Origin of the sequence: Pseudomonas paralactis (assembly GCF_001439735.1) — a bacterium.
Classification (GTDB): Bacteria; Pseudomonadota; Gammaproteobacteria; order Pseudomonadales; family Pseudomonadaceae; genus Aquipseudomonas; species Aquipseudomonas paralactis.
The window spans coordinates 630,766-858,741 of the sequence record NZ_JYLN01000002.1; the positions used below are offsets into that span (position 1 = coordinate 630,766).

216 protein-coding genes, 7 tRNA genes and 3 pseudogenes (2 of these 226 cut by a window edge) are annotated in these 227,976 nt (G+C 60.0%); 107 read left to right on the top strand and 119 right to left on the bottom strand.

Going from position 1 to position 227,976, the window contains the following annotated elements; translation table 11 throughout:
* Positions 1 to 612, top strand: partial view of a uracil-xanthine permease family protein gene (locus TX23_RS07040; protein ID WP_057701581.1) — the 3' portion only. Its footprint begins 663 nt before the window's first position; 612 of the gene's 1,275 nt are visible here — the last part of the coding sequence; the start codon falls outside the window, past its left edge; it ends in the stop codon at positions 610 to 612.
* Positions 613 to 676: 64 nt separating this feature from the next.
* Here the strand turns inward: TX23_RS07040 and hisC are convergent, their stop codons facing one another.
* The 10 genes from hisC to TX23_RS07090 form a co-directional block, all read right to left on the bottom strand.
* Positions 677 to 1,729: a histidinol-phosphate transaminase gene (gene hisC, locus TX23_RS07045; protein WP_057701582.1), complete on the bottom strand. Its 1,053-nt coding sequence runs from the start codon at positions 1,727 to 1,729 to the stop codon at positions 677 to 679.
* A gap of 3 nt (positions 1,730 to 1,732) precedes the next feature.
* Positions 1,733 to 3,055 carry a histidinol dehydrogenase gene (hisD, locus tag TX23_RS07050; RefSeq protein ID WP_025856319.1) on the bottom strand — a complete coding sequence of 441 codons (1,323 nt, stop codon included), beginning with the start codon at positions 3,053 to 3,055 and terminating at the stop codon, positions 1,733 to 1,735.
* Positions 3,056 to 3,183: 128 nt separating this feature from the next.
* Entirely contained in the window at positions 3,184 to 3,819 is a 636-nt protein-coding gene (hisG, locus tag TX23_RS07055; RefSeq protein ID WP_003188599.1) for an ATP phosphoribosyltransferase, read from the bottom strand.
* 210 nt (positions 3,820 to 4,029) lie between these two features.
* The gene (murA, locus tag TX23_RS07060) at positions 4,030 to 5,295 is read right to left on the bottom strand and encodes a UDP-N-acetylglucosamine 1-carboxyvinyltransferase (protein ID WP_057701583.1); all 1,266 of its coding nucleotides are present in this window, start codon (positions 5,293 to 5,295) and stop codon (positions 4,030 to 4,032) included.
* Positions 5,296 to 5,318: 23 nt separating this feature from the next.
* A complete protein-coding gene (locus TX23_RS07065) occupies positions 5,319 to 5,558 on the bottom strand; it encodes a BolA family protein (RefSeq protein WP_003188597.1) in 240 nt (79 codons plus the stop codon).
* 115 nt (positions 5,559 to 5,673) lie between these two features.
* A complete protein-coding gene (locus tag TX23_RS07070) occupies positions 5,674 to 5,979 on the bottom strand; it encodes an STAS domain-containing protein (protein ID WP_057701584.1) in 306 nt (101 codons plus the stop codon).
* Entirely contained in the window at positions 5,976 to 6,623 is a 648-nt protein-coding gene (locus TX23_RS07075) for an MlaC/ttg2D family ABC transporter substrate-binding protein (protein ID WP_057701585.1), read from the bottom strand. Before TX23_RS07075 ends, TX23_RS07070 begins: the two co-directional genes overlap by 4 nt.
* An 11-nt stretch (positions 6,624 to 6,634) precedes the next feature.
* Positions 6,635 to 7,102 (bottom strand): outer membrane lipid asymmetry maintenance protein MlaD, encoded by a 468-nt coding sequence (gene mlaD / locus TX23_RS07080; RefSeq protein ID WP_003171814.1) that lies wholly within the window; start codon positions 7,100 to 7,102, stop codon positions 6,635 to 6,637.
* Entirely contained in the window at positions 7,102 to 7,899 is a 798-nt protein-coding gene (mlaE, locus tag TX23_RS07085; protein WP_043050763.1) for a lipid asymmetry maintenance ABC transporter permease subunit MlaE, read from the bottom strand. Before mlaE ends, mlaD begins: the two co-directional genes overlap by 1 nt.
* Positions 7,899 to 8,708, bottom strand: a complete 810-nt coding sequence (locus TX23_RS07090; protein ID WP_005784851.1) for an ATP-binding cassette domain-containing protein — start codon at positions 8,706 to 8,708, stop codon at positions 7,899 to 7,901. The genes mlaE and TX23_RS07090 overlap by 1 nt, the downstream gene beginning before the upstream one ends.
* Before the next feature lie 298 nt (positions 8,709 to 9,006).
* Between TX23_RS07090 and TX23_RS07095 the strand changes: the two genes are divergently transcribed.
* The 10 genes from TX23_RS07095 to TX23_RS07140 all read left to right on the top strand — a co-directional run bounded on the left by TX23_RS07095 (position 9,007) and on the right by TX23_RS07140 (position 16,015).
* Positions 9,007 to 9,981: a KpsF/GutQ family sugar-phosphate isomerase gene (locus TX23_RS07095; RefSeq protein ID WP_005784849.1), complete on the top strand. Its 975-nt coding sequence runs from the start codon at positions 9,007 to 9,009 to the stop codon at positions 9,979 to 9,981.
* Positions 9,982 to 10,506, top strand: a complete 525-nt coding sequence (locus tag TX23_RS07100; protein WP_005784847.1) for a KdsC family phosphatase — start codon at positions 9,982 to 9,984, stop codon at positions 10,504 to 10,506.
* A gap of 8 nt (positions 10,507 to 10,514) precedes the next feature.
* Positions 10,515 to 11,087: an LPS export ABC transporter periplasmic protein LptC gene (gene lptC, locus TX23_RS07105; RefSeq protein WP_057701586.1), complete on the top strand. Its 573-nt coding sequence runs from the start codon at positions 10,515 to 10,517 to the stop codon at positions 11,085 to 11,087.
* Positions 11,074 to 11,607, top strand: coding sequence for a lipopolysaccharide transport periplasmic protein LptA (lptA, locus tag TX23_RS07110; RefSeq protein WP_057701587.1), 534 nt, complete (start codon positions 11,074 to 11,076; stop codon positions 11,605 to 11,607). Before lptC ends, lptA begins: the two co-directional genes overlap by 14 nt.
* Positions 11,607 to 12,332 (top strand): LPS export ABC transporter ATP-binding protein, encoded by a 726-nt coding sequence (lptB, locus tag TX23_RS07115; RefSeq protein ID WP_057701588.1) that lies wholly within the window; start codon positions 11,607 to 11,609, stop codon positions 12,330 to 12,332. The genes lptA and lptB overlap by 1 nt, the downstream gene beginning before the upstream one ends.
* 184 nt (positions 12,333 to 12,516) lie before the next feature.
* Complete coding sequence (locus TX23_RS07120) at positions 12,517 to 14,010, top strand: RNA polymerase factor sigma-54 (protein WP_057701589.1); 1,494 nt, start codon at positions 12,517 to 12,519, stop codon at positions 14,008 to 14,010.
* Positions 14,011 to 14,085: 75 nt separating this feature from the next.
* Entirely contained in the window at positions 14,086 to 14,391 is a 306-nt protein-coding gene (hpf, locus tag TX23_RS07125; RefSeq protein ID WP_027604812.1) for a ribosome hibernation-promoting factor, HPF/YfiA family, read from the top strand.
* Between the two features lie 10 nt (positions 14,392 to 14,401).
* Positions 14,402 to 14,866 carry a PTS IIA-like nitrogen regulatory protein PtsN gene (gene ptsN, locus TX23_RS07130; protein WP_057701590.1) on the top strand — a complete coding sequence of 155 codons (465 nt, stop codon included), beginning with the start codon at positions 14,402 to 14,404 and terminating at the stop codon, positions 14,864 to 14,866.
* Positions 14,867 to 14,868: 2 nt separating this feature from the next.
* Positions 14,869 to 15,726, top strand: a complete 858-nt coding sequence (gene rapZ, locus TX23_RS07135) for an RNase adapter RapZ (RefSeq protein ID WP_003188578.1) — start codon at positions 14,869 to 14,871, stop codon at positions 15,724 to 15,726.
* Positions 15,727 to 15,742: 16 nt separating this feature from the next.
* Entirely contained in the window at positions 15,743 to 16,015 is a 273-nt protein-coding gene (locus TX23_RS07140) for an HPr family phosphocarrier protein (RefSeq protein ID WP_057701591.1), read from the top strand.
* A 121-nt stretch (positions 16,016 to 16,136) separates the two neighbouring features.
* Here the strand turns inward: TX23_RS07140 and TX23_RS07145 are convergent, their stop codons facing one another.
* The 6 genes from TX23_RS07145 to pmbA all read right to left on the bottom strand — a co-directional run bounded on the left by TX23_RS07145 (position 16,137) and on the right by pmbA (position 21,391).
* Positions 16,137 to 17,030 carry a ZIP family metal transporter gene (locus tag TX23_RS07145; protein WP_057701592.1) on the bottom strand — a complete coding sequence of 298 codons (894 nt, stop codon included), beginning with the start codon at positions 17,028 to 17,030 and terminating at the stop codon, positions 16,137 to 16,139.
* A gap of 32 nt (positions 17,031 to 17,062) precedes the next feature.
* Positions 17,063 to 17,674, bottom strand: coding sequence for a superoxide dismutase (locus tag TX23_RS07150; protein WP_057701593.1), 612 nt, complete (start codon positions 17,672 to 17,674; stop codon positions 17,063 to 17,065).
* Position 17,675: 1 nt separating this feature from the next.
* The gene (locus TX23_RS07155; RefSeq protein WP_057701594.1) at positions 17,676 to 18,104 is read right to left on the bottom strand and encodes a hypothetical protein; all 429 of its coding nucleotides are present in this window, start codon (positions 18,102 to 18,104) and stop codon (positions 17,676 to 17,678) included.
* Positions 18,105 to 18,131: 27 nt separating this feature from the next.
* Positions 18,132 to 19,508, bottom strand: a complete 1,377-nt coding sequence (locus TX23_RS07160; protein WP_057701595.1) for a class II fumarate hydratase — start codon at positions 19,506 to 19,508, stop codon at positions 18,132 to 18,134.
* On the bottom strand, positions 19,501 to 19,896 hold the full coding sequence (locus TX23_RS07165) for a hypothetical protein (protein WP_057701596.1): 396 nt from the start codon (positions 19,894 to 19,896) through the stop codon (positions 19,501 to 19,503). Before TX23_RS07165 ends, TX23_RS07160 begins: the two co-directional genes overlap by 8 nt.
* 148 nt (positions 19,897 to 20,044) lie before the next feature.
* Positions 20,045 to 21,391, bottom strand: a complete 1,347-nt coding sequence (pmbA, locus tag TX23_RS07170) for a metalloprotease PmbA (protein ID WP_005784818.1) — start codon at positions 21,389 to 21,391, stop codon at positions 20,045 to 20,047.
* A gap of 108 nt (positions 21,392 to 21,499) precedes the next feature.
* Here pmbA and yjgA point away from each other — a divergent pair, with 108 nt between their 5' ends.
* On the top strand, positions 21,500 to 22,021 hold the full coding sequence (yjgA, locus tag TX23_RS07175; RefSeq protein ID WP_005784816.1) for a ribosome biogenesis factor YjgA: 522 nt from the start codon (positions 21,500 to 21,502) through the stop codon (positions 22,019 to 22,021).
* Between the two features lie 45 nt (positions 22,022 to 22,066).
* Here yjgA and tldD read toward each other — a convergent pair whose 3' ends face one another.
* The 8 genes from tldD to mreB form a co-directional block, all read right to left on the bottom strand.
* Positions 22,067 to 23,509, bottom strand: a complete 1,443-nt coding sequence (gene tldD, locus TX23_RS07180) for a metalloprotease TldD (protein ID WP_005784814.1) — start codon at positions 23,507 to 23,509, stop codon at positions 22,067 to 22,069.
* 16 nt (positions 23,510 to 23,525) lie between these two features.
* Positions 23,526 to 24,374 carry a carbon-nitrogen hydrolase family protein gene (locus TX23_RS07185; protein WP_057701597.1) on the bottom strand — a complete coding sequence of 283 codons (849 nt, stop codon included), beginning with the start codon at positions 24,372 to 24,374 and terminating at the stop codon, positions 23,526 to 23,528.
* A gap of 48 nt (positions 24,375 to 24,422) precedes the next feature.
* The gene (locus TX23_RS07190) at positions 24,423 to 28,238 is read right to left on the bottom strand and encodes a YhdP family protein (RefSeq protein WP_057701598.1); all 3,816 of its coding nucleotides are present in this window, start codon (positions 28,236 to 28,238) and stop codon (positions 24,423 to 24,425) included.
* 78 nt (positions 28,239 to 28,316) lie between these two features.
* Complete coding sequence (gene rng, locus TX23_RS07195; RefSeq protein WP_003188562.1) at positions 28,317 to 29,774, bottom strand: ribonuclease G; 1,458 nt, start codon at positions 29,772 to 29,774, stop codon at positions 28,317 to 28,319.
* Between the two features lie 70 nt (positions 29,775 to 29,844).
* A complete protein-coding gene (locus TX23_RS07200; RefSeq protein ID WP_057701599.1) occupies positions 29,845 to 30,441 on the bottom strand; it encodes a Maf family protein in 597 nt (198 codons plus the stop codon).
* 50 nt (positions 30,442 to 30,491) lie between these two features.
* Positions 30,492 to 30,980: a rod shape-determining protein MreD gene (gene mreD, locus TX23_RS07205; RefSeq protein ID WP_003188558.1), complete on the bottom strand. Its 489-nt coding sequence runs from the start codon at positions 30,978 to 30,980 to the stop codon at positions 30,492 to 30,494.
* Positions 30,980 to 32,080 carry a rod shape-determining protein MreC gene (gene mreC / locus TX23_RS07210; RefSeq protein WP_082629583.1) on the bottom strand — a complete coding sequence of 367 codons (1,101 nt, stop codon included), beginning with the start codon at positions 32,078 to 32,080 and terminating at the stop codon, positions 30,980 to 30,982. Before mreC ends, mreD begins: the two co-directional genes overlap by 1 nt.
* A 139-nt stretch (positions 32,081 to 32,219) precedes the next feature.
* Positions 32,220 to 33,257: a rod shape-determining protein MreB gene (gene mreB / locus TX23_RS07215; RefSeq protein WP_002555108.1), complete on the bottom strand. Its 1,038-nt coding sequence runs from the start codon at positions 33,255 to 33,257 to the stop codon at positions 32,220 to 32,222.
* A 210-nt stretch (positions 33,258 to 33,467) separates the two neighbouring features.
* Here mreB and gatC point away from each other — a divergent pair, with 210 nt between their 5' ends.
* From gatC to TX23_RS07245, 6 genes are all read left to right on the top strand, one after another.
* On the top strand, positions 33,468 to 33,755 hold the full coding sequence (gatC, locus tag TX23_RS07220) for an Asp-tRNA(Asn)/Glu-tRNA(Gln) amidotransferase subunit GatC (protein WP_003188556.1): 288 nt from the start codon (positions 33,468 to 33,470) through the stop codon (positions 33,753 to 33,755).
* 16 nt (positions 33,756 to 33,771) lie between these two features.
* Complete coding sequence (gene gatA, locus TX23_RS07225) at positions 33,772 to 35,223, top strand: Asp-tRNA(Asn)/Glu-tRNA(Gln) amidotransferase subunit GatA (protein WP_057701601.1); 1,452 nt, start codon at positions 33,772 to 33,774, stop codon at positions 35,221 to 35,223.
* Positions 35,224 to 35,233: 10 nt separating this feature from the next.
* Complete coding sequence (gene gatB / locus TX23_RS07230; protein WP_057701602.1) at positions 35,234 to 36,679, top strand: Asp-tRNA(Asn)/Glu-tRNA(Gln) amidotransferase subunit GatB; 1,446 nt, start codon at positions 35,234 to 35,236, stop codon at positions 36,677 to 36,679.
* A 107-nt stretch (positions 36,680 to 36,786) separates the two neighbouring features.
* On the top strand, positions 36,787 to 37,158 hold the full coding sequence (locus tag TX23_RS07235) for a septal ring lytic transglycosylase RlpA family protein (RefSeq protein ID WP_057701603.1): 372 nt from the start codon (positions 36,787 to 36,789) through the stop codon (positions 37,156 to 37,158).
* Between the two features lie 26 nt (positions 37,159 to 37,184).
* Positions 37,185 to 38,264 carry a calcium/sodium antiporter gene (locus tag TX23_RS07240; RefSeq protein WP_057701604.1) on the top strand — a complete coding sequence of 360 codons (1,080 nt, stop codon included), beginning with the start codon at positions 37,185 to 37,187 and terminating at the stop codon, positions 38,262 to 38,264.
* Complete coding sequence (locus TX23_RS07245; protein ID WP_057701605.1) at positions 38,261 to 38,641, top strand: carboxymuconolactone decarboxylase family protein; 381 nt, start codon at positions 38,261 to 38,263, stop codon at positions 38,639 to 38,641. Before TX23_RS07240 ends, TX23_RS07245 begins: the two co-directional genes overlap by 4 nt.
* Here TX23_RS07245 and TX23_RS07250 read toward each other — a convergent pair.
* The 5 genes from TX23_RS07250 to kdgD form a co-directional block, all read right to left on the bottom strand.
* Entirely contained in the window at positions 38,638 to 39,579 is a 942-nt protein-coding gene (locus TX23_RS07250; RefSeq protein ID WP_057701606.1) for an AEC family transporter, read from the bottom strand. The two genes, TX23_RS07245 and TX23_RS07250, sit on opposite strands and share 4 nt — an antisense overlap.
* A 219-nt stretch (positions 39,580 to 39,798) precedes the next feature.
* On the bottom strand, positions 39,799 to 41,352 hold the full coding sequence (garD, locus tag TX23_RS07260; protein WP_057701608.1) for a galactarate dehydratase: 1,554 nt from the start codon (positions 41,350 to 41,352) through the stop codon (positions 39,799 to 39,801).
* 10 nt (positions 41,353 to 41,362) lie between these two features.
* Positions 41,363 to 42,727 (bottom strand): MFS transporter, encoded by a 1,365-nt coding sequence (locus TX23_RS07265; RefSeq protein WP_057701609.1) that lies wholly within the window; start codon positions 42,725 to 42,727, stop codon positions 41,363 to 41,365.
* Positions 42,728 to 42,904: 177 nt separating this feature from the next.
* Entirely contained in the window at positions 42,905 to 44,350 is a 1,446-nt protein-coding gene (locus TX23_RS07270) for an aldehyde dehydrogenase family protein (protein ID WP_057701610.1), read from the bottom strand.
* A 54-nt stretch (positions 44,351 to 44,404) separates the two neighbouring features.
* Positions 44,405 to 45,316, bottom strand: coding sequence for a 5-dehydro-4-deoxyglucarate dehydratase (gene kdgD / locus TX23_RS07275; protein ID WP_034118093.1), 912 nt, complete (start codon positions 45,314 to 45,316; stop codon positions 44,405 to 44,407).
* Between the two features lie 235 nt (positions 45,317 to 45,551).
* Between kdgD and TX23_RS07280 the strand changes: the two genes are divergently transcribed.
* Positions 45,552 to 46,709 carry a hypothetical protein gene (locus TX23_RS07280; protein ID WP_057701611.1) on the top strand — a complete coding sequence of 386 codons (1,158 nt, stop codon included), beginning with the start codon at positions 45,552 to 45,554 and terminating at the stop codon, positions 46,707 to 46,709.
* A gap of 574 nt (positions 46,710 to 47,283) precedes the next feature.
* Here the strand turns inward: TX23_RS07280 and TX23_RS07285 are convergent.
* From TX23_RS07285 to rplM, 8 genes are all read right to left on the bottom strand, one after another.
* Entirely contained in the window at positions 47,284 to 48,033 is a 750-nt protein-coding gene (locus TX23_RS07285) for a FadR/GntR family transcriptional regulator (protein WP_032877801.1), read from the bottom strand.
* Between the two features lie 157 nt (positions 48,034 to 48,190).
* A complete protein-coding gene (locus TX23_RS07290) occupies positions 48,191 to 48,610 on the bottom strand; it encodes a ClpXP protease specificity-enhancing factor (RefSeq protein WP_057701612.1) in 420 nt (139 codons plus the stop codon).
* A 17-nt stretch (positions 48,611 to 48,627) separates the two neighbouring features.
* The gene (locus TX23_RS07295) at positions 48,628 to 49,245 is read right to left on the bottom strand and encodes a glutathione S-transferase N-terminal domain-containing protein (RefSeq protein ID WP_057701613.1); all 618 of its coding nucleotides are present in this window, start codon (positions 49,243 to 49,245) and stop codon (positions 48,628 to 48,630) included.
* 148 nt (positions 49,246 to 49,393) lie between these two features.
* On the bottom strand, positions 49,394 to 50,173 hold the full coding sequence (locus TX23_RS07300) for a cytochrome c1 (protein ID WP_057701614.1): 780 nt from the start codon (positions 50,171 to 50,173) through the stop codon (positions 49,394 to 49,396).
* Positions 50,173 to 51,384 carry a cytochrome b gene (locus TX23_RS07305; protein ID WP_003188526.1) on the bottom strand — a complete coding sequence of 404 codons (1,212 nt, stop codon included), beginning with the start codon at positions 51,382 to 51,384 and terminating at the stop codon, positions 50,173 to 50,175. Before TX23_RS07305 ends, TX23_RS07300 begins: the two co-directional genes overlap by 1 nt.
* Entirely contained in the window at positions 51,384 to 51,977 is a 594-nt protein-coding gene (gene petA, locus TX23_RS07310; RefSeq protein ID WP_057701615.1) for a ubiquinol-cytochrome c reductase iron-sulfur subunit, read from the bottom strand. Before petA ends, TX23_RS07305 begins: the two co-directional genes overlap by 1 nt.
* A gap of 265 nt (positions 51,978 to 52,242) precedes the next feature.
* On the bottom strand, positions 52,243 to 52,635 hold the full coding sequence (gene rpsI / locus TX23_RS07315) for a 30S ribosomal protein S9 (protein ID WP_002555064.1): 393 nt from the start codon (positions 52,633 to 52,635) through the stop codon (positions 52,243 to 52,245).
* A 14-nt stretch (positions 52,636 to 52,649) separates the two neighbouring features.
* Entirely contained in the window at positions 52,650 to 53,078 is a 429-nt protein-coding gene (gene rplM / locus TX23_RS07320) for a 50S ribosomal protein L13 (protein WP_003171742.1), read from the bottom strand.
* Positions 53,079 to 53,327: 249 nt separating this feature from the next.
* On the opposite strand from rplM, the gene TX23_RS07325 reads away from it, so the two are divergent.
* Positions 53,328 to 54,368 (top strand): NADP(H)-dependent aldo-keto reductase, encoded by a 1,041-nt coding sequence (locus TX23_RS07325; protein ID WP_057701616.1) that lies wholly within the window; start codon positions 53,328 to 53,330, stop codon positions 54,366 to 54,368.
* Between the two features lie 128 nt (positions 54,369 to 54,496).
* Here the strand turns inward: TX23_RS07325 and TX23_RS07330 are convergent, their stop codons facing one another.
* On the bottom strand, positions 54,497 to 55,633 hold the full coding sequence (locus tag TX23_RS07330) for an acyl-CoA dehydrogenase family protein (protein ID WP_057701617.1): 1,137 nt from the start codon (positions 55,631 to 55,633) through the stop codon (positions 54,497 to 54,499).
* 244 nt (positions 55,634 to 55,877) lie between these two features.
* Here TX23_RS07330 and TX23_RS07335 point away from each other — a divergent pair, with 244 nt between their 5' ends.
* Positions 55,878 to 56,774, top strand: a complete 897-nt coding sequence (locus tag TX23_RS07335; protein ID WP_198708283.1) for a GlxA family transcriptional regulator — start codon at positions 55,878 to 55,880, stop codon at positions 56,772 to 56,774.
* Positions 56,775 to 57,391: 617 nt separating this feature from the next.
* Here TX23_RS07335 and zapE read toward each other — a convergent pair.
* From zapE to TX23_RS07350, 3 genes are all read right to left on the bottom strand, one after another.
* Positions 57,392 to 58,486, bottom strand: a complete 1,095-nt coding sequence (gene zapE, locus TX23_RS07340) for a cell division protein ZapE (protein ID WP_005784768.1) — start codon at positions 58,484 to 58,486, stop codon at positions 57,392 to 57,394.
* A gap of 79 nt (positions 58,487 to 58,565) precedes the next feature.
* The gene (locus TX23_RS07345) at positions 58,566 to 59,921 is read right to left on the bottom strand and encodes a tryptophan--tRNA ligase (RefSeq protein ID WP_057701619.1); all 1,356 of its coding nucleotides are present in this window, start codon (positions 59,919 to 59,921) and stop codon (positions 58,566 to 58,568) included.
* A gap of 16 nt (positions 59,922 to 59,937) precedes the next feature.
* Positions 59,938 to 60,567 carry an alpha/beta hydrolase gene (locus TX23_RS07350; RefSeq protein ID WP_057701620.1) on the bottom strand — a complete coding sequence of 210 codons (630 nt, stop codon included), beginning with the start codon at positions 60,565 to 60,567 and terminating at the stop codon, positions 59,938 to 59,940.
* 146 nt (positions 60,568 to 60,713) lie between these two features.
* Between TX23_RS07350 and TX23_RS07355 the strand changes: the two genes are divergently transcribed.
* A complete protein-coding gene (locus TX23_RS07355; RefSeq protein ID WP_003171734.1) occupies positions 60,714 to 61,151 on the top strand; it encodes a YhcB family protein in 438 nt (145 codons plus the stop codon).
* A 192-nt stretch (positions 61,152 to 61,343) separates the two neighbouring features.
* Here the strand turns inward: TX23_RS07355 and TX23_RS07360 are convergent, their stop codons facing one another.
* From TX23_RS07360 to TX23_RS07370, 3 genes are all read right to left on the bottom strand, one after another.
* Entirely contained in the window at positions 61,344 to 63,068 is a 1,725-nt protein-coding gene (locus TX23_RS07360) for an ABC transporter ATP-binding protein/permease (protein WP_057701621.1), read from the bottom strand.
* A gap of 99 nt (positions 63,069 to 63,167) precedes the next feature.
* Positions 63,168 to 63,728, bottom strand: a complete 561-nt coding sequence (locus TX23_RS07365) for a response regulator transcription factor (protein WP_003171731.1) — start codon at positions 63,726 to 63,728, stop codon at positions 63,168 to 63,170.
* Positions 63,721 to 64,983 carry an ATP-binding protein gene (locus TX23_RS07370; RefSeq protein WP_057701622.1) on the bottom strand — a complete coding sequence of 421 codons (1,263 nt, stop codon included), beginning with the start codon at positions 64,981 to 64,983 and terminating at the stop codon, positions 63,721 to 63,723. Before TX23_RS07370 ends, TX23_RS07365 begins: the two co-directional genes overlap by 8 nt.
* Positions 64,984 to 65,187: 204 nt before the next feature.
* Here TX23_RS07370 and TX23_RS07375 point away from each other — a divergent pair, with 204 nt between their 5' ends.
* From TX23_RS07375 to TX23_RS07425, 11 genes are all read left to right on the top strand, one after another.
* Positions 65,188 to 65,898: an SIMPL domain-containing protein gene (locus TX23_RS07375; RefSeq protein ID WP_057701623.1), complete on the top strand. Its 711-nt coding sequence runs from the start codon at positions 65,188 to 65,190 to the stop codon at positions 65,896 to 65,898.
* Between the two features lie 237 nt (positions 65,899 to 66,135).
* Positions 66,136 to 67,737, top strand: a complete 1,602-nt coding sequence (locus tag TX23_RS07380) for an ABC transporter substrate-binding protein (RefSeq protein ID WP_057701624.1) — start codon at positions 66,136 to 66,138, stop codon at positions 67,735 to 67,737.
* Between the two features lie 257 nt (positions 67,738 to 67,994).
* Entirely contained in the window at positions 67,995 to 69,623 is a 1,629-nt protein-coding gene (locus tag TX23_RS07385; RefSeq protein ID WP_057701625.1) for an ABC transporter substrate-binding protein, read from the top strand.
* A gap of 332 nt (positions 69,624 to 69,955) precedes the next feature.
* Entirely contained in the window at positions 69,956 to 71,533 is a 1,578-nt protein-coding gene (locus TX23_RS07390) for an ABC transporter substrate-binding protein (protein ID WP_407071378.1), read from the top strand.
* Between the two features lie 171 nt (positions 71,534 to 71,704).
* Positions 71,705 to 73,105 (top strand): OprD family outer membrane porin, encoded by a 1,401-nt coding sequence (locus tag TX23_RS07395; RefSeq protein WP_057701627.1) that lies wholly within the window; start codon positions 71,705 to 71,707, stop codon positions 73,103 to 73,105.
* An 80-nt stretch (positions 73,106 to 73,185) separates the two neighbouring features.
* Positions 73,186 to 74,784: an ABC transporter substrate-binding protein gene (locus tag TX23_RS07400; RefSeq protein ID WP_057701628.1), complete on the top strand. Its 1,599-nt coding sequence runs from the start codon at positions 73,186 to 73,188 to the stop codon at positions 74,782 to 74,784.
* 76 nt (positions 74,785 to 74,860) lie between these two features.
* Positions 74,861 to 75,871 carry an ABC transporter permease subunit gene (locus TX23_RS07405; protein WP_003171721.1) on the top strand — a complete coding sequence of 337 codons (1,011 nt, stop codon included), beginning with the start codon at positions 74,861 to 74,863 and terminating at the stop codon, positions 75,869 to 75,871.
* Between the two features lie 10 nt (positions 75,872 to 75,881).
* Positions 75,882 to 76,793, top strand: a complete 912-nt coding sequence (locus TX23_RS07410) for an ABC transporter permease subunit (RefSeq protein WP_005784738.1) — start codon at positions 75,882 to 75,884, stop codon at positions 76,791 to 76,793.
* Positions 76,794 to 76,803: 10 nt separating this feature from the next.
* Entirely contained in the window at positions 76,804 to 77,772 is a 969-nt protein-coding gene (locus TX23_RS07415; RefSeq protein WP_057701629.1) for an ABC transporter ATP-binding protein, read from the top strand.
* Positions 77,772 to 78,743, top strand: coding sequence for a peptide ABC transporter ATP-binding protein (locus tag TX23_RS07420; RefSeq protein WP_057701630.1), 972 nt, complete (start codon positions 77,772 to 77,774; stop codon positions 78,741 to 78,743). Before TX23_RS07415 ends, TX23_RS07420 begins: the two co-directional genes overlap by 1 nt.
* A gap of 403 nt (positions 78,744 to 79,146) precedes the next feature.
* On the top strand, positions 79,147 to 81,405 hold the full coding sequence (locus TX23_RS07425) for a TonB-dependent siderophore receptor (protein ID WP_057701631.1): 2,259 nt from the start codon (positions 79,147 to 79,149) through the stop codon (positions 81,403 to 81,405).
* Between the two features lie 73 nt (positions 81,406 to 81,478).
* Here the strand turns inward: TX23_RS07425 and TX23_RS07430 are convergent, their stop codons facing one another.
* On the bottom strand, positions 81,479 to 81,733 hold the full coding sequence (locus TX23_RS07430) for a hypothetical protein (protein WP_057701632.1): 255 nt from the start codon (positions 81,731 to 81,733) through the stop codon (positions 81,479 to 81,481).
* A 226-nt stretch (positions 81,734 to 81,959) separates the two neighbouring features.
* On the bottom strand, positions 81,960 to 83,543 hold the full coding sequence (locus TX23_RS07435) for a peptide chain release factor 3 (RefSeq protein WP_057701633.1): 1,584 nt from the start codon (positions 83,541 to 83,543) through the stop codon (positions 81,960 to 81,962).
* 332 nt (positions 83,544 to 83,875) lie between these two features.
* Here TX23_RS07435 and TX23_RS07440 point away from each other — a divergent pair, with 332 nt between their 5' ends.
* From TX23_RS07440 to TX23_RS07460, 5 genes are all read left to right on the top strand, one after another.
* A complete protein-coding gene (locus TX23_RS07440; protein WP_004372306.1) occupies positions 83,876 to 84,592 on the top strand; it encodes an ABC transporter permease in 717 nt (238 codons plus the stop codon).
* 19 nt (positions 84,593 to 84,611) lie between these two features.
* Complete coding sequence (locus tag TX23_RS07445) at positions 84,612 to 85,505, top strand: glycine betaine ABC transporter substrate-binding protein (RefSeq protein WP_057701634.1); 894 nt, start codon at positions 84,612 to 84,614, stop codon at positions 85,503 to 85,505.
* An 11-nt stretch (positions 85,506 to 85,516) separates the two neighbouring features.
* Complete coding sequence (locus TX23_RS07450) at positions 85,517 to 86,170, top strand: ABC transporter permease (RefSeq protein ID WP_005784720.1); 654 nt, start codon at positions 85,517 to 85,519, stop codon at positions 86,168 to 86,170.
* The gene (locus TX23_RS07455; protein ID WP_057701635.1) at positions 86,167 to 87,324 is read left to right on the top strand and encodes an osmoprotectant ABC transporter ATP-binding protein OsmV; all 1,158 of its coding nucleotides are present in this window, start codon (positions 86,167 to 86,169) and stop codon (positions 87,322 to 87,324) included. Before TX23_RS07450 ends, TX23_RS07455 begins: the two co-directional genes overlap by 4 nt.
* Positions 87,325 to 87,818: 494 nt before the next feature.
* On the top strand, positions 87,819 to 88,982 hold the full coding sequence (locus TX23_RS07460; RefSeq protein ID WP_057701636.1) for a type III PLP-dependent enzyme: 1,164 nt from the start codon (positions 87,819 to 87,821) through the stop codon (positions 88,980 to 88,982).
* Positions 88,983 to 89,048: 66 nt separating this feature from the next.
* Here the strand turns inward: TX23_RS07460 and TX23_RS26940 are convergent, their stop codons facing one another.
* The 4 genes from TX23_RS26940 to TX23_RS07475 all read right to left on the bottom strand — a co-directional run bounded on the left by TX23_RS26940 (position 89,049) and on the right by TX23_RS07475 (position 91,174).
* Positions 89,049 to 89,324: a type II toxin-antitoxin system RelE/ParE family toxin gene (locus tag TX23_RS26940; protein WP_080765562.1), complete on the bottom strand. Its 276-nt coding sequence runs from the start codon at positions 89,322 to 89,324 to the stop codon at positions 89,049 to 89,051.
* A complete protein-coding gene (locus TX23_RS07465; protein WP_003188468.1) occupies positions 89,324 to 89,590 on the bottom strand; it encodes a CopG family ribbon-helix-helix protein in 267 nt (88 codons plus the stop codon). The genes TX23_RS26940 and TX23_RS07465 overlap by 1 nt, the downstream gene beginning before the upstream one ends.
* Positions 89,591 to 89,733: 143 nt before the next feature.
* Positions 89,734 to 90,492: a tetratricopeptide repeat protein gene (locus tag TX23_RS07470; RefSeq protein ID WP_057701637.1), complete on the bottom strand. Its 759-nt coding sequence runs from the start codon at positions 90,490 to 90,492 to the stop codon at positions 89,734 to 89,736.
* A gap of 1 nt (position 90,493) precedes the next feature.
* Positions 90,494 to 91,174, bottom strand: a complete 681-nt coding sequence (locus TX23_RS07475) for a Fe2+-dependent dioxygenase (protein WP_034126270.1) — start codon at positions 91,172 to 91,174, stop codon at positions 90,494 to 90,496.
* A 205-nt stretch (positions 91,175 to 91,379) separates the two neighbouring features.
* On the opposite strand from TX23_RS07475, the gene TX23_RS07480 reads away from it, so the two are divergent.
* Both TX23_RS07480 and TX23_RS07485 read left to right on the top strand, forming a co-directional pair.
* Positions 91,380 to 93,674, top strand: a complete 2,295-nt coding sequence (locus TX23_RS07480) for a TonB-dependent receptor (RefSeq protein WP_057701638.1) — start codon at positions 91,380 to 91,382, stop codon at positions 93,672 to 93,674.
* 136 nt (positions 93,675 to 93,810) lie between these two features.
* Positions 93,811 to 96,336 (top strand): PepSY domain-containing protein, encoded by a 2,526-nt coding sequence (locus tag TX23_RS07485; RefSeq protein WP_057701639.1) that lies wholly within the window; start codon positions 93,811 to 93,813, stop codon positions 96,334 to 96,336.
* 199 nt (positions 96,337 to 96,535) lie between these two features.
* On the opposite strand, the gene TX23_RS07490 is transcribed toward TX23_RS07485, so the two are convergent.
* From TX23_RS07490 to ptsP, 4 genes are all read right to left on the bottom strand, one after another.
* A complete protein-coding gene (locus TX23_RS07490) occupies positions 96,536 to 98,077 on the bottom strand; it encodes an alkaline phosphatase D family protein (protein WP_032877824.1) in 1,542 nt (513 codons plus the stop codon).
* 181 nt (positions 98,078 to 98,258) lie between these two features.
* Complete coding sequence (locus tag TX23_RS07495; RefSeq protein ID WP_057701640.1) at positions 98,259 to 99,968, bottom strand: PTS fructose-like transporter subunit IIB; 1,710 nt, start codon at positions 99,966 to 99,968, stop codon at positions 98,259 to 98,261.
* 11 nt (positions 99,969 to 99,979) lie between these two features.
* Positions 99,980 to 100,900, bottom strand: a complete 921-nt coding sequence (gene pfkB / locus TX23_RS07500; protein WP_057701641.1) for a 1-phosphofructokinase — start codon at positions 100,898 to 100,900, stop codon at positions 99,980 to 99,982.
* Complete coding sequence (gene ptsP, locus TX23_RS07505; RefSeq protein WP_057701642.1) at positions 100,901 to 103,759, bottom strand: phosphoenolpyruvate--protein phosphotransferase; 2,859 nt, start codon at positions 103,757 to 103,759, stop codon at positions 100,901 to 100,903.
* Between the two features lie 293 nt (positions 103,760 to 104,052).
* Between ptsP and cra the strand changes: the two genes are divergently transcribed.
* Together cra and TX23_RS07515 are read left to right on the top strand one after the other, a co-directional pair.
* A complete protein-coding gene (gene cra, locus TX23_RS07510) occupies positions 104,053 to 105,048 on the top strand; it encodes a catabolite repressor/activator (protein ID WP_057701643.1) in 996 nt (331 codons plus the stop codon).
* A gap of 2 nt (positions 105,049 to 105,050) precedes the next feature.
* Positions 105,051 to 105,827: a TatD family hydrolase gene (locus TX23_RS07515; RefSeq protein ID WP_057701644.1), complete on the top strand. Its 777-nt coding sequence runs from the start codon at positions 105,051 to 105,053 to the stop codon at positions 105,825 to 105,827.
* Here TX23_RS07515 and TX23_RS07520 read toward each other — a convergent pair.
* From TX23_RS07520 to TX23_RS07540, 6 genes and pseudogenes are all read right to left on the bottom strand, one after another.
* Positions 105,774 to 106,202, bottom strand: a complete 429-nt coding sequence (locus TX23_RS07520; RefSeq protein ID WP_057701645.1) for a hypothetical protein — start codon at positions 106,200 to 106,202, stop codon at positions 105,774 to 105,776. The genes TX23_RS07515 and TX23_RS07520 overlap by 54 nt on opposite strands.
* A gap of 125 nt (positions 106,203 to 106,327) precedes the next feature.
* A pseudogene (locus tag TX23_RS28920) lies at positions 106,328 to 106,900 on the bottom strand (methyl-accepting chemotaxis protein); the annotation flags it as partial.
* 333 nt (positions 106,901 to 107,233) lie between these two features.
* Positions 107,234 to 108,355, bottom strand: a pseudogene (locus TX23_RS28745) (methyl-accepting chemotaxis protein); the annotation flags it as partial.
* 580 nt (positions 108,356 to 108,935) lie between these two features.
* On the bottom strand, positions 108,936 to 109,772 hold the full coding sequence (gene ampE, locus TX23_RS07530; RefSeq protein WP_057701647.1) for a regulatory signaling modulator protein AmpE: 837 nt from the start codon (positions 109,770 to 109,772) through the stop codon (positions 108,936 to 108,938).
* Positions 109,769 to 110,332 carry a 1,6-anhydro-N-acetylmuramyl-L-alanine amidase AmpD gene (gene ampD, locus TX23_RS07535; RefSeq protein ID WP_057701648.1) on the bottom strand — a complete coding sequence of 188 codons (564 nt, stop codon included), beginning with the start codon at positions 110,330 to 110,332 and terminating at the stop codon, positions 109,769 to 109,771. Before ampD ends, ampE begins: the two co-directional genes overlap by 4 nt.
* Positions 110,333 to 110,393: 61 nt before the next feature.
* Positions 110,394 to 112,547 (bottom strand): DUF1631 domain-containing protein, encoded by a 2,154-nt coding sequence (locus TX23_RS07540; RefSeq protein ID WP_057701649.1) that lies wholly within the window; start codon positions 112,545 to 112,547, stop codon positions 110,394 to 110,396.
* 246 nt (positions 112,548 to 112,793) lie between these two features.
* On the opposite strand from TX23_RS07540, the gene nadC reads away from it, so the two are divergent.
* The gene (gene nadC, locus TX23_RS07545; protein WP_057701650.1) at positions 112,794 to 113,642 is read left to right on the top strand and encodes a carboxylating nicotinate-nucleotide diphosphorylase; all 849 of its coding nucleotides are present in this window, start codon (positions 112,794 to 112,796) and stop codon (positions 113,640 to 113,642) included.
* A 70-nt stretch (positions 113,643 to 113,712) separates the two neighbouring features.
* On the opposite strand, the gene TX23_RS07550 is transcribed toward nadC, so the two are convergent.
* From TX23_RS07550 to TX23_RS07560, 3 genes are all read right to left on the bottom strand, one after another.
* On the bottom strand, positions 113,713 to 114,018 hold the full coding sequence (locus TX23_RS07550) for a DUF6388 family protein (protein WP_057701651.1): 306 nt from the start codon (positions 114,016 to 114,018) through the stop codon (positions 113,713 to 113,715).
* 150 nt (positions 114,019 to 114,168) lie between these two features.
* Positions 114,169 to 114,241: transfer RNA gene (locus TX23_RS07555), tRNA-Thr, on the bottom strand.
* A 63-nt stretch (positions 114,242 to 114,304) separates the two neighbouring features.
* Positions 114,305 to 114,718 (bottom strand): pilin, encoded by a 414-nt coding sequence (locus TX23_RS07560; RefSeq protein ID WP_057701652.1) that lies wholly within the window; start codon positions 114,716 to 114,718, stop codon positions 114,305 to 114,307.
* Between the two features lie 199 nt (positions 114,719 to 114,917).
* On the opposite strand from TX23_RS07560, the gene TX23_RS07565 reads away from it, so the two are divergent.
* From TX23_RS07565 to yacG, 4 genes are read left to right on the top strand one after another with little or no spacing between them, the layout of a single operon-like run.
* Entirely contained in the window at positions 114,918 to 116,126 is a 1,209-nt protein-coding gene (locus TX23_RS07565) for a type II secretion system F family protein (RefSeq protein ID WP_057701653.1), read from the top strand.
* A complete protein-coding gene (locus TX23_RS07570) occupies positions 116,123 to 116,989 on the top strand; it encodes a prepilin peptidase (protein ID WP_057701654.1) in 867 nt (288 codons plus the stop codon). Before TX23_RS07565 ends, TX23_RS07570 begins: the two co-directional genes overlap by 4 nt.
* The gene (gene coaE, locus TX23_RS07575; protein WP_057701655.1) at positions 116,986 to 117,609 is read left to right on the top strand and encodes a dephospho-CoA kinase; all 624 of its coding nucleotides are present in this window, start codon (positions 116,986 to 116,988) and stop codon (positions 117,607 to 117,609) included. The genes TX23_RS07570 and coaE overlap by 4 nt, the downstream gene beginning before the upstream one ends.
* Positions 117,606 to 117,809, top strand: coding sequence for a DNA gyrase inhibitor YacG (yacG, locus tag TX23_RS07580; RefSeq protein ID WP_057701656.1), 204 nt, complete (start codon positions 117,606 to 117,608; stop codon positions 117,807 to 117,809). Before coaE ends, yacG begins: the two co-directional genes overlap by 4 nt.
* Here the strand turns inward: yacG and TX23_RS07585 are convergent.
* Positions 117,806 to 118,021: a hypothetical protein gene (locus TX23_RS07585; RefSeq protein ID WP_057701657.1), complete on the bottom strand. Its 216-nt coding sequence runs from the start codon at positions 118,019 to 118,021 to the stop codon at positions 117,806 to 117,808. The two genes, yacG and TX23_RS07585, sit on opposite strands and share 4 nt — an antisense overlap.
* Positions 118,022 to 118,085: 64 nt before the next feature.
* Positions 118,086 to 118,775, bottom strand: coding sequence for an energy-coupling factor ABC transporter permease (locus TX23_RS07590; RefSeq protein WP_057701658.1), 690 nt, complete (start codon positions 118,773 to 118,775; stop codon positions 118,086 to 118,088).
* A gap of 163 nt (positions 118,776 to 118,938) precedes the next feature.
* Here TX23_RS07590 and TX23_RS07595 point away from each other — a divergent pair, with 163 nt between their 5' ends.
* From TX23_RS07595 to TX23_RS07605, 3 genes are read left to right on the top strand one after another with little or no spacing between them, the layout of a single operon-like run.
* Positions 118,939 to 119,568, top strand: coding sequence for a DUF1780 domain-containing protein (locus tag TX23_RS07595; RefSeq protein ID WP_003188431.1), 630 nt, complete (start codon positions 118,939 to 118,941; stop codon positions 119,566 to 119,568).
* A 53-nt stretch (positions 119,569 to 119,621) separates the two neighbouring features.
* On the top strand, positions 119,622 to 119,795 hold the full coding sequence (locus TX23_RS07600) for a DUF3094 family protein (RefSeq protein WP_005784671.1): 174 nt from the start codon (positions 119,622 to 119,624) through the stop codon (positions 119,793 to 119,795).
* A gap of 60 nt (positions 119,796 to 119,855) precedes the next feature.
* Positions 119,856 to 121,154: an NAD(P)/FAD-dependent oxidoreductase gene (locus tag TX23_RS07605; protein WP_057701659.1), complete on the top strand. Its 1,299-nt coding sequence runs from the start codon at positions 119,856 to 119,858 to the stop codon at positions 121,152 to 121,154.
* Between the two features lie 117 nt (positions 121,155 to 121,271).
* On the opposite strand, the gene TX23_RS07610 is transcribed toward TX23_RS07605, so the two are convergent.
* The 7 genes from TX23_RS07610 to rluD all read right to left on the bottom strand — a co-directional run bounded on the left by TX23_RS07610 (position 121,272) and on the right by rluD (position 126,366).
* A tRNA-Pro gene (locus TX23_RS07610) sits at positions 121,272 to 121,348 on the bottom strand.
* A 94-nt stretch (positions 121,349 to 121,442) separates the two neighbouring features.
* A tRNA-Lys gene (locus TX23_RS07615) sits at positions 121,443 to 121,518 on the bottom strand.
* Positions 121,519 to 121,523: 5 nt separating this feature from the next.
* Positions 121,524 to 121,600: transfer RNA gene (locus tag TX23_RS07620), tRNA-Pro, on the bottom strand.
* A 10-nt stretch (positions 121,601 to 121,610) separates the two neighbouring features.
* Positions 121,611 to 121,686 (bottom strand) — tRNA-Asn (locus TX23_RS07625).
* Between the two features lie 295 nt (positions 121,687 to 121,981).
* Positions 121,982 to 124,546 carry an ATP-dependent chaperone ClpB gene (gene clpB, locus TX23_RS07630; protein WP_057701660.1) on the bottom strand — a complete coding sequence of 855 codons (2,565 nt, stop codon included), beginning with the start codon at positions 124,544 to 124,546 and terminating at the stop codon, positions 121,982 to 121,984.
* A 135-nt stretch (positions 124,547 to 124,681) separates the two neighbouring features.
* A complete protein-coding gene (pgeF, locus tag TX23_RS07635; protein WP_057701661.1) occupies positions 124,682 to 125,407 on the bottom strand; it encodes a peptidoglycan editing factor PgeF in 726 nt (241 codons plus the stop codon).
* A complete protein-coding gene (gene rluD, locus TX23_RS07640; protein ID WP_005784662.1) occupies positions 125,404 to 126,366 on the bottom strand; it encodes a 23S rRNA pseudouridine(1911/1915/1917) synthase RluD in 963 nt (320 codons plus the stop codon). The genes pgeF and rluD overlap by 4 nt, the downstream gene beginning before the upstream one ends.
* A gap of 149 nt (positions 126,367 to 126,515) precedes the next feature.
* Between rluD and TX23_RS07645 the strand changes: the two genes are divergently transcribed.
* Together TX23_RS07645 and TX23_RS07650 are read left to right on the top strand one after the other, a co-directional pair.
* A complete protein-coding gene (locus TX23_RS07645; protein ID WP_005784660.1) occupies positions 126,516 to 127,541 on the top strand; it encodes an outer membrane protein assembly factor BamD in 1,026 nt (341 codons plus the stop codon).
* A gap of 128 nt (positions 127,542 to 127,669) precedes the next feature.
* Complete coding sequence (locus TX23_RS07650) at positions 127,670 to 127,903, top strand: PP0621 family protein (protein ID WP_057701662.1); 234 nt, start codon at positions 127,670 to 127,672, stop codon at positions 127,901 to 127,903.
* Here TX23_RS07650 and thiO read toward each other — a convergent pair.
* From thiO to pilV, 5 genes are all read right to left on the bottom strand, one after another.
* Positions 127,890 to 128,999, bottom strand: coding sequence for a glycine oxidase ThiO (gene thiO, locus TX23_RS07655; protein ID WP_057701761.1), 1,110 nt, complete (start codon positions 128,997 to 128,999; stop codon positions 127,890 to 127,892). The two genes, TX23_RS07650 and thiO, sit on opposite strands and share 14 nt — an antisense overlap.
* 62 nt (positions 129,000 to 129,061) lie before the next feature.
* Positions 129,062 to 129,463 (bottom strand): type IV pilin protein, encoded by a 402-nt coding sequence (locus TX23_RS07660; protein ID WP_057701663.1) that lies wholly within the window; start codon positions 129,461 to 129,463, stop codon positions 129,062 to 129,064.
* A gap of 11 nt (positions 129,464 to 129,474) precedes the next feature.
* Positions 129,475 to 130,005 carry a pilus assembly PilX family protein gene (locus tag TX23_RS07665; RefSeq protein WP_057701664.1) on the bottom strand — a complete coding sequence of 177 codons (531 nt, stop codon included), beginning with the start codon at positions 130,003 to 130,005 and terminating at the stop codon, positions 129,475 to 129,477.
* A gap of 5 nt (positions 130,006 to 130,010) precedes the next feature.
* Positions 130,011 to 130,718 (bottom strand): prepilin-type N-terminal cleavage/methylation domain-containing protein, encoded by a 708-nt coding sequence (locus TX23_RS07670; RefSeq protein WP_057701665.1) that lies wholly within the window; start codon positions 130,716 to 130,718, stop codon positions 130,011 to 130,013.
* A complete protein-coding gene (pilV, locus tag TX23_RS07675) occupies positions 130,715 to 131,200 on the bottom strand; it encodes a type IV pilus modification protein PilV (RefSeq protein WP_057701666.1) in 486 nt (161 codons plus the stop codon). Before pilV ends, TX23_RS07670 begins: the two co-directional genes overlap by 4 nt.
* A 205-nt stretch (positions 131,201 to 131,405) precedes the next feature.
* Here pilV and TX23_RS07680 point away from each other — a divergent pair, with 205 nt between their 5' ends.
* Positions 131,406 to 131,981, top strand: a complete 576-nt coding sequence (locus tag TX23_RS07680; protein ID WP_057701667.1) for a GspH/FimT family pseudopilin — start codon at positions 131,406 to 131,408, stop codon at positions 131,979 to 131,981.
* On the opposite strand, the gene ispH is transcribed toward TX23_RS07680, so the two are convergent.
* From ispH to murJ, 6 genes are all read right to left on the bottom strand, one after another.
* Positions 131,935 to 132,882 (bottom strand): 4-hydroxy-3-methylbut-2-enyl diphosphate reductase, encoded by a 948-nt coding sequence (ispH, locus tag TX23_RS07685; RefSeq protein ID WP_005784653.1) that lies wholly within the window; start codon positions 132,880 to 132,882, stop codon positions 131,935 to 131,937. The genes TX23_RS07680 and ispH overlap by 47 nt on opposite strands.
* Before the next feature lie 181 nt (positions 132,883 to 133,063).
* Positions 133,064 to 133,501, bottom strand: coding sequence for an FKBP-type peptidyl-prolyl cis-trans isomerase (locus TX23_RS07690; RefSeq protein ID WP_198707523.1), 438 nt, complete (start codon positions 133,499 to 133,501; stop codon positions 133,064 to 133,066).
* Between the two features lie 7 nt (positions 133,502 to 133,508).
* Positions 133,509 to 134,021, bottom strand: a complete 513-nt coding sequence (lspA, locus tag TX23_RS07695; RefSeq protein WP_003188406.1) for a signal peptidase II — start codon at positions 134,019 to 134,021, stop codon at positions 133,509 to 133,511.
* A complete protein-coding gene (gene ileS, locus TX23_RS07700) occupies positions 134,014 to 136,845 on the bottom strand; it encodes an isoleucine--tRNA ligase (RefSeq protein WP_057701669.1) in 2,832 nt (943 codons plus the stop codon). Before ileS ends, lspA begins: the two co-directional genes overlap by 8 nt.
* A 14-nt stretch (positions 136,846 to 136,859) precedes the next feature.
* Positions 136,860 to 137,798, bottom strand: a complete 939-nt coding sequence (gene ribF, locus TX23_RS07705) for a bifunctional riboflavin kinase/FAD synthetase (RefSeq protein WP_057701670.1) — start codon at positions 137,796 to 137,798, stop codon at positions 136,860 to 136,862.
* Between the two features lie 119 nt (positions 137,799 to 137,917).
* Entirely contained in the window at positions 137,918 to 139,456 is a 1,539-nt protein-coding gene (gene murJ, locus TX23_RS07710; protein ID WP_057701671.1) for a murein biosynthesis integral membrane protein MurJ, read from the bottom strand.
* Between the two features lie 253 nt (positions 139,457 to 139,709).
* Between murJ and rpsT the strand changes: the two genes are divergently transcribed.
* Positions 139,710 to 139,988 carry a 30S ribosomal protein S20 gene (gene rpsT / locus TX23_RS07715; RefSeq protein WP_003188401.1) on the top strand — a complete coding sequence of 93 codons (279 nt, stop codon included), beginning with the start codon at positions 139,710 to 139,712 and terminating at the stop codon, positions 139,986 to 139,988.
* Positions 139,989 to 140,266: 278 nt separating this feature from the next.
* Here rpsT and TX23_RS07720 read toward each other — a convergent pair whose 3' ends face one another.
* Positions 140,267 to 140,752 (bottom strand): FKBP-type peptidyl-prolyl cis-trans isomerase, encoded by a 486-nt coding sequence (locus tag TX23_RS07720; RefSeq protein WP_003171645.1) that lies wholly within the window; start codon positions 140,750 to 140,752, stop codon positions 140,267 to 140,269.
* Between TX23_RS07720 and TX23_RS07725 the strand changes: the two genes are divergently transcribed.
* The 3 genes from TX23_RS07725 (at position 140,751) to TX23_RS07735 (ending at position 144,120) form a co-directional block, all read left to right on the top strand.
* Entirely contained in the window at positions 140,751 to 141,041 is a 291-nt protein-coding gene (locus TX23_RS07725; protein ID WP_057701672.1) for a DUF3565 domain-containing protein, read from the top strand. The two genes, TX23_RS07720 and TX23_RS07725, sit on opposite strands and share 2 nt — an antisense overlap.
* Before the next feature lie 79 nt (positions 141,042 to 141,120).
* Complete coding sequence (gene pta / locus TX23_RS07730) at positions 141,121 to 143,220, top strand: phosphate acetyltransferase (RefSeq protein WP_057701673.1); 2,100 nt, start codon at positions 141,121 to 141,123, stop codon at positions 143,218 to 143,220.
* Positions 143,221 to 144,120 carry an acyltransferase gene (locus TX23_RS07735; protein WP_057701674.1) on the top strand — a complete coding sequence of 300 codons (900 nt, stop codon included), beginning with the start codon at positions 143,221 to 143,223 and terminating at the stop codon, positions 144,118 to 144,120. It abuts the gene before it with no gap.
* Between the two features lie 107 nt (positions 144,121 to 144,227).
* Here the strand turns inward: TX23_RS07735 and cysN are convergent, their stop codons facing one another.
* The 3 genes from cysN to TX23_RS07750 all read right to left on the bottom strand — a co-directional run bounded on the left by cysN (position 144,228) and on the right by TX23_RS07750 (position 148,070).
* A complete protein-coding gene (gene cysN, locus TX23_RS07740) occupies positions 144,228 to 146,126 on the bottom strand; it encodes a sulfate adenylyltransferase subunit CysN (protein WP_057701675.1) in 1,899 nt (632 codons plus the stop codon).
* A gap of 9 nt (positions 146,127 to 146,135) precedes the next feature.
* Positions 146,136 to 147,053: a sulfate adenylyltransferase subunit CysD gene (cysD, locus tag TX23_RS07745; RefSeq protein WP_017137614.1), complete on the bottom strand. Its 918-nt coding sequence runs from the start codon at positions 147,051 to 147,053 to the stop codon at positions 146,136 to 146,138.
* A gap of 258 nt (positions 147,054 to 147,311) precedes the next feature.
* Positions 147,312 to 148,070, bottom strand: coding sequence for a Nif3-like dinuclear metal center hexameric protein (locus TX23_RS07750; RefSeq protein ID WP_057701676.1), 759 nt, complete (start codon positions 148,068 to 148,070; stop codon positions 147,312 to 147,314).
* 101 nt (positions 148,071 to 148,171) lie between these two features.
* On the opposite strand from TX23_RS07750, the gene algW reads away from it, so the two are divergent.
* Both algW and TX23_RS07760 read left to right on the top strand, forming a co-directional pair.
* The gene (gene algW, locus TX23_RS07755; protein ID WP_057701677.1) at positions 148,172 to 149,332 is read left to right on the top strand and encodes a Do family serine endopeptidase AlgW; all 1,161 of its coding nucleotides are present in this window, start codon (positions 148,172 to 148,174) and stop codon (positions 149,330 to 149,332) included.
* Positions 149,333 to 149,443: 111 nt separating this feature from the next.
* Positions 149,444 to 151,540, top strand: coding sequence for a TonB-dependent siderophore receptor (locus TX23_RS07760; protein WP_057701678.1), 2,097 nt, complete (start codon positions 149,444 to 149,446; stop codon positions 151,538 to 151,540).
* Between the two features lie 67 nt (positions 151,541 to 151,607).
* Here the strand turns inward: TX23_RS07760 and hemH are convergent, their stop codons facing one another.
* On the bottom strand, positions 151,608 to 152,633 hold the full coding sequence (hemH, locus tag TX23_RS07765; RefSeq protein ID WP_057701679.1) for a ferrochelatase: 1,026 nt from the start codon (positions 152,631 to 152,633) through the stop codon (positions 151,608 to 151,610).
* Between the two features lie 14 nt (positions 152,634 to 152,647).
* Positions 152,648 to 153,547: a TIGR01777 family oxidoreductase gene (locus tag TX23_RS07770; RefSeq protein WP_057701680.1), complete on the bottom strand. Its 900-nt coding sequence runs from the start codon at positions 153,545 to 153,547 to the stop codon at positions 152,648 to 152,650.
* A gap of 212 nt (positions 153,548 to 153,759) precedes the next feature.
* Here TX23_RS07770 and TX23_RS07775 point away from each other — a divergent pair, with 212 nt between their 5' ends.
* The 12 genes from TX23_RS07775 to TX23_RS07830 all read left to right on the top strand — a co-directional run bounded on the left by TX23_RS07775 (position 153,760) and on the right by TX23_RS07830 (position 163,754).
* Positions 153,760 to 154,746 (top strand): NAD(P)/FAD-dependent oxidoreductase, encoded by a 987-nt coding sequence (locus tag TX23_RS07775; RefSeq protein ID WP_057701681.1) that lies wholly within the window; start codon positions 153,760 to 153,762, stop codon positions 154,744 to 154,746.
* Positions 154,743 to 154,958, top strand: a complete 216-nt coding sequence (locus TX23_RS07780; RefSeq protein ID WP_057701682.1) for a TIGR02450 family Trp-rich protein — start codon at positions 154,743 to 154,745, stop codon at positions 154,956 to 154,958. The genes TX23_RS07775 and TX23_RS07780 overlap by 4 nt, the downstream gene beginning before the upstream one ends.
* A gap of 113 nt (positions 154,959 to 155,071) precedes the next feature.
* On the top strand, positions 155,072 to 156,031 hold the full coding sequence (locus tag TX23_RS07785; protein WP_057701683.1) for a YbgA family protein: 960 nt from the start codon (positions 155,072 to 155,074) through the stop codon (positions 156,029 to 156,031).
* 3 nt (positions 156,032 to 156,034) lie between these two features.
* Positions 156,035 to 156,964 (top strand): MerR family transcriptional regulator, encoded by a 930-nt coding sequence (locus TX23_RS07790; RefSeq protein WP_057701684.1) that lies wholly within the window; start codon positions 156,035 to 156,037, stop codon positions 156,962 to 156,964.
* Complete coding sequence (phrB, locus tag TX23_RS07795) at positions 156,965 to 158,407, top strand: deoxyribodipyrimidine photo-lyase (RefSeq protein ID WP_057701685.1); 1,443 nt, start codon at positions 156,965 to 156,967, stop codon at positions 158,405 to 158,407. It begins immediately after the preceding gene.
* Positions 158,400 to 158,822: a nuclear transport factor 2 family protein gene (locus tag TX23_RS07800; protein ID WP_057701686.1), complete on the top strand. Its 423-nt coding sequence runs from the start codon at positions 158,400 to 158,402 to the stop codon at positions 158,820 to 158,822. The genes phrB and TX23_RS07800 overlap by 8 nt, the downstream gene beginning before the upstream one ends.
* Complete coding sequence (locus TX23_RS07805; RefSeq protein WP_057701687.1) at positions 158,819 to 159,601, top strand: SDR family NAD(P)-dependent oxidoreductase; 783 nt, start codon at positions 158,819 to 158,821, stop codon at positions 159,599 to 159,601. Before TX23_RS07800 ends, TX23_RS07805 begins: the two co-directional genes overlap by 4 nt.
* A complete protein-coding gene (locus tag TX23_RS07810) occupies positions 159,598 to 160,845 on the top strand; it encodes an NAD(P)/FAD-dependent oxidoreductase (RefSeq protein WP_057701688.1) in 1,248 nt (415 codons plus the stop codon). Before TX23_RS07805 ends, TX23_RS07810 begins: the two co-directional genes overlap by 4 nt.
* On the top strand, positions 160,842 to 161,651 hold the full coding sequence (locus TX23_RS07815) for a DUF1365 domain-containing protein (protein ID WP_057701689.1): 810 nt from the start codon (positions 160,842 to 160,844) through the stop codon (positions 161,649 to 161,651). The genes TX23_RS07810 and TX23_RS07815 overlap by 4 nt, the downstream gene beginning before the upstream one ends.
* Positions 161,638 to 162,909, top strand: a complete 1,272-nt coding sequence (locus TX23_RS07820) for an SAM-dependent methyltransferase (RefSeq protein ID WP_057701690.1) — start codon at positions 161,638 to 161,640, stop codon at positions 162,907 to 162,909. Before TX23_RS07815 ends, TX23_RS07820 begins: the two co-directional genes overlap by 14 nt.
* On the top strand, positions 162,902 to 163,393 hold the full coding sequence (locus TX23_RS07825; RefSeq protein ID WP_057701691.1) for a DUF2878 domain-containing protein: 492 nt from the start codon (positions 162,902 to 162,904) through the stop codon (positions 163,391 to 163,393). Before TX23_RS07820 ends, TX23_RS07825 begins: the two co-directional genes overlap by 8 nt.
* Positions 163,394 to 163,448: 55 nt before the next feature.
* The gene (locus TX23_RS07830; RefSeq protein ID WP_032803249.1) at positions 163,449 to 163,754 is read left to right on the top strand and encodes a YkgJ family cysteine cluster protein; all 306 of its coding nucleotides are present in this window, start codon (positions 163,449 to 163,451) and stop codon (positions 163,752 to 163,754) included.
* Between the two features lie 116 nt (positions 163,755 to 163,870).
* Here the strand turns inward: TX23_RS07830 and TX23_RS07835 are convergent, their stop codons facing one another.
* The 6 genes from TX23_RS07835 to hemA all read right to left on the bottom strand — a co-directional run bounded on the left by TX23_RS07835 (position 163,871) and on the right by hemA (position 169,236).
* Positions 163,871 to 164,389 (bottom strand): acyloxyacyl hydrolase, encoded by a 519-nt coding sequence (locus TX23_RS07835; protein ID WP_057701692.1) that lies wholly within the window; start codon positions 164,387 to 164,389, stop codon positions 163,871 to 163,873.
* 111 nt (positions 164,390 to 164,500) lie between these two features.
* Positions 164,501 to 165,295: a glutamate racemase gene (murI, locus tag TX23_RS07840; RefSeq protein WP_057701693.1), complete on the bottom strand. Its 795-nt coding sequence runs from the start codon at positions 165,293 to 165,295 to the stop codon at positions 164,501 to 164,503.
* Positions 165,288 to 166,043: a molybdopterin-synthase adenylyltransferase MoeB gene (locus TX23_RS07845; protein ID WP_057701694.1), complete on the bottom strand. Its 756-nt coding sequence runs from the start codon at positions 166,041 to 166,043 to the stop codon at positions 165,288 to 165,290. Before TX23_RS07845 ends, murI begins: the two co-directional genes overlap by 8 nt.
* Entirely contained in the window at positions 166,037 to 166,867 is an 831-nt protein-coding gene (prmC, locus tag TX23_RS07850) for a peptide chain release factor N(5)-glutamine methyltransferase (protein WP_057701695.1), read from the bottom strand. The genes TX23_RS07845 and prmC overlap by 7 nt, the downstream gene beginning before the upstream one ends.
* Positions 166,868 to 167,950, bottom strand: coding sequence for a peptide chain release factor 1 (gene prfA / locus TX23_RS07855; RefSeq protein WP_057701696.1), 1,083 nt, complete (start codon positions 167,948 to 167,950; stop codon positions 166,868 to 166,870).
* A complete protein-coding gene (gene hemA / locus TX23_RS07860; RefSeq protein ID WP_057701697.1) occupies positions 167,947 to 169,236 on the bottom strand; it encodes a glutamyl-tRNA reductase in 1,290 nt (429 codons plus the stop codon). The genes prfA and hemA overlap by 4 nt, the downstream gene beginning before the upstream one ends.
* Positions 169,237 to 169,552: 316 nt before the next feature.
* Here hemA and TX23_RS07865 point away from each other — a divergent pair, with 316 nt between their 5' ends.
* The 19 genes from TX23_RS07865 (at position 169,553) to TX23_RS07945 (ending at position 184,029) form a co-directional block, all read left to right on the top strand.
* The gene (locus tag TX23_RS07865) at positions 169,553 to 171,277 is read left to right on the top strand and encodes a tetratricopeptide repeat protein (RefSeq protein WP_057701698.1); all 1,725 of its coding nucleotides are present in this window, start codon (positions 169,553 to 169,555) and stop codon (positions 171,275 to 171,277) included.
* A 4-nt stretch (positions 171,278 to 171,281) separates the two neighbouring features.
* A complete protein-coding gene (lolB, locus tag TX23_RS07870; protein WP_057701699.1) occupies positions 171,282 to 171,899 on the top strand; it encodes a lipoprotein insertase outer membrane protein LolB in 618 nt (205 codons plus the stop codon).
* 1 nt (position 171,900) lies between these two features.
* On the top strand, positions 171,901 to 172,749 hold the full coding sequence (ispE, locus tag TX23_RS07875) for a 4-(cytidine 5'-diphospho)-2-C-methyl-D-erythritol kinase (protein WP_082629587.1): 849 nt from the start codon (positions 171,901 to 171,903) through the stop codon (positions 172,747 to 172,749).
* A 37-nt stretch (positions 172,750 to 172,786) separates the two neighbouring features.
* A tRNA-Gln gene (locus TX23_RS07880) sits at positions 172,787 to 172,861 on the top strand.
* Between the two features lie 46 nt (positions 172,862 to 172,907).
* Complete coding sequence (locus TX23_RS07885; RefSeq protein WP_003208392.1) at positions 172,908 to 173,849, top strand: ribose-phosphate pyrophosphokinase; 942 nt, start codon at positions 172,908 to 172,910, stop codon at positions 173,847 to 173,849.
* Positions 173,850 to 173,987: 138 nt separating this feature from the next.
* A complete protein-coding gene (locus TX23_RS07890; RefSeq protein WP_005784612.1) occupies positions 173,988 to 174,593 on the top strand; it encodes a 50S ribosomal protein L25/general stress protein Ctc in 606 nt (201 codons plus the stop codon).
* Between the two features lie 167 nt (positions 174,594 to 174,760).
* Positions 174,761 to 175,345 (top strand): aminoacyl-tRNA hydrolase, encoded by a 585-nt coding sequence (gene pth, locus TX23_RS07895; RefSeq protein ID WP_003208389.1) that lies wholly within the window; start codon positions 174,761 to 174,763, stop codon positions 175,343 to 175,345.
* A gap of 22 nt (positions 175,346 to 175,367) precedes the next feature.
* Complete coding sequence (gene ychF / locus TX23_RS07900) at positions 175,368 to 176,468, top strand: redox-regulated ATPase YchF (RefSeq protein WP_057701700.1); 1,101 nt, start codon at positions 175,368 to 175,370, stop codon at positions 176,466 to 176,468.
* Positions 176,469 to 176,788: 320 nt separating this feature from the next.
* On the top strand, positions 176,789 to 177,712 hold the full coding sequence (locus TX23_RS07905; protein ID WP_057701701.1) for a sigma 54-interacting transcriptional regulator: 924 nt from the start codon (positions 176,789 to 176,791) through the stop codon (positions 177,710 to 177,712).
* 240 nt (positions 177,713 to 177,952) lie between these two features.
* Positions 177,953 to 178,156 (top strand): type III secretion protein, encoded by a 204-nt coding sequence (locus TX23_RS26970; RefSeq protein WP_082629588.1) that lies wholly within the window; start codon positions 177,953 to 177,955, stop codon positions 178,154 to 178,156.
* Positions 178,157 to 178,273: 117 nt separating this feature from the next.
* Entirely contained in the window at positions 178,274 to 178,645 is a 372-nt protein-coding gene (locus TX23_RS07910) for a hypothetical protein (protein ID WP_057701702.1), read from the top strand.
* Between the two features lie 2 nt (positions 178,646 to 178,647).
* Positions 178,648 to 179,448 (top strand): type III secretion system inner membrane ring lipoprotein SctJ, encoded by an 801-nt coding sequence (gene sctJ / locus TX23_RS07915; protein WP_057701703.1) that lies wholly within the window; start codon positions 178,648 to 178,650, stop codon positions 179,446 to 179,448.
* Positions 179,438 to 180,043 (top strand): hypothetical protein, encoded by a 606-nt coding sequence (locus TX23_RS07920; protein ID WP_057701704.1) that lies wholly within the window; start codon positions 179,438 to 179,440, stop codon positions 180,041 to 180,043. Before sctJ ends, TX23_RS07920 begins: the two co-directional genes overlap by 11 nt.
* Positions 180,021 to 180,614: a type III secretion system stator protein SctL gene (gene sctL / locus TX23_RS07925; protein ID WP_057701705.1), complete on the top strand. Its 594-nt coding sequence runs from the start codon at positions 180,021 to 180,023 to the stop codon at positions 180,612 to 180,614. Before TX23_RS07920 ends, sctL begins: the two co-directional genes overlap by 23 nt.
* Before the next feature lie 88 nt (positions 180,615 to 180,702).
* Positions 180,703 to 180,918 (top strand): hypothetical protein, encoded by a 216-nt coding sequence (locus TX23_RS07930; RefSeq protein WP_057701706.1) that lies wholly within the window; start codon positions 180,703 to 180,705, stop codon positions 180,916 to 180,918.
* Positions 180,919 to 181,311 carry a hypothetical protein gene (locus TX23_RS07935; protein WP_057701707.1) on the top strand — a complete coding sequence of 131 codons (393 nt, stop codon included), beginning with the start codon at positions 180,919 to 180,921 and terminating at the stop codon, positions 181,309 to 181,311. It begins immediately after the preceding gene.
* A 14-nt stretch (positions 181,312 to 181,325) separates the two neighbouring features.
* Positions 181,326 to 183,467: a type III secretion system outer membrane ring subunit SctC gene (gene sctC, locus TX23_RS07940; protein WP_057701708.1), complete on the top strand. Its 2,142-nt coding sequence runs from the start codon at positions 181,326 to 181,328 to the stop codon at positions 183,465 to 183,467.
* Entirely contained in the window at positions 183,464 to 183,667 is a 204-nt protein-coding gene (hrpT, locus tag TX23_RS28395) for an HrpT family type III secretion system protein (RefSeq protein WP_078820232.1), read from the top strand. Before sctC ends, hrpT begins: the two co-directional genes overlap by 4 nt.
* Positions 183,664 to 184,029 carry a hypothetical protein gene (locus TX23_RS07945; RefSeq protein WP_057701709.1) on the top strand — a complete coding sequence of 122 codons (366 nt, stop codon included), beginning with the start codon at positions 183,664 to 183,666 and terminating at the stop codon, positions 184,027 to 184,029. Before hrpT ends, TX23_RS07945 begins: the two co-directional genes overlap by 4 nt.
* Here the strand turns inward: TX23_RS07945 and sctU are convergent, their stop codons facing one another.
* From sctU to TX23_RS08000, 11 genes are read right to left on the bottom strand one after another with little or no spacing between them, the layout of a single operon-like run.
* Positions 184,030 to 185,127, bottom strand: a complete 1,098-nt coding sequence (gene sctU / locus TX23_RS07950; protein WP_057701710.1) for a type III secretion system export apparatus subunit SctU — start codon at positions 185,125 to 185,127, stop codon at positions 184,030 to 184,032. It abuts the gene before it with no gap.
* Complete coding sequence (sctT, locus tag TX23_RS07955; protein WP_057701711.1) at positions 185,124 to 185,912, bottom strand: type III secretion system export apparatus subunit SctT; 789 nt, start codon at positions 185,910 to 185,912, stop codon at positions 185,124 to 185,126. Before sctT ends, sctU begins: the two co-directional genes overlap by 4 nt.
* A gap of 10 nt (positions 185,913 to 185,922) precedes the next feature.
* The gene (sctS, locus tag TX23_RS07960) at positions 185,923 to 186,186 is read right to left on the bottom strand and encodes a type III secretion system export apparatus subunit SctS (protein ID WP_014716816.1); all 264 of its coding nucleotides are present in this window, start codon (positions 186,184 to 186,186) and stop codon (positions 185,923 to 185,925) included.
* 7 nt (positions 186,187 to 186,193) lie between these two features.
* On the bottom strand, positions 186,194 to 186,847 hold the full coding sequence (gene sctR / locus TX23_RS07965; protein ID WP_057701712.1) for a type III secretion system export apparatus subunit SctR: 654 nt from the start codon (positions 186,845 to 186,847) through the stop codon (positions 186,194 to 186,196).
* Positions 186,844 to 187,857 carry a FliM/FliN family flagellar motor switch protein gene (locus tag TX23_RS07970; protein WP_057701713.1) on the bottom strand — a complete coding sequence of 338 codons (1,014 nt, stop codon included), beginning with the start codon at positions 187,855 to 187,857 and terminating at the stop codon, positions 186,844 to 186,846. The genes sctR and TX23_RS07970 overlap by 4 nt, the downstream gene beginning before the upstream one ends.
* Positions 187,854 to 188,312 (bottom strand): type III secretion system HrpP C-terminal domain-containing protein, encoded by a 459-nt coding sequence (locus TX23_RS26980; protein WP_082629589.1) that lies wholly within the window; start codon positions 188,310 to 188,312, stop codon positions 187,854 to 187,856. Before TX23_RS26980 ends, TX23_RS07970 begins: the two co-directional genes overlap by 4 nt.
* Positions 188,309 to 188,737, bottom strand: coding sequence for a type III secretion system stalk subunit SctO (gene sctO / locus TX23_RS07980; protein ID WP_057701715.1), 429 nt, complete (start codon positions 188,735 to 188,737; stop codon positions 188,309 to 188,311). The genes TX23_RS26980 and sctO overlap by 4 nt, the downstream gene beginning before the upstream one ends.
* Positions 188,724 to 190,082 carry a FliI/YscN family ATPase gene (locus TX23_RS07985; RefSeq protein ID WP_057701716.1) on the bottom strand — a complete coding sequence of 453 codons (1,359 nt, stop codon included), beginning with the start codon at positions 190,080 to 190,082 and terminating at the stop codon, positions 188,724 to 188,726. The genes sctO and TX23_RS07985 overlap by 14 nt, the downstream gene beginning before the upstream one ends.
* Complete coding sequence (locus TX23_RS07990; RefSeq protein ID WP_057701763.1) at positions 190,079 to 190,978, bottom strand: FHA domain-containing protein; 900 nt, start codon at positions 190,976 to 190,978, stop codon at positions 190,079 to 190,081. The genes TX23_RS07985 and TX23_RS07990 overlap by 4 nt, the downstream gene beginning before the upstream one ends.
* A gap of 37 nt (positions 190,979 to 191,015) precedes the next feature.
* A complete protein-coding gene (sctV, locus tag TX23_RS07995; RefSeq protein ID WP_057701717.1) occupies positions 191,016 to 193,109 on the bottom strand; it encodes a type III secretion system export apparatus subunit SctV in 2,094 nt (697 codons plus the stop codon).
* Positions 193,106 to 194,170, bottom strand: a complete 1,065-nt coding sequence (locus tag TX23_RS08000; RefSeq protein ID WP_057701718.1) for a TyeA family type III secretion system gatekeeper subunit — start codon at positions 194,168 to 194,170, stop codon at positions 193,106 to 193,108. The genes sctV and TX23_RS08000 overlap by 4 nt, the downstream gene beginning before the upstream one ends.
* Positions 194,171 to 194,433: 263 nt before the next feature.
* On the opposite strand from TX23_RS08000, the gene TX23_RS08005 reads away from it, so the two are divergent.
* The 6 genes from TX23_RS08005 (at position 194,434) to TX23_RS08030 (ending at position 199,773) form a co-directional block, all read left to right on the top strand.
* Entirely contained in the window at positions 194,434 to 194,985 is a 552-nt protein-coding gene (locus TX23_RS08005) for an RNA polymerase sigma factor (protein WP_057701719.1), read from the top strand.
* Positions 194,986 to 195,222: 237 nt separating this feature from the next.
* Positions 195,223 to 195,299, top strand: a tRNA-Met gene (locus tag TX23_RS08010).
* A gap of 127 nt (positions 195,300 to 195,426) precedes the next feature.
* The gene (locus tag TX23_RS08015) at positions 195,427 to 196,206 is read left to right on the top strand and encodes a PhzF family phenazine biosynthesis protein (RefSeq protein ID WP_057701720.1); all 780 of its coding nucleotides are present in this window, start codon (positions 195,427 to 195,429) and stop codon (positions 196,204 to 196,206) included.
* 36 nt (positions 196,207 to 196,242) lie between these two features.
* Entirely contained in the window at positions 196,243 to 198,072 is a 1,830-nt protein-coding gene (ggt, locus tag TX23_RS08020) for a gamma-glutamyltransferase (RefSeq protein ID WP_057701721.1), read from the top strand.
* Positions 198,073 to 198,285: 213 nt separating this feature from the next.
* Complete coding sequence (locus tag TX23_RS08025) at positions 198,286 to 199,095, top strand: AraC family transcriptional regulator (protein ID WP_057701722.1); 810 nt, start codon at positions 198,286 to 198,288, stop codon at positions 199,093 to 199,095.
* Between the two features lie 441 nt (positions 199,096 to 199,536).
* Entirely contained in the window at positions 199,537 to 199,773 is a 237-nt protein-coding gene (locus TX23_RS08030) for a hypothetical protein (RefSeq protein ID WP_057701723.1), read from the top strand.
* Positions 199,774 to 199,926: 153 nt separating this feature from the next.
* On the opposite strand, the gene TX23_RS28750 is transcribed toward TX23_RS08030, so the two are convergent.
* The 3 genes and pseudogenes from TX23_RS28750 to TX23_RS08040 form a co-directional block, all read right to left on the bottom strand.
* The gene (locus tag TX23_RS28750) at positions 199,927 to 200,358 is read right to left on the bottom strand and encodes a methyl-accepting chemotaxis protein (RefSeq protein ID WP_371920264.1); all 432 of its coding nucleotides are present in this window, start codon (positions 200,356 to 200,358) and stop codon (positions 199,927 to 199,929) included.
* Between the two features lie 108 nt (positions 200,359 to 200,466).
* Positions 200,467 to 201,243 (bottom strand): annotated as a pseudogene (locus tag TX23_RS28755) (PAS domain-containing protein); the annotation flags it as partial.
* A 105-nt stretch (positions 201,244 to 201,348) separates the two neighbouring features.
* Entirely contained in the window at positions 201,349 to 201,681 is a 333-nt protein-coding gene (locus tag TX23_RS08040; RefSeq protein WP_057701725.1) for a DUF2790 domain-containing protein, read from the bottom strand.
* A gap of 226 nt (positions 201,682 to 201,907) precedes the next feature.
* Here TX23_RS08040 and TX23_RS08045 point away from each other — a divergent pair, with 226 nt between their 5' ends.
* The 3 genes from TX23_RS08045 (at position 201,908) to TX23_RS08055 (ending at position 205,690) form a co-directional block, all read left to right on the top strand.
* On the top strand, positions 201,908 to 203,227 hold the full coding sequence (locus TX23_RS08045; RefSeq protein ID WP_057701764.1) for an OprD family porin: 1,320 nt from the start codon (positions 201,908 to 201,910) through the stop codon (positions 203,225 to 203,227).
* A 337-nt stretch (positions 203,228 to 203,564) separates the two neighbouring features.
* Positions 203,565 to 204,239, top strand: a complete 675-nt coding sequence (locus TX23_RS08050; protein ID WP_005784544.1) for a heavy metal response regulator transcription factor — start codon at positions 203,565 to 203,567, stop codon at positions 204,237 to 204,239.
* Positions 204,236 to 205,690 (top strand): heavy metal sensor histidine kinase, encoded by a 1,455-nt coding sequence (locus TX23_RS08055; protein ID WP_057701726.1) that lies wholly within the window; start codon positions 204,236 to 204,238, stop codon positions 205,688 to 205,690. Before TX23_RS08050 ends, TX23_RS08055 begins: the two co-directional genes overlap by 4 nt.
* A 66-nt stretch (positions 205,691 to 205,756) precedes the next feature.
* On the opposite strand, the gene TX23_RS08060 is transcribed toward TX23_RS08055, so the two are convergent.
* From TX23_RS08060 to TX23_RS08080, 5 genes are all read right to left on the bottom strand, one after another.
* On the bottom strand, positions 205,757 to 208,891 hold the full coding sequence (locus TX23_RS08060; protein WP_057701727.1) for a CusA/CzcA family heavy metal efflux RND transporter: 3,135 nt from the start codon (positions 208,889 to 208,891) through the stop codon (positions 205,757 to 205,759).
* An 18-nt stretch (positions 208,892 to 208,909) separates the two neighbouring features.
* Positions 208,910 to 210,016, bottom strand: a complete 1,107-nt coding sequence (locus tag TX23_RS08065) for an efflux RND transporter periplasmic adaptor subunit (RefSeq protein ID WP_057701728.1) — start codon at positions 210,014 to 210,016, stop codon at positions 208,910 to 208,912.
* Positions 210,017 to 210,035: 19 nt separating this feature from the next.
* Positions 210,036 to 211,256 (bottom strand): TolC family protein, encoded by a 1,221-nt coding sequence (locus TX23_RS08070; protein WP_057701729.1) that lies wholly within the window; start codon positions 211,254 to 211,256, stop codon positions 210,036 to 210,038.
* A 109-nt stretch (positions 211,257 to 211,365) separates the two neighbouring features.
* The gene (locus TX23_RS08075) at positions 211,366 to 212,271 is read right to left on the bottom strand and encodes a cation diffusion facilitator family transporter (RefSeq protein ID WP_057701730.1); all 906 of its coding nucleotides are present in this window, start codon (positions 212,269 to 212,271) and stop codon (positions 211,366 to 211,368) included.
* A 128-nt stretch (positions 212,272 to 212,399) separates the two neighbouring features.
* Positions 212,400 to 213,689, bottom strand: a complete 1,290-nt coding sequence (locus tag TX23_RS08080; protein ID WP_057701731.1) for an MFS transporter — start codon at positions 213,687 to 213,689, stop codon at positions 212,400 to 212,402.
* 186 nt (positions 213,690 to 213,875) lie between these two features.
* Between TX23_RS08080 and TX23_RS08085 the strand changes: the two genes are divergently transcribed.
* Complete coding sequence (locus TX23_RS08085) at positions 213,876 to 215,294, top strand: short-chain fatty acid transporter (protein ID WP_057701732.1); 1,419 nt, start codon at positions 213,876 to 213,878, stop codon at positions 215,292 to 215,294.
* Positions 215,295 to 215,403: 109 nt separating this feature from the next.
* On the opposite strand, the gene TX23_RS08090 is transcribed toward TX23_RS08085, so the two are convergent.
* A complete protein-coding gene (locus TX23_RS08090) occupies positions 215,404 to 215,694 on the bottom strand; it encodes a nucleotidyltransferase family protein (RefSeq protein ID WP_057701733.1) in 291 nt (96 codons plus the stop codon).
* 154 nt (positions 215,695 to 215,848) lie between these two features.
* On the opposite strand from TX23_RS08090, the gene acpA reads away from it, so the two are divergent.
* The 3 genes from acpA to TX23_RS08105 all read left to right on the top strand — a co-directional run bounded on the left by acpA (position 215,849) and on the right by TX23_RS08105 (position 219,503).
* Entirely contained in the window at positions 215,849 to 217,549 is a 1,701-nt protein-coding gene (gene acpA, locus TX23_RS08095; protein ID WP_057701734.1) for an acid phosphatase, read from the top strand.
* A 119-nt stretch (positions 217,550 to 217,668) separates the two neighbouring features.
* The gene (locus tag TX23_RS08100) at positions 217,669 to 218,838 is read left to right on the top strand and encodes a hypothetical protein (protein WP_057701735.1); all 1,170 of its coding nucleotides are present in this window, start codon (positions 217,669 to 217,671) and stop codon (positions 218,836 to 218,838) included.
* 140 nt (positions 218,839 to 218,978) lie between these two features.
* Positions 218,979 to 219,503 carry an SET domain-containing protein gene (locus tag TX23_RS08105; protein WP_057701736.1) on the top strand — a complete coding sequence of 175 codons (525 nt, stop codon included), beginning with the start codon at positions 218,979 to 218,981 and terminating at the stop codon, positions 219,501 to 219,503.
* Here the strand turns inward: TX23_RS08105 and can are convergent.
* Positions 219,500 to 220,144, bottom strand: a complete 645-nt coding sequence (can, locus tag TX23_RS08110; protein ID WP_057701737.1) for a carbonate dehydratase — start codon at positions 220,142 to 220,144, stop codon at positions 219,500 to 219,502. The genes TX23_RS08105 and can overlap by 4 nt on opposite strands.
* 138 nt (positions 220,145 to 220,282) lie before the next feature.
* Between can and TX23_RS08115 the strand changes: the two genes are divergently transcribed.
* Positions 220,283 to 220,687 carry a hypothetical protein gene (locus TX23_RS08115; RefSeq protein ID WP_057701738.1) on the top strand — a complete coding sequence of 135 codons (405 nt, stop codon included), beginning with the start codon at positions 220,283 to 220,285 and terminating at the stop codon, positions 220,685 to 220,687.
* A gap of 118 nt (positions 220,688 to 220,805) precedes the next feature.
* Here the strand turns inward: TX23_RS08115 and rimI are convergent, their stop codons facing one another.
* Positions 220,806 to 221,258, bottom strand: coding sequence for a ribosomal protein S18-alanine N-acetyltransferase (gene rimI, locus TX23_RS08120; RefSeq protein ID WP_003188286.1), 453 nt, complete (start codon positions 221,256 to 221,258; stop codon positions 220,806 to 220,808).
* Positions 221,251 to 221,997: a flagellar biosynthesis protein FlhF gene (locus tag TX23_RS08125; RefSeq protein ID WP_057701739.1), complete on the bottom strand. Its 747-nt coding sequence runs from the start codon at positions 221,995 to 221,997 to the stop codon at positions 221,251 to 221,253. Before TX23_RS08125 ends, rimI begins: the two co-directional genes overlap by 8 nt.
* 187 nt (positions 221,998 to 222,184) lie before the next feature.
* Between TX23_RS08125 and mksB the strand changes: the two genes are divergently transcribed.
* The 3 genes from mksB to mksF are packed head-to-tail and all read left to right on the top strand — an operon-like array spanning position 222,185 to position 226,996.
* Complete coding sequence (gene mksB, locus TX23_RS08130; protein WP_057701740.1) at positions 222,185 to 223,462, top strand: Mks condensin complex protein MksB; 1,278 nt, start codon at positions 222,185 to 222,187, stop codon at positions 223,460 to 223,462.
* A complete protein-coding gene (gene mksE, locus TX23_RS08135) occupies positions 223,452 to 224,159 on the top strand; it encodes an Mks condensin complex protein MksE (RefSeq protein WP_057701741.1) in 708 nt (235 codons plus the stop codon). The genes mksB and mksE overlap by 11 nt, the downstream gene beginning before the upstream one ends.
* Positions 224,156 to 226,996, top strand: coding sequence for an Mks condensin complex protein MksF (gene mksF, locus TX23_RS08140; RefSeq protein ID WP_005784503.1), 2,841 nt, complete (start codon positions 224,156 to 224,158; stop codon positions 226,994 to 226,996). Before mksE ends, mksF begins: the two co-directional genes overlap by 4 nt.
* A gap of 186 nt (positions 226,997 to 227,182) precedes the next feature.
* On the opposite strand, the gene TX23_RS08145 is transcribed toward mksF, so the two are convergent.
* Positions 227,183 to 227,976, bottom strand: the 3' portion of a protein-coding gene (locus tag TX23_RS08145) for a PqiB family protein (protein ID WP_057701742.1). The gene runs 1,510 nt beyond the window's last position; the window shows 794 of its 2,304 coding nt (coding positions 1,511-2,304); its start codon lies beyond the right edge, outside the window; the stop codon is at positions 227,183 to 227,185.

Genomic DNA, 227,976 nt, shown 5'->3' on the forward strand with positions numbered 1-227,976 from the left:
AACTGGCAGGCGATCCTGTTTATCGTCCCGGTGGCCCTGGCCCCGGCGATCGAACATATCGGCGGCGTGATTGCGGTGGGCAGCGTGACCGGTCGCGACTACCTGAAAAAGCCTGGCCTGCACCGCACTTTGCTGGGTGACGGTATCGCCACCACGGCTGCCGGCATGTTTGGCGGCCCGCCGAACACCACCTACGCCGAGGTGACCGGCGCCGTGATGCTGACCAAGAACTACAACCCGAAAATCATGACCTGGGCGGCAGTGTTTGCCATCAGCCTGGCGTTTATCGGCAAGTTCGGCGCACTGCTGCAGAGCATCCCCGTGCCGGTGATGGGCGGGATTCTATGCCTGCTGTTCGGCTCGATTGCCGCAGTGGGGATGAACACGCTGATTCGCCACAAGATCGACCTGGGTGAAGCACGCAACCTGGTGATTGTGTCGGTAACGTTGGTGTTCGGGATTGGCGGTGTGCTGGTGGGTACCGGCACCGGCCCGGATGATTTCGGCCTCAAGGGCATCGCCCTGTGCGCCGTGGTGGCGATAGGTTTGAACCTGCTGCTGCCAGGTAATGATGGCTGGAAGAACAAGAAGCCGGATGAGCCGCTGATCTAAGCCTCCAGTTTTCTGGTGTAGCTGGTGACCTCATTGCGGGCAAGCCCTTACTGCCTGTAAAGAATTAGAGCTCGCCGAGCCCATCAATCAGCGCCTGGTTCTGCTCAGGCGTACCGATACTGATCCGCAGGAACTGGGCAATCCGCTCCTGCTTGAAGTGCCGCACGATAACCCCCTGCTCACGCAACTTGGCTGCCAATCCAGCAGCGTCATGCCGTGGGTGGCGCGCAAAGATGAAGTTCGCCGCCGAGGGCAACACTTCAAACCCTTTGCCTTCCAGTTGCGCGACCACCTTGTTGCGGCTGTCGATCACCCTCTGGCAGGTCTGCTCGAAGTATTCACGGTCTTCGAACGCCGCCGCCGCGCCAACAATCGCCAGCCTGTCCAGCGGATAGGAGTTGAAGCTGTTCTTGACCCGCTCCAGCGCTTCGATCAGGTCTGGGTGGCCCACGGCCAGGCCCACACGCAAACCAGCCAGTGAGCGCGATTTGGACAGGGTCTGGGTCACCAGCAGGTTCGGGTAACGGTCAACCAGGCTGATAGCGGTTTCGCCGCCGAAGTCGATGTAGGCTTCATCGACCACTACCACCGAATCCGGGCTGGCCTTGAGTATCTGTTCCACAGTATCCAGCGCCAACACGCAGCCGGTGGGCGCGTTCGGGTTGGGGAAGATGATGCCGCCGTTGGGCCTGGCATAGTCAGCGACGCGAATCTGGAACTGCTCGTCCAATGGCACCGCGTCGAACGTGATGCCGTACAGGCCGCAGTACACCGGGTAGAAGCTGTAGCTGATATCCGGGAACAGCAACGGCAGATCGTGCTGGAACAGACCATGGAAGATGTGCGCCAGCACTTCGTCGGAACCGTTGCCGAGGAACACCTTGCCGGCGTCGATCCCGTAATACCTGGCCACGGCCTGCTTGAGCAGGTCGCTGTTGGGGTCCGGGTACAGGCGCAAGTTGTCGTTCAACTCGGCCTGCATGGCCGCCAGCGCCTTGGGCGATGGGCCGTATGGGTTTTCGTTGGTGTTGAGCTTGACCAGCTTGGTCAGCTTTGGCTGCTCGCCAGGGACGTAAGGCACGAGGTCCTTGACGAAAGGGCTCCAGAATTTACTCATCTCTCAGTTCCCCTTCTCTTCAAGGATGCGATATTCGGCGCTGCGTGCGTGAGCGCTGAGGGATTCACCACGGGCCAGCACCGAGGCGGTCTTGCCCAACTCGGAAGCACCTTGTGGCGAGCAGAAGATAATCGACGAACGCTTCTGGAAGTCATACACCCCCAGCGGCGATGAAAAACGCGCCGTACCAGAGGTCGGCAGCACGTGGTTCGGGCCGGCACAGTAGTCGCCCAAGGCTTCGCTGGTGTGGCGCCCCATGAAGATCGCACCGGCGTGACGAATCGACGGCAGCCAGGCTTGCGGGTCTGCGACGGACAGCTCCAGGTGTTCTGGCGCGATGCGATTGGCCACTTCAATGGCCTGCTCCATGTCACGCACCAGAATCAGTGCGCCGCGGCCATTGATCGACTTCTCGATGATTTCGGCACGCTCCATGGTCGGCAGTAGCTTATTGATGCTGGCGGCGACCTTGTCGAGGAACTCGGCATCGGGGCTGACCAGGATCGCCTGGGCATCTTCGTCGTGCTCAGCCTGGGAGAACAAGTCCATGGCGATCCAGTCCGGGTCGGTCTGGCCGTCACACACCACCAGAATTTCCGAAGGGCCGGCGATCATGTCGATACCGACCTGGCCGAACACATGGCGCTTGGCGGTAGCGACGTAGATGTTGCCAGGGCCAACAACCTTGTCGACCTTCGGCACGCTTTCAGTGCCATAGGCCAGGGCCGCAACGGCCTGGGCGCCACCGATGGTGAACACGCGGTCCACACCGGCGATGCAGGCGGCAGCCAGCACCAGCTCGTTGATTTCGCCACGAGGGGTCGGGACTACCATGACCACTTCAGTGACACCCGCCACTTTGGCCGGGATTGCATTCATCAACACGGACGACGGATACGAGGCTTTACCGCCCGGCACGTAAAGGCCGGCGCGATCCAGCGGCGTGACCTTCTGGCCCAGTACGGTGCCATCGGCTTCGGTGTAGCTCCAGGAATCTTGCTTCTGCTTTTCGTGGTAGCTGCGCACCCGTGCCGCTGCGACTTCCAGGGCTTCGCGCTGGGGCGCGGTGATACGCGTCAGGGCCAGTTCCAGGCGTTCGCGGGGCAGGATCAGGTCCGCCATCGACTTGACGTCCAGGCCGTCGAACTGGCGAGTAAAGTCCACCAGCGCCGCATCACCGCGCTCGCGCACGGCTTTGATAATGTCGAGCACCCGCTGGTTGACCGAGTCGTCGGACACGCTTTCCCAGCTCAGCAGATGATCCAGATGATGGGCGAAATCCGGGTCGGCAGCGTTGAGTCGGGCAATTGCAGTGGACGTGGTCATAGCGAGGGCCTCAATAGAATTGGCAAAAACTCAGGCGCCCTAAACTAGCAGTCGTTTCCGCTTGGGCACCTGAGAATTCTGGCTATGAGGCGGATAGACGGGCGTAGCTTTTCAGCTACGCGGGTGAGTCAACCGCGGTGTCGAGACTCCACTGCCTTGCGCAGGGTGTCGATCAACGCCTGGATACGGGCGTGCTGCATCTTCATCGAAGCTTTGTTGACGATCAGACGGGAGCTGATGTCGGCAATGAAATCCTGAGGCTCCAAACCGTTGGCGCGCAGGGTGTTGCCGGTGTCGACCACGTCGATGATCTTGTCGGCCAGGCCGATCAGTGGTGCCAGTTCCATCGAGCCGTAGAGCTTGATGATATCGACCTGGCGGCCTTGTTCGGCGTAGTAACGCTTGGCAACGTTGACGAACTTGGTCGCCACGCGCAGACGGCCCTTGGGCTCGACATCGCCGACACGGCCGGCGGTCATCAGCTTGCACAGGGCGATACGCAGGTCCAGTGGCTCATACAAGCCCTGACCACCGTATTCCATCAGCACATCCTTACCCGCGACACCGAGGTCGGCGGCACCATGTTCAACGTAGGTCGGCACGTCGGTAGCCCGCACGATCAACAGGCGTACGTCGTCCTGGGTCGTGGGGATGATCAGCTTGCGGCTCTTGTCCGGATTCTCGGTCGGCACGATGCCCGCTTCAGCCAGAAGCGGCAACGTGTCGTCAAGGATGCGGCCCTTGGACAGTGCGATGGTCAACATGGGAACGTCAGTCCTTCATCAGGCTATTGCTGTCCGGTCACAAACAGTGCCGGACACAGATCGAGGCCATGACAGCCTCGATTTGAAACAAACCAGTGTGTAGGAGCGAGCTTGCTCGCGAAGAACGTCAACGATAACGCGTTTATTCAGAGTCAACGCGGTGCACATGAGGCCTTCGCGAGCAAGCTCGCTCCTACAGAGCAGCGGGGACTAGCCCGGTACGCGGCGAATTTTCGCGCCGAGCATCTGCAGTTTTTCTTCGATGCACTCATAACCACGGTCTATGTGGTAGATGCGGTCGATCAGGGTGTCGCCGTCAGCGCACAGTGCCGAAATCACCAGACTGGCCGAGGCACGCAAGTCGGTAGCCATCACTGGCGCGCCCTTGAGCTTGTCGATGCCGGTGACGATGGCCGTGTTGCCTTCGACCTGGATCTTGGCGCCCATGCGGTGCAGTTCATACACGTGCATGAAGCGGTTTTCGAAGATGGTCTCGATTACGGCACCGGTACCTTCGGCAATGGCGTTCAGGGAGATGAACTGCGCTTGCATGTCGGTTGGGAACGCCGGGTACGGAGCAGTACGCACGTTGACGGCTTTTGGCCGCTTGCCGTGCATGTCCAACTCGATCCAGTCTTCGCCTGTGGTGATCTCTGCGCCGGCTTCCTTGAGTTTTTCCAGAACGGCTTCAAGGATGGTCGGATCGGTGTCCTTGACCTTCACGCGGCCACCGGTCACGGCGGCGGCAACCAGGTAGGTGCCGGTCTCGATGCGGTCAGGCATGACCTTGTAGGTGGCGGTGTGCAGACGCTCCACGCCATCAATGGTGATGGTGTCGGTGCCAGCACCGGAAACCTTCGCGCCCATGGCGTTGAGGAAGTTGGCCAGGTCGACCACTTCCGGCTCACGGGCGGCGTTTTGCAGCACGCTGCGGCCTTTGGCCAGGGCAGCGGCCATCATGATGTTCTCGGTACCGGTCACACTGACGGTATCAAAGAAGAAGTTCGCGCCACGCAGGCCGCCTTCGGGCGCCTTGGCCTTGATGTAGCCGCCTTCGACGTCGATGACTGCACCCATGGCCTCAAGGCCACGGATGTGCAGGTCGACCGGACGCGAACCAATGGCGCAACCGCCAGGCAAGGCCACTTCGGCTTCGCCAAAACGAGCAACCATCGGGCCCAGCACCAGGATCGACGCACGCATGGTTTTCACCAGTTCGTACGGGGCGATCAGGGTCTTGATGGTGCGCGGGTCGATTTCGACGGCCAGCTTCTCGTCGATCACCGGCTCAATGCCCATGCGACCGAACAGCTCGATCATGGTGGTAATGTCGTGCAGGTGCGGCAGGTTGGCCACAGTCACCGGGCCATCGCACAGCAGGGTCGCTGCCAGGATCGGCAAGGCGGAGTTTTTCGCACCGGAAATGCGGATCTCGCCATCAAGGCGGGCACCGCCGGTAATAATCAATTTATCCATAAGAATCTCGACGCCTTGGGGGCTCAGGTGCGCTCGGCCCAGGCCGCGCGGCTGAAAAATTTCATAGTGACCGCATGGATGCTGCCATCGGTGATCCATGGGTTCAAATGGGCATAGATCTGCTGCTGACGCTTGACCGGGCTCAATGCCGCCAGTTCATCGCTAATCACGTTCAGCTGGAAATTGCAGCCTTCGCCTTCAACTTCAACAGTCGTTTCCGGCAGCTTTCCTTCAAGGAAGCTCTTAACTTCTAGGGCCTGCATGCTCAACCTCTATCGGCGCCCAGTGCGCACGGGTCGCACATCATACAAAAAAGCCCCGCGCCTGCGAACCCCGCATAGCAGGACTCTGACGGGGGGCTTCTCTGATGAATGTGTATTAAGGGTGTGCCAACATCTCGGTCAGGCCGGAAACCTCGGCAATCTCGCGCATGTCTTCCGGCAAGGCACGGATACTAAGCGGCTTTTTTGCCGCTTCGGCATCGCGCATGAAGCAAAGCAGCAACGATAGACCAACGCTGCTGGATTTGGTCACCGCCGAACAGTCAACCACCAGCGCAGGCGCGCCGCTGGCCTTGATCAGTGCCTGGCCCTGCTTGCGCAGGTCAGGCCCGGTACGGTAATCCAGCACGCCGCTGAGCAACAGCTCGCCGGCGTCGCCGATACGAACGGCTGCCTCGGTCATTGCGCAGCCTTCCCGGCTTCTTTATCGGAGGTTTCCTTGGCTTTGGCGACTTCGCCTGCCCAACCGTTGATGGTCTTGTCCAGGTCGTTGCCGTTGCGCTGCATCGCGTCGGCGAACTGATCACGGAACAGTTTGCCGATGTTAATGCCGTTGATGATCACGTTGCGCAGTTTCCACTCGCCCTTGACCTTCTCCAGCGTGTACTGCACAGGGTAGACAGCACCGTTGTTGCCCTTGACGCTCATGTTGACGCTGGTGCGATCGCCCGACTCATCGCCGGCAGGTGCGACGGTAATGCCCTGGTTGTTGTACTCAAGCAACGCGTTACCGTAGAACTGGAACAGGCCGCGCTTGAAGTTTTCCTGGAAGGTCTGCATCTGCGCAGGTGTTGCCTTGCGCGAATACTTCACCGTCATGATGCTGCGCGAAATGCCCTCGGCATCGACTACCGGGCCGACAATGGTATTGAGCGCGTTATAAAACTGACTTGGGTCTTGCTTGTACTTTTCTTTGTTGGCAGTCAGGTCGGCCAACATTTTGTTGGTCGTGTCCTGCACCAGGTCGTGAGCAGAACCTGCCGCGTTAGCCATCAGCGGCAGCGCCGCCAGCAGCACCAGCAGGCCACGTCGCAAGGTAGAGATCATGAACAGATTCCTCATTTAGCGTCTTTATTGACCGTATTGAGCAGGAATTTACCGATCAGGTCTTCAAGTACCAACGACGACTGTGTGTCGTGGATTGTCGAGCCATCCTTGAGCAAGGCTGTTTCCCCGCCCACGCTGACACCGATGTATTTCTCGCCCAGCAGCCCCGCAGTGAGGATAGATGCCGTGGAGTCGGTCGGCAGATTATCTACCTTCTTGTCCAACTGCATGGTCACTCGCCCGGTGAAGCTGTCGCGATCCAGATCGATGGCCGTGACCTTGCCGATGGTAACGCCGGCCATGGTCACTTTAGCTCTGACCGTCAAACCGGCGATATTGTCGAAGTATGCGTAAAGTTTATAGGTGTCGGCGGTAGGGCTGGCCGACAGGCCGCTGACTCGCAGGGCCAACAACAGTAAAGCCAGGATGCCAGCCAGCAAGAAAAGGCCGACACCGATCTCCACAGTGCGGTTTTGCATCAGAAATCTCCAAACATCAAGGCGGTCAAAATGAAGTCAAGGCCCAGTACCGCCAGCGAGGCGTACACAACGGTCTTGGTAGTGGCACGACTGATCCCTTCTGAGGTGGGCTCGCAGTCATAGCCTTGGAATACGGCAATCCAGGTCACCACAAAGGCAAAGACAATGCTCTTTATGATGCCGTTGAGCACGTCACCGGTGAAGGTCACGCTGTTTTGCATGTTGGCCCAGTAGGAACCGTCATAGACGCCCAACCAGTCAACCGCCACCCACGAACCGCCCCAGATACCCACCACGCTGAAAATCATCGCCAGCAATGGCAGGGAAATGAAGCCGGCCCACAGGCGCGGAGCAACAATGTACTTGAGCGGGTCCACGCCGATCATTTCCAGGCTGGACAACTGCTCGGTGGACTTCATGTTGCCGATTTCGGCGGTCAGCGCCGAACCTGCGCGCCCTGCGAACAGCAAGGCAGTGACCACCGGGCCAAGCTCACGCAGCAGAGTCAAGGCCACCATCTGGCCTACTGCCTGCTCGGAGCCGTAGCTGGACAGGATGTTGAAGCCCTGCAGCGCCAGCACCATGCCGATGAACACCCCGGAGACCACAATAATCACCAGAGACATCACCCCCACCGCATGCAGCTGCTTGAGCAGCAGGCCGAAGCCGCCGCCGATGCCGCCGCGACCCAGCAAGGCGTGGAACAGGAAAATGGTCGAACGCCCCAGGACTTCGACGATGTCGATGCCCGAGCGACCGAAAAGGCGAACCTTTTCGATAAGAGATGTCTTGCGCATCAGCGCTTCCCCAGAAGATCTGAGCGGTAGTCCGCTGCCGGAAAGTGAAAAGGCACCGGGCCATCGGGATCGCCGGTCATGAATTGGCGGATGCGCGGGTTATCGGCGTTCATCAGCTCTTCAGGCGTACCCTGCCCCAGCACCTGGCCATCACCCACTACATACAGGTAGTCGGCGATGCTCGCGGTTTCGGCCAGATCGTGGGAGACCACGATACTGGTGATACCCAATGCATCGTTGAGCAGGCGGATCAGCCGCACCAGCACGCCCATAGCGATCGGATCCTGACCCACGAATGGCTCGTCGTACATGAGGATTTGCGGGTCGAGGGCAATGGCTCGTGCCAGCGCTACACGTCGCTTCATACCGCCGGACAATTCGTCAGGCATCAGGTCGATGGCACCGCGAAGGCCAACGGCCTGCAGTTTCAGCAACACAATGTCACGAATCATTTCATCGGACAGCTGGGTATGCACCCGCAGCGGGAAGGCTACGTTTTCAAACACATCGAGGTCGGTAAACAGCGCGCCGCTCTGGAACAGCACGCCCATATGCTTGCGCGCATCGAACAGATCGCTGCGCGACAGCGTCGGCAGGTTCTGGCCGTTGACCCACACTTCGCCGGCACTGGGGCGCAATTGCATGCCCATCAGGCGTAACAGGGTGGTCTTGCCGCAACCGGAAGGCCCCATGATGCCCGTGACCTTGCCGCGAGGAATGCGAATATCGACGTTATTGAAGATGCTGCGCGAACCGCGCTTGAAGGTAAGGCCCTTCAGCTCGACCGCGTAGGCGTTATCGGCACTCATCTAATCTCCTTGGGATGCAGCCTTTCACTCAGACACCATGTGTGCGACTTTGGTTTGCAACGGATGCGCAATAATTAGGCACATGGGTTGGGCGGACCGAACTGGCGGCGAACTATATCACCGCTGGTGCAGAGCCCCCAAGGCCGGAACAGCGCTCGTTCAGATTTAGGACAGGGAATAACCGTTACCGAAGGTGATTGGCTGGAACTTCGCGCACAAAGCCTGACGAACTTACGTGAGGGAATTGATCATTACCGCTATAATCGCCGCCTTTTCGTCAGGCTATACGATTTCAGACATGAGCCAATCCAGCGAGCTTGTTCAATCCGCACAACGCACCATCCGCCTAGAGCTTGAAGCCGTAGAAGGCTTGCTGGCCCATATCAACGCGGATTTCGTGCGCGCCTGCGAGATGATCCTGGCCAGCAAGGGCCGTGTTGTCGTGGTCGGCATGGGTAAATCCGGCCACATCGGCAACAAGATCGCCGCCACCCTGGCAAGCACCGGCACCACCGCTTTTTTCGTACACCCGGCCGAAGCCAGCCACGGCGACATGGGCATGATCACCAAGGATGACGTGATTCTGGCGCTGTCCAACTCGGGCACCACCAACGAAATCGTGACCTTGCTGCCGTTGATCAAGCGTCTGGGCATCCAGATGATCAGCCTCACCGGCAACCCGGAATCGACCCTGGCCAAGGCCGCCGACGTCAACCTCAACGTGCACGTGGCCCATGAGGCCTGCCCGTTGAACCTGGCACCGACGTCCTCCACCACTGCCGCACTGGTCATGGGCGATGCCCTGGCGGTGGCGCTGCTGGAGGCCCGTGGGTTTACCGCTGAAGATTTCGCATTTTCCCATCCAGGCGGCGCCCTCGGCCGTCGTTTGCTACTTAAAGTGGAAAATGTCATGCATTCGGGTGCCGAACTGCCAAGCGTTCCACGCGGCACCCTGCTCAGGGATGCGCTGATGGAAATGACCCGCAAGGGCCTGGGCATGACGGCAATCCTGGAAGCTGACGGGCGCCTGGCCGGGATATTCACCGACGGTGATCTGCGCCGCACACTGGACCGCACCATCGATATTCACACCGCGACCATCGACGCGGTGATGACACCCCACGGCAAGACCGCCCGCGCTGAAATGCTCGCGGCTGAAGCGCTGAAAATCATGGAAGACCACCGGATCGGTGCGCTGATCGTCGTCGATAACGATGATCGACCGATCGGAGCCCTAAACCTTGGCGACTTGCTGCGCGCAGGAGTGATGTAAATGACCAGCGATCTGTTGCAACGCGGTAAAAATATCAAGCTGGCGATTTTCGACGTTGACGGCGTACTGACCGACGGCCGCCTGTACTTTCTCGAAGACGGCAGCGAATTCAAGACATTCAATACGCTCGATGGCCAGGGCATCAAGATGCTGATGGCGGCGGGCGTGCAAACGGCGATTATCAGCGGTCGAAAGACGCCGGTTGTGGAACGCCGCGCACAAAACCTCGGAATTGCTCACCTGTATCAGGGCCGCGAGGATAAACTGGTGGTACTGGACGAGCTTCTTGGCCAACTCAACCTAAGCTATGAACAAGTCGCCTATCTGGGTGACGACCTGCCCGACCTGCCGGTGATTCGCCGGGTGGGCCTGGGCATGGCGGTCGCGAATGCCGCGGCGTTTGTGCGCGAACACGCCCATGGCATCACCACCGCCCGTGGCGGCGAAGGTGCTGCCCGCGAGTTCTGCGAGTTGATCCTGCGTGCCCAGGGCAGCCTTGAAGCAGCCCACGCCGCCTACCTATAGAGCGTTATATGCTGAGCAAAAAGATTCGCAACTTCCTGCTGTTCGGGGTCATTGCCGCGCTGTTCCTGGCGGTGGGCTACTGGAATATCAGCCCGGAGCGCTTTCTCGACAAGCCTGTTGCGCAGGTTGACGAAGGTGTTATCGACTATTACGCCACCAACGCCTACAGCATTCAGTTCCTGCCGGACGGCAAGGTGCAGTATGAAATGACGTCGGACAAGGTCGAGCACTTGAAGGCCTCTGAAGTCAGCCTGCTGACCAATCCGGACCTGAACCTGTATCGCGGCACCGAATTTCCATGGCATGTCACCAGCAAGCGTGGCGAGGTCAACCCGGACGGTACCGAAGTTGAACTGATCGACTCGGTTCGCGTCGCACGTACAGACGCGCAGAACCGCGACACCATCATTACCAGCAGTCGCATGACCGTATTCCCACAGAAGCAATATGCGCAGACCGAGCAAGACGTTAGAATCGACGGCGCTGGCGGTGTATCGACTGGCAAGGGAATGAAAGCGTATTTGAAAGAAAGCAGGATACACCTGCTATCGAACGTAAGAGGACAGTATGAGGCTCGTTAAAACTCTCCCTATTTTGCTCGGTCTGGGCGCAGCACTGGGAAGCGTGAGCGCCTGGGCTCTGCCGAACGATAGCCAGCAACCGATCCACATCTCGGCTGACGATGCGCAGCTCGATGACAAGCAAGGTGTAGCCACCTACACCGGCGGTGTGATCATTACCCAGGGCTCGATGAAGATTACCGGTAATACGGTGACCCTGACGCGCACCCAGGCCGGCGATATCGATGTCGTAACCTCAGTGGGCAACCTGGCTTACTTCGAACAGAAGCAAAAGGCAGAAGATCCAGGCCCGATGAAAGGCTACGGCAAGACTATTCAATACCATGCCCAGCAAAATCGCATCGTCCTGATCGACCAGGCCAAAGTGCTCAGCGCCGACGGCAACTCGACCGAAGGCGAGAAAATCGTCTACAACACCAAGACCCAGGTCGCTCAGGCCGGTCGCGCCAATGGCAACAAGGTCACCGCACCTCGTCCACGCATCGACATGGTTATCCAGCCGAAGAAGAAGGCCGAGTAATGGCGACCCTGAAAGCCCAGCACCTGGCCAAGGCCTATAAAAGCCGTCAGGTGGTACGTGATGTCAGCCTGTCGATCGACAGCGGCCAGATCGTCGGTTTGCTCGGCCCCAACGGTGCCGGCAAGACCACCTGCTTCTATATGATTGTCGGGCTGGTCCAGGCCGATCAGGGTCGCGTATTGATCGACGACCTGGACGTCAGCCACCAGCCCATGCACGGTCGTGCACGCGCCGGTATCGGCTATCTTCCCCAGGAAGCATCGATCTTCCGCAAACTGTCGGTGGCCGACAACATCATGGCGATCCTCGAGACCCGCAAGGAACTCGACCGCGACGGCCGCCGCAAAGAGCTGGAAAGCCTGTTGCAGGAGTTCCACATCAACCACATTCGCGACAACCTCGGCATGAGCTTGTCCGGTGGTGAGCGCCGCCGCGTGGAAATCGCACGCGCCCTGGCCACCGCACCGAAGTTCATCCTGCTGGATGAACCGTTTGCCGGTGTTGACCCGATTTCGGTGGGCGATATCAAGCAGATCATTCACCACCTCAAGGCCAAGGGCATTGGTGTGCTGATCACCGACCACAACGTCCGTGAGACGCTGGATATCTGTGAAACCGCCTATATCGTTAACGATGGCCAGTTGATTGCTGAAGGCGACGCCGAGTCCATCTTGGCCAATGAGCTGGTCAAGGAAGTTTACCTGGGTCACGAGTTCCGCCTGTAGACGAAGTGGTATCGCGCCTTTTGCCGGAGCGCGCAGGAGTCAATAGAAACCTTGGTTTTTTTATTGTTACCGTGCTCTAGGCAAAGGCCCTGATATCAGGCATATAATTTGCTTATGTTTGGCGCTCACGCGCCCTGTCGTGGATGGCGCATTGCGCCGGCGAATAAGGTGTTAAGCCCCTGCCATGAAACCATCGCTAGTCCTGAGAATGGGCCAGCAGCTGACGATGACACCGCAGCTGCAACAGGCCATCCGCCTGCTCCAATTGTCGACCCTGGACCTGCAGCAGGAAATCCAGGAGGCCCTGGAGTCCAATCCGATGCTCGAACGCCAGGAAGAAGGCGACGACTTCGACAATGCCGACCCGCTGGCCGACAACATCGAGCAAAAACCCAACCCCGACGTGCAGGAACCCTCCTACCAGGAAACCGCCCCTACAGTGGACAACCTGGAAGAAGGCGAATGGAACGAACGCATTCCCAACGAGCTTCCCGTGGATACCGCATGGGAAGACGTGTACCAGACCAGCGCGAGCAGCCTGCCGAGCAATGATGATGACGAGTGGGACTTCACCACCCGCACTTCGGCCGGCGAGAGCCTGCAGAGCCACTTGCTGTGGCAACTCAACCTGGCGCCGATGTCGGACACTGATCGCCTGATCGCGGTTACGCTGATCGATTGCATCAATAACCAGGGTTACCTGGACGAAACCCTCGACGAGATCCTCGAAGCCTTCGACCCGGAGCTGGACATCGAGCTGGACGAGATTGAAGCCGTCCTGCACCGCATCCAGCAATTCGAGCCCGCCGGCATCGGCGCCCGCACGCTCAGTGAGTGCCTCTTGCTGCAACTGCGCCAACTGCCGGCCAAGACGCCCTGGCTCACAGAGGCCCAGCGCCTGGTCAGCGACTACATCGATCTGCTGGGCAGCCGCGACTACAGCCAGTTGATGCGCCGCATGAAGCTCAAGGAAGACGACTTGCGCCAGGTCATTGAGCTGGTGCAGAGCCTCAACCCGCGCCCGGGCTCGCAGATTGAATCCAGCGAAGCCGAATACGTGGTTCCCGACGTGATCGTGCGCAAGGACAACGAGCGCTGGCTGGTGGAGTTGAACCAGGAGTCGGTGCCACGCCTGCGGGTCAACCCGCAATATGCAGGCTTTGTGCGCCGCGCCGATACCAGCGCCGACAACACCTTCATGCGCAACCAGTTGCAGGAAGCGCGGTGGTTCATCAAGAGCCTGCAAAGCCGCAATGAAACCCTGATGAAAGTCGCTACCCAAATTGTCGAGCACCAGCGCGGCTTCCTGGAATACGGCGACGAAGCCATGAAGCCTCTGGTGTTGCACGATATCGCCGAAGCAGTCGGCATGCATGAATCGACGATTTCACGGGTGACCACGCAAAAGTTCATGCATACCCCGCGCGGTATTTATGAGCTGAAATACTTTTTTTCCAGCCACGTCAGCACCTCCGAAGGCGGCGAATGCTCGTCCACGGCGATCCGCGCGATCATCAAAAAACTGGTTGCCGCGGAAAATCAGAAAAAGCCGTTGAGTGACAGCAAGATCGCTGGTTTACTGGAGGCACAAGGCATTCAGGTCGCCCGTCGAACCGTCGCCAAGTACCGCGAGTCTCTTGGTATCGCGCCTTCCAGCGAGCGCAAGCGGTTGATGTGACAGGCGGGCCACAGCGTTCCAGTGGCGGGTATTCCCACCCGCCGCTTTATGCACTGGCAACGAAGGAGAAGCTGTATGCAAGTCAACATCAGTGGACACCATGTAGAAGTCACTCCTCCACTGCGCGACTATGTCGAGCAGAAGCTGAGGAAACTTGAAGGCCATTTCGACAAGATCACCAACGTGCAGGTCATCATGAAGGTCGACAAGCTTCAGCAGAAAATCGAAGCGACCCTCCAGATCCCCGGTGGCGAAGTGGTTGCCAATGCAGAGCATGAAGACATGTATGCGTCGATTGACTTGCTCACCGACAAGCTCGACCGCCAACTCAAAAAGCATAAGGAAAAGAATCTGAGCCTGCTCCAAGGCACAGGTCGTTAACTCTCCCCCCATGATCCGACTTGAAACCATCCTGACCCCCGGCCGTTCCCTCGTGAACGTGCCGGGCGGCAGTAAAAAGCGCGCCCTCGAACAAATTGCCAACCTGATCAGCAGCCAAGTGCCTGAGCTGGAGATGCAAGATGTTTTCGAGGCTCTGATTGCCCGTGAAAAACTCGGCTCCACCGGTTTTGGCAACGGCATCGCCATTCCTCACTGCCGTCTCGAAGGCTGCGAGACCCCGGTCAGCGCCCTTCTGCACCTGGAAAAACCCATCGACTTCGACGCCATCGACGGTGCCCCGGTTGACCTGCTGTTCGTGCTGCTGGTCCCGCAAGCCGCCACCGATGCGCACCTGGAACTGCTTCGTCAGATAGCCAGTATGCTCGACCGCAAGGAAGTACGTGACAAGTTGCGCAGTGCCAGCAGCAGCGAGGCGCTGTATCAGGTCGTCCTGGATGAACAAAACGGGCAGTAATCATGCGTTTGATCATCGTCAGCGGCCGCTCCGGCTCAGGTAAAAGCACCGCCCTCAATGTGCTTGAGGACAACGGTTTCTATTGCATCGACAACCTGCCGGCGGGTCTGCTGCCGGAGTTGGCAGAACGCGCTCTTATCCACACCGAACTGGCGCAACCGCTGGTCGCTGTGTCGATCGACGCCCGCAACCTGCCCAGCCACCTCTCGCGGTTTCCAGAGCTGCTCGAAGAGGTGCGCGCCAAGCACATTCATTGCGATGTGCTGTACCTGGATGCCGATGAAGAAACCTTGCTCAAGCGTTTCTCCGAAACCCGTCGACGCCATCCGCTGAGCAGCGCCAACCGCTCCCTGGCCGAAGCCATTGAAGACGAGACCAAGCTGCTGGGGCCGATCATTGATCTGGCCGACTTGAAAATCAACACCACCAACCTGAACCTGTATCAGTTGCGCGATGCGATCAAGTTGCGCCTTTTGAACCAGCCCGAGCCGGGGACGGCGTTTTTGGTCGAGTCGTTTGGCTTCAAGCGTGGCATGCCGGTCGATGCCGACCTGGTGTTCGATGTGCGCTGCCTGCCCAATCCTTATTGGAAGCCGGAGTTGCGCGATCAATCCGGTCTGGATCAGCCCGTCGTCGACTATCTGGCGGCACAACCGGATGTGGAAGAGATGTTCCAGGATATCTCCAGCTACCTGCTGAAATGGTTGCCGCGTTTTGCCGCAAGCAATCGTGCGTACGTGACCATCGCCATCGGCTGCACAGGCGGCCACCACCGCTCGGTTTACCTGACTGAACGGCTGGGCCAGGTGCTGCAACAAACCCTCAAGAATGTCCAGGTTCGCCACCGCGACCTAAGCTGAAAGGAACACCTGCGCGATGCCCGCTCTGGAAATTGAAATCATCAACAAGCTGGGCCTGCACGCCCGGGCGTCGGCTAAATTCGTCGGCGTGGCCGGGCAGTTCCCCTGCCAGATCCGTGCTGGGCGCTCACCGGAGTCCATGGTCGATGGCAAGAGCATCATGGCGATGATGATGCTGGCGGCCGGCAAGGGCACCAGCATTCATCTGAGTACTGAAGGCGAGCAAGAGCAGGAAGCGATGGACGCATTGGTTGAGCTGATCAATAACAAATTCGATGAAGGTGAATAACCGCCGATGATGTAGGAGCGAGCTTGCTCGCGAAGAACGTCAACGATAATGCGGGCATTCTGGTTTCCTGCGGCGCGTGGGCATTCTTCGCGAGCAAGCTCGCTCCTACATAGGACGGGATTTATCCTAAAGCTGTATCCATCACCATCATCAGGCAAAATCCGATACATAACCCCAGGCTCGCTAGCTTTTCGTGGCCGTTTCGGCGCGACTCGGGGATCACTTCATGGGTCACTACCAACAACATTGCACCCGCGGCCAGCGCCAGTCCCAGGGGCAGCAACACCTCGGCCAGGCTCACCAGCCAGGCGCAAAGTACCGCAAATACCGGTTCAACCAATCCTGATGCGGCGCCAATCAAAAACGCTTTGACCCGCGACATTCCCGCCCCGGCCAGTACCAGCGCAATTACCAAGCCCTCGGGTACATCCTGCAACGCAATGCCCATGGCCAGACTGTCGGCATCCGCCATGCCTCCACCCGCGGAGACACCCACTGCCATACCTTCGGGAATGTTGTGCGCGATGATGGCAAACACAAAAAGCCAGATGCGCGGCGGGATCACCGGTTTATCCGGCGTCCCCACCAGCATCTCGGGGCTCGCACCGCAGACCTTGCGATCTACCAGATACAACCCGAATGCGCCCAGCATGATACCGAAGCTGATCAGCCCACCCGCGCCCCACGGCGAAAGCCCCAGGCCTTCGGCCGCGGCAATACCCGGCACGACCAACGAAAAGGCCGTCGCCGCCAGCATCACGCCCGCGCCGAAGCCCAGCAAGGTATCGCTCAACGCCGCCGGCATCCGCCGGATCACCAGCACCGGCACCGCGCCCAGTGCAGTGCCAAGCGCGCAAATGGCACCGCCCTGCAACGCGCGCAGGATGCGCGGCTCAAGGTCCAACCAGGCCAGCCCATGGGCCACCAGCAATGCAGTCCCTGCCAATAACAGCAGTGAGCCGAACGCATAACGGAACATTCGTACGCTGCTGATCGCCAGTGTTTCAGTGCCCATAGTCGCCCTTAGATCTTGTTTTGGAGTGAATGTCAGGCCAAGGCGGCCTGGTAGCGGGCAGCAACTTCCGGCCAGTTGATAACGCTGTAGAACGCATTGATGTATTCAGGGCGACGGTTCTGGTACCGCAAGTAATAGGCGTGTTCCCACACGTCCAGACCGAGGATGGGCGTATTGCCGCTCATCAGCGGGCTGTCCTGGTTGCCGCTGCTTTCCACGACCAGGGTGTCTTGCGGGGTCACGCTCAACCAGGCCCAACCACTGCCGAAACGGGTCAACGCGGCCTTGGTGAATGCCTCCTTGAAACGGTCGAAACCGCCCAATTGCTCATCGATCGCCTTGCCCAGCGCGCCTTCGGGTTTACCGCCTCCTGTAGGCGACATGACCGCCCAGAACAACGAGTGGTTTGCGTGGCCGCCTCCTTGATTGACCACGGCAGCGCGCAATTTCTCCGGTAATTTTTGTACGCTGGAAACCAGCTTCTCCACTGGCCATCCGGCGAATTCGGTGCCTTCCACCGCAGCATTCAGGTTATTGATGTAGGTCTGGTGATGCTTGGTGTAGTGAATCTCCATGGTTTGCGCATCGATATGCGGCTCAAGGGCGTCATAGGCGTAAGGCAGGGCCGGCAGGGTGTAAGTCATATCAATGGGCTCCATAGTGAGACGAGGGCGACTGCGGCGCAGCATCGCCCAGCAACCGGTGGGTGCGGGGGTACTCGCCGTGATCGCTGATGAAATTCAACAGCTCGACGTAGGTTTTGCTGCTCTGGCGCAACGCTGCCTCGCGCAACCTCGGGTTGAGCCGCGGGTCTTGCAGGGTCTGCAACAAACGCTGGTGAATGGCGCAGAGGTATTCCGCGCTTTCCTCGGGTTGATTCAGGCGCAAGTGCAGGTCTGCCAGGTTGTGATGGGAAATGACGCAGGCCGCCACTGCTTCGTCGGCATCCGCCCAGCGTTCAAACAATACCTGAGCCAGGGCCAGGGCTTGCAGATAGGCCTCGCGAGCATCCACCAACTCGCCCGCCATAAAGCAGCGATTGGCCCGTTCGATCGTACGTTTCCAGTGCTCCATGGTGAGCCTCCAAAGCAGGGTCGTTAGTTACACGCCGCCAGCCGTGAGCTTTTCGGGGTCCAGCAGGACTTCCAGTTGGCTGCGCGGCAGGTCGGTGTGCTCAAGGGCGACATCGATGACCGGACGGCCTTGCTGGTAAGCCTGCTTGGCAATTTCAGCGGCCTTCTGGTAACCAATGATCGGGTTAAGGGCGGTGACCAGGATCGGGTTGCGCGACAGCGCTTCCTTGAGCTTGGCTTGGTTGACCTTGAAGCTGGCAATGGCCTTGTCCGCCAGCAAACGACTGGAGTTGGCGAGCAATTCAAGGCTGCTGAGCAGGTTCTGGGCGATGATCGGCAGCATCACATTCAGTTCGAAGTTGCCCGACTGACCGGCCACTGTGATGACAGCGTCATTGCCGATAACCTGCGCGGCCACCATCGCCGTGGCTTCGGGTATCACGGGGTTGACCTTGCCCGGCATGATCGACGAGCCAGGCTGCAAGCCCTCCAGCTCGATTTCACCGAGACCGGCGAGTGGGCCGGAGTTCATCCAGCGCAGATCATTGGCGATCTTCATCAGTGACACCGCAGTGGCTTTCAACTGGCCGGAAACTGCGACGGCAGTGTCCTGAGAGCCAATCAGCGCAAACAGGTTCTTGCCTGGCGTGAACTCGACCCCGGTCAAACGGCTCAGTTGCTGACTGAAACGCCCGGCAAATTCAGGATGCGCGTTGATCCCGGTGCCCACCGCAGTGCCGCCCTGGGCCAGTGCCTGCAAGGCCGGAAGCAGGTCCTGCAGGTGGCCGATATTGGCCTTGAGCTGTTGCGCCCAGCCATTGAGCACCTGGCTCATGCGTACCGGCATGGCGTCCATCAAGTGGGTGCGACCGGTCTTGATGAACGGATGCACCTCTTCGGCCTTCTGCTCGATCACTTGCACCAGGTGCAGCAGGGCCGGCAGCGTTTGCTCATGCAGTACCAGGGCGGCGCTGACGTGAATGGTGGTGGGAATAATGTCGTTGCTGCTTTGGCCGCAGTTGACGTGATCATTGGGGTTGACCGCCTCGCCGAGCAAACGGCTGGCAAGGGTCGCAATCACTTCGTTGGCGTTCATATTGGAGCTGGTGCCAGAACCGGTCTGGAAGATATCCACCGGGAAGTGCTGCATGTAATCACCTTCCAGCAAGCCTTGGGCGGCGTCGACAATGGCCTTGCCCTGCCCTTCGCTGATCTGCTTGAGGTCGACGTTGACCTTGGCCGCAGCCGTCTTGGCCAGGATCAGGGCGCGGATGAATTGCGCCGGCATACGCTGATGACTGATCGGGAAGTTGTTCACCGCACGCTGGGTTTGCGCGCCATATAACGCGTCTTGCGGCACATGCAGTTCGCCCATGCTGTCGCGTTCGATACGGGTGTTACTCATCATTAGATCCTTGCACCAAGTCAGAAACGGAAATCGAAGGCAGTAATTCGCAGGTCGCCAATTGCCAGGCAAAGGTCTGCCAGCGCTTGAGGCGGCAGGCACAGTGGGAGAGTTTTTCCAGGTCGCGCAGCGGGCGCCACGCCTGGTCCAGGCACATCGAGCGCCAATGCCAGGGCAGTGCGATATCGCTGGCGGTGTCGATCAGCAGGCGAAATGACGTTTCGGCGATCGTCCACGGATGGGTCGCGGTGCAACAGGCCAGGTATCGACCTTCATTGAGGTAATGTTCGATCAGGCGAGGTTCATTGGGATCCAGGCCACAGCGGATCTGGCGGCTCATCCAGCGCCAGCTTTCCAGGTACGGATCCTCATGCAGGACAGAACTCATGATCCACACTCATTCGGTAATGATATTTATTATTAAATGATATTGAGAATCAAAACAAGCATGACCGATTAAAACCTCCGTGGCATGAGCAATAAAAAAGGCGCGCCATCCTTGGGATGGCGCGCCTTTTTGTTGAGTCCGGTAGAGGTTAGCTGCCGGCGACCGTCATCCGCTCGATCAGCACAGACCCCGTGCGGATATTGCTGCGCAGTTCCAGATCATTACCCACAGCGACGATCTGCTTGAACATGTCGCGCATGTTGCCGGCGATCGTCACTTCCTGGACGGCGAATTGAATTTCACCATTTTCCACCCAGAAACCTGCCGCGCCCCGTGAGTAATCGCCGGTGACCATATTCAGGCCCTGGCCCATCAGCTCAGTCACCAGCAAGCCGCGCCCCATGCGTCGCAGCAATGCAGCCTGGTCCTCATCGCCATGGGTTACAAACAGGTTATGCACGCCGCCGGAGTTGGCGGTACTCGGCAGGCCAAGCTTGCGACCGGCATAAGTGCCCAACACATAGGAGACCAACTCACCGTTCTCGACAAACGGCTTGGCATAGGTCGCCAGGCCATCACCATCGAACGAAGAACTGCCCATCGCACGCATCAAATGCGGGCGCTCATCAATGGTCAGCCACTCAGGAAACAGTTTCTGGCCGATTGCGCCCTCAAGGAATGACGACTTGCGATACAGGTTGCCACCGGAAATCGCCCCCAGAAAGCTACCGAACAAACCACCGGCCAGCTCTGCAGAAAACAGCACCGGCACTTCACAGGTCGGCACCGGGCGTGCGCCCAGGCGGCTGGCGGCACGTTGGGCAGCCCGTTGGCCAATGCTGACGGGGTCCGCCAACAAATCACCCTGGCGGTTCACGTCGTACCAGTAATCACGCTGCATCTGGCCGTTGGCTTCGGCGATCATCACGCAACTGAGGCTGTGACGCGTGGACGCATAGCCGCCGATAAAACCATGGCTGTTGCCGTACACACGACAGCCCTGGTGGGTGCTCAGCGTAGTGCCGTCAGCATTCTTGATCCGAGGGTCGGTATCAAAGGCCGCCGCCTCGCAGATCAGCGCTTGTTCAATGGCTTGCTCCGGGGTGATATCCCAGGCGTGAAACAGGTCGAAATCCTGCACGTCCCTGGCCATCAACGCCTTGTCGGCCAGCCCCGAGCTTTCATCTTCGGAGGTGTGCTTGGCGATCGCCAACGCAGCGGCGACGGTCTCGCGAATCGCTTCCGGGCCGCTGGCCGAAGTGCTGGCCGAGCCTTTGCGCTGTCCTGCGTACAAGGTAATGCCAAACCCCTGGTCGCGGTTGAACTCGACGGTTTCCACTTCCCGCTGGCGCACCGACGTCGACAGCCCCTGCTCCAGCGACACCGCCACTTCACAGGCGCTGGCCCCCTGGCGCTTGGCCTCGGCGAGGATCTGCTCGACTTGTTCCTGCAGTGCCGGTAACGCTTGCGGACCGACGCTTTGGGCTGCACTCATGGTTTTCTCCACTCAAATTCTGCTTTCGGTTAAGGCCATCGAGCGACCGGGCCGGACAAGCGGCCCCCGACTGGTTATCATGGCGGCGTTTCTTTGCGGACTGCCACCATGGTTGATTCTTACGACGACTCCCTCGATGGGGAGAAAAGCAAAACCCAGGTCAAACGCGAGCTGCATGCTCTGGTTGACCTCGGCGAGCGCCTTACAACGCTCAAAAAAGATTTGATTGCCAAACTGCCATTGACCGACGAAATGCGCCGGGCCCTGGCGGATGCGCCCAAGCACACCGCGAATATCGCGCGCAAACGGCACATCTCGTTTATCGGCAAACTGATGCGCGATCAGGACATTGACGCCATTCTGACCTTGCTTGATCAAACCGATGCCTCCACTCGCCAGTACAACGAACGCTTCCATAACCTGGAACGTTGGCGTGACCGCCTGATCGCGGGCGATGACGCCGTGCTGGAGAAATTCGTGATGGACTACCCGGATGCGGACCGCCAGCAACTGCGCTCCCTGATCCGTCAGGCCCAGCACGAGCAGGCGCATAACAAGGCGCCGGCCACCAGCCGTAAAATCTTCAAGTACATCCGTGAGCTGGACGAGACTCAACGCGGCCTGCGTTGATCCTCTTCCCCGGGTGGCGGTCTTCGCCACCCGAAGCTCGCACTCTTATGACCCCGTGCCACCCACGGTGATCGCATCAATTTTCAAGGTTGGCTGGCCTACGCCGACCGGCACCGACTGCCCATCCTTGCCGCATGTGCCCACGCCACTGTCCAGCGACAGGTCGTTACCGACCATCGACACTTTGCTCATGGCTTCCGGCCCGTTACCAATCAAGGTCGCCCCTTTGACTGGCGCAGTAATCTTGCCGTCTTCGATCAGGTACGCCTCGCTGGTGGAGAACACAAACTTGCCGCTGGTGATGTCGACCTGGCCACCGCCCAGGTTGGCGCAATAGATGCCGCGTTTGACCGAGGCGATGATTTCCGCCGGATCGCTTTCACCGCCCAACATGTAGGTGTTGGTCATGCGTGGCATCGGCAGGTGCGCGTAGGATTCGCGGCGACCGTTACCGGTGCGCGCCACGCCCATCAGGCGGGCGTTGAGCTTGTCTTGCATATAGCCCTTGAGCACGCCATTTTCGATCAGGGTGGTGCATTCGGTCGGCGTCCCCTCGTCATCGACGCTCAACGAGCCTCGGCGACCGGCCAGGGTGCCATCATCGACAATGGTGCACAGCTTGGACGCAACCATCTCGCCCATGCGCCCACTGTAGGCGGAACTGCCCTTGCGGTTGAAGTCGCCTTCAAGTCCGTGGCCCACGGCTTCGTGGAGCAACACGCCGGACCAGCCCGAGCCCAGCACCACCGGCAAGGTACCGGCCGGTGCCGGAATCGCTTCCAGGTTGACCAAGGCCTGGCGCAGCGCCTCACGGGCATAGCCCATGGCACGGTCGTCAGCCAGGAAATACCGATAGTCGGTACGCCCGCCGCCGCCATGGCCGCCACGCTCGCGGCGCCCGTTCTGTTCGACGATCACACTCACGTTGAAACGCACCAGTGGCCGCACATCCGCCGCCAGGCCCCCGTCAGTGGAGGCGACGAGGATACGCTCCCAGACGCCGGCCATGCTCACGGTCACTTGCTGGATACGCGGGTCCAGGGCACGGGTAGCCGCGTCCACCCGCTTGAGCAGCTCGACCTTTTCGGCACGGCTGATCACTTCCAACGGGTTATCCGGTGCATACAACTGCGCTACATCCTGGGTACTGAAGGCCTGCACCGTACCGTTCTGGCCGGCACGGGAAATAGAACGCGCCGCACGCGCCGCCAGGCCCAGAGCTTCAAGCGTGATCGCATTGCTGTAGGCAAAACCGGTTTTTTCACCCGATTGCGCACGCACGCCGACGCCCTGGTCAAGGTTGAAACTGCCTTCCTTGACGATGCCATCTTCCAGCGCCCAGGACTCGGAGATCTGCCCCTGGAAATACAGGTCGGCTGCATCGATACCTGGCCCGGCCAGATCGCCCAGCACGGTTTGCAGACTTTCGATGGTCACGCCACCGGGTGCCAGGAGGTGTTCACTGACTGAGGACAACAACTCGCTCATAGGTTTGGCCTTAAATTCATCGTTCTGAAGCAGGCCGCTGCGCGCCCTGCGAGAAAAAGCGCCGGTGGTTGGCCACCGGCATACGCGTCCGTATTGACGCTTGTTCACTGCTATCGCGCTCGGCCAGTAGCACCGCTTCGCCTTGGTCCTGTTGTGCCAGCACCCGCCCCCAAGGGTCGATGATCGCCGCGTGGCCAAAGGTTTCCCGGGGGCCTGGGTGCACACCGCCTTGAGCCGCCGCCAGCAGGTAGCACTGGGTTTCGATGGCCCGCGCCCGAATCAGCACATCCCAATGGGCGGCCCCGGTCACCGCCGTAAAGGCCGAGGGCGCGGTAATCAATTCAGCCCCCGCAGCGCGTAATTCGCTGTACAGCTCGGGAAAGCGCAAGTCATAGCACACCGTCAGCCCCACGCGGCCCACTGGCGTATCCGCCACCACCACGTTGCTTCCGAAAGCATAGTCGTCGGATTCGCGGTAGCGACCACGAGCATCCGCAACGTCCACATCAAACAGGTGGAGCTTGTCATAGCGAGCGACGATTTCCCCCTGATCATTGAACAGCAGCGAGCAAGCGTTAGCCTTCGCGTGGGGCTGGTCCCTGGGGGGCAGCGGCAACGTGCCAGCCACTATCCATAAGGTGAGGTCGCGGGCGGCCTGTTTCAACCATGGCAGGATCGGGCCTTCACCCAGTGCTTCGGCGCGGCCAATGTCGGCCACGTCACGGCGCCCCATGGCGGCGAAGTTCTCCGGCAATACCGCGAGTTTCGCGCCATTCGCCGCCGCCTGCTCCAGCAGGCGGCGGGCCTGGGCGAGGTTGGCCAGCACGTCGCTCTGGCTGACCATTTGAATTACCGCAAAGGACATGGACCGACACTCCATACAGGGCATGGGGCCATGCTACTCCACAGGCTCTCAGTTTGGCTTTTCAAATGGCTTGTCAAAGGTGATTTTCGGATCCTTCCATGGCCCTTGTACCTTGTATTGCACACTGGCGAAGCGCGACACACGATCACCGATCAGTTTGTCGATCAGGAACAACGCACCACCAATAGCAGGCGCACCGACAATCAGCGCCGCGATAGGCAGGTTGTTGGTCACCGGCAACGTGACCAGCAGCTTGGCGTCGACGCGATCGGCGACCAGGTCCAGGGTGCCGTTAAGCTCCAGATTGGTCGAGGGCCCGGTCATCGTGATGGGTTCACGGGTCACGAACACGCCATTACTCGCAGCCAGCAAGCCCTTGACTCGATCGTAGCTCAAGCCCTTGCCAAACAGGTCGGAAAAGTCCAAACGCAAACGCCGGCCAATGGAGTTGAAATTAAGCAGGCCAAACACCCGCAAGGCCTGGGCGCCCCCATCAACTTCGACGAACTGACCTTTGCGAAAGGCCGCATCCAGGCTGCCGGAGAACCGCTTGGGCCCCACCCAGGCCGGCGAGCCCGGCCAACGGCCATCCACGTCCAGATGGAAATCCTCACTGGTTACCGTAGGCGCAAACCCCCAGCCCTTGAGCACATCGGCGATGTTTCTGCCATCAAGACGGCCCTTGTACCAACTGCTGCTGGCGCCCGGCGCGCCTTCCCAGCCACCGGCGCCCTTGAGCAGCATGCCCTTGAGGCCCAGGTCCAGGTTATTGAAGGCCAAACCTTTGGCGGTCGGACGAATCCGCAGCGACCATGCGCCGATCAGATCGGGGCCCTGAAACAGCTGATCAATGGCGATGTCCAGCGCCGGAATGCTTTTGGGGTCGATATCGGCCAAAGGGTCCGGTGCGTTTTCGTCGGCCTGCGCGGTCGGGTCCACGGCGGGCAATTTGACGTACTTGAGGTTGATCGCAATCGGCGCGCCCTTGGCATCGGGCAGGTTCACCGTGCCTCTGGCTTGCTGGCTATCGAGTTGCAGGCCCCAGGCCGCCGGTTTGCGATCAAGCTGCAACTTGACCTGGTCGAACTGGGTACCAAACCCGGTCAGCTTGCCGACCCTGAAGTCGGCGCCACTGAGCAGTTGCTTGGCATTGCCACCTGGGTCGTTACCCGCGTAGCGATCCACGAGTTTTTTCCAGGGATCGATGTCCAGTTCCGACAGCACGCCACGAATGCGCAAGCCCTTGGCGCCGGGCAACAGCGCGTCACCGTCGCCGAGGAATAATTCGCCACGGCCGTTATTGAAGTTGTCCGGCGGCGCTGCAAAGGTGAAATTCGCCAGCTCCCCGTAATCAAACCAGTAACGTCGCTCAGCGCCCTGCAACGTCATGCGAAAGGTGCTGTCGCGCCCCTGGCTGGCCGGCATCCCGAACGGCGCCGGCAGATCCACCGCAACACCCTTGAGGTTGGAGTTGACCATCAACTGACTGTCCGCACCGTCCAGAATAACCTGCAACTGGTAAGGAATATCGCCGGACACCGGCAACGGCTGGCTGACGTTCAGCCAATCCGTGAGGCGCTTGACCGCCACCTGGCCCTTGGCAGTCACGCGAGTGCTGATATTGCCCGGTTTACCCTCGGCAAAGATCTGCGCAGTGACAGGTTGCTCGAATGCCCGGGCCGAGATGTTCTGGCCGCTCAGGCCCTTGGCGCTGTCAAAGCGAAAATCGCCCTTGAGCTGGGTCAGGTCCAGGGGCGGCTCGGCCAATTGCAGGCGTGCCTTGTCGGTCTTGAAGTCCACCACGATCTTGGGCTCAGTGCCCTTGGCCAGGGGAATGTCCAGGTCCAGGCTACCCTGCAGGTCGCCCTCGCCTTTCCAGCCGGCGAACGTGGACGCGGTGCCGATGGGCGCTTCCTGAAGAATTTTCAGACCATCACCCAAACCGCCGGAAAACCCACCGGTGAGCAGCAGATGACTGTCCTTGCCGGCCGGCGCGTGGGGAATATTGACGTACACATCCTTGACCCGGGTGTCGAGCAACTGCCCCTTGCTCGCCAGGATGCGCACGCCGCTTTCCTCGACGAACACTTCACCATTGACCTTGTTCACATGGGGCCAACCCGGCTGGAAAGCGAGCTCGGCGTCATGCACCTTGAAGAACAGGCTGATATTGCGCGACGCCGGCAGCGCGTTGTGGCTCAGCGAACCCTGGTACTGGAAGAAACCTTCGTCCACTGCACCTTTGAGAATCGCGGTACGCAGCCACTCATCCAGCGCCGGACTCAACACGGCCGGCAAGTATTTGGGGGTAAAACGGCCATCGCCGTCGACCATACCGACCCGCAGGTCCATGTAGTCTTCCTGGCTATGATCGAAATGCAGGCGGATAAGGAAATCCGCCGCGACCTTGCCCTCTTCGCCCAGCACCTTGATGTACGGCGCGATCAGGGTAAAACCCTGTTTGTCGAGTTTCCAGGTCAGGCGTGCATTGGCCTGGATGTACTGCCAGGGCTTGGCGAAGATGGGGAACAGATGCAGGGAAAAATCCTTGCTGTCCATGCGCAGCTCGCCATGGCCCAGGTCGCCACTGATGCTGCCGGAGACGTTGCGTGCAGCTGGCGCACCGAAATACGCGTCGAAACCGACACGCTCCAGGTTGGCGGCAAAACTGAGTTTCTGGTCGGTGGTGTCCTGAGGGCGAAAGTCCACCAGCACATTACGCAACAGGCCAGTGGCCTTGAGATGCTCGACGGTCTTGGCGAAACCTTCGGGCAGCGGCGCCAAGGCGTTGAGCAGCGGCGTGATCGGCGTCAGGTCAAGCTGATCGGCCTGCAACTTCCACACTTCCTGCTCTTTATCGGTCGCCAGGCTTTGCTGTAATTGAATGCGCGACTCCCAGCGGGTCTCGCCGATGTTCATCGCCAGCGAATCAAATAGCACCTTAAGGCCACTGTCACTGCGTTGCAGGTAGGCCGTCAGCGCCAGATTTTCCAGGTGCGCGGGCTTGCGGTCGGCGTAGCTGCCCTTCACTTGCGGCGAATTGAGACGTACCACAGCGCTTTGCACAGTGCCTTTGGCCCAACTGAGCCAAAACTCACCACCAGCCTTGAGCTGCGTGAGTTTCCATTGCTGGGTCAGCCGGGCGGGAATCCACTTGGCCCAGTCGCTTTGCGGCAGGCTCAAGTAGGCGTCGATCTCTGCGTCTTTCCACTGGCTGGCCCGAATACGGCTACGCAGGCTGACGGCAAGCGGCTGGCCATCGGGCAAGGTCAGACGCGCATCCAGACGCTGTTGGCTCATACCGGTATGCAGGCTCAGGCCCACATAGGTCACGGTCACCGGCGCCTGGTCGAAGGGTTGCAAAGTAACCTGACTATTGAGCACCGATACGCGTTTGACCATTTGCATGCGCGTCAGCAATTGTTGCGGGTCCAGCGGTTGGTCGTCCTGCACCGGCAAGCCTTGCAGCGTCCAGCGGCCGTCCTGGTCTTCCTTGACGCTCAGTTGCAGGCCGCTGACTTGCAGATGAGCGATGCGCACCTCACGGGCCAACAGGCTGGCCCACATATCCGGCACCACTTCCACCTGGTCCAGGCGCAAGGCACTGCTGCCCTCGCCGACCATCACATCGTGGGCCAGCAATACCGGGGCAAACCCGCTCCAGCGGCCTTCGAGACTGCCGACATGCAGCGGTGTATCCACTGCAGCCTGGGCCTTGGCTTCGATTTCGGCGCGATATTCGGCGACCAATGGGGTCAATTCACGTCCCAGGCTTACGTACACCGCCGCCAATACCAGCAGCAACGCACACAGGCCCAGGCCCCAGCGGGTCAAAGCGGCAAAAAAGCGTATCAGACGCTCCATGTCAGGCGACCCTCAAAAAACAGTTGGCGGACGGCAGATCAAGGTCTGCCGGTCTCGAATAAGGCAAGCAATTGGGGATCAGAGCAGCACCACGTCGTATTGTTCCTGGGAATACATGGTTTCGACCTGGAAACGAATCGTGCGCCCGATAAAGCTTTCCAGCTCGGCGACGTTGCCCGACTCTTCGTCCAGCAGCCGATCGACCACTTTTTGATTGGCAAGCACTCTATAACCCTCGGCCTGATAGGCACGTGCCTCACGCAGGATTTCGCGGAAAATTTCGTAGCAAACGGTTTCCGGGGTCTTCAATTTACCCCGCCCCTGGCAACTGCTGCACGGTTCGCACAGCACCTGCTCAAGGCTTTCGCGGGTGCGTTTGCGGGTCATCTGCACCAGCCCCAGCTCGGTGATGCCGATGATGTTGGTCTTGGCGTGATCGCGCTCCAGCTGCTTTTCGAGGGTGCGCAACACCTGGCGCTGATGCTCTTCGTCTTCCATGTCGATGAAGTCGATGATGATGATGCCGCCCAGGTTACGCAGCCGCAGTTGGCGAGCAATAGCGGTGGCCGCTTCCAGATTGGTCTTGAAGATGGTCTCTTCGAGGTTGCGATGGCCCACGAATGCGCCGGTGTTGACGTCGATGGTAGTCATGGCTTCGGCCGGGTCCACCACCAGGTAGCCGCCGGACTTGAGCGGCACCTTGCGCTCCAGGGCTTTCTGGATTTCGTCTTCAACGCCATACAGGTCGAAGATCGGCCGCTCGCCAGGGTAGTGCTCCAGGCGGTCGGCAATTTCCGGCATTAGCTCGGCCACAAATTGCGTGGTGCGCTGGAAGGTTTCCCGCGAGTCGATGCGGATTTTCTCGATCTTCGGGCTGACCAGGTCGCGCAGCGTGCGCAGCGCCAGGCCCAGGTCTTCATAGATGACGCTGGGCGCACCGATGGTTTTGATCTGTGCGTCGATCTGGTCCCACAGGCGCCGCAGGTAGCGAATATCCATGAGAATTTCGTCGGCACCGGCGCCTTCAGCGGCCGTACGCAGGATAAAACCGCCCGCTTCCTTGATGCCCTCGGCAGCCACGCAGTCGCTGACCACCTTTTTCAGGCGTTCGCGCTCGGCTTCGTCTTCGATCTTAAGGGAAATGCCGACATGGGCGGTGCGCGGCATGTACACCAGGTAGCGCGAGGGGATCGACAACTGGGTGGTCAAGCGTGCGCCTTTGGAACCGATTGGGTCCTTGGTGACTTGTACCACCAGGCTCTGCCCTTCGTGCACCAGGGCGCTGATGCTTTCCACCGCTGGGCCTTCACGCAGGGAAATTTCCGAAGCGTGGATAAACGCAGCGCGGTCCAGGCCGATATCGACGAATGCCGCCTGCATACCTGGCAGTACGCGCACCACCTTGCCCTTGTAGATATTGCCGACAATCCCGCGCTTCTGGGTGCGCTCGACATGCACTTCTTGCAGAACACCGTTCTCTACCACCGCCACGCGCGATTCCATCGGCGTGATATTGATCAGAATCTCTTCACTCATGGCTGGGTCTCGTTCAGGCGTTTTCACAATAGTGACCGGTCGCTTAAGGCTGGGCGCTGGAGGACGACGTTCAGCGCACGGTAAGGTTTTGCCAACAGGGTATGCCGAATTGCGCCAGGAGTTGCGCGGTTTCGCACACAGGCAGGCCCACCACCGCGGAATAACTGCCATTGAGCCCGGCAACGAACACCGAACCCAACCCTTGGATAGCATAGCCGCCGGCCTTGTCCTGCGGTTCGCCACTGTGCCAGTAGGCGGTAGCCTCCTGAACAGAAACCTCGCGAAAACGTACACGACTGCTTACACATCGGGTTTCGCAGCGCTGGCCGTCAGTCAGGGCAATGGCGGTGAGCACTTCATGTTCTCGACCGGAAAGCGCCATCAGCATCGCCAGCGCATCAGCCTGGTCAACGGGCTTGCCCAGGATCTGGCCATCCACGATTACAGCCGTATCGGCGCCCAATACACAGGCGCCCAAGGTTTGGCCAAGCGCAATAAAACCCGCCGTCGCCTTGCCGCGCGCAAGGCGCTCGACATAGGCAACGGCAGGCTCGTTGGCAAGAGGGGTTTCATCAATAGCGGCATTGACCACGGTGAAGGGCACACCGATCTGGGTCAACAGCTCACGTCGCCGCGGGGAGCCCGAGGCCAGGTAAAGCGAATTCATTGCAGCCTCTCCCTGTTGAGTTCGATAACCAGGCAGAGCCTCGCAACCATTCAATTGATTTTATAGCGACGACGCAGCCCGCGCAGGCCAAAACTGATCCAGGGCCACAGCAATGCGCTGACCAGCGCCGGCAAGACCAACGCCAGCGTAGGCTGACGATTGCCGGTCAAGGCGCTCAGCCACAGTTGCACCAGTTGCGCCAGGCCGAAGATTACCAGGATCACCAGGCACTGCTGCCACATCGGGAACATGCGCAGGCGCTGTTGCAACGACAGCACCAGGAAGGTAATCAGGGTCAGGATCAACGCATTCTGGCCCAGCAACGTGCCATAGAGCACATCCTCCGCCAAGCCCAGGCACATCGCCGTGACCATGCCCACCTTGTGCGGCAGGTTCAACGACCAGAACGCCAGCAACAAGGCCAGCCAGAGCGGGCGCAGGATTTCCATGAATTGCGGCAGCGGCGAAACGCTGAGCAGCAAGCCAATGGCGAAGGTCAGCCAGACGATCCAGCCATTACGCGAATGAGTACCGGCCATTACTCCTCCCTCTGCCGTGTGGTGGCCGGAGCGGTTGTCGCAGGCCTTGCAGGCGCGCTGGTCGCCGCCGGTTTAGCCGGGCGTGCACTGTGTGCCGCAGGCTTGGCTGGCGTAGCGACAGGCGCTGCGGTTGCCGCAGGGGCCGGTGTGGCCGCAGGCGCTGGTGGCCCGACGAACGCCGGCTTGGGCACGGTAGCCGGGACGATTGGAGCGGTGCCGTTCTGCTGATCTTCTGCTTCCTGGGCCTGGGCAGCGTCGTTGGCGCGCTCTTCCGGGGTGCGGTTGTCGCTGAACACCAGCAGCAGGTAGCGGCTGCGATTGAGGGCGGCAGTCGGCACGGCCCGCACGATAGCGAATGGCTGACCGGAATCGTGGATCACTTCCTTGACCGTCGCCACCGGGTAGCCAGCCGGGAAGCGCTGGCCCAGGCCGGAACTGACCAGCAGATCGCCTTCCTTGATATCCGCGGTGTCGGCGACATGGCGCAGTTCGAGGCGTTCGGGGTTGCCGGTGCCGCTGGCAATCGCGCGCAAGCCGTTGCGGTTGACCTGCACCGGAATGCTGTGGGTCGTGTCCGTCAGCAGCAGAACGCGCGAGGTGTAGGGCATCAACTCCACCACCTGGCCCATCAGGCCGCGGGCATCGAGCACCGGCTGGCCAAGGACCACACCGTCGCGCTCACCCTTGTTGATGATGATGCGATGAGTGAACGGATTGGGGTCCATGCCGATCAACTCGGCCACTTCGACCTTTTCGTTGACCAACGCGGAAGAATTGAGCAACTCGCGCAGCCGAACGTTCTGCTCGGTGAGGGCCGCCAGCTTTTGCATGCGCCCCTGCAACAGCAGGTTTTCAGTCTTGAGTTTTTCGTTCTCGGCGACCAGCTCGGTGCGGCTGCCGAATTGGCTGGCCACGCCCTGGTAGAGACGTTGTGGCAGGTCGGTGATCCAGTAAGTCTGCATCAACACCAGCGACATCTGGCTACGCACGGGCTTGAGCAGTGCAAAGCGGGCATCGACCACCATCAGCGCAACCGAAAGCACGGTCAGCACCAATAAGCGCACGCCCAATGAGGGGCCTTTGGCGAAAAGCGGTTTAATAAGCCGCTCCTCCCAGGCAAATGTTCTCTTTATTCATACGGCATCAAACCGGCCTGGATGCAGATTGAAGAAGATAAACGCCAACAGGCAGCACTGCAAAGTGCTGCCTGCCGACGAAGCATGAACCATCCAGGCAATCTTATTCGCTGGAGAGCAGATCCATGGTGTGTTTATCCATCATTTCCAGCGCACGACCACCACCACGAGCAACGCAGGTCAGCGGGTCTTCGGCGACGATCACCGGCAGACCGGTTTCCTGGGCCAGCAGCTTGTCGAGGTCACGCAGCAAGGCGCCACCACCGGTCAGCACCAGGCCACGCTCGGCGATATCGGAAGCCAGCTCCGGCGGCGATTGCTCCAGGGCGCTCTTCACGGCCTGAACGATGGTGGCCAGGGACTCTTGCAGAGCTTCCAGCACTTCATTGGAGTTCAGGGTAAAGGCACGTGGGACGCCTTCGGCCAGGTTGCGACCGCGAACATCGACTTCGCGAACTTCGCCGCCCGGGTAAGCGGTGCCGATTTCCTGCTTGATGCGCTCGGCGGTGGATTCGCCGATCAGGCTGCCGTAGTTGCGACGCACATACGTGATGATCGCTTCGTCGAAACGGTCGCCGCCCACGCGTACGGATTCGGCATACACCACACCGTTCAGGGAAATCAGGGCGATTTCGGTAGTACCACCACCGATATCCACCACCATCGAGCCGCGGGCTTCTTCAACCGGCAGGCCGGCACCGATCGCAGCCGCCATCGGCTCTTCGATCAGGAATACTTCGCGGGCACCGGCGCCAAGGGCCGATTCACGGATGGCACGACGCTCAACCTGAGTAGACTTGCACGGCACGCAGATCAGCACACGAGGGCTGGGCTGCAGAAAACTGTTTTCGTGAACCTTGTTGATGAAGTACTGCAGCATCTTCTCGCAGACGCTGAAATCGGCGATCACGCCATCCTTCATCGGACGAATGGCAGCAATATTGCCTGGTGTACGGCCGAGCATGCGCTTGGCCTCGGTGCCAACGGCAACGACACTTTTCTGATTACCATGGGTCCGAATGGCCACAACCGATGGCTCATTCAGAACGATACCGCGCTCGCGCACGTAAATAAGGGTGTTGGCAGTGCCCAGGTCAATGGAAAGATCGCTGGAAAACATGCCACGCAGTTTCTTGAACATGGGAAAGGGACCCTAGGCAACGCGTGGGTAAAAAAGTGCGGCAAACTCTAACAACGACAGGGATTTTGGGCAAGGCGCCAATGTGCTAAATTGGCCGACTTTCTGTGCACCAACCCCCACAATCGCGGCCATATGACCGTAGAAATGCGGTAGTGTTCCGACAATCTAACACACGGACGCCTTCCGTTCTGTTTTCCACTGGAGAATCCCATGGCGCTTGAACGCTCCGACGTGGAAAAAATCGCGCATCTGGCCTCGCTTGGCCTCAATGATGCCGATCTTCCACAGACCACCGCAGCCCTGAACAGCATTCTCGGGCTGGTTGACCAAATGCAGGCCGTCAATACCGACGGCATCGAGCCCCTGGCTCACCCGCTGGAAGCCAGTCAGCGCCTGCGCGCAGACGTCGTGACCGAGCGCAATAACCGCGAGGCTTACCAGTCCATCGCGCCAGCGGTCGAAAACGGCCTGTACCTGGTTCCGAAAGTCATCGACTAAAGGGAAAGAGCCTTTCATGCATCACATGACTCTGGCCGAGATCGCCCGCGGTCTCGCCGACAAATCGTTTTCTTCCGAAGAGCTGACCCAGACCTTGCTGGCGCGTATCGCCGCGCTCGATCCGAAGGTCAACAGCTTCATCAGCCTCACCGAGGAGCTGGCCCTGAGCCAGGCCAAGGCCGCCGACGCACGTCGCGCCAACGGTGAGAACGGCGCGCTGCTCGGCGCACCGATCGCCCACAAGGACCTGTTCTGCACCCAGGGCATTCGCACCAGCTGCGGCTCGAAGATGCTCGACAACTTCAAGGCGCCCTACGACGCCACCGTGGTCGCCAAGCTGGCCGCCGCCGGGGCCGTGACCCTGGGCAAGACCAACATGGACGAATTCGCCATGGGTTCGGCCAACGAGTCCAGCTACTACGGCGCAGTGAAAAACCCGTGGAACCTGGAACACGTGCCGGGTGGTTCGTCCGGAGGTTCGGCTGCGGCCGTGGCCGCACGCTTCCTGCCGGCCGCTACCGCCACCGATACCGGCGGTTCGATCCGCCAGCCAGCCGCCTTCACCAACCTCACCGGCCTGAAGCCGACCTACGGTCGCGTTTCCCGCTGGGGCATGATCGCCTACGCCTCAAGTCTCGATCAGGGCGGCCCTCTGGCACGCACGGCTGAAGACTGCGCAATATTGTTACAAGGCATGGCAGGCTTCGATAAACAGGACTCCACCAGCATCGATGAGCCGGTTCCGGACTACAGCGCCGGCCTGAACACCTCGATCAAGGGCCTGCGCATCGGCGTGCCGAAGGAATACTTCAGCGCCGGCCTCGACCCGCGTATCGCCGAACTGGTGCAGAACAGCATCAAAGAGCTGGAAAAGCTTGGCGCCGTGATCAAGGAAATCAGCCTGCCGAACAACCAGCACGCGATTCCCGCCTACTACGTAATCGCGCCGGCCGAGGCCTCTTCCAATCTGTCGCGTTTCGACGGCGTGCGCTTCGGCTATCGCTGCGAGAACCCGAAAGACCTCACCGACCTGTACAAACGCTCCCGTGGCGAAGGCTTCGGCAGTGAAGTGCAGCGCCGGATCATGGTCGGGGCCTACGCCCTGTCGGCCGGCTACTACGACGCGTACTACCTCAAGGCGCAGAAAATTCGCCGCCTGATCAAGAACGACTTCATGGCCGCCTTTGAAGAAGTCGACGTGATCCTCGGCCCAACCACGCCAAACCCGGCATGGAAGATCGGCGCCAAGACCGGCGACCCGATCGCCGAGTACCTGGAAGACCTCTACACCATCACCGCCAACCTCGCGGGCTTGCCGGGCTTGTCCATGCCCGCAGGTTTCGTCGATGGCCTGCCGGTGGGCGTGCAATTGCTCGCCCCATATTTCCAGGAAGGCCGCCTGCTCAATGTGGCGCACCAGTACCAGTTGAACACCGACTGGCACACCCGCACCCCTACCGGCTTCTGAGGAGAACACTATGCAATGGGAAGTTGTGATCGGGCTGGAGATTCATACCCAGCTCGCCACCCAATCGAAGATTTTCTCCGGTAGCGCCACCACGTTCGGCTCCGAGCCCAATACCCAGGCCAGCCTGGTAGACCTGGGCATGCCCGGCGTATTGCCGGTGCTGAACCAGGAAGCGGTGCGCATGGCGGTGATGTTCGGCTTGGCGATTGACGCCGAGATCGGCCAGCACAACGTGTTCGCGCGCAAGAACTACTTCTACCCGGACCTGCCCAAGGGCTACCAGATCAGCCAGATGGAACTGCCGATTGTCGGCAAGGGCCACCTGGACATTCCCCTGGAAGACGGCACCATCAAGCGCGTCGGCGTCACCCGTGCGCACCTGGAAGAAGACGCCGGCAAAAGCCTGCACGAAGAATTCCCGGGCGCTACCGGTATCGACCTGAACCGTGCCGGTACGCCGCTGCTGGAAATCGTCTCCGAACCGGACATGCGCAGCGCCAAGGAAGCCGTGGCCTACGTAAAGACCATCCACGCGCTGGTGCGCTACCTGGGCATCTGCGACGGCAACATGGCCGAAGGCTCGCTGCGTTGCGACTGCAACGTGTCGATCCGGCCAAAGGGCCAGGTTGAGTTCGGCACCCGCTGCGAGATCAAGAACGTCAACTCGTTCCGCTTCATCGAGAAGGCGATCAACAGCGAAGTACGTCGCCAGATCGAGCTGATCGAAGACGGCGGCAAGGTCATCCAGCAAACGCGCCTGTACGACCCGAACAAAGACGAAACCCGCGCCATGCGCAGCAAGGAGGAAGCCAACGACTACCGTTACTTCCCCGACCCGGACCTGTTGCCGGTGGTGCTGGAGGATTCGTTCCTCAACGATATCCGCGCCACCCTGCCGGAATTGCCGCAGCAAAAACGCGAGCGCTTCCAGGAGCAGTTCGGCCTGTCGGTCTACGATGCCAGCGTATTGGCCTCCAGCCGTGAACAAGCCAACTACTTCGAAAAAGTCGTGAGCATCGCCGGCGACGCCAAGCTGGCGGCCAACTGGGTGATGGTCGAGCTGGGCAGCCTGTTGAACAAACAGGGCCTGGAAATCGATGAAGCCCCCGTCACCGCCGAACAACTGGGCGGGATGCTGCTGCGCATCAAGGACAACACCATCTCCGGCAAAATCGCCAAGACGGTGTTCGAAGCGATGGCCGCAGGTGAAGGCAACGCCGACGACATCATCGAGAAGCGTGGCCTCAAGCAAGTCACCGACAGCGGCGCGATCTCGGCCGTACTCGATGAAATGCTCGCGGCGAATGCCGAACAGGTCGAGCAATACCGCGCCGCAGACGAAGCCAAGCGCGGCAAGATGTTCGGCTTCTTTGTCGGCCAGGCCATGAAAGCCTCCAAGGGCAAGGCCAACCCGCAACAGGTGAACGAACTGCTCAAAAGCAAGCTCGAAGGCTGATTGCGGTGAATGGTTGGAGCAGACTTCAAGGTCTGGCTCCAACCCCTGTGGGAGTGGGCCCCCTCCCACATAGCCCCCTCCACATTTGTAATTGGGGACATCTTGAAATGAAGCGTCTACTCGGCCTGCTGGCCTTGTCCTCCCTGCTGACCGGTTGCGCCAGCGGCCTCATCGACCCCAACGGCTACGACGAAACCGGCACCGCCTCCTATTACGGCGCCAAGCACCATGGCAAAAGAACCGCCAGTGGTGAACCCTTCAACCAGAACGCTTTGACCGCTGCGCATCGGCGCCTGCCCTTCGGCACCCGGGTCAAAGTCACCAACCTGAACAACGACCGATCGGTCGTGGTACGCATCAATGACCGCGGCCCGCATACCCGTGGACGCCTGATCGACGTTTCCCGCAAGGCTGCCGAGCAACTGCGTATGCTGGGCAGCGGCACCGCCCGGGTTCGCGTGCAAGCCCTGAACAACTGATCGAGGCACCCTTGAGTATTTTCGGATTGAACGCCCTTTCGCCCTGGAGCCTGCTGGAACTGGTCGGCGGCTTACTGCTGCTGATCGTTGGCGCAGAGATCCTGGTACGTGCCGCCGTGCGCCTGGCGGCCAGCCTCAAGGTGCGGCCGCTGATCATCGGCTTGAGCGTTGTCGCCTTCGGCAGCAGCGCGCCGCAGATGGCCGTCAGCCTGCAAGCCACGCTGGCCGGCAATACCGATATCGCCGTGGGCAGCGTGATTGGCAGCAGCATTTTCAATATCCTCGTCACCCTGGGCCTGTCGGCCTTGATCATTCCATTGCGGGTCTCGCGGCAGCTGGTGCGCGTGGATATCCCGGTGATGATTTTCGCTGGCCTGCTGGTGTTTATCCTGGCTGCCAATGAGGTGCTGACACCACTCGATGGCGTTTTGCTGCTAGTGGCATTGGTGGCCTACCTTGGCGTGCTGCACTACCAGACACGTCACTCACGCCGCCCGCGCACTCTGGATACGGTGGCCAAGGCGCCCTGGTTGAGCAGTGCATTGCTGATGTTCAGCGGGCTGTTGGTGCTGGTACTGGCCGGGCATTTGCTGCTCGGCGCAGCGGTGGAAGTGGCGGGCGACCTGGGATTGTCGGAGCGGGTCATCGGCCTGACGCTCATCGGCGTGGGTACCTCGTTGCCCTGCCTCGCCACGTCGCTGATCGCTGCCTTGCGCGGCGAGCGGGAAATTGCGGTGGGCAACGTGATCGGCAGCAACCTGTTCAACCTGCTGGGCGTGCTCGGCTTTACCGCACTGGTGGCGCCATCGCCGCTGTCGGTATCACCCAACGCACTGGACTTCGATTTGCCAGTGATGCTCGGTGCAATCATCCTGTGCCTGCCGGTGTTCTATACCGGCTACCGCGTGACGCGTATCGAAGGGCTGGTGCTGCTGGGGCTGTACCTGGCGTACGGGCTGCACGTGATGGCGTTCACCACCGGTATGCCCCTGGCCAACAAGCTTGAACAATTGATGCTGTATTACGTCCTGCCGGCGTTGGTGGCTTTGCTGTTGTTCACCTCTGTGCGCGCCTGGCACCGCCAACACAAGAGGGAAACGAAATGACCGATCAGAAAAAACCAGGCGTAGAGGTGCGTCGTCAGGTCATGGGCGATGTGTTCGTCGACCGTGCCCTGGGCAATGCCACGGCGTTCACCCAGCCGCTGCAGGACTTCGTCAATGAACATGCGTGGGGCGCGGTCTGGAACCGCGACGGCTTGCCGCTCAAGACCCGCAGCCTGATCACCCTCGCCGCTCTGACAGCCCTCAAATGCCCGCAGGAACTCAAGGGCCATGTGCGCGGTGCACTGAATAATGGCTGCACGGTAGACGAGATTCGCGAAGCGCTGCTGCACTGCGCGGTGTATGCCGGTGTGCCGGCGGCGATTGATGCCTTTCGGGCGGCACAGGAAGTGATCGAAAGCTACCAGAAAGACACCTAGATCCAGCCACCCGCCTGCAATACGAAAATCCCGATATTGGTGGTCACCGCCGCCATCAGCGTAGTGATCACGATAATCGCCGCCGCCAGCTCATGATTGCCTTGCGCCGCCCTGGCCATCACGAAGCTGGCCGCGGCTGTCGGCGCGCCGAAGTACAGGAACAGAATCCCCAGCTCCGGCCCGCGAAAGCCCAGCAACCAGGCACCCAGGGTTGCGATCACCGGCAACCAGATCATCTTCATCAGGCTCGCACTCAACGCCATGTTGCCGCTCTTGCGCAGCGCAGCCATGGACAAGGTGCCGCCGATGCAAATCAACGCCAACGGCAGCGTGGTATCCGACAGGTACTGCAAGGATTTTTCGAACCAGCCGGGCAAGCTGATCTGAAAGTACGCGAACGGCGCTGCGACGATCACGCTGATGATCAGCGGGTTAGCCACCACACTCTTGAAAATGCTCCACGGGTCGGACTTGATCACCGGGCTGTACACCGCCAGCACAATGGTCGACAGCGTGTTGTAGAGCAGGATGACCAGCGCCGCGAGGATTGCGCCCAGGGAGATACCGTAGTCGCCGTACATACTGGCAGCCAACGCCAGGCCGATCACCCCGTTGTTGCCGCGAAACGCACCCTGGGCATAGATGCCCCGGTCTTCACGCTTGCAGCGAAAGATCGCCCAGCCCCAGGCCAAAGCGAAACTCGCCAGGGTGGCGACGGCAAAGTAAATCAGCAAACCCGGCTTGAGGGCCGCGTGCAGGTCGGCATGCAGGATGCCCAGGAACAACAGCGCCGGCATGGTGACGTTGAACACCAGGGACGAAGCGGTGTGGATAAAGTTGTCGTTGATCCAATTGATGCGCTTGAGCAGCACACCCAGGAACAGCATGGCAAACACCGGCGCGGTGATGGTGAGGGTGGTAAGGAAGATTGCCAGCATGCCGGAGAGAACCTTGGTGGGCGTCGTGAGTTGGCTAATGATAAGCCAGTACGAGCGGGTTCGTGTGGGCAACGCCATTCAAATGTGGGAGCAAGCCCCCCGTTGTAGGAGCGAGCTTGCTCGCGAGAAACTCCCAGGCGCCGCGTTCATTCAGTTAACACGCGTTATCGTTGGTGTCTTTCGCGAGCAAGCTCGCTCCTACAGGGTTAGCGTCTGACCTCAGGTAATCGGCGCCGGGTTGAACAGCGTAATGTCGTTATGCAGCTTGTGATGCTCCGCCCACGTCTGCTTCCTGCCACTGGCCACGTCCAGGTAGAAGTGAAACAACTCCCAGCCCAGTTCCTCAATGCTCACGCGCCCGGTGGCAATGCGCCCGGCGTCGATATCGATCAGGTCCGGCCAACGCTGAGCCAGCTCGGTGCGGGTCGACACCTTTACCACCGGCGCCATCGCCAGCCCGTAAGGCGTGCCACGCCCGGTGGTGAATACATGCAGGTTCATTCCTGCCGCCAGTTGCAGGGTGCCGCAGACAAAATCACTGGCCGGCGTGGCGCAAAAGATCAGGCCCTTGCCCTTGAAACGCTCGCCGGGGCCAAGCACGCCGTTGATCGCGCTGCTGCCGGACTTGACGATGGAGCCCAAAGATTTTTCGACAATATTCGACAGCCCGCCCTTCTTATTACCGGGCGTTGTGTTGGCGCTGCGATCCGCTTCACCCTTGGCCAGGTAACGGTCGTACCAGTCCATTTCCCTGACCAGCTCGCGGGCGACGTCTTCGTTCTGCGCACGTGAGGTCAGTAGATAAATGGCATCGCGCACTTCAGTCACTTCGGAAAACATCACCGTCGCGCCAGCTCGCAGCAGCAAGTCCGAGGCATACCCCAGCGCCGGGTTGGCGGTGATACCGGAAAACGCATCACTGCCACCGCACTGCATGCCCAGGATCAGCTCGCTGGCCGGCACGGTTTCGCGACGGCGCAGGTCGAGTTTTTTCAAGCGCACTTCGGCCAGTTCCATGATCTGTTCAACCATTTCGGTGAAGCCGTGGCTGGAGTCCTGCAGGCGGTACAACCACGGCTCGCTCAGGTCCACAGAGCTGTCGTTGTCGTGCATCACCTGCCCGGCCTGCAATTTCTCGCAGCCCAGGCTGATCACCAGGGCTTCGCCGCCCAGGTTCGGGTTGCGCGCCAGGTTGCGCACGGTACGGATCGGGATATAGGCATCCGTCGCCGTAATGGCCACACCGCAACCGTAGCTGTGGGTCAGCGCCACCACATCATCGACGTGGGGATACTTGGGCAGCAACTCATCCTTGATGCGCTTGACTGCGTGGTCCAGCACGCCGGTGACGCACTGCACAGTGGTGGTGATGCCGAGAATATTGCGCGTGCCCACGGTGCCATCGGCATTGCGATAGCCCTCGAAGGTGAAGCCCTCCAGGGGGGCCTCGGCTTCAGGCACCTCGGTAGACAGCGGCAAGCTGTCCAGCGGTGGCGCAGTGGGCATGCGCAGTTGATCCTCCTGCACCCAACTGCCGCGCGGGATTGGCGCCAAGGCATAACCGATGGTCTGGCCGTAGCGAATAATTTGGCCGCCCTCGGGGATATCTTCCAGCGTTACTTTGTGGCTCTGGGGAATGAAGTCCACGGTGACCAGGCCGTCGGGGAATTCGGTCCCGGCCGGTACACCCTGATCGTTCACCACGATCACCACATTGTCGCGCTCGTGCAAACGGATCGAGCGCGGCGAGTCGGCATGTTCAATCAACTGCATCACACGAACCTCAGGAATGCGCTTGGGAAAGGTTGGTCAACTCTGGGCCTTTGGTAGGCGGCTCTTTGAGCACCACGCGCTTGATCGGGCCGACAATCACCAGGTAGCTGAACACCGCGACCAGGGCGTTGGCGCCGACAAACACCAGGGCCCACTTGAACGAGCCGGTGGTGCTGATGATGTAACCGATGACAATCGGCGTGGTGATTGAGGCCAGGTTACCGAAGGTGTTGAACAGGCCGCCACTGAGCCCGGCGATCTGTTTCGGCGAGGTGTCGGACACTACCGCCCAACCCAGTGCGCCAACGCCTTTGCCGAAGAAAGCCAGGGCCATGAAGCCCACCACCATCCATTCGATGTCCACGTAATTGCAGGCCACGATACTGCTGGAGATCAGCAGGCCACCGATGATCGGCGCCTTGCGTGCAAAGGTCAGCGAGTGGCCTTTACGCAGCAGGTAGTCAGAGATTACCCCGCCGAGCACACCGCCGATAAAGCCGCAGATCGCCGGTAACGAAGCGATAAAGCCGGCCTTGAGGATGGTCATGCCGCGGTCCTGCACCAGATACACCGGGAACCAGGTCAGGAAGAAGTAGGTGATGCCGTTGATGCAGTACTGGCCCAGGTACACGCCGAGCATCATGCGGTTGGTCAGTAGCTGGCGGATGTAATCCCACTTCGGCCCGTCGGTTTTTTTACCCTTGCCCTTGTCCTGATCCATATCGACCATCGCGCCATTGGCAGCGATGTGATTGAACTCGGCCTCGTTGATCATCGGATGCTGGCGCGGGCTGTGGATAACTTTCAGCCAGATCAGCGAGAACAGGATGCCGATCACGCCCATCACGATAAACACATGCTGCCAGCCGAAGCGGTAGACGATCCAGCCCATCAATGGCGCAAACAATACCGTGGCGAAGTATTGCGCCGAGTTGAAGATCGCCGATGCGGTGCCCCGTTCAGCCGTAGGAAACCACGCCGCGACAATACGGGCATTTCCCGGAAACGACGGCGCCTCGGCCAGGCCAACCATGAAGCGCAACATAAACAACGCGACCACCGCAGTGGAGACGCCAAACTCACCAACATAACCTTGCAGTACGGTGAACAGCGACCAGGTAAAGATGCTCAAGGCGTAGATTTTTTTCGAGCCGAAGCGGTCGAGCAGCCAGCCACCGGGGATTTGCCCGGCCACGTAAGCCCAACCGAATGCGGAGAAGATGTAACCGAGGGTGACCGCGTCGATGCCGAGGTCTTTTTGCAGGCTGGAGCCGGCGATGGCGATAGTTGCACGGTCGGCGTAGTTGATCGTGGTCACCAGGAACAGCATGAGCAGGATCAAATAGCGGACATGGGTCGGCTTGGTCGCTTGCATGAAGAAGTACTCCCACTAATTATTTTTTTTGCGGGTAATGGTTATGTCTTACTGGTTGCCGCCCCTGTAGGAGCGAGCTTGCTCGCGAAAAACGTCAACGATCACGCGAGCATTCAGGATGCACGCGGTGCCTGTGATTTTTTCGCGAGCAAGCTCGCTCCTACAGTGAAACGGGTGCTACGACCCGATATAGCTGGTCTTCACCACGGTGTAGAACTCTTGCGCATAGCGACCTTGCTCACGCGAACCGTAGGATGAACCCTTACGGCCACCAAATGGAACGTGGTAATCCACACCGGCGGTTGGCAGGTTGACCATCACCATCCCCGCCTGGGAGTGGCGCTTGAAGTGGTTGGCGTACTTCAGCGACGTAGTGGCAATACCTGCCGACAGGCCGAATTCGGTGTCGTTGGCCATGGCCAGCGCCGCCTCGTAGTCCGCCACGCGTACCACGTTGGCCACCGGGCCGAAGATCTCTTCACGGCTGATGCGCATGGCCGCTTCGCTGTCGGCAAACAGGGTCGGCGCCAGGTAATAACCTTCGGTGTCGCAGGTCACCAGGCCGCCACCACTGACCAGCCGTGCACCTTCGCTTTGGCCGATGTCGATGTATTTCATGTCCTGGTCCAATTGGGCCTGGGACACCACCGGCCCGATGTCGGTGCCGGAGTGCAACGCGTGGCCGACCTTGATCGACTTCATGCGCTCAGCCATCGCCGCAACAAACTGGTCGTGAATACCCGCGGTGACAATCAAACGGCTCGACGCGGTGCAACGCTGGCCGGTGGAATAGAACGCGCTCTGCACCGACAACTCCACCGCCTGCTTGAGGTCAGCGTCATCGAGGATGATCTGCGGGTTCTTGCCACCCATTTCCAACTGCACTTTGGCCTGGCGCGACACACAATTGACGGCGATCTGACGACCCACACCCACGGAGCCGGTGAAGCTGATGCCATCGACTTTCGGACTGTTGACCAACACGTCGCCCACCACACGACCGCTGCCCATCACCAGGTTGAACACACCGGCAGGGAAACCGGCGCGGGAGATGATCTCCGCCAGGGCCCAGGCGCAACCTGGCACCAGCTCCGCAGGTTTGATCACCACGCAGTTGCCATAGGCCAGGGCCGGGGCGATTTTCCATGCGGGAATGGCGATCGGAAAGTTCCAGGGCGTAATCAGGCCGACCACACCGAGGGCTTCGCGAGTCACTTCAACGTTAACGCCCGGACGCACCGAGGGCACGTAATCACCCGAAAGGCGTAAGCATTCACCGGCGAAGAACTTGAAAATATTACCGGCGCGGGTCACTTCGCCGATGGCTTCGGGCAGGGTCTTGCCCTCTTCCCGGGCCAGCAGGGTGCCGAGTTCTTCGCGACGGGCAAGGATTTCGCTGCCGACTTTATCCAGCGCGTCGTGGCGCGCCTGGATACCGGACGTCGACCAAGCCGGGAAAGCAGCGCGGGCAGCATCGATGGCCGCATTGACTTGGGCTACATCAGCCTTGGCGTATTCGCCAATCACATCGGCCAAATCAGACGGATTGATATTGGTGCAATAGTCGGCGCCGGTTACCCACTCACCGTTGATGTAGTTTTCGAAACGCTTTGCTTGGGACACGAATCTTCTCCTGACGCAAAAGGCCGCTGATTGCTCAGCGGCCCTGTGGATAATTTATTGCGCGCCTTGCTTGTCGATCAGCGCGGCCAGGGCTTCGTATTCTTCCGGCAGCAGATCGGTCAGCGGCGTGCGCACCGGACCTGCGTCATACCCGACGATTTTCGCGCCGGCCTTGACGATACTCACGGCGTACCCGGCTTTGCGATTACGGATGTCCAGGTATGGCAGGAAAAAGTCGTCGATGATCTTGTCGACGGTGGCGTGATCTTCGCGGGCAATGGCGTGGTAGAAATCCATGGCGGTTTTCGGGATGAAGTTGAACACCGCCGAGGAGTACACCGGCACTCCCAGGGCCTTGTAGGCAGCGGCATAAACCTCTGCAGTCGGCAGGCCGCCGAGGTAGCTGAAACGATCACCCAGGCGACGACGGATCGACACCATCAACTCGATATCACCCAAGCCATCCTTGTAGCCGATCAGGTTCGGGCAACGCTCGGCCAGGCGCTCCAACAGCGGTGCGGTGAGGCGGCAGACGTTGCGGTTGTACACCACCACGCCGATCTTGACCGACTTGCACACCGCTTCAACGTGGGCGGCAACCCCATCCTGGCTGGCTTCAGTCAGATAGTGCGGCAGCAACAGCAAGCCTTTGGCACCGAGGCGTTCGGCCTCCTGGGCGTACTCAATGGCCTGGCGGGTCGAACCGCCCACACCGGCCAGAATCGGCACGCTGGAGGCGCAGGTGTCTACGGCGGTTTTTACCACCTGGGAATATTCGCTGGCAGCCAGGGAGAAAAACTCACCGGTGCCGCCCGCAGCGAACAGCGCTGTGGCGCCGTAAGGGGCGAGCCATTCCAGGCGCTTGATGTAACCCGCCTGGTGGAAATCACCCTGGGCGTTGAAATCGGTCACCGGGAAAGACAGCAGACCGTGGGAGAGGATGGACTTCAGTTCTTGTGGATTCATTATTCGAACACCCTGGGCGAAGACTTTCTGTCGAAAGGTTATTGTTGGTTTGGCGATGTCGTACGTCATCGTACAACTATAAAGAGATTCGTCAACAGCAATTCGTCGAGCCCCGTCTGGCACCTGATGTTTGGATTGCAATTCTTGACGTAGGAAATTTCTCACCTATAGTGGCTTTAACTGTATATGCATACAGTTAAAAAGGAAGATTTCCACGACATAGCAAGGAGCTAACATGTCAGGTCTTGAACTCGCAGCACCCGAAAAAACCCCGCCTACCCTGCGTTTCGAAGGCGGTGAACACACCGCCATCGGCGATGAAACCCTGCTTCGCTTCAGCAAGGACGCCCCGGCCATCCCTGCACGCCAAGTCGAACTGCACCTACCCAACGGGCTCGCACTCACCTATGGCCAAGTGATCGCCCTGGGCGGCGACTTCTATGGCATCCCCGGCCAACCGATCAGCGATGGCAACTCCCCGGCCGAGCGCGTGCAACGCTTCACCGCCGCTTTCAACTCTCTCGCCGTGCTGCCCGCTTCACGGCAAGAAGCGCAGAAGATCCTGGCGGTGATGCAAAAGGAGATCAATGCCGTCAACCAGGCGATCAAGGAAGGCAAACAGCCGCACGAAGCCTATGACGCCCTTGGTGATACGTTGTCCGAGGAGTGGAACCGCATCACCGGCGGCGGCAGCGCTGTTTCGGCCCTGATTCCTCTGGGGCGCTACCTCAAGCTGGCCGCCGATAATGCCGATCACTTCGGTGAATGGGCCTTGTCCGCGTACCTGGCCGGCCATACGGCGGCGCTGCAACAGGCAGTGGTGGCCCACCAGACCGGCACCGACCAGGCCCTGGAATTGGCCTATGCGATGAACAGCTTTGCCGATCACTTTTTGACCGACCTGTTTTCCGCCGGCCACCTGCGGGTACCGCGCAAACAACTGGCGGCAGTGGTGACGCCAGGAGAACTCGGCTCGCTGATCAGCCGCTTCATGCACGATGAAGACAGTAAATTTGGGCTCAAGGTGCGCAATGCCATGGGCGCTCAGTGGCATGCCTACGGCGACAAGCGCTACTTCGACAGCATCGACGCCGACAATCGCGTGCAGGTCAAAGGGGCCGTACAGGCCTCGGCCGATGAGATTTTCGAAACCTTCATCAGCGGCATCGCACCCTCCCCGGCTGAGTTCAAGGCACCGCTGTATGTGCCCGACCTGAACGCCGCGCAAAACCCGGCGAATAACTTCTCGCCGCTGTTCAAGATGGAGGGGGACAAGGTACTGCGGCGCAAGGACGTCAACGATTTGAACGACAAGCACTGGACCAATGATTGGTGGGGGTGGAGCACGTACTTGCTGCTTAAGGACTACAAGCCTAATCAACCCGCCAGCTAAATAGACGCGGTACTCCAGATAATGGAGATCAACTGTGGGAGCTGGCTTGCCTGCTCCCACAGCTGACCGCGCCCGGCCACACACTCCACGATGCGAAGCGAGCCGCTCTTGATCTTGATCTGCTCTTGATCTGCTCTTGATCTGCTTTTGATCTGCTTTTGATCTCAGGCGCCCCGTTAAACCACGCTGGCCGGAATTCGACAGGGATTTGGGGGGTAAACCGGCAGGGATGCCGGTTTAGCCGCCCCGCGCCATGGATGGCGCGTGGCGGCGGCCCCCCCAAATCACTGGCGGATTACGGGCACACCGAGCCTAGGCGAGGTGCCGAGTGGTGGGGCAAGAGCCCTTTGGTTACTTTGGGGCTTTTCCAAAGTGACCCGCCGTCAGGGCGGAACCCTAAATGGCCGTTACCGCAGCAATGGATATGTACACAATCCAACCGTGTTGACTGCCAGACCGCCTTCGCGAGCAAGCCCGCTCCCACAGTAGGATCGTTGGGGTGTCAGGTAGATAGCCGCCGGTTGGCAGGCCGCTATCGCAGGCAAGCCAGCTCCTACACGGGATATGGCAAACCTCAGCCGCGCTGTGCTTCTGCCTCTTCATGGGCATGGCGCAGCCGCTCACGGCTATTGGTCAAATGCAGGCGCATGGCCGCCCGCGCCGCATCCGAATCCTGGCGGGCAATCGCCTCATAGATTTCTTCGTGTTCGCGGCTCAGGCGACTCATGTAGTGCTGTTGATCGTCATGGGCCAGGCGGGCCGAATTCAAGCGCGTGCGCGGAATGATGCTGGTGCCCAGGTGGGTCATGATGTCGGTGAAGTAACGGTTGCCGGTAGACAGTGCAATTTCCAGGTGGAAAGCAAAGTCTGATGCCACCGCGTCACCCGCGTGGGCCGCACTTTCATTCAGCGCATCAAGGGCCGCCCGCATGGCAGCCAGTTGCGCATCACTGCGACGCAAGGCGGCAAGACCCGCCGACTCCACTTCCAGGCTGATACGCAGCTCCAGAATCGCCAGCACATCACGCAGGGTCACCACGGTGGCCGGGTCAATGCGGAAGCCGCTGGGGCTGGGGGTGTCCAGCACGAAGGTGCCGATGCCATGACGGGTCTCGACCTGCCCCGCCGCTTGCAGGCGCGAGATGGCTTCACGCACTACGGTGCGGCTGACACCGTGAGCGTCCATGATCGCCGACTCGGTAGGCAGTTTATCGCCGCGTTTGAGCTGGCCATCGCGGATCTGCTCGGACAACACCGTGACCAATTCCTGGGCAAGGCTGCGGCGCTTGCGGGGCAGACGTGGAGCGGCGCTGGCGTTTTCCATGATGAACCATCTTTCTCGGCGAACTAAAGACGCATCATAGCCCATGGTGGTTGTACGATCACCGTTGTGGCGCGACTTTCATCCATATCCTTCGCGCAAAAAAATGCCCCGACATATGTCGAGGCATTTTTCAGAGCGGTGTGAAGACAAAATCCGCCTACTTCACCACTTTCAAGCTCGGCCGACCGCTAGGGCGCGGCGGCTCGGTGTCCGGTGGCGGCACATCATCACCGCCCTCGCCTTCGATCGTTTCGTCGTCCTCGAAAGGCGACTCCAGATCGAACACCATGCCCTGGCCATTTTCCCGGGCGTAGATCCCCAGGATGGCACCAATGGGCACGAACAGCGTATGCGGCACGCCACCGAAACGCCCTTCAAAGCTCACCGCTTCGTTGTCCATGTGTAGATGGCGCACGGCACTGGGTGATACGTTCAGCACGATTTGTCCGTCGCTGGCGAAACCCTGTGGCACATCCACCTTGGGAAACTCGGAATTGACCAGCATGTGCGGTGTGCAATCGTTGTCCACAATCCACTCATAGAGCGCGCGGACCAAATAAGGTCGACTGGAGTTCATCAACGGCTCCTTAAGCCTTAGCGCATATCGCGTTCGACACCAGACAGACTCGCCTGGAAAGCCTCACGCGCAAATTGGCGCTCCATGTAATCAAGCAGCGGCTTGGCCGGCCGTGGCAGTTCAATGCCCAGGATCGGCAAGCGCCAGAGTATGGGTAATAGGCAGCAATCCACCAGGCTTTGTTCCTCACTGAGGAAAAAAGGTTTATCGGCAAACAGCGGCGAAACACCGGTCAGGCTTTCACGCAATTCCTTGCGCGCCTGCACCCGAACGGCCTCTTTTGACCGTGAATCCAGAATCACATCCACCAGCCCGCACCAGTCACGCTGGATCCGATGGATCAGCAGGCGGCTGTTGGCACGCGCCACCGGGTACACCGGCAGCAAAGGTGGATGCGGGTAACGCTCATCCAAGTATTCCATCACCACGGTTGACTCCCACAACGCCAGGTCACGATCGACCAGGGTGGGCAAGCTGCCGTAAGGGTTCACTTCGATCAGTTTCGGCGGCTGACGGCCCGCCTCCACACTGATGATCTCGGCGCTGACACCCTTCTCTGCGAGCACGATGCGTACTCGGTGGGAATAGTGGTCGGCGGGGTCGGAGTAACAGGCCAACCGATTGGTCACGCCCATGGCGGTCCTCCTCGCTTGTTGAAATTATCGAAAGCTCAAAAACGAGCGCGCCCAGAGAGCATCTCTGTAACGTCCGGTCAAACCAGGCGTTACGTGTTCAGAGATACCGCTGGGCGCGCAAGATTAACAGCAATTGCTTACGGTTGGATCAATGCACATCCTTCCAGTATTCGCGCTTGAGCAGATAAGCGAATACGAAGAAGAAAGTCAGGTACAGCAAGACGTACGTACCGATGCGCTGATGCTGCAGTTTGACCGGGTTGGCCGAGTAGGCCAGGAAGGTCACCAGGTTCTTGACCTTCTCGTCGAACTGCTCTTCGTTCAGCGTACCGGTCTTGGGCACGATGGTCAGTTGATCGCACGCTTCATGGGTCAGCGGCGTGCCGGTCAAAGGATCGTATTGCTTCTTGCCGTCTTCAACGACCTGAACCTGCTTGCATCCTACCACTTGACGGCCCTGCAGGCCGACCAGAACGTTCGGCATGCCGACATTCGGGAAGACTTTGTTGTTCACGCCATAAGGGCGCGCCGGGTCTTCATAGAAGGACTTGAGGTAGCCGTAAAGCCAGTCGGTACCTCGCACACGGGCCACCAGAGTCAAGTCCGGCGGTGCGGCGCCGAACCAGGTCTTGGCATCAGCCGGCTGCATGCCGATGTTCATATGGTCGCCAATCTTGGCGCCGGTGAACACCGCGTGGCTGAGCATCACCTCATGGGGAATGCCCAGGTCATCGGCGACACGCTCGTAGCGCTGGAACTTGGCGCTGTGACACCCCATGCAATAGTTGGTGAATGTACGCAGCCCGTCCTGCATGGCGGCCTTGTCAGACACATCAATATCGACTTTTTCCAGCTGCGCGCCATGCTCGGCGGCGAAAGACAGTAGCGGCAGGGCCGCAAGCACGAATGCAACGAATAATTTTTTCATCAGCCAGTCACCCTTTCCGGAACCGGTTTGGTCTTCTCGAGCCGGGTATAGAACGGCATCAGAATGAAGTAGGCGAAGTACAGGAAGGTGCAAACCTGCGACAGCAACGTACGCTCAGGGGTCGGCGCCAGGACGCCCAGAACACCCAGGATCACGAACGAAATGCAGAACACCCACAGCCAGATCTTGCTCAGCCAGCCTTTGTAACGCATCGACTTGACCGGACTTCGGTCGAGCCACGGCAGCACGAACAGCACCGCGATGGCTGCGCCCATGGCGATCACGCCCATGAGTTTGTCGGGGATCGCACGCAAGATCGCGTAGAACGGCGTGAAGTACCAGACCGGGGCAATGTGCTCGGGTGTCTTGAAAGCGTTGGCCTGTTCGAAGTTAGGCTTCTCCAGGAAATAGCCACCCATCTCCGGGAAAAAGAACACGATCGAGCAGAACACAAACAGGAACACCACTACGCCGACAATGTCTTTCACGGTGTAGTAAGGATGGAATGGAATGCCGTCGAGCGGGATGCCGTTCTCGTCCTTGTGCTTCTTGATATCCACGCCATCAGGGTTGTTGGAGCCCACTTCGTGCAGCGCCAGGATGTGCAGCACCACCAGTCCCAGGATCACGATCGGCAGGGCCACCACGTGCAAGGCGAAGAAGCGGTTCAGAGTGATACCGGAGATCAGGTAGTCACCGCGAATCCACTGGGTCAGGTCATTGCCGATCACCGGGATCGCGCCGAACAGCGAGATGATCACCTGGGCGCCCCAGTACGACATCTGGCCCCATGGCAGCAGGTAGCCCATGAAGGCCTCAGCCATCAGTGCCAGGTAGATCAACATGCCAAACACCCACACCAGCTCGCGGGGCTTCTGGTAGGAGCCGTAGAGCAGGCCGCGGAACATGTGCAGGTAAACGACGATAAAGAACGCCGACGCACCGGTGGAGTGCAGCAGGCGCAGGATGGAGCCGTACTCGACGTCACGCATGATGTATTCGACGGAGGCGAACGCCTCTTCCGCCGAAGGCGTGTAGCTCATCGTCAGCCAGACGCCGGTGACAATTTGGTTGACCAGCACCAACAGGGCCAGAGAGCCAAAGAAGTAGAAGAAGTTAAAGTTTTTTGGCGCGTAATATTTGCTGAGATGGTCTTCCCACATTTTAGTGGCGGGGAAGCGCGCATCCACCCAATCCATGAACTTGCTCATCACGCGTTCTCCTTATCGAGGCCAATGACTATGAGGTCGTTAGTTTCGTAGGTATGCGGCGGCACGGGCAGGTTCAGTGGCGCGGGCTGGGACTTGTAGACGCGGCCGGCGAGGTCGTAATGGGAGCCGTGGCACGGGCAGAAATAACCACCGACCCAGTCCTTGCCCAAGTCGACAGGCGCTACTTCCGGGCGGAAGGTAGGGGAGCAACCCAGGTGGGTACACAGACCAACCAACAGCAGGATCTCTGGCTTGATCGAACGTGCTTCGTTCTTGGCGTAGGCGGGTTGGTCGGATTTCTCGGATTGGGGGTCAGACAACTGGCCTTCAATCTTCTTGAGATTCCCCAGGATTTCCTCGGTACGGCGAACAATGAAAACCGGCTGGCCGCGCCATTCAGCAATCATCTGCTGGCCTGGCTCGATCTTGCTGACATTCACTTTCACCGGTGCACCTGCGGCTTTCGCCTTGGCACTGGGAAACCATGACCCCACGAACGGGACCGCAGCCCCCACCGCTCCTGCAGCACCCACCACGGATGTGGCTGCTACCAAGAAGCGACGCCGGCCTGCATTCACGCCGTCATTGCTCATTCAGTCCTCTCCCATCAGCTTTTTGGCCTGTTAAATCAGGCGTCTACTAAGTGTTGAATCTTTACTTATAAAAATTTTGACGGATGGTAATGAAAAGCCCCACGTATGACAAGGGAATTGCCCGGGCCTCCGCCCTCAGGCCTTGTAGTATAGGGGGTCTACGGATGTGGCAAGTTGTCACGGCGAAAAATGTGCATAAATCGCAGGCAATAAAAAACGCCCAGCTCCGTGAGGAGGCTGGGCGTTTTTTGGAACGTAAAGCGAATTAACGCTTCGAGTACTGCGGACGCTTACGCGCTTTACGCAGACCGACTTTCTTACGTTCAACTTCACGAGCATCGCGAGTAACGAAGCCAGCTTTGCGCAGAGCGCCACGCAGGGTTTCGTCGTACTGCATCAGAGCGCGAGTGATACCGTGGCGGATTGCGCCAGCTTGACCACTTACACCGCCACCGATAACGGTGACGTAGATGTCGAACTTTTCAACGGTCTCGGTCAATTCCAGCGGCTGACGAACTACCATGCGGGCAGTTTCGCGACCGAAGAAGTTGTCCAGGGAGCGGTTGTTGATCGAGATGTTACCAGTGCCCGGACGCAGGAAAACGCGTGCGGTTGCGGTTTTGCGACGGCCAGTGCCGTAATTTTGAGTCGCCGACATAATGAACTATTCCGTTAAAACTTCAGTTCTTGGGGCTGCTGAGCAGCATGAGGGTGTACAGCGCCCGCATAGACTTTCAGCTTGCGAAACATATCGCGACCCAGTGGGCCCTTCGGCAGCATGCCTTTGACCGCGATTTCGATCGGGGCTTCAGGCTTCTTGGAGATCAGGCCTTCAAAGTTGGAAGACTTGATACCGCCTGGGAAACCGGAGTGACGGTAGTACATTTTGTCTTGCGCTTTGTTGCCGGTAACACGTACCTGCTCAGCGTTGATGATCACGATGTAGTCACCGGTATCAACGTGCGGGGTGTATTCAGGCTTGTGCTTGCCACGCAGACGGCTGGCGACTTCAGTGGCCAGACGACCCAGGGTCTGACCAGCGGCGTCGACGACAAACCAGTCGCGCTGAACTGTTTCCGGTTTTGCAGTAAAAGTTGTCATTCTTTAATAGCCTCAGGGGCCGCCCTGTAAATTAGACGGCGGATCTTACTGAATAGTGCGTACTTTGACAAGTCAAAGGCAGCCGGATACAGACGCTATCGGGGGCTCGGGTCGGCGCGTCCGTTCAACGGCAAGATTCTTCGGCAGGCGGCGCATCACTTCCACTGCAGAAAGAGGTGGGCAATTATGCAGATTGCGAAAAAAAATTCAACCTGCTTTTATGATTGTTTTCCCCCGAAGGAGTACCCGATGGATTACCGACAGCTGGGCCGCACCGATCTGAACGTCAGCGCCATCGCGTTGGGCACCATGACCTGGGGCGAGCAGAACAGCGAGGCAGAGGCTTTCGCGCAGATCGAACGGGCCAAGGCCGCGGGGATCAACTTCCTCGATACCGCAGAAATGTACCCGGTACCGCCCAAGGCCGACACCTACGCCACCACCGAGCGCTACATCGGCAACTATTTCAAAAGCCGTGGCGACCGCGCCGACTGGATCCTCGCCAGCAAGATCGCCGGCCCCGGCAACACCATCGACTATATCCGCGATGGCCACCTGCGCCACAACCGCAAGCACATCGCCGCAGCCCTCGACGCCAGCCTCAAGCGCCTGCAGACCGACTGGATCGACCTCTACCAATTGCACTGGCCGGAGCGCAGCACCAATTTCTTCGGCCAGTTGAGCTACAAGCACAAGGACGAAGACGACCTCACCCCGCTGGAAGAAACCCTCGAAGCCCTGGATGAACAGGTCAAGGCCGGCAAGATCCGCCACATCGGCCTGTCCAACGAAACCCCGTGGGGCACCATGAAGTTCCTGGCCCTGGCCGAAGCCCGTGGCTGGCCGCGCGCGGTGTCGATCCAGAACCCCTATAACCTGCTCAACCGCAGCTTTGAAGTGGGCCTGGCGGAGGTTGCCATCCGCGAGCAGTGCGGCTTGCTGGCCTATTCGCCTTTGGCGTTCGGCATGCTCAGTGGCAAGTACGAAAATGGCGCTCGCCCGGCCAAGGCGCGCCTGACCGAGTACAGCCGCTTCAGCCGCTACTTCAACCCGCAATCGGAAGCCGCGTGCAGCCGGTATGTGGCGTTGGCGCGCGAGCATGGCCTGGACCCGGCGCAGATGGCGCTGGCGTTTGTGACGCAGCAGCCGTTTGTGACCAGCAATATTATTGGGGCCACATCGCTGGAGCAGTTGGATAGCAATATTGCCAGTGCCGAACTGAAACTGTCGAAAGAGGTGCTGGATGGGATTGAGGCGATTCAGAAGGATCATCCGAATCCGGCGCCTTGATTGACCTTCAGACCGCTATCGCAGCGATGCGGCGACCCGACAAGCCAGCTCCCACATTTTGATCTGTGAATACCGTCAAATGTGGGAGCTGGCTTGCCTGCGATGAGGCCATCAAGAGCACCAGACAATCAAAGCGCCCGCGCAATAATCTCCTTCATGATTTCATTGGTACCCGCATAAATGCGCTGCACCCGCGCATCCGCCCAGGCCCGGGCGATCGGGTATTCCCACATGAAGCCGTAGCCGCCATGCAACTGCACGCACTCATCGAGCACCTTGCATTGCAGGTCCGTGGCCCAGTACTTGGCCATCGCCGCCGTGGGCACGTCCAGCTTGCCTTCCAGATGCAAGGCCATGCATTGGTCGACAAACACGCGACCAATCTGAATCTCGGTGGCCATCTCGGCCAGCTTGAACCGGGTGTTCTGGAAGTCGGCAATCGCCTTGCCGAACGCCTTGCGCTCGCGGGTGTAGTCCAGGGTCCATTGCAACGCCGCTTCGGCTGAGGACAGTGCACCAATCGCCACGGTCAGGCGTTCTTGCGGAAGTTCCTGCATCAGGTAGGCAAAGCCCATGCCCGCCTGGCCCAGCAGGTTTTCCTTGGGCACACGCACGTCCTGGAAGAACAGCTCCGAGGTGTCCTGGGCCTTCATGCCGACTTTTTCCAGGCGCTTGCCCTTGTCGAAGCCCGGCGTGTCGGCTTCCACCAGGAACAGGCTGGTGCCCTTGGCGCCGGCCTTGGGGTCGGTCTTGGCAACAACGATCACCAGATCGGCCAGGTAGCCATTGGTGATAAAGGTCTTGGAGCCGTTGATCACGTACTCATCGCCATCCAAAACCGCTGTGGTCTTGACGCCCTGCAGGTCGGAACCAGCGCCCGGCTCGGTCATGGCAATGGCCGTGACCATCTCCCCGGAGATCAACTTGGGCAGGTACTTGTGCTTCAGCGCTTCACTGCCGTAATGCAGGATGTAGGGCGCGACGATATCCGAATGCAGGGAAAAGCCGATGCCGGTCAAGCCCAGGCGACTGACTTCTTCGATCACCACTGCGCTGTAGAGAAAATCCGCGCCCAGGCCGCCATATTCCTCCGGCAGGTGGGAACACAACATGCCCGCCTCCCCCGCCTGGTTCCACAGGTTACGGTCGATATAGCCCTGTTTTTCCCATTGCCCATGGAAGGGCACGGCGTGCTTTTCGAGGAAGGTGCGCACGCTCTCGCGGAAGAGTTCGTGCTCCGAGCTGAACAAGGTTCTGGGGATCATGGTTCACCTGCGTGGATTGTCGGACAAGGACGAGCCCACAGAGCCTATGCCCCGATGGCGTCACGGGACACTGGACACATGCGACAAAAAATAAGACGATCCAGCCGTCTGGTGACCACTTTCCCCTATAAGAATAAATGAAATTATGTCTAACCAAATCTCCACGCCGTTGCGGCGCGTCAGCATTTTGGCCATTGATCGGGTATTCGCTTCCACCCTCATGCAAGCCAAGGATTTTTTCCATCTGGCCAGCCTGCGCTACGGCAAACAGCAAGGCCTGGGCCTGACCCCGGCATTCGAAACACGCCTGGTCAGCCCCGACGGGCAATCAGTGCGCAGCTTCAGCGATGTGATCATGCCCGTGGACGGTGGCCTGGAAGATGCCGATATCATTGTGCTGCCGGCCTTCTGGGACGACTTCGACGCCCTGTGCACGCGCTACCCGCAAGTGCTGCCGTGGCTGCGCGCACAACATGCCCGTGGTGCCGTGCTGTGCGGTGAAGCCACCGGGGTGTTCTGGCTGGCCGAAGCCGGGCTGCTCGATGGCAAGGAGGCGACCACCTACTGGCGGTTCTTCAATGCCTTCAGCGAGCGCTTCCCCAGGGTGCAGCTCAACCAGGACAAGCACCTGACCGATGCCGACAACCTGTATTGCGCCGGCGGCACCACGTCGGCCTGCGACCTTTACATCTACCTGATCGAACGCTTTTGCGGCGCCAACATCGCCCAGGCCGTGGCCCGCGACATCCTTTATGAAGTGCAGCGCAGCTATTCGCCGGGGCGTATCGGTTTTGGCGGGCAAAAGCTGCATCAGGACGTGATCATCCTGCAGATCCAGCACTGGCTCGAAGAGCATTTTGCCGACAAGTTCCGCTTCGAAGACGTCGCCCGGGAGCACGGCATGAGCATCCGCAACTTCATGCGCCGCTTCCAGACCGCCACCGGTGACAAGCCGCTGCATTACCTGCAACGGCTGCGCATCGAGACGGCAAAGGGCCTGCTCTCGGGCAGCCGCAAGAGCATCAAGACCATCAGTTACGAGGTGGGTTACGACGATGCGAGTTTCTTTGCGCGGTTGTTCAGGCAGCACACGGAGTTGTCGCCGAACCAGTATCGCCAGCAGTTCCAGCAGGCCGCCTAATCTCAGGCAGACATACACCATTGTGGGAGCTGGCTTGCCTGCGATGACGGTGTATCAGCCAGCATATAGTTGACTGATACACCCCCATCGCGGCATAGGTATCTACACAACTCTTTGGTGCGACGCCGGACCTGTGGGAGGGGGCTTGCCCCCGATGGCGGCCTGATAGCCGACCAGAATGCTGGACTTTGATCGAGTGCATATCCGTTGTTTGGGTCACGGCTGCTATTGGTTCCGCTTTTACAGCGGGTCACTTTCGAAAAGCGCGAAAGTAACCAAAGCGCTCTTGCCCCACCACTCGGCACCTCGCTTAGGCTCGGTGTGCCCGTAATCCGCCATGGATTTGGGGGGCCGCCGCCACGCGCCATCCATGGCGCGGGGCGGCTAAACCGGCATCCCTGCCGGTTTACCCCCCAAATCCCTGGCGAATTCCGGCCAGCGTGGTTTGATGGGGCGCCTAAGATCAAGATCAAAAGCAGAGCAAGAGCAAGAGCAAGAGCGGCTCGCTTCGCATCGTGGTTAGCGTCGGCAGTGGCTACAAAAAGTTGTGTAGATACCCATGGTTATCGGGGGCAAGCCCGGCTCCCACATTAGATCTCCATTGAGCTGGAGATTGATTAAGGCTTGTGCCCGCGCGACAGGAACTCGTGGGACTGCATTTCCAGCAGGCGGCTCAGGGTACGCTGGAATTCGAAATTCAAGCGGCCGCCGGTATAGAGGTCCTTGAGTTCGACTTCCGCCGAGATGATCAGCTTGACGTTACGGTCGTAAAACTCGTCGACCATGTTGATAAATCGCCGCGCAATGTCGTCGGTGGTCACGCCCATCTGCTCCACGCCGCTCAAGATCACCGCATGGAAGATCTTGCCCAGCTCGATGTAGTCGTTCTGGCTACGTGGGCCGTCGCACAGTTGGCGGAATTCGAACCAGGCCACGTCATCGCAGGTACGCAAAGCGATGATTTCGCGGTTCTCGATCATCAGCTTGTCGTTTTCCACCGCCTGAGTGCATTCCGGCGTCAGCGCGCGGAAGCTCTTTTTCAGGCTGTCGTGCGCCGCCTGGTTCAGCGGGAAGTGGAACAGTTCGGCTTGCTCCAGATGGCGCAGACGGTAGTCGACGCCGCTGTCGACGTTGACGATATCAGTGTTCTGCTTGATCAGCGCAATGGCCGGCAGGAAGCGCGCACGCTGCAGGCCGTCCTTGTACAGGCCATCAGGCACGATGTTCGAGGTGGCCACCAGGGTCACGCCGTTCTTGAACAACTCTTCCATCAAAGTGCCGAGGATCATGGCGTCGGTGATGTCGGAGACGAAGAATTCATCGAAGCAGATCACCCGTGCCTCTTGGGAGAAACGCTTGGCAATGATGGTCAGCGGGTTTTTCTCACCCGGCAGGGTTTTCATCTCTTCGTGCACGCGCTTCATGAAGCGGTGGAAGTGAGTACGGACCTTTTCCTTGAATGGCAGCGCTTCAAAGAAGGTGTCTACCAGGTAAGTCTTGCCCCGGCCGACGCCACCCCAGAAGTACAGGCCCTTGACCGGCGTGTGGTCTTTCTTGCCAAACAGCTTGCTGAACATCCCTGGCTTGCTTTGCGAGGCCGCGACCAGATCGTCGTACAGGCGCTGCAAATGACGCACAGCATTTTCCTGGGCCGCGTCATGGAAGAATTCAGGGCGTTTCAGATCAGCTTGATATCGTTCTAGGGGCGTCATAATTTCGTTAGCAAGGCAACAAAAACGGGCCGACACTGTAACGACGGCCCTGGAGAATGGCAATCAACCCTTGGTCGGGTTAATCCTCGATTGGGGTTAACGCAACGCGCAAGGCTTCGATGGCCGCGTCACGCGACGCTTCATCGACGTACTCGGCACCGTCTGCTACTGCGGCGCCGTCCAGCCATACGCTGAAGCTCAGAGCCTCGGAGCGCACGTCCAGCGCATCACCACCTTGCAGTTGCCTGGTCACCGCGCCGGCTGCTTTGCCATCGGTAAAGTTGCGCGACAACAGCAGTTGCTCGCCGTCGGCGGCCAACAGGCGGAAGCGGAAACTGCCGTCTTCCTCACGAAAGCTCACGAAACGTGCAGCCTTCGCCGCTTTTTTCTTGGTGGCGACCGGCGCCGCAGCCTGGTTGACGAACGAACGCAAGCCCACCGCTTCACGCAGCTCGGCCAGGAACGGTGCCGCCACAGCGCGGGCCTTTTTGGCGCCGACTTGCAGCAGGTCTTCCATGTCCGATGGGCGCGCCATCAGTTGATGGTAACGCTCGCGCGCTTCGCCGAGCTGGCCGTCGAGCAGTTGGAACAGACGGTTCTTCGCCTCGCCCCAGCCCAGGCCTTGCAGCAGCTCACCACGGAACTCTTCTTCCTGGGCCTTGGTCGCGAACGCCTGGTACAGGGTGAACAGGTGCGAGTTGTCCGGGTCCTTGGCTTCGCCCGGCGCGCGGGAGTCGGTGACGATCCGCGAGATCGCGTCTTTCATGTCCTTGGCGCTGGTGAACAACGGGATGGTGTTGTCGTAGCTCTTGGACATCTTGCGGCCATCCAGGCCCGGCAAGGTGGCGACGCTTTCTTCGATCAGCGCCTCGGGCATGGTGAAGAATTCTTTACCGTTGCCGAACAGGTGGTTGAAGCGCTGGCCGATGTCGCGGGCCATTTCCACGTGCTGGATCTGGTCGCGACCCACCGGCACCTTGTGCGCGTTGAACATCAGGATGTCCGCCGCCATCAGCACCGGGTAGCTGTACAGGCCCATGCTGATGCCCGCATCCGGGTCTTCACCGTTTTCCACGTTTTTGTCCACCGAGGCCTTGTAGGCATGGGCGCGGTTGAGCAGGCCCTTGGCGGCAACGCAAGTCAGCAGCCAGGTCAGCTCGGGAATTTCGGGGATGTCCGACTGGCGGTAGAAGGTCACCCGGTTCACATCCAGGCCACCGGCCAGCCAGGTCGCGGCGATTTCCATACGCGAGCGCTGGATGCGCTGCGGGTCGTCGCATTTGATCAGGGCGTGGTAGTCGGCCAGGAAGTAGAAGGAATCGGCATTCGCGTCTTCGCTGGCGAGGATCGCCGGGCGAATCGCACCGGCATAGTTGCCCAGGTGCGGCGTGCCGGTGGTGGTGATACCGGTGAGGATACGGGTACGGGTCGTCATGGGGGATCGCTTGTCATCAATTCGAAAGGCGTGGCAGCACCAGATCCTTGAGATCGGTCAGCTTGCCGTGAAAAAAGTGTCCGCATTCTGCCACTTTCAGCAACTCATGGGGGCGTTTCAGGGCGGCGGACCAGGCGTAGACCACTTGCGGGTCGACCACTTCGTCGCTTTCCGGCTGGATCAGAGTCAACGGGCAGCCTTGGGGCAGCACGTCCGACTCGCCCAGGCGCATCACCGCCGCCGCCACCATGAACAGGTGCGCGAGCTTCTCGCCCTTGGCTTCCAGGCGGCCGCCAAGACTGGCGGCGACGTAACCACCGAAGGAAAAACCCAGCAAGGTGATCGGCAGGTCCGGGTGTTTTTCCCGCAGCCAGGTGGCGGCCGCTTCAGCATCATCGACTTCACCACTGGCCATATCGTGTGTACCGGCGCTGGCACCGACACCACGATAATTGAAACGCAAAGTAATCAAACCGGCATCGCGGGCAGTGCGTTGCAGGGTCGAAACGACTTTATTGAGCATGGTCCCACCCTGCACCGGGTTAGGGTGGCAGATCAGCGCCAGGCCACGTGGTTCGGGATGATCCAGGTACAGGGCTTCCAATTGGCCCACCGGGCCATCGATCAAAACGGGGGTTTCACGCATGAGCAAGGATGAACTCCGTGACCTCTCAAGGGGTCGACTCGTCTAGCTAAAAGTCTGTGCATGGCATCATTGCGAGCTTAATCGCGGTATACAGCGCAGGTTTGAGCCGTTAACGTAAAGCAAAGCCGTTTATAGAGGAAGGACTCGTGGAACACTCGCTCTTAGTTTGGTTGTTGCCGACTCTTGCCCTGGTTGCCGGTGTCGCCATTGGATTCCTGGTTGCTCGCCTGCTGCCGAATGCCGCGCCTAACCGCACGCAGCGTCAGCTGGATGACATTCAGGAACGTTTTGACAGTTATCAGAACGAGGTTGTTACCCACTTCAACAGCACCGCGACCCTGGTCAAGAAGCTCACCCAGAGCTACCAGGAAGTACAGGATCACCTCGCCGATGGGGCTAACCGCCTGGCCCTCGACGACATCACTCGCCAGCGCCTGCTGGCTGCGCTGCATTCCGATGCACCGCAAACCCCGCGGGAACGCTTGACCCCGCCACGGGAAAACCAGGAGCCACCACGGGACTACGCGCCAAAAACGCCGAACGCTCCAGGCATGTTGGATGAGCATTACGGCTTGAAGAAGTAAGTCATCCTCAAGCAATAAAAAAGCCCGGCTGGTCGATGATCAGCCGGGCTTTTTTTGGGCAGCCACTTCAAGAACAATGCAGATCAATGTGGGAGGGGGCTTGCTCCCGATAGCGGTGGATCAGCCAATGCATCTGTTACTGACAGGCCGCCATCGGGAGCAAGCCCCCTCCCACACTTACCGAGCATGAGCTTAAGTAAGCTGTTGCTCCTGCAAACGCCCACCGTCGATGCGCACATGCCGCCCGTGGAAACGCTTGAGGCTGCTGCGGTGGCCGACGCTGACGATGCTCAATCCCGGCAGTTCATCAATCAACGCTTGGTACAGGGTTGCCTCGTCTTCTTCATCCATCGCCGAGGTCGCTTCGTCCATGTACAACCATCGCGGTGCAAACAATAACGCACGGGCAAACGCCAGGCGCTGTTGCTCTCCCGGCGAAAGCATACGTTGCCAATGATTGGCCTCATCCAGCCGAGCGACCAGGTGCGGCAGGCGGCAGGTTTCAAGGACCTGTGCATAACGTTCGGCCGCATAACCGCTGTCATCTTGTGGATAACTGAGCACCGCCTTGAGCGTACCAATCGGCAGGTAAGGCTTCTGCGGCAGGAACAAGTAGCGCGTCGCCGGCAGACGAATGCTGCCATGACCGGCCGGCCACAGATGGCCCATCGCCCGCAGCAAGGTGCTCTTGCCGCTGCCGGAACGCCCGCTGAGCATGACACGCTGGCCAGGCTCCACGGTCATGTCGGCGTCGGTGAGCAGGTGACGGCCGTCGGCCAGGTCCATGCCCAGGTCCTTGATCACCAGGCGCTCGCCTTCAGGGCGCACATCGATGGCCGGAGCGCGCTGCTCGTTGTCGCTCATGGCTTGCTGAAAACTCAGCAGACGATCACTGGTGGCGCGCCACGTCGCCAGTTCCGAGTAGGCGTTGATAAACCAGCTGAAGTTTTCCTGCACGTTGCCAAACGCCGAGTTGATTTGCATCAGCTCGCCCAGCTCAATCTTGCCAGTGAAGTAGCGCGGCGCGGCGACGATAAACGGGAAGATGATCGCGATCTGGCTGTAGCCAGCGGTGAAAAAGGTCAGGCGCTTGGACACTTTCATGATGTCCCAGAAGTTCTGCCAGACCTTGCCGAAGCGCGTACTCAAACGTTGCCTTTCATTCGGCTCGCCGTTGTACAAGGCAATACTCTCGGCATTCTCCCGCACCCGCACCATGGAAAAACGCAGGTCCGCCTCCAAGCGTTGCTGCTGGTTGCTCAGGCCGATCAAGCGGCGGCCGATCAGGTGCGTCAGCCAACTGCCCACGGCGGCGTACAGCAGCGCGCACCAGAACATATAACCGGGGATGGTGATGCCAAACACTTCGATGCTGCCCGACACACCCCACAGGATAATCGAGAACGACACCAGGCTGACCACGTTACGCAGCAACCCAAGGCCGAGGCTCAAAGTGCCGGAGGTGAAGTTGTTGAGGTCCTCGGAAATCCGCTGGTCCGGGTTGTCGGTATAACCGCCCTGCTCCAGCTGGTAGTAGTTCTTGTGGGCCAGCCACCGGGTGAAGTGCTTTTCGGTGAGCCAGGCACGCCAGCGGATTGTCAGCATCTGGGTCAGGTAGAGCCGATAAACCGCACCGAGAATCGCCACGGCGGCGATCGCGCCAAAATAACCGATCAGTTGCCAGAAGGCCGCGGTGTCCTTCTTCTCCAGGGCGTTGTAGAAGTCCTTGTACCAGTGGTTGATCCACACGGAGATCGCCACGCTGAACAGCGACAGGCCAATCACTGCGGCCAGCAGCAGCCAGGCCCTGCCCTTCTCCTCGCTGCGCCAATAAGGCGTGATCATGGCCCAGGTTCGGCGGAAAAATTGCCCACGCACCGCATCGTTGACCGCGGAGTACTCAGCGTTCTGATTCATTGTTCAGGCTCGGTAGGAAAACATCACAGGCGTTTGAACCGATCATAGGTGATCGGTTCGTGCATCCGTGCAGCCTGAAGCGGGTTGTTCAGTTGCCGTTCAGCGTCGTACCGGGCGCTTCTGCAACTTGCGCTGCAAAGTACGGCGGTGCATGCCCAGAGCGCGGGCAGTGGCAGAGATATTGCCTTCGTGCTCGGTCAGCACGCGCTGGATATGCTCCCATTGCAGGCGGTCCACCGACATCGGGTTTTCCGGTACCAGGGTGTCGAGGTCGGCGTGCTCGGAAAGCAGTGCGGCCAGCACGTCGTCGGCATCCGCCGGCTTGCACAGGTAGTTGCAGGCGCCGCGCTTGATGGCTTCAACGGCGGTGGCGATGCTGGAATAACCGGTGAGGATCACCACGCGCATTTCAGGGTCAAGCTCCAGCAGCTTGGGCAGCAGTACCAGGCCAGAGTCGCCGTCCATTTTCAGGTCGAGGGCGGCGTAGTCCGGCAGGTCGGCCTGTGCGATGGTCAGGCCTTCTTCGGCCGACCCTGCGGTGCTGACGCGAAAACCGCGACGGCTCATGGCGCGCGCCATCACGCGGGTGAAGGTCGCATCGTCATCTACCAGCAACAGGTGCGGCAGTTCTTCGCCTTCGACTTGGATCTCGTCACTCATCGATATCTCCTCGTGCGGCACGGGGCAGGCGCAGCTCGGTGAGCGTGCCACCTTCCTCATGACTATAGAGCTTCACTGAGCCGCCCGCGCGGGTCACGCTGGCCTTGCTCAAAAACAGGCCCAGGCCGAAGCCTTTGCCCTTGGTGGTAAAGAACGGTTTGCCGATCTGCTCGGCAATGGCCAGCGGCACACCCGCGCCGTGGTCACGAATGCTGATGGTGATGTTCTCGGCGTCCCAGTCCAACTGTACACCGAGCCCTTCAGGGCAGGCGTCAGCGGCGTTGTTCAGCAGGTTGAGCAGCGCCTGGGTCAGGTCCGGCGGCGGCGCCAGGCGCGGCACGCTGCCTTGGCCCAGCAGGTTAAAGCGGTAACTGGCTTCGGGACGCATGAGGTGCCAGCGATTCAGGGCCTCATCGAGCCACTGGGTAACGTCCTGCATCTCCACCGCCAGACGGCGATTGGCTTCGGCGGCACGCACCAGTTGCTGCAATGTCAGCTTGCACTGCTTGACCTGCTCCTGCAAAACGCTGAGGTCATCCTGCAGGGCCGGGTCGTGATGGTCCTGGGTCATTTCCTTGAGCAGCACGCTCATGGTCGCCAGCGGCGTACCCAACTCATGGGCGGCACCGGCGGCCTGGGTGGCGACGGCCAGCAGTTGCTGGTCACGCAAGCCCTCTTCACGGCGAATGGCGCGCAATTCTTCCTGACGGCGCAGTTCTTCGGCCATGCGTGCGGCGAAGAAGGTGATCACCGCAGCGGACAGGGCAAAACTCAACCACATCCCGTAGATCTGCAGGTTTTCCCGTGCGATCGGGAAGGTCTGCAAGGGGTAGAACTGAGCCAGCAGCAAGGTGTACAGCGTCAGCGCGATCCCCGACAGCACCACCGAGTAGCGCCACGGCAACGTCACGGCGGCGATGGTCAGTGGCACCAGGTAATACGAAACAAACGGGTTGGTGGACCCACCGGAGAAATACAGCAACACGCTGTGGATAAACAGGTCGCAAGCCAGTTGCAGGGCATATTCCAACTCGGTAACCGGCCAGGTGGTGCGCAGCCGTATGGCGGTAAACGCACATAACACCGTGGAAAAACCAAGGGTGACAGCCAGTTGCAGCCAGGGCAGCGGCAGCAGGTCGAACCAATAGGCGAGCCCGACGGAACCGGCCTGTGCGGCCAATACCAGGGTACGAATGAACGTCAGGCGCCAAAGGTTCTGGCGAGTGGCGGAAGTCAGTTTTACGGCGGCGAGCATGAGCTCTCCCGATGAGCGCTGCAGGCGGATCGGCACGAGTATAAACGAAGCAGACCGGCTGGCACGGCGCGTGTGGCTCTTTGACGCAGGCTCGGCTAATGACCGTTCGTCGGCGCAGGCCTACTTGTAGGTAATGTGTAAACCCGAAGAACCCGATGCCAGCGTCTACAGTCATACCGAGCACGACTATCTCAAGGAGCTTCCATGTCTCGTTTCATTCGCAGTGCAGCCATCATCACTCTCAGCGCCAGCGCGATTGCCAGCCTGCCGGCGGTGGCCGCCGATGCACTGAATTACAACCAGATCTCCCTGCGCGCCGAAGTCAGCCAGGAAGTGGCCCGCGACAAGATGATCGTCACCCTCTACACCGAGTCGCAAAACGCAGACCCGGCCAAGCTTGCCGCTGAAATTACCACCACCATGAACACTGCCCTGGGCCAGGCCCGCGAAGTCAAAGGCGTGACCCTGCGCCAGGGCAGCCGTAACAGCTACCCGATCTACGACAACAAGAACCAGAAGATCACCGGCTGGCGCGAGCGCGCCGAACTGCGCCTGGAAAGCGCAGACTTCCCGGCGCTGTCCAAGCTCACCGGCGAGCTGTTGAACACTTTGAAAATGGAAAACATGGACTTCGCCATCGCTGATGCCACGCGCAAGGCCAGCGAAGATGCGCTGCTCAAAGACGCCGTTACCGCGTTCAAGGCCCGTGCGCAACTGGCCACCGACGCACTGGGCGGCAAGGGTTACAAGATCGTCAACTTGAACTTCAACACCAATGGTTACCCGATGCCTTATGCCCGCGGTGGCATGATGATGAAGGCCGCCATGGCCGATTCGGCACCGACCCCTGAAGTTGAAGCGGGCACCAGCCAGGTCAGCATGAGTGCCGATGGTGTGATTGAAGTGCTGCAATAAACTTTAAAAAACACCATGGCGCAGCCTTAACGGGCTGCGCCTTTTTTTACGCTGTTTCGCCATCACCGAAAGTTCAGCCGTCTGAAAACCTTGCAATAGATAACTCAAACTTCTCTGAGCAGCCAAGGGCACCATTTGACGCACATGCTCCTACCTGAGTAACCAGAACGGCGGTAACCTCGGTGACCGCCTTTTTCGTTTGGGCAGTTTTATACGTCCGCCATCTTAGGGGTCTCCATGGAAAGAATCGCCATCAAGCCACTGCTCCTCACCGTCAGCCTCCTGGCCTTTATGCCGATGGCCCAAGCCGCTACCACACTGGTCTACTGCTCCGAAGCCAGCCCCGCCGGCTTCGATCCCAGCCAGTACACCAGCGGCACTGATTTCGACGCGTCCGCCGAAACCGTGTTCAACCGCCTGACTCAGTTCAAGCGCGGTGGTACCGAGGTAGAACCTGGCCTGGCCACGAGCTGGGATGTATCGAAGGACGGCCTGAGCTACACCTTCCACCTGCGCGATGGGGTCAAGTTCCACACCACCGACTTCTTCACCCCGACCCGCGATTTCAACGCCGACGATGTGCTGTTCACTTTTAATCGCCTGCTGGATGCCGACAGCCCGTTTCGCAAGGCTTACCCCTCCGAATCGCCCTACTTCACCGACATGGGCTTGAACACCACGATCAAGAGCGTCGACAAACTTGACGAACACACCGTGCGTTTCACCCTGAACAACGTCGATGCGTCATTTGTACAGAACCTGGCCATGAGTTTCGCCTCGGTGCAATCGGCCGAATACGCCGCCCAGCTCTTGAAAGAAGGCAAGGCCGAGCAGATCAATCAGAAGCCGATCGGCACCGGCCCGTTTGTGTTCAAGCGTTACCAGAAAGACGCGCAGATCCGTTATGTGGCCAACAGACAATACTGGAAGCCCGAGGACGTGAAGCTCGATAACCTGGTATTTGCGATCACCCCGGACGCCGCCGCGCGCCTGCAAAAACTCAAGGCCGGTGAATGCCAGGTCAGCGGTTATCCGCGACCTGCCGATATCGACGTGATGAAACAGGATCCCAACCTGCGCGTGCTGCAACAAGCTGGTTTCAACCTGGGTTTTCTGGCCTACAACGTGACTCACCCGCCGCTGGACCAGCTCAAGGTGCGCCAGGCCCTGGACATGGCGATCGACAAGCCGGCAATCATCAAGGCCGTGTACCAGAGCGCCGGACAATTGGCGCAGAACGCACTGCCGCCAGCGCAGTGGTCTTATGATCCCGACATCAAGGATGCCCCGTACGATCCGACCAAGGCCCGGTTGCTACTAAAAGAAGCAGGGGTTGCACCAGGTACCACCATCAATCTTTGGGCGATGACCGTTCAACGCGCCTCCAACCCCAATGCGCGGATGTCCGCACAGATGATCCAACAGGATTGGGCCAAGGTCGGCATCAAGGCCAACATCGTCAGCTATGAGTGGGGCGAATACATTAAACGCGCCAAAAATGGCGAACATGATGCAATGATTTACGGCTGGACTGGCGACAACGGCGACCCAGATAACTGGCTCGGCGTGCTCTACAGTTGTGCTGCGGTCAAGGGCAGCAACTACGCCAAATGGTGTAACCCGGCCTACGACAAGCTGGTGCAGCAAGCCAAGGTCAGCAACGACCGCGAGCAGCGCATCAAGTGGTATCAACAGGCGCAGAAAATCCTTAAGGAACAGGTACCTATAACGCCTATTGCGAACTCGACGGTTTTCCAGCCTCTGCGCAAGGAAGTGCGCGATTTCAAGATCAGCCCGTTTGGACTGACGCCCTTCTACGGCGTGAGTCTAGATAAGTAACATCCATGCCCCAACCGAGTGCGCTAGACGCCTCGGCTGGGCTTTTTTGGTGCGCACATTGCACCGAAAAAAACATCAATTCGACGCTTTTATGGCAAAACTTTCATAATTGCGACATTCCTGTACGTTCGTACCACAGTTTGCCGCTCGTAACCGTTCAGCATCTTGCATTGGGTATGGCGCCTGCATAAGTATCCGCAGGCCGACTCACGAGGTCGCCCTCACCACCAAAAATGACAACAAATCATGAGGCCAACATGCTTAAACACGCAGTCCTTCCGTTATTAGTGAGCGCCGGCCTGATGGCCGCAGCCCCCGTAGCCCTTGCGGCAACTAACCTGGTGTTCTGCTCCGAAGGGAGCCCGGCCGGTTTCGATCCAGGCCAGTACACCACCGGAACAGACTTCGATGCCTCGGCCGAAACCATGTTCAACCGTCTGAGCCAGTTCGAGCGTGGCGGCACCGCCGTCGTTCCTGGCCTGGCCACCAGCTGGGACGTGTCCCCCGACGGCCTGACGTACACCTTCCACCTGCGCGAAGGCGTCAAGTTCCACACCACCCCGTACTTCAAGCCTACTCGTGAATTCTCGGCTGACGACGTACTGTTTACGTTCAACCGGATGATCAACAAAGACGATCCGTTCCGTAAGGCCTACCCCACCGAGTTCCCATACTTCACGGACATGGGGATGGACACCAACATCAAGAACATCGAGAAAGTCGATGACCACACCGTCAAGTTCACCCTTGGCACCGTGGACGCGGCTTTCATCCAGAACCTGGCCATGAGCTTCGCTTCGATCCAGTCCGCTGAATATGCCGCGCAACTGTTGAAGGAAGGCAAACCCGCCGACATCAACCAGAAGCCGGTCGGCACTGGCCCGTTCGTGTTCAAGAGCTACCAGAAAGACTCGAACATTCGTTACACCGGCAACAAGGACTACTGGAAACCTGAGGACGTGAAGATCGACAACCTGATCTTCGCTATCACCACCGACCCATCGGTGCGTATCCAGAAGCTCAAGAAAAACGAATGCCAGATCACCCTGTTCCCGCGTCCGGCCGACCTCAAGGCGCTGGGCGAAGACAAAGACCTGAAACTGCCGCACCAGGCCGGTTTCAACCTGGGCTACGTTGCCTACAACGTCATGGACAAGGTCAAGGGCAGCGATCAGCCAAACCCGCTGGCGGACCTGCGCGTACGCCAGGCGCTGGACATGGCCGTAAACAAGCAGCAGATCATCGACTCCGTGTACCAGGGCGCCGGTCAACTGGCCGTCAACGCCATGCCGCCGACCCAATGGTCCTACGACACCAGCATCAAGGACGCCCAGTACGACCCTGAGAAAGCCAAGGCGCTGCTCAAGGAAGCCGGCGTCAAGGAAGGTACCGAAATCGTCCTGTGGGCCATGCCGGTTCAGCGTCCGTACAACCCGAACGCCAAGCTGATGGCTGAAATGCTGCAGAACGACTGGTCCAAGATCGGCCTGAAGGTCAAGATCACCAGCTACGAATGGGGCGAGTACATCAAGCGCTCCAAAGGCGGCGAGAACCAGGCCATGATCATTGGCTGGAGTGGCGACAACGGTGACCCGGATAACTGGCTGAACGTGCTGTTCGGCTGCGACTCGCTGTCGGGTAACAACTTCTCCAAGTGGTGCGACAAGAAATTCGACGGCATCGTGAAAGAAGCCAAGGCCACATCGGATGTCGCCAAACGCACCGAGCTGTACAAGCAGGCGCAACATATCCTCAAAGATGCAGTCCCGATGACACCTATCGCGCACTCGACGGTGTATCAACCCATGCGTAACACCGTACAGGACTTCAAGATCAGCCCATTTGGCTTGAACTCCTTCTATGGCGTTAGCGTAAGCGGCAAGTAAGGATCAATAACGGCGACGTTTCATAACGTCGCCGTTATTCCATCCGCCAGGGCCGTAGGAAACAGACCACATTTGTAAACGTTGCCGTCCTACAGCAACGAACTGCGCTTCGTGTCTCCGTTACCTACAAGCCCAGTCAGAATTGGCGCATTTACTGCAAGGTCCGCGTCCCATAACGTCGTAGGACAGCAGAGGCATCACTCTGGGAAATGGCACTTGCTGTGCGTGGGATCAGTGATGTCTCCCTGGCTGTGGCCAGCGGGATGGTTCGCTGTTGATAACTACAAACAAGGATCGGGATTGTCATGCGCCATACCACTGTTCTATCCGCTATGTTTGCCACCAGCCTGCTGGCCGTGGCCACGATGGGCCAGGCCGCTGAAAAGAAGAGCCTGGTGTTCTGCTCCGAAGGCAGCCCGGCAGGGTTTGACACTGCGCAATACACCACCGCCACCGACAATGACGCGGCAGAGCCGTTGTACAACCGCCTGGTTGAGTTCGAAAAAGGCGCGACCGACGTAGTGCCAGGGTTGGCGACCAAGTGGGATATTTCGCCAGACGGCCTGACCTACACCTTCCACCTGCGTGAAGGGGTGAAGTTCCACAGCAACAAGGAGTTCAAGCCAACGCGCGACTTCAATGCCGACGACGTGCTGTTCACCTTCAACCGTATGCTTGACCCCGACCATCCATTTCGCAAGGCCTACCCCACAGAGTTTCCGTACTTCAACGGGATGAGCCTGAACAAGAATATCGCCAAGGTCGAAAAGACCGACCCGCACACCGTAGTGATGACCTTGAACACGGTCGACGCCGCGTTCGTACAGAACATCGCCATGAGTTTTGCCGCGATCCTGTCGGCCGAATACGCCGAGCAGTTGCTCAAGGAAGGCAAGCCCAGCGACATCAACCAGAAGCCGATCGGCACTGGCCCTTTCGTGTTCCAGCGGTACCAGAAAGATTCGCAGATCCGTTACGTGGGCAACAAACAGTACTGGGACCCGAGCCGCGTCAAGCTGGACCAACTGATCTTCGCCATCAACACCGACGCCTCGGTACGCGTACAGAAACTCAAGGCCGGCGAGTGCCAGGTCACCCTGCATCCGCGCCCCGCCGATGTGGACGCGCTCAAGGCCGACCCGAACCTGCAACTGCTGACCAAGCCTGGTTTCAACCTCGGCTACATCGCCTACAACGTGCGCCACAAGCCCTTCGACCAGCTTGAAGTGCGCCAGGCGCTGGACATGGCGGTGAACAAGCAGAGCATCCTCAACGCCGTGTACCAGGGCGCCGGGCAACTGGCGGTCAATGGTATGCCGCCGACGCAGTGGTCCTACGATGACAGCATCAAGGACGCCGCCTACAACCCGGAAAAAGCCAAAGAGCTGCTCAAGGCTGCCGGCGTCAAGGACGGCACCGAGATCACCCTGTGGGCCATGCCGGTGCAGCGTCCGTACAACCCCAACGCCAAGCTGATGGCCGAGATGCTGCAGAACGATTGGGCCAAGATCGGCCTGAAAGTCAAAATCGTCAGCTACGAGTGGGGCGAATACATCAAGCGCACCAAGAACGGTGAGCACGATGTCAGCCTGATTGGCTGGACAGGCGACAACGGTGACCCGGACAACTGGCTGGGCACCCTCTACAGCTGCGACGCCATCGGTGGGAACAACTACTCCATGTGGTGTGACCCGGCGTACGACAAGCTGATCAAGCAAGCCAAGGTCGTGACCGACCGCGAACAAAGGACTGTTCTGTACAAACAGGCGCAGCAACTGCTCAAGCAGCAAGTGCCGATCACGCCAGTCGCCCACTCGACGGTCAACCAGCCGTTAAGCGCCAAAGTCGAAGGTTTCAAGGTGAGCCCCTTCGGCCGCAACGTGTTCTCGGGCGTGAGCATTACCCCATAAGAAAATAACCGGATTGCGGGGAGCGAAGTTCGCTTCCCGGCAAACGTGCAGGCTTTTTTCAGGAAAGTTCCTACGCCAAACGTTTGCAAAAGCTTGAACGAGTTCCACACCCAATAGCCGGTTCACCTAAAAAGACCGGCAAAAAAAAAGAGAACCAAAGGAGCTTCACCCATGAAACTGAGCAGCAAAGCGCTTCTGGCCCTGGCCATCAGCAGCATCACGGCAACCGCCTACGCTGAAACCCAAAGCCAGGACTTCGTTCCTACCACGTTGGCCGCCAGCAGCGCCCAAAGCGAGGCCAAGGGCTTCGTTGAAGATTTCAGCCTGGGCGGCACCACGCGCAACTGGTACTCCCATGAAAGCAAATACCGTGGCGGCACCTTCGCGTACAAAAAACATGGTCAGACCCTGACCGACCGCAACCGTACCAACTGGGTACAGGGCACCATCCTCAACGCCAGCTCGGGTTTCACCCAGGGCACCGTTGGGGTCAAGACCGAAGTGGCGGTCTACAACGCACTGGTACTGGACCGCAGCAAGCGTGATATCAAGGGTGGCTCCAACCGTACCCTGGCCGACTCCAACGGTGACGCCGTAGACCAGTGGAGCAAACTGGGCCTGGCCAACGTGCAGTTCCGCGTGTCCAACACCACCTTGACCGCCGGTCGCCAGAACTTCAGCAGCGGCATCATCGACACCATCGGCAACCGTGCCCTGCCTTCAAGCTTCCAGGGTGTGAGCTTCAACAGCGAAGAGTTCAGCAACCTGTCGTTCCAGGGCGGCGTGTTTGACCGTGTTTCGCCACGTAGCGAACAGAGCCTGTCGAAATTCCGCTCCGAGTACACCAACAGCGCAAAAGTTGAAACAGACAAGGTCTACACCCTGGGTGCCAACTACCAGCCGTTCAAAAGCCTGAAGACCAGCTTCTTCGGCGCCAACGTCAAGGACTTCTGGAACCAGTACTACTTCGGCGCTACCCATGAACTGGGTGACAGCCAGGAGCTGGCGCTGACCACCGGCTTCAACTATTACAAAACCGTCGATGAAGGCAAAAAGCTGATGGGGGATATCGACAACGATACCTACTCCCTGTCCTTTGGCCTGACTCACCAGGCTCACAGCCTGACCTTCGCCTACCAGGCCGTGAACGGTAACGAGTACTTCGACTACCTGCACGAAACCAACGGTATCTACCTGGCCAACTCCCTGACGTCCGACTTCAACGGCCCGAACGAGAAATCGTTCCAGGTTGCCTACGCCATCAACATGGCCGAATACGGCGTGCCAGGCCTGAAGTTCAACGCCTACTCCGCGCGCGGCTGGGGCATCGACGGCACCCACTACACCGGTAACCGCGGTGTTGTCGGCAAAGGCTACGACGGTATCCAGTCCCAGGACGGCGAGAAGCACCAGGAATACGGTATCGGCGCTTCCTACGCGGTCCAGAGTGGCCCGCTCAAGGCCACCGCGATTCGTGCCACCTATGTTGAACACCGTGGCAGCGAGTTCCAATCCGACGGCAGCATCAAAGAGTTCCGTCTGGTCACCACCATCCCGTTCAACATCCTTTAATTAGCGCCAGGCAGGCGGCGGGCTCAGGACGAGCTCGCCGTCTACGCTTTTCTGGTTCCATCGATTGCAGAGGGCTCTGAATGAAAATGCTCCCGCTACAAGCCGCCATGGCTGCCGCGCTGTTGAGCGTGGCGATCGGCGTTTCGGCCAAACCCCTGGTGGTGTGCACCGAAGCCAGCCCGGAAGGTTTCGACCCGGTCCTGTACACCACCGCCGTGACCGCTGATGCCGCTGCTGAAACCATGTTCAACCGTCTGGTGGATTTCAAGCCCGGCACCACAGAAGTGGTCCCTGCCCTGGCCAAAGACCTGCCGGAAATCAGCGCCGATGGTCTGACTTACACCTTCCACCTGCGTGACGACATCAAGTTCCACACCACCGATTATTTCAAACCCACGCGCAACCTGAACGCCGACGACGTGCTTTGGAGCTTCCAGCGCCAACTGGACCCGAATCATCCGTGGCATAACAAGTCCCTCGTGGGCTACCCGTACTTCGAAAGCATGGGCTTCAAGGAACTGCTCAAGAGCGTAGAGAAGACCGATGATCATACCGTCGTCTTTACCCTGACCCGTCCTGAAGCTCCGTTCCTGGCTGACCTGGGCATGGCATTCTCTTCAATCCACTCGAAGGAATACGCCGACCAGTTGCTCAAGTCCGGCAAAACTGAAGACCTCAACGCCAAGCCTATCGGCACTGGCCCATTCGTCTTCAATCGCTATCAGAAAGATGCCCAGGCGCGCTTCAAGGCCAACCCGGACTACTTCCGCGGCAAGCCGGCGGTCGACCCGCTGATTCTGGCGATCACCACCGATAACAACGTGCGGCTGCAGAAGCTCAAGGCCAACGAATGTCAGATCGCGTTGTTCCCCAAGCCGGATGACATTCCAAGCATCAAGAAAGACCCGAACCTGAAGGTCGATGAACTGGCGGCGATGACCACCAGCTACACCGCATTGAACACTACTCGCAAATACATGAGCGATGCCCGGGTACGTCACGCGATCAACATCGCGTTCGACAAGGCCGGTTACACCGAAGCGCTGTTCGGCAAAGGCAACGCGGTAGTGGGTACCGGCCCTTATCCGCCGACATTGCTGGGTTTCAGTGAAAAGCTGAAAAACCCAGCGCGAGACCTGGACAAGGCCCGTGCCCTGCTCAAGGAAGCCGGCGTACCGGAAGGCACCGAATTCACCCTGTTCACCCGAAACGGCGGCGGCCCAACCAACCCCAATCCAATGCTCGGCGCCCAGCGCATGCAGGCGGATCTGGCGCAGGTTGGCCTGAAGGTCAATATCAAAGTCATGGAATGGGGCGAAATGCTCAAGCGCGCTAAAAACGGCGAGCACGACATGGTTTCGGCTGGCTGGGTCGGTGATAACGGCGACCCGGATAACTTCCTCACTCCGAACCTGAGTTGCGATGCGGCGAAAAACGGCGAAAACTACGCGCGCTGGTGTAACAAAGAGTTTCAGGGCTTGATCGACAAAGCTCGTGCGGAAAAGGAACCGGCCTTACGGGCCGCGCTCTATGAACAAGCACAAGATGTCTTCGAGAAGGACCAGCCATGGCTTCCAATGGCTTACCCGAAACTGTTCACCGCCATGCGCAAGAACGTAGAAGGCTTCACCCAAAGCCCTCTGGGTACAAATAACTTCGCCACCACCCAGGTGAAGTAAATAAGAAAAACGCTCGGCACCGTCGACATTGACGGTGCCGGACCTGCCTAACCGGCTGATTGAGGTACACACCAAGATGTTTAGTTTTATTGCCCGCCGATTGGGGTTATTGATCCCCACGTTCTTCGGCATCACGTTGCTGACCTTTGCGTTGATTCGCATGATTCCAGGCGACCCCGTAGAAGTCATGATGGGCGAGCGACGGGTTGACCCCGAAATGCACGCACAGGCAATGGAGCGCCTTGGCCTTAACAAGCCGCTGTATGCGCAATACCTGGATTACGTCGGCAAGCTCGCCCAGGGCGACCTTGGCGAATCATTGCGTACGCGCACCAGCGTGTGGACCGAGTTCACCGCCCTCTTCCCGGCGACCCTGGAACTGTCCATGGCCGCCCTGTTGTTCGCCGGTATCCTGGGCCTGCTGGCCGGGGTGATCGCGGCGCTTAAACGAGGATCCCTGTTCGACCACGGGGTGATGGGCATCTCCCTGGCAGGGTATTCGATGCCGATCTTCTGGTGGGGCCTGATCCTGATCATGTTCTTCTCGGTGAGCCTGGGCTGGACCCCGGTATCCGGGCGTATCGACCTGCTCTACGACATCGAGCCGCGCACCGGCTTCATGCTGATCGACACCCTGCTGGCCGACGAGCCGGACGCGTTCTGGGATGCGTTGCACCACCTGATCCTGCCAGCGATCGTGCTGGGCACCATCCCGCTGGCAGTGATCGCCCGAATGACCCGCTCGTCGATGCTTGAAGTACTGCGTGAGGACTACATCCGCACCGCCAAGGCCAAGGGCCTATCGCCGGCGCGCGTGGTGTTCGTGCACGGCCTGCGTAACGCGCTGATCCCGGTGCTGACCGTGGTCGGCCTGCAAGTCGGCACACTGCTGGCAGGTGCGGTACTGACCGAAACCATCTTCTCGTGGCCCGGCATCGGCAAGTGGCTGATCGAAGCCATTGGCGCGCGGGACTACCCGGTGGTGCAAAACGGCATTCTGCTGATCGCCTGCCTGGTGATCCTGGTGAACTTCGTGGTGGATATCCTCTACGGCTTCGCCAACCCACGCATCCGTCACCAGCGCTGAGATCATGACCATGACTACCTCTACTCCAGTGTCAGCAGTCGATCAGAGCCTGCTGTACCCATCCCCGTACAAAGAATTCTGGCAAGCCTTCTCCAAGAACAAAGGCGCGGTCGCCGGCCTGCTGTTCATGTTGCTGATCGTGTTCTGCGCGATCTTCGCCCCATGGGTTGCGCCGCATAACCCCAGCGAGCAGTACCGCGACTTTCTGTTGACCCCGCCGGCGTGGCTGGAAGGTGGGCAGATGCAATTCCTGCTGGGCACCGACGAACTGGGCCGTGACTTGCTCTCGCGCCTGATCCAGGGTTCGCGCCTGTCGTTGCTGATCGGCTTGTCGTCGGTGGTGATGTCGCTGATTCCGGGCATCCTGCTGGGCTTGTTCGCCGGGTTCTTCCCGCGCTTGCTCGGCCCGACCATCATGCGCCTGATGGACATCATGCTGGCCCTGCCGTCGCTGCTGCTGGCCGTGGCGATTGTCGCCATCCTCGGCCCTGGCCTGATCAACACCGTGATCGCCATCGCCATCGTGTCGCTGCCGTCCTATGTGCGTCTGACCCGCGCCGCGGTGATGGGCGAACTGAACCGCGACTACGTGACTGCCGCCCGCCTCGCCGGTGCCGGCCTGCCACGCCTGATGTTCATCACCGTGCTGCCCAACTGCATGGCGCCGCTGATCGTACAAGCGACCTTGAGCTTTTCCTCGGCGATTCTCGATGCCGCGGCCCTGGGCTTCCTCGGCCTTGGCGTACAACCGCCAACCCCGGAGTGGGGCACCATGCTGGCTTCGGCCCGTGACTACATCGAACGCGCCTGGTGGGTCGTGAGCCTGCCTGGTTTGACCATTTTGCTCAGCGTGCTGGCAATCAACTTGATGGGTGACGGCCTGCGCGACGCGCTGGACCCGAAACTCAAGAACGCCGCCTGAGGAGATTCCCATGTCACTGTTAGAAATCAAGAATCTCAACGTGCGCTTCGGCGACAAGACCGCCGTGCCGGTGGTCGATGGCCTCGACCTGTCGGTCGACAAAGGCGAAGTGCTGGCGATCGTTGGCGAGTCGGGCTCGGGTAAATCCGTGACCATGATGGCGCTGATGGGCCTGATCGAGCACCCCGGCATCGTGACCGCCGATGCGCTGAACTTCGACGGCAAGGACATGCTCAAGTTGAGCAACCGCCAGCGTCGTCAGATCGTCGGCAAAGACCTGGCGATGGTGTTCCAGGACCCGATGACCGCGTTGAACCCCAGCTACACCGTGGGTTTCCAGATCGAAGAAGTGCTGCGCCTGCATTTGAAAATGTCCGGCAGGCAAGCGCGCAAGCGGGCGATCGAACTGCTGGAAAAGGTCGAGATCCCAGGCGCAGCCAGCCGTATGGATGCCTACCCGCACCAACTGTCCGGCGGTATGAGCCAGCGCGTAGCCATCGCCATGGCGATTGCCGGCGAGCCCAAGCTGCTGATCGCCGATGAGCCGACCACTGCGCTGGACGTGACCATCCAGGCGCAGATCATGGAACTGCTGCTGGCCCTGCAAAAAGAACAGAACATGGGCCTGGTGCTGATCACCCACGACCTTGCGGTGGTGGCTGAAACTGCCCAGCGCGTGTGCGTAATGTACGCAGGCCAGGCGGTGGAGGTCGGCCAGGTGCCCCAGCTGTTCGACATCCCGGCGCACCCGTACAGCGAAGCGCTGCTCAAGGCGATTCCGGAACATAGCCTGGGCGCCACGCGCCTGGCCACGCTGCCAGGCATCGTACCAGGCCGCTATGACCGTCCGCAGGGCTGCCTGCTGTCACCGCGCTGCCCGTATGTGCAGGACTCCTGCCGCGCCCAGCGTCCAAGCCTTGATCCGAAAAGCAACAGCCTCGCCCGCTGCTTCTACCCGTTGAACCAGGAGGTGGCGTAATGGCCGTCGTACTTACCGCCCGCGACCTCACCCGTCACTACGAAGTGTCCCGTGGCTTGTTCAAGGGCCACGCCACCGTGCGTGCCCTTAATGGCGTGTCTTTTGAACTGGAAGCCGGCAAGACCCTCGCCGTGGTAGGCGAGTCGGGCTGTGGCAAATCCACCCTGGCCCGTGCCCTGACGCTGATTGAAGAGCCGTCTTCAGGCTCCTTGAAAATCGCCGGGCAAGAAGTGGCCGGCGCCGACAAGGCCCAGCGCAAGCAATTGCGCAAAGACGTGCAGATGGTGTTCCAGAGCCCCTATGCGTCGTTGAACCCACGCCAGAAAGTCGGTGATCAACTCGGTGAGCCGTTGCTGATCAACACCAACCTGTCGGCCGCTGAGCGCCGCGAGAAAGTGCAGGCGATGATGAAGCAAGTGGGCCTGCGCCCTGAGCATTATCAGCGCTACCCGCACATGTTCTCCGGCGGCCAGCGCCAGCGCATCGCGTTGGCCCGGGCGATGATGCTGCAACCCAAAGTGCTGGTGGCGGACGAACCGACCTCGGCGCTGGACGTGTCGATCCAGGCCCAGGTGCTTAACCTGTTCATGGATTTGCAGCAGGAATTCAACACCGCCTACGTGTTCATCTCCCACAACCTGGCGGTGGTGCAGCACGTGGCTGACGATGTGATGGTGATGTACCTCGGCCGCCCGGTGGAAGTGGGCCCCAAGGAAGACATCTACGCACGCCCGCTGCACCCCTACACCCAGGCGCTGCTGTCGGCCACACCGACCATTCACCCGGACCCGAACAAGCCGAAGATCAAGATCGTCGGCGAACTACCCAACCCGCTGAACCCGCCGCCTGGCTGCGCGTTCCACAAGCGCTGCCCGTACGCGACCGAGCGCTGCAGCAGTGAGGAGCCGCTGTTGCGGCCATTGGATAACCGGCAGGTGGCCTGCCACTACGCGGAGCAATTCGTGGCCTGAAGCAACCCGGCCTCTCCCTGTAGGAGCGAGCTTGCTCGCGAAAAACGTCAACGATAACGCGGGTAGTCTGGTTTAACGCGGTGTTCATACGTTCTTCGCGAGCAAGCTCGCTCCTACAGGCGCAGCGGTTTAAATGAGTTCCATCGCCCTTCCCGCCAGATTGCGCATCAGTCTGGCCGGAGGGGCTTTTTTTGCGCGTTTGTAACAAAAAACATACCGCGCCTTTCACTGCCAGGAGCCTTGAAAACGTTGAGCCAGAGCCATACGAAAAGTGTATAGATTGTAAATGACATTTACTTCTGTTTGAGAATCAATACCATTACGGCGCCTGGAGAGCGCTGGATGCACGAAAAAAATTCAGACGCCTCTCGTTCAATCGCCCCTCCTAAAGGACTTTGTGGACATGTCGTCTCAATTCAGACTCAGCCATCTCTCGCTGGCGTTTATCGCTACCCTTTCGTCCCCCGCGCTGCTGGCGCAGAGTGTGGAAAAAGAGCGCGATAAAGTGCCGATCCAGGCGTCGGATCTGCCTGTAGATGGCACGCCTCAAGCCCTTGTGCTGGGCGAAACGCGTGTTTTGGGGACCGCTGCCGAAGAACTCAAGCAGGCGCCCGGTGTGTCGATCATCACCGCCGAAGACATCAAAAAACGCCCGCCCACCAACGACCTGTCGGAGATCATCCGCCGCGAGCCGGGGGTCAACCTGACCGGCAACAGTTCCAGCGGCAGCCGTGGCAACAACCGCCAGATCGACCTGCGCGGCATGGGCCCGGAAAACACCTTGATCCTGATCGATGGCAAACCCTCTACCTCGCGCAACGCCGTGCGTTATGGCTGGAGTGGCGACCGCGATACCCGTGGCGAAACCAACTGGGTGCCGGCCGAAGAAGTCGAACGCATTGAAATCCTGCGCGGCCCGGCCGCCGCCCGTTATGGCTCCGGTGCCATGGGCGGGGTGATCAACATCATCACCAAACGCCCGACCGACCAATTGCACGGTTCCCTGACCGCCTATACCGCCTTCCCCGAAAACGATGCCGAAGGCGCGAGCAAACGCACCAACTTCAATCTCAGCGGCCCGCTGACCGACACCCTGGCGTTCCGCGTCTATGGCGGGCTGAACAAGACCGACGCCGATGACGCCGACATCAACCGCACCGCCCAAGCGACCCCTGACTCGCTGGTGGCCGGTCGCGAAGGCGTGCGTAATAAAGACGTGAATGGTTTGCTGAGCTGGCAATTCACCCCCGAACAAACCCTCGACCTGGAAGCCAGCTACAGCCGCCAGGGCAATATTTTTGCCGGTGACACCATGCTTAACGGCGGTGGCGCATTCGTGGAAAGCCTGGTGGGCAAGGAAACCAGCGTGATTCAGCGCAGCAGCTTCTCGGCCACGCACCGCGGCGAATTCGACTGGGGTTCGACCCTGGCCTCGCTGACCCACGACCTGACCCGCAACGAGCGCCTCAACGAAGGCCTGGCCGGTTCCGGCGAGGGCGCGCCCTCCGCCAGTGCAGGCCGTTTCGAGTCGCGCTTGCGCAATACCCGGGCCACCGCCGAGGTTAACCTGCCCCTGAACTTCGGTGCCGAACAGGTACTGACCCTGGGCAGCGAATACCTCTACGAGTCGATGAACGATCCAGGCTCGTTGCGCCCGCAAACTTATGACCCGGGCACCGGCGGCGTCCCCGCCATCCCCGGTGTCAGCCGTAACAGCACCAAGACCACCGCATCGAGCTATGCCGTGTTTGCTGAGGACAACATCGAACTGGGCAGCAAGACCGTCATCACTCCCGGCCTGCGCTACGACGACCATGAAGAATTCGGCGGCAACTGGAGCCCCAGCTTCAACGCCTCGCACCAATTGACCGATGAACTGAGCATCAAGGGCGGCATTGCCCGCGCCTACAAGACCCCCAACCTGTACCAGTCCAACCCGAACTATTTGCTGTACAGCCGTGGCAATGGCTGCAACGCCAGCGAAGCCAACATGGGCGGTTGCTACCTGGTGGGCAACCGCGACCTGAAGCCGGAAATCAGCGTCAACAAGGAAATCGGCCTGGCTCTGGACAAGGGCACCTGGCGCACCAGCGCGACGTACTTTCGTAATGACTACAAGAACAAGATCAACGCCAGTAACGAGGCGGCTTTCCGCCTGGGCAACGGTCGACGCGTACTGGAGTGGGAAAACAGCGGGCCCGCCCTGGTCCAGGGGGTTGAAGGCAACCTGTTCGTCAGCCTGCGTGATGATCTGGACTTGAACACCAACCTGACCTACATGATCGACTCCAAGGACAAGGACACCGGCGAGCCCTTGAGCATCATCCCCAAGTACACCGTCAACACCACGCTGGACTGGCAAGCCACCGACAAGCTGTCCTTCCAGGTCAGCGGCACCTACTACGGCAAGCAGGAAGCGCCGACACTCAACTCACGCAGCGCCAACAGCTATGACCGCAGCGCCCAGCAGGATGTCGACCCGTATGGGCTGATGGGCCTGAGCAGTGGTTATGAGTTCAACAAAAACCTGAGCGTACGCGTGGGCATCAACAACCTGCTGGACAAGCGCCTGTCGCGCAAAGGCAACGCCGAAGATGCGGGTGCGCAGACCTACAATGAGCCCGGTAGAGCATACTTCGCATCGGTGACGACATCGTTCTAAGTCAATGCCTGATGTCTAAACAGCGCCTCCCGTCAGCTACAGCCTGACGGGAGGCGCTTTCTTTTCAGCAAGCCTACGTCTGGCTGTCGCCTTCGTCTGCGTCGTCGCTGTCAGGCTCGTCGGTAGTCGAGTCGTCATCACCCTCGCTGCCGCCCTGGCCTTGGTCGCCTGGTTCGGCTTCGGACTTGGCCAACTGCAAGTCCGATGCGTGAACGCTGGTCGCCACCGCTGCGCTCTGCACCGGGTTATGCGCCCAGGCCGTCGACATCCCCAACGACAACAGCACCAGCACCTTCATCAACAGCACTACGCGTTGAAAAATACTCATGGTCGATTCCGTCCAGTCAGTAAATGGGCCCCGCACGGCAGTCATTAACTGCCACCAGCGTTTACGCTAGTCGCGATGCCGGATTACCGCCAATCCCCAGCCTTTTGGAGATCAAAATGTGGGAGGGGGCTTGCCCCCGATTGCGCAGTGTCAGAGCCCAATATACTGGCTGACACACCGCTATCGGGGGCAAGCCCCCTCCCACATTCTCTGAACCGCTCAGACCTTAGTGGTGCTCACGGGTCGCGCGGAACTTCACATCCGGCCAGCGCTCTTCCATCAACGCAAGGTTCACCCGCGTCGGCGCCAGGTAGGTCAGGTGACCACCGCCATCCACCGCGAGGTTTTCCACCGCCTTGTTGGAGAACTCTTCCAGCTTCTTCTTATCGCCACACTCGATCCAGCGCGCCGAATACACGGTGATCGGCTCGTAGGAGCATTCCACCTTGTATTCCTCTTTCAAGCGGCTGGCGACCACATCGAACTGCAGCACACCGACGGCGCCGAGGATGATGTCGTTGCTGCGCTCCGGGAAGAACACCTGGGTGGCGCCTTCTTCGGCCAATTGCTGCAAGCCCTGGCGCAGTTGCTTGGACTTGAGCGGGTCACGCAGGCGCACACGGCGGAACAGCTCCGGGGCGAAGTGCGGGATACCGGTAAAGCCCAGCGCTTCGCCTTCGGTGAAGGTGTCGCCGATCTGGATGGTGCCGTGGTTGTGCAGCCCGATGATGTCGCCGGCGTAGGCTTCTTCGAGCTGTTCACGCTCGGAGGAGAAGAACGTCAGGGCGTCGCCGATGCGCACGTCCTTGCCGGTTCGCACGTGGCGCATCTTCATGCCTTTCTCGTACTTGCCGGAGCAGATACGCATGAAGGCGATACGGTCTCGGTGCTTGGGGTCCATGTTCGCCTGGATCTTGAACACAAAGCCCGTGAATTTCTCTTCCACCGGTTCCACGGTGCGCTCGTTGGCGACGCGGGCCAGGGGTTTTGGCGCCCAGTCCACGACGGCGTCGAGCACGTGGTCGACACCGAAGTTGCCGAGCGCGGTACCGAAGAACACCGGCGTCAGTTGGCCGTCGAGGAATTCCTGCTGGTTGAACTCGTGGCAGGCGCCCTGCACCAGTTCCAGCTGGTCGACGAAACGATCGTACTCGTCGCCCAGGTGGGCACGGGCTTCGTCCGAGTCGAGCTTTTCAATGATCTTGGTTTCAGTGCGTTCATGGCCGTGGCCGGCGGTGTAGACGATGATGTAGTCGTCGGCCAGGTGGTACACGCCCTTGAAGTCACGATAGCAACCAATCGGCCAGGTAATCGGTGCGGCCTTGATCTTCAGGACGGCTTCGATTTCATCCAGCAACTCGATGGGGTCGCGGATATCGCGGTCGAGTTTGTTGATAAAGCTGACAATCGGCGTGTCACGCAGACGGCACACGTCCATCAACGCAATGGTACGCGGCTCGACACCCTTACCGCCGTCGAGGACCATTAACGCCGAGTCCACCGCCGTCAGGGTGCGGTAGGTATCTTCGGAGAAGTCTTCGTGGCCGGGGGTGTCGAGCAGGTTGACCATGTGGTCGCGATACGGGAACTGCATGACCGACGTGGTAATGGAAATACCCCGTTGCTTTTCCATCTCCATCCAGTCGGATGTGGCATGGCGGTCGGATTTGCGCGATTTCACCGTGCCGGCTACCGCGATTGCCTTGCCCATCAGCAACAGCTTTTCGGTGATGGTGGTTTTACCGGCATCGGGGTGGGAAATAATGGCGAAAGTGCGGCGTTTCGCGACTTCGGCGGCCTGGTGGGTCATGGGAAATCGCCTGGCAGGTGAGTCAAAAAAGGGCGGCGAGTATAGCGCAAACGAGGGGGTACGGACCACCGTTGAGCCCATTGGGGGTGGCTAAATGCGCCCAAGTGTGGAACCTTTTAAAAGGTCGAGACGTCCACTCCCCTGCTACCGCACTCGGAACAGGGGCTGAAATATCAGCAAGTTAGCCTGACGAGGCTGCGCTCATGGCTCGATCGCATACTGCATTGCCAGTATCGGCGAGTTGCTTTTCGCGAACTCATTCAGAGGCAGCCAGGAATGGCATTGCCGCCGGAAAATGTGTTCGCCGACAAAAGAAAAAAAGGAGTCCGCCTGTGGCTATTCGCTATGGCAAAGGGCTGATAGGAGGCGCGGTTGTCGTCGCACTCCTGGCCCTGCTGGTCCACTGGATCGGCATCAACACGATCGAACTGTACCGCGACGATTTGTTGTTTTACCTGCAAGCTCATCTGATTCTGGTTTTAGTCTCCATGCTGGCAGCCCTGATTGTGGGCATCCCCGCCGGTATCCTGCTCAGCCGACCCAATATGGTCGGGCGTGCAGAACGTTTCATGCAGATCTTCAACATCGGCAACACCGTCCCTCCCCTGGCCGTACTGGCCATCGCCCTCGGCGTCCTCGGCATCGGCAGCGGCCCGGCCATCTTCGCGCTGTTCCTCGCCTCCCTCCTGCCCATCGTGCGTAACACCTACGAAGGCTTGAAAAACGTTCAGGGTTCTCTCAAGGAAGCCGCCACCGGCATCGGCATGACGCCGCGCCAGGTGCTGTTTCGCGTGGAACTGCCCAACGCCGTGCCGATCATCATCGGCGGTGTGCGCGTGGCCCTGGCGATCAACGTCGGTACGGCACCTTTGGCGTTCCTGATTGGCGCCAACAGCCTCGGCAGCCTGATCTTCCCCGGCATCGCCCTGAACAACCAGCCGCAACTGTTGCTCGGCGCCGCGTGTACCGCGCTGCTGGCATTGCTGCTTGATGGCCTGGTGACCATGGCCAGCCGCCTCTGGCTGGAACGCGGGTTGCGCCCGTCTTAACGCCAGGAAAGGAATCGACATGAAAAAACTAAGCTTGATATTAGGCTGCGTCCTGCTGTTTGCAGGTATTGCGCAAGCCGCTGAAAAACCGGTGATCCGCATCGGCGCCCGGGTGTTCACCGAGCAGACCCTGCTCGCCGAAATCACCTCCCAGTACCTGCGCACCAAGGGCTACGACGCCCGTGTAACTGGCGGCCTGGGCAGCAACCTGGCGCGCAGCGCCCAGGAAAGCGGGCAACTGGACCTGATCTGGGAATACACCGGCGTGTCGCTGGTGGCCTACAACCACATCGACGAAAAGCTCGACAGCGAACAGTCCTACGCACGGGTCAAAGAACTCGACGCAAAAAAGGGCCTGGTGTGGCTGTCGCCATCGCGGTTCAGCAACACCTACGCCCTGGCGTTGCCGCAGAAAGTGGCTGAGGAACATCCCGAGATCAACAGTATCAGCGACCTCACCAAAGCCATGGCCGAAGACACCAGGGAACACCGCCTGGTCGCCCTGGACACCGAGTTCGCCAACCGCTCCGACGGCCTGGCGGGCATGGTCAAGCTGTACGACATGAACCTGACGCGCAAGAACACCCGGCAAATGGACGCCGGCCTGGTCTACACCGCGCTGCGCAATGGCCAAGTGTTCGCCGGTTTGGTCTATACCACCGACGGTCGCCTGAACGCGTTCAAGTTGAAGCTGCTCGAAGACGACAAGCACTACTTCCCGGACTACACCGCGGCCCCCGTGATCCGTCAGGAATACCTCGACCAGCACCCGCAACTGGCCGCCGAGCTCAAGCCTTTGGCCAACCTGTTCGACGACGAAACCATGCGCCAACTGAACGCAAGGGTCGACGTCGACCATGAAAGCCCGTCCGCCGTTGCCGCCGATTTCCTGCGCCAACATCCAATCAACTAAAAGGAGAAGACATGGAATTTTTGAACGCCTTTTCCCATCTTGATTGGGCCCAGGTCCTGCACCTGACCTGGCAGCACATCACCCTGGTCGGCATCGCCGTGATCCTCGCGATCTTTATCGGCGTACCCCTGGGCATCCTGATGACGCGCTTCCCGACCCTGGCCGGCCCGTTGCAAGCCAGCGCCACAGTGTTGCTGACCGTGCCATCCATCGCGCTGTTCGGCCTGCTGCTGCCGTTCTACTCCAAGTTTGGCCAGGGCCTGGGGCCGATGCCGGCGATCACCGCCGTATTCCTCTACTCCCTGCTGCCGATCATGCGTAACACCTACCTGGCCCTCACCGGTGTTGAACCGGGTATTCGCGAAGCCGCCAAAGGTATCGGCATGACCTTCGGCCAGCGCCTGCGCATGGTCGAACTGCCGATTGCCGTGCCGGTGATCCTCGCCGGTGTACGCACCGCCGTGGTCATGAACATCGGTGTGATGACCATCGCCGCCACCATCGGTGCCGGTGGCCTGGGTGTACTGATTCTGGCTTCCATCAGCCGCAGCGACATGTCGATGCTGATCGTCGGCGCCGTGCTGGTCAGCCTCCTGGCCATCTTCGCCGACCTGCTTCTGCAATGGCTGCAACGCTCGCTGACTCCAAAAGGATTGCTCAAATGATCGAACTTCAAAACCTGTCCAAGACTTTTCAAAGCAACGGCAAGACTGTCACCGCCGTCAACGATGTAAGCCTGACCGTCAACGAAGGCGAAATTTGCGTATTCCTGGGGCCCTCGGGCTGCGGCAAGAGCACCACGCTGAAGATGATCAACCGCCTGATCAAGCCCTCCTCGGGCAAGATCCTGATCAATGGCGAAGACACCACTGACCTGGACGAAGTGACCCTGCGTCGCAACATCGGCTACGTGATCCAGCAGATCGGCCTGTTCCCCAACATGACCATCGAGGAAAACATCGTGGTGGTGCCCAAGCTGCTCGGTTGGGACAAACAAAAATGCCACGACCGCGCCCGCGAACTGATGAGCATGATCAAGCTGGAACCCAAGCAGTACCTGCATCGCTACCCGCGTGAACTGTCCGGTGGCCAGCAACAGCGTATCGGCGTGATCCGTGCGCTGGCGGCCGACGCGCCGCTGTTGCTGATGGATGAGCCGTTCGGCGCGGTCGACCCGATCAACCGCGAGATGATCCAGAACGAGTTCTTTGAAATGCAGCGCGCGCTGAACAAGACTGTGATCATGGTCAGCCACGACATCGACGAAGCCATCAAGCTGGGTGACAAGATCGCCATCTTCCGTGCCGGCAAGCTGCTGCAGATCGACCACCCGGACACGCTGCTGGCGCACCCGGCCGACGAGTTCGTCAGCAACTTCGTGGGTCAGGACAGCACGCTCAAGCGCCTGCTGCTGGTAAAAGCCGAAGACGCGGCGGACAACGCCCCGTCGGTGAGCCCGGAAACACCCGTGGCCGATGCGCTGGAACTAATGGACGAGCACGACCGCCGCTATGTAGTGGTCACCTGTTCGGAGAACAAGGCCCTGGGTTATGTACGCCGTCGCGACCTGCACCGTCAGACCGGCACCTGCGGCCAGTACCTGCGCGAGTTCAACGCCACAGCGGCGTATGACGAACACTTGCGCATCCTGCTGTCGCGCATGTACGAGTTCAACCGCTCGTGGCTGCCGGTGATGGATGCCGAGCGGGTGTTCCTGGGTGAAGTGACCCAGGAGTCGATTGCCGAGTACCTGAGCTCTGGTAAGTCCCGTGGGGGCAAGACCAGTATTGTCTCCCCTGCCGAAACTGCTTTGGCCTGATGGATCGCTATCGCAGGCAAGCCGGCTCCCACACTTGAACTGCATTCTTATGCTGGAATGCATTCCCCTGTGGGAGCTGGCTTGCCTGCGATGAATACACCGCAAATCCATCTGATGGGCCCCATCCGGGGAACATCAATCCGTCACACCGGTCGGTTACATAAGTAGCTGCACGCGGCCGCGCGACGAACGCGTGCAAAAACGCGACATTTTTAGTTGATCCCACGCCCGCCAAGCCCTAAAGTTCGCGCCGAACGTCCATGCTGGAAACGATCCATCCGGCTCAAGTACTGACGACGAGACAGCAAGGCCAAGGGCAGCTTACCCCGTGGCCTTTTTGCTTTCGGCGACATGCCTTGGGAAGTAGGCGAACCAAAGTGGGGATACGGAGGACGTTCAGGAGGGTGTGTCATCAATGAATTCACGAGTGAATTCATTGATGACACACCCTCGCACCCATTGCTAATTTCAGTTTGCCCTTAGGAGTTCCCAGCATGTCGATCAACGTCGAAGATTATTTCGCGCGCGCCACCTTTGACAAAATGAAGGCGTTCGCCGACAAGCAAGAAACCCCGTTCGTGGTGATCGATACCGCGATGATCAGCCAGGCCTACGATGACCTGCGCGCCGGTTTCGAATTCGCCAAGGTGTATTACGCCGTCAAGGCCAACCCGGCCGTCGAGATCATCGACCTGTTGAAAGACAAGGGTTCGAGCTTCGACATCGCCTCGATCTACGAGCTGGACAAGGTCATGGACCGCGGCGTCAGCCCTGACCGTATCAGCTACGGCAACACCATCAAGAAATCCAGGGACATCCGCTACTTCTATGAGAAGGGCGTGCGCCTGTTCTCCACCGACTCCGAAGCCGACCTGCGCAACATCGCCAAGGCCGCGCCGGGCTCGAAAGTGTATGTGCGCATCCTCACCGAAGGCTCGACCACTGCCGACTGGCCGTTGTCGCGCAAATTCGGCTGCCAGACCGACATGGCCATGGACCTGCTGATCCTCGCCCGCGACCTGGGCCTGGTGCCTTACGGCATCTCGTTCCACGTCGGCTCGCAACAGCGCGACATCAGCGTGTGGGACGCGGCCATCGCCAAGGTCAAGGTGATCTTCGAACGCCTGAAAGAAGAAGACGGCATCGAGCTGAAGCTGATCAACATGGGCGGCGGCTTCCCGGCCAACTACATCACCCGCACCAACAGCCTGGAAACCTACGCCGAAGAAATCATCCGTTTCCTCAAGGAAGACTTCGGTGACGACCTGCCGGAAATCATTCTGGAACCTGGCCGTTCGCTGATCGCCAACGCCGGCATCCTGGTCAGCGAAGTGGTGCTGGTAGCGCGCAAGTCCCGTACCGCCGTCGAGCGCTGGGTGTACACGGATGTGGGCAAGTTCTCCGGCCTGATCGAAACCATGGACGAAGCCATCAAGTTCCCGATCTGGACCGAGAAGAAAGGCGAGATGGAAGAAGTGGTCATCGCCGGCCCGACCTGCGACAGCGCCGACATCATGTACGAAAACTACAAGTACGGCCTGCCGTTGAACCTGGCCATTGGTGATCGTCTGTACTGGTTGTCGACCGGTGCCTACACCACCAGCTACAGCGCGGTGGAATTCAATGGGTTCCCGCCGTTGAAGTCGTTTTACGTGTAATAAGACGGTTATAACTAAAAAGCCCATGACGTTTCATGGGCTTTTTTCTGTCTGTGGTACGCGCCCTCAGCGATCTTCGCGAACGTGCCATAACCGTAGAATATAGAGTGTCGACTGTTGAATTTCGTAGCGCATTTCGTAATGGCCGACTAAAAGTCTTCTTACGTCGCGCGGTGAAAACTCTTCAATTCTCTCACCGATGCGCGGATTATCGAGCAGCGTGTCAGGCGCTTGAGACAGTGACTGCACGATGCGGGCGGCAGCTTCGCGGTTTACAACAGAGAGGAAGTCATATAATCGAGCCAGGTCGGATAAGGCTTTACTTGTCCACCTCAGCTCCATCAGCGCGGTACCGGTAGCGGCGAATCGGTGCTCAGGCTATCTGCCCAGGCCTGCACTGCCTGGTGATCGATCACGCGCCCCGCATCTACATCTGCCATAGCCTCAAGCGTCAGCCGGCTGCGCTCTTCTTCTTGATCGACCCAATCAGCGAGGGCCTGTTTCACCACCCATCCGCGTGAGCGATCCATTCGCGCGGCAATCTGGTCAACTTTCTGAGCAAGGGCAGTGGGAATATGAGCTGTCATTACTTTGGTTTCGGCACCCATGAAAACTCTCTCTGCGGATAAATGACAAGCAGGCGATTAAAAATGATTCAAGCTTAATCATAGTGACTTAAGCCAGAGCTTCAACCTTCGATCCTTGCCGTTCATCGACAAACCGGAACACGTGAATGTGTAGAAACGGGGTCCTACAGCGTTTTCTCCAATTGGTCCGCGTGCCCTTGATAAGCCTCGGCCATGGCGCGAATCTGTGGGTCATTGGCCTGTGCCAGCGCCTTATGCGCCGTTCGCAGGAATTTGAAATTCCCAGCCGCCAAAGCCTTGCGCAGCCATTCCAGCGCAGCGTCGATCTGCCCTCTGTCCGCCAGCACCGCTGCATAGCTGAACTGCCCCCGAAAATCCCCGGCTTCGGCGGAGCGTCGGTACCATTCTACGGCTGTCTCTAGATCCCTGGGGCAATACTGGCCGTCTTCCAGATAACGCCCCAGCAGGTTCATCGACTTGGCGTGGCCCTGCCCTGCGGCCTGGCGATAAAGCGTCAGCGCTTGGGCCTGGTCTTGCTCAATGCCGCGACCGGTAGCCAACAGGTTGGCGTAGTTGTACTGGCCCCAATCCAAGCCGGCCTCTGCTGCCAGCCGGTATTGCCGCGCAGCTGCCGCTTCATCGACGGAGCAACCCCAACCATGCTCCAGGCAACGTCCGGCCATATTGCGCGCCATCAAATGCCCGCCCTGCGCCGCAATCTGGAACCAGCGCAGTGCCAGGGCCTCATCGCGGGCAATGCCGCGCCCTTCCAGCAGGATTTGCCCGAGCAGGGCCTGGGCATCGACCACACCTGCCTTGGCGGCGATCAGGATCGCCTGGGCGGCGCGCACCGGGGAGTCGTCGAGCATGGACTGCAATTGCTCGACATTGAGCACTTCCTGACGACGCAATAAAAAGCCCATCTCAGACCTCGACCCAGCGGCGCAACAGGTTGTGGTAGGTGCCGGTGAGCTGGATCAGCGCCGGGTGATCGGGCACGTCGCGGGTCAGTTGCTGAATGGCGCCGTCCATCTCGAACAGCAAGGTGCGCTGGCTGTCTTCGCGCACCAGGCTTTGGGTCCAGAAGAACGAGGCATAGCGCGCGCCACGGGTCACCGCGTTGACTTTGTGCAGGCTGGAGCCGGGGTATAGCACCATATCACCAGCAGGGAGCTTGACCCGTTGCAGCCCGAAGGTGTCCTGAATCTCCAGTTCGCCGCCGTCGTACTCGTCGGGATCGCTGAAGAACAGCGTGGACGACAGGTCGGTGCGCACGCGCTCGTGGCTGCCTTTGGGCTGGCGCACCGCATTGTCGATATGAAAGTCAAAACTGCCGCCTGCGGTATAGCAGTTGAGCAGCGGCGGGAAGACTTTGTGCGGCAGCGCGGCCGACATGAACAGCGGGTTGCTCCACAACCGCTCCAGCATGGCTGCGCCAATTTCCTTGGCCAAGGGGTGACCTTCAGGCAATTGCAGGTTGTGCTTGGCCTTGGCCGACTGGTGACCGGCGGTGATTTTGCCGTCAGCCCATTCGGTCTCTTCCAGGGCTTGGCGAATGCGCAGCACCTCCTCGCGAGAGAACAGGCCGGGAATGTGCAGCAACATGAGGCAATACCTGCGATCAGAGAGGCGCCAATGGTATTGATTCTTATCCGCCCTGTAAAACCCGGGGACGAACGAGAACGCAAAATCCGTAATGAAAAAGTGTAAAGAATGTAAATTCGATGCGAATAGCAATATCTCGCAATTGATACAAAGTCTTGTTGGCCCTATATTCCGCGGCCTCACATCCTTGGGGAAGGGACACGTCATGTCGCGCACTACACTAATAACAACCGCCAGTTCACCGCGTATGCTGGCCTCGGCCATCGGCGTTGCACTCAGCGCCAGCTCTGCCGCCCACATGGCGCAGGCAGCGGAAAACACCGAGCAAAAAGGCGAGCGCAACCCTATCTCCCTCGGCGCCACCAATATTACCGGCCAGGATCAGGACAACACCTCCTACCAGGTGGAAAAAGCCTCGTCGCAGAAGTACACCGCGCCGCTGGTGGACACACCGCGTTCGGTCACCGTGGTGCCGCAACAAGTACTCAAGGACACGGCCGCCACGTCGTTGCAGGATGCCTTGCGCACCGTACCGGGCATTACCTTCGGCGCCGGTGAAGGCGGCAACCCCCAGGGCGACCGCCCGTTCATTCGTGGTTTTGATGCCCAGGGCGACACTTACCTGGACGGCGTGCGCGACACCGGCGGCCAGAGCCGCGAGATCTTCGACATCGAGTCGATCGAAGTCAGCAAGGGCCCGAACTCCTCGTTCGGCGGCCGTGGTTCGGCCGGTGGCAGCCTCAACCTGGTGAGCAAGACCCCACAAGCGCGGGACTTCACCAACGGCGGCTTCACCTACGGCTCCGATCAGACTCGCCGCTACGTGCTCGACGTGAACCGCCAGTTCCTCGACGACAGCGCCGCCTTCCGCCTGAACCTGATGAGCCACGAACAAAACGTCGCCGGCCGCGATGCGGTGAACTACGACCGTTGGGGTGTCGCCCCGTCGCTGACGTTTGGCCTGGGCACGCCGACCCGCGTCAACCTCAGCTATTACCATATGGAAAGCGATGACCTGCCGGATTCGGGGATTCCGTATGGCTATGGCTCACCGACCGCCACCGCCCACGCTCACGACAAACCCAACGACGGCGGCGACAGCAACAATTTTTACGGTTTGAAAAGCCGCGATTTCCGCAAGACCCGCGCCGACATCAGCACGTTCTCTATCGAACACGACCTGAACGACAACATGACGCTGAAGAACACCCTGCGTCATGGCAGCACCGGCCAGGACTATGTGCTGACACAACCGGATGACAGCAAATTCAACGTCAACAAGTACGGCACCGTATGGCGTCGTGCCAATAGCCGTGTTTCCACGACCACCACAACCACCAACCAGACCGACCTGTTCGGCAGCTTCCAGGCGCTGGGTTTCAAGCACAGCTACTCCACCGGCCTGGAATTCACCGGTGAAGAAACGCGTGTCAGCGGCTATACCGTTTCGCCAAACGGTAATCCTTTAGGTGGTTGCACACCTGACAAGGTCGGCAATAGCGGTGGCAGCTGCACGTCCCTGGCCAACCCGAACCCGGACGATGCCTGGACCGGCAGCGTCGCGCGCAATTACATGGGCACCAACACCAAGGCCACCAGCCGCGCCGCCTATGTGTTCGACACCATCGAACTCGATCCGAAATGGCTGCTGAACGTCGGTCTGCGCTATGACACCTTCGATACCGAAGCCAACAGCAACGCCGTTGCCGGACGTTCCAAGATCAAGGACGACAGCCAGTTCTTCAACTGGCAGGCAGGCCTGGTGTGGAAACCGCTTGAGAACGGCAGCATCTACGCGTCCTACGCGACCTCGGCCACGCCAGCCGGTGGCCTGGTAGGTGAAGGCTCCGACGGCAACCCGCTGTCAGCCGGTGCCGCCACCAGCGACTTGCAGCCCGAAGAAACCGTTAACTACGAACTGGGCACCAAGTGGGACCTGTTCCACGATCGCCTGTCTCTGACCGCTGCTATCTTCCGCACCGAGAAGAAAAACACCCGCATCCTGGTGGACGCCCTCACCTACCAGAACGCCGGTGAATCTCAGGTCGACGGCATTGAGTTGTCCGCCAGCGGCAAGATCACAGATAAATGGCAGTTGTTTGCGGGCTACAGCTACCTGGACAGCGAGCTGGTCAAATCCGGTCTCAATGGACGTAATGGCGTGGTGGGCACCGGCTCCAGCAAAGGCAACCAGATGCCCAACACGCCGAAGAACTCCTTTAGCCTGTGGACCACCTACGACATCACGCCCAAGCTCACCATCGGTGGCGGCGCCTTCTATGTCGATCAGGTTTACGGCGATGTCGGCAACACTGTGTACGTACCTTCCTACACCCGTTACGACGCCATGGCCAGCTACAAGCTGACCAAGAACGTCGATCTGCAACTGAACGTGCAGAACCTGACCGACAAGACTTACTACGACAAGGCATTCTCCACGCACTTCGCCAACCAGGCGGCCGGTCGTACCGCCCTGTTGACCACCAGCTTCCACTTCTAAACGCAGTCAATGCTCGACCCAAAGCCCCACGTATCGGATGCGTGGGGCTTTTGTGTGTAAAACAGAATTTTTCTCGATAACCCACGGCATAATGCGCGCCGTGACATCGATATCCAGATAAGCGAGGCGGCCCGACGTGTTGAAGAAAACCCTGTTTCAGTTGCACTGGTTCTTCGGCATCACTGCCGGGCTGGTGCTGGCCTTGATGGGGATCACCGGGGCTGCGTACTCGTTCCAGGATGAAATCCTGCGGGCCCTCAACCCCACGGTTCTGAACGTACAGAAACGCGAAGCCGGTGTGCTGCCGCCTGCCGAACTGGTGCGCAAGCTGGAAGCCACCGAAGGCAAGAGCGTGGCGATGTTGTGGGTGGAAAGCGACAGCGGCAATGCCGGCCGGGTCGCCTTTACCCCGCCGCCGGGGGAGCGTCGTGGCCAGATGCGCTACTTCGACCCGTATACCGGCGACTACCTGGGCGACGCCGTCGGCCAGGATGTATTCGGCTTTATCCTGCAACTGCACCGCTTCCTCGCCATCGGCGACACCGGGCGCAATATCACGGGCGCTTGCACCCTGATCCTGGTGTTCTTCTGCCTCTCCGGTTTGTACCTGCGCTGGCCGCGCCAGGTAAAAAGCTGGCGCGTGTGGCTGACCCTGGACTGGCGCAAAAAGGGCCGCAGCTTCAACTGGGACCTGCACTCGGTGTTCGGCACCTGGTGCCTGCTGTTTTACCTGCTGGCGGCACTGACCGGGCTGTACTGGTCTTATGACTGGTACAACCAGGGCGTGACCAAACTGCTCTCTGATGCACCGCAGAACGAGCGGATGCGCAAGCGCGGCCCGCCGCCCTCAGGCCCGGCGCCGGTGGCCAACTACGACGCGATCTGGAGCAGCATCTACAGCAACGCCGGCCCCGATCTGAGTGCCTACAACATCCGAATGCCGGGCGTCGCCGGGCAACCGGCCACCGTGTATTACCTGCTCAAGGATTCGCCCCATGACCGTGCGCTGAACCAGATCAACCTGGACCCGGCCACCGGTGAGGTCAAATCCCTTGACCGCTACGCCAGCAAGAGCCTCAAATCGCAATTGCTGACCAGCGTCTATGCGTTACACACCGGCAGTTATTTCGGCCTGATCGGGCGCATCGTGCTCACCGTCAGCTCGCTGCTCATGCCCCTGTTTTTCATCACCGGCTGGCTGTTGTACCTCGACCGTCGTCGCAAGAAACGCCAGGTACGCCAGGCCCGCCAAGGTTTGAGCGCCAACCCCGGCGATGCACCGGCCTGGCTGATCGGGTTTGCCAGCCAGAGCGGCTTTGCCGAACAGTTGGCCTGGCAGACTGCCGGGCAATTGCAGGCCGCCGGCGTGGCGGTCAAGGTGCAGCCCCTGGGCAGCGTCAGCCGCGACGACCTCAGCCAGTCGCAACATGCGCTGTTTGTGGTCAGCACCTTCGGCGATGGCGAAGCCCCCGACAGTGCCCGTGGTTTTGAGCGCAGCGTGCTCGGCCAGGACCTGCCCCTCAAAGGTTTGAACTACTCGGTGCTGGCCCTGGGTGATCGGCAGTACCAACACTTCTGCGGTTTTGCCCGACGCCTGCACTTCTGGCTGACCAACCAGGGCGGCAACCCGCTGTTTGCCCCGGTGGAAGTCGACAGCGGCGACGCAGTGGCCCTGCACACCTGGCAACAGCAACTGGGCCAGCTCACCGGTCACGCCCCCGCGGCAACCTGGCAGACGGCCCAGTACGAAAGCTGGACGTTGAGCCAACGCCGCCTGCTCAACCCCGGCAGCGTGGGGGCCGATGTGTACCTGCTCGGTCTCACAGCGCCCTCGCCTCATAGCTGGCTCGCCGGCGACCTGGTGGAAGTCTTGCCGCGCAATTGCCCGTGGGCCGTGGAGCATTTCCTCGACGGCCTCGGCCTGGCCGGCAGCGACGGCGTATTGATCGACGGTTTGGCACAAACGCTCGATCAAGCCCTGGCCAGCCGACAACTGCCGGACAACCGTGCGCATCTGGTCGGCCTGCATGCCCAGGCCCTGGTGGACGCGCTGGTGCCCCTGAGTATGCGCGAATACTCCATCGCCTCGATTGCCAGTGACGGCGTGCTGGAACTGATCGTGCGCCAGGAGCGCCACCCCGACGGCAGCCTGGGTCTGGGCTCCGGCTGGCTGACGGAACACGCCGCCATCGGTTCCGGCATCAGCCTGCGCCTGCGCCGCAACAGTGCCTTCCACCTGCCGGACGCTCCCGTGCCGTTGATCCTGCTGGGCAACGGCACCGGCCTTGCCGGCCTGCGCAGCTTGCTCAAGGCGCGCATTGCCGATGGCCAGCAGCGCAACTGGTTGCTGTTTGGCGAGCGCAATATCGCCCACGACTACCTGTGCCAGGACGAACTGCAAGGCTGGCTCGCCAGTGGTGACCTGGCGCTGCTGGACCTGGCGTTTTCCCGCGATCAGGAAGAGAAGGTCTACGTACAGGATCGCCTGCGCGAATCGGCGGATGTCCTGCGCAAATGGCTGGCGGACGGTGCGGCGATTTATGTCTGCGGCAGTTTGCAGGGCATGGCGACGGGGGTGGATCAGGCGTTGGTGGATATCCTGGGCAGTGAGACGGTGGAGCGCCTGATTGAACAGGGCCGCTATCGTCGGGATGTGTACTGAGATTTTCAGACACTGAAGAATCAATGTGGGAGGAGGCTTGCCCCAATACCTGTAGGAGCGAGCTTGCTCGCGAAAAACTCACAGGCGCCGCGTGTATTCAGGAAGCACGCGTTATGGTTGACGTTTTTCGCGAGCAAGCTCGCTCCTACAGAGGGCGATGTGTCACTTAACCCCCCACATTTTTTGACTGCATTCCAGGTCAGGCCGGTTGCAGTTTTTGCTCAAACACCGAGACGCCGTCGAGATCGCGCAAAATAACCGTCAACTCCCCCGTCTGCCCATCAATCTGCACTTCACCAAAAAACTGAAAACCCGCAAACGGCGAGGTGTTTTGCGCAGGCGGGGCTTTCTCGAACACGACTTGCGGGCCAAAGGTTTTATCCAGCGGATTGGGCCCGAAGCTGCCGGCATTCAGCGGCCCTGCCACAAACTCCCAAAATGGCTCGAAATCCTGGAACGCCGCCCGGTCCGGATGGTAGTGGTGCGCCGCGCAGTAGTGCACATCGGCCGTCAGCCACACATGGTTGCGCACCTTCTGCGCACGCAGGAAACCAAGCAGTTCAGCAATCTCCAACTCACGCCCCTGCGCCGGGCCGGGGTCGCCATTGGCGATGGCTTCCCAGCGCGCCACGCCGGGGCTGACTTCGCCGTCGGGCACGCCCAGGCCGATCGGCATGTCGGCGGCGATCACCTTCCACTGTGCCTGCGACGCCTTGAGTTCGCGCTTGAGCCAGTCCAGTTGCTGGCGACCGAGGAACGGTTTTTCGCCGCCCAGGTTGTCGTCATTCGGCCCGCGATAGCTGCGCATATCCAGCACGAACACGTCCAGCAGCGGCCCGTAACTGAGCTTGCGGTAAATACGCCCGCCGCCGTCGGCACTCTGACGGCGCATCGGTGAATACTCCAGCCAGGCCTGGCGCGCACGGCCGACCAGGGTATTGATGTCACGGGTTTGGTAACGCTCATCCAGTTGTTTGCTGGAGGACCAGTTATTGATCACCTCATGATCGTCCCACTGCCAGATCTGCGGCACTTGGGCATTGAAGCGGCGCACGTTTTCATCCAGCAGGTTGTAGCGGTAATTGCCGCGATACTCATCGAGGGTTTCCGCCACTTTGCTCTTGGCCTCGGTGGTGATGTTGCGCCAGATACGTCCGCCTTCGGTGGTCAACTGCGCGGGCACCGGGCCGTCGGCGTAGATGGTGTCGCCACTGTGGATAAAAAAGTCCGGCAAGCGCAGGCGCATGGCTTCGTAAATGCGCATACCGCCAATCTCCGGGTTGATGCCGAAGCCCTGGCCCACGGTATCGCCGCTCCACACAAAACGAATGTCGCGACGCTGTTGCGGCTCGCTGCGCAAGTGACCAAACCACGGCTCGCTGGCGACGCCGGTCTGCGCGTCTTCGAAGTGAACACGGTAGAAGATCGACTGATCGACCGGCAAACCGGTGAGTTCGACACGGGCGGTAAAGTCGCTGCGGCTGTCGGCCAGGGGGGAAACCAATCGGCGGGGGTTGCTGAACACACTGCGGGTGTCCCACTCCACCACCATCTTCGCGGGGCGGTCGCTGCGGCTCCAGATCATCGCCCGATCGCCCAGCAGGTCGCCCGATTGCACGCCATCGGTGAGTTGCGGCCGGTCCTTGACCGAGGCGATCACCGCCGGGGCCAGGCCCGGCAACAACAGGCCGGCGCCTACGGCTTGCATCACGCGGCGACGGCCGAGATCGAAGTGGCTCATGCAGGTGCCCTCTTGAGTATCAAAAGGGCCACTTAAGCATGATGGGATGAAGCGGATATGACAGGATCCAACGGTAGGAGCGAGCTTGCTCGCGAAAAACATCAACGATCACGCGGGCTTCCTGAATGAACGCGGCGCCTTTGAGTTCTTCGCGAGCAAGCTCGCTCCTACAGGGTATTGGTCAGGCAGTCACGGCCAGCTCGGCCGCTTCCGGTCGCTTGAGCACGGCATACACCAACCCCGTCAACACACTGCCCGCCACAATCGCCAACAAGTACAACAACGCATGGTTCATCGCATTGGGAATCACCAGTACAAACAAGCCGCCATGGGGCGCGGCGAGTTTGCAGCCGAAGTACATCGACAGTGCGCCGGTCAACGCGCCACCGGCGATGCTGGCCGGGATCACGCGCAGCGGGTCTTTGGCTGCAAACGGGATCGCGCCTTCGGAGATAAAGCACAGCCCCAGGATCATCGCGGCCTTGCCGGCTTCGCGTTCGGTCTGAGCGAATTTGCGCCGCGCCAGCAAGGTGGCGATACCCATGCCAATCGGCGGCACCATGCCGGCGGCCATGGTCGCGGCCATCGGTGCGCCGCTCGACGCCGCCAGCAGGCCGACGGAAAACGCATACGCCGCCTTGTTGATCGGCCCGCCCAAATCCACGCACATCATGCCGCCGAGCAAAATGCCCAGCAGCACCGCATTGGTGGTGCCCATGGTGCTGAGAAAATCGGTGAGCCCCGTCAGCAAACGTGCGACCGGCGGGCCCACCAGGTAGATCATCACCAGGCCGGTGAACAGGCTCGCCAGCAACGGGATGATCAGGATCGGCTTGAGCGCCTCCAGGCTCTGGGGCAACTGCACCGCACGGCTGATCAGTTTGACGCAGTAACCCGCGACGAAACCGGCCAGGATGCCGCCGATAAACCCAGCCCCCAGCGTCCCCGCCAGTAAGCCGCCGATCATGCCCGGCGCCAGGCCAGGACGGTCGGCGATCGAGTAGGCGATGTAGCCCGCCAGCAGCGGCACCATCAGCAGGAAGGCCTGGTCACCGACGCTTTTCAGCGCCGCAGCCAAAGTGCCTGGCTGCTCGAAAGCATGGATGCCGAACACAAATGACAAGGCAATCAATAAGCCCCCCGCCACCACCATCGGCAACATGTACGACACGCCGGTGAGCAGGTGTTTGTAGACCCCGGTTTTCTCCGACTTGGCCGGCGCGCCGCTGGCGGCGTTTTCCACCGCGCCTTCAGCCAGGGATTTGTTGAGGATGGCTTCGGATTGCTTGAGGGCGATGCCGGTGCCACAGCGGTAAATTTTCTTGCCGGCAAAACGCTCGGTGGCGACTTCAATATCCGCCGCCAGTAACACCACGTCGGCCTCGGCGATGGCTTGCGGGCTCAGCGGTGTGCGGGCGCCGACCGAGCCCTGGGTTTCGACCTGCAAGTCGTAGCCCAGGCGCTTGGCGGTCTGCTGCAAGGCTTCGGCGGCCATGAAGGTGTGGGCCACTCCGGTCGGACACGCCGTAATCGCGACAATACGCGGCGCATTCTTCGCCGCCACCGGGGCGTCACTGGCGACATACACCTGGGCCTCTTCAGCGCCCCGGCGCAGTACGCCTTCGACATCTGCCAGCGCCTGGGCGGGCGTGGTCTGGAATACGCGCTTGCCGATAAAACGCTGCATATCTACCGGGGTGCTGCTGACCAGCAGTACCCACTCGGCATCATTGATCGTGGCTTGGGACAACTGACGTTCCGGGCGCTGCACATCGACGACTTCAACACTGGTGTGCAGGCCCATGCGCTGGGCTGCGGCGTCCAACAAGCGGGCGCACAGCACACTGGTGACCATGCCGTTTGGGCAGGCGGTAACAATGGCTAACTTCATCACAAACCCTCTTATTGTTCTGTCAGCGTGCGTACGTCGACGCCGCTTTCAAGGCGCGCCAACTGCGCGTCATCGCTGATGCCGAAACCGATCTGCGTGACGGCCATCGCGGCAATCGCTGTAGCGCGGCGCAAGGTGTGCTCAGGCGTATCGCCACTGAGCAAACCGTGAAGCATCCCGGCCAGCAGCGAGTCGCCAGCACCCACGGTACTGGCCACCGTCACCTTGGGCGGCGTGGCGTGCAGCGCCGCGCCTGGGCGATACCAGGTCACACCCGCGGCGCCATCGGAAACAACTACATGTTCGACGCCTTGCTGATGCAGTCGGCTGATGGAATCGGTGGCATTATCCAGGGCCTCGGTCAGCTCTTCGGTATTGGGTTTGACCAGCCACGGGCCAACCTCCAACCCCAGGCGCAGCGCTTCACCACTGGTGTCCAGGGCCACTTTCAACCCGAGGTCTTTCAACGCCTCCAGCAACCCTTTAAACCACTGCGGGCTGACGCCGCGCGGCAAGCTGCCGGCCACCACCACCGCATCGAACTCCGGGCCAATCATCGCGATCATCTTGAGCAGCGCTTTTTGCGCCTGCTCATCCACCAGCGGCCCCGGAGCATTGATGTCGGTGACACGCCCATCCTGTTCGGCAATCTTGATGTTGCTACGGGTTTCGCCGGGGACACGTATGAAGGCATCGCCAAACCCACGGCGTTTGATCAGTGCATCGAAAGCCTGCGGGTTGGCGCTACCGAGAAACCCGCCCACACTGACGTAGTGGCCCAGGTCGGCCAGCACCTGAGCCACGTTCACGCCCTTGCCGGCCGCGTGGGTCAACATCGCTTCACTGCGATTAACTTCGCCGGGTTCCAGGCGCGCGAGGCGCACCGTGAGGTCCAACGCCGGGTTCAGCGTCAGGGTCAAAATCTTCGCCATCTACACGGCCTCCACTAGGGCACGCACTTGCGCGGGCGAACCCACCGCCAGTGCCTGTTGCGCCAGGCTCTGGGCCTCGCTCAGACTGAATTCGCGCACCCGCGCCTTCACTTCCGGAATGCTGCGGGCCGACACGCTCAACTCATCCACCCCCAGGCCCACCAGCACCGGCACCGCCAGCGGGTCTGCCGCCAACTCGCCGCACACGCCGACCCATTTGCCATGGGCATGGGCCGCGCGCACGGTGATGTCGATCAGTTGCAAGACCGCCGGGTGCAAGCCATCGGCCTGGGCCGACAGGGTCGGATGGCCGCGGTCGATGGCCAGGGTGTACTGGGTGAGGTCGTTGGTGCCGACGCTGAAAAAATCCACTTCCTTGGCGAGGACCGGCGCCAGCAAGGCGGCTGACGGCACTTCGATCATGATGCCCAGTTGCAAATCGGCGACCGGGATTTCCAGGCGCAGGCGCTCGGTCATATCCCGGGCGGCGCGCCATTCATCCACGCTGCCGACCATGGGGAACATGATGCGCAGCGGTCGGTTATCCGCCGAACGCAGCAGTGCACGCAGTTGCGCTTCCATGATCTGCGGGCGCTGCAAGGTCAGGCGAATGCCGCGCACGCCAAGGAAGGGGTTTTCTTCCTGGGCGATGGGCCAATAGGGCAAGGGTTTATCACCGCCCACATCAAGGGTGCGCACCACCAGCGGGCGACCGCCGAGCCCATCGAGGACGCGGCGGTACTCGGCTTCCTGGGTAGCCTCGTCCGGCGCCTGTGGGTGGGCCATGAAAATCAGTTCGGTGCGCAGCAGGCCAATGCCTTCGGCGCCCTGCTCCACCGCACTCGCCACACCAGCGCTTTCACCGATATTGGCGAAAACTTCCACGGCGTGACCGTCACGGGTCAGCGCCGCTTCGTGGCGTTGAGCCGACGCGGCTTGCAGGCGTTGCTCGCGGGTGTCGCGTTCTACGGTGGCGCGTTGCAGGGTAGCGGTGTCGGGGTCGACATGCAGGCGACCACGCTGGCCGTCGAGCAACAGCGGCGTACCGGCGCTCAGCAACAGCACCGCAGCACCGGCGCCGACCAGAGCGGGAATCCCCAGGGCGCGGGCGACGATGGCGCTGTGAGCGGTGGCACCACCGCGGGCGGTCAGAATGCCGGCCACGCGGGCCGGGTCCAGACGCGCAACGTCCGAAGGGCCGACTTCATCCATCACCAGTATGTAGGGCTCGCTGGGCTCCTGGGCAGTTTCTACGCCGCACAACTGCGCCAGCACGCGACGGCCGATGTCACGCAGGTCGGCGGCGCGCTCGGCCAGCAAGGCGTCCTGCAAGGCTTCCTGCTGCCTGGCGGCGGCTTCGATCACGCTCATCCACGCGGCTTCGGCGCTTTCGCCTTGCTTGAGGCGGGTATCGACTTCGTCGGTCAGCTCCGGGTCGTCGAGCATTTCCTGATGGGTGATGAAAATCTCGCGGATGGCCTTGGCCTGGCTGCGTTCGATCAGGCCCTGAATATCCTTGCGCACATCGCCCAGGGCGGTGTGCAGGCGCTGGCGTTCGATGGCGGCAGACTCACCGCGCAGGGGGTAATCGAACAGCTGTGGAATCTGGATATGCGCCGGGCCGATGGCGATGCCGGGCGCGGCGGCGATGGCCTGGATCTGGCTACCGCTTGATGGCGCGCTGAGCACCGGCTCGATATCCACAGGGGCAGGCTGGGCGCTCAGGGTCGGCAATGGCTCGACCTCTTCGCCAAGGCCCTCTTCGACGGCGGCCGACAGTGCAGGCAGGGCATCGCCGGCAATCGTCGGCTCGGCAACAAACTCCAGCACCTGGCCGCGACGCGCACCGAGGCTGAGCAACTTGCTCAGGCTTTTAACCGACACCGCGCCCACGGGGCCATCAACGATGCGCACGCGGATATCGCCGTCAAAACTTTTGGCCAGTTGCGCAAGGATCTTGGCCGGGCGGGCGTGCAAGCCATGGGCGTTGGCCAAGGTGATGCGCGCGCTGGGCCAGTCGGGCGGCAATTCCCCGCCCAGCACTTCCAGCACCGCACGGCTGCTGGTGGCACGGCCCAGTTCCTGGCCGCGCCCTTCAATCAACAGGGCACACAAGCGTTCAAGCAAGGTTTGATGGGCTTCGCCCAGGCTCGCCAGGCAGAACAGGCCGTGCAGGGGCTGGCCGAGGTAGCGCATGGGTTTGTCCGGTGTGACAAACGCCAGGCCCGGGCGCTTGACCGTCTGTTCACTGTGCAGCCACCACAGGCCATCGCCCAGGGGCAACGCGTCAACCTGTTGCAACACCGCGGCAAAACCATTGCTCACGCAGTCGGCCTGGCGCAGCAGGCGTGCACCGCGCCACACCAGCTCTTCAAAATCATCGGCAGACACACCCAGGCTGATCATCTGCGCATCCAGTGCCAGTTCCTGCGGCGCACCTTGCAGCAGCTTCAACAACGCTTCGGCGCTGCCGGCACGGCGCAACGCCTGGCCAAGGTCGGTTTCACCGAGGGCACGGGTCAGCAGTTGCAACAGGCGCAGGTGTTCGTCGGATTTGGCGGCGATGCCGATGGCCAGGTAAACGATCTGGCCATCGCCCCAGTCCACCCCTTCGGGGAACTGCAGCAGGCGCACACCGGTGGTGAACACCTGGTCGCGGGTTTCGGGGGTGCCGTGGGGAATGGCGATGCCCTGGCCGAGAAAGGTCGAACCCTGGGCTTCACGGGCTTGCAAGCCACTCAGATACCCCTCGGCAACCAGGCCATCGGCCACCAGTTTGTCAGCGAGCAGGTGCAAGGCAGCAGATTTATCCACAGCCACCTGGCCCATGGATATCTGCTCTACAGTGAGCTCAAGCATGCCGTTCTCCTAGTTAGTGCGATGTGCGCACTAGGTATTGTTTTGAATAAATCAGCGCGAGACGTTCAAAAATAACTGACTGAGTGGTCAATTGGCAGTAGCCACTCAGGGGCGAACATCGTAAAAATACGCTTGCTGAAACGTTTAATCTAGAATTTATGGCAGATTACGCGTTAATTGCGCAAGCTTGAAGCACCACTCGGCGCCTGTCGTGGGACATTGGTCGTGAGCTGGAATCGGTTACGATTGGACAAAATGTCGGGGCACGCTCTAAAAAACAAGGAAATCCCGGTTTGAAACTCAGCGATATTGCACGTCTGGCCGGTGTGTCCGTCACCACCGCCAGCTATGTCATCAATGGCAAGGCCGAACAGCAGCGCATCAGCAACGCAACCGTTGAGCGTGTGCGTGCCGTGGTCCAGGCCCATGGTTTTACCCCCAACCCTCAAGCCGCCGGGCTGCGCAGCCGGCATACGCGCACCCTGGGGTTCATCCTGCCAGACCTGGAAAACCCCAGTTACGCTCGCATTGCCAAGCTGCTGGAGCAAGGCGCGCGGGCACGGGGTTATCAGTTGCTGATTGCCAGTTCCGATGACGAAGCCGACAGCGAACGCCAACTGCTGCAACTGTTCCGTGCGCGACGCTGCGATGCGTTGTTCGTCGCCAGTTGCCTGCCGGCCAGTGATGACAGCTATCGCGACTTGCAAGCCAAGGGGTTGCCGGTGATTGCCATCGACCGGGTGATGGAGCCTGAGCAGTTCTGTTCAGTGGTCAGCGATGACCACCAGGCCTGCCAGCAACTCACCAGCAGCCTGCTGCAACCGCTGCCCAAGCAAATCGCGCTGATTGGCGCACGTCCCGAGCTGAGCATCAGCCAGGAACGCACCGCAGGTTTTCGTGAAGCGCTGCAAGACTTCACCGGCGAAGTGATCATCGAACAAGGCGAAGCTTTCAGCCGTGACTGCGGCCGACAGCTGATGGAGCAACTGCTGCAACGTCTGGGGCATTTGCCTGACGCGCTGGTGACCACTTCCTACGTGCTGCTGCAAGGTGTGTTCGATGCGCTGCATGATTTCCCGCTCCGGTCGCGGCCGCTGCGCCTGGGCACGTTCGGCGACACCCAATTGCTGGACTTCCTGCCGCTGCCCGTCAACGCCATGGCCCAGCAACATCAACTGATCGCCGAAACCGCACTGCGCCTGGCCCTGGCGGCCATTGAAGAAGAGCAGTACCAACCGGGCGTGCACGCGATTGGCCGCACGTTCAAGCAGCGCATTCACGAGGCCTGAGCGTGGAGCTGATCGACACCCACACCCACCTGGACTTTGCGGATTTCGATCACGACCGCCCGCAAGTCCTCGCCCACAGCCGTGAACTCGGGGTGCGGCGTCTGGTGGTCCTGGGGGTGTATCAGCAGAATTGGCAGCGGCTATGGGATCTGGTGCAGCAGGACGAAGGCTTATTCGCGGCCTTCGGCTTGCATCCGGTGTATCTCGATGAGCATCGTCCTGCCGACCTGCTGGCGTTGGGCGACTGGTTGACGCGCTTGCACAGCCATCGGCAACTCTGCGCCGTGGGCGAAATCGGCCTGGATTACTTCCTTGAACACCTGGATCGCGAGCGCCAGCAAAGCCTGTTCGAGGCCCAGCTGAAACTCGCGGCGGACTTCCAACTGCCCGCCTTGCTGCATGTACGCCGCAGCCACGCCGCCGTGATTGCCACCCTCAAGCGCATCCGCCTGTCACGGGGCGGGATCATCCATGCGTTCGCCGGCAGCGTTGAAGAGGCCCGCGAGTACATCAAGCTGGGTTTCAAACTCGGCCTGGGCGGCGCTGCCACCTGGCCCCAGGCCCTGCGCATGCACAAGGTACTGGCCCAACTGCCCCTTGAAGCCGTGGTACTGGAAACCGACTCGCCGGACATGGCCCCGGCCATGTACCCCAACCAACGCAATAGCCCGCAGCACCTCCCGGCTATCTGCACCGCCCTGGCTGAGCGCATGGGCATCAGCCCTCTATTGCTGAGTGAGACGAGCACACGCAATGCGTGCGAGCTGTTCAACTGGTAGCGGGCTGACGACTTGCAAGCTCAAGGTCATCCTTTGCCGATAACGGGCGTAGCGCACGACCAGAAAATGAATCGACACCGTCACCAGCGAAATGTAGAACTGCCCGATCACGCTGAGCAGCCCCAACCACTCTGCGAACAACGCCATCAGCAAGGTGGCGCAGGTGAGCATGATCATGCTGGGCCGCACCAGCGCCCATTGGTCCAGGGCGCGAAACTGACGCAACTGCTTGTGGCAGCACAGCTTCAAGCCCGAATGGCAGTACGCGCAGTCAAACGGTACTTCAATGGCGATGGCGTTCAGTTGCCAGGGCTTGAGCTCAAACGTCATGTCGCACTGGGCACAGTGCCCTTTGATGCCGATTGCAGCGGCCATCGTCGTATCCTCTCGTGACCGTGACTGATGAAATAAATTCTCACCCATTCACGCCGCGATAAAACACAGCCCGGCAAATCAGGACAAATGCCACGTGATTCACGGCGTGGTCCCACAGAAAATTCTTACACCCGAAACGCGCCAATCAATTGCTTCAACTCAATGACCTGCGCCGACAACTGCCGGCTGGCCGCTTCGGTCTGTTGAGCGCCTTGTGCCGCATGTTCACCGGCGCGATTGATTTGCACAATATTCTGGTCGATGTCGTGAGCGACCGCCGTTTGCTGCTCGACGGCAGCCGCGATCTGCTGGTTCTGGTCCACAATCATTCCTACAGCACCAAGGATATTTTCCAGGGCGTGCTGGACCTTTTCAGACTGCCCTACCGTGCCACTCGCCATTTCATGGCTGCTGCCCATCGCCTTCACCGCTGCGCCGACGCCACTGTGCAAGCGCATGATCATTTGCTCGATTTCTTCAGTGGAGTGCTGAGTACGCCGAGCCAGGGTGCGGACCTCATCGGCCACTACGGCAAAACCGCGTCCTTGTTCACCAGCGCGCGCAGCTTCGATGGCGGCGTTGAGCGCCAACAAATTGGTCTGTTCGGCAATGCTTTTGATCACCTCCAGTACGCTGCTGATGGACTGGCTATCGGCCGCCAACTGGTTGATCACCCGCACCGACTCATCGATCTCCAAAGCCAGGCGTGCGATGCCGCTTTGTTGAGATTGCACCAGCGCCCGCCCGCTGACGGTTTCATCATTGACGCTTTGTGCACTGTTGACGGCCGCCGCCGCGCTGCGCGCCACTTCCTGGGCGGTGGCAGACATCTGGTTCATCGCCGTTGCCACTTGCTCGATCTGGCTGCGCTGGCCGGATACCGCCTGGTTACTCTGCGCCGATACCGCTTGCACCTGGCCGGCCTGCAACTCGACCTGGCTGACCGTATGCCCGACGCGCTCGATCAGGTCGTGAATTTTGGCCACGGTGCCATTGAATACCTGGCCCAAATCGCCCAACTCATCGCGGCTGTGAGCAACGAACGTGACCGTCATGTCACCGGCCGCGACTTTGTCCATCATCGCTCCCAGGCTGCGCAAGGTCGTGCGGGTGGAGACAAAGAAACCTGCATATAAATAGAAAATCAGCGCAAACACCGCCACCAGGGCCGCGACCAGCAACACCATGTGCAAGCGGTTCTGCGCCAGACGTTGCTCCAGTTGCTGCCCAATGAACGCCAGGGTGGCGTCATCGAGTTGATAGGTCTTGGCCATCAGTTGGCTGACGCCGTCATAAAAACCTTGCCAGGGTGTGTCCAGCGTCTCGGCCATCACCACCTGCTCTTCGAACAGCTCACTGCCTTGCTTGAGACTGGCCTGGCTGGCTTGCGCCAAGCTATCGAGTGCTGCGTGCGCGGCGTTGCTGGCGCCCAGCGCGTCGTGCAGCTTCAAGCCGTATTCGCCCTGGAGCTTTTCGACCTGCTGCAACAGCTCGTCAAAGCGCGTACTGGAGGAGGAATTGATAAAGCCCTGGCCCAGGGAATACGCACCCATCGCGCGGCCCTCACCCAGCAGTTGCGTAACCTGCGGAGTGACCGCAGTGACCAGGTCGCTGAGCTGGCGCAGATCACTCTGTGCATCACGGCTCAGGCCGGCTTGGCTGGCGATGATTTGGCTGAGCATCTGGGCCTGGTTGAGTAACTTGCCGATCAACGCCGCTTTGTTGAGCAACGAGGTTTCCTGCTGTTGGACCTTGAACGCGTCGATCAGCTCGTCGCGCTTGTTTTCAAAGACTTCGACTTGCTCAGGCTGCGTCGCCATGGCGTGCAACCCCTGCAACCGCTCCAGCACACGTTGCTCCAGTTCATTGATCTGCGCCTCTAGATCCGCCGCCTTGCCGGACTGCCCGAGGATGACGTTGATCTGTACCTGGTTATTCAGCGTTTCCAACTCACGCCGCAATGCCAGGCTACTGCCAAGCAAATCGAGGCTTTGCAGTTCGATACGGGTGCCCTGAAATTCGCGCCACGAGTCACGCACCAGGTAATAGTTGGTCGCCAGCATCGGCAGCAGGAACAGCACGCTGATCAGGCTGAACTTCATGCCGAAGCTCAGGCGGTTCATCAGCGCAACGGCAGGATAGAGCAAGCTCATCACAGGTGATCTCCCCTTCTTTTATTGTTATTGAGGCGCAGGGCGGCGGCAGATAGCCACTATTTGGCGCTCTGTCTGTATAGCTCAATTCGAAGGGAAGTTTTGTAACGTAAAGTTAACGGCGTCTCCGAGTGCCCAATGATCAGGAGTACTCCTTACGTAACCACGATGCGAAGCGAGCCGCTCTTGCTCTTGATCTGCTTTTGATCTTAAGCGCCCCGTCAAACCACGCTGGCCGGAATTCGCCAGGGATTTGGGGGGTAAACCGGCAGGGATGCCGGTTTAGCCGCCCCGCGCCATGGATGGCGCGTGGCGGCGGCCCCCCAAATCCATGGCGGATTACGGGCACACCGAGCCTAGGCGAGGTGCCGAGTGGTGGGGCAAGAGCGCTTTGGTTACTTTCGCGCTTTTCGAAAGTGACCCGCTGTAAAAGCGGAACCCATAGCAGCCGTTACCCAAATAACGGATATGTACTCGATCAAAGCCCAGCATCCTGGTAGGCCCTGAGGCCGCCATCGGGAGCAAGCCCCCTCCCACAAGTACAGCGCCGCACCAGAAAGCAAGCCCCCCCAACAGTTGCTCAGGGCAATACAGTCCAGATCGCAAACCCGGCATACCACAACACCGCCGCACGCAGCAGGAGCTCCCACAACCGATCCAGGCTGTTGATACCATCGGCCCCCACCACCGGAGGAGGGATTTCAGCCGCCGCCAGCCCGACTTTTTCCATCAACTGCGCCGCACTGATATCCCAGCTCAGCAGTTCGTGGAGCATCACACGACTGACCCCGACAAAGTTGCCCACCAAAGCAAAGCTCGCCGCCAGCAGGCGTACCGGCAACCAGTCAAACGCATGGCGCAATTGCGCGGCGCGTTCAGCCACCAGCGGGTTCTGGCTGTGCTCGCTGGCCAGCGCCAACAGCCGATAGGCCAAAGCGGCCACAGGGCCCAGCAGGAAATACCAGAAAATCACCGCAAAAAAGCTCTGGTACGCCTGCCACAGCAGATGACCCTGAACCCTCTCCAGCAATTGCTCACCACTGTCGGCGCCAAGCTTCAGGTCGCGCTCGGCCACATGCTCTGCCGCTTGCAGATCACCGCGTCGCCAGGCATCGCGGAACGGACCAAGGCCTGCCAGTAAATCACCACGACCCAGGCTATAAATCACCACCAGGATGTGCACCGGCAGCGCCAACAGGCCATAGGCCACCGGCTCCAGTACCAACAACAACAGCGCCAGCAACGCTACCGGCAGCAGCACCAGTATCGTCAGGATCAGCCAGGGTCGCTTGCCCATGCGCGGGCTCGACTCCAGTTTGGCCAACTCACGCAGCCATCCGCCGTCGCGCTGCAACCGCAGGCGCAAGGCCGAGAACTTCTCGATCCACACCGCCAGCACCAACACCAGGAAACTCATTGTTCGTGTCCTCCATCCTGCAGGGCGCCGAGAAAGCGTGCCCAATCAAAAGCCGGGCCCGGGTCGGTCTTGCGTCCCGGGGCGATATCGCTGTGACCACAAATCCGCTGACGAGTAATTTTTGGGTAAGCCTTGAGCAACTGGCGCGTCAGTTCGATCAGCGCCGCGTACTGGGCATCGGTGAACGGCAGTTCGTCCGTACCTTCAAGTTCGATCCCCAGCGAGAAATCATTGCACACCTCGCGCCCCTCGAAGCTGGAAATACCGGCGTGCCAGGCACGGTCCTGGCACGAGACAAATTGCGTGACAGTACCGTCACGTTCAATCAGAAAATGCGCAGACACGCGTAGGTGGGCGATACCGGCAAAGTAGGGATGCTCTGAAACATCCAGGCGATTCTGAAAAAACGCCTGCACCTTGCCCGTGGCGAACTGCGCAGGAGGCAAGCTGATGTTATGCACCACCAACAGCGAGATTTCGCCTTCAGGGCGCTCGTTGAAGTTGGGCGAAGGGCAAAGACGGATGCCCTGGCACCAACCGCTGGCGGGGTCCAACTGCATACAGGCTCCTGAAATGAGACGAGGTGTTACCAGTATGCCGCGTTCCACCCTGCGGTTGCGATCACTTGCCGCGTTTGAGTTGACGCAGATCGCCCATCACCGCAGCCAGCGCACGCTCAAACAAAGGGCCATCGTCCAACGTGCGCAGTGCGCCACACTTGAACGCCTGGGCTAATTGGACGGTAGTTTTTTCCAGCACCTTAAGCCCGGTGCGGCTGACGAAAATACAGGTATCGTCAGGCGGCATGATTGCCGTCAACTTGCAGCGCAGGGGGGTCTGTTGATCTTGCTCAAACGCTACCCAGGCGCCGACCCGCAACTGACTGGCCTTGATCAGATCGAGGTCATCTTTGGGCAGCGACTCAACGACGGTCGGCACACCAGCGCCAAGCATAAAAGGCTCGCGGACTTCGACCAGCACTTGGGCTGGGTCGCCCTCGCACGACTGAACGTGCGTGGCCTGCAACCGTTGGAAAAACTCACGGGTGCTGAAAGGATCGAACGCCGCAGCGGCCAAACCGTCACGCAATGCCTTGAGCAACACGGGTAGTTGCTCAAGCAAATGCCGGCCCGCTTCGGTGTCTTCCCGCAGGCCGACGCTCCAGACCAACTCATCCAGAGTACGCAGCGCCGCCTGCCATTGCAGCGATTGTTCGCCATGCTTGAGCATGGCCAATAACAACACCTGGCCCCAGGCCTGCTGAAGGAATTGCACCACAAACTGCGGCAGAACCTTGCCCGCCAGCCTTCGGTCAAGCACTTGCGCCACACGCTGGCGGGCAGTCTCGGTATGCAAGCGCGCCTGCTCGGCCTCACGGGTATGGCGTTCAAGCAACTGGCTGCGCCTGCATTCATCCGCGGTAAACGCGCTGAACTGTGTCAGTAGCTGGGAAAAAATCGCCGGGTCTTCAACAAACTCATTCAATAAACGCTGAACCACCTGTTCCACACGCTGGTACAGAGCATCGTGGCAGGCGTTTTGCGGCGGGCTCCAGCCCATGACGGCGCTCGCGATGTCATTGAGCAAACGTCGCGCCGGATGGCTCGCGCAACTGAACAGGCTCTTGTCCAGCACGGCGACTTTCAGCAAGGGTATCTGTAAACGGGCGATCAGGCCCTTGAACGCGTCCGGCACACTGCTATCAGCCAGGATGAACGCAAACAGCATAGCGAACAGGTTGATGACATCTTCGTCAGCATCTTCCAGGACCCGCGACTTGCCACTCTTGACGCTGACTCGGGTGAGCAGCTGTTCAAGCTGGTTACGCAGGTCGAAATCGTCTTCAGCCTCGGGCTCGGGGACGTACTGCTGCAAATGCGACAGCAGGCGCAGTAGATCACGGGTGGCAATGGGTTGCGGCTCGGCACTGGCTTCGAGGGTCGGTGCCACGCTGCCACGCACGGCTTGCAGTAATTTCTGCAACGCGCTGAACGCTTGCTGGCCGCTCTCATCGAGCGGCGGGTCGACGATCGGCTGGCTGGCGTGGTGGTGTTCCCGGCTGGCGCGCCCGCCGGGACGACGGGACGGCACGGCCTTGAGTTCGGGCAGCACGCCGACCGCGACCAGCAGTTGATTGGCTTCGCCGTACAACAGGTCAGCGTCACTGAGCACATATTTTTCAAAGAGCTTGAGCATGATCAGCTTGACGCGAATTTCCACCCCCAGGCTGCGCCCTGCCTGCAGGAAAAACTCACACAGCAATGCCGGGCCCAGCGGATTTTCATGATCCTCCAGGCGCCTGCCCAGCAATTGGCTCATGCGTGCGCTCAACTGTCCCAGGGCCAAACCATCACGATGTCGCACCCGACTGAGCATGGCCTCAAGGGCTACGGCTTTTTCCACATCGTCGGCGCTGGTACCGGATACCGCTTCGTAGGACACCACCGGCACCAGCTGCAAGTCGCCGCTTCCGAACTGCCCCAGATTGGCGAAGGCGACAAACAGTTGCTCCATGAACACGCGCTCGAAGTTCTTGCGCTTGAGGCGCAGATCGCGCATCGCCTCGAAAAAAATATGATGGTCGACGGTGCTCCGGGCCTTATCAGCCATTTCGAACAGGGTGTCGTCGGCGTTATCGAACAGTTCCTGCAAACCCTGTTGCAACTGTTGCGCAGCCTTGTCACGTACCTGCAGCAACACCACCGGCAGGCGCGCGAGCGGCGATGGCGTGGCCTGTGCCCTGTTGATAGGCACCACCTTTCCGTCATTGTGCATCCTGGCCTCCTGAAACGGCGGTGTTGTGAGGGGTAAAGAACGGGGGCAGGCACGACAGTGTGCTGCAAATAAACCGATTACCGCCTGGACGTCAAAGCTATGACGCCAATTGCAAGGCGCGAGATTATCTTGCAAACGAGGGTGGTTGCGCCAGCAAACTCTGCCTTTGCGCTGTAAATGAGCGGCGCGCTGGGTTCAAACGCACGCAACCCCTATAATCCCGGCACTTTGTTTGTGGAGCCTGTTATGCCGAACCTCCGTCTTGCCGACCTCACCGCCGAAATCGAAGCCAACGTGCGCCGCGCACTGCTGGAGGACGTCGGCAGCGGTGATATCACCGCGCAGTTGATCCCGGCCGAACGGCTGGCCAAGGCCACGATCATTACCCGCGAAGCGGCCGTGATTGCCGGTACGGCCTGGGTAGATGCGGTATTTCGCCAACTGGACCCACGGGTCGCCGTGCATTGGCAGGTGGCCGACGGTGAACGTGTCAGCCCCAACCAGGCGCTGTTCCACCTTGAAGGCCCGGCCCGCTCGCTGCTCACGGGTGAACGCAGTGCGTTGAATTTTTTGCAGATGCTGTCAGGTGTCGCCACCCGAGCGCAGTTCCTGGCGGACTTTGTTGCCAGCACCCAGGTCAAGCTGCTGGACACCCGCAAGACACTTCCGGGCCTGCGCCTGGCGCAGAAATACGCGGTCACCTGTGGCGGTTGCCACAATCACCGCATCGGGCTGTATGACGCGTTCCTGATCAAGGAAAACCATATTGCCGCCTGCGGTGGCATTGCCCAGGCGATTACGGCCGCCCACAAGATCGCCCCAGGCAAGCCGGTGGAAATCGAGGTGGAGAACCTGGCGGAGTTGCGTGACGCCCTGGCGGCGGGAGCCGACATCATCATGCTTGATGAACTGAGCCTGGAAGACATGCGCGAGGCCGTGCGCTTGAACGCCGGCAAGGCCAAGCTGGAAGCCAGCGGCGGGATCAATGAAAGTACCCTGCTGCCAATCGCTGAAACCGGCGTGGACTTCATCTCCATCGGCGCGATGACCAAGGATGTGAAGGCAGTGGACCTGTCGATGCGTCTGAGTATCTAAAGCGCGGAGCTATTGTTGTGGCGAGGAGGCTTGCTCCCTCGCCACAACAAGCCCGCCCCGCCATCAGCGCTTAAACTACAAGATTATTCATCTCGCAGTACTCTTCCCATTCGACGCCCAGTACCTCGGCTGCCTCTTTATGCAAGGCCAACCGCGCAGCTTCGAATTCTTCCGGTGTCGAGGTGTACTTGAGGGTCAACTCCCAAGGCTGGAGGTTCTGGCTCTCTGCCTCGTCCTCGAATGCCCACTGAACCTGATCGCGCTGGTCGTCAGCACTCAGGTCCTTGATCTCTTCTTTAAGCTGCGGCGTCGCCTCAAGGTATTTCTTGAGGGCTTCTTCGTGACGCGCTTGCTGGGTCATCTCAGTCGTGGTCATGTTGTTCTCTTAGATCGAGGAATGGGGATGCATCTGGGTCATCAAGGTTGCGCAGATACAAAAGAGCGGGCGCGAATGCCAACTCGTCTGGCCTTCAGAACCATTCTGGGATCATCTGAAAACATTGCCTTTGAAGCAGTGGTGCGTTTTTGCCCGAGACAGGAATCGAACCTGCGACCTTCGCGTTACGAGTGCGCTGCTCTACCGGCTGAGCTACACGGGCGGTGGGCTAAAGCTAGCACTGCATTGGTCATGCAGCAACTGACTCGCTCACCGCCCGGCGCCATCACGCGCCGTTGGCAGAGCAGCCCTTGGCAACGTACTGCGGATCCGCGGTGGTGGCACAGGTCCATCCGCTGGTTGCGCTGCGGGTCAAGGTGATGGTCTTGCCCAGCACGGGCGCAGGTGCATCAAGGATTTCACAGCTGATGGCGCCGGCGCCCGAGGCTACATCCCCTGTCACATCGATCTTGCAATTGGCGGTCGGGCTGTTGCCACCGATCAACGACACAGTAGGCACAGTGCCCTGGTTGATGACGTCTTCATAGCCGGCCTTCAGCGCGCTGATTTCAGCCAGCCCCGCCGTAAACTTGGCCTTGGCCTGGTGCTTGGTGTACAGGGGCAAACCGATGGTGGCCAAAATGCCGATGATTGCCACGACGATCAACAACTCGATCAAGGTAAAGCCTTTTTGACGCATCTCTTTCAGTCTCCAGAATAAAACCATGACAAGGCGCGTCCTGCGCCCCGAAGTGTGCAACGGCGCCAGTGTACCCACCCCCACCGAGCCCATCGCCTGCAAGACGCACATTCTGACACTTTATCCCATAACACCAGCCGTCCCGAATTCGCCGCCTGACTACGCTATAAATTCTTCACTGCCGGGTGCGCAAACCACTATGAACGACACGTCAACGATCTATGCCTGGGAAGGCATCAACCGCAAAGGACGCAGGGTGACCGGGCAAATCGCTGGCAGCAGCCTTGCGCTGATCAAGGCGCAACTGCGCCAGCAAGGGATCTGCCCGGAGCGCGTGCGCAAGAAAACGCGATCACTGTCGGTTCTCACCCCGCGAATATTGCCAGCCGATATCGGTCTGTTCACACGGCAGTTGGCGACACTGCTCAAAGCCGGCATCCCGCTGCTGCAAGCCTTCGACATCATCAGCGAGGGTTTTGAAAACCAGCAGGTGCGTGAGCTGGTCAGGGCGTTGAAACAACAGATCGCCAGCGGCAACAACCTGGCCGCAGCGCTACGCCTGCATCCGCGTTATTTCGATGACCTGTACTGCAACCTGGTAGCCGCCGGAGAGCAGGCCGGGGCCCTGGAAACCCTGCTTGAACGCGTGGCTATTGATCTGGAAAAAAGCCAACAGCTCAAAGCCAGGATCAAAAAAGCCATGACTTACCCGGTCGCCGTCCTGGTGGTCGCTACACTGGTCAGCACAGTGCTGTTGATACACGTCGTGCCACAGTTCCAGCATCTGTTTGCCGGGGTCGACAGCCAACTGCCCGGGTTCACCCTGGGGGTCATTGCGCTGTCCGAGTTCCTGCAACAGGCGTGGTGGATACTCGCGCTGGTGCTGGCCTTGGGGGCGGGTGGGCTGCGCTATGCCTACCGTCTTTACCCAGGTTTTCGCCATTGGCTGCAAGCGAGTTTGTTGAAAGCGCCCCTGGCAGGCAAACTGCTGCAAAAATCAGCCGTCGCCCGCTACGCCCGCACGCTCTCTACCACGTTTGCAGCGGGTGTCCCGCTGGTGCAGGCATTGGGCTCGGTAGCCGGGGCCGTCGGCAATGAACCCTTCAAACAGGCAATCGAACGTATGCGCCACGATGTATCCACAGGCATGCAGTTGAATCAATCCATGCACAGCTGCGGTTTGTTTCCCGCTATGGCGATCCAGATGACCACCATTGGAGAAGAGTCCGGCACCCTGGACCGGATGCTGGAAAAAGTCGCGAACCACTACGAGTCAGACGTAGACACCCTGGTCGATAACCTCACCAGCTTGATGGAACCGCTGATCATGGTTGTTCTGGGGGCCATTGTCGGCGCGCTGGTGATCGCGATGTACCTGCCGGTCTTTCAATTGGGTACGGCATTTTGAGCCTGCTGCTGAGCGAGCAGCCTTGGGTGTTTGTCTGCACGACACTGATACTGGGCCTGATCATCGGCAGCTTTATCAACGTGCTGGTGTGGCGCCTGCCCAAAATGCTCGAACGCGAATGGCGCGCCCAGGCCAATGAGGTTCTCGGCCTGCCCACCGAGCCCGCCGGGCCGGTATACAACCTGATGCGCCCGAACTCCTGCTGTCCGCGCTGCAACCAGCCGATTCGGCCCTGGGAAAATATTCCGCTGCTCAGCTTCCTGATGCTCAGCGGTCGATGCGCCCATTGCCGTGAGCCCATCAGCACCCGCTATCCCCTGACCGAAGTTGCGTGCGCACTGATCACCGCCGCCGTTGCCTGGCATTTCGGCTTCGGCTGGCAAGCCGCTGCGGTGATGTTGCTGAGCTGGGGCTTGCTGGCCATGAGCCTGATTGACCTGGACCACCAATTGCTGCCGGATGTACTGGTATTGCCACTGCTCTGGCTGGGGCTGATCTTCAACAGCACCGACCTGCTGGCGACACTGCCCGATGCGCTGTGGGGCGCGGTCATTGGCTACATGAGTCTATGGAGCGTGTTCTGGCTGTTCAAGCTGGTCACCGGCAAGGATGGCATGGGCCATGGCGACTTCAAGTTACTGGCATTGCTGGGGGCCTGGGGTGGCTGGCAGATCCTGCCGATGACGCTGCTGATGGCCTCCTTGATGGGGGTGTTTGCAGGGCTGATCCTGCTGCGTTTGCGCAAGGCCCAAACGTCGACGCCGATGCCCTTTGGGCCGTGCCTGGCAATTGCCGGCTGGATTGCATTGCTCTGGGGTGGTCAAATAACCGACTTCTATTTGCAGTCTGTCGGTTTCAGATGACCACTTCTGTCGCAACACCCTGGATTCTTGGCCTCACAGGCGGCATTGGCAGCGGCAAAAGCGCTGCGGCCGAGCACTTTATCTACCTGGGCATCGACCTGGTGGACGCCGATCATGCTGCCCGCTGGGTCGTCGAACCCGGGCGGCCGGCGCTGGCGCGCATTGCCGAGCATTTCGGCGAGACCGTGCTGTTACCCGACGGCCAGCTGGATCGAGCCGCGTTGCGCAAACTGATCTTTGAAGTACCGCAAGAACGCCTGTGGCTGGAAGCCTTGTTGCACCCGCTGATCGCCGAAGAAATTCGCAGCCACCTGGCACGCGCCCAGTCGCCTTACGCGATCCTGGTGTCTCCGCTGCTGATCGAGTCCGGCCAATACAGCATGACCCAGCGCATTCTGGTGATCGACGTGCCGCAATCGCTGCAGATTCAGCGTACCCTGCAGCGCGATGGCATCAGCGAACAGCAGGTGCAGGCGATTCTCAAGGCCCAGTCGAGCCGCGAAGACCGCCTGAACCATGCCGATGACGTGCTGGTCAACGATAAGGACCTTGCCTGGCTGCACGGCGAGGTCGAGCGACTGCACCACTTTTACCTTACTTTGCGTGGAGGCCGATCATGAGCCAACCCTTGACCGTCGACTGCCCAACCTGCGGTGCACCCGTGGAATGGAAAGCGGCCAACCTCAACCGGCCGTTTTGCTCGGACCGTTGCAAACTTATCGACCTGGGTGCATGGGCCGCAGAGGAACACAAAATCCCCGTGGCCCCGGATGCTGAAGACGAACTGTTTTCCGAAGATGTTTTGCCGCCGCGCCATTAAGGCCGCATAAAGGCATATCCCTGCTGGTCGTCGAGATTTTCTGCCAGGTATTGCAGCTCGTCGGCCAGATCCTCAAAACTGCGTACACCCTTGCTTTGCTGCACCACGGCACTGAGCATGGCGCGCAAGGTCAAGCCTGGGTCAAAACCGATTTCCTGCGCTGCGTCCTGGCTTCTGCGCAACTCCTGCCGTGCCCATTCGTACACACTCATGATCCGTGCTCCTGAAAATTTTGCAGAGCATGGACCTGCGTCGTTGCGCGGGATTTGACCTGGATCAACGCCGTGAATCGTCGTCCTTCCAGGGGGCCGAGAGATAGCGGGTTCGGTTGAAGGTCTCCAGCCATTCCGGGCAAAACACCACCAATGCGCTGACGATCATGCCGTTGATAAAAGCCTCAGGGAAGATGATCAGCCACAGGTAACCTACAAAGTCTTCCAACCATTGCGGCATCGCAAAGCGGCCGTCGAACCACAACAGGCCCAGGCCGACCAACAGGCACAACAATGCCGACAGCGCCGCCGCAAAAAAGCCGGAACAGAAGATATACACAAAGGGATTTCGCGGCTGCGCCCGTTCCACCAACAGCGCGCAGCCTTCAGTGACCAGCACCGGCAGCCCGACCAGAAGCAAGCCGTTGACGCCGAGCGCAGCCAGGTCCTGGCGCCCCAGCAGCATCAAGCCAAGCTGGGCGGCGAAGCCACCGACGATTGCCAGCGGCCAATCCAGCAGCAAGGTCACGGCGGTCATGCCGATAAAGTGGTAAGAGACCCCGGTATCGAAATCCCGCCGCACCAGCCACAGCATAAACAAGGCGAACACCGTACCGAACAGCAAATGCTGGCGCCGTCGGTCGGTGAACAATTCGACCCAGGGCGAGCGCAACATCGCCCATATCACCACGGGCGCATATAACAGCCAGCCGATGCCGAGGGTCGATGGCGCCAGAACAGCTGCACTGATCACAGATGCACTACCTTTATGAAAAACCTCACCACACACCTCATCCCTGGGCTTGCTGCCGAGTGAGCAGTCTACACCCGCGCTTTAACATTACCTGGGCCGGTGTGAGTTTCAAATGTGGGAGCAAGACTTCCTGTGGTCATCATTTGAACGCTAAGCTGGGACTATGGATGACTCAGATTATTTGCGCCTGCTCACCGTAGCAGCCGAACAAGCCAATGCGTTTCTGTCCAATGCCCGCAAGTGGGAGCGTGAGCGTTGGGTCTGCCAGCGCCTGCTGCAAGGCTTGAACGTGCCCTACCGTGTCGAAGAGTTTCACGCTGCCGGCCAGGAGCCGCCGGATGTACTGTTTCGTGATGCCAGTTTCGAGGTGTTTTTCGTGCTGGACGAGGGGCGCCGTCTGAACGACGAATGGCGCGACGAATTGTTACGCAGGCGCAGCGCGTTCTCCTTGAGCCAACTGGTGCGGCGCGAAGCCAAGCCACGGCGTATTCCCGCCCATGAGTTTTTGTTGCGCCTGGCACCGACACTGCGCAAAAAAGCGCATAACTACAAAGAACGCGGCATGGACCTGGGGGAGCTGGACCTTATCGCTTTCACCAGCCTCAAACGCGAAGTGCTGGATCTCAACAGCCACTTTCCGCCGCCAACCGAATACCTGCGCCAGGGCTGGCGTTCACTGTCACTGGTGGGACCGACCTTCGCGCGTGTACTGTTCGCACATCCAGACGCGCCGGACTTCTTGCGCAACAACCTGGGCCGCAGCATAGTGTTCGATGTGGGCATCAGCCTTTAATCCCCTGGCTGTAACGTGGCGCCCTTTTGCAACGTCTACCTGACGAGGCCTTTATGACCAGCCGCCTGAACCCCGATGACCAACAGCATGTCCAAGAGTACCTGCAACTCTCCCAGCACAGAGTCGAGCGCAAGCCTTTCCGGCCATGGCTGCTCCTTTGTGTGGTGCTGGTAGTGGTGATCGGGCTCGGCGTACTGAGCCGCCTATTGAGTTACCTGACGCTATGAGCTGCCTGGCGCTCGCGGGGGTAACTGCTCCGATTTCTTTTAGCCTTGCGAGATATCCCCATGACCCATCGTATTATTATCGTCGGCGGCGGCGCCGGCGGCCTGGAGTTGGCTACCCGCCTGGGTAAGACTCTGGGCAAGCGCGGCAAGGCCAGCATCACGCTGGTCGACACCAACCTGACTCACATCTGGAAGCCTCTGCTGCACGAAGTGGCTGCCGGCTCGCTGAACTCTTCGGAAGACGAACTCAATTATGTCGCCCAGGCAAAATGGAACCACTTTGAGTTCCAGCTTGGGCGCATGAGTGGGCTCGACCGTGAACAGAAAAAAATCCAGCTGGCCGCCACCCTCGATGAAGAAGGCCGCGAGCTGGTGCCCGCGCGCGTGCTGGGCTATGACACCCTGGTCATTGCCGTAGGCAGCACCACCAACGACTTCGGCACCGAGGGCGCGGCGCAGCATTGCCTGTTCCTCGATACCCGCAAACAGGCCGAGCGCTTCCACCAACAGTTGCTCAACCACTATCTGCGCGCCCACGCCGGGCAAACCGATGCCGTTGAGCAAATCAGCGTGGCTATCGTCGGTGCCGGCGCCACCGGGGTGGAGCTGGCCGCTGAGCTGCATAACGCAGCCCATGAGCTGGCCGCCTATGGCCTGGACCGCATCAAGCCGGAAAACATGCACATCACCCTGATCGAAGCCGGACCGCGGGTATTGCCTGCCCTGCCGGAGCGCATCGGCGGCCCGGTGCATAAAACCCTGGAAAAACTCGGGGTGACCGTGCTGACCAACTCGGCGGTCAGCGAAGTGACGGCCGACGCGCTGATTACCAGCAGCGGCCAAGTGATTCCCGCCAGCCTCAAGGTATGGGCAGCCGGGATCCGCGCACCGGGCTTCCTCAAGGACATCGATGGCCTGGAAACCAACCGCATCAATCAGCTGCAAGTGTTGCAAACGCTGCAAACCACTCGCGATGAAAACATCTTCGCCTTTGGCGATTGCGCCGCCTGCCCTCAACCGGGCACCGACCGCAACGTGCCGCCGAGGGCCCAGGCCGCGCATCAGCAGGCTTCGTTGCTGGCCAAGTCGCTGAAATTGCGCATTGAAGGCAAGGAACTGCCGACCTACAAGTACACCGACTACGGCTCACTGATCTCGCTGTCGCGGTTCTCGGCGGTAGGTAACCTGATGGGTAACCTGACTGGCAGCGTGATGCTGGAGGGCTGGTTGGCGCGGATGTTCTACGTGTCGCTGTACCGTATGCACCAGATGGCGCTGTACGGGTTCTTCCGCACGGCGATGCTGATGCTGGGCAGCAAGATCGGCCGCGGGACTGAGCCACGCCTTAAACTCCACTAATAACGCATAACCCCTGTGGGAGGGGGCTTGCCCCCTCCCACATTTGTTTTGAGGAGAATTCAGGATTCGCGCGCGCAAAAAAAATCCCCGTATCTTTCGATACGAGGATTTTTAATATGGTCGGGGTAAGGGGATTCGAACTCCTGACATCCTGCTCCCAAAGCAGGCGCGCTACCGGACTGCGCTATACCCCGGTAAAAAAAAGGCGACCTTTCAGTCGCCTTCTTCGATCAGCGCTTTTGGCCTCTGATCTTAAGATTCGATTCCAGCCTGAACTGGTCTCAAAAATGGTGGGTCGTGTGGGATTCGAACCTACGACCAATTGGTTAAAAGCCAACTGCTCTACCAACTGAGCTAACGACCCAAATATGGTCGGGGTAGGGGGATTCGAACTCCCGACATCCTGCTCCCAAAGCAGGCGCGCTACCGGACTGCGCTATACCCCGATTTTGAAATTGGCTCCGTGACCAGGACTCGAACCTGGGACCCAATGATTAACAGTCATTTGCTCTACCGACTGAGCTATCACGGAACTACATATTTCAAATTTACTGCTGTGTAACCTTCTCTTCGACCCTGTCCGTATCGCTACGTTAGCGTCTCTGAGGCGCGCTATTCTACAATCTTAAAAACCCCTGTCAACCCTTTAAATTGCTTTTAAGACAATGATTTGCGCTTCTTTCTGATTTCTTCTTGGGGAGAAGAAACCCTTGGGCTGACGTTGCTGCGGGGCGCACTTTACAAGCCTTTGCCTTACAGTTCAACGCCCTATCGAAAAAAAAGGCCTCGCAATGCGAGGCCTCTGGTTATTACAGCGGGTGTAAGCCTTAGTGGAAGACGATTTCGTCGTCTTTCACCGTCGCCGTGACGCGGGTGCCCGGCATAAAGCTGCCCGACAGGATCAACTGTGCCAACGGGTTCTCGATCCAGCGCTGGATCGCACGCTTCAATGGCCGTGCGCCATACACCGGGTCGTAGCCCACCGCGATCAGCTTGTCCAACGCCTCGCTGCTCAGCTCCAGGTCGAGCTCACGCTCAGCCAGGCGGCTGCGCAGGCGACCCAACTGGATCTCGGTAATACCCGCAATCTGATCCCGTGCCAAAGGCTCGAAGATCACCACTTCGTCGACCCGGTTGATAAATTCCGGGCGGAAGTGGGTGGTCAACGCATCCATCACCGCCGCGCGCTGGGCTTCACGATCCCCCACCAGCTCCTGGATCTGTGCCGAGCCCAGGTTGGAGGTCATCACGATCACCGTGTTGCGAAAGTCCACCGTACGCCCGTGGCTGTCCGTCAAACGACCATCTTCGAGCACCTGCAGCAGGATGTTGAACACATCCGGGTGCGCCTTCTCGACCTCATCCAGCAGGATCACCGAGTAAGGCTTGCGCCGCACGGCTTCGGTCAGGTAACCGCCCTCCTCGTAGCCCACATAGCCTGGTGGTGCGCCAATCAGGCGAGCCACCGAGTGCTTCTCCATGAACTCGGACATATCGATGCGCACCATGGCCTCTTCAGTATCAAAGAGGAACTCGGCCAGGGCCTTGCACAGCTCAGTCTTACCGACACCGGTCGGGCCGAGGAACATGAACGAGCCGCTTGGACGGTTCGGGTCGGACAAGCCGGCACGGGAACGCCGTACCGCGTTGGACACCGCTACCACCGCCTCTTCCTGACCGATGACACGCTGGTGCAACAAGCTTTCCATTTTCAGCAACTTATCGCGCTCGCCTTCGAGCATTTTCGACACTGGAATACCGGTCCACTTGGAGACCACTTCGGCGATTTCTTCCTCAGTCACCTTACTGCGCAGCAACTGGTTCTCAGGCTTGCCGTGCTGGTCGACCATCTGCAGGCTGCGCTCCAGATCCGGAATCACACCATATTGCAACTCGGCCATGCGACTCAGATCGCCTTTACGACGCGCAGCTTCCAGTTCCTGACGGGACTGCTCGATTTTCTGCTGGATCTGCGCCGACCCCTGCACTTCGGCTTTTTCCGAGGTCCAGATTTCTTCGAGGTCCGAATACTCACGCTCCAGGCGGACGATTTCTTCCTGAAGTTTTTCCAGGCGTTTCTTCGCGGCCTCGTCCTCTTCTTTCTTCAACGCCTGGGATTCGACTTTCAGTTGAATCAGGCGACGATCCAGGCGGTCGAGCACTTCGGGCTTGGAGTCGATCTCCATACGAATACGGCTGGCCGCTTCGTCGATCAGGTCGATGGCCTTGTCGGGCAACTGACGATCGGTGATGTAGCGATGGCTCAGCTTGGCCGCCGCAATGATCGCGCCGTCGGTAATCGCCACTTTGTGGTGGACTTCATAACGCTCTTTCAGGCCACGCAGGATCGCGATGGTGTCTTCTTCGCTTGGCTCTTCCACCAGCACTTTCTGGAAACGACGCTCAAGGGCCGCATCCTTTTCAATGTACTGACGGTATTCGTTGAGCGTGGTGGCACCGACGCAATGCAGCTCGCCCCTCGCCAAGGCTGGCTTGAGCATGTTGCCGGCATCCATGGAGCCTTCGCCTTTACCGGCGCCGACCATGGTGTGCAGTTCGTCGATAAACAGAATGATCTGGCCTTCCTGCTTGGACAATTCGTTAAGCAGGGATTTCAGGCGCTCTTCGAACTCACCACGGAACTTGGCACCGGCGATCAGGGCGCCCATGTCCAGGGACAACAGGCGCTTGCCTTTGAGGCCGTCCGGCACTTCACCATTAATGATGCGCTGGGCCAGGCCCTCGGCAATCGCGGTTTTACCCACGCCAGGCTCACCGATCAGCACCGGGTTGTTCTTGGTGCGACGTTGCAGGACCTGGATGGTGCGACGAATCTCGTCGTCACGGCCAATCACCGGATCAAGCTTGCCCTCTTCGGCGCGCTTGGTCAGGTCGACGGTGTATTTGTCCAGGGCCTGGCGCGACTCCTCATGGTTGGGGTCGTTCACGGCCTCGCCGCCACGCAGGTTGTTGATAGCGTTTTCCAGGGCTTTCTTGCTCACGCCCTGCCCCAGCAACAATTTGCCGAGCTTGCTGTTGTCATCCATGGCGGCGAGCAGCACCAGTTCGCTGGAGATGAACTGATCACCCTTCTGCTGGGCCAGGCGGTCCGCTTGATTGAGCAGGCGCGCCAAGTCCTGGGACATATTCACGTCGCCGGTAGGATTTTGAATTTTCGGCAGTTGGTCGAGCTCTTTGCTCAACTCCTTGCGCAGGCTGTTGATGTCAAAGCCCACCTGCATTAACAAGGGTTTGATAGAACCACCTTGTTGTTCCAGGAGCGCCTGCATCAAGTGCGCAGGCTCAATCGCCGGATGGTCGAGGCCGACCGCCAGGGATTGGGAGTCCGATAAGGCCAACTGCAATTTGCTGGTTAAACGATCAATACGCATTAGTCACCTTCCTTTTGAGCAGGCCGGAGCTATGAACAAACACATCCTGAATGAAGAAACCTGCCAGATACCCTTATAGATGGGGTGGATTCTGGGGGTTTCAAGCGGCGGACGGTTGATACAGGTCAGGAGAGTCTAGCGTTCAAGCCAGATAAGGGAGGCGAATCGGCCCGTGCGCGGGCTGCGGCGATAAGAAAAGAAGCGCGGGTCGGTCACTGTGCAAAAACCGCCACCATATACAGCGGTGACACCGCGTACTGCCAGACGCAGGCGCGCCAGTTGGTAGATGTCGGCCATGAACTTGCCGGGGTTATGGCTCGGAACGAAGGCTTCAGCGGTGGCCGGCAGTTGCTGCATGAACGCTTCACGCACCTCCGGGCCGACCTCAAAGGCTTGTGGGCCAATGGCTGGGCCGAGCCAGACCAGAACGTCTTCGGCAATGGTATCCAGGCTTTCGAACGCGGCCTCCAGCACGCCGGCCGCCAAGCCACGCCAACCGGCATGGGCTGCGGCAACCCGGGTGCCCGCCCGATTACAGAACAACGCAGGCAGGCAATCGGCGGTCATGGACGTGCAGGCGATGCCAGGGATGCTGGTCCAACTGCCATCTGCTTCGACAGTACGGCCTGGATCGGCCTCGACTACGTGAGTACCGTGGACCTGGCGCAACCAGGCAGGCTGGATATCGAAAGCGCCGCTCAGACGACGGCGGTTTTCAAGGACGGCCTCAAGGCTGTCCTCGACGTGATCGCCCAGGTTAAGGCTGTCGAACGGCGCCAGACTGACGCCGCCCGCACGAGTGGTGACGCAGGCTTTTACCCGAGCCGGCGCGGGCCAGTCAGGAATCAGCCAGTCACTCATCCGATAAATGCCTCACGATCCTGCTTGAGCAGCGACAACAACCAGACCAGATCGTCTGGAAGTGGCGATTCCCAGCTCATGCGCTTACCGCTCGTCGGATGATCCAGTTCCAGGAAGCGTGCGTGCAGTGCCTGGCGCGGGAACGACTTGAGCGATTCAACCATGGTTTGGCTGGCCGCCGGCGGAATACGGAAGCGGCCACCGTAGGCAGGATCGCCGACCAACGGGAAGTTGATATGCGCCATGTGCACGCGAATCTGGTGGGTACGCCCGGTTTCCAGCTTGACCCGCACATGGGTGTGGGAGCGGAAACGCTCCAGCACACGGTAGTGGCTGACCGCTTGCTTGCCGCCTTCCATCACCGCCATACGCTGGCGCTGCTGGCCGTGACGACCAATGGGTGCGTTGATCTTGCCACCGGCCACAACGACGCCGATCACAATGCACTCATAGATGCGGCTGACGCTACGGCTCTGCAATTGCGTAACCAGTTGCGTCTGCGCCTGAATGGTCTTGGCCACCACCATAAGACCGGTGGTGTCCTTGTCCAGACGGTGCACGATGCCGCACCGCGGCACATTGATAATGTCCGGTACGTGGTGCAACAGGGCATTGAGCAAAGTGCCATCAGCGTGCCCGGCGGCCGGGTGAACCACCAGGCCCGCGGGTTTGTTGATGACCAGGATGTCGTCGTCTTCATAGACGATATCCAGCTCAATGTCCTGGGCGACCCATTCTCCCTGGGCTTCCTGCTCGGCAGTCAGCTCAAGAATCGCACCGCCATGGACTATGTCTCGCGGGCGGATAACCGCTCCATCCACAGTCAGGCGGCCGTCTTTGATCCAGGCGGAAAGGCGCGAGCGCGAGTGCTCAGCGAATAATTGTGCGGCGACTTGATCGAGGCGTTGGCCGCCCAATTCGGACGGCACCTCTGCGCGAAGTTCAATTTTATCGGACATGCTCAGACTAGGCGTGGCACAGCCTTTGGTTTCGGCTGCGCGCTTGTGGTTAAATACGGCGTCTTTTGCCCCGAGGCTTTCAACGGGGCGCTCATCATAACAGGACGGCCCCGCCCAAGACAGCGGCCGTCATAGGGACGCAAGCCGCCATGCAAGTGAAACACCTGCTGCTGATCGCCATCCTCGCCATGACTGCTGCTTGCTCGTCAACAAAGGACGTCGTCGACGAAAACCTGAGCGAAGTCGAGCTGTACCAGCAAGCTCAGACAGACCTGGACAATAATAGCTACACCAGCGCCACAGCGAAGCTGAAGGCCTTGGAGTCGCGCTACCCGTTCGGCCGCTATGCCGACCAGGCCCAGTTGGAGCTGATCTACGCCAACTACAAGAACGCCGAGCCGGAAGCTGCCAAGTCCGCCGCCGAGCGTTTTATCCGCCTGCACCCGCAGCACCCGAACGTGGACTACGCCTACTACATGAAGGGCCTGACCTCGTTCGACCAGGACGTTGGCCTGCTGGCGCGCTTCCTGCCGCTGGACATGACCAAGCGTGACCCGGGCGCTGCGCGCGACTCCTACAACGAGTTCGCCCAGCTGACCAGCCGTTACCCCAACAGCCGCTACGCGCCGGACGCCAAGCAGCGCATGATCTACCTGCGCAACCTGCTGGCTTCCTACGAGATCCACGTGGCCCACTACTATCTGACTCGTCAGGCATATGTAGCTGCCGCCAACCGTGGCCGCTATGTTGTGGAGAACTTCCAGGAAACCCCATCCGTGGGCGACGGCCTGGCGGTGATGACCGAGGCTTATCAGCGTCTGCACCTGGACACCCTGGCGACCACCAGCCTGGAAACCCTGAAGCTCAACTACCCCGATCACCCAAGCCTGAAAGACGGCCAGTTCGTGCCTCAGGTGGCGGAAGCCGACAACCGTTCGTGGCTGAGCAAGTACACGCTGGGCCTGATCGAATCTCGTCCGCCGCTGCCGCCGGGTGAAACCCGCGCCAACCAGGACGTGATCAAGCAGTACCAGGACGCCAAGGATGCCATTCCTTCGGACCTCAAGCCTCACGACGAGAACGGCGACGTTATCGAAGAAGAGGAGCCGCAGGCCCTTGGCAATAACGAAGACCGCTCGTGGTTCAGCTACATGACCTTCGGTGTGTTCGACTGATTGTTCGACGCAACGCAAAAAGGGAGCTCTGAAGGAGCTCCCTTTTTTATGAGCGAGTATTTATTGCGCTGTGCGCCTGTGGCCACCTTGGCTAAACTGGCGCATTCCTTGTCGAGAAACTGCCCATCATGCTTCGTCTACTGTTCTGGATTGCCGTCATTGCTGCCGCGGTATGGTTCTGGCGCAAATTCAAAAACCCTGCAGCCCGCCAGCAACGACCTGCCGAGCCGAGCGCCGCGCTGATGGTGCGTTGCGCCCACTGCGGCGTGCATCTGCCGCAGGATCGCGCCCTGAGTTCAAGCCAGGAGTGGTACTGCACCCAGGCGCACCTGGAACAAGGGCCGAAGTCTATCCAGCGTTGAGGCGACCTGCCGGGGCGTAAGGCGCTGGATCAATGATCGGAGCCCGCCCCAACAGCAAGTCGGCGAACAACTGGCAGGAGGCCGGTGCGAGTACCAGGCCATTGCGGTAATGCCCGCAGTTGAGCCACAAGCCCTGAAAGCCGGGAACCTCTCCGATATAGGGGATACCTTCCGGCGAACCGGGCCGCAACCCCGCCCAATGGCCGACTACCTCGGCGTCCGCCAGGGCGGGGATGAGTTCCACCGCAGATGCCTTGAGGCTCGCCAACGCAGTTTCGGTCGGCGTCTTGTCGAACCCCTCATGCTCCAATGTGCTTCCAATCAGAATGTGCCCATCGCGCCGGGGGATGGCATAGCGCCCCTTGGCCAGGACCATGCTGGATAAAAAGTCGGAAGCGCATTTGTACAGGATCATTTGGCCTTTGACCGGCTCCACGGGGAGCGCCATGCCCAGGGTGCTCAGCAACTGCCCGCTCCAGGCCCCGGCGGCGAGCACCACCTGATCGGCAAAAACCGATCCCGTAGCCGTGTTCACCCCCACCACCCGATTGTGGTTCAGCACAAAACCCGACACTTCGCAGTGCTCGTGAATCGTCACGTCCGGCAACGCCAGCAGCGCCGCCTTCAAGGATTTGACCAGGCGCGGGTTACGTACATTGGCCACGTCGGCCATGTAGATCGCCCGGGAGTAGCCGCCCCCCAGCGCCGGCACGGCATCATGGGCCTGCGACACGTCCACTTTGCTCAGTGGCCGTCCCTCGCGCGCAGCCCAGGCCAATGCATCAGCCTCATCATCCAGGTCGAGCCAATACAGACCCGTAGTGTGTACCTCGGGATCGACACCGGTCGCGGCAAACAAGCGCTGTGCCAACTGCGGATAAAAATCCTGGGACCAGTGGGCCAAGGCAGTGACGGCCGGGCTATAACGCCATGGATACAGCGGCGAAACAATTCCGCCACCTGCCCAGGAAGATTCCTGCCCAAGCCCCGCACGCTCCAGCAGCATGACTGCCCGCCCTTCCCTGGCGAGGTTGTAGGCCGTTAACAGCCCGATTACACCGCCGCCGACAATCACCACTTGCTGTTGCTTTGCCATCATCTGATCCCGCCAATAAACAGGGAAAGGCGCGCCCTGCGCCCACTCTTCAAGCACTCTCATCATTGCCCCCAGCAGACCTTGCGCGACATTTCAGGCGCCGCTCCCGGATTACTTCGCGTACCGGTGCTGCTCAAGCTGAAAGCTGCGCACGCGTCGTCGGCCATCACTGAGTCCGCGGCAGGCGTGGCGAGCAAGTCGAAATCCTGGGGATTTAAAATCACGCTGATTCTATAATGATCGTTGCCTGCAATGACGCCGCCCGCATCAATAAAAGTGCCATTTCTGGTATACGTGCGCTCCAGGTGCTGGGCTTGCTCGCTCAGCAACGCAACGATTTGCGCGCGGTACACCTTTTTTACCTGGCCGATGTACCCGGGATACGCAATGCCGGCCAACAACGCGACGATCGCCACGGCGATCAATAACTCCATCAGGGTAAAGCCCTGGCTATCCATGCCCATCCCATTGCTCCTTATTGAAGTTGCCGCCATGAAATCCGTCGAAACTTGACGCTGCCGCCCTCCTCTACCCGCGCATAAACCGCCTCAAGCACCGTACGCGATTGTCCTGCGAGCCCCACCGCAGTGATGCGAAAGAGCGCGGCCCGTGTGTCGAGCGGCAAATGAGCCAGCCCTGCGCCTTCCCCCAGTGATTGAACGCCATAAAACCCGCCCCTCAAGGCCAACCAGGTGATTGCCGAGACAGGGTTTGTGCCAGCGCCAGTCAAGGAAAACGCTTCATTGGGCGGCGCACACGTCATAACCGAGTGGCACACAGGCATCCCAGGGCCACCCCTCTGCACAACCGACTCCCCCAGCCGCAAGCCGCTTTCAGCAGCCTGAAACGATTGATTGCGCTGCCACAGGCTGCTCGCGACTTTTTGCTGGGTGACCGCCCCCTGTATCGACGACAGCCCTATCTGCGATAACAACAGCAGGAATACCAGACTGATCAGCAGCACCATCCCGTTTTGCCGTAAACGAATCCCGCCAAGCATCGACATCGCTCCTAACCCAATCGATTTCGCAGCGCCGCCACGACGTTGTAGGTCTGGTCTCTAACCCGCCCAGTTGGATCCAGCAGCGTCATGGAGATACGCACGCTCCGTATCAACGAGTCATCAGCCGGATGGCTGTCGTAACGCACCACAACCGTAGATTCAGGTTTGGCCGCCAAGCCAAAACTGATGTCGAATGCCCGAACGTTATCAATCAGTACCGCCTTGGCCGGCGCTGCCGGAGTACTGACCTTCAACTGACCCGCTTCATGGGTATACGTGAGCTGGCGTATGCCAAAGCGGATAAGGCCAGGGGCAGCGGCAGGTGCTGACCCTGCATAAGCCTGGGCTGTCTCCTTGCAATCGGACAACACCGTCCAGTCGGGCTTGCCAACGCCGTCACCGACGTTTGCGGTGACCAACCTCAGCGACCTTGAACTCCCCGAGGCGTCCCAGCTTATCGGTCGGTCGAAGGCGGCCGGGGCGTTGTCGATAACGGTCGTGGCCAAACACCCCAACATGCCTGCCTGGCGAATGTCCTGTGTGATCTTGCCCAGAGCAAACCGCGCATCATCCTGCAACACCATGGCGGCTTGCTGACTGTCGTGGGTCAATCGTGAACTTATGAGCACCTGGCTCACCCCCAACACCAGCACCAGCCCGACGGCGAGTGCCAGCAACAACTCCACCAGGCTGAAACCTCGCGCATGACGATTCATTGCATCGCTCCCGGTTCACTGGCGATGCGGCTGGTCAGGGTGAAGGTTTCCCGTGCGCCCGGGTTGCTTGCTGACCGGCGATCCTCCCAACTGATGCTGATGGTGACCTCATGCCCGCTCACCACCACGGAACCCTTGGCATCCTTGCCGGCAAAACCAAGGATATTGGCCTCGAAATCATGCAGGTCCAGGTCGCGCACGCTGGCGGTCGAGGTGCTGGCCGGCCCCGGCTCGTCCATGCCCCACGTGTAATCCACGCCAGCGTTGGCGCGAATTCGGTCGAGCATGTCGTAGGCGATAAAACTGGCTTGGCTGGTCATTCTGGCGCTGTCGGTGTACTTGAGCGCGTTGAGCTGGAGCATTGCGGCGCCCAGCAGCCCGACAGCCAGGATCAGCAGCGCTATCAGCACCTCGATCAGCGTCATGCCGGATTGGCGCCGACGCGCAGAACGCAGAAAAAATCGATTCGGGCGAGCAGACATTACCGTCGTCATCCATGTCGAAGGCCGGAAAAAAGCAGGCAAAACCTGCTGTGCGACCCAAGACTAGCGGCGGATTTCGACCCGCGCTGCTGCCGGAACAAAGGGAAATACTTTGGACATAAAGGCCATCATCCGGCGCCCGGGCCAGGCGCTATACCTAGGTCTGCAACTCGAAGATTCACTCGCGTCCACGGAGGGAACGCACATGACACAACGAGGATTCACCCTGATTGAAATGCTGCTGGGGCTGATCATCACCAGCTTCCTCGCGCAATTGGCCGTACCCGGCTTCAAAGGTTTGCTTGAATCGCAGCAACGACAAAGCGTGGCTCAATCACTTGCCGCAGGGCTGCGTTACGCACGCATGGAGGCGATCACGCGCAATCAGGCGGTGGTCATTCATGCAAAGGACAGAGACTGGAGCCAGGGGTGGCGCGTGATACTGGACGTCAGTGGGCGCGGCCATGAGGACGACGACAACCCGGTACTGCTGGAGCGCCAGGGCGATGGTCGCGTGCCGGTGGCGGGCAATGGCCCGGTTACGAACCAGGTGCGCTTCAGCGGCTTGGGAGAGCCGGTTTTCGCCGGCGGAGGCTTCCGTGCCGGTACTGTGCATGTGTGCGACACGAGCCAGGCACAGAGCCTGTATCAGATCGTGCTGGCCCCCAGCGGGCGCATCAGCCTGCGCGGTGACAAAACCGAGCAGGCATTATGCCGAGGCGGCATTGTTGGCGTCAGAGCAGCGAGCGGACCCGCAACTCCTTGGGCATCGAGAACGTGATGTTCTCTTCACGGCCAGCCAGCTCATCGGCACCGGTAGCACCCCAGGCCTGCAACTGCTGGATCACGCCGCGCACCAACACTTCGGGTGCGGAGGCACCTGCCGTAATGCCGATACGCTCGACACCGTCGAACCAGCTGCGCTGCATGTCTTCGGCACCGTCGATCAGGTATGCCGGCGTGGCCATGCGTTCGGCCAGTTCACGCAAGCGGTTGGAGTTGGAGCTGTTGGGGCTGCCGACCACCAGCACTACGTCACATTCGTTCGCCAGTTGCTTGACTGCATCCTGGCGGTTTTGCGTGGCGTAACAGATGTCATCCTTGCGTGGGCCGCCAATGGCCGGGAACCGCGTGCGCAGGGCATCGATTACGCGGCTGGTGTCGTCCATGGACAAGGTGGTCTGGGTCACGAAAGCCAAGCGTTCCGGGTTGTGCACCTGCAAGTTGGCGACGTCTTTCTCGTCCTCCACCAGGTAGATAGCACCGCCGTTGCTGGCGTCGTATTGGCCCATGGTGCCTTCGACTTCCGGGTGACCGGCGTGGCCGATCAGGATGCACTCACGACCGTCGCGGCTGTAGCGTGCCACTTCGATATGCACCTTGGTCACCAGTGGGCAGGTGGCATCGAACACCTTGAGGCCACGGCCTGCCGCTTCGGTACGTACAGCCTGGGAAACACCGTGGGCACTGAAAATGACGATCACGTCGTCGGGCACCTGGTCGAGTTCTTCGACAAAAATAGCCCCGCGCGCGCGCAAATCTTCGACCACAAATTTGTTATGGACGACTTCATGGCGCACATAAATCGGCGGCCCGAAGACTTCCAGGGCGCGATTGACGATTTCGATCGCCCGGTCCACGCCGGCGCAGAAGCCACGGGGGTTGGCGAGTTTGATTTGCATGCTGTGCCTCGTGCCTTGCAGGCCAAGAAATTGGATCAACTCAGCTCTATAGAATAAGCCTCTGTGGGAGCGGGCTTGCCCGCGATGCAAACGACTCGATGTATCAGGTACACCGAGGTGATGCTATCGCAGGCAAGCCAGCTCCCACACAAGCCAGCCCCACAGGAACCGGTTTCGTCAGTTAGAGCGCTTTAACGTCGATGATTTCAACATCAAACGTCAAGGTTTTACCGGCCAACGGATGGTTGAAATCGATGGTCACTTGCGCATCATCGAAGGCTTTAACCACACCGGGCAATTCGGTATTGGCCGCATCATTGAAGATCACCAGCAAGCCTTCCGACAGGTCCATGCCTTCGAACTGCGAACGCGCAATGATCTGCACATTTTGCGGGTTGGGCTGGCCGAAGGCATTTTCCGGCAGGATCTGCAGGTTGCGCTTGTCACCAGCCTTGAAGCCAAACAGCGCCGCTTCAAAACCCGGCAGCAAGTTACCGTCGCCGACCTTGAAGGTCGCCGGCGCTTTGTCGAAGGTACTGTCGACCGTGTCGCCATTCTCCAGGCGCAGTGCAAAATGCAGAGTGACTTCCGTGTTCTGGCCGATGCGTTGCTCAGCCAATACCTGATCAGTCATTGACGGTCTCTCCGGTTTTCTTACTCTTGAACATATCCAGCGCCAGCATGATTGCACCAACGGTGATGGCGCTGTCGGCAAAGTTGAACGCCGGGAAGTAATGGCGGTTCTGCCAGTGCACCAGGATAAAGTCGATCACATGGCCCAGGGCGATGCGGTCATACAGGTTACCCAGCGCGCCGCCCAACACCAGGGCCAGCGCGATAGCCAGCCAGGTGTCGTCGCGACCCAGGCGCTTTAGCCACACCACCAGCACGGCACTGACCACCACGGCGATCACCGCGAACAGCCAGCGCTGCCAGCCGCCGCCGTCAGCGAGGAAGCTGAAGGCGGCACCCGTGTTGTAGGCCAGGGTCCAGCTGAAGTAATCCGGGATCACCACGATTTGCTGGAACATTTCCAGGGAGCCCTCGAAGTGAGCCTTGCTGACCTGGTCAATGACCAGAACCAGCAGGCTCAGTACGAGCCAGCCCAGACGTCCGAAACGACTGGCTGCATTAGGCATAGTGGCGAACCTCGCCTTCACCGCTGATGTTGTCGACACAACGACCACAGATTTCCGGATGCTCAGGGTTCACGCCGACATCTTCACGGCAGTGCCAGCAACGAGCGCACTTGGGGAAGGCCGACTTGACCACTTTGAGCTTCAAGCCCGGCACCTCGGTAGCTACCGCGTCTGCCGGAGCCTGGGTAAACGGTGCCAGACTCGCGGTGGAGGTGATCAGCACGAAGCGCAGCTCATTACTCAGCTTGGCCAGGTCGGCGGTCAGGCCGTCCTCGGCAAACAGGGTGACTTCGGCTTGCAGGTTGCCGCCCACGGCCTTGGCCGCACGCTGAACTTCCAGCTCCTTGTTCACCGCAACCTTGACGGCCATGACGCCTTCCCAGTACTCGCGGCCGAGTTCGAAGTCGGCCGGCAGTTCGGTCAGGCCTTCGTACCAGGTGTTGAGCATGACCGACTCGTTACGCTCGCCCGGCAGGTATTCCCACAGTTCGTCGGCGGTGAACGCCAGGATCGGCGCGATCCAGCGCACCAGCGCTTCGCTGATGTGGTACAGCGCGGTCTGCGCCGAGCGGCGCGCCTTGCTGTTGGCGCCAGTGGTGTACTGGCGGTCCTTGATGATGTCGAGGTAGAAACCGCCTAACTCCTGCACGCAGAAGTTGTGGATCTTGGAGTAGACGTTCCAGAAGCGGTATTCGCCGTAGTGCTCCTGCAACTCGCGCTGCAACAACAGGGTACGGTCCACGGCCCAACGGTCAAGGGCGAGCATGTCTTCGGCCGGCAGCAGGTCGGTGGCCGGGTTGAAGCCGGTCAGGTTCGACAGCATGAAGCGCGCGGTATTACGGATACGACGGTAGGCGTCGGCGCTGCGGGCCAGGATCTGGTCCGACACGGCGATTTCACCCGAGTAATCGGTAGAAGCCACCCACAGACGCATGATGTCGGCGCCCAAGGTATCGTTGATCTTTTTCGGTTCGATCACGTTCTTCAGCGATTTGGACATCTTGCGGCCCGTCTCGTCGACGGTGAAGCCGTGGGTCAGCAGCTCGCGGTACGGCGCGTGGTTGTCGATCGCGCAACCGGTCAGCAGCGACGAGTGGAACCAGCCACGGTGTTGGTCCGAACCTTCCAGGTACAGGTCGGCACGCGGGCCGGTCTCGTGGCCCATCGGGTGCGAACCGCGCAGCACGTGCCAGTGAGTGGTGCCCGAATCGAACCACACGTCGAGGGTGTCGCTGATCTTGTCGTACAGCGGCGCTTCATCGCCCAGCAGCTCGGCGGCGTCCAGCTTGAACCAGGCTTCGATGCCTTCCTGTTCAACGCGCTGGGCCACGACTTCCATCAGCTCGACGGTGCGCGGGTGCAGCTCACCGCTTTCCTTGTTCAGGAAGAACGGGATCGGCACGCCCCAGTTACGCTGGCGGGAGATGCACCAGTCAGGACGGTTGGCGATCATCGAGTGCAGGCGCGCCTGGCCCCAGGCCGGGACGAACTTGGTGTCTTCGATGGCTTTGAGCGAGCGTACACGCAGGGTGTCGCCGCTGGTCGGTTCTTTGTCCATGCCGATAAACCACTGCGCCGTAGCGCGGTAGATCAGCGGGGTCTTGTGACGCCAGCAATGCATGTAGCTGTGCTGGATGGTGGCGGTTTGCATCAACGCACCGACTTCACGCAGCTTTTCGATGATCGGCTGGTCGGCCTTGAAGATGAACTGGCCACCGAAGAACTCGAGCGAAGGCACGTAGACGCCATTGCTCTGCACCGGGTTGATGATGTCATCGTTGACCATGCCGTACTTCTTGCAGATCACGAAGTCGTCCACGCCATAGGCTGGCGAGCAGTGGACAATGCCGGTACCCGAACCCAACTCGACGTAGTCAGCCAGGTACACCGGCGACAGGCGGTCATAGAACGGGTGACGGAAGTTGATCAGCTCCAGCGCAGAGCCGGTGGCGGTGGCGATCACCGAGCCTTGCAGCTCGTATCGCGCCAGGCACGACTCGACCATTTCTTCTGCCAGCACCAGCAGGCGATCACCGACATCCACCAGGGCGTAGGTGAATTCCGGGTGCACGTTCAGCGCCTGGTTGGCCGGGATGGTCCACGGGGTGGTGGTCCAGATCACGATGGCAGCCGGCTTGGCCAGGCTCGCCAGGCCAAAAGCCTCGGCCAGCTTGGCGTCGTCGGCGACCGGGAAGGCCACGTCGATGGTCGAGGACTTTTTGTCTTCGTACTCAACTTCCGCTTCGGCCAGCGCCGAACCGCAGTCAAAGCACCAGTTCACGGGCTTGAGGCCCTTGAACACGAAACCGCCCTTGACGATTTCAGCCAAGGCGCGGATTTCACCGGCCTCGTTCTTGAAGTTCATGGTCTTGTAGGGGTTGTCCCACTCGCCCAGCACGCCCAGGCGGATAAATTCGGACTTCTGGCCTTCGATCTGCTCGGTGGCGTAGGCACGGCACAGTTCGCGGGTTTTGTCCGCGCCCAGGTTCTTGCCGTAGGTCACTTCGACTTTGTGTTCGATCGGCAGGCCGTGGCAGTCCCAGCCCGGAACGTACGGCGCGTCGAAGCCCGACAGGGTTTTCGAGCGCAGGATCATGTCCTTGAGAATCTTGTTCAGCGCATGACCGATGTGAATCGTGCCATTGGCATAAGGAGGGCCGTCGTGCAGGACGAATTTCGGACGATCCTTGCCAATCTCGCGCAACTTTCCGTACAGGCCAATACTGTCCCAGCGCTGCAGGATCTGCGGTTCGCGCTGTGGCAGGCCGGCCTTCATTGGGAAGGCGGTGTCCGGAAGGTTTAGCGTGGCTTTATAGTCGGTCATTTAAGGCTCTTCGGTTAGCGATGGGCGCTAGGTGCGGCTAGTGCACGGGCGGCGGCGACATCCGCATTGATCGCCGTTTTCAACGCCTCCAGGGAGGCGAAACGCTGCTCTTCACGCAGCTTCTGGTGGAAAACCACCGTCAAACGCCGGTCGTATAAATCACCGGCAAAATCCAAAAGGTGAACTTCCAGGTGGGCCTTGCCATCACCTGCAACCGTGGGCCTGACGCCTATATTGGCGACTCCCGGCCACGATTGGCCGTCGATGTCGACGCTGACCAGGTAAACCCCGGTCAGCGGCACACGGCGGCGCTTGAGTTGCACGTTGGCAGTTGGCGTGCCCAATTGGCGCGCCAGCTTCTGGCCGTGCAGTACCCGCCCGGCAATGCGGAACGGGCGACCGAGCAAACGCTCGGCCAAGTCGAAGTCGGCGGCAGCCAGAGCATTACGCACCTGGGTGCTGCTCACACGCAGGCCGTCCAGTTCGACGGTTTGCGCGGCCTCGACGGTAAAACCCTGGTTGACGCCGGCATGTTGCAGGAAATCGAAATCCCCGACCCGGTCACAACCGAAATGGAAGTCGTCGCCGACCTCCAGATGTTGCACACCCAGGCCATCGACCAGGATGCGGTCGACGAACTCGGCGGCGCTGAGGCTGCGCAAGCGCTGGTTAAACGCCAGGCAGAGGACGCGGTCAACGCCCTCCTCCGCCAACAGCTGCAGCTTGTCGCGCAAGCGCGCCAAACGAGCCGGCGCCGTTTGCGGGGTAAAGAACTCCCGCGGTTGTGGCTCAAAAATCACCACGCAGCTGGGCACGCCCAACTCGACCGCACGCTCGCGCAACCTTGCCAGGATAGCCTGGTGGCCACGGTGAACACCGTCAAAGTTGCCAATAGTGGCGACGCAGCCCCGATGCTCGGGGCGCAGGTTGTGGAGACCTCGAACCAGCTGCATAACGCGCTTCTTGCTCATAAAGTGGTCGATTATAACCACACCCAGCCCCGGACGACAGGCAACAGCGCAGGCCAAATGGGTCGAATCGATAAAACAACCGTTTTATCGCGGCAAACTCTCTATCCCAACGACTTGCGATTGAAATCACGCAGGCGGAAACCCTGCAACAGCAACATTCCGAAGTACACCGCCACGCCCGCGACTACCAATACACCCAGGCGCATGAAGCGCTCCAGCATATCGCCATCCCCCCAGGCCGGCATCACCTGCATCAGCCCCACCAGCACCGCGGACATTGCGGCCACCGCCACAAGCAACTTGAGCGTGAACATTCCCCAACCCGGCTGCGGCTGGTACATCTGCTGCTTGCGCAGCTGATAAAACAACAGGCCGGCATTGATACAGGCACCGGCACTGATCGCCAGCGCCAGCCCGGCATGGGCCAACGGACCGATAAACAGCAGGTTGAGCAACTGTGTGACGATCAGCGTGAAAATCGCGATCTTCACCGGCGTGCGGATGTTTTGCTGTGCGTAGAAGCCCGGCGCCAGCACCTTGATCACGATAATACCGAGCAGGCCGACAGAGTAGGCAACCAGCGCGTGCTGAGTCATCAAGGCGTCATGTGCATCGAATTGCCCGTATTGAAACAGCGAGACCGTCAGCGGTTCGGCGAGGATTCCCAGGGCCAGCGCGCATGGCAACACCAATAGAAAGCACAGACGCAGGCCCCAATCGAGAATGCGCGAATACTCCTGACGATCCTTGCTGGCATAGGTGCGCGCCAGGGTTGGCAGCAGGATCGTGCCCAATGCCACGCCAAGCACACCGGATGGCAACTCCATCAGACGGTCGGCGTAATACATCCACGATACCGACCCGGACACCAGCAACGAGGCGAACGCGGTGTTGATGATCAGCGAAATCTGACTGACCGACACTCCGAGGATCGCCGGCAACATATTACGCATCACACGCCAGACGCCGGTGTCCTTGAGGTTCAGGCGCGGCAGTACAAGCATGCCGATTTTTTTCAGGTGCGGCAGTTGGTACAACAACTGCGCCAGGCCGCCGGCCAGCACCGCCCAACCCAGGGCCATGACCGGAGGGTCGAAATACGGCGTGAGGAACAGCGCAAAAATAATCATGCTGACATTCAGCAAGGTCGGCACAAAGGCCGGTACCGAGAAACGATTCCAGGTATTGAGGATCGCCCCGGCGAGCGACGACAGGGAAATCAGCAATATATAAGGAAAGGTCACCCGCAGCAGATCAGTAGTCAGTGCGAACTTTTCCGGTGTGTTGGCAAAACCGGGCGCCGTGGCCCAGATCACCCAAGGCGCGGCGAGCATCCCGACGATGGTGACCAGCATCAGCACCAGCGTCAGCAGGCCCGAGACGTAGGCGACGAACGTACGGGTCGCCTCCTCGCCATGCTGGGTCTTGTATTCGGCCAGAATCGGCACGAACGCCTGGGAAAACGCACCTTCGGCGAAGATCCGCCGCAGCAGGTTGGGGAGTTTGAAGGCAATAAAGAAGGCATCCGTGGCCATACTGGCGCCAAAGATGCGCGCCAGCAGAGTGTCACGCACAAACCCCAAAACCCGGGAGATCATCGTGATAGAGCTGACCGCAGCCAACGATTTAAGCAGATTCATTGAAAGAGTTTGCGCCTATAGATAAAGAGCAGGCGAACAAAGCGCCTACTTATGCGATACTGCGCGCCTGCAACAGCACAGAGCCAAAGCTCGCGAGTTTACAGGTCAAGCGCCGGAAATAAATCACCCGCCTCTTCAGATCGACCACTCAGCAGTTCGCATCAGCCGCCCTTGACAACCCATCAAGTCATCGGCATGATTCGCGGCCTATTTTGTTTGCTATTTCCTAAAAAGTCTTTCGAGGAGCTCGACGGTGGCCAACACACCTTCCGCCAAAAAACGTGCAAAACAGGCTGAGAAGCGTCGCAGCCACAACGCCAGCCTGCGTTCCATGGTTCGTACCTACATCAAGAATGTAGTTAAAGCCATCGACACCAAAGACGCTGAAAAAGCTCAAGCTGCTTACGTTCTGGCCGTGCCAGTTATCGACCGTATGGCCGATAAAGGCATCATCCACAAGAACAAGGCCGCTCGCCATAAGAGCCGCCTGAATGGCCACATCAAGGCTCTGAGCGTTCCTGCTGCAGCCTAAGTGGTAACAACTGCCACGCAGCCCAGGTTGCGTAACAGTTAAGAAATGCCCCGTACCGAAAGGTCCGGGGCATTTTTGTTTGCCCCTGAAAACTGTAGGAGCGAGCTTGCTCGCGAAGATCGTTAACGATGACGCGGGAAGCCTAGCGCCCAGCGGGGTTCTCAGGTTTTTCGCGAGCAAGCTCGCTCCTACAGAAAGGTGACCGGGAATATTCTCAAGGCAAAAAAAACGCCCCGAACCAGTCGGGGCGTTTTTGCTACCGATTGATCAAACCACAATCAATGGTGGTGACCGCCTTCACCGTGGACGTGGCCGTGAGCCACTTCTTCCTGGGAAGCGTCGCGGATGGCAACGATCTTCACTTGGAAGTTCAGGCGCTGGCCAGCCAGAGGGTGGTTGCCGTCGACAGTCACATCATCGCCGTCCAGATCACGGATGGTGACGATCTGCATTTGGCCGTCCGGTGCGGAAGCGTGGAACTGCATGCCCACTTCCAGCTCGTCAACGCCTTCGAACATGCTGCGGCTCAAGGTGCTGACCAGTTCGGCGGAGTATTCGCCGTAGGCATCTTCAGGCTCTACGGCAACGGTCAGTTCATCACCGACTGCCTTGCCTTCCAGTGCCTTTTCCAGGCCTGGGATGATGTTACCTGCGCCTTGCAGGTAGACCAGCGGCGCGCCGCCGGCTGAGCTGTCGATGACCTCACCAGCGTCGTTGGTCAGGGTATAGTCGATGGAGACAGCCTTGTTAGCGGCGATCGTCATGGGGCGAGACCTTTTGCATAAGAATGAAGAACGGACAAGTCTAAACAAGGATTTGCCCGAAAGCGAACAGAACCCGGACAGACGGGGCCGACCAACGGTCTCTATCATCACCGGATTCCACCAGGACGACGACCTGCACTGGGTTGCCGAACTGTCCTGCGGCCACACCCAGCACCTGCGCCACCAGCCGCCATGGCAGTCGCGAGCCTGGGTCATCGACGCTGCTCAACGCCTTGAAAAAATAGGCCAACCCTTTGCGTGCGGCTGGTGTGCGCAAGTGCGCGAATAACGATAACCTTGACGCCTGATTCGCGGTAGGCGCTCACGCATAGAGCGCCACCCAAGCCATGCACCTCCAGAGAATTCGCATGCAGACTTTTTTTATCGCGCCCACCGATTTTGGTGTGGGTCTGACCTCCATCAGCCTTGGGCTGGTGCGTACCCTGGAACGGGCCGGCCTTAAAGTCGGCTTCTTCAAACCGATTGCCCAGCCACACCCGGGCGATACCGGGCCGGAGCGCTCCACCGAGCTGGTGGCCCGTACCCACGGCCTGAAGCCGCCACAGCCCCTGGGCCTGGCCCACGTGGAGCGGATGCTCGGCGACGGTCAGCTCGATGAGCTGCTGGAAGAAATCATCACCCTGTATCAGCAGGCCGCCGTAGGCAAAGACGTGCTGATCGTCGAAGGCATGGTGCCGACCCGCAGCGCCAGCTACGCCGCGCGGGTCAACCTGCACCTGGCCAAGAGCCTGGATGCGGAAGTGATCCTGGTCTCGGCGCCGGAAAACGAAGTCCTTACCGAGCTCTCTGGCCGCGTGGAATTGCAGGCCCAACTGTTCGGCGGCCCCAAAGACCCTAAAGTGCTGGGCGTGATCCTCAACAAGGTGCGCACCGACGAAAGCATGGAGGCGTTCTCGGCGCGCCTCAAAGAGCACTCGCCGTTGTTGCGCAGCGGTGATTTCCGTCTGCTTGGCTGCATCCCCTATCAGCCCGAACTCAATGCCCCGCGCACCCGCGATGTGGCCGACCTGATGGGTGCGCAAGTCCTCAACGCCGGCGACTACGAAACCCGGCGCATGACCAAGATCATCATCTGCGCCCGCACCATGCGCAACACCGTGGAGCTGCTCAAGCCCGGTGTGCTGGTGGTCACCCCCGGCGATCGCGACGACATCATCCTCGCCGTCAGCCTGGCCGCGATCAACGGCGTACCGCTGGCCGGCCTGCTGCTGACCAGCGACACCCTGCCCGACCCGCGCATCATGGATTTGTGCCGTGGCGCTTTCCAGGCCGGGCTGCCGGTGCTGTCGGTGAGCACCGGCTCCTACGACACCGCCAACCAGCTCAACAGCCTCAACAAGGAAATCCCCATTGATGACCGCGAGCGCGCGGAGATCATCACGGACTTCGTCGCCAGCCACCTCGATGCGCGCTGGCTGCACCAGCGGTGTGGCACGCCCAGAGAGATGCGCCTGTCGCCGGCGGTGTTCCGCTACCAGTTGATCCAACGGGCCCAGGCCGCCAACAAGCGTATCGTGTTGCCCGAGGGCTGCGAGCCGTTGACGGTGCAAGCCGCCGCCATTTGCCAGGCCCGAGGCATTGCCCGCTGCGTGCTGCTGGCCAAACCGGCGGATGTGGAAGCGGTTGCCCGCGCCCAGGGTATCGAGCTGCCCGAGGGCCTGGAGATCCTTGACCCGGACCTGATTCGCCAGCGCTATGTCGAGCCGATGGTTGCCTTGCGCAAGACCAAGAGCCTCAACGCGCCCATGGCCGAGCAGCAGCTTGAAGACACGGTAGTAATCGCCACCATGATGCTCGCCCTGGACGAAGTGGATGGCCTGGTTTCCGGCGTTATCCACTCCACTGCCAATACCATTCGCCCGGCGCTGCAGCTGATCAAAACCGCGCCGGGCTGCACCCTGGTGTCGTCGGTGTTCTTCATGCTGTTCCCCGAGCAGGTGCTGGTATACGGCGACTGCGTGATGAACCCGCACCCAAGCGCTGCGGAACTGGCGGAAATCGCTCTGCAAAGCGCCGACTCGGCCGCCGCGTTCGGCATCACCCCACGGGTGGCGATGATCAGCTATTCCAGCGGTGATTCGGCCAGCGGTGAAGAAGTGGAAAAGGTCCGCGAAGCCACGCTGCTCGCCCACGAACAACAAAGCTCGCTGCTGATCGATGGCCCGCTGCAATACGACGCCGCAGCCAATGAAAGCGTGGCCCGGCAATTGGCGCCCAACAGCCAGGTGGCCGGCAAGGCGACGGTGTTCGTGTTCCCCGACCTGAACACCGGCAACACCACGTACAAAGCCGTGCAACGCAGCGCCGATTGCGTGAGCCTGGGGCCGATGCTCCAGGGCCTGCGCAAACCGGTCAACGACCTGCCGCGCGGCGCCCAGGTAGACGACATCGTGTACACCATCGCGCTGACTGCGATCCAAGCCGCCAACCGACCTATGGATATCTAAATGCTGGATTTTCTACCTGCCGCCGTACGCGGAGTGATCGCTTCGCTGTTGCTGGCGCTGAACACGATCCTGTTGTGTTCGTTCCTGTTTATCGTCGCGCTGTTCAAGGCTCTGCCCTTCGCCAAACGCTTCAGCGAATGGCTGATGAACCACACCCACGAAGCCTGGGTGACCAACAACAAGGGCTGGATGAACCTGGTACGCCGCACACGCTGGCACTTGAGCGGCCTTGAAGGCCTGGATTATCAGCATTCCTATCTGGTGACCAGTAACCACCAGAGCTGGGTCGACATCATGGTGCTGCAATACGTGCTCAATCGGCGTATTCGTCCGCTGAAGTTCTTCCTCAAGCAAGAGCTGATCTGGGTGCCGGTGATTGGTTTGGCGTGGTGGGCGCTGGGCTTTCCGTTCATGAAGCGCTACACCAAGGCTTATCTGGAGAAACACCCGGAAAAGAAGGGCAAGGACCTGGAAACCACCCGCAAGACCTGCGCGAAGTTTCGCGACAACCCGGTGGGTATTTTCAACTTTGCCGAGGGCACGCGGTTTACGCCGGGCAAACATGCGCAGCAGAACTCCCCATTTCGCTATTTGCTCAAGCCCAAGGCTGGCGGCATTGCGTTTGTGCTGGATGCCATGGGCGAGCAGCTCAAATCATTGGTGAATGTGACCATTCACTACCCTGCCGGACGCCCGGGCTACTGGGATTTGCTGTGCGGGAATGTGAAGGAGGTGGTCGTGCAGTTTGAAGAAGTGCAGATCCCCACTGAGTTCATCGGCAAGAACTATGAGCAGGACGGGGAGTATCGGTTGGCGTTCCAGGGCTGGATCAACCAGTTATGGCAAGACAAGGATGCATTGCTGGAGCAGCTTCACAAAGACTTTCCGGCCAGCCGCTGATCACCGGTGGAAGCCAGCCCCCACATTGACCGAGTTCACATTTGAGAATAGGTAAAAAGCCCGCCACCGATCACTCGGTGGCGGGCTTTTTTGTGCGGCAATAAAGCTTAGATCGCGCCGCGCTGACGCAACAACTCCAGCACTTGCTTGACACTGTCTTCCAGCGACAAGGCCTGGGTGTCGATCACCAGGTCGGCATTCAACGGCACGTCGTACGGGAAGGACTCGCCAGGGATGTTATCCCCACCGGCTGCATACAACCCTTGCGGATCACGCTCGGCACATACCAGCGGCGACGCCTGCACGTAGACGGTCAGCAGGCGATCGCTGCCGATCAGCGCCTTGGCCTGTTCGCGGCCTTCGGCATCAGGAGCAACGAAGGCTGCCAGGGTCAGCAAGCCAGCTTCGTTGAACTGACGCGCCACATGAGCCGCACGGCGCCAGTTTTCGGTACGCCCGGCACGGTCCTGCGGCAACCCTTTGTTCAGGTCGTGACGCAGGTTCTGGCCGTCCAGTACGAACACCGCCCGGCCCATGTCGAACAGCTTGCGCTCAACCGCATAGGCCAACGTGCTTTTGCCGGCGCCCGACAAGCCGCTGAACAACACGGTAGCCGGCTGCTGGCCGAAACGCAGGGCACGTTCTTCAGTGGCCACGTGTGCCAATTTATCGTGCTGCGCTGCCCCGCCCTGGCTGGTCGGTGGCGCGATGATCATGCCGGCGGCCACGGTGCCGTTGGTCAAACGGTCGATGACGATAAAGGCACCGGTCGTGCGATTGCTGTCATAGCCATCCAAGGCAATGGCGGCATCAAGGCTGACCTTGACCCGGCCAATTTCGTTGAGCTGCAGCGAACTCGCCGGGCCTTCGGCCAGGGTGTTCACGTCCACGCGATGCACGATGCTGGTGATGGAACCCGGCACGTAGCTGGTAGCGCGCTTGATGTCGTACTTCTTGCCCGGCAGCATCGGCTCTTCAGCCATCCACACCAGCATGGCGTCGAACGCATCGGTCACTTGCGGCACATTGTCGGCATGCACCAACAGGTCGCCACGGGAGATATCAATCTCGTCTTCCATGGTCAGGGTTACGGCCTGACCCGGGCCTGCGTGCTCCAGCTCACCTTCAAAGGTGACGATGGACTTGACCCGGCTGCGCTTGCGCGACGGCAGCACCACGACTTCGTCGCCCTTGTGCACAATGCCGCTGGCAAGAGTGCCGGCAAACCCACGGAAGTTCAGGTTCGGGCGGTTGACGTACTGCACCGGGAAACGCAGGTCGGTGTAGTTGCGGTCGTTGGCGATCTCGACAGTCTCCAAGATCTCCATCAGCGACTGGCCGGTGTACCAGGGCGAACGCTCGCTCTTGTTCACCACATTGTCGCCCTTGAGCGCCGACATCGGCACGAAAGCCAACGTGCTTGGCTTGAACGCGATGCCTTCGGCGAACTTCAGGTAATCGGCCTTGATCGACTCGAATACGCTTTGGTCAAAGCCGTTGATGTCCATCTTGTTGATGGCCACCACGATGTGTTTGATGCCCAGCAACGAGGCAATAAAGCTGTGGCGACGGGTCTGGGTCTGCACGCCGTAGCGGGCGTCGATCAGGATGATCGCCAGGTCACAGGTGGACGCACCAGTGGCCATGTTGCGGGTGTACTGCTCATGGCCGGGGGTATCGGCGATGATGAACTTGCGCTTGGCGGTGGAGAAGTAGCGGTAGGCAACATCAATGGTGATGCCCTGTTCACGCTCGGCCTGCAGGCCATCGACCAGCAACGCCAGGTCGATGTCATCGCCGGTGGTGCCGGACTTTTTCGAGTCTCGGGTAATGGCTTCCAGATGATCTTCGTAGATCATCTTGGAGTCGTGCAGCAGGCGCCCGATCAGGGTGCTCTTGCCGTCATCGACGTTGCCGCAGGTCAGGAAGCGCAACATCTCTTTGCGCTCGTGCTGGCCCAGGTAGGCGAGGATGTCCTCGCTGATCAAATCAGATACGTGCGACATGACAGCCCCTTAGAAATAACCCTGACGTTTTTTGTCTTCCATCGAGCCTGCACCATCGTGGTCGATGACACGGCCCTGGCGCTCGGAAGTTCGCGTCAGGAGCATTTCCTGAATGATGTCCGTCAGCGTCTCGGCTTCGGACTCCACCGCGCCCGTCAACGGGTAGCAGCCGAGGGTACGGAAACGGACTTTCTTTTTGACGATGCGGGCTTTGTCTTCGTCGGAAAGATGTTCGAGGATGCGGTCGTCGTCGATCATGATCAACGTGCCGTTCTTCTCGATCACGTCGCGCTCGGCGGCGAAGTACAGCGGCACAATCGGGATACCTTCCAGGTAGATGTACTGCCAGATGTCCAGCTCGGTCCAGTTGGACAGCGGGAACACGCGGATCGACTCGCCCTTGTTGACGTTGCCGTTGTAGACGTTCCACAGCTCCGGGCGCTGGTTCTTCGGGTCCCAGCGGTGCTTGCTGTCGCGGAACGAGTACACGCGCTCTTTGGCACGGGACTTCTCTTCATCGCGACGGGCGCCGCCGAACGCTGCGTCGAAACCATGCTTGTCCAGCGCCTGCTTGAGGCCTTCGGTCTTCATGATATCGGTGTGTTTGGCACTGCCGTGGGTGAAGGGGTTGATACCCTGCGCCACGCCGTCCGGGTTGACGTGAGTGATCAGGTCCAGGCCAAGCTCTTCGACCATTTTGTCGCGGAACTTGTACATTTCCTGGAATTTCCAGCGCGTGTCGACGTGCATCACAGGGAACGGCAGCTTGCCCGGGAAGAAAGCCTTGCGCGCCAGGTGCAGCATCACGGCGGAGTCTTTACCGATCGAGTAGAGCATCACCGGGTTGTCGAACTCGGCGGCGACCTCGCGGATGATGTGGATGCTTTCCGCCTCCAGCTGTTTCAGATGCGTCAGTTTGTCGACCATGGTTACTCACGGAAAAACGATCTTATGGACGGCCAGGCGGGCCGTGTTCGAGCGGGGCATGCTAGCACAGCACCTTCTTCTATTCAGGGCGCCTTCTAGATCGAAACGGTATATGAATATACCCCCGGGTTTGGGCGCTCGGACACTTGTAGGAGCGAGCTTGCTCGCGAAGATCGTTAACGATAACGCGGGCATTCTGGATGAACGCGGCGCTCTCGGTTTTTTCGCGAGCAAGCTCGCTCCTACAAGGGAGAGCCATCAGATCGGGTTGGGGCAATCGATAAATAAATGCTCCAGGGCAAAGCGCCGCGCCAGGTAGTCACCCAGCGCCTGCACCCCATAGCGCTCGGTGGCGTGATGACCGGCAGCAATGAAGCTGACGTCGTTTTCACGGGCGCTGTGGAAGGTCTGCTCGGAGGCCTCGCCGCTCAGGTACAGGTCGACTCCGGCGGCAATTGCCTGGTCGATATAGCCCTGGCCACCTCCGGTGCACCAGCCGACGCGGCGGATCATCTGGCTGCCTTCGATCAGCAGCGGTTCGCGCCCCATCGCAGCCTGCACACGGCGGGCAAAATCACGCGGTGACAAGGGTTCGGCCAGCGACCCGACCAGCCCGACAATCTTGGGGTTGCTTGGGTCCAATGGGCCTTCGACGGTGATGTCCAGTTGCTTGGCCAACTGCACGTTATTGCCCACCTCGGGGTGCAGGTCCAATGGCAGGTGGTAGGCCAACAGACTGATGTCGTGCTTGAGCAGGGTTTTCAGGCGGCGCTGCTTCATGCCGGTGATGCACGGCCTCTCACCCTTCCAAAAATAACCATGGTGTACCAGTATCAGGTCGGCCTTGGCTTCGGCAGCGGCGTCCAGCAGCGCCTGGCTTGCGGTCACGCCGCTGACGATGCGCATCACCTGCGGGCGGCCCTCGACCTGCAGGCCATTGGGGCAATAATCGGCGATTTTGGCACTGCCAAGGTAGCGGTCGGCTTCCTCGACGAGGGTGGTAAGGGGCACGGCCATAAAAGACTCCTAAATATCCGGTTCGCAGGCGTCGCAGCCTCGTATAATGCGCGACATTATGGGCGCTCGCCCGCCCCCTGCAACCTGTCAGGACTTACTTGATGCTCAAGGCACTGCGTTTTTTTGGATGGCCATTGTTGGCTGGCGTGCTGATCGCGATGCTGATTATTCAGCGTTATCCCCAATGGGTGGGCCTGCCGACCCTGGATGTGAACCTGCAACAAGCGCCGCAAACCAACACGGTGGTGCAGGGCCCGGTCACCTATGCCGACGCGGTCACTATCGCAGCCCCTGCGGTAGTCAACCTGTACACCACCAAGGTCATCAACAAACCGGCGCACCCGCTGTTCGAAGACCCGCAGTTTCGCCGCTATTTCGGTGATAACGGCCCCAAGCAGCGCCGCATGGAGTCCAGCCTGGGTTCCGGAGTGATCATGAGCCCCGAAGGCTACATCCTCACCAACAACCACGTGACTACCGGCGCCGACCAGATCGTGGTCGCCCTGCGTGATGGCCGCGAAACCCTGGCGCGTGTGGTGGGCAGCGACCCGGAAACCGACCTCGCGGTACTCAAGATCGACTTGAAGAACCTGCCATCAATCACCCTCGGCCGCTCCGACGGTTTGCGCGTAGGTGACGTAGCGCTGGCTATCGGTAACCCGTTCGGCGTGGGCCAGACGGTTACCATGGGCATCATCAGCGCCACCGGGCGCAACCAGTTGGGCCTTAACAGCTACGAAGACTTCATCCAGACCGACGCCGCCATCAACCCCGGCAACTCCGGCGGTGCGCTGGTGGACGCCAATGGCAACCTGACCGGCATCAATACCGCGATTTTCTCCAAGTCCGGCGGCTCACAAGGCATCGGTTTTGCGATCCCGGTAAAGCTGGCGATGGAAGTGATGAAGTCAATCATCGAACACGGCCAGGTCATTCGCGGCTGGCTGGGCATTGAAGTGCAACCCTTGACCAAGGAACTGGCCGAGTCATTCGGCCTGACCGGACGCCCTGGCATCGTGGTTGCCGGGATCTTCCGCGATGGCCCGGCGCAGAAAGCCGGGCTGGAGTTGGGCGATGTAATCCTCAGCATCGACGGCGCACCGGCCGGTGATGGCCGCAAGTCGATGAACCAGGTCGCGCGGATCAAGCCAACCGACAAGGTGGCGATCCAGGTCATGCGCAACGGCAAGGAGATCAAGCTCTCGGCGGAAATCGGCCTGCGTCCGCCGCCGGCAACCGCACCGATAAAAGAAGAGCAGTAGCCGATACGACCCAAGTGCCCGCTCGCGGGCACTGGCAAGTTTACGTTCGTAGCGACTCATTCTCATTAGGCATGTTATATTGTTTCAATATCGCTATTGGAACGCTCTCTCATGCCGTCTCGAAAGTTTGTGCCCCTGGCCGGTCTGGCCCTGGGTTTGCTGCTCGACCCTGCCTACGCCGAAGACAACACCCTGGAACTGGACACCATCAGCGTGACCTCGGAGGCGTATGAGTCGGCCACCGGCCCGGTCCAGGGCTATCGCGCCACGCGCTCGGCCAGTGCCACCAAGACCGATACCGCCCTGCGCGACATACCGCAATCGATCAGCGTGATCCCGGCCACGGTGCTCAAAGACCTGGGCAGTACCAGCGTGGAGCGCGCCCTGGACTTTGCCGGCGGCGTGTCCAAGCAAAACAACTTTGGTGGCCTGACCCTCTACGAATACAGCGTGCGCGGCTTCACCACGTCCGAGTTCTACCAGGACGGTTTCAGCGCCAACCGCGGTTACCCCAGTACGCCGGACACTGCGAATATCGAACGCATTGAAGTTCTCAAAGGCCCCGCCGCCAGCCTGTATGGGCGTGGCGATCCTGGCGGCACAGTGAATATCGTCACCAAGAAACCCCAGCCCGAAGCGTTCACTACCTTGCAAACCAGTGCCGGCAGTTGGGACCGCTACCGCACGGCGCTGGATGTGAATACGCCGCTGGACAGCGAGGGACGCGTGCTGACGCGGGTGAACCTGGCCGTTGAAGACAACCACAGCTTTCGCGATCACGTAGACGCCAAGCGTGTATTCGTGGCGCCCTCGCTCAGTTGGCAGTTGAGCCCGGACACCCAGCTGTTGGTCGAAAGCGAATTCGTGCGCCACAGCTCCACCTTCGACCGGGGCATCGTCGCCGATACCGGCATGTCCCATTCCACCTTCCTCGGCGAGCCCAACGACGGCAATATTCGCAACCACAACAACCGCATCCAGGCCGCGCTGGAACATCACCTCAACGACGCCTGGAAGCTGCGTCTGGCCAGTCACTACAAGCAGGGCAGCCTGTGGGGCGATGCGTCGGAAAGCCGTGCGTTGAATGGGGGTGGCCACACCGTCAACCGTCGCTATCGTGAGCGCTCCACCGGTTGGCATGACAGCATCACCCAGCTGGAACTGCGCGGGCTGTTCGATATCGGCAGCTGGCAGCATGAACTGCTGATCGGCACCGAATACGAGGATTACCGCAAAAAAGAACGCGTCACCACCATCGGCGGCAGTCGTTACCTCATCGATATCTACAACCCTGTCTACGGCCAGTCCAAACCCAACGGAGAACGCTCCGGCACCGATTTCTTCGAACAGACCAAAAGCCACGCGCTGAACCTGCAAGACCAGATCATTTTCACCGACCGCCTGCGCGGCATGATCGGTGCGCGTTTCGAGCACTTCGAACAGAGCACCGACAATTTCGCCCGCAACCACGCCAAGAGCCGCCAGACCCACGACGCCCTGACCCAACGCGCCGGCCTGCTCTATCAGCTCACGCCGCAAGTCGGGGTATTTGCCAACGCATCCACCTCGTTCAAGCCCAATAGCGGCCTGGATGCCGGCGGCAAATCCTTTAAGCCAGAAGAAGGCGTGGGCTATGAGGTGGGTATCAAAAGCGAGCTGTTTGACGAGCGCCTCAGCGCCACCCTGGCGGCCTTTCATATCGAAAAGGAAAACGTGCTGACCCTGGACCCGGCGACCAACACCGACCGCGCCATTGGCAAGGCCCGCAGCCAGGGCTTCGACCTGCAAGTGACCGGGCAAGTGACCGACGCCCTGCGCGTGATCGGCGCGCTGGCCTACATCGACGCCGAAGTGACCAAGGGCGACAAAGCCATCCCCACGGGCAGCCGTATTCTCGGTGTCGCCAAGCGCAGCGGCAGCCTGTTGGGCGTGTACGAATTTCAGGATGGGATGTTGCGCGGTTCAGACGTAGGGGCGGCGTTTACTTATGTAGGGGACCGCTCCGGTGAAGCGGGCACAAGCTTCGAACTGCCTGCCTACCACACCGTGGATTTGCTGGCCCACTACAAGGCCACCAAGAATGTCACTGTGGGGCTGAACCTGAATAACCTGTTCGATGAGAAGTACTACGAGCGGTCCTACAGCAGGTACTGGGCCAACCCTGGTGAACCGCGCAACCTCACGGTCAGCTTGACCCTCAACCTCTGACAAACATAGGACAAAATGTGGGAGGGGGCTTGCCCCCTCCCACATTTTGATCTTAATCCGGCCCGGGTTACAGCGTCGTCGGCGCCCGTTCGCACAGGGTATTAAGGGCTGCCGCCCACTGCGGCTCATCATTCAGGCAAGGCACCAACACCAACTCCTCGCCCCCCGCTTCACGAAATTGCTCGCGACCGCGATCACCAATTTCCTCCAGCGTCTCAATGCAATCGGCGACAAACGCAGGGCACATCACCAGCAGCTTCTTCACGCCTTGCTGGGCCAATGCCTCAAGGCGTGCCTCGGTGTAGGGTTCGATCCATTTGGCCCGGCCCAGGCGGGACTGGAACGCCACCGACCATTTACCCTCCGGCAAGCCCAGCCGCTCGGCTACGTCCCGCGCCACGCTGAAGCACTGCGCGCGATAACAGGTGGCAAGCACTTCAGGGGATGCGTTCTTGCAGCAGTCGGCATCCTTGAAGCAGTGCTGGCCCGTGGGGTCGAGCTTGGTCAGATGACGCTCAGGCAAGCCATGGAAACTGAGCAGCAAGTGATCGTAATCCTGCTCCACATAAGCGCGCGCACTCGCCGCCAGGGCATCGAGGTACTCGGGCTGGTCGTAAAAAGGCTGCAGGATCGAAAACTGAATACTCAGTTTCTTGTCGCGCACCACGCGCTTGGCTACTTCTATCACCGTGGTCACGGTGCTGTCGGCAAACTGCGGATACAGCGGCGCCAGTGTCACCTTGCCGATACCCTGGGCGGCCAGCCGTGTCAGGGCGGTTTCCAGCGACGGCTCGCCATAACGCATCGCCAGCTCCACCGGGCCCTGGGTCCACTGAGCGGTCATTTGCTGCTGCAGGCGACGGCTCAGCACCACCAACGGCGAGCCCTCATCCCACCAGATCGACGCATAGGCATGAGCAGACTGCTCCGGGCGCTTGATCAGGATCAGCGACACCAGCAAACGCCGCACCGGCCATGGCAGGTCGATCACATAAGGGTCCATCAGGAACTGATTGAGGTAGCTGCGCACATCGGCCACGGAGGTGGACTTTGGCGAGCCCAGGTTGACCAGTAACAACGCGTGATCGGTCATGCAACATCCTATCTTTAGAGGCGGCTGGACAGGTCGTCCAGAGCCGCACGCAACTCAGTGAACTGGAAAGTGAAACCCGCCGCCAGCAGTCGTTCAGGCAAGGCCTTCTGCCCGCCCAGCAACAAACCAGACAATTCGCCCAACCCAACCTTCAGTGCAAACGCCGGCATCGGCATGAATGCCGGGCGGTGCAACACCTGGCCGAGGGTCTTGGCAAACTCGCGATTGCGCACCGGGTGTGGCGCGCAGGCATTATAAGGACCGCTGGCGTCAGTCTTGTGCAGAAGAAAATCAATCAGGGCGATTTGATCCTTGATATGCACCCATGGCATCCACTGCCTACCCGTGCCGATCGGCCCGCCCAGTGCCAGTTTGAAGGGCAGCAACAGGCGCGACAAAAAGCCGCCCTCGGCCGCCAGTACCAACCCGGTCCGCACCAGCACCACGCGAACGCCCAAGGCTTCGGCACGCTGGGCGGTTTCTTCCCAGGCAATGCACAACTGGCTGGGGAAATCGTCCAGCACCGGGCCGCTGGCTTCGGTCAGTTCGCGCTCACCGCCGTCGCCGTACCAACCCACGGCGGAGCCGGAGATCAGTACCGGCGGTTTCTGCTCCAGGCTTTCGATCCAGGCCAGCAGGGTTTCGGTGAGGTTGATACGGCTGCTCCACAGCAATGCCTTGCGCTTGTGGGTCCAGGGCCGGTCGGCAATGGGCGCACCGGCCAGGTTGACCACCGCGTCCACCGCGCCAATCACCTCTTGCAAGCGACCCACCCCAAGTACCTGTTCGCCGCAGAGCCTGGCGACCGTTTCCGGTTGCCGGCTCCACACCGTCAGGCGATGGCCCTGGGCGAGCCAGTGTTGGCAGAGTTGACGACCAATCAGGCCGGTACCGCCGGTCAGCAAAATATGCATGGGACTCTCCTCATGTAACGTTCGCCGCCGCTCACTGGTCTATTTTATAAGCAGGGATCAATTTGATAATCGAGCGTGACGCGCGTTAAAGCCTGAGCTTAACCATAGGTCACGCCACACAATCAGGCACGCCAAAACTTATACCAAAAAACAATATTGTACAGCTATTGGTGTCGGCGTAGTCTGTACCCAACGGTAAAACGAGGCCTCCCATGACTGTCCCCATCGCGATCATAGGTACCGGCATCGCCGGTCTCTCCGCCGCCCGAGCGTTAAAAGACGCGGGCCACGCAGTGCAACTCTTCGATAAAAGCCGCGGCAGCGGTGGCCGCATGTCCAGCAAGCGCAGCGATGCCGGCGCGCTGGACATGGGCGCACAGTATTTCACCGCCCGCGACCGACGCTTCGTCAACGAAGTACAGCGCTGGCAAAGCAACGGCTGGGCCGAACAGTGGAAACCCCAGCTGTACAACTTCAAGTCCGGACAACTGACTCCCTCCCCCGATGAACAGATTCGTTGGGTCGGTACACCGCGCATGAGCGCCATCACCCGTGCATTGCTCGATGACCTGCCGGTGGAGTTCGGTTGCCGCATCACCGAGGTGTTCCAGGGCACGCAGCACTGGAACCTGCTCGACGCCGACGGTGACAGTCATGGCCCCTTCAGCCATGTGGTCATCGCCACGCCGGCCCCGCAGGCCACCGCCCTGCTGGCCGCTGCCCCCAAGCTGGCAAGTGCCGCCGCCGGGGTGAAAATGGATCCGACCTGGGCCATTGCACTGGCCTTCGACAAGCCCCTGGATACGCCGATGGAAGGCTGCTTCGTGCAAGACAGCCCCCTTGACTGGCTGGCACGCAACCGCAGCAAACCCGGGCGCGACACCACCCTCGACACCTGGGTGCTGCACGCCACCAGCGCCTGGAGCAAGGCCCACCTGGACCTGCCCAAGGAAGCGGTAATCGAGCATCTGCACGGCGCCTTCGCTGAACTGTTGCATAGCGCCATGCCCGCGCCGTCATTCAGTTTGGCCCACCGCTGGCTCTACGCTCGCCCGTCGGGCAGCCATGAGTTTGGTGTACTGGCCGATGCCGACCTGGGCCTGTTCGTCTGCGGCGACTGGTGCCTCTCGGGCCGGGTGGAAGGCGCCTGGCTCAGTGGCCAGGAAGCGGCGCGACGCTTGATCGAACACCTGCAATGAACCGCCTCAACCCCAGCAAGTTGCTGCTGTCGAAATGGACGGCAGCACAGCCACGCAACAAGGAAAAACATTTTCTGGTCACCGAGTTGTTTCGTGACGACGAAGGCACGGTGCTGGAAATCGAACTGCAAGCCGTGCTGACCCGGCGCGCTGAACGCCTGCCCTGGCAAACCCTGCAAAACGCCGAACAGTGGAAAATCGGCTGGAAGTAACGCTGCAGAAAAAACCTCTACAAACTATTTGACTTGTACAACATCGAATCTATGATGAGGTTTAGTTGTACAAGTTTTATAACTTGTACAGGATTCTTGCAGAGGTTTTGGGTATGTCCAGGAGTACAAAACCGAAGATCGCCATCAGCGCCTGCCTTCTTGGCGAGAACGTGCGCTTTAACGGCGGGCATAAACAGTCTCTGCTGTGCACCCAGACGCTCAGCGACTACTTCGACTTCGTGCCGTTGTGCCCTGAAGTCGCCATTGGCATGGGCATCCCCCGCGAGCCAATCCGCCTGGTGGGTGACCCTGCGCAGCCACAAGCCGTTGGCACGGTAAACCGTGAACTCAACGTCACGCAGCCACTGCACGACTACGGTCAGCAGATGGCCCAGGCACACACCGACCTGTGCGGCTATATCTTCATGCAAAAGTCGCCATCCTGCGGTCTGGAGCGGGTCAAGGTGTACCGCGCCAACGGCACGCCCGTTGACGGTGGCGGGCGCGGCATTTATGCCCAGGCGTTTTGCGCACGCCACCCCAACCTGCCGGTGGAAGAAGACGGTCGGCTGAACGACCCTGTGCTGCGGGAAAACTTCCTGACCCGTGTATTCGTGTACGCCACCTGGCAAAAATTGCTGGCCGAGGGGCTCACCCGCCACGGCCTGCTGACCTTCCACTCGCGCTACAAATACCTGCTGATGGCCCACAGCCCGGTGCATTACAAAAGCCTGGGTCACTTGCTCGGCAGCATGGGCAAGGACGTCGACCTCCAGGCTTTGGCCCATGGTTATTTCAGCGAGCTGATGGCGGGTTTGAAAAAGTGCGCCACGCGCGGCACCCACAGCAATGTACTGCAACACATCAGCGGCTATCTCAAGCAGGCCATCAGCGCCGATGACAAACAGGAAATGCAAACAGTGATCGGCCAGTACCGCCAGGGCATCGTACCGCTGGTGGTGCCACTGACCCTGCTCAAGCACCACTTTCGCCAACACCCGGATCGTTACATTGCGCAGCAGGCCTACCTGCAACCGCACCCGGAAAACCTCAGCCTGCGTAATGCGATATAACCCATGAAAGCTGCCCTGCTAGACGAACCCGGCGAAGACATTGCCCTGGCCCTTGAAAACGGCTGGTTGCCGATCCGCGAAGTGGCGCGCCAGACCGGCGTCAACGCTGTGACCCTGCGCGCCTGGGAACGCCGCTACGGCCTCATCGTGCCGCAGCGCACACCCAAGGGGCATCGGCTGTTCAGTGCCGATCACGTACAACGCATCCATGCGATCCTCACCTGGCTTAACCGTGGCGTGCCCGTCAGCCAGGTCAAAGGCTTGATCGACTCAGCCCAGGCCAGCCCCGAACCCATGGAAAACGAGTGGCACGCCCTGCGCCAGCATTTGGTGGATGCCATCAGCGAACTGGCCGAACGTCGGGTCGACGACGCCTTCAACCAGGCCATGGCGCTCTACCCGCCACGTACCTTGTGCGAGCAATTGATGCTGCCGCTGCTCACGGAGCTGGAGCAGAAATGGCAGGGCCAGTTCGGCGCGCAGATGGAGCGGGTGTTTTTTCTGTCATGGTTGCGCAGCAAGTTCGGCGCGCGGATTTATCACAACAATCGCCAACTCCACGGCGCACCGCTGTTGCTGGTCAACCATTCCGACCTGCCGCTGGAGCCGCACCTGTGGCTCAGTGCCTGGCTGGCCAGCAGCGCCGACTGCCCGGTGGAAGTATTCGACTGGCCGCTGCCTGCCGGTGAATTGGCCCTGGCGGTGGAACACCTGCGACCCCGCGCAGTATTGCTGTATTCGAGTAAAACCCTCCATTTGTCGGCACTCACAAAACTATTGGGCGGTGTCAGTTGCCCAACCCTGATTGCCGGCCCGGCCGTGTGTATTCACAACGCCGAGTTGTCCGCGCTCGCCCGCGACATCCCCGAATTGTTCGTGGCGCAAGACCCCTTGTCGGCCCACCAGTTATTGATCCAGCGTGGAATTGTCTAAATGCATCTGATCTGGCTGCGCACCGACTTGCGCCTGCACGACAACACTGCCCTGGCTGCCGCAAGCCAGCGCGGCCCCGTCGCGGCCATTTACCTGATCACTCCAGAACAGTGGCTGGCCCACGATGACGCGCCGTGCAAAGTCGATTTCTGGCTGCGCAACCTGCAATGCCTGAGCCGTTCGCTGGGCGAACTGAACATCCCGCTGTTGATTCGCCACGCCGCCACCTGGGACCAGGCGCCAGCGGTGCTGAGCGAGCTGTGCCGGGATCTGTCGGTGGAATCGGTGCACGTCAACGAGGAATACGGCATTCACGAAAGCCGCCGCGACAGCGCAGTGGCCCACGCTCTGCAAGCGCGCGGCGTGACGTTTCACCACTATCTGGACCAACTGTTTTTCCAACCCGGTAGCGTACTGACCAAGACCGGTACCTATTTCCAGGTGTTCAGCCAGTTTCGCAAGGTGTGCTACAACCGCCTGCACAGCGCCCTGCCGCGCCTGGTGGCAACGCCGAAAGCCCAGGCCAGGCTCGACGTGAAAAGCGACCCGGTGCCGACTACGGTAGACGGTTTCGAGCCGCCCAGCGAAACCTTGCGCGCCCTCTGGCCAGCCGGTGAAGACGAAGCGCGCCGTCGCCTCAACGCCTTCGCCGACCAGCAGATCAGCTATTACAAAGACGAGCGCGACTTTCCGGCCAAACCCGGTACCAGCCAGCTTTCCGCCTACCTTGCCGCCGGCGTGGTTTCGCCGCGCCAGTGCTTGCACGCCGCGCTGCAAACCAACCAGGGCGAGTTCGAAAGCGGCGACATCGGCGCCATCACCTGGATCAACGAGCTGCTATGGCGCGAATTTTACAAGCACATCCTGGTCGGCTACCCGCGGGTATCCCGCCACCGCGCCTTTCGCCCGGAAACCGAAGCGCTGGCCTGGCGCGACGCTCCCGAAGACCTCGCTGCCTGGCAGCAAGCACGCACGGGCTTGCCGATCATAGACGCGGCCATGCGCCAATTGCTGGAAACCGGCTGGATGCACAACCGCCTGCGCATGGTGGTGGCGATGTTCCTGACCAAAAACCTGCTGATCGACTGGCGCGAAGGCGAGCGCTTCTTTATGCGCCATCTGATCGACGGCGACCTGGCGGCCAATAACGGCGGCTGGCAATGGAGCTCATCGACCGGTACCGACTCGGCACCGTACTTCCGGATTTTCAGCCCGCTGAGCCAATCGGAAAAATTCGACGGCGACGGCATCTTCATCAAACGCTGGCTGCCGGAACTGGCCACGCTGAATAAAAAAGAAGTGCACAACCCGGCAGTGGCTGGCGGTTTGTTTGGCGTGGCGGATTACCCGCGCGCCATCGTCGACCTCAAAGCCTCCCGGGAGCGCGCATTGGCCGCTTTTCGCCGCCTGCCTTCACGTCAGGAGATGGCTGAGCATGAGTGACTTCCTGCGCCAATTCGCCAAAACCTTCGCTACGCTGGACAAGCACAACTTGCACCTGCTCGGCAGTTTGTACAGCGATGACATTGTATTTGCCGACCCGCTGCATCAAGTGCATGGGCTGCCAGAACTGCAGCGTTATTTCGCGCAGCTGTACAGCAACGTCGGCCAACTGGATTTCGAGTTTCAGGGTGTCGACCAGACGGCCGAAGGCGAAGGCTACCTGCGCTGGATCATGAGCTTTCGTCATCCGCGCCTGGCCGCAGGCAAGATGATCCGGGTAGAGGGTTGTTCCCACTTGATGTGGCGCGACAAGGTTTATCGGCATCGTGATTATTTCGATGCCGGTGCATTGCTTTATGAACATGTGCCGATTGTCGGCGGCGTCATCAGTTGGCTGAAAAGGAGAATGGGATGAGCCTTGTATCGCCCCGCCGTTATTGGCTGACCGGCGCCAGCAGTGGCATCGGTGCAGCATTGGCCGTAGAACTGCTCAACAGTGGCGCGCACGTGGCCCTCAGTTCCCGCACAAAAGGCCCACTGGAGGCTCTCGCCCATCGTTATCCCGGGCAAGTGCTGGTGGTGGCCGGTGACCTGACCAACAGCCAGACCGTGCGCGAGATCGGTGAACACATCGCCCAGGTCTGGGGCGCCCTGGACACGGTGATCCTCAATGCCGGCACCTGTGAATATGTCGACGCCCGGCAATTTGATGCATCGATCATCGAGCATGTGGTGCGCACCAATCTGCTGGCCAGTAGTTATTGCATCGAGGCCGCTCTGCCACTGTTGCGCGCCGGGCGTACTCCGCACCTGGTGGGCGTGGCCAGCGCCGTGACTTACCTGCCGATGCCCCGCGCCGAAGCCTACGGTGCCTCCAAGGCCGGCCTGCGCTACCTGTTCGAGTCCCTGCGCATCAGCCTGTCGCCGGAAAATATCGACGTCACCGTGATCAGTCCCGGTTTTGTCGACACCCCGCTGACCGAGCGCAACGACTTCCCGATGCCCTTGAGCTGGCCCGCCGACAAGGCAGCGCGACACATCTTTGCAAAACTGGAAAAACGCCCGCTGGAGATCGCCTTCCCGGCCATGTTCATCGCCACCCTGTGGCCGCTGTCGAAGCTGCCCAATCGCGCGCAACTGATCATCGGCAAGCGCATGTTGCGCAGCCCGCCACCGAAAAAGGATGATCTGTGAAGATCGCCATTGTCGGCAGCGGTATCGCCGGGCTGACCAGCGCCTACCTGCTCAGCCGCCGCCACGACATCACCGTGTTCGAAGCGGGCGACCGCATCGGCGGGCATACGCACACCGTCCAGGTTACCGTGGAGGGTGAACGCCATGCCGTGGACACCGGCTTTATTGTGTTCAACGACTGGACCTACCCCAACTTCATCCAGTTGCTGGGCCAGATCGGCGTGACATTCAAACCCACCGAAATGAGTTTTTCGGTGTGCGACCAAAGCAGCGGGTTCGAGTACAACGGCAACAACCTCAACAGCCTGTTTGCCCAGCGCCGCAATATTCTGTCACCGGGTTTCTGGGGCATGTTGCGCGATATCCTGCGCTTCAATCGCCAGGCGCCTCTGGACCTGCAAGAGCAGCGTATCAGCGCCGAGATGACCCTCGGCGACTACCTTGCAGCCGGCGGTTATGGCCAAAGATTTATCCGCCACTACATCGTGCCGATGGGGGCAGCGATCTGGTCGATGTCCCTTTCGGACATGCTCGGTTTCCCGCTGCAATTCTTCGTGCGTTTCTTCAAGAACCACGGTTTGCTATCGGTCAACAACCGGCCGCAATGGTGCGTGATCGAAGGCGGATCAAGCAGTTACATCGAACCGCTGAGCCGCAGCTTTCGCGAACATGTGCGCCTCGATTGCCCTGTGCATAAAGTGCAGCGCACCGATGATGGGGTAGTTATCCACAGCCCTGCCGGCAGCGAAACCTTCGACCGTGTGGTATTCGCCTGCCACAGTGATCAAGCCCTGGCGTTGCTCGAAGACCCGAGCCAGGCCGAACGAGAGATCCTCGGCGCCCTGCCCTACGCCGACAACGATGTGGTGCTGCACACCGATACGCGCTTGCTGCCCGACCGCAAGCTGGCCTGGGCCAGTTGGAATTACCGGCTGACCGGCAACTCGCAAAATCAGGCCGCCGTTACCTACGACATGAACATCCTGCAGGGCATCGACAGCGACACCACCTTTTGTGTCAGCCTCAACCAGACGCAAATGATCAACCCACTGAAGATCCTCGCGCGCTACACCTACGCCCACCCGCAGTACAGCCTGGCCGCCGTGGCCGCTCAAGCACGCTGGGAAGAATTGCACGGTGCCCGCAACACCTTCTATTGCGGCGCATATTGGGCCAACGGCTTTCACGAGGACGGCGTGGTCAGCGCTCTGCGCGTGGCCCAGGCGTTTGGGGAAACCCTGTGAACAGCGCCTTGTACAGCGGCTGGATCGCCCATCGTCGGTTTACGCCCAGGGCCCACGCCTTTCGCTACCGCATTGGCCTGCTGTACCTGGACCTCAGCGAACAGGATCAAGTACTGGCGCTCTCGCCGTTGGCCGGAGCGAGTCGCCTGGCGCCCTTCGGCTTTCGCCAGCAGGACTACCTGCGTGAACTGACGCGTCATGGCATGAGCTTGAGCGATGCGGTGCGCCAAGAAGTCGGCAAGGCTCTGGGACGTACACCCCAGGGCGCTATCTGCCTGCTGACCCAGGCCCGCAGCTGGGGCCTGGCGTTCAATCCGGTGAGTTTCTTCTACTGTTTCGAAGCCGACGGGCAGCTGGCCGCGATCCTGTGTGAAGTGACCAACACGCCATGGCGCGAGCGCTATCACTATATCCTGCCGGCCCAGCCCCTCGGGGCCGATGAGCACCAGCACTTCGCTGTGGCCAAGGCGTTCCATGTGTCGCCCTTCTTGCCGCGTGACCTGGAATACCGCATGAGTTTCAGCCCGCCCGCCGCCCGGCTCGGTGTACACATGGCCGACTGGCAGGGCGCGCAAAAAGTCTTCGACGCCACCTTGAGCCTGGAAAAACACGCACTCAGCCGCGCCAGCCTGCATCGCTATTTGTGGCGCTTCCCCTGGATGACCGCCAAGACTTGCCTGGCCATCTACTGGCAAGCCTTGCGCCTGCTGCTCAAACGCACACCGATTTTCTCCCACCGGGCCGCCGATGGCGCCTCTCGCACCGCAGTCGGGTATACCAAGGATCGCCGCCATGAAATCCCCTAGCTTATCGGTCAAGGCTAACCGCCTGAACGTCAACGGCATGACCGCTGCGCTGCTGCGCAAGGCGGTGCTGCGCCAGCTCAGCCAACTGCGTCACGGCCAATTGGTGGTGATCGAAGACGGCGAGCGGCAAGTGTTCGGCGCACGGGAAGCGCACCTGTTGGGCGAGATTCAGATTCTCGACTCGGCGGTTTGGGGCCTGGTGGCCGCCAATGGTTCGATCGGCGCCGGCGAGGCGTATATCCACGGTTACTGGACCAGCCCCGACCTTACCGCTGTGGTCCGGGTGATGGTCAGCAACCTGCAAGTGCTCGACGCCATGGAAGGTGGCCTGGCGCGCATGGCCCGCCCGTTCACCCAGGGCCTGCATTGGCTCAACCGCAACACACGCAAGGGCTCGCAGAAAAACATCGCCGCCCATTACGATCTGGGCAACGACCTGTTCGAAGAATTTCTCGACCCGACCATGATGTACTCGGCGGCGCAGTTCTTGAGCCCCGACGATACGCTGGAACAAGCGCAACTGAACAAGCTGGAGCGCATCTGCCAGAAACTGGCGCTCAAACCCAGCGACCATCTGCTGGAAATCGGCACTGGCTGGGGCAGCATGGCGCTATATGCGGCGCAGCATTATGGCTGCAAGGTCACCACCACGACCTTATCCAAAGAACAATTCGCCTACACCGAAAAACGCATCCAGGCGCTGGGCCTGCAAGCGCAAGTGAGCTTGCTGCTCAGCGATTACCGCGACCTCACTGGCGAATACGACAAGCTGGTGTCAATCGAGATGATCGAGGCGGTGGGCCATCGGTTCCTGCCGACCTATTTCAAACAATGCGCGCATTTGCTCAAGCCCAACGGCTTGATGCTGCTGCAAGCCATCACCATTCGCGAACAGCGCTTTGAGCAGGCCAAGCGCAGCGTCGACTTTATCCAGCGCTACATCTTCCCCGGCGGTGCCCTGCCCTGTGTGCAGAACATGCTGCACATCGTCAGCCGCGACACCGACATGAACCTGCTGCACATGGAGGACTTCGGCCTGCACTACGCCCGTACCCTGCGCCTGTGGCATGAAAACTTCCGCCGCGCCCATGGCCGTCTCACAGAACTGGGCTACGACGAGTACTTCCTGCGTTTGTGGGAGTTCTACCTGTGCTATTGCGAAGGCGGGTTTATGGAACGCACCATTGGTACTGCACAATTGCTGCTGGCCAAACCGGCCGCGATCAACCCGCCGCTGCTCGGGCGCTTCAGTGCTTAAAATCCTGACCAATGCCGCGCTGTTTCAGTGCGGCTGGTTTGCCTGTGTAATCGGCGGCGACAGCCTATGGCTGTTGGTGGGCCTGGCGGCACTGGGGGTGCATCTGCTGTGGATAAGTTCGCCGGCAGATGACGGCCTGCTCGTGCTCAACGTGACACTGGCAGGCACATTGCTGGACACGCTGCTGCGCAGCCTGGGCGTGTTCCACTTCAACGAGCCCGGGCCAATGATTCCATTCTGGTTGATCGTGCTTTGGGCGTTGCTGGCCACAACGCTGCGCCATTGCCTGGCCTGGAGCGCGCGGCCCTGGTGGCTTGCCAGCCTGTTGGGCGTGGTGGGCGGGCCGTTGTCTTATTACGCAGGCAGCCAATTGGCTGGCGTGGGTTTTGGTTACGGTACGACAACGACCCTGATCGGCCTGGCGCTGTTATGGGCCATGCTGTTTCCCCTGCTGCACGGGCTAGCACGCAGGCTGGAACACTGACGTTTTGTCCGAGCGCTCATACGCGTTTAACGCACTTGCCTTACACTGCGCGGCTATGACCAACATCCCCCATATTCAAATCACTGAACCGGCCGTCACTTGCTCGACGTGCGCAGCCTGTTGCTGCCAACTGGAAGTCATGCTGATCACCGACACGGGCGTGCCGCAGCGCTTTATCGATACCGATGAGTGGGGCGGCGAAGTGATGCTGCGCCTGGACGACGGCTGGTGCGCCGCACTGGATCGAGACACGATGATGTGCACGATCTATGCGCTGCGACCGTTGATTTGCCGGGAGTTCGAGATGGGTGCGCCGGAATGCCTTGAAGAACGCGAAGGCATCGCCACGGTCTATCGCTGACCTGTAGGAGCAAGCTTGCTCGCGAAAAATCCGAACGCGCCACGTCAACCCTGATTCACTGCGTTATCGTTGACGTTCTTCGCGAGCAAGCTCGCTCCTACAGTGCGTTACATTGCCTACAACGGCATGGTGTAGTGCAACGCGTAGCTCTCAACCCCGTCGTTATTGCTGCTGATACCGGCGTTGGAATAATGCGTGGCACGAATGCCCACTTCATGCCCACCGGCAAATCGCAGGCCGAAACCCAGGCGGTCTTCGAACTGGAAGGCTTGGCCGATGTTGTTGTCTTCCAACCGCGTGCGGGAGAACACCGCCACACCGATACCGGCTTCGATGTAAGGCTTGACCGACTCGCCGGCAAACTCATACACAAATACCGGCGAGAACGACAGGCTGCTCGCGCCTGCTCGATCGTCACCTTCCCAATAGGTATAGGCGCCGCTCCAGTAGCCGGTCAGTCGGCCGACGTTGCTCTGCATCCAGCTTTTATCCCAATCGGAAGTCAGACCCAAGCGATAGGTCAGCGTCGAATCGCTGGTGCTTCCCAGGCCGAACTCCAGGCCGGCGGCCTGGGCTGAAACAGAGTGTCCCAACATAGCGACCGCAATCGCGGCCAAACAGAACAAGCGCTTCATCAGAAACATCCTTTGCGAACTAGTTTATTAAGTTTTGTACAGGCTAACGGCCTATAGAAGCTGGCGTGTAGCCAGAAGTTCAGCTTTTTTCAGCGTTATTTCACGAAATTTTCACAGGCCAAATTTTCGCACAACGCCGGGATGTGTCCAGAGTGTCGGTAGGATTTTTCTTAGGTGAGACAGATCGCCGCTGGTCCAGAACTGTGCAGTCTCCGGATTGCGAGTCGCCAGCAAGTCGCGCTCATCCAGCAAGCGCTTGAGCTGGCGTGCCACGGCGGCGCCGGTGTCGATCAGGATAATGCTGGCGGGCAGCATCTGCGCCAGGAGCGGCTTGAGGAAGGGATAGTGGGTGCAACCCAGGATGATGGTGTCGCAACCGGCGCTGAGCAGCGGCTCGATATAGCCCTGCAACAGCGTGCGCAAGGCGGGGCTGTTCAGATCCCCCGCTTCGATCAGCTCAACCAGACCCGGGCAGGGTTGGGTAACCACTCGCACATCAGTGGCAAAGCGGTCGAGCAGGGCCGCGAATTTGGCGCTTTGCAGCGTACCGGTGGTGGCGAGCACCCCCACCACGCCGCTGCGGGTAGCTGCAGCAGCAGGTTTGACCGCAGGTTCCATGCCGACCAGCGGCCAGTCGGGGTAGTCCTGGCGTAAATCGGCAACGGCAGCGACCGTTGCGGTGTTACACGCGATCACAAACGCCTTGGCGCCGCGTTCGCGGAAGAACTCGGCGACGGTTCGAGAACGCTCAAGGATAAACGCCGGCGTCTTCTCGCCATAGGGGATATGCCCGCAGTCGGCCACGTACAGCAGCGATTCATGGGGCAATAACTGCTGAATTTCTTCCAGCACCGTCAGGCCGCCGACGCCAGAATCGAACACACCGATGGGCGCGCCCTTAACCATGCCGGGTTCCACACACGCTGCAGCCAGGGTCGCGCTTGACGCGCAACTCGCGAAAACGCGTGGTCAAGGCGTCGATCAGCAGCAGGCGACCCACCAGCGGCTCACCGAAACCTGCCAGCAGCTTCAAGGCTTCCAACGCTTGCAGGCTACCGACCAGCCCCACCAACGGCCCGACCACACCGGCTTCGCTGCAGGTCAACTCGGTGTCGCTGCCATGCCCGTATAAACAGTGATAGCACGGGCTGTCGACGCGACGCGGGTCGAATACCGACAATTGCCCCTCAAGGCGAATGGCCGCGCCACTGATCAATGGCTTGCCCGCCGCGACGCAGGCCGCATTCACCGCTTCGCGGGTAGAGAAGTTGTCACTGCAATCGAGCACCACGTCCACCGCGCCGATTGCACAGACCAGCGAGTCGGCATCCAGCGCCACGCGATGGGCGATCAACGTAATTTCAGGGTTGATCGCGCTCAGGCGACGCATGGCCGAATCGACCTTGGTCTGCCCTACGCTGTGGGTGTCATGGATGATCTGGCGTTGCAGGTTGGTCAAATCCACCGTGTCAAAATCCGCCAGGTGCAACTCACCCACGCCGGCAGCGGCAAGATAAAGCGCAACCGGAGCGCCCAGGCCACCGAGGCCGACGATCAACGCACGGCTCTGTTTCAGCCGCAACTGGCCGTCGATGTCGACATGCTGCAACAGAATCTGCCGGCTATAGCGCAACAGCTCCTGGTCGGTCAGCACGGGCGATGCCCCAGGGTGATGCGTTCGTGACCACCAAGATCGATACGGCTGTGTACGCCTTCAAAACCCTGGCCCAGCAACAAGTCACGCACAGCCAGCGCCTGGTCGTAGCCATGCTCAAGCAACAGCCAGCCACCGGCATTCAGATGGGCCGGTGATTCATTGATGATCAGACGCAAATCATCCAGGCCATCAGGCCCGGCCACCAGGGCGCTGGCCGGTTCAAACCGCACGTCACCCGCCACCAGGTGCGGATCGTTGTCGGCGATGTAAGGCGGGTTGCTGATGATCAAGTCGAAGCGGTCGCCTTGCAGAGCACTGAACCAATGGCTGTTCAGCACTGTGGCGTTATTGAGGTGCAGGCGCTGGCGGTTGCGCTCGGCCAGGGCCACGGCTTCGAGCACGCGATCGACAGCGGTAACCTGCCAGGCCGGGCGCTCACTGGCCAACGCCAAGGCAATGGCGCCGCTGCCGGTGCCCAGGTCCAGCACTTTGGCGGGGGTAGCAGCCAGCAACTCCAGTGCAGCTTCCACCAGCAATTCGGTTTCCGGGCGCGGGATCAGCGTGTGCGGTGCGACTTCCAGGTCCAGCTTCCAAAACCCTTGCTGGCCGAGGATATAGGCCACCGGCTCGCCGCTGCGACGACGTTGCAGGTAATCGGCAAAGGTCAGGGCATCTTCGCTGCTGACGATCTTTTCCGGCCAGGTGTGCAGATAACTGCGGGACTTGCCCAGGGCGGCGGCCAGCAGCAGTTCCACATCCAGGCGCGCGGTGGGCGAATCGGGCAGGTCGGCGGCGCGCAGCAGGCTGGCAATGATGGTCATTTATTCACCTATCGCGGCCAGCTGATCAGCCTGGTACTCAGCGAGCAACGGCTCGATTACCGCATCCACGCCGCCGGCGAGAATCTCGTCCAGGGAATAAAGGGTGAGGTTGACCCGATGGTCGGTTACCCGCCCCTGGGCAAAGTTGTAGGTACGGATACGCTCGGAACGGTCGCCCGAGCCCACCAGCAACTTACGCTCGCTGGCAATGGCGTTGGCGGCGGCGCTGGTTTGCTGGTCGTTCAACTTGGCCGACAGCCAGGACATCGCCCGCGCCCGGTTTTTGTGCTGGGAGCGTTCTTCCTGGCATTCCACCACGATGCCCGATGGCAAGTGGGTAATCCGAATCGCCGAGTCGGTCTTATTGACGTGCTGGCCACCGGCGCCCGACGAGCGGTAGGTATCAACGCGCAAGTCCGCCGGGTTGATCTCGATGGCTTCCTGTTCGTCCGGCTCGGGCAACACGGCCACAGTGCACGCCGAGGTGTGAATACGGCCCTGGGATTCCGTGGCCGGCACACGCTGCACGCGGTGGGCACCGGATTCGAACTTCAACTTGCCGTAGACGTTGTCACCTTCAACTCGGGCGATGACTTCTTTATAGCCACCGTGCTCACCTTCGTTCTCGGACAGAATCTCGACCCGCCAACCGCGTCGTTCGGCGTAGCGTGAATACATGCGGAACAAGTCGCCGGAGAAAATCGCCGCCTCGTCACCACCCGTGCCGGCGCGGATTTCGAGGAACACGTTGCGCCCATCGTTGGGGTCCTTGGGCAGCAACATACGCTGGAGGTCGCCCTCCAATTCGGCGAGCTTTTCCTTGGCTTCGCGGACTTCTTCCACGGCCATTTCACGCATGTCCGGATCGCTGTCCTTGAGCAGCGCCTGAGCGCCTTCGAGGTCAGCCTGTACTTTCGTGAGCATTTTGTAGGTGGCTACGATTGGCTCAACTTCGGCGTACTCCTTGGAATAAGCGCGAAACTTGGCCTGATCAGAAATGACCTCGCCGTCGCCGAGCAAGGCGGTCAGTTCTTCGAAACGGTCCTGGAGCACGTCCAGTTTATTGAGCAGTGACGCTTTCATTGCGGTTTTTTATCCGAAGAGCTGTCTGACGCGCCCTCACCGAGGGCAAAGAGTTCCTGGGCCATGGCCAGCGCATCGAGGCGGCCTTCGGCGGTAAGCTTTTTCAACTGAACACTGGGTGCATGGAGCAGTTTATTGGTCAGGCCACGGGCCAATTGCATCAGCACCTCTTCGGCGCTGCTGCCGTTGGCGAGCAAACGCTGGGCCTTGCTCAGCTCCTCGTCGCGCAGGCGTTCGCCCTGCTGACGATACGCCTTGAGCACATCCACCGCCGCCAATTCACGCAGGCGCACCATAAAATCTTCTGCGCCGGTGCTGACCATTTCCTCGGCGGCCTGGGCAGCACCCTGGCGGCTTTTGAGGTTCTCGGCGACGACTTCATGCAAATCGTCGACGCTATAGAGGTAAACGTCGTCCAACTCGCCGACTTCTGGTTCGATATCCCGCGGAACGGCGATATCCACCATGAAAATAGGCTTGTGCTTGCGCAGTTTCAACGCGCTTTCGACCGCGCCTTTACCGAGAATCGGCAACTGGCTGGCGGTGGAACTGATGACGATATCACTGCGCACCAGCTCAGCCGGGATGTCCGACAGCAACACCGCATGAGCCCCGAACTGTTCGGCAAGGATGCTCGCCCGTTCAAGCGTGCGGTTGGCGACCACGATGCGCTTCACGCCCAAATCGTGCAGGTGCCGCGCGACCAGGGTAATGGTTTCACCAGCACCGATCAGCAGCGCCTGGCTGCGCTGCAAGTCGCTGAAAATCTGCTTGGCCAGGCTGACAGCGGCAAAGGCCACCGATACAGGGTTTTCGCCGATCGCCGTGTCGGTGCGCACCTGTTTGGCCGAATTGAAGGTGGCCTGGAATAAACGCCCCAGCAGCGGACCGACCGTGCCGGCCTCACGCGCCACGGCGTAGGCAGACTTCATCTGCCCAAGAATTTGCGGCTCGCCCAGCACCAGCGAGTCGAGACCGGCCGCCACGCGCATCATGTGACGAACTGCCGCATCCTCTTCGTGCACATAAGCACTGGCGCGCAGGTCATCGAGGCTCAAATGGTGATAATCGGCCAGCCAGCGCAGCACCACATCCGCCGAGAGATGTTCCTGCTCTATATAGAGCTCGCTGCGATTGCAGGTCGAAAGGATCGCAGCTTCGCGGCTGTCGGTGATCCGGCAGAGCTGCTGCAAGGCCTCAACCAACTGCTCAGGGGTAAACGCCACGCGCTCGCGCACGTCTACGGAGGCAGTCTTGTGGTTAATACCGAGTGCGAGGAAGGCCATTCAATATCGCTGATGATGTCGGGAAGCCGACAATTGTCCTACTTCGAAAGATCCAGAACAACCACCGTCGTCTATTGTCCCTATACCTTATGCCTATCATCGCCTCTTTGTAGGAGCGAGCTTGCTCGCGAAAATCGTCAACGATAACGCGGTAAGCCTGACGCCCAGCGGCGCTCTCAGGTTTTTCGCGAGCAAGCTCGCTCCTACAAAGGCAAGGCAAAAGGCAGCAATAGTCGTATTCCGAGTGCCCCGGTTATGTTTGGCCGAAGGCTTGTGTCATGATGATCCGACCGCAGGTTAGTCGTCCTCTTCCTATATGAATAGATCTTCCGCGTTGCTCCTTGCTTTTGTCTTCCTCAGCGGCTGCCAGGCCATGGCACCCGTGTCGCCGGAGGCTACGCCGCCGGTAGAAGACACCGCCCCCGCCCCTGAAAAGCCCAAGGTTTATTCCTCGTTCAGTGAAGAAACGATCTACAGCCTGCTGACGGCGGAACTGGCCGGCCAGCGTAATCGTTTCGATATTGCGCTGGATAATTACGTGACCCAGGCCATCAATACCCAGGATCCGGGCATTTCCGAGCGGGCCTTTCGCATTGCCGAATACCTGGGAGCCGACCAGGCTGCGCTGGACACGTCGCTGATCTGGGCAAAAAATGCCCCCGACGATCTGGAAGCCCAGCGCGCCGCCGCCGTACAACTGGCGCGCGCGGGTCGCTATGACGACTCCATGGTTTATATGGAGAAAGTCCTGCAGGGCAAGGGCGACACGCATTTCGATTTCCTGGCGCTGTCGGCCGCCGACACCGATCAGGACACGCGCAATGGCCTGATGAAGAGTTTCGACCGCCTGCTGCAAAAGCATCCGAAGAACAGCCAGTTGATTTTCGGCAAAGCCTTGCTGTTGCAACAGGATGACGAAGCCGACGCCGCACTCAAATTGCTTGAGCAGAACCCGCCGGAAGATGGCGAGATTGCGCCGATTCTGCTGCGAGCACGCCTGCTGCAAAACCTCAATCGCGGCAAGGAAGCGATTCCTCTGCTGGAAAAAAGCATCAAGAAATACCCGGACGACAAGCGCCTGCGCCTGACGTATGCACGAATGCTGGTTGAGCAGGACCGCATGGAAGACGCCAAAGTGCAGTTTGCCAACCTCGTCCAGCAATACCCGGACGACGACGAGCTGCGCTATTCGCTGGCCCTGGTGTGCCTGGAAGCCAAAGCCTGGGACGAGGCCAAAGGCTATCTGGAACAACTGATCGAACGGGACAGCCATGTGGACTCGGCGCACCTGAACCTGGGCCGCATCGCTGAAGAACGCAACGACCCGCAGGCCGCGCTGCTTGAGTACGCCCAGGTCGGCCCCGGCAATGACTACCTGCCCGCCCAGTTGCGCCAGGCCGACATCCTGATGAGCAATGGCCGTACCGACGAAGCGGAAAAACGCCTGGCCGCGGCCCGCGATGCCGAGCCGGACTACGCCATCCAGCTGTACTTGATCCAGGCCGAGACCTTATCGGCCAACAAACAGGGCGAACGCGCCTGGAAGCTGCTGCAACAAGCGTTGCTGCAATATCCCGACGATTTGAACCTGCTGTACACCCGCGCCATGCAGGCAGAAAAACGCAATGACCTGGCCCAGTTGGAGAAAGACCTGCGCCTGATCATCAAGCGCGACCCGGATAACGCCATGGCACTCAACGCCCTGGGTTACACCTTGTCTGACCGCACCACACGTTACGCCGAAGCCAAGGCGCTGATCGAACAGGCCCATGCGCTCAACCCTGAAGACCCGGCCGTGCTCGACAGCCTGGGCTGGGTGAATTACCGCCTGGGCAACCTCGACGAGGCCGAGCGCCTGCTGCGCCAGGCTCTTGAGCGTTTTCCCGACCAAGAAGTCGCCGCACACCTGGGCGAAGTGCTCTGGGCCAAAGGCAAGCAACGCGAAGCCCGACAAATCTGGGAAAAATTCCTCAAGGAACAACCCGAAAGCCCCATCCTGCGCGGCACCATCAAGCGCCTGACCGGATCCGAGACCCTTTAAGCTTATGTTCTTGCGCCACATTATCGTCTTCAGTTTTATCGCCCTGCTCGCCGGTTGCGCGGGCGTAGGCACCCGTGAATCCGTTGAGGGCCAGGGCAACCCGGCGCAATGGAAACAACACAAGGATCAGCTGAGCAGCATCGACGGCTGGCAGATCGAGGGCAAGGTCGGGGTGCGTGCGCCGAAAGATTCAGGCAGCGGCACCCTGTTCTGGCTGCAACGCCAGGATTATTACGACATCCGCCTCTCCGGACCGCTGGGTCGGGGTGCTGCTCGCCTGACGGGCCGGCCGGGACAGGTGAGCCTGGAAGTCGCCAACCAGGGACGCTACGAAGCGACGTCCCCGGAGGAACTGCTGGAGCAGCAGATCGGCTGGAAACTGCCCGTCTCACATCTGGTGTGGTGGGTACGCGGCCTTCCGGCGCCCGAGAGCAAAAGTCGCCTGAGCCTCAACGGCGACAGTCGCCTTGCCTCCCTGGAGCAGGACGGCTGGCAGGTGGAGTACCTGAGCTACGTGCAACAGAACGGTTATTGGCTGCCCGAGCGCATCAAGCTGCACGGCACCGACCTTGACGTCACGCTGGTGATCAAGGACTGGCAGCCGCGCAAGTTGGGGCAATAACGTGACAGAACGCCTGACCCTGCCCTCGCCCGCGAAACTCAATCTGATGCTGCACATTCTGGGTCGCCGTGAAGATGGCTATCACGAGTTGCAGACACTTTTTCAGTTCCTCGACTATGGCGATGAGCTGACCTTTGCCGTACGCGACGACGGTGTGATCCAGCTGCACACCGAATTCGAAGGCGTGCCCCACGACAGCAATCTGATCGTGAAGGCGGCGAAAAAACTTCAGCAACAATCCGGCTGCCCGCTCGGGATCGATATCTGGATCGACAAAATTCTGCCCATGGGTGGCGGTATCGGGGGCGGCAGCTCGAATGCCGCAACGACGTTGCTGGGTCTGAACCACTTGTGGCAACTGGGCTGGGACCACGATCGCCTGGCTGCGCTGGGCCTGACACTGGGCGCGGACGTCCCGGTTTTCGTGCGTGGGCACGCCGCGTTTGCCGAAGGCGTGGGGGAGAAACTTACCCCTGTGGAGCCCGAAGAACCCTGGTATGTCGTGCTTGTGCCGCAAGTATCTGTAAGTACAGCAGAAATTTTTTCAGATCCGTTGTTGACACGTAACTCTTCTCCCATTAAAGTGCGCCCCGTTCCCAAGGGAAACAGTCGAAATGACTGCTTACCGGTTGTAGCAAGGCGTTATCCAGAGGTACGTAACGCTTTGAATTTGTTAGGTAAATTTACCGAAGCAAAATTAACCGGAACTGGAAGTTGTGTGTTTGGGGGCTTCCCAAGCAAAGCTGAAGCTGATAAAGTCTCGGCCCTTCTTACAGAGACCCTTACAGGGTTTGTAGCAAAGGGAAGCAACGTTTCGATGTTGCATCGCAAGCTGCAAAGTCTGCTCTAAAAGGAATCGAGTGTTAGGCACTCGTTGCAACAGATACAGGGGCGTCGCCAAGCGGTAAGGCAGCAGGTTTTGATCCTGCCATGCGTTGGTTCGAATCCAGCCGCCCCTGCCATTTTCTAATACTCATCCAGGTTACCCTCAGCCTCTAGGTACTGCGCGTGTCCAAGATGATGGTCTTTACGGGGAATGCCAACCCCGATCTGGCTCGACGTGTCGTACGTCAGCTGCATATCCCTCTCGGTGACATCTCTGTCGGTAAATTCTCCGACGGCGAAATTACAGCCGAGATCAATGAAAATGTCCGCGGTAAAGACGTCTTCATTATTCAGCCGACCTGCGCTCCGACCAACGATAACCTGATGGAACTCGTCGTGATGGCTGATGCCTTCCGCCGCTCCTCAGCGACTCGAATCACAGCTGTAATCCCTTACTTTGGTTATGCCCGTCAGGATCGCCGTCCGCGTTCCGCACGTGTGGCTATCAGCGCGAAAGTCGTTGCTGACATGCTGACCGTGGTAGGCATCGACCGTGTTCTCACGGTTGACCTGCACGCTGACCAAATCCAGGGGTTCTTCGATATTCCGGTAGATAACATCTACGGCTCCCCCGTTCTGGTGGATGACATCGAAGACCAGCGCTTTGAAAACCTGATGATCGTGTCCCCGGACATTGGTGGCGTCGTGCGTGCACGGGCCGTTGCCAAATCCCTGGGCGTGGACCTCGGGATCATCGATAAACGCCGTGAAAAAGCCAATCACTCTGAAGTGATGCATATCATCGGTGATGTCGAAGGGCGTACCTGTATTCTGGTTGATGACATGGTCGACACCGCCGGCACCCTGTGCCACGCGGCGAAAGCCTTGAAAGAGCACGGTGCTGCAAAAGTCTTCGCCTACTGCACACACCCTGTGCTGTCGGGCCGAGCGATCGAGAACATCGAGAACTCCATGCTGGACGAACTGGTGGTGACTAACACCATCCCGTTGTCCGCTGCTGCTCAAGCCTGTTCGCGTATCCGTCAACTGGATATCGCACCGGTTGTTGCCGAAGCGGTTCGCCGCATCAGCAATGAAGAATCGATCAGCGCGATGTTCCGTTAAGGGTCAAACCTTCGGAGCACCTCACTGACGAAAAGCGCCCCGCCCCAACATACTGTTGGGGCGGGGCTTTTTTGCCCATATCGCCTTTAGCGCTGGTCGCAAACGCTGGGGCGAATGTGGTTATTTTGGAGATACAACATGAACGATTTTACTCTGAATGCTGAAGTGCGTTCCGACCTGGGGAAAGGTGCGAGCCGCCGCCTGCGTCGTCTCGCAAGCCTGGTTCCAGCTGTAGTTTACGGTGGCGACAAAGCCCCTGAATCCATCAGCATGCTGGCTAAAGAAGTTGCCAAACTGCTCGAAAACGATGCTGCCTACAGCCACGTTATCGAACTGAACGTTGGCGGCAAAAAGCAGAACGTTATCATCAAGGCCCTGCAGCGCCACCCTTCCAAGGGCCACGTACTGCACGCTGACTTCGTACGCGTTGTAGCCGGTCAGAAACTGACCGCTATCGTGCCTGTACACTTCGTTGGCGAAGAAGCTCCAGTCAAGAAAGGTGGCGTTGTTTCTCACACCACTACCGAGCTGGAAGTAAGCTGCCTGCCGAAAGACCTGCCTGAGTTCATCGAAGTCGACCTATCGGCCGCTGAAATCGGCACCATCATCCACCTGTCCGACCTCAAGGCTCCTAAAGGCGTTGAGTTCGTTGCACTGGCTCACAACGACGACAAGGCTGTTGCCAACGTCCACGCGCCACGTGTTGTAGCAGAAGATGAAGCCGGCGAAACCGCTGCCGAGTAATACACTCTGCAACGAAGGAGCTTGAGGGAACATCGCGGACCGAAACGTAGCGAGAAAGCGGGCAACAACGCGAAGTTTATCTCTGGATAAGTGAGCTCCTGTCGTCCACTTTCGCCGCACGCTGGTGTAGCGATGTTATCCACAACTCCAAAGGAAGGGCCCCTGTCGTGACTGCCATTAAACTGATCGTTGGCCTGGGAAATCCAGGCGCCGAATACGAACAGACCCGGCATAACGCGGGGGCCCTTTTTGTTGAGCGCATCGCCCACGCCCAAGGCGTCAATCTTGTGGCCGATCGCAAATATTTCGGCCTGACCGGGCGCTTTTCGCACCAGGGTCAGGATGTTCGTCTACTGATTCCCACCACCTACATGAACCGCAGCGGCCAGGCTGTCGCGGCGCTTGCGGGTTTCTTCCGGATCAAACCCGAAGAAATCCTGGTGGCCCATGACGAACTGGACCTGCCACCCGGCGTTGCCAAGCTCAAGCAAGGCGGCGGACACGGCGGGCACAACGGCCTGCGCGACATCATCGCGCAGCTGGGCAATCAGAATACTTTTTACCGTCTGCGGCTCGGCATTGGCCACCCAGGCGTTGCCAGTATGGTTTCAAATTTCGTCCTGGGTCGTGCGCCACGCGCCGAACAGGAAAAACTCGATGCCAGCATCGATTTTGCCCTCGGCGTGCTGCCGGATATCTTCGCCGGTGAATGGAACCGCGCGATGAAAAACCTGCACAGCCAGAAGGCCTGACTTTTACCCGAGGGGAAACACCATGGGATTCAATTGCGGCATCGTCGGCCTGCCCAACGTCGGCAAATCCACCCTGTTCAACGCCCTGACCAAGTCCGGTATTGCGGCGGAGAACTTCCCCTTCTGCACCATCGAACCCAACAGCGGTATCGTGCCGATGCCGGACCCTCGCCTGGATGCACTGGCGGCAATCGTCAACCCCAAGCGCATCCTGCCGACCACCATGGAATTCGTCGACATCGCAGGCCTGGTCGCCGGCGCATCCAAGGGTGAAGGCCTGGGTAACAAGTTCCTGGCCAACATCCGTGAAACCGATGCCATCGCCCATGTGGTCCGCTGCTTTGAAGACGAGAACGTGATCCACGTCTCCAACAGCGTCGACCCCAAGCGCGACATCGAAATCATCGACCTGGAGCTGATTTTCGCCGACCTCGACAGCTGCGAAAAGCAACTGCAGAAAGTCGCGCGTAACGCCAAGGGCGGAGACAAGGACGCAGTGGTCCAGAAAGGCCTGCTGGAGCAGTTGATCGCTCACTTCACCGAAGGCAAGCCGGCGCGCAGCCTGATGAAGAACATGGGCACCGATGAGAAGGCTGTGATCAAAGGCTTCCACCTGCTCACCACCAAGCCTGTGATGTATATCGCCAACGTCGCCGAAGACGGCTTCGAGAACAACCCGCTGCTCGACGTGGTCAAGGCCATTGCCGAGGAAGAAGGCGCCATTGTTGTTCCGGTATGCAACAAGATCGAAGCTGAAATCGCCGAGCTTGATGACGGCGAAGAGAAAGACATGTTTCTTGAAGCCCTGGGCCTTGAAGAGCCTGGCCTGAACCGTGTGATCCGCGCCGGCTACGAGATGCTCAACCTGCAGACCTACTTCACCGCCGGTGTCGAAGAAGTCCGTGCCTGGACCGTCAAGGTCGGTGCTACCGCGCCACAAGCTGCCGGCGTGATCCACACCGACTTCGAAAAGGGCTTCATCCGCGCCGAAGTAATCGCCTACAGCGACTTCATTCAGTACAAGGGTGAGGCCGGTGCCAAGGAAGCCGGCAAATGGCGCCTTGAAGGCAAGGAATACATTGTCAAGGATGGCGATGTAATGCACTTCCGTTTTAACGTATAAGTACCCACCACGGTATTTACTACGAGCCCATAAAAAAGCCGATGCAGTGCATCGGCTTTTTTGTGGGTGACTGTTTATGAAGGCGACTTACATCCAAAAAATCAGACTTTCAGAATATTCCTACTTACCAATCACCGCATTAACCTCGCACTTACTCCCGTCACCGACAAATCAAAACTTACCATCATTTTCCTACATCACCCCTCCACTTAAACCTCTCTACACCGAGTGACAACTTTTATAATCTACGTTCTACTGAGCTGGCGCGCGCAGACCGTATTTGCAACAGTGAAGTAATAGCGAACAGGGAGTATCAATTCATGTCGACCTACGTCCAGAAGGATAATAAAACAGACGTTTCACTCATTGAGGGTCCAGAAATTGAAACCACGCTTAACAACACTGCCGCACTCAACGTTGACATTCTATTGTTGGGAGAAACCGGCACCGGAAAAGACACGCTTGCGCAGCGGATTCATCGATTATCGGGGCGACGCGGTAATTTTGTTGCCGTGAACTGTGCGGCCATTCCAGAAAGCCTCGCAGAAAGTCAGTTGTTCGGGGTCAACAGCGGGGCTTATACCGGGGCCATACAATCCAGGGCTGGATTCGTCGAAGCAGCCCACCTGGGTACCCTGTACCTGGATGAGATCGACAGCATGCCCCTGAGCCTGCAAGCCAAGCTGCTGCGCGTGCTGGAGTGCCGCGGGGTGGAACGCCTGGGCTCGACTCGCTTGATCTCCGTGGACATGCGCGTGATCGCGTCAGCCCAGCAGTCGCTGCAAATCATGGTCGAACAAGGCGCCTTCAGGCGTGATCTCTACTTTCGGCTGAATGTCGTGAGCATCGAACTCCCGGCCCTGCGAGATCGGCGCGAACGCATCATCCCGTTGTTTCTGGAAATGGTTCAGGAAGAAGCGGAGCAGTTCAAATGCAGCGCTCCATCGCCTCCTGACAGCCTGCTGCATCAACTGCTCTGCCACTCCTGGCTGGGTAATGTGCGCGAGCTACGTTCGACGGCGAAACGGTTCGTCCTGGGCCTACCACCGCTCTCAACCCCCGTGGGCAGAAAGCAACCACCTCAGATGGACCTGAAGACACGCCTTCAACAAATTGAAAAAGCGTTAATTGAAGAATCCATGTATCGCCACCATCACTGCGTAGATAACGTAGCCATTGAGTTGGGGGTCGCTAAGCGCACGCTGTATTACAGGATGAAACAATTGAACATCTCACTGGCATAAGTTCAACCGTTCATCTCACCGCTAATAAGTAGGTCATAACAGCCTGTATCGCCAACATTTTCATCAACCAGCGCCTCGATAAAATATTTAGCAACATCGACACCTGGAAACATCTGGAACGCATTACTTATACGGGCCACACAGTGGTTGCCAGGAGAAAATTTCTGCAACACGCAGACGTTGCCGCGATTTGACCGCTGGAAAAATAAAGCCCCAAAAACCCACAACAGGATTTTTTATATGAGTATTGACGCATCAAGTGGTATGAAAAGTATAGCGCAAACAGTTGCATCTCTAGGAGGTACAAGTGCAGCCGCAGGCAGCAGCGAAGGCTCAGCCGAAGCTATCTTCGAGAAAATGAAGGCTGATGCCATAAAAAACGGCTGGAAGAGTGCTGAAGTAAAAAATATTCAAGCATTGATCCGGTCGGGCGCTGGCCAATAACTACGAGGTGACCGATTACCTTTCAGGCTTTCCAGCCCGAAAGGTAATCATCCAACCGGCCGACAGATCATTTTAGTGTTCTAGCGCCACTGTCCACCCTGAACGAGTAAACACCCCATGCAAATAGTCAACGACCGTTTTTCACAGAAAAGCAGCAGTACCGAGCATGACCGTACGCCACCGGAACACTCGGCAGGCAGCACGGACGTCAGTTTTTTCACATCACTGTTCGAAGGTTCTCATCCCACAAACACAATCGCTTCCAAGCCTGACGTCTCACTCCTTTTGACAGAAGCATCCAAGCACCTCAGCAACTCAAGAGATGGCTTCGCCAAAATAATACGGTCGACCAAAAAAGGGATAGACGTTGAGGCCATAGGCAATTACCCACGCGAGTTACATAACGCACAACTGACAACACAACTGATGGTGAAATGCCTTGCCAAGACAACCCAGTGCATTGACAAGATCAGCAACATGCAGTCTTGAGCATGAATAACTCTCTGCTTGTCGCTTTAGTTTTGAGTATGACTTTTATATTGAGCGGATGTGGTGACCGGGTAGAACTGCATCGCCAACTGTCCGAACAAGAAGCCAATGAGGTCGTAGCCGAATTGGCTGATAAACATATTCGCGCGCAAAAAGTCCCGGCCAAAGACGGTGTCGTCGTAACGGTTAATACGAGCGACATCGGGCGCGCCGTGCGTACCCTGGAAGCCGCCGGCCTTCCCCGACTGGCCCGGACCACTATGGGGGATACCTTTCGCAAGGAAGGGGTCATTTCCACGCCGCTGGAAGAGCGTGCCCGCTACATCTATGCCTTATCTCAAGAGCTTGAAACCACGCTGTCCAAGATCGACGGCGTCATCGTCGCACGCGTGCATGTGGTGTTGCCTGAACGCATCGCGCCCGGAGAGCCGGTCCAACCCGCATCCGCGTCGGTATTCATCAAGCATGATCCACGCCTGGACCCCGACAACATCCGCGCAAGGGTCCGCAGAATGGTGGCGAGCAGCATCCCTGGAATGACCACCGCCGTGGACAATCCGCAAAAACTCACCGTGGTGTTTGTACCGGCCTCCACTTATCAGGAACAACAACGCCTGGTGTATTTCGGCCCCTTCCTGGTGCCCGGCGACGATCTCGGATTCTGGCGAACCAGCATCATGATTTTGCTGCTCAGCCTGGCTTCGGCCGTGGCTGCCATGATCATCCTGCAAGCGCGGCGCAAGCGTCCCCATCAACAGCCCGCACTGACAGGAAACTCAACGGGGCCAACGCATGGCACCTAGACCCGATCATCTGATGCGTGAGCAACTGGCCTGGGCTCAATGGTGGGCTTTTCCCTGGAAGCACGCCCACGAAGACTGGAGAGGCGACAAGTACCGGGCGATTGAAAGGCTTTTTTATAGCGCTCGGTCAGCGCCAGACGACCTTACGGGTTTTGCAGCCTGCTTACCGGCTGCACCTCATGCCACTGTGCTTCGGTTGGCCCTGGCCTCCACGAACCAGCTCAACCTGGTCCTGGCATTGGCTAATCACACGTTCAATCCCCAAGCAGCAGCATCCTTGAGTGAAGATCATCATGAGTGGTGCATGCGCCTCTCCATGGCGCTGTACCCTTCCATGCTGCCCCCACAGTCCGATCCGCTACGACTGCTTCACAGCTGGGTTGAACCCGCGACCTGGCAGCGCCTTCGATTGCGCTTCCCCCGTACGCGTGTGAGCGAGGCTGAAACAGCAGACGCCCCACTCGAAAATGCAAGCAGCCGATTGAACACGCTCTGGCAGGCCGTCGTCTGGCGCGTCGCAACCATGGCGAGCGACGGCCTGCCCCTGTCTCGCCAGGAGGAGGAAAGCAGCGATGTTATGCCGACATACTATTGAGTTACGCAAGGACGCCTCCGGCCCGCGAGCCAACCTTATCCCGCGCGAAGAGCTGGCCAATTGGGAGCAGGCCAACCATCTGTTGAGCCAGGCCAATGCCCAGGCCGACGAATTGATACGTATGGCCGAAAAAAAATGCGAGGCCATGCTTGAACACGCCTCATTGGAAATCTGGCAACGTGCCGACGCTCAACTCAAGCAATGGGAACGCGACCGTCAATCGATGTGCGACAACCTTGAACACTACGCGACCTCCATCACCAACCAGGCCATTCGCTGCCTGCTCGACGAGACAACTGCCCCGCAACGTCTCGCAGCGCTGTTGAAGCAGTTGCTGGATAGCCAAGTTCAGGAAGTCAGTGCGACGTTGCTTTGTCATCCCCATGATATTGAGGAAATAAGGCAGGGCCTGGCCCGTCACAAGAGCAGATTCTGGAAAGTAACCGCCGACGACACGGTTCATCCTCAAACACTCGTACTGAAAACAGATGAGGGGGACTTCCGTATCAGCTGGAATGCCATGCTCGATACTTTCTTCAACCAGGGCAAAGAGTATTCGATCGAGATCTAATCCTACGAGTACAAAGACTTTATTTATATTCAGCACTTAGAACCGACTGTTTAAATTCACCTTTCAACCTATGTATCAGAGGGAAATCATGGATTTCTTCAAAGAACTGACTCATTCGATCGCCCGAAATAAGACATCGACGTACAAAGAATTCAAGTCCGGTTTCGAAGAAAGCCTGGCCGCCGAAGACAGCGAGTTGTTTCACAACTTGGTAACGCGCAGAGAGGTCACGTTTGCGCTTTATAGCGAGCACGGTAAAACGGTCAATCAGATGCTCAAAACAACGATTGAAAGTTTTCAGTAAATGAAAGCGCTCGTGGGTGACTGGTTGAGCGGCAAGGAGGAAGAAATCGCCCTATTTGAAGGCGAAGACCCAGTCACCTTGCGACGTCAGGGCGACGCCATTTTATTGGGCGTTCAACTGACCTCAGCTCTGCCAGATAACTCAGCCTTGCAAGGCTGGCTGCGCCTGGGCGCGGCCAGCTTGAATCATTTTCAGGGTGCATTGGCTCAAAAAGCTGACACAGGTGCGCTATGGCTGATTCAACGTCTGCGCACAGACCGTGGCCAAGCCCACGTACTGAGTTGCCTCGAGACCCTGCTCAACCAACGCGACACATGGCGCGCAATCGTTGCGCGTCTTGCTCGCCCCGCCCAGAACCTCAAACCCACCCCGCTACGTTCACGCTTGTACTAATCAGAGAACTGTCTATGCCTAACAAGACCCATAAGGGCAGCCGCTTGTGCCTTGACTCGCCTGATGCTTCATTCAAAAGAGCCCATTGGCGCAAAGTGTTCCTGTTTTCCTGGCTACTGGCTTCAACCCCATGCGCGTTCGCGGCGATCCCCGCCGAATGGAGGAACACTGCCTACGCTTATGAAGCCGAACATAAGCCAGTTCGGGACGTGCTCGACGACTTCGCCCAAACCTTTGGTACGCAACTGCAAATCGAGGGTCTGCTGGAGGGCACCGTCAACGGCAAGATACGCGCCAATACCCCGCAATCCTTGCTCGACCGGCTGGGAGTAGAACATCGCTTCCAATGGTATCTGTACAACAACACGCTCTACATCAGCACCCTGGACCAGCAAGAGTCCGCGCGCCTGGAGGTTTCCTCCGAGACCATTGCCGACCTCAAGCAGGCGCTCACGGATATTGGCCTGCTCGATAGTCGCTTCGGTTGGGGTGAGTTGCCCGAAGATGGCGTCGTGCTGGTCTCCGGACCTCGGCGCTATATCGAACAAATCAAGCAGTTCAGCAGCCAACGCCGCACCGCCGATGAAAAACAGACCGTGCTGAGCTTCCCGCTGAAGTTCGCCAATGCCGCGGATCGTCAAGTGGATTACCGCGGCCAGAAGCTGATCATTGCTGGTGTTTCCAGCATTGTGCGAGGGTTGCTGGAGCCGCGTTCAAATCCGATTTCCTCGGTGCTGAGCCAACGCCCCTCCTCACAGCCCTCGCCTATAGCGCCGAATGCTCCCCGCTTGAGCAATCCCATGCTGGGGCAGATCCTCGGTACCAACAGCAACAACATGCCATTGGACATTGGCGCCACACTGCCCCCGCGTGCGCCTGCCCCCAGCAGCCGGATTCGCGTCGAAGCCGACATTCGCAATAACGCAGTCTTGATCTACGACCTGCCCGAGCGCCAGGCCATGTACCGCGAGTTGATCGCTCAACTCGATGTGGCGCGCAAACTGGTGGAGATCGACACGATCATTCTGGATATCGAGCGTACGCAGCTGGACGAGTTCGGCGTGAACTGGGGCTTTCAGAACAGCCGGTTCCGTGGCGGTGTACAGATGGCGCCGGGCACATCCCAACAGCTGTCGATTGAGAATCGCGACCGTTTCTATGCCGACATACGTGCCCTGGAAGCCAAGGGGCTGGCGACCATGGTTTCCAACCCGTCCGTGCTCACCCTGGAAAACCAGCCGGCGGTGATCGACTTCAACCGCACTCAATACCTGACGCCCGGGCGTGAAAACGCCACCATCTTGCCGGTCACTGTCGGTACCAGCGTCCAGGTCGTGCCCCGCGTGATCACCAGCCGGGGAAGCCATCAGATCCACCTGGTGGTGGATATCGAAGACGGCACCTTCGACGAATCCAACCCCAACCGTAGCTTGAGGGACCTTGATGTGCGCCGCGGTAACGTCAGCACCCAGGCCGTCATGGCGGAAAAGCGCTCGATGGTGGTGGGTGGCTTCCACGTCACAGAAAGCACCGACAGGCAAAACAAGGTGCCGCTGCTGGGCGATATCCCGCTGCTGGGCAAGGCGCTGTTCTCTTCCAGCGAAAGGCAGAACAACCGGCGTGAACGCCTGTTTATCATCACGCCACGCGTCATCGGCGACCAGGCCGATCCGTCTCGCTATTTGCCTCAGGCGGACCAGGCCCAATTGCAGACAGCGCTGGCACCGCTGGCCAGGCGTAACGCCCCGCACCAGCCGGTAATCAAGCGTAGCGACGTGATCAGTACCCTGGCGCACCTGGTGACGGGGCAAGTGCCCAAGGCCTTCAAGTTGGCGCCAATGCCCCTGGGGCTGAACACGTTGTGCAGCACCCGCGACCTGCTCGCGCTGAGTACCGATCGCAGCCAATGGTACGCGGGCGCTGAGTACAACGTTGCAGTCGTGGTGTTGCGCAACCAGTTCAACCGCAATGTGCGCATCGACGAAAAAGAATGCAGCAACTCGCAAACGCTTGCCGTCACCGTGTGGCCACACGCCTGGTTGAAACCGGGTGAGGAAGCCGAGGTATTTATCGCCATGCGTCCGGTGGTGAAGGATGAACACCTCAGCGTACCGCGCCCCACTTTGATTACGCCACCTCATAAGGTCCGCCCATGAAACATCAATTGTTGTGCGTCACTCTGATCGGTGCGGCGCTGCTCGTCAGCGCTTGCACCCCCACGTGCAAAGGCGACTCCTGCTCACGCCCGCAATCGACCGCACAAAAGATGGTGATCTGGTGGCCATCTCACATGCGTGTCGAACCCGGCCCTTCCGGGGAGCGAGCGGATTACCAGACGATATCGCTGGAACGATGAGCATCCAGGAAATACCCGACCAACCACGCCAGGTATTTCTGGAGAACCTGGTGAGCGGCGCAGCCACTCACCAGGTTCTCGCTTGCGGTATTGAGGTGCGTGTGGCGCACGCAGGCAATCGGCCTGGGCTGGCCTTGCATGTCGCTCGCGAAGCGTTGCAAGCCGGGCAATTACAACGCGCATTGCAACGGCGCTTTGAGCAGGCACAGGTGTTTGATGGATGTTTTATCTATCTCAATAATCAGGACGCCCTGGTGATCTGGCACGCATTGCCCACCTCTCACGGCGATACGGGCAGGATCCTCGGCAGGATGCTCTCGCTGGCCAATCTCAGCGCACTGGACCCAGGTTCCAGTCGCTGATCAGCGTTGATCAAGCTCAGGCAGTTCCAGCGTTTCGCGCTTGGCTTCGTCATCCAGCTCACGCAAGGTGCGGTAGATCAATGCTACCGCCTGCAAGGTTTCGCGAGGAATACTTGCACCCAGCTGTTTGGTATAGATGGTGCGGGCCAACCACACACATTGAATCACCGGGACCTCGGCGGCCTTTGCTCGCGCGATCAGTTTTCGCGCTTCGTCGTCCGTGCCTTTGCTGATCAGCAGGGGCAAAGGCGTCTCGCCTGGGCGGTAGTAGAGGGCGACTGCAAAGTGCGTGGGGTTAACCACCAACATGTCGGCCTCTTCCAGTTTGGGCAGTTTGACCTTCGGCTCCTCTTGCGCCAATTCATGCGCCAATTGGCGGCGCTGGCCCTTCACATGGGGGTCGCCCTCCATGTCCTTGTACTCCTTGACGACCTCAACCTGTGTCATGCGCATACGCTTGGCGAAGAAGTGTTTTTGCAAGGTCAGATCGATCAGCGCCAACACCAGCAACAGCCCCAGGCAGGCATGCAGCAAGTGACGGAACAACGCGATCAGCGCCAGCAGATAACTCTGCAGGTCGCTGTTGGCAAGGTTAATCAACGCCCCCAAAGCGGGCCAGACCACCACGTACACCATCAAGCCCAGAAGCAATGCCTTGGCGATGCTCATCAGCAGATTCATTAACGACTGAGCAGAGAACATCTGCTTGATCTGGCTGACAGGGTTCAGGCGATTGAAATCCATCTTCAGCGTGGCCGGTGCGAACAGCATGCCGAACTGCATCCAACTGGCAATCAGCTTGGCGGCAATCGCAAGCCCGGCCATCAACAGAGAGAACGAGAAAAACATCACCAGGCCCTCCACCAGCACTTCTTCCAGCGCCCGCGCAAACGGCTGGCCCAAGCGTGACATCGGCAACACCAACAGTTGCTGAAAGCGCTGCAGACTGGTTTCGGCAGTGAACAAGGCGACCTCACTGATCGCCGTCAGCGCCAGCAGCTTGCTCACATCCTGGCTTTGCGCGACCTGACCCTTCTTACGTTGGTCACGCAGTTTCTTGGCAGACGCCGGGTGCTTTTTTTCCCCCGAATCACTCACGGCGTCGCGACCTTGAACAAAAGCCCCAGGTAGTGCGTAAGCTCACCCAGCTGGCTCATACGCCCGACAATAAGGTCCTGCAACAATGCAAAGTACAGCAACAAAATACCGATTCCCGCCAGGCATTTGACCGGCGGTGCCAAGGTACTCACTTGCAATTGCTGGCTGTAGACCCCCAGCAACGCAATACCGAACTCCAGCAACAACAGCACGGCAATAAAGGGCGCGGCATACAGCAGCATGTGCATGAACGTGTCATTGAGCAGCCCGACAAATACGCTCATGCCATTAGCTGCCGGAAGCGGAAACCACACGGTGGGTGGCCAGATCAGGTAACTGTCCCAGATCACCTGGGTGAGCGTGCCCAAGCCCAGGATGGCCATCAGCAGGTAAATCGCCAGTTGCTTGAACATGTGCCCGATCGGCGTCGCGTCCGGCCCCAGTGACGGGTTGAGCTGGCCACCGGCCAAGGCGCCACGCTGGTTGTCCAACAGCGCACCCACCGACTCGAACATCCAGAACGGCATCGCCAACAACACCCCCAGCAGCAACCCCAACGCGACCTCCTTGAGCATCAGCGCACCAAGCATCAATGCTGAATAATCCTGCCCCGCCAAAGCAGCATGAATACCCGGAGCGGGCAACAGCGCCATGACCATCACGATGGTGTGCCGAGGCAAGCCGCGCACATGTTGAAAACAGAACGCCGCCACCAGGATGCCGCAGGGGTAGATACGCGCCATGCCAATCACCAGGCTGGGGAGATACTCGAGATAAAGCAGCACAGGCAACGCCTTAGTTCAGGGCCGAACGGCCGATCATTTCAAACGTCAGGTTGATCAGCTGGATCAACTCCACGCCAATCCAGCGGCCCGTCAGGATCAAGGTGACACCCACCGCCACCAGCTTGATACCAAAGGGCAATGTCTGGTCCTGGATCTGCATCAGCGCTTGTACCAACGAGGTCAGCACCCCCACCACCACCGCCACGATCAGCGGCGGCGCCGACAGTACAACCACCAGCAACATGCCCTGCTTGAACAGCACGATAGGTTCCATACGCCACTCAGAGATAGGAAAGGAACAGGCTGTCGAGCAACCGCGACCAGCCAGACACCAGCACGAACAGCAGCAGCTTGAGCGGCAGAGAAATGGTCATCGGCGAGACCATCTGCATACCCAGCGCCAGCAACAGGTTGGAAACAATAAGGTCGATCACGATGAAGGGTATGTAGATCAGGAACCCGATCTCGAACCCCGCCTGCAATTGCGAAAGCACAAAGGCCGGGATCAGCAGGATAAGATCCTCTCGCTGTACCTCCTGCGCCATTTTCGCAGGCCACAGCCTTGCGGTATTGTCCAGTAGATGGGTCAGCACATCCGGGTCCACATTACGCAGCATGAATGCACGCAAAGGGTTGATGGCCTCATTGCCGGTATGCAGAAACGTTTGCACGTTGCTCATGTCCAGAGGCGAAGCCTTGATATTCTCGGCGATCTCATACCCCACCGGCGCCATGATGAACAAGGTGGCCGCCAGGGCAATTCCGTTGATGGCCATGCTCGGAGGTACCTGCTGTACGCCGATGGCATTGCGGGTAATCATCAGCACAATCACGATTTTCAAGAAGGCTGTGCAGACCACCAACAGCATGGGCATCAACGACAACGCGCCCAGAAATACCGCCAGGACTATCGGGTCCAGCCCTTGAAGAATCATCGACCGAACACCACTCGGGACAACTGCAACCCCAGGCGCCCGTCAACTTCCACCAACTGCCCCTGGCCAATGGGCCGATCGCCATAAAACAGACCTGCCATGCCAGGGGCAAAACCGGTAATGCCCAATACCGAGCCGGGCACCAGGTTACGCAACTCCCCCAGAGTCAGGTTCAATGTTCCGCAGCGTACGCTCAGCGTCATGCTCAATTCATCGAACGGCTCGGGCCCGAATACGTCCACTACGGGTTCATCGTCTTCATGCCCCGAGTGATGAGGTACAGCTAAATCTTCGTCCACAGACATGTCCTCGATAGAAGTAAGAGTGAAACGTAACCACCCGGTGTCATCGTCAATGCCGCCATGCAGGCGCTCTCTGCCGACCGACACATAGCCGCTGCCCCGGGCCTGGAAAAAAGTCTGTTCAAGCACCAGCACGTCGCCGGCTCGCAGGCTGCCGGCCTGTACGATCGGCAACCGCAACCGCCCAAGGGTCACGGCAATTGCCAGTTGAAACGACAACGGCAGCGGTGCAGCCGTGGCTCGCCAGGCCCCCGCCTCGTGCAATGCCAAAAAGCTTTTGGTGCTCAACCACACATAACCCTCAACCCACGAGGTCCCCAGGGTCACGGTGACGCGACAGCCAAAGCCCTTTGGTCGCTCGGTGTGTAGCAATCGCACATACCCCAACAGCGCTCGCACTTCGGGGCTCAGGTAATACTGGAACAACGTCCAGAACCAGGAATCAGGCTCGTTGTCGCCCCTTGCCAGGGTCACCGGACATTCGCCCAGCAGGCTAAGCAACGGCCCCGCCTTAGCGAGTGCCAGCACACCGCACTGCGTGTCGAAGCACACCGCGTCAGCGCCAACTGGCGGACGTCCAGGCTCAAGCCGCAACTCCCCGGCCTGACCCGCAACATGGAACGGCAAGTACAGGCCACGGCCCAGCCGGCGGCGTGCGGCAACCCAGTCGCTCTTGATCGACGGAAGTGTCAGCAGCGGTACGATCATGGGTTGCCGACGCTTGGCAGAAGCAGGCTGACCGGCAGCCCCAGCGCTTGGGTAAAACGGTCCTCACACTGTTGCCGTACGCCGCTGAGCCAGCGAGCCGTGGCGTCGTGTTCCGCTTCCAGTTCAATGGCCCAGGCGCTCTGCTCTCGGCGCACACTGGCGTTGATCCGTCCCAGACGTGGCAAGTACAGCACGGCCTGTAATGGCCACTGCGAACCGGCCCACACACGAGGCGCCAGTTGCTCGGCCAACGCCTCGATCATGGCGACACCTGCCGCTGGTTTTTTTCCCGGCAAGAAGGCTCTCGTCCCGGCGCCCTCCCCATCCCCGGCAAACAACCGCGCAAACAGTCGCCCTTGCTCCCACGGCACCACGCCCGCTGCGCCTGACTCACGCTCTTCGCGAGGCTCACGCAGGGTTGGTCGTTCAGTGGGTGTATTCGCAACCTGGGTCATGTCGGCTCCTGTGCAAGCAAAAGTGATAGCTCCTGCAACTTTTCCACCTGCCGCAGGCATTCGGTGGCTTGCCTCTGGGCACTGCCAACGTGGTGTTCCTTTTCTTGCCGTTGATTGCACAGCGCCTCCAGCTGCCCCTCTTCGCGCCGGGTGCTGGCGGATAAAGAGCGCTCCTGTGCGTTCCAGGATTTCAGGCCCGCCAAGGTCAAGAGTTGGCCCTGGTGCTGGCTGAGCAACTCAGCACTTTGCCGGGCCTGCTCCTGCCGAGTGTGTTCAAGTGCATCCTGGGCCTGCTGGATATGCGCGAGCAGGGCCCGTTGCGCACGCTTGGCCTCACGCAGGGCACGTTCGGCACGATCAGCCCTGTGCCTGCGCAGGCAACGCAGCATCTGCACTTCACCGAGCAGCACATCAGAAGGGGACATAGCGGGTCAGCTCCCTGAGTTGCTCCAGCGTGACGGCCATTGGTGTCGGCTCACGCAGATCCTGGCGCAGGAAGCCGTCCACCGCTTGGCGACTGTTCACGGCCAGGTCCGTCAACGCATCACTGCCAGGCTGGTATTCGCCCAGCTTGAGCATCAACTCGATCTGCTGGTACGCCGATAACAAACGTCGCAATGCCGTGCCCGCCTGAATATCCTCAGGCGCCGCGACGTTGCTCAGTATTCGTGAAAGGCTGGCCAACACATCCACCGCCGGATAGTGCCCACGCTCAGCCAATTTGCGCGACAACACGATATGGCCGTCGAGCAATGAACGTACTTCATCGGCCACCGGGTCGTTCATGGAGTCCTGCTCAATCAGCACCGTGTAGATCGCTGTGATCACGCCGTCACGGGTCAACCCGGCGCGCTCCACCAAGCGCGGCAGCAAACTGTACACCGAAGGCGGCAGGCCTCCGCGCCCCAGGGGTTCGCCGGCAGCCAGGCCAATTTCACGCTGGGCCCTGGCGAAGCGGGTCAGCGAATCAATCAGCAGCAACACCCGTTGACCCTTGCGCCGAAAACCTTCAGCCAGTGCCGTGGCGGTAAAGGCGGCGCGGGCACGCTCCATGCTGGAGCGATCAGATGTGGCACACACCAGTACCGCTTTGGAGCGCAATTGCTCATCGAGCTCATGGTCGAGAAACTCACGCAGTTCGCGCCCCCGCTCGCCGATCAAGCCGAACACGATGACATCGCACTCCACGTTACGGGCGATCTCGGCCAACAAGGTGGTTTTGCCACAACCGGCCCCGGCGAACAGACCGACGCGCTGGCCCTCACCGAGCGTCATCAAGCCATCGATGGACCGCACCCCGGTGGCCAGCGCCCGGTTGATGCGCGGTCGCTCGGTGGGCAAGGGCGCTTCACATAACACCGGGCTGGTATCCGGCAGTTCGGACTCGACAAATGCGCTGGCACCCTGGCCCGTAATCGGCCGCCCGAAGCCATCCAGCACCTGCCCCAACAGCGCCTCGCTGACCTGCACCCGATGCGACACGCCCAGGCGCTCAACCGGTGCCCCCACGCGCACGCCTTCCAGGTTCCCAAGGGCACTGAGCACCGCATCCTGCTGATCAAACCCGATGATTTCAGCAAGCATGCAATCACCCGGCCCTTTCTCCACCTGGCACAAATCACCGATGCGCGCCTGAGGCAGCCGACACTGTAAAAGCATGCCGTTAACGCGCTGGATTCGCCCGCGCATGGCCACCGGCGCAAAGCTGCCAAGCGACTGGGCCTGGCGTTGTTGCCAGGCCTCAAGACGCGTTTGCACGGGCGTACTCACCAGTGCACCTCATAGCGTTGTGCGCCATCAAAAACCACTTTGTTATTGTCGATCAGCACCAGGCGCAGCCCGTCCACCTGATCCCCCAAAAACAGTCGGCTACCCTCTTCCAGAACCACATGGCCGTTAGGTCCGCCGACAATCTGCACGATCCTGAACGGCAAGGCGTCATCTCGCACACGTACACGGCTGAGCACCGGCACCATACTGTCGAACTGCTCACCAAAGCGGCTGAGCATCCGCGACACCAGCTCCACTTCGTCCTGGGAAACATCACCGCTGAGCACGACCTGGCCGTTGATGACTTGCAAGTCGATCCGTTGGCTTAGCTCACGCTCGCCGAGCATTTTCAGTAACTGCTGACGCACATCAAACGGTGAGGCCAATTCATGTTTGCCAATCACCGGTGGCATCAGGGAAGCCTGCGCCTCATGCTCCCCTGTCGAGACCATACCCACCACCGCGATGACCACCGCCACCACCAGCATCAGGCTGATCAAGCGCTTTTGCTGCGAGGGTGAGATGGACGATAACGGCAGTGCCTGCACAGGTTGGCCCGGTGGTGGCAATGTTGCAGATACCGGGGCCTGCGGCTCAGGCCATGGGTGATCGGCCAAGGTGACGCACAATCGCACGCTGCCCACCACAAAGGGCACGTTCAGCGCCAGGCTCGGGATCTGCGCCAGGGCCTGGCCATCAGCCCCATACAACAGCTGCGCCTGGGCCTGCACCGACCAGTTAGCCTCGAAAAAACGCAGCAGGGCATGATGCTCGGCGACCCCAGGATCGCTCAGCACCAGGTCAGCATCCGGCTCGGCACCGATGCTCCATCGTTCGCCGAACAACGGCAACGCGGCACCCTGGCGCAGCCCATCAAGCACGCGTAACTCATACATCATCGAGCCCTCCTTCGGACGGTCCATGGCTGTGAACTCATGCCGCTGCACCACGCATTAATGCTTCCTGACCGAGGTCAATGCGCCCCAATACCTTGACCCTGGACGTGCTTCCCAACTCAGCGAAAGACAGCACCGGTACATGGTTGAACTCTTCGAGCAATAAGGTCCGCAAGGGGCTGCGCAAGTCCTGCGCCACCAACATCACGCTTTTGCTCTTGGCCCTTAAGGTAAAGGCCTGATTGAGCAGGTTGATAAACGCCGCGCTGTGGTCCTGGTCCAACGCGAAGAACACCCCGGTCTGGGTCTGGCGCAGGGCTTCGCGCAGGATGTTTTCGCTCTGTGGAGACAACAGCCAGGCATGCAGGCCGTCGGCCTCGCTGTACTGGTGATAGATCTGCGCCTTGAGCGCAATGCGTGCATAGTCGGCCAGGGCTTCCGGTTCACGCTCATGCTGTCCGTACTCAATCAGCGATTCGACAATCAGGCGCACCGCCCGCAGCGGGACACCTTCACTGGCCAGGCGTTGCAACACCGCAGAAAAACGCGACAGCGGCATGATGCGCTGCAGTTCCTGCACCAGTTCCGGCTGGTTATGCTCAAGCCAACTCAGGATCGACTTGCTCTCCTGAATTCCCAGGAACTGTGGCCCGCTGAGCATCATCGCCTTCCTCATACGCTCCAGGATCAGGCTTGTGGCGGTGAAGCGCTCCAGTTGCGGATCATCAAGCAGCGGATCGTCAGGGGCCAACCAGAGCCAATCCTGTTCATCGCGCTCAACCAGCCCGGCGATGGCGTGCTCAGGCTCAACCTCAAGTGCCTTGCGCTCAACGGCCACATGATTGACCACCGACGCCCTGACCATGGGGACTTCATGCACACAAAAGCGCATCTCATCGGGGGCCAGTGAGTCATCCAGTTCGACTTCGAACGGCGGCAACGTCAGGCCAATATTGGCGACCAGTGAGTTTCGCGCCTGGCGAATCCCGTGAATCAAATTCGTCACTTCAGGCGTGCCACGCAGCACGGGGGAAAACTGCAACAGGTAAGGGCGCGACGGGTCAAAGCCGCGCAGGTCCTCTTTGCCGTTCTCTTCAGGGCGAACCACTTCAGCGGCCTCGCTGGAAGGCTCTGCCTGCTGTTGACGCTGACGCACCAGGTAGTAACCCACACTGCCGGTGATCAGCGCGATCAGGATAAATACCAGGGTAGGCATACCGGGAACCATGGCAAACGCAAGCATTCCCACCGAGGCAATCACCCAACTCTTGGGCTCGCTGGTCATTTGCCGGGCAATTTCAACGCCCATGTTACTGACGCCTTTGCGTCCGTCCGGCGCAACTCGGGTGATGATCATGCCGGCAGTCAACGAAATCAGCAGCGCCGGAATCTGTGCAATCAAGCCATCGCCGATCGTCAGTACCGAATACAAGGCCATCGAATCGCCTGCGCTCAAGCCGTGCTGGAACATGCCCGTGGAGAAGCCGCCCAACAGGTTGACCACGACGATGATCAAGCCGGCGATGGCGTCGCCTTTGACGAACTTCATGGCCCCGTCCATGGCCCCGAACAGTTGGCTCTCGCGCGACAACTGCTCACGCTTGTCTCTTGCTTGCATGCCGTCAATCAGCCCTGCACGCAGGTCGCTATCGATGGACATCTGTTTGCCGGGCATCGCATCCAGGCTAAACCGCGCCGCCACCTCGGCAACCCGCTCCGAGCCCTTGGTGATCACCAGGAAGTTGACCAGGGTCAGGATCAGAAAGATCACCATCCCGACCGCCAGGTTTCCGCCCACCACGAAATTGCCGAAGGCCTCGACGATGTCACCGGCGTCCTGTTCCAGCAGGATCAAGCGCGTGGTCGCAATCGACAGCGCCAAACGAAACATGGTGGTCAGCAACAGGATCGACGGGAACGACGAGAACGCCAGAGGGCCTGGGAGATAAAGCGCCAGAACGATCAGCAGGCAAGATATGCAGATATTGAGCGCAATCAGAATATCTACCAGCCAGGTCGGCAGTGGCACGATAAAAATAAACACAATGGCCATGACCACCACAGCGCCCAGCACTTCAGCGCGCTGTGCCACTTTGAGCAGCAAGCCGTTGATGGTCGACAGCAGGGTCACGTCATAGCCCCCGGCAACTCAGGAAACCGCTGGGTCCCCCCGTCGATCCGGTTCAGCTCGTCCATCACCGCGACAAACCTGAACAAGGTTTCCTCACGGACTCTATCGTCAGACCATAAGGCCAGCGGCATCTGCCGGATAAGAGGGTAAAGCGCGTTGAGCGCTGCCAGTTGCCTGGAAGACGAACCACTGCCCATCTCGTTTCCCAACCGCAGGATTTCATCGGCGGCGATACCGCTGTCGGCGTATCCAAGCAGGCGCTGCAGCAGGGAAACCGCGTCCTGATCGACGTCCAGTCGCTGGTTAAACGCCAGGCAATCGGCCAACACGGTGCCCAACTGCCCACAACTGCGCAGGCCCTGCAGCAAAGAGCGCAACAGTGGCGTAGGCATCGATGACACCCGGGCCGCGATATCGTCTGCCAAGGCTTTACGCATCACATTGAGCCCTTCATAGAAGCGCTCGCCGCCGTATACGCCCAGCAGGGCTTGCATCATGGTCGCCAGCGATTGGCGCGTGACCACGCTGGCATAGTAGAGCGCACGGAGCGCCTGGCGCTCCTGCGGGTCCACACCGGCCGCTTGCAAGGTTACGGCAATGTTCAGGCCTGCCTGGATTTCTCTTTTGAAACGCGCCTCGAATTTGGCAATGGCTGCGCGGGCCAAGGCAGCCTCGGATTTACGCAGTTCGACATCCGCCTGGCTCGCCACGTGCTTGAGCACCACGAACGCACGCGCCGGGTCGCCGCCTGCGAGGTCGAGCAATTTATCGACGCTGGCGTCTTTGAGTAACTGCATTCTGATGCGGCGAGAAACCGAGGCCATGCTCGCCTGGGCCGGATGCCCCAACTGCTCATAAAGCTGCACCAGTTGCTCCGCCGCAGGCACGCGCACGCCCATCTGCCGCTGAGCCAGCGGGAGTTTATTGAGCACGACTTCCTGATTGAACAGTTGCGCCAGTTCATCAACACCCTTCGCAGGCGCAGGCACGGTGGTATTGCTGATAACAGGTTGATCCAGGCGTTGGACCGTTGGCACATCGTTGCGCGATTCGACTTTCATGGACAGGCCAGTTCCGGAAGAGTGTGTCTCTGTGTGGCAAAGCCTACCCATACGGTTCCATTGAAATTCGAAACGACGGCATATTTGAAAATACTTGCACGGGCGCCTGATCCTCACGTGCAACAGCCTGCGTAAAAAAGCTTCAATTCAAGATATTTATATATATAAATTAAGTAGTTACGTGATTTTTTCTGTTTGGCACAAGCAGTGCAATCGGGTTCCTGTCGATACGTTTCGACTGCGTCTACCTTAAGGAAAAAATCATGAATATCCCTATTGAAGCCTTAGTTCACCTTGGTGGTAACTCGCCTCAATTCATGCTTCACCTGACAGACGATCAACAGAAAAAACTTCGCCGTTTCATTCATAAACGCGTGCTCAACCCGGAAGATGCTGATGATCTTTTGCAATTGACCTACCTGGAAGCCTGGCGTAATCGCGAACGTTTCAGCGGCACCGCAACGCTCACCACCTGGATGTGCGGCATCGCGCAGAACCTGATCCGCAATCACTTTCGGCGCCTGTATGCCAAACCCGCCCATTGCGAATTCGACGAATCGCTGTGGCATGGCCAGGAAGAAACCCACAGCCTGGACTGGGAGTTTGAGATCAACCGGCGCCTGGAAAATACCCTGAGCGCTATTGATCACTTGCCCACCGAAATGCGCAGGACGCTTTACGCCTCACTGGAAACCGATGGTAGCTATCAGGACACCGCCGACGTGCTGGACATCCCTATCGGCACCGTGCGCTCGCGGCTGTCACGGGCGCGCGAACAGCTCAAGCGCGTCACACACACGCACCTGTACCGCTAAGCTGAATTAGCCTTGCAAGCGTTGGGCGACAGGGATATCTGCCCAACACTGTCAGGCATAGCCTCAAAGACACTTTCCAAGACGCTACGGCTCTGTATCTCACCATTGCTACAGAGCGCGTCCGCCGCCGCCCGTCGCCAAAACCGCCGTTTTCGGTTAAACAGTTGAAAGCGTAGAAAAATTTTCAACAAAAAGGCTTGACGCATTGCCGTTCCGAGCGAATAATGCGCGCCACTTGGCTACATAGCTCAGTTGGTTAGAGCATAGCATTCATAATGCTGGGGTCCGGGGTTCAAGTCCCTGTGTAGCCACCAAGTACTAAAAACGGCTTACCGAAAGGTAAGCCGTTTTTTTATGAGCGTAAAAAACTCCCCAACTGTATTTTGACGCCCCCCACCCCCACTGTTAGTGTCCAGCCTCCCTAAAATGCGGAGTGCCCCGATGAAACTGGACATCTACCAAGTCGACGCTTTCAGCCAGCACCCCTTCGGCGGCAACCCGGCGGCGGTGTGCCCACTTGCCGAATGGCTGCCCGACAAACAACTGCAAAGTATCGCGGCTGAAAACAACCTCTCGGAAACCGCGTTTTTTGTGCCCCGTGGCGAGTTCTACGAGCTGCGCTGGCTCACCCCGGAAGTTGAAGTAGACCTGTGCGGCCATGCCACGTTGGCGGCGGCGTGGGTGTTGATCCATATGTTGGAAGATGCGCCGCAAGTGCTGCGCTTTGCCACACGTAGCGGCGAATTGCGGGTGACGCGCAATGGCGACGAATTGGCGATGGATTTCCCGGCCAAACAGCCTGAACGCTGCGAACCACCGGCGGGGATGTTGAGCGCACTGGGCATTGAAACTGCCGAGGTGTTCGGCACCGACGACTACATCGTGCTGGTGGAAAATGAAGCGCAGGTGGCGGCACTGACTCCGGATTTCGCACGGCTCAAGGGCCTGCCCAAACGCGGGATCGCAGTCACCGCCAAGAGCACACAGTTTGATTTTGTCTCACGCTGGTTCGGCCCGAATGTGGGTGTCAATGAAGACCCGGTCACCGGTTCGGCGCACACTTCGCTTGCACCGTTCTGGGCCGAGCGCCTGGGCAAGTCGCAATTGACCGCCGAGCAAGGTGGCCAGCGCAAGGGCCAGTTGCGCTGTGAACTCAAGGGCGACCGCGTGATTATCTCCGGCAAGGCGGTGCTGTACATGCAAGGTACGATTTACCTGTAAAACCCAGTACCGGAAGGACAACAGATCATTCTCAAAATGAACGGAGTTCAGCGCGTGTTTTTGACTTCCCGCCGTCAGTTGACGGTCATCGCAGCAGCCCTGGCCCTGGCGGCCTGCCACACGTCCGTCACCGAACAACCACCGGCACCGGAGCTGGGTTCGGGCTATCGCACGGACCTGAGCACCCGCCACGCCGAGCGCCATATGGCTGCCGCCGCCAACCCGTTGGCCGCCGAAGCCGGACGCGAGATGTTGCGCCAAGGCGGTTCGGCCATCGACGCGGCGATTGCCATGCAAGCGGTGCTGACCCTGGTGGAGCCACAGTCTTCCGGCATTGGTGGCGGTGCGTTCATCATGTTGTGGGATGGCAAAAACGTGCAGGCCTACGACGGTCGCGAAACCGCACCGGCGGGGGCGACCGAGCGCTTGTTCCTCAAGGCCGACGGCACGCCGATGGCCTTCACCGACGCGCAGATTGGCGGGCGCTCCGTGGGCACGCCCGGGGTATTGCGCGCACTGCACATGGCGCACAACAAGAGCGGCCATCTGCAATGGGCGAAACTGTTCGAACCGGCGATCCGCCTGTCGGAGCAGGGCTTTGCCATTTCACCGCGCTTGCACAGCTTGATCGCGGCGGATCGCTTTATCGCGCAATCGCCCGAGATGGCGGCGTACTTTTTGAATGCCGATGGTTCGCCAAAAGCCACCGGCACGCTGTTGAAAAACCCTGCGCTGGCCGCGGTATTCAAGCGCATCGCCAAGGAGGGGCCGGATGCGCTGTACCACGGGCCGATTGCCGATGAGATCGCCCGCAAGGTGCAGGGCAATCACAATGCTGGCAGCTTGTCCGTAGCCGATCTCAAGGGCTACAACGCCAAGGAACGCGCGCCGCTGTGTACCGACTACAAGCAATGGAAAATCTGCGGGATGCCGCCACCCTCCTCAGGCGGCATTGCCGTGGCGCAGATCCTGGGCACCTTGCAGGCGCTTCAGGACCGTGACCCACGCCTGGCGATTGCACCGATGACGCCGGTCAAGAGTGCCTCGCCGGCCGGGCTTGAACCGACGCCCGAGGCCGTGCACCTGATCGCCGAAGCCGGGCGCCTGGCCTTTGCCGATCGCGCACTGTACGTGGCCGACGCTGACTTCACTCCCGTGCCCGTTGCTGGCCTCGTCGCCCCCAATTACCTGGCTCAGCGCGCCGCGCTGATCGGCGAGCGCAGCATGGGGATCGCCAAGCCTGGCCAACCGGCGGGCGTGCAAGTGGCGTATGCACCGGATCGTTCGCCGCTGCGCATCTCCACCTCGCAAGTGGTGGCGGTGGACGACCAGGGCGGCGCCGTGTCGATGACCACCACAGTGGAAGCAGCGTTCGGCTCCCACGTGATGGTCCAGGGCTTTTTGCTCAACAATCAGATGACCGATTTCTCATTCATCCCCGAAGAAAACGGCCAGCCGGTGGCCAACCGCGTGCAGCCCGGCAAGCGCCCGCGCTCGGCCATGGCGCCGACCCTGGTGTTCGATCGCAACAGTGGTGAGTTGCTGGCCACCGTGGGTTCCCCGGGCGGTTCGCAGATCATCGAGTACGTGAGTAAATCCCTGGTCGCCATGCTCGACTGGCAGCTCGACCCGCAAGCGGCCATCAGCCTGCCAAATTTCGGCAGCCGCAATGGCGCCACTGAGTTGGAAACCGGCCTGTTCAGCCCTGCGCTCAAACAAGCGCTCAAGGACAAGGGCCATGCCCTGAGCGAGATCGATATGACCAGCGGCGTGCAGGCCATCGTGCGCACGCGGGATGCCCAGGGCAAGGTGATACTGAGCGGCGGTGCGGACCCACGGCGTGAGGGTGAGGCGTTGGGTGATTAAGGTGTTTTGATCAAAGGAGAATGCACGATGCACAAAACCCATAACCTCAATGCCCTCCCCGGCGTGGATCACGGTTTTTGCTCGATTGACGATCCGCTGCGTTTCGTTAGCAATCTGCGCCGCCCAACACCTGCACAATCGTACAAGACCCCGAGCAGACAACCGCGGCAGACTCGGTTAACGTGTTCCCACCTCTATCTGTGACAAGTCACCATGGGCAAACCCACCCACTCCCTCGACTGGCTGCACCGCGCCCCGCACGCCAGCGGCCTGGACCGCATCGAGGCGTACTTTGCCGGTTTCGCATTCGACCCCCATCGCCATGACACTTACGCCATCGGGCGCACGTTGTTCGGCGTGCAGAGTTTTCATTATCGCGGCGGCATGACCCACAGTATGCCCGGCACCACCATGGTGATTCACCCGGATGAAATTCATGACGGTCGCGCCGGCAGCGACGAAGGCTTCAAGTACCGGATGATTTATGTGGAGCCGGCGTTGATCCAGCAGATCCTCGGCGGCAAACCCTTGCCTTTCATTCCCGGCGGCTTGTCCACCGACCCTCGGCTGCACCGCGCCAGCGAAGTGTTGCTGCAAAGCCTGGATTGCCCGATTGACCCGATGCAAGAGCAGGACGCCATGTTCGACCTGGCTCAGGCGCTGAGCGAGGCATCCGGTGCGGTTGTCAGCCGCAAAGCCTTCGACTACGTGGCCGCCGAACGCGCCCGTGAATTTATCCACAGCGCCCTGGGCCGCAGCATCACCCTGGATGAAATAGCCGACCATGCCGGCCGCGACCGCTGGGCGTTATCGCGGGATTTTCGTCTGCTGTTCGGCACCAGCCCCTACCGCTACCTGACCATGCGCCGGTTGGATCTGGTGCGTCACTTGCTGGCCCAGGGCCAATCGCTGGTGGATGCGGCGATGACCGCAGGTTTCACCGACCAAAGCCACATGACCCGGCAATTTCGCAGCACTTACGGTATGCCGCCCTCGCGCTGGGTGAAGATGCTCGGACGCTGAGTGCTGGGTTGGAATACGTTCAAACTGTGGGAGCTGGCTTGCCTGCGATGCAGACACCTCGGTGTATCAGGCACACCGCTATCGCAGGCAAGCCAGCTCCCACAGTTGGATGAGGTGGTGTTGCTGGCATTTGGTCATGGTTTGTAAAGGGCCAGCAAGCCGTGTCCCTTTAAATTGCAGGACGTTTCCGAGACAATCCTTGCCACCTTGTGCCTGTTGGAATCGATGGCTAGTCTTCGGTCCGTCGCTGGGTTTCAGCGATCGGGTTTAGCAGCCTGAGTTCAATAGGCAAACGGTCCACATCTGCATTTATGGTGGCTGTGCGCGGGGCATCTTCGGGTGCGCTGGTTTTCCTATTGACCGGTCTGCTAACCCGCGTACAGCTGCCACCTTACGTTTAGCAGCGTTGGTGGTCGCTCCCATGCCAATAGGAGTTACACCATGACCAAAGCACTTCCCGATCCGCCCATGGACTGCCTCGTCGTCAACGAAGACCTCAGCTTCGAAGATGCTCAACTCTATATTTCCCATCTGATCAACAGCGCATCGGCCACGGTGTGGGACTGCTGCGATCACCTGCAACCCCACGACCGCGCCAGAATCCATGCAGCGTGGCATTTGCTGGAGATGGCCAAGACCGTGGTAAACCGCACCATCGAGTGCATGCCGAGAACCTGAAAACACTACAAAACCCATGTGGGAGCTGGCTTGCCTGCGATGCAGACACCTCGGTACATCAGGTACACCGAGGTGATGCTATCGCAGGCAAGCCAGCTCCCACATTTGGGTTCTGTTGTCGCCAAAATCGAGTTTGGTGTCCGAACGTGCTCTTTAGCTCGACAACTGATTGGCAAACTGCCCGACCGCACTCACCACTTTTTGCGCACCGTCCTGAATCTCCACAATCACCGTGCCCGCCTCGGCCGCCAGGGCCAGGCCTTGTTCGGCTTGCAGGCGGCCGTCGGCCATCAGCGCAACCGCATCGCGGGCCATGTCCTGGTTCTGGCGCACTACGCCGACAATTTCCTCGGTGGCTTTGCTGGTGCGTGACGCCAGTTGCCGTACTTCATCGGCCACCACCGCAAAGCCACGCCCCTGTTCACCGGCGCGTGCGGCTTCGATGGCGGCGTTGAGCGCCAGCAGGTTGGTCTGCTCGGCAATGCCACTGATAGTCTTGACGATGCTGCCGATCACTTGGGACTGGGCATTCAGCGCCTCAATACCCTCACCGGCCTGTTGCATGTGCTGGGCCAGGTCGCGCATCACGTCCACCGCCTGGGTGACCACGGTGGTGCCGCGCTGGGCGCTGTCGTCGGTTTGCAGGGAGGTGCTGTAGGCAATATTGGCGGCTTCGGCCACCGCCTGCTCGCGGTTGACCTGGTCGGTGATGACCGTGGCGAACTTGACCACTTTGTACAGCCGTTCATTGGCGTCCAGCACCGGGTTATAGGTGGCTTCCAGCCACACCAGGCGGCCATGGCTGTCGACACGCTTGAAGCGCGCCGCCACGAACTCACCGGCGTTCAGGCGCTTCCAGAACTGCTGGTACTCGGGGCTGTTGTATTCCTGCGGCTCGCAGAACATACGGTGATGTTTACCCTGAATCTGCGCCAGGCTGTACCCCATGCTGCTGAGGAAGCGGTCGTTGGCGGTGAGCACGTTGCCGTCCAGGTCGAACTCGATCAGTGCGGTGGAACGCATCAGCGCGGTGATCAGGTTTTCATGTTCACGCGAGCTCTCGATGGTACGGGTGAGGTCGCTGGAAAAAATCGAAAAATGCTTGATGCGCCCTTCCGAACTGCGCACCGGTTGCACGATCGAACGCAACCACGCCTCCTTGCCATTGCCACGCATCAGGCGCACGGCCCCGGCAAAGTGTTCGCCACGGGCCAGCGCGTGCTTGAAGCGCAACTGGAACTCGTCCTGGCGCACATGGGCCGGTACCAGGTCTTCGATTGCACGCCCCACAATCTCACTCAGTGAATAGGCCAGTTCCTCCAGGAAGTTGGCATTCGCCCACTCCACCCGGCCCTCGGCGTCCAGCGTCAGGCAGAGCATTTCGCTTTCCAGGCTCTCTTTCACCTGTAGCAAGCTCGACAATTCTTCGCGCAGAGCGGTCAGCTCCTGCTTCAGGCGGGTGTTGAACATGGGGCACCATTAGGCAAGTGAGGTGGGCGTACTAACCTGCATCGGCGCTGGCGCAGTTTTCTGAAGAGGGCTCGGGACTCAAGTCGAACTATATTTTCAGCCCCATCAGCCCCCATTGAATCGGCACACACCCATGACTTGATATTCCAGGGTATTGAGCTTGCCGCTGGAGTCTTCATAGGTCATGCGCGACGGCACCGCATTGCACGAGCGGATCGGCGGCGTCACGTTGACCACCTTGGCGATGTCCAGGTCCATGCCGTAGCGATAGGTCTGCACCTGGGGCACAGCCTTGCCTTTTTTGATCGCGTAGGCAGCCATGGCTTTCTCGTTGCGCTCCATCATCAGGGCAAAGGTGCGATCCCCTCCGCCTTCGGCCAGTACACCGAAGGACAAGACCGCCGTTAATACGCCCAAACCCACTTTATAAAAGTTCATGACCAAGTCCTCGACATAAAAGTTAAGTGTCGAGACTAATCAATCAACCCTGACGCCAGGTTCACCAAAACATTACGTATTTGTTAGAGGGCCGTTAGTTTCCAGAATCGTAATCTTCATGCAATGCCACTGTTATCCGCCGTTTGCAACTATCAGCCCGGGCCAGATCAATAAGAATGCCCGCCTCTATAAGAAGCCGATAACTGCCATCACCGAGGAGCGCATCATGAATATTCGTCACTACACCCTTCCCTTTTCACTGATGGCCGCCTTGCCCCTGGCCGTGGCCGCAGAGCAGGAAAAGCCCGAAGGCTTTATCGAAGGCAGCAGCCTGAACGTACTGGCGCGCACTTTTTACTTCAACCGCGACGATCGCAAGGGCCAATCCAGCCCCACCGGTAACGGCTATTCCGAAGCCTGGGCGCAAGGGCTGATCAGCCAGTTTGAATCCGGTTTTACCCAAGGCACCGTGGGGTTTGGTCTGGATGCGTTTGCCATGTTGGGGCTCAAGCTCGACTCCGGTGCCGGCCGCAGCGGCGGCAAGGGCTCGTTCGGTGTGTTGCCGGTGGACAGCGCCAATCAGCCCGAAAACAGCTACAGCAAACTCGGCGGCGCGGCGAAACTGCGGGTATTGGATACGGTAATCAAGGCCGGCGATGTATTCCCGCTGACGCCTGTTGTGGCGTACGGCGATTCACGGGTATTGCCGCAAAGCTTTCGCGGTTTCACCGTGCGAAACACCAGCCTGGAAGGCCTGAGCCTGCAAGGCGGACGCTTGAGCGGCATGAGCCAGCCCAATGAAAGCGGGATGAACAACGGCTTTGCGACGTTCTATGCGGGCAAGGTCGACTCACCCTGGGTGGGCTATGTCGGCGGTGACTATCAATTCAATAAACACCTGAGCGTCAGCCTCTACAGCAGCCGTTTGAAAGATGCCTGGAATCAGTACTATTTGGGCAGCAACGCCAATTATGCGCTGACCGACGAGGTGTCACTGTTCGGCGATTTCAACGTCTACAAGGCGGTGGACGAAGGCAGCAAACAGCTCGGCGAGTTCGACAACACCATCTGGAGCGCCAGGCTGGAGGTCAAGGTCGGCGCCCACAGCGTGGCGGTGTCGCACCAGCGCAACAATGGCGACGACGACTTCGACTACCTGCGCCAGTCTGATTCGATCTTCCTCAATAACTCGATCCAGTACAGCGACTTCAACTCGCCCAAGGAGCGCTCATGGATGGTGCGCTACGACCTGGACATGCAGGCGTTCGGCATTCCAGGCCTGTCGTTCATGACCCGCTACGGCAAGGGCACCGGCGCCGACTACAGCAACGCCAACGCCGTGTATATGCGGCGCGATGCGGCGGGTAACCCGCTGACCGATCAACGCCGTTGGGAACGGGATATCGAGGCCAAGTACGTGGTGCAAAATGGGCGTTTCAAGGATTTGTCCCTGCGCTTGCGCCAGGCCACCGTGCGCTCCAGTGCCTTTGAATCCGACCTGGAAGAAGTTCGCTTGATCGCCGAATATCCACTGGCCGTGTTATGACGCCTTACATTCGCTCGCGATTAACTAACATCTGTTCACAAATAGCCGGTTATCAAAATTGTAATATTGGCCTCAGCTTCTCGTTAAGTTCAACTTTCTATACTCGCGTCAACTTATTCACCGAGCACATTCATCTCTGAAGCTTTTGTGTAGCTCCTTTGGAAAGAGATGAATTTTTAACGCCCCGCTTGGGGCGTTTTTTTTGTGCGAAGGGTTATGCGACCGATGGTCGCAGTTGACCCTAAAGCTACTTTAGCCTTCAGACTTTTCCCACTTCAATAACCGCCGCCATAAGGACATGGGCGCCTTCTCTCCATCATTCAAGAGGTAACCCCCCATGCGTATCCTTGTGATTGAGGACGAGCAAAAAACCGCTGACTATTTGCGACAAGGCTTGAACGAAAGCGGCTACGTGGCCGACTGCGCCGCCAATGGCATTGATGGCCTGCACCTGGCCGAGCAGCATGCCTATGAGCTGGTGATTCTGGACGTCAACCTGCCGGGCAAGGATGGCTGGCAAGTGCTGGAACAACTGCGCCGCAATGGCAACCAGCGGGTGATGATGCTCACGGCCCGCGGCCGGCTGGCGGACAAGATCAAGGGCCTGGACATGGGCGCCGACGATTACCTGGTCAAACCGTTCGAGTTCCCCGAGCTGCTGGCGCGGGTACGTACCCTGTTGCGGCGCAGCGAGCATATCCCCCAGCCCGAAGTGTTCCGCGTCTCGGACCTGGAGCTGGACCCGCGTCGCCACCGCGCCTATCGCGGCACCCGGCGCATTGACCTGACCACCAAGGAGTTCGCGCTGCTGCAGGTGCTGATGCGCCAGAGCGGTGAAGTGCTGACCCGCACGCAGATTATTTCGCTGGTGTGGGACATGAATTTCGACTGCGACACCAATGTGGTGGAAGTCTCCATCAGCCGCCTGCGCGCCAAGGTCGATGACCAGAGCGAGGTCAAGCTGATCCACACCATCCGCGGCGTGGGCTACGTGCTGGAGGCGCGCCCATGAGAACCGGCAGCCTGTCGATGCGCCTGGGGTTGACCGTCAGCCTGATGGGCGCGGGCCTGGTCTTGCTGCTGGCCACCCTGGCCTACCTGGCCCTGACCCATGAACTGGAAAAACTGGCGCGCAAGGGCCTGGAAAGCAAGATGGAACAGATCCAGCACAGCCTGTCCCTGGGGCTCGATGCCCAGGCCATTCGCGCCCGCCCCCATGCGCTGCTGGACCTGGTCATCGGCCATGACAATTTCTACCTGACCATCGTCGGTACCGCGCCCAATAACAGCGTATTGCTCAACATCGGCGCCAAGCCTCAAGCGCCGTTGCTCACCGACTTCACGCCGCGGGAAACCCTCGGCTACCTGAACTGGGCCGACAGCGACGGCAACCAGGTGCTCAGCGCCTCCAGCCTGATGCGCCTGGCCAGCGGCGAGCGCGTGCGGGTGCTGCTGTCCCTGGACCGCCGAGACGACCAGGCACTGCTCAGCGCCTATCTGCGCGCCACGCTGATCGCGCTGCCGCTGCTGTTGATACTGATCGGCATGGGCGCCTGGTGGCTGGTGCAGCGCGGCTTGGCGCCGTTGAAACAGTTCAGCCAGGTGGCGGCGAAGGTCACCACCCAGGACCTGACGCACCGTTTGTCGGTGGACAATTTGCCCCACGAACTGGGGGAACTGGCCCAAGCCTTCAACGTGATGCTCGACCGCCTGGACGCGGGCGTACAGCAACTCTCGCAATTCTCCGATGACCTGGCCCACGAACTGCGCGCCCCGCTGACCAACCTGATGGGCAAGGCCCAACTGACCCTGTCGCGCCAGCGTCCGCCCGAGGAATACAAGGCGGTACTGGAATCGAACACCGAAGAGCTGGAACGCTTGGGGCGTATCGTCAGCGACATGCTGTTCCTGGCTCAGGTCAGCCATCCGGCGGCGCGGGCCTCATTCACCGACGTATCCCTGGGGCAGGAGGCCGAGCGAGTGATGGAGCTGTTTGCCCTGAGCGCCGAAGACAAGCACGTCACCCTGAGCCTGCGCGGCGATGCCTGGGTGACCGGTGATCGCCTGATGATCCAGCGGGCGATTTCCAACTTGTTGTCCAATGCCATCCGCCATACGCCTGAAGGTTCAAGCATCTTGTTGTTGGTGGAAACCTATGAACAGAGCGTGTCGCTGTCGGTGGGCAACCCGGGTCGAGGTATCGACGCGAATCACCTGCCGCACCTGTTCGAACGCTTCTACCGCGCCGACAGCAGCCGCGCCCGTGCCGAAGGCGGCACCGGGTTGGGGTTGGCGATCGTCAAGTCGATCATGCATCTTCATGAGGGGCATGCCCATGTCACCAGCCAGCCGGGGCGCTTTACGCGGTTCAGCCTGGTGTTTCCTTTGCAGACAACAGAGATCTCATGTGGGAGGGGGCTTGCCCCCGATGGCTATGGGTCAGTTGATGCATGTGCTGGCTGACACACCGCTATCGGGGGCAAGCCCCCTCCCACTTTGCTTTGTGGTGTCTTCAAGGTATCAGGCAACTCACTCTTCGCGGCGATGAGCCCACTGATACAACGCCGGCAGCACCAGCAACGTCAGTAAGGTGGAGGAAATAATCCCGCCAATCACCACCGTCGCCAACGGGCGCTGCACTTCGGCGCCGGTGCCGGTGGCGAGTGCCATGGGGATAAATCCGAGAGATGCCACCAGCGCGGTCATCAGCACCGGGCGCAAACGGGTCAGCGCGCCTTCGTGGATCGCTACCGGCAATGAGCGGCCTTCTTCGCGCAGGTTACGGATGAAGGCAATCATCACCAGCCCGTTGAGCACCGCCACGCCCGACAATGCGATAAAGCCCACCCCCGCCGAAATCGACAGCGGTATATCCCGCAGCCACAGCGCCATGATCCCACCGGTCAGCGCGAACGGGATGCCGGTAAACACCAGCAGGCCATCCTTGAGGTTGTTGAACATCATGAACAGCAACCCGAACACCAGCAGCAACGCCACCGGCACCACGATACGCAGGCGCTCGGAGGCTTCCTTGAGTTGTTCGAACTGGCCGCCCCAGGTGGTCCAGTAGCCGGCGGGGACTTTCACCTGGGCAGTGATGGCGGCTTCGGCCTCTTCGACAAACGAGCCGATATCGCGCCCGCGCACGTTGGCGCTGACGATCACCAGGCGCTTGCCGTTCTCGCGACTGACCTGATTGGGGCCCAGCACCAGGTCGAGGCTGGCGACCTGGGACAAGGCGATAAAGCCCAATTGCCCCGAGGTGTTGCCGGCCAGCGCCGGCACCGGAATCAGCAAGCGTGACAAGCCGTCGATATCGGTGCGCAGCGCGTCGGACAAGCGCACGACCATGTCGAAACGCCGATCACCTTCGTACAAGGTACCGGCCTGACGTCCACCGACGGCGACAGCGATGGTGTCCTGCACATCGCCCACGTTCAGGCCAAAGCGGGCAGCCTTGTCGCGGTCGATATTGATGGTCAGCACCGGCAGGCCGGAGGTCTGTTCTACCTTCACTTCCGAGGCACCGTTGAGCTTCTGCAAGGTTTCGGCGATTTCGCCGGCGGTGGTGTTGAGCACCGCCATGTCATCGCCAAATACCTTCACCGCCACATCACTGCGCACCCCGGAAATCAGCTCGTTGAAACGCAGCTGAATCGGTTGCGACAGCTCGTACGCGCTGCCCGGCACAATCGCGCTGGCCCGTTGGATATCAGCGATGATTGCCTCGCGGGACTTCTTCGGGTCAGGCCATTGATCCTTGGGTTTGAGCATCACGTAGCTGTCGGAAATATTCGGCGGCATCGGGTCGGAGGCAATTTCGGCCGTACCGGTGCGCGCAAATACCCGCTCGATTTCCGGCACTTGGGCCAGCAAGGTTTTTTCCAGTTGCTGCTGCATCTGCACCGATTGCGTCAGGCTGGTGCCGGGCACGCGCAGCGCTTGCTGGGCGAAGTCGCCTTCGCTGAGGCTGGGGATAAATTCACTGCCCATGCGGCTGGCAACCAGGCCCGATACAACGATGGTCAGCAGCGCCAGACCAAATACCAAGGGGCGACGCGTCATCACCCAGTTGAGCACCGGGTCATATACCCGGCGTGCGCTGCGCATGACGAAGTTTTCTTCTTCCTTGACCTTGCCGGTGACGAACAACGCAATCGCCGCCGGTACGAAGGTCACCGACAGAATCATCGCGCCGAGCAAGGCAATCACCACCGTGAAGGCCATGGGGTGGAACATCTTCCCGGCCACACCTGTGAGCGCGAAGATCGGCAGGTACACCACCATGATGATCAGTTGCCCGAAGATCAGCGCGCGCCGCGCCTCCTTGGCGGCGGCAAATACTTCGTGCAGGCGCTCACTGCGGGTCAGCAGGCGGCCGTGACGCTGCTGCGCATGGGCCAGACGACGGATGGCGTTCTCGACGATCACCACCGCACCATCGACAATAATGCCGAAATCCAGCGCACCGAGGCTCATCAGGTTGGCGCTGACTTTGTTGGTGAACATGCCGGTGAAGGTGAACAGCATCGCCAGCGGAATCACCATCGCCGTGATCAGCGCCGCACGAATATTGCCCAGGAACAGGAACAACACCGCCACCACCAGCAACGCACCTTCGAAGAGGTTTTTCTTCACGGTGGCAATGGCTTTTTCCACCAGGTTGGTGCGGTCGTAGACGGTGACCGCCACCACGCCTTCGGGCAGTGAGCGGTTAATCTCCTCAAGTTTTTTCGCCACTGCCTGAGACACGCTGCGGCTGTTCTCGCCGATCAACATGAACACCGTGCCCAGCACCACTTCACGACCGTTTTCGGTGGCGGCGCCGGTGCGCAATTCACGGCCGATATTGACCTCAGCCACGTTGCGCACCCGAATCGGCGTGCCGTCCGAGGTGCTGATGACCATGTTGGCGATGTCATCAATGGACGCCACTTGCCCCGGCGCGCGGATCAGCAACTGTTCGCCGCTGCGCTCAATGTAACCGGCGCCGACGTTGGCGTTGTTGCGCTCCAGCGCGGTGACCAGGTCATTGAGCGTCAGGTTGTAGGCGGCCAGGCGCTTGGGGTCCGGTGCTATCTGATATTCCTTGGCGAAGCCGCCGATGGTATTGATCTCGGCCACGCCCGGCACATTGCGCAGTTGCGGTTTGATGATCCAGTCCTGGATCACCCGCAAATCAGTCGGTGTGTACGGCGTGCCGTCTTCCTTGCGTGCACCGTCCTTGGCCTCCACGGTCCACAGGAAGATTTCCCCAAGCCCGGTGGAAATCGGCCCCATCGCGGTTTCGATGCCCGCGGGCAATTGCTCACGCGCCACTTGCAGGCGTTCGTTAACCAATTGGCGGGCAAAGAACAGGTCGGTGCCGTCCTTGAAGATCACGGTCACCTGGGACAAGCCCGAACGCGACAGCGAACGCGTCTGCTGCAAGCCGGGCAGACCGGCCATGGCGGTTTCGATGGGAAAGGTGATGCGCTGCTCGGTTTCCAGCGGCGAAAAACCCGCCGCCGCCGAGTTGATCTGCACCTGTACGTTGGTGATGTCAGGCACCGCGTCGATGGGCAGCTTCTGATAGCTGGCGATGCCGACACCGGCCATCAACAACACCGCCAACAGCACGATGATGCGCTGCTCGATGGCAAATTGGATGAGGCGCTCAAACATGGGGAATCACTCGCAGGATCAATGGGCGTGTTCGGCCGAGCCTTTGCCCAGTTCGGACTTGAGGATAAAGCTGCCAGCCGTCGCCACCTGTGCGCCGGCCTCCAGGCCTTTACGCACTTCGACGTAGCCGTTTTCACTCACGCCCAGTTCAAGATGGCGCGTGATAAAACCGTCCGCGGTGCGCATAAACACCGAGGGTTTGTCCTCGACGGTCTGGATGGCGGCTTGCGGTACGGTGACCTTGGCCTGGTAGGTATCGGTGGCGACTTGCACGGCCACAAACAAGCCCGGGCGCCAGGCATCGTCGGGGTTGGGCACGGTCACACGCACGGTGGCGGTGCGCGTCTGCTCACCGAGCAAGTTGCCCACATAGGCCACGGTGCCCAGTACTTCGGTGCCCATTTCCGTCGAGCTGACTTTCACCGGTTTGCCCACGCGAACCTTGTTCAAGTCCTTGGGAAATACGCCGAAGGTGACCCACACCTGGGACAGGTCCGAGAGGGTGAACGCGTTGCTGGTTTCACTGACCACCTCGCCGACGCCCAGGTGTTTTTCCACCACGACTCCGGCGAACGGCGCCCGCAGCTCATAGCGATTACCACCGGCCAGCACCGCACTGCCGCTGAGGGCGGTCATTTTTTGCCGCGCATTGTTCAGGGCGATTTCGGCTTCTTGCAGGGTTTGCCGCGCCAGCAGGTAATCCTGTTCGGCAGAGATTTTGTCCTGCCACAACTGACGCTCGCGCTGGAAGGTGGTGCGCGCCAGTTCGACCCGGCGCTCACTGGCCGCCAGCTCGCTGCGCTGATCGGAAATCTGCTGGCTGGCAATCACTGCCAACAGCTCGCCCTTCTTCACTGACTGGCCAAGATTGACCTTCACCGCCTCCACTACACCCGCCGCACGGGGCACGATGTGGGAGGTGCGGTCGTCATCAAAACGCACCTCGCCGGGCAGCGTCAGCACGGTGCTGATTGAGCGCGGTTGCGCCTGGGCCAGTTCAATACCGGCCGCCTGGATCTGCTGTTCGGTGAGTTCAAGCTTGCCTTCTTCTTCCTCGGCGTGGGCCAAGCCCGATAGCAGCAGGCCCAAGGCGACGGCGAGCGCCATGCCATGTTTTTTGTTCATCAGGGGACTCCAGAAAAAATCAAAACCGGGCGAGGTCGCCGTAAATTCGTTCGATGCGCACCCAGGCGTCGGTGGCCTGGGCGGTCGCCGCAAGGTACTGGGTGCGCGCCGCGATCAAGGTGCGCTGGGCGTCGAGCACGTCGAGGAAGTTGAACTTGCCCATCTCGAAACCACGGGTGGCGCTGTCGACCGCACTCTGCGCGGCAGGCAGGATCTGTTGGTTGAAGGTGCGCACTTCGGTGTTCGCCGTTTGCCACAGGTCCAGGGCCTGGCGGGTTTCGGTGCGCAGGCGCAGCTCGGCGGCATTGCGCAAATCGCGCGCCTGGTCGGCGCGACGGCTGGCCGCGAGGATGTTGCCCTGGTTGCGGTTGAACAGGGGGATCGGCATCGACACGCCCACCAGGTTGACCCGCTCGCGCACGCTGGCGTCGTACTGGCTGCCGATGGACACGTCCAGGTCCGGGATGCGCTGGGCTTTTTCCAGGCCCACGCTGGCTTCGTTCTGCACAATGTTCAGTTCGGCCAGGCGCAACTCGGCGGTCTGCTCAAGCCGCGCCAACAATTGCGCGGCGCCAGGCAATGCCGGTGTGGAACTACCTTGCGTGGCGACCGCCTGAAAGTCGGCGGCGGCGCTGCCGGTGCTGGCGGCCAGCCGACGGTAGGCGTCAGTGAGACCCACCTGAGCGCGATTCAATTCCAGGCGAATTTCCGATACCTGCACCTGGGCGCGGGTGGCCTCCACCGGCGATGATTTGCCCGCGGTAACACGCCCGTTGGCGACCACCAGGCCGCGTTCGGCGAGCGCCATTGAGCGCTGCGCCAGATCGAGGCGTTCCTGGGCACGCAGGGCGCCGTAATAGCTGTCGATCACCTCAGCGCGCAGCACGTTGCGGCGCTGCTCCAGGCTCAGCGCGGCAGCGTCCTGGGCGCGGGTGGCCACCTCGACACGCGCACCGCGCTTGCCGCCCAGTTCCAGGGTCTGGCTGAGCTTGATGCTGGTGGTGCGGCTGTTGCGGCGGGTGTCTTCAGCGTCCCAGGAAGCCACCGGGTTGGGGATCAAACCGGCTTGCTGACGGCCGCCCTGGGCGATGTCGATGTCCCATTGTGCGGCCGCCAGGTCCGGGTTGTTGGCAAAGGCGGTTTGCAAGGCTGCATCGAGGGTCAGAGGTTGTGCCTGGGCGGCGCTTGCAGCGACCCACACTGCCGCCGCCCCCAAGAGTGTTCTAACGGAAATTGCCATAACGAGAGTTCCACGCCCATGAAGTTGCTGGGGTTTCCCAGCGGGGGCAATGTAGCTGTCGGTACTTATCAGGGCCGTGGGTGAAAGATTACAAATCCGTTAGCCAGGCTCAGGCATGCACGTCGTCATGGTCGTCATGCGCAAAGCCCTCGCCCTCGACCTGGATCGTGGCATGAGAAATATCAAATTGTTCGTGCAGCAATTCCGTCACTCGGCTGAGGATCTGTTGCTCAGTGCCCTGCGACGCATCCGCAACCAAATGCGTACTCAGCACGTTCTTGCCGCTGGTGAGAGCCCATATGTGCAAGTCGTGCACGTCCTTGACCCCAGGCACGCTGCGAATGCCCTGCTCCACCTGCTCGATATCAACGCCCTCCGGCACACCTTGCAGCAGGATGTTCATGCTCGCCTTGAGCAATGTCCAGGTGCGCGGCAATACCCAAAAGCCGATGGCGGCCGCGACCACGGAATCGACCCAACCCCAGCCGGTGAACATGATCACCAACGCAGCAATGATCACGCCGACGGAGCCGAGCATATCGCTCCAGACTTCCAGATAGGCGCCCTTGACGTTGAGGCTCTCGCCGCTGGCGGCGCTGAGCAGGCGCATGGAGATGAGGTTGACGACCAGCCCCAGCAACGCAATCACCAACATGCCGGTGGACTGGATTTCGGCCGGCGCCTGCAGCCGCTGGAAAGCCTCGTACAGGATGTAGAACGCCACGGCGAACAACAGCAATGCATTGAACGCCGCTGCAAGAATCTCGAACCGCGCATACCCGAAGGTGCGCTTGCGATCTGCAGGACGCTTGGCGACCTGGATCGCCACCAGGGAAATCGCCAGGGCCAGAGCGTCGGTCATCATGTGCGCCGCGTCCGACAACAGCGCCAGGCTGCCGGTGATAAAGGCGCCGATGACTTCGGCCAGCATGAAGCTGCCGGTCAGCCCCAGTGCGATCCATAACTTGCGTTCGTGACCGGCGCGTACCTGGGCGTGGCTGTGTCCTGCGCTCATGGGATGTTCTCGTGGGTTGGGATGGGGCGGATCATAGAGCTATAGGCCAGATTCACGGGCATGGTTTGCAAAATTGTCATCTGCACGCCAGAACGTCGTTAGCTTCGAGCGCTCTCCTGAACCGATCTTCAGGCAGCCAACGCGTGGCGCTTTCCAAACAACGCCACACTCGCTACCCCCACCGCCCCCATCACCACGCAATATCCCACGCAGATCCACGGGCTGGTCGGCATCAGCGCGATCAACAGCAGCGGTGTGGTACTCGCCCACAGCGCGTAGGCAATGTTGTAGGTGAAGGAGATCCCCGACACCCGCACCTGCGCCGGGAACAGGCCCACCATCACCGACGGCACCGCGCCCACTACGCCGCAGCTCAAGCCTGCCACGGCGTACGCCGCGCCCAGCCACACGCCGCCGCTGATCAGGCTGGCATACAGGATAAAAATACCTACCGGCAGCAACAGGCTGTAGACCAATACCGCGCGCCAGGCGCCGATGCGGTCCACGAGCAAGCCTGCGAGGACGCAGCCGATGTTCAGAAAGACGATGCCCAACGCGCTCAGGGCGAAAGTATGGCTGGGGCTCATGCCGAAGGTTTTCTGCATCATGGTCGGGGTGATGACCACCAGCACCACGACGGCTGAGGTGAGTACGCAGGTCAGGATCATGGCCGGCAGCAGCACGGCGCGATGCTCGCGCAGCACGGTGCGCAATGGCATTTCGGCAGCGGCCTGGCGACGCGCCTGCATTTCCAGAAACACTGGGGTTTCGCTGAGCCAACGCCGCAGCCATACGCCAATCACGCCGAATACGCCGCCGAGCAGGAAAGGCAAGCGCCAGGCGTAGTCGAGGATTTCAGCAGGTGTAAAAACTTGCGCCAGCAAGGTGGCGGTCAGTGCCCCCAGCAAGTAACCAAAGGTCAGGCCGGCTTGCAGGAAGCCCAAGGCGTAGCCACGGTGATGACGCGGTGCGTGCTCGGCGACGAAGGTCCAGGCGCTGGGCACTTCGCCGCCTACTGCGGCACCTTGCAGCACGCGCAGCGCCAGCAGGATCAAGGGGGCGAAATAGCCGATTTGCGCGTAGGTCGGCATGATGCCGATCAGCAGGCAGGGCAAGGCCATCATCAGGATGCTCAAGCTGAAGACACGCTTGCGTCCCAAATGGTCGGCAAAGTGCGCCATCAGGATGCCGCCCAGCGGACGCGCGAGGTAACCGGTGACGAAGATGCCGAAGCTTTGCAAAAGGCGCAGCCACTCGGGCATTTCCGGAGGGAAAAACAATTGGCTGAGGGTCAGCGCGAAGAACACAAAAATAATGAAGTCGTAGATTTCCAGGGCTCCGCCGAGGGCGGCCAGGCCCAGGGTTTTGTAGTCGGAGCGGGAAAAACGCTGCGCCCGTGGGGAAAAGGTGGCAGTCATGTGCAGGCTCGGCAGACAAACAAAATGGCGTGCAGGTTATGAGCTGAGTCCATCGATGGCAATCACGATGGATATATTTGTTTTACTCATCGATCGTTGAAGATAACTACATTCCCAAATCAATGGGGGTAGAGGAACATGCCGTAAAACTGCCAAACCCCATAATAAATACAAGAGGAAAGCTTCATGGCCGATGCTATCGAAGAAAGCCGCTACGCTCGATTTGCCCTGCGTTGCTCCAATTTTGCCGAGCGCTGGTTTCCCGACTCTTGGGTGTTTGCCGCCCTCGCCGTGATCATCGTCGCCGTAGCGACCCTGGGCATGGGCGCGGCGCCCGCCGAAGCGGCCAAGGCGTTTGGCGACGGGTTCTGGAGCCTGATCCCGTTCACCATGCAGATGGCCTTTGTGGTGATCGGCGGTTACGTGGTCGCCAGCTCACCGCCCGCGGTGAAGCTGATCGACCGCCTGGCGCGCATCCCCAAGAATGGCCGCTCGGCGGTGGCCTGGGTGGCGTTGATTTCCATGGTGGCCTCGTTGCTTAACTGGGGCCTGTCCCTGGTGTTCGGCGGTTTGCTGGTGCGGGCGTTGGCCCGTCGTACCGACTTGCGCATGGACTACCGCGCCGCCGGCGCTGCGGCATACCTGGGCCTCGGTGCCGTGTGGGCGCTGGGGCTGTCATCGTCAGCCGCGCAGTTACAGGCCAACCCGGCGAGCTTGCCGCCGTCGATCCTGTCGATCACCGGGATGATCCCGTTTACCGAGACCATCTTTCTGTGGCAATCCGGTGTGCTGCTGCTGGCGCTGATCGTGGTTTCGCTGATCATCGCCTACGCCACCGCGCCTGGCCCCAACAGCGCCCGGGATGCCAAGGCCTGTGGTGTCGACCCGGCCTTTAACCTGCCCAAGCCACAAGCGCCGACGCGTCCAGGCGAATGGCTGGAACACAGCCCGTTGCTGACGATATTGCTGGCATTGCTGGCAGCCGGCTGGCTGTTCCATGAGTTCTCGACCAAGCCGGCGATCAGTGCCATCTCCGGGCTCAACACCTATAACTTCCTGTTCATCATGGTCGGCGCCCTGCTGCACTGGCGCCCGCGCAGCTTTCTTGATGCCGTGGCCCGTGCGGTGCCGACCACCACCGGCGTGCTGATCCAGTTCCCGCTGTACGGCTCGATTGCTGCGCTGATGACGGTGGTCAAGGGCGGTGATGGCCAGACCCTGGCGCACCATATCTCGACGTTCTTTACCTCCATCGCCTCCCACGACACCTACGCGCTGCTGATGGGCGTGTATTCGGCGGTGCTGGGTTTCTTTATTCCATCGGGCGGCGGCAAGTGGATTATCGAAGCGCCTTATGTGATGCAAGTGGCCAATGACCTGCAATATCACCTGGGCTGGGCGGTGCAGATCTACAACGCCGCCGAGGCACTGCCGAACTTGATCAACCCGTTTTATATGCTGCCGTTGCTGGGTGTGCTGGGGCTGAAGGCGCGGGATTTGATCGGATTTTCGTTTGTGCAGTTGCTGGTGCATACGCCGCTGGTGTTGTTTTTGCTGTGGGCGTTGGGGACGACGCTGAAGTATTTGCCGCCTGTGATGCCTTAAAAGGGGTCGATGCGGGCTTGCTCGCGAATGTGGACTGTCAGAAAAAATCCGGCGACTGACACACAGCCTTCGCGAGCAAGCCCGCTGCCACAGTATGTTCTGCGCCCTGTCATACCGATTTGGCGTCAGCCAATATCTGATGGCGTAGTTTTGCTGGCAGATCACCGGGTGTAAGCAGGTCAACCTTAACGCCCAACAACTCCTCCAACTCTACCTGTAGGCCACCCAAGTCAAATAACGTGGTGCCAGGGAGTACATCAACAAGCAGGTCAAGATCACTCCCCTCTCTGTCTTCGCCCATTGAAGCAGAGCCAAAGACTCGCGGATTAAAGGCTCGAAAGCGAGTAACCATCACACGAATAGCGATCCTGTTCAGATCAAGTGCGGTAGAAGGCTTCACAGTTCACCTTGGCGACGTTCAACACCTTGCAACCTTAGCAGCGCTTGAGCCGTGTAGACACGCCCCCCATCACCCGCCTGTCTTTGTTCCGTCACATTCCGTTGCTACCGTCCTGCGAAATATCTTGCAACATCTCGCCAAGGACTCCCCCGCAATGAGTGATGAGCACGAAGACCTTCCCTCCTCCGATTCCGCCACCCAACCGACGGTAGACACCAGCCGTCGGCGCTTCCTCGGCGGTGCGGCGGTGTTGGGGGTGGGTGCGACTTTGAGTGCCTGCGGCAATACCAGCGAAGCACCTGGCCCACCCGTGACCCGGCCGCTCACGCCCCAGGAACTGGACAAAGCGCTGCGCGAGCAGGTGAAGACCGTGGTGGTGATCTACGCCGAGAACCGCAGCTTCAACAACCTGTTTGCCGATTTCCCTGGGCTTGAGAAACCGCTGTCGGCGTTATCTGCCACTGACACCCAGCAGCGCGACCGCGACGGTAGTGTGCTGGCCAGCCTGCCGCCCACCTGGGGCGGTGTGTTGCAAGTCGGCCCGCAAACGGTGGACGGGGTGACTTACCCCGCCGGCGTGCAATTTCAGGAAAATTTGCCCAATGCACCGTTTGCCCTCAAGGGCCCGAACGCCGAAGACCTGCCATTGAGCTTGGTGACTCGCGACCTGTGGCACGTGTTCTACCAGAACCAGATGCAGATCAACGGCGGCAAGAATGATGGTTTTGTCGCCTGGGGCGATTCCGGTGGGCTGGTGATGGGCCATTACGCCCAGAGCCGTTATGCCCTGCGCTTGTGGGACGTGGCCAAGGAGTTTGTGCTGTGCGATAACTTCTTCCAGGGCGCGTTTGGCGGCTCGTTTCTTAACCACCAGTACCTGATCAGCGCCACGGCCCCGGTTTATCCCAATGCCGCGCAGTCAGTGGCCAAGGCGCAGATCGCCACGCTGCAAAGCGATGACCCCGCCGACACACGCCTCAAGCCGCTGGACGCATCTCCGGCCAGCGCCATGAGCGGCCCGCCGCAGTTCGGCCCGAGTGCGCTGACCCCGGACGGTTACGCCGTGAACACTCTGGCGCCGCCCTATTGGCCTACCTGGATCCGCGACCCGCAAAACCCGGATTACTCAAAGCCTGATCTGCCCAACGTGCTGGTGCCGCAAACCCACGAGCACATTGGCGACAAACTGTCGAAAAAGAACATCGACTGGGCCTGGTACGCCGGTGCGTGGCAAGCCACCCTGGAGCAGTTCAAGGATTCGGGCGGGATCCCCAAGATTCCGAATTTCCAGTACCACCACCAGCCGTTCAACTACTTCAAGCAGCAAGGGCCGCAAAACCCCGCAGAACGTGCCAAGCGCCTGCGCGACGGCGGCTTGGGCGATGAATCGAGCACCAATAAATTCTTCGCCGATGCCCAGGCCGGCAAGCTGCCTGCGGTGAGTTTCTATAAACCCCAGGGCAACCTCAACATGCACGCTGGTTATGCCGATGTGGCCTCGGGCGACCGCCATATCGCCCGCGCCCTGAAAGTGCTGCAAGAGAGCCCGCAGTGGAAAAACATGGTGGTGGTGGTCACCGTCGATGAAAACGGCGGCTGGTGGGATCATGTCGCGCCGCCCAAGGGTGACCGCTGGGGCCCGGGCTCGCGTGTGCCGGCTTTGGTGGTGTCGCCGTTTGCGCGCAAAGGCACCGTTGACCACACGGTGTACGACACCGCGTCGATCCTGCGTTTGATCACCCGGGTGTTCCAATTGGAGACGCTGGACGGCCTCAAGCAGCGTGACGACGCAATGATCGCCCGCGGCCAGAAACCCATGGGCGACCTGACCAACGCGTTGCAATTTCAACCCTAGGGGCTTATCCAATAACGACATGCCTGGCGATTTAACACGCGATTTTTCCGGTCAGCCGCTACTGTGTGCAGGTGGGCTTTTATCCCGCGCAGACGGGCTTCGCTGACAAGGAACCAACTATGTTTAAACCGACCAGGCTGTCCTTCACCCTCGCCGCACTGCTGGTGAGTGCGGTCGTACAGGCCGACATCGAGGTGCCTCTGGGCAGTACGCAGCGCGTCACCCAGCTATTCGCATTTCCCAATAACTGCAATGTGATCTGCTTTCGGCCATGGACGCTGGAGCAGACCGCTGAGCATTATTTGAACCAGAGCCTGCAGCGTGACGGCTACAGCCGAGCCAGGGTCAGTGTGAAAAGCCGCGATGGTCAGGTCTCGGCGAATTTCAGCGGCGTACCTGATTCTTACGGCCGATCCTTGACCACCTTACTCGATACCGCCGACCTGGCTTACCAGGGTGCCAGCCGGCTCAACGATGATGGCAAGTGGGCTTATAACTGGTACCTGTTTCTGCCGCTGGGCATGGCCCTGGAGAATCGCAAAAGCATCGAACTGCTGCATTTCCCACCGGATTATTCGCTCACCCAGGCCCAGGACTACCTGGAGTCGGCCACCACTGACCGTTGGGCGGCCTTGCTCACCGACAACGGCATCCCGGTCAGCGAAACACCGGCTTACCAGACCATCATCGATATCGCGCCCATCGCCGCGCCGTCCAATGCCGGTAAGGATCTGGAAAGCGTCTATAGCTACTTCACCGACTACCAGACCCGCATGGTCAGGGAACTGAGCCTGCACGCCAACGGCTCACTGCCGATGGTGGCGTTCGGCGCACCGGTGCGCAGTTGGATCAAGCAACAATATGGCCAGAGCGTGGGCGTGCTGGAGCTGGCGCAGATCAGCCCGGCAGCGGGCAAAAGCGTATCCGTACTGGGCGCCAATCACCCCAGCTACATCTGGTACGCGGCGGACCCGACGAGCTATGACGGCGATGAGCAAAAAGCCGACGATGCCGGATTGAAAGTGATGGGCCAGGATTTAAGCGCGGCCTGCTGGCAAGCCGGAATGGGTCAGAAACCCGCCAGCGATGCGAATGTGTTGCTCAAAGCCTGCTTGAACACCTGGCAGGTCACGCGCAAAGAGCAGACCTGCGAGCTGTTCTACACCTCGGTGCGCAACCTGACCCCGGAGCAAGCCAACGCCAAGTGCGCCACCCCGTCAGTCAAGGCGCAGTTGAAGCAGCTGAGAAATGCCGCACCGGCCCCCACCGTCACCTCTCCCGCGCTTTAATGCGAGCCAGCGATTTCTACTGTCAGATTTGACAGTAGAAATCGGATCTCACTTCGGCGAGTCTTGAACCGCACCCATTTGCTGCAAGACTGGCTGTCAGCCAATACGCACAGGTCCATGCAGCCTGGTTCAGGAGAGCGATGAAAACTCAAGCCAGGGATAAGGCTAAGACCGCGGCGGGTAGCTGCCTGTACCCCTTCAATACACTGCTCGTGGAGCAAGGTTACCCCTCGAACGCGCATTTCCAGGTCACGCAAGACGCCCACGGCGCGGCGGCCGGGGTCATGGCTCGCACGGCCTTTGACAGCCGCGTGCGCATTGCCCAGGTTTCGGGCTATGCCGTCAGCGAACGGCGCCCGCATACGCTGCAGTTGTCGACACGTATTCACTTGTACGATTGTTGGTTTTGCGGCCTGCTCCAGCATTCCTGCAATCCGAACGTGTTCCTGGACACTACGTACCTGGAGCTATGGAGCGTGCAACCGATAGCCGCCGGTAGCCTGCTGACGCTGGATTACGCCACGACCGAAGACGCCCTGACCCGACAGTTCGCTTGCCATTGCGGCGAGCTGAACTGCCGGGGTTGGATCACCGGCAGCAAGCAGACGCTGAACGCCGAAGGCCAGGCCTTCATGGCCTGGTGGCGCGAGCACAAGCGCTCTTAGTCTTCGCCCAACGGGCGCAGGCGGTATTGCGGCGGCAGTTGCTCGAAGCCACTGATGGTGGTGTTCAAGCTCTTCCAGCGACCGTCCTTGATGCCATAGATGCAGCCATGGATCGACAGGCTCTGCCCACGGTGCCAGGCATTTTGCACAATGCTGGTGTGGCCTACGTTGGCCACCTGCTGGATCACGTTGAGTTCGCACATGCGGTCGACGCGTTCTTCTTCAGTCGGCAGTTGGGCGAGCACGTCGCGGTTCTCGTAGTAGAGGTCGCGAATAGTACGCAGCCAGCCGTCGATCAGGCCGAACTGGCGATCCTGCATCGACGCACGCACGCCGCCGCAGCCATAGTGGCCGGTGACGAGGATGTGTTTGACCTTGAGCACGTCCACCGCGTACTGGATCACCGACAGGCAATTAAGGTCGGTGTGCAGCACCACGTTAGCCACGTTGCGGTGCACGAACAGATCACCGGGCAACATGCCGACGATCTCGTTGGCCGGCACCCGGGCGTCGGAGCAACCGATCCACAGGTATTCCGGGGTTTGCTGGCGGGCGAGCTTGGCGAAGAATTCGGGATCTTCCTGTTTGATCGCATCCGCCCAGCGTTCGTTGTTATCAAGCAGGTCTTGTAGTTCGTTCATCAGGGAAGCCTCAGGAATGATGCGCAGTTTTGTGACTGACAACCCCTCGTCCGGGTCACGCCTGGCGCAAATTAGCTTGAATCTTTGGGGCGCACAGCCTGTCCACACACTATAAGCCCCACAGTATGAGGATTGGCCATGACTGAATCACGACGTCCCTACGGCGCAACCCAGCCGGAACCGATCGACGACAACGAAGACCGCATGGGTTCGATGCGCGAGCTGGATTTTGACGAGCAAGACCAGACTGCGGAAATCGGCGATGAAATCCCGCGTGCCGAGCGCGAGCATCTGATGCCCGACGAACGGGTGCGCGAAGCCGGAATGACCGGGGCTTCGACCGATGATCATGAATCCACCGATGACGATATGAGCCCGGAAACGCTGATCCGTGAGGACGGCGCGCGGGATGCGCGCGAGGAAGGCGACGACAACGCCGCCGACTATGACTTGAGCGTCGTGGGAGAAAATGACATTGGCGGCGGGAGTGGGCTGGATGAGGCGGAACTGGCTGATCTGGACCCACTGAACGGCAAGCGCTGACCCTCTGGGAGCTGGCTTGCCTGCGATGGTATCACTGCGGTGTTACTTAAAGACCGAGGTGCCTGCATCGCGGGCAAGCCCGGCTCCCACAGAGGCTTTGCACATAGGGCCTTTGCCTTTAGTCGACCAGGGTGCACGCCATCACGACTGCATCTTCGCGGCCACCCACAGCGGGGTAGTAATCCCGGCGACGGCCGATCTCGTTGAAGCCATAACGCTCATACAGGCGAAACGCGCCGGTATTGCTGTCCCGCACTTCGAGGAAGCACTCCCGGGCATTGGCCGCATAAGCACGGGACATAAGGTGTTCCAGCAGCGCCAGGCCCAAACCACGGCCCTGGTTTTCCGGTTTAACGGTGATGTTCAGCAGGTGTGCTTCATCAAGAATGATCTGCACCACCCCATGGCCCACTTGCTGCTCGCCTTCGAACATCAGCCAGATCTGGTATTTGCCCAGCCCGTCGAGAAAGATCCCCCGCGTCCAGGGATGGCTAAACGCTGCGTATTCGATTTTCAGCACCGCGTCGAGGTCAGCCTCGGTCATCGGGCGAAAGGATAAAGCCTCACTCATCAGTTGTTTTCCAGCGCGCCATCAGCCGGCGCATGGCTTGCCAGACATCAGCCTTACGCTGTGGCTCTTCCATTAATAATTCCAGGCCCGGCAGGGCCCATACCGAACCCAGGCTATCGACCTGCAATTCGCGGTACCAGGCCTCGGCATTGGCTTCACCGGCAAACCGCACGGCGGGCAAGCCGATCAGCCACAGGCACACGCAGGGTTCGTCTTCCAGGCGCGCCGAGACAAAGCCCTGAACAAAATCCCGCGCAGCTTCCGGGCCCTGATCCATGGTGCCGCGTACCAGCAGCGGCCAGCGCACCGGCTCACCGATGATTTGCGGGCTGTCGGGCAGGCCGGCGGCGCGCAGCATGTCCTTGAGCAACAGGTAAGCCGGGTCACGGGACTGGAAACGCTCGCCGGTCGGCAGTTCCACCAGCAACAGGCAACGCCCGGCCCGCAGCAATTGCAGGGCAAAACGTGGCGGCGGGATCACTGGCGCCTTGGCCACCGGCGCAGACTCTTCGACCACCTTGGCAGCCTTGGTCACCGGCGCAGGGCGCGGCACTTCGATCCTGGCCCGTTCGACCACCGGGCGCGCCTCAGGGGTGGGCTTGACCACCGCCACGGGCGCGGCCGCTTCCTCCCCCGACGACTCGAACGCCTCGTAGGGCTCAAGCGCCTGCAACAACTCGGGCCGCGATGGTGCGGCAAACGGCAGTTCGGTGCGGGGCAGCCAGTTGACCACCTGCATGGCGGTCAAGTAAGCGCGACGTCGGGACTCGATAAGCACAGCTCGGCCACTTGTGGATAAGTAAAGAGCGGGGATTCTACCGCTGTTCAACCACAATCGCCCACTGCGCACTGACCGGCTGTGGATAAATCCCGCGCGTGATGCAGTACAATCGCGACTTTTAATCGCCAACCAGCCGGCCATTCCCATGATCGAACCCAAGCGCGTCCTGCGCGCCCTCGCCGAACACTGGGCCTTACTTGAGCCTCTGTGCGAACACTTCGACCAAGGCACCCTGAGCCTGGCCGAGCTGCGCGCACAGTTGGCCGCCCAACAACTGGACAGCACGCCCCAGGACATTACCAGCCTGCTGGACGTGTGGATTCGCCTGGATATCCTGGTGCCTGTCGCCAAGAGCCCGAACCGTTTCGAGCTCAACGCGCAGATCCACGACTTCCTCGCCTATCTTCGCAAGGAGCACCGGCTTGGCCTGTGCCTGGAAATCGAAGCCTACCTGCGCCACCTGGAGCGCCTGGCCGGTTATATCCAGGACGCCTTCGACATCCGCGACGGCCATGACCTGGCCCGGCAACTGCGCTTGCTGGATATGCGCGTGCGCGACGTGCTGAAAAAACTCGCCAACGACGAACAGGCCCTCGCCGCCGTGGCCGATCGCGCCAAGACCAGCGACCGCCAGATTCCGTTGCGCCAGCGCTACGCCGAAGTATTGGCGACCTGGGACGAATACGTCGAGCCGATGATCCAGTTGGTGAACGCCGACGGCGCCTTCGAGCAAGGCGTGCGCAAGGTGGAAAACGTGCTGCTGCGCATGCTCACCGAGCAACAGCGTCTCGGCCACCTGGTGGACGACGACATGCTGCTGCGCACCCACGCGCGCATCCTCGAAATGCAGACCAGCGCCCAACTGACCTTGCGCCATGCGCGGGAGTTGCTGCTGCCGCTGCGCGAAGAAGCACGCCGGCATAACGCAGTGACTCGCGGCGCGGCGCTGGCTTTGTCAGCGATCCGCCGCAAAGGCCTGGACGCGGTGCCGCAAGCGGCGATGCCGATGTTTACCCGACCGCAAAGCACCTTTTTGGGCAGTGCCAGCCAGGTCGAGGCTTATGTGTATGCCCTGGCCAATTTCGAGCCGAAACCGGCGCGATTCCCCAAGGCGCACAAATCCCACAAGGGCGAAGCCCCGCGCGCGCCGCGTACGGTCAAGGAAATGCTTGAGCGCTGCGAAGACGCGCTGCCAATGCCGGACCTGATGACCTGGCTGCTGGAGCAGGAGCCGGACGGTGCCACCGACGAGTTGCTGTACTGGTTCTCGCGCCTGTCCCGGGAAAAACGCTTCAAGCGCGAGCGCCTGGAACGTCGCGATTACCACACCCACGAGCACCAGGTCAGCCTGCGCTCTTTCGCCCTGCTCCCGGCCGGCGTTGACGCCCCCGAGAATTCTGCGAGCACCCCTTATGCATCTTGATCTATCCGAACTGTCCCAGCTGGCGCCGATTTTTCGCGAGCTGTTCAAGGGTTACCACGTCAGCCGCCGCGACCCGGAGCTGTACGCGCAGCTGTCGAACTTCCAGGACCAGTACCGCACGCTGTTCAAGGCCCTGGGCTTTGAGCTGGTATGCGATACCCGCGGTTTCTACTACTTCGTCCCGGACTCCGCCGTGGCTGCTGCGCAGGTCAACAAGACCGCCCAGCGCCTGGCCTTGTTTACCTTCATCATCGTCGAGCACCTGGCCGACCAGGGCCGCGACCCGGTTGCCGTGCTTGACGGCGGCAGCCTGGGGCGCGACGAATTGCCTTCGTTGCTGGAGAAGTACCGCGACCTGTTTATCCAGGCCGAAGTGCAGACCCAGGAAGAACTCGAAGAAAAAATCATGCGCCGCATGACCCAACTGGGTTTTGCCAGCGAAGACAACGGCATCTACCGCTTCCTGCCGCCGATGCACCGTTTCCTCGACGTGTGCCTGTCGGTGCAGCAGGACCGCGACCTTGCCGCCAGCGTGCACAGCGTATTGCCGCTGCCGGTGCCGGTGATCATCGACCAAGACAGCGATGAAAAACTGCTGAAGACCGATGACCCGCTGGACCTTAGCGCCTTCGATGAAGAAAGCGAAGAAGACGCCCTGGCCCGTGCCATTGCCGAAGAACAGGAAACCGACGCATGAGTAAGGAACGCTACGGCATCCGCCGCTTCGCCCTATTGAACACCGCCGGCTACAGCCTGGGCTTGTTCCCGCTGGAAGAGCCGCTGTCGGTGTATGGCGCGAACAACCTGGGTAAATCCGCGTCGATCAACGCCTTGCAGTTCCCGATCCTGGCGCGCATGTCGGACATGAGTTTCGGCAAGTACACCCTGGAACAATCGCGGCGCTTTTACTTCGCCACCGACACCAGCTACATCCTGGTGGAAGTCTCCCTGCCCCACGGCCCGCACGTTATCGGCGTGGTCGGACGCGGGCCGGGCGGCGGTTTCGGTCACCAGTTCTTTGCCTATGCGGGCAAACTGGACCTGGCTCACTACCAGAAAAACGATACCTGCCTGCGCCAGAAAGAGCTGTTCACCAACCTTGAGCGCGAAGGCCTCAAAGCCTACGAACTCAAGCCCGATGAACTGCGGCGCTTGCTGGTGGGCGGCCATACGTCGATCCCGCTGGATCTGACCCTGATTCCGCTGCGCTCCACCAGCGAACAGAGTTTGAAGACGTTCCGCGCGCTGTTTATCAACCTGCTGCACATGCGTGAAATCACTGCGGCCAAGCTCAAGCAACTGTTCCTCGATGCGTTCGAACACAGCCTGCGTTCCGGCAGCGTCGACTACATCGCTGCGTGCGAAGAAGCCTTCCGCGATGTGCGACGCATGGAGCAGGACTACAACTCCCTCGTTGCCGCCGGGCCATTGGTTGAAGCCTTGGCCAATGGCGTCAAACAACGCGACGCCTTGCGCGGCAAACTGCATCGCCTGTCACCGCTGCTGGATTCGTTGCTGGGCACCTGGTCGGACTACGCCAGTGCGCGCAAGGAAGAGCTGACCATCCAGGCCGAGCACTACCGCAACGAGCAGGACGCGCTGCAGAACGACCAGCGGGGCGGTACCCAGGAGCTGATGCGCCTGGAGCGCGAAATCAGCGGCATCCAGCGTTGGTTGGGCGAGTTGTCGGTGCTCAAGCACCGCTTTGCCCTGGTGGATGACGTCAAGGTGCTGGAGCAGCAATTGCTCGCCGCCAAGGATGCTCACGATGAACTGGCGGGCGCATTGGCGCAGTCGCGACAGTTCAGCGCCGAGGACCTGGACGAGCGCCTGCGTGACCTGGAAAAGCGCTTGAAGTCGGTCAGGCAGCAACTCGATCACGCCGATAACAACAGCTACGCCAAGCTGCGCGAGGAGTTCTCGCAACAGGATGTCGAACGCTTGATGCGCCTGTTCAACAGCTCGTTGTTCAGCCTGCCGCTGGGTGAGCACGGCATCACGCTGGACGAGGACGGCCAGTGGGTCAAATCCCTGGAGCAGATCCTTGATGGCTTCAAGGGTGAGCGCTTTGAAGTGCCGGGGCTGTCCATCGACATCTCGCACATCGAGCCGCCTGCGTTGCAGGCCCTGGCTGACCGCGCCGCATTGCGCGATCAGAAAGAGCGCCTGGAAAAAGAACTCAAGCAACTCAAAACCCAGCAGGCCGTGGCGTCCGACCGCGCGGCGAGCAAGACCCAGACCGAAGCGTTGTACCAGCAGGTGCTGGATGCCCAGAAGGCATTGGAAGACTTCCGCCGCACCCAGACCCTGAGCGCCGAAGAAGGCGAAAAACTGGAAAACCTCGCACAAATGGAAGCGGCCCAGGACGAGCTGAAGCGCTCCAGCGATGCCTTTACCGAGCGTGTCCAGCAACTGTCGGCCAAGCTGCAATTGGTCGGCCGTCAGATCGGCGATATGGAAGCCAAGCAACGCACGCTGGATGACGCGCTGCGTCGTCGTCAGCTGTTGCCGGCGGACCTGCCGTTCGGCACGCCGTTTATGGACCCGGTCGACGATTCCATGGACAACCTGCTGCCACTGCTCAACGACTACCAGGACAGCTGGCAGGGCTTGCTGCGCGCTGACGGCCAGATTGAAGCGCTGTACGCCCAGGTACGCCTCAAGGGTGTGGCCAAGTTCGACAGCGAGGATGACATGGAGCGTCGCCTGCAGCTGCTGATCAACGCTTACGCGCACCGCACCGATGAGGCATTGACACTGGGCAAGGCACGCCGTGCCGCGGTGACCGATATCGCGCGTACCCTGCGCAATATCCGTAGCGACTACGACAGCCTTGAACACCAGTTGGCGTTGTTCAACCGCGAGATCAACAAACGCCAGGTGTCCAACCTGCAGAGCTTTCGCATCGTGCTGGCGCCGAACAAGGAAGCCCTCAAGCATATCGACCAGATCATCCACAGTGCCGGTCAATATGAAGAAGGCGAGACGCTGTCGGTGTTCGACCTCAGCCAGAGCGCCGAGCAGGACAACAAGAACGAGGAAGCCAAGGAATACCTGGCGCGCCTCGTTGCGGCCAACCATAACCAACTGGGCCTCAAGGACTTGTTCGAGCTGGCGTTCGAGATCACCAAGGTGCACGGTCAACCGGTGATTCATACCGACATCGACGGCGCCGCGTCCAACGGCACCACCATGACCATCAAGGCGCTGACCAACATGTACTTGTTGCTGCACTTGATGGACCGCGACCAGGCCGGCCGTGTGCGCTTGCCGTACTACCTCGATGAGGCGGCGGACATCGATGAGAAGAACCAGGCCGCCTTGCTGGAAACCAGCTTGCAGCTGGGCTTCGTGCCGATCCTGGCGAGTGTGAAGCCGCAGGTCTCTGCCCAGGTGGCCATCGACCTGGAAGGCGGCAGCGGGCCGAACGGGATCTACATCGATGAGGCGGACTGGAAGTACATCCGTCGCCATGATGTAGTGAAGGCGACGATGAATGTGCAAGCGGACGAGCCGGAGCTGGATGAAGTCTGACGGGTTGTACTGAAAGGCAAAAAGGCCGCGATCTTTTGGATCGCGGCCTTTTTTTCGGCTTGGGATTTGCGGTGTGTTTGTGGGCCTCATCGCGGGCAAGCCCGGTTCCCACAGGGATATGCATTTTCAGCAAGTATGCATTCCAACTGTGGGAGCCGGGCTTGCCCGCGATAGCCGCGCCTCGGTTTATTTACCGAGTGGAATCTTGGGCGCCCAGGTCAGCCATTCATCCTCAAACTTGTCGAACAACGGGAACGTCTGCTGCGGTCGTGCCGGGTTGCCCATGCGCTCGCCATCCGGCGTGGCAAAGGCGATCCCGCCGGCCACCAGCGTCTCCAGGGACTCGGTGCGCACGGTCGCGCCCTTGAACAAACCGAAGTCGAGGCCAAAGCCGCTGGTGTTCCAGAAGCGGCTGCCACTGCGTACCAGAGGCGCGTACTTGGGCTCGATCAGGATATGCACCAGCACACGGTCGGCGGTCTGGCCCAGCTCATAGCCGGTGACCTTGCCCACGGTAACTTCACGATAAGTGACCGGCACGCCTTCTTTGAGCGAACCACGGCGTGCGGCACTCAGCGTGAGGCTCAAGCCTTGCTCCCGATGAACAGCTTCCGGCGGCTGATCCAGGGCGACGAAGCTTTTTTGCGACCCGGCATTTTTCACCGCTGGCTGCACCTCGATGTATTGACCGGTGACCAGGGTTTCAAGATTGGAGGTCTTCATCAGACCCAGCTCCGGCTTGACCACCCAAAACTGGCTACCTGCGCGGGCGATACGATCAGCCACCTGAGTGATACGGGCACGCAGCAATACGGACTGCATGTCGGCGCTCAGGTCGACGCTCTCGACCTTGCCAACGTCGAGGCCTTTGAAGCGCACGGCCGTACCGGGGCGCAGGCCGTCGGCACGGTCAACCTTGATCGTCACCACGGTACCGTGCTGATTCGCGGCGTCGCGGTCGGCGAACAAGCGGAAGCGCG

What these genes read in the sequence shown, in the direction of transcription:
- hisC (WP_057701582.1), bottom strand. Translation starts at nt 1,729, where the DNA reads ATGAGTAAATTCTGGAGCCCTTTCGTCAAGGACCTCGTGCCTTACGTC.
- hisD (WP_025856319.1), bottom strand. Translation starts at nt 3,055, where the DNA reads ATGACCACGTCCACTGCAATTGCCCGACTCAACGCTGCCGACCCGGAT.
- hisG (WP_003188599.1), bottom strand. Translation starts at nt 3,819, where the DNA reads ATGTTGACCATCGCACTGTCCAAGGGCCGCATCCTTGACGACACGTTG.
- murA (WP_057701583.1), bottom strand. Translation starts at nt 5,295, where the DNA reads ATGGATAAATTGATTATTACCGGCGGTGCCCGCCTTGATGGCGAGATC.
- TX23_RS07065 (WP_003188597.1), bottom strand. Translation starts at nt 5,558, where the DNA reads ATGCAGGCCCTAGAAGTTAAGAGCTTCCTTGAAGGAAAGCTGCCGGAA.
- TX23_RS07070 (WP_057701584.1), bottom strand. Translation starts at nt 5,979, where the DNA reads ATGACCGAGGCAGCCGTTCGTATCGGCGACGCCGGCGAGCTGTTGCTC.
- TX23_RS07075 (WP_057701585.1), bottom strand. Translation starts at nt 6,623, where the DNA reads ATGATCTCTACCTTGCGACGTGGCCTGCTGGTGCTGCTGGCGGCGCTG.
- mlaD (WP_003171814.1), bottom strand. Translation starts at nt 7,102, where the DNA reads ATGCAAAACCGCACTGTGGAGATCGGTGTCGGCCTTTTCTTGCTGGCT.
- mlaE (WP_043050763.1), bottom strand. Translation starts at nt 7,899, where the DNA reads ATGCGCAAGACATCTCTTATCGAAAAGGTTCGCCTTTTCGGTCGCTCG.
- TX23_RS07090 (WP_005784851.1), bottom strand. Translation starts at nt 8,708, where the DNA reads ATGAGTGCCGATAACGCCTACGCGGTCGAGCTGAAGGGCCTTACCTTC.
- TX23_RS07095 (WP_005784849.1), top strand. Translation starts at nt 9,007, where the DNA reads ATGAGCCAATCCAGCGAGCTTGTTCAATCCGCACAACGCACCATCCGC.
- TX23_RS07100 (WP_005784847.1), top strand. Translation starts at nt 9,982, where the DNA reads ATGACCAGCGATCTGTTGCAACGCGGTAAAAATATCAAGCTGGCGATT.
- lptC (WP_057701586.1), top strand. Translation starts at nt 10,515, where the DNA reads ATGCTGAGCAAAAAGATTCGCAACTTCCTGCTGTTCGGGGTCATTGCC.
- lptA (WP_057701587.1), top strand. Translation starts at nt 11,074, where the DNA reads ATGAGGCTCGTTAAAACTCTCCCTATTTTGCTCGGTCTGGGCGCAGCA.
- lptB (WP_057701588.1), top strand. Translation starts at nt 11,607, where the DNA reads ATGGCGACCCTGAAAGCCCAGCACCTGGCCAAGGCCTATAAAAGCCGT.
- TX23_RS07120 (WP_057701589.1), top strand. Translation starts at nt 12,517, where the DNA reads ATGAAACCATCGCTAGTCCTGAGAATGGGCCAGCAGCTGACGATGACA.
- hpf (WP_027604812.1), top strand. Translation starts at nt 14,086, where the DNA reads ATGCAAGTCAACATCAGTGGACACCATGTAGAAGTCACTCCTCCACTG.
- ptsN (WP_057701590.1), top strand. Translation starts at nt 14,402, where the DNA reads ATGATCCGACTTGAAACCATCCTGACCCCCGGCCGTTCCCTCGTGAAC.
- rapZ (WP_003188578.1), top strand. Translation starts at nt 14,869, where the DNA reads ATGCGTTTGATCATCGTCAGCGGCCGCTCCGGCTCAGGTAAAAGCACC.
- TX23_RS07140 (WP_057701591.1), top strand. Translation starts at nt 15,743, where the DNA reads ATGCCCGCTCTGGAAATTGAAATCATCAACAAGCTGGGCCTGCACGCC.
- TX23_RS07145 (WP_057701592.1), bottom strand. Translation starts at nt 17,030, where the DNA reads ATGGGCACTGAAACACTGGCGATCAGCAGCGTACGAATGTTCCGTTAT.
- TX23_RS07150 (WP_057701593.1), bottom strand. Translation starts at nt 17,674, where the DNA reads ATGACTTACACCCTGCCGGCCCTGCCTTACGCCTATGACGCCCTTGAG.
- TX23_RS07155 (WP_057701594.1), bottom strand. Translation starts at nt 18,104, where the DNA reads ATGGAGCACTGGAAACGTACGATCGAACGGGCCAATCGCTGCTTTATG.
- TX23_RS07160 (WP_057701595.1), bottom strand. Translation starts at nt 19,508, where the DNA reads ATGAGTAACACCCGTATCGAACGCGACAGCATGGGCGAACTGCATGTG.
- TX23_RS07165 (WP_057701596.1), bottom strand. Translation starts at nt 19,896, where the DNA reads ATGAGTTCTGTCCTGCATGAGGATCCGTACCTGGAAAGCTGGCGCTGG.
- pmbA (WP_005784818.1), bottom strand. Translation starts at nt 21,391, where the DNA reads ATGAGTGCAGCCCAAAGCGTCGGTCCGCAAGCGTTACCGGCACTGCAG.
- yjgA (WP_005784816.1), top strand. Translation starts at nt 21,500, where the DNA reads ATGGTTGATTCTTACGACGACTCCCTCGATGGGGAGAAAAGCAAAACC.
- tldD (WP_005784814.1), bottom strand. Translation starts at nt 23,509, where the DNA reads ATGAGCGAGTTGTTGTCCTCAGTCAGTGAACACCTCCTGGCACCCGGT.
- TX23_RS07185 (WP_057701597.1), bottom strand. Translation starts at nt 24,374, where the DNA reads ATGTCCTTTGCGGTAATTCAAATGGTCAGCCAGAGCGACGTGCTGGCC.
- TX23_RS07190 (WP_057701598.1), bottom strand. Translation starts at nt 28,238, where the DNA reads ATGGAGCGTCTGATACGCTTTTTTGCCGCTTTGACCCGCTGGGGCCTG.
- rng (WP_003188562.1), bottom strand. Translation starts at nt 29,774, where the DNA reads ATGAGTGAAGAGATTCTGATCAATATCACGCCGATGGAATCGCGCGTG.
- TX23_RS07200 (WP_057701599.1), bottom strand. Translation starts at nt 30,441, where the DNA reads ATGAATTCGCTTTACCTGGCCTCGGGCTCCCCGCGGCGACGTGAGCTG.
- mreD (WP_003188558.1), bottom strand. Translation starts at nt 30,980, where the DNA reads ATGGCCGGTACTCATTCGCGTAATGGCTGGATCGTCTGGCTGACCTTC.
- mreB (WP_002555108.1), bottom strand. Translation starts at nt 33,257, where the DNA reads ATGTTCAAGAAACTGCGTGGCATGTTTTCCAGCGATCTTTCCATTGAC.
- gatC (WP_003188556.1), top strand. Translation starts at nt 33,468, where the DNA reads ATGGCGCTTGAACGCTCCGACGTGGAAAAAATCGCGCATCTGGCCTCG.
- gatA (WP_057701601.1), top strand. Translation starts at nt 33,772, where the DNA reads ATGCATCACATGACTCTGGCCGAGATCGCCCGCGGTCTCGCCGACAAA.
- gatB (WP_057701602.1), top strand. Translation starts at nt 35,234, where the DNA reads ATGCAATGGGAAGTTGTGATCGGGCTGGAGATTCATACCCAGCTCGCC.
- TX23_RS07235 (WP_057701603.1), top strand. Translation starts at nt 36,787, where the DNA reads ATGAAGCGTCTACTCGGCCTGCTGGCCTTGTCCTCCCTGCTGACCGGT.
- TX23_RS07245 (WP_057701605.1), top strand. Translation starts at nt 38,261, where the DNA reads ATGACCGATCAGAAAAAACCAGGCGTAGAGGTGCGTCGTCAGGTCATG.
- TX23_RS07250 (WP_057701606.1), bottom strand. Translation starts at nt 39,579, where the DNA reads ATGCTGGCAATCTTCCTTACCACCCTCACCATCACCGCGCCGGTGTTT.
- garD (WP_057701608.1), bottom strand. Translation starts at nt 41,352, where the DNA reads ATGCAGTTGATTGAACATGCCGACTCGCCGCGCTCGATCCGTTTGCAC.
- TX23_RS07265 (WP_057701609.1), bottom strand. Translation starts at nt 42,727, where the DNA reads ATGCAAGCGACCAAGCCGACCCATGTCCGCTATTTGATCCTGCTCATG.
- kdgD (WP_034118093.1), bottom strand. Translation starts at nt 45,316, where the DNA reads ATGAATCCACAAGAACTGAAGTCCATCCTCTCCCACGGTCTGCTGTCT.
- TX23_RS07280 (WP_057701611.1), top strand. Translation starts at nt 45,552, where the DNA reads ATGTCAGGTCTTGAACTCGCAGCACCCGAAAAAACCCCGCCTACCCTG.
- TX23_RS07285 (WP_032877801.1), bottom strand. Translation starts at nt 48,033, where the DNA reads ATGGAAAACGCCAGCGCCGCTCCACGTCTGCCCCGCAAGCGCCGCAGC.
- TX23_RS07290 (WP_057701612.1), bottom strand. Translation starts at nt 48,610, where the DNA reads ATGAACTCCAGTCGACCTTATTTGGTCCGCGCGCTCTATGAGTGGATT.
- TX23_RS07295 (WP_057701613.1), bottom strand. Translation starts at nt 49,245, where the DNA reads ATGGGCGTGACCAATCGGTTGGCCTGTTACTCCGACCCCGCCGACCAC.
- TX23_RS07300 (WP_057701614.1), bottom strand. Translation starts at nt 50,173, where the DNA reads ATGAAAAAATTATTCGTTGCATTCGTGCTTGCGGCCCTGCCGCTACTG.
- TX23_RS07305 (WP_003188526.1), bottom strand. Translation starts at nt 51,384, where the DNA reads ATGAGCAAGTTCATGGATTGGGTGGATGCGCGCTTCCCCGCCACTAAA.
- petA (WP_057701615.1), bottom strand. Translation starts at nt 51,977, where the DNA reads ATGAGCAATGACGGCGTGAATGCAGGCCGGCGTCGCTTCTTGGTAGCA.
- rpsI (WP_002555064.1), bottom strand. Translation starts at nt 52,635, where the DNA reads ATGTCGGCGACTCAAAATTACGGCACTGGCCGTCGCAAAACCGCAACC.
- rplM (WP_003171742.1), bottom strand. Translation starts at nt 53,078, where the DNA reads ATGACAACTTTTACTGCAAAACCGGAAACAGTTCAGCGCGACTGGTTT.
- TX23_RS07325 (WP_057701616.1), top strand. Translation starts at nt 53,328, where the DNA reads ATGGATTACCGACAGCTGGGCCGCACCGATCTGAACGTCAGCGCCATC.
- TX23_RS07330 (WP_057701617.1), bottom strand. Translation starts at nt 55,633, where the DNA reads ATGATCCCCAGAACCTTGTTCAGCTCGGAGCACGAACTCTTCCGCGAG.
- zapE (WP_005784768.1), bottom strand. Translation starts at nt 58,486, where the DNA reads ATGACGCCCCTAGAACGATATCAAGCTGATCTGAAACGCCCTGAATTC.
- TX23_RS07345 (WP_057701619.1), bottom strand. Translation starts at nt 59,921, where the DNA reads ATGACGACCCGTACCCGTATCCTCACCGGTATCACCACCACCGGCACG.
- TX23_RS07350 (WP_057701620.1), bottom strand. Translation starts at nt 60,567, where the DNA reads ATGCGTGAAACCCCCGTTTTGATCGATGGCCCGGTGGGCCAATTGGAA.
- TX23_RS07360 (WP_057701621.1), bottom strand. Translation starts at nt 63,068, where the DNA reads ATGAATCAGAACGCTGAGTACTCCGCGGTCAACGATGCGGTGCGTGGG.
- TX23_RS07365 (WP_003171731.1), bottom strand. Translation starts at nt 63,728, where the DNA reads ATGAGTGACGAGATCCAAGTCGAAGGCGAAGAACTGCCGCACCTGTTG.
- TX23_RS07370 (WP_057701622.1), bottom strand. Translation starts at nt 64,983, where the DNA reads ATGCTCGCCGCCGTAAAACTGACTTCCGCCACTCGCCAGAACCTTTGG.
- TX23_RS07375 (WP_057701623.1), top strand. Translation starts at nt 65,188, where the DNA reads ATGTCTCGTTTCATTCGCAGTGCAGCCATCATCACTCTCAGCGCCAGC.
- TX23_RS07380 (WP_057701624.1), top strand. Translation starts at nt 66,136, where the DNA reads ATGGAAAGAATCGCCATCAAGCCACTGCTCCTCACCGTCAGCCTCCTG.
- TX23_RS07385 (WP_057701625.1), top strand. Translation starts at nt 67,995, where the DNA reads ATGCTTAAACACGCAGTCCTTCCGTTATTAGTGAGCGCCGGCCTGATG.
- TX23_RS07390 (WP_407071378.1), top strand. Translation starts at nt 69,956, where the DNA reads ATGTTTGCCACCAGCCTGCTGGCCGTGGCCACGATGGGCCAGGCCGCT.
- TX23_RS07395 (WP_057701627.1), top strand. Translation starts at nt 71,705, where the DNA reads ATGAAACTGAGCAGCAAAGCGCTTCTGGCCCTGGCCATCAGCAGCATC.
- TX23_RS07400 (WP_057701628.1), top strand. Translation starts at nt 73,186, where the DNA reads ATGAAAATGCTCCCGCTACAAGCCGCCATGGCTGCCGCGCTGTTGAGC.
- TX23_RS07405 (WP_003171721.1), top strand. Translation starts at nt 74,861, where the DNA reads ATGTTTAGTTTTATTGCCCGCCGATTGGGGTTATTGATCCCCACGTTC.
- TX23_RS07410 (WP_005784738.1), top strand. Translation starts at nt 75,882, where the DNA reads ATGACTACCTCTACTCCAGTGTCAGCAGTCGATCAGAGCCTGCTGTAC.
- TX23_RS07415 (WP_057701629.1), top strand. Translation starts at nt 76,804, where the DNA reads ATGTCACTGTTAGAAATCAAGAATCTCAACGTGCGCTTCGGCGACAAG.
- TX23_RS07420 (WP_057701630.1), top strand. Translation starts at nt 77,772, where the DNA reads ATGGCCGTCGTACTTACCGCCCGCGACCTCACCCGTCACTACGAAGTG.
- TX23_RS07425 (WP_057701631.1), top strand. Translation starts at nt 79,147, where the DNA reads ATGTCGTCTCAATTCAGACTCAGCCATCTCTCGCTGGCGTTTATCGCT.
- TX23_RS07430 (WP_057701632.1), bottom strand. Translation starts at nt 81,733, where the DNA reads ATGAGTATTTTTCAACGCGTAGTGCTGTTGATGAAGGTGCTGGTGCTG.
- TX23_RS07435 (WP_057701633.1), bottom strand. Translation starts at nt 83,543, where the DNA reads ATGACCCACCAGGCCGCCGAAGTCGCGAAACGCCGCACTTTCGCCATT.
- TX23_RS07445 (WP_057701634.1), top strand. Translation starts at nt 84,612, where the DNA reads ATGAAAAAACTAAGCTTGATATTAGGCTGCGTCCTGCTGTTTGCAGGT.
- TX23_RS07450 (WP_005784720.1), top strand. Translation starts at nt 85,517, where the DNA reads ATGGAATTTTTGAACGCCTTTTCCCATCTTGATTGGGCCCAGGTCCTG.
- TX23_RS07455 (WP_057701635.1), top strand. Translation starts at nt 86,167, where the DNA reads ATGATCGAACTTCAAAACCTGTCCAAGACTTTTCAAAGCAACGGCAAG.
- TX23_RS07460 (WP_057701636.1), top strand. Translation starts at nt 87,819, where the DNA reads ATGTCGATCAACGTCGAAGATTATTTCGCGCGCGCCACCTTTGACAAA.
- TX23_RS26940 (WP_080765562.1), bottom strand. Translation starts at nt 89,324, where the DNA reads ATGGAGCTGAGGTGGACAAGTAAAGCCTTATCCGACCTGGCTCGATTA.
- TX23_RS07465 (WP_003188468.1), bottom strand. Translation starts at nt 89,590, where the DNA reads ATGGGTGCCGAAACCAAAGTAATGACAGCTCATATTCCCACTGCCCTT.
- TX23_RS07470 (WP_057701637.1), bottom strand. Translation starts at nt 90,492, where the DNA reads ATGGGCTTTTTATTGCGTCGTCAGGAAGTGCTCAATGTCGAGCAATTG.
- TX23_RS07475 (WP_034126270.1), bottom strand. Translation starts at nt 91,174, where the DNA reads ATGTTGCTGCACATTCCCGGCCTGTTCTCTCGCGAGGAGGTGCTGCGC.
- TX23_RS07480 (WP_057701638.1), top strand. Translation starts at nt 91,380, where the DNA reads ATGTCGCGCACTACACTAATAACAACCGCCAGTTCACCGCGTATGCTG.
- TX23_RS07490 (WP_032877824.1), bottom strand. Translation starts at nt 98,077, where the DNA reads ATGAGCCACTTCGATCTCGGCCGTCGCCGCGTGATGCAAGCCGTAGGC.
- TX23_RS07495 (WP_057701640.1), bottom strand. Translation starts at nt 99,968, where the DNA reads ATGAAGTTAGCCATTGTTACCGCCTGCCCAAACGGCATGGTCACCAGT.
- pfkB (WP_057701641.1), bottom strand. Translation starts at nt 100,900, where the DNA reads ATGGCGAAGATTTTGACCCTGACGCTGAACCCGGCGTTGGACCTCACG.
- ptsP (WP_057701642.1), bottom strand. Translation starts at nt 103,759, where the DNA reads ATGCTTGAGCTCACTGTAGAGCAGATATCCATGGGCCAGGTGGCTGTG.
- TX23_RS07520 (WP_057701645.1), bottom strand. Translation starts at nt 106,202, where the DNA reads ATGGCCGCTGCAATCGGCATCAAAGGGCACTGTGCCCAGTGCGACATG.
- ampE (WP_057701647.1), bottom strand. Translation starts at nt 109,772, where the DNA reads ATGAGTTTCCTGGTGTTGGTGCTGGCGGTGTGGATCGAGAAGTTCTCG.
- ampD (WP_057701648.1), bottom strand. Translation starts at nt 110,332, where the DNA reads ATGCAGTTGGACCCCGCCAGCGGTTGGTGCCAGGGCATCCGTCTTTGC.
- TX23_RS07540 (WP_057701649.1), bottom strand. Translation starts at nt 112,547, where the DNA reads ATGCACAATGACGGAAAGGTGGTGCCTATCAACAGGGCACAGGCCACG.
- nadC (WP_057701650.1), top strand. Translation starts at nt 112,794, where the DNA reads ATGCCGAACCTCCGTCTTGCCGACCTCACCGCCGAAATCGAAGCCAAC.
- TX23_RS07550 (WP_057701651.1), bottom strand. Translation starts at nt 114,018, where the DNA reads ATGACCACGACTGAGATGACCCAGCAAGCGCGTCACGAAGAAGCCCTC.
- TX23_RS07560 (WP_057701652.1), bottom strand. Translation starts at nt 114,718, where the DNA reads ATGCGTCAAAAAGGCTTTACCTTGATCGAGTTGTTGATCGTCGTGGCA.
- TX23_RS07565 (WP_057701653.1), top strand. Translation starts at nt 114,918, where the DNA reads ATGAACGACACGTCAACGATCTATGCCTGGGAAGGCATCAACCGCAAA.
- coaE (WP_057701655.1), top strand. Translation starts at nt 116,986, where the DNA reads ATGACCACTTCTGTCGCAACACCCTGGATTCTTGGCCTCACAGGCGGC.
- yacG (WP_057701656.1), top strand. Translation starts at nt 117,606, where the DNA reads ATGAGCCAACCCTTGACCGTCGACTGCCCAACCTGCGGTGCACCCGTG.
- TX23_RS07585 (WP_057701657.1), bottom strand. Translation starts at nt 118,021, where the DNA reads ATGAGTGTGTACGAATGGGCACGGCAGGAGTTGCGCAGAAGCCAGGAC.
- TX23_RS07595 (WP_003188431.1), top strand. Translation starts at nt 118,939, where the DNA reads ATGGATGACTCAGATTATTTGCGCCTGCTCACCGTAGCAGCCGAACAA.
- TX23_RS07600 (WP_005784671.1), top strand. Translation starts at nt 119,622, where the DNA reads ATGACCAGCCGCCTGAACCCCGATGACCAACAGCATGTCCAAGAGTAC.
- TX23_RS07605 (WP_057701659.1), top strand. Translation starts at nt 119,856, where the DNA reads ATGACCCATCGTATTATTATCGTCGGCGGCGGCGCCGGCGGCCTGGAG.
- clpB (WP_057701660.1), bottom strand. Translation starts at nt 124,546, where the DNA reads ATGCGTATTGATCGTTTAACCAGCAAATTGCAGTTGGCCTTATCGGAC.
- pgeF (WP_057701661.1), bottom strand. Translation starts at nt 125,407, where the DNA reads ATGAGTGACTGGCTGATTCCTGACTGGCCCGCGCCGGCTCGGGTAAAA.
- rluD (WP_005784662.1), bottom strand. Translation starts at nt 126,366, where the DNA reads ATGTCCGATAAAATTGAACTTCGCGCAGAGGTGCCGTCCGAATTGGGC.
- TX23_RS07645 (WP_005784660.1), top strand. Translation starts at nt 126,516, where the DNA reads ATGCAAGTGAAACACCTGCTGCTGATCGCCATCCTCGCCATGACTGCT.
- TX23_RS07650 (WP_057701662.1), top strand. Translation starts at nt 127,670, where the DNA reads ATGCTTCGTCTACTGTTCTGGATTGCCGTCATTGCTGCCGCGGTATGG.
- thiO (WP_057701761.1), bottom strand. Translation starts at nt 128,999, where the DNA reads ATGGCAAAGCAACAGCAAGTGGTGATTGTCGGCGGCGGTGTAATCGGG.
- TX23_RS07660 (WP_057701663.1), bottom strand. Translation starts at nt 129,463, where the DNA reads ATGGGCATGGATAGCCAGGGCTTTACCCTGATGGAGTTATTGATCGCC.
- TX23_RS07665 (WP_057701664.1), bottom strand. Translation starts at nt 130,005, where the DNA reads ATGTCGATGCTTGGCGGGATTCGTTTACGGCAAAACGGGATGGTGCTG.
- TX23_RS07670 (WP_057701665.1), bottom strand. Translation starts at nt 130,718, where the DNA reads ATGAATCGTCATGCGCGAGGTTTCAGCCTGGTGGAGTTGTTGCTGGCA.
- pilV (WP_057701666.1), bottom strand. Translation starts at nt 131,200, where the DNA reads ATGTCTGCTCGCCCGAATCGATTTTTTCTGCGTTCTGCGCGTCGGCGC.
- TX23_RS07680 (WP_057701667.1), top strand. Translation starts at nt 131,406, where the DNA reads ATGACACAACGAGGATTCACCCTGATTGAAATGCTGCTGGGGCTGATC.
- ispH (WP_005784653.1), bottom strand. Translation starts at nt 132,882, where the DNA reads ATGCAAATCAAACTCGCCAACCCCCGTGGCTTCTGCGCCGGCGTGGAC.
- lspA (WP_003188406.1), bottom strand. Translation starts at nt 134,021, where the DNA reads ATGCCTAATGCAGCCAGTCGTTTCGGACGTCTGGGCTGGCTCGTACTG.
- ileS (WP_057701669.1), bottom strand. Translation starts at nt 136,845, where the DNA reads ATGACCGACTATAAAGCCACGCTAAACCTTCCGGACACCGCCTTCCCA.
- ribF (WP_057701670.1), bottom strand. Translation starts at nt 137,798, where the DNA reads ATGCAGCTGGTTCGAGGTCTCCACAACCTGCGCCCCGAGCATCGGGGC.
- murJ (WP_057701671.1), bottom strand. Translation starts at nt 139,456, where the DNA reads ATGAATCTGCTTAAATCGTTGGCTGCGGTCAGCTCTATCACGATGATC.
- TX23_RS07725 (WP_057701672.1), top strand. Translation starts at nt 140,751, where the DNA reads ATGGGGCGAGACCTTTTGCATAAGAATGAAGAACGGACAAGTCTAAAC.
- TX23_RS07720 (WP_003171645.1), bottom strand. Translation starts at nt 140,752, where the DNA reads ATGACGATCGCCGCTAACAAGGCTGTCTCCATCGACTATACCCTGACC.
- pta (WP_057701673.1), top strand. Translation starts at nt 141,121, where the DNA reads ATGCAGACTTTTTTTATCGCGCCCACCGATTTTGGTGTGGGTCTGACC.
- TX23_RS07735 (WP_057701674.1), top strand. Translation starts at nt 143,221, where the DNA reads ATGCTGGATTTTCTACCTGCCGCCGTACGCGGAGTGATCGCTTCGCTG.
- cysN (WP_057701675.1), bottom strand. Translation starts at nt 146,126, where the DNA reads ATGTCGCACGTATCTGATTTGATCAGCGAGGACATCCTCGCCTACCTG.
- cysD (WP_017137614.1), bottom strand. Translation starts at nt 147,053, where the DNA reads ATGGTCGACAAACTGACGCATCTGAAACAGCTGGAGGCGGAAAGCATC.
- TX23_RS07750 (WP_057701676.1), bottom strand. Translation starts at nt 148,070, where the DNA reads ATGGCCGTGCCCCTTACCACCCTCGTCGAGGAAGCCGACCGCTACCTT.
- algW (WP_057701677.1), top strand. Translation starts at nt 148,172, where the DNA reads ATGCTCAAGGCACTGCGTTTTTTTGGATGGCCATTGTTGGCTGGCGTG.
- TX23_RS07760 (WP_057701678.1), top strand. Translation starts at nt 149,444, where the DNA reads ATGCCGTCTCGAAAGTTTGTGCCCCTGGCCGGTCTGGCCCTGGGTTTG.
- hemH (WP_057701679.1), bottom strand. Translation starts at nt 152,633, where the DNA reads ATGACCGATCACGCGTTGTTACTGGTCAACCTGGGCTCGCCAAAGTCC.
- TX23_RS07770 (WP_057701680.1), bottom strand. Translation starts at nt 153,547, where the DNA reads ATGCATATTTTGCTGACCGGCGGTACCGGCCTGATTGGTCGTCAACTC.
- TX23_RS07775 (WP_057701681.1), top strand. Translation starts at nt 153,760, where the DNA reads ATGACTGTCCCCATCGCGATCATAGGTACCGGCATCGCCGGTCTCTCC.
- TX23_RS07780 (WP_057701682.1), top strand. Translation starts at nt 154,743, where the DNA reads ATGAACCGCCTCAACCCCAGCAAGTTGCTGCTGTCGAAATGGACGGCA.
- TX23_RS07785 (WP_057701683.1), top strand. Translation starts at nt 155,072, where the DNA reads ATGTCCAGGAGTACAAAACCGAAGATCGCCATCAGCGCCTGCCTTCTT.
- TX23_RS07790 (WP_057701684.1), top strand. Translation starts at nt 156,035, where the DNA reads ATGAAAGCTGCCCTGCTAGACGAACCCGGCGAAGACATTGCCCTGGCC.
- phrB (WP_057701685.1), top strand. Translation starts at nt 156,965, where the DNA reads ATGCATCTGATCTGGCTGCGCACCGACTTGCGCCTGCACGACAACACT.
- TX23_RS07800 (WP_057701686.1), top strand. Translation starts at nt 158,400, where the DNA reads ATGAGTGACTTCCTGCGCCAATTCGCCAAAACCTTCGCTACGCTGGAC.
- TX23_RS07805 (WP_057701687.1), top strand. Translation starts at nt 158,819, where the DNA reads ATGAGCCTTGTATCGCCCCGCCGTTATTGGCTGACCGGCGCCAGCAGT.
- TX23_RS07820 (WP_057701690.1), top strand. Translation starts at nt 161,638, where the DNA reads ATGAAATCCCCTAGCTTATCGGTCAAGGCTAACCGCCTGAACGTCAAC.
- TX23_RS07830 (WP_032803249.1), top strand. Translation starts at nt 163,449, where the DNA reads ATGACCAACATCCCCCATATTCAAATCACTGAACCGGCCGTCACTTGC.
- TX23_RS07835 (WP_057701692.1), bottom strand. Translation starts at nt 164,389, where the DNA reads ATGAAGCGCTTGTTCTGTTTGGCCGCGATTGCGGTCGCTATGTTGGGA.
- murI (WP_057701693.1), bottom strand. Translation starts at nt 165,295, where the DNA reads ATGGTTAAGGGCGCGCCCATCGGTGTGTTCGATTCTGGCGTCGGCGGC.
- prmC (WP_057701695.1), bottom strand. Translation starts at nt 166,867, where the DNA reads ATGACCATCATTGCCAGCCTGCTGCGCGCCGCCGACCTGCCCGATTCG.
- prfA (WP_057701696.1), bottom strand. Translation starts at nt 167,950, where the DNA reads ATGAAAGCGTCACTGCTCAATAAACTGGACGTGCTCCAGGACCGTTTC.
- hemA (WP_057701697.1), bottom strand. Translation starts at nt 169,236, where the DNA reads ATGGCCTTCCTCGCACTCGGTATTAACCACAAGACTGCCTCCGTAGAC.
- TX23_RS07865 (WP_057701698.1), top strand. Translation starts at nt 169,553, where the DNA reads ATGAATAGATCTTCCGCGTTGCTCCTTGCTTTTGTCTTCCTCAGCGGC.
- lolB (WP_057701699.1), top strand. Translation starts at nt 171,282, where the DNA reads ATGTTCTTGCGCCACATTATCGTCTTCAGTTTTATCGCCCTGCTCGCC.
- TX23_RS07890 (WP_005784612.1), top strand. Translation starts at nt 173,988, where the DNA reads ATGAACGATTTTACTCTGAATGCTGAAGTGCGTTCCGACCTGGGGAAA.
- ychF (WP_057701700.1), top strand. Translation starts at nt 175,368, where the DNA reads ATGGGATTCAATTGCGGCATCGTCGGCCTGCCCAACGTCGGCAAATCC.
- TX23_RS07905 (WP_057701701.1), top strand. Translation starts at nt 176,789, where the DNA reads ATGTCGACCTACGTCCAGAAGGATAATAAAACAGACGTTTCACTCATT.
- TX23_RS26970 (WP_082629588.1), top strand. Translation starts at nt 177,953, where the DNA reads ATGAGTATTGACGCATCAAGTGGTATGAAAAGTATAGCGCAAACAGTT.
- TX23_RS07910 (WP_057701702.1), top strand. Translation starts at nt 178,274, where the DNA reads ATGCAAATAGTCAACGACCGTTTTTCACAGAAAAGCAGCAGTACCGAG.
- sctJ (WP_057701703.1), top strand. Translation starts at nt 178,648, where the DNA reads ATGAATAACTCTCTGCTTGTCGCTTTAGTTTTGAGTATGACTTTTATA.
- TX23_RS07920 (WP_057701704.1), top strand. Translation starts at nt 179,438, where the DNA reads ATGGCACCTAGACCCGATCATCTGATGCGTGAGCAACTGGCCTGGGCT.
- sctL (WP_057701705.1), top strand. Translation starts at nt 180,021, where the DNA reads ATGTTATGCCGACATACTATTGAGTTACGCAAGGACGCCTCCGGCCCG.
- TX23_RS07930 (WP_057701706.1), top strand. Translation starts at nt 180,703, where the DNA reads ATGGATTTCTTCAAAGAACTGACTCATTCGATCGCCCGAAATAAGACA.
- TX23_RS07935 (WP_057701707.1), top strand. Translation starts at nt 180,919, where the DNA reads ATGAAAGCGCTCGTGGGTGACTGGTTGAGCGGCAAGGAGGAAGAAATC.
- sctC (WP_057701708.1), top strand. Translation starts at nt 181,326, where the DNA reads ATGCCTAACAAGACCCATAAGGGCAGCCGCTTGTGCCTTGACTCGCCT.
- hrpT (WP_078820232.1), top strand. Translation starts at nt 183,464, where the DNA reads ATGAAACATCAATTGTTGTGCGTCACTCTGATCGGTGCGGCGCTGCTC.
- TX23_RS07945 (WP_057701709.1), top strand. Translation starts at nt 183,664, where the DNA reads ATGAGCATCCAGGAAATACCCGACCAACCACGCCAGGTATTTCTGGAG.
- sctS (WP_014716816.1), bottom strand. Translation starts at nt 186,186, where the DNA reads ATGGAACCTATCGTGCTGTTCAAGCAGGGCATGTTGCTGGTGGTTGTA.
- sctR (WP_057701712.1), bottom strand. Translation starts at nt 186,847, where the DNA reads ATGATTCTTCAAGGGCTGGACCCGATAGTCCTGGCGGTATTTCTGGGC.
- TX23_RS07970 (WP_057701713.1), bottom strand. Translation starts at nt 187,857, where the DNA reads ATGATCGTACCGCTGCTGACACTTCCGTCGATCAAGAGCGACTGGGTT.
- TX23_RS26980 (WP_082629589.1), bottom strand. Translation starts at nt 188,312, where the DNA reads ATGACCCAGGTTGCGAATACACCCACTGAACGACCAACCCTGCGTGAG.
- sctO (WP_057701715.1), bottom strand. Translation starts at nt 188,737, where the DNA reads ATGTCCCCTTCTGATGTGCTGCTCGGTGAAGTGCAGATGCTGCGTTGC.
- TX23_RS07990 (WP_057701763.1), bottom strand. Translation starts at nt 190,978, where the DNA reads ATGTATGAGTTACGCGTGCTTGATGGGCTGCGCCAGGGTGCCGCGTTG.
- TX23_RS08000 (WP_057701718.1), bottom strand. Translation starts at nt 194,170, where the DNA reads ATGAAAGTCGAATCGCGCAACGATGTGCCAACGGTCCAACGCCTGGAT.
- TX23_RS08005 (WP_057701719.1), top strand. Translation starts at nt 194,434, where the DNA reads ATGAATATCCCTATTGAAGCCTTAGTTCACCTTGGTGGTAACTCGCCT.
- TX23_RS08015 (WP_057701720.1), top strand. Translation starts at nt 195,427, where the DNA reads ATGAAACTGGACATCTACCAAGTCGACGCTTTCAGCCAGCACCCCTTC.
- ggt (WP_057701721.1), top strand. Translation starts at nt 196,243, where the DNA reads ATGAACGGAGTTCAGCGCGTGTTTTTGACTTCCCGCCGTCAGTTGACG.
- TX23_RS08025 (WP_057701722.1), top strand. Translation starts at nt 198,286, where the DNA reads ATGGGCAAACCCACCCACTCCCTCGACTGGCTGCACCGCGCCCCGCAC.
- TX23_RS08030 (WP_057701723.1), top strand. Translation starts at nt 199,537, where the DNA reads ATGACCAAAGCACTTCCCGATCCGCCCATGGACTGCCTCGTCGTCAAC.
- TX23_RS28750 (WP_371920264.1), bottom strand. Translation starts at nt 200,358, where the DNA reads ATGCGCGACCTGGCCCAGCACATGCAACAGGCCGGTGAGGGTATTGAG.
- TX23_RS08040 (WP_057701725.1), bottom strand. Translation starts at nt 201,681, where the DNA reads ATGAACTTTTATAAAGTGGGTTTGGGCGTATTAACGGCGGTCTTGTCC.
- TX23_RS08045 (WP_057701764.1), top strand. Translation starts at nt 201,908, where the DNA reads ATGAATATTCGTCACTACACCCTTCCCTTTTCACTGATGGCCGCCTTG.
- TX23_RS08050 (WP_005784544.1), top strand. Translation starts at nt 203,565, where the DNA reads ATGCGTATCCTTGTGATTGAGGACGAGCAAAAAACCGCTGACTATTTG.
- TX23_RS08055 (WP_057701726.1), top strand. Translation starts at nt 204,236, where the DNA reads ATGAGAACCGGCAGCCTGTCGATGCGCCTGGGGTTGACCGTCAGCCTG.
- TX23_RS08060 (WP_057701727.1), bottom strand. Translation starts at nt 208,891, where the DNA reads ATGTTTGAGCGCCTCATCCAATTTGCCATCGAGCAGCGCATCATCGTG.
- TX23_RS08065 (WP_057701728.1), bottom strand. Translation starts at nt 210,016, where the DNA reads ATGAACAAAAAACATGGCATGGCGCTCGCCGTCGCCTTGGGCCTGCTG.
- TX23_RS08070 (WP_057701729.1), bottom strand. Translation starts at nt 211,256, where the DNA reads ATGGCAATTTCCGTTAGAACACTCTTGGGGGCGGCGGCAGTGTGGGTC.
- TX23_RS08075 (WP_057701730.1), bottom strand. Translation starts at nt 212,271, where the DNA reads ATGAGCGCAGGACACAGCCACGCCCAGGTACGCGCCGGTCACGAACGC.
- TX23_RS08080 (WP_057701731.1), bottom strand. Translation starts at nt 213,689, where the DNA reads ATGACTGCCACCTTTTCCCCACGGGCGCAGCGTTTTTCCCGCTCCGAC.
- TX23_RS08085 (WP_057701732.1), top strand. Translation starts at nt 213,876, where the DNA reads ATGGCCGATGCTATCGAAGAAAGCCGCTACGCTCGATTTGCCCTGCGT.
- acpA (WP_057701734.1), top strand. Translation starts at nt 215,849, where the DNA reads ATGAGTGATGAGCACGAAGACCTTCCCTCCTCCGATTCCGCCACCCAA.
- TX23_RS08100 (WP_057701735.1), top strand. Translation starts at nt 217,669, where the DNA reads ATGTTTAAACCGACCAGGCTGTCCTTCACCCTCGCCGCACTGCTGGTG.
- TX23_RS08105 (WP_057701736.1), top strand. Translation starts at nt 218,979, where the DNA reads ATGAAAACTCAAGCCAGGGATAAGGCTAAGACCGCGGCGGGTAGCTGC.
- can (WP_057701737.1), bottom strand. Translation starts at nt 220,144, where the DNA reads ATGAACGAACTACAAGACCTGCTTGATAACAACGAACGCTGGGCGGAT.
- TX23_RS08115 (WP_057701738.1), top strand. Translation starts at nt 220,283, where the DNA reads ATGACTGAATCACGACGTCCCTACGGCGCAACCCAGCCGGAACCGATC.
- rimI (WP_003188286.1), bottom strand. Translation starts at nt 221,258, where the DNA reads ATGAGTGAGGCTTTATCCTTTCGCCCGATGACCGAGGCTGACCTCGAC.
- TX23_RS08125 (WP_057701739.1), bottom strand. Translation starts at nt 221,997, where the DNA reads ATGCAGGTGGTCAACTGGCTGCCCCGCACCGAACTGCCGTTTGCCGCA.
- mksB (WP_057701740.1), top strand. Translation starts at nt 222,185, where the DNA reads ATGATCGAACCCAAGCGCGTCCTGCGCGCCCTCGCCGAACACTGGGCC.
- mksE (WP_057701741.1), top strand. Translation starts at nt 223,452, where the DNA reads ATGCATCTTGATCTATCCGAACTGTCCCAGCTGGCGCCGATTTTTCGC.
- mksF (WP_005784503.1), top strand. Translation starts at nt 224,156, where the DNA reads ATGAGTAAGGAACGCTACGGCATCCGCCGCTTCGCCCTATTGAACACC.